This is a genomic window from Eubacterium sp. AF19-12LB (genome assembly GCF_003479125.1).
In the GTDB taxonomy this organism is placed as follows: Bacteria; Bacillota; Clostridia; order Lachnospirales; family Lachnospiraceae; genus Eubacterium_U; species Eubacterium_U album.
In genome coordinates, this window is sequence record NZ_QUGP01000005.1 from 1 (window position 1) to 230,686 (window position 230,686).

At 32.1% G+C, this 230,686-nt stretch carries 197 protein-coding genes, 4 tRNA genes, 1 other RNA gene, 1 pseudogene, 1 riboswitch and 3 other annotated features (1 of these 207 cut by a window edge); of the genes and pseudogenes, 28 read left to right on the plus strand and 175 right to left on the minus strand.

The annotated features are described in order from the left end of the window. Window positions 1–166: 166 nt before the first annotated feature. From ilvN to DWX29_RS06055, 3 genes are all read right to left on the minus strand, one after another. Window positions 167–649 (minus strand): acetolactate synthase small subunit, encoded by a 483-nt coding sequence (gene ilvN, locus DWX29_RS06045; RefSeq protein WP_022089853.1) that lies wholly within the window; start codon window positions 647–649, stop codon window positions 167–169. 180 nt (window positions 650–829) lie between these two features. Further along, complete coding sequence (locus tag DWX29_RS06050) at window positions 830–5,518, minus strand: leucine-rich repeat domain-containing protein (protein ID WP_118565413.1); 4,689 nt, start codon at window positions 5,516–5,518, stop codon at window positions 830–832. Window positions 5,519–5,694: 176 nt separating this feature from the next. Next, entirely contained in the window at window positions 5,695–7,656 is a 1,962-nt protein-coding gene (locus tag DWX29_RS06055) for a family 16 glycosylhydrolase (protein ID WP_118565414.1), read from the minus strand. A gap of 261 nt (window positions 7,657–7,917) precedes the next feature. Between DWX29_RS06055 and DWX29_RS06060 the strand changes: the two genes are divergently transcribed. After that, a tRNA-Thr gene (locus tag DWX29_RS06060) sits at window positions 7,918–7,990 on the plus strand. 171 nt (window positions 7,991–8,161) lie between these two features. On the opposite strand, the gene rlmB is transcribed toward DWX29_RS06060, so the two are convergent. From rlmB to DWX29_RS06175, 23 genes are all read right to left on the minus strand, one after another. Continuing rightward, on the minus strand, window positions 8,162–8,902 hold the full coding sequence (gene rlmB, locus DWX29_RS06065) for a 23S rRNA (guanosine(2251)-2'-O)-methyltransferase RlmB (RefSeq protein WP_022089850.1): 741 nt from the start codon (window positions 8,900–8,902) through the stop codon (window positions 8,162–8,164). A 24-nt stretch (window positions 8,903–8,926) separates the two neighbouring features. Then, window positions 8,927–9,379, minus strand: coding sequence for a ribonuclease III domain-containing protein (locus DWX29_RS06070; protein WP_022089849.1), 453 nt, complete (start codon window positions 9,377–9,379; stop codon window positions 8,927–8,929). Further along, a complete protein-coding gene (gene cysS, locus DWX29_RS06075; protein WP_118565415.1) occupies window positions 9,364–10,770 on the minus strand; it encodes a cysteine--tRNA ligase in 1,407 nt (468 codons plus the stop codon). The genes DWX29_RS06070 and cysS overlap by 16 nt, the downstream gene beginning before the upstream one ends. A 4-nt stretch (window positions 10,771–10,774) precedes the next feature. Then, complete coding sequence (cysE, locus tag DWX29_RS06080) at window positions 10,775–11,428, minus strand: serine O-acetyltransferase (RefSeq protein ID WP_022089847.1); 654 nt, start codon at window positions 11,426–11,428, stop codon at window positions 10,775–10,777. A gap of 92 nt (window positions 11,429–11,520) precedes the next feature. Then, on the minus strand, window positions 11,521–12,522 hold the full coding sequence (locus tag DWX29_RS06085) for a GNAT family N-acetyltransferase (protein ID WP_118565416.1): 1,002 nt from the start codon (window positions 12,520–12,522) through the stop codon (window positions 11,521–11,523). A 47-nt stretch (window positions 12,523–12,569) separates the two neighbouring features. Further along, window positions 12,570–13,481: a phosphatidylglycerol lysyltransferase domain-containing protein gene (locus tag DWX29_RS06090; RefSeq protein WP_022089845.1), complete on the minus strand. Its 912-nt coding sequence runs from the start codon at window positions 13,479–13,481 to the stop codon at window positions 12,570–12,572. Window positions 13,482–13,484: 3 nt separating this feature from the next. Next, complete coding sequence (gene ispF / locus DWX29_RS06095) at window positions 13,485–13,952, minus strand: 2-C-methyl-D-erythritol 2,4-cyclodiphosphate synthase (RefSeq protein ID WP_022089844.1); 468 nt, start codon at window positions 13,950–13,952, stop codon at window positions 13,485–13,487. A gap of 274 nt (window positions 13,953–14,226) precedes the next feature. Beyond that, window positions 14,227–14,300, minus strand: a tRNA-Met gene (locus tag DWX29_RS06100). Between the two features lie 7 nt (window positions 14,301–14,307). After that, window positions 14,308–14,380, minus strand: a tRNA-Val gene (locus DWX29_RS06105). A 336-nt stretch (window positions 14,381–14,716) separates the two neighbouring features. Next, a complete protein-coding gene (locus DWX29_RS06110; RefSeq protein ID WP_022089843.1) occupies window positions 14,717–15,373 on the minus strand; it encodes a DUF4340 domain-containing protein in 657 nt (218 codons plus the stop codon). Next, complete coding sequence (locus DWX29_RS06115; protein WP_022089842.1) at window positions 15,373–17,541, minus strand: Gldg family protein; 2,169 nt, start codon at window positions 17,539–17,541, stop codon at window positions 15,373–15,375. The genes DWX29_RS06110 and DWX29_RS06115 overlap by 1 nt, the downstream gene beginning before the upstream one ends. Beyond that, entirely contained in the window at window positions 17,541–18,593 is a 1,053-nt protein-coding gene (locus DWX29_RS06120; RefSeq protein ID WP_347497655.1) for an ABC transporter ATP-binding protein, read from the minus strand. Before DWX29_RS06120 ends, DWX29_RS06115 begins: the two co-directional genes overlap by 1 nt. Window positions 18,594–18,759: 166 nt before the next feature. After that, complete coding sequence (rplT, locus tag DWX29_RS06125; RefSeq protein ID WP_022089840.1) at window positions 18,760–19,116, minus strand: 50S ribosomal protein L20; 357 nt, start codon at window positions 19,114–19,116, stop codon at window positions 18,760–18,762. A gap of 22 nt (window positions 19,117–19,138) precedes the next feature. Then, window positions 19,139–19,336, minus strand: coding sequence for a 50S ribosomal protein L35 (gene rpmI, locus DWX29_RS06130; RefSeq protein WP_022089839.1), 198 nt, complete (start codon window positions 19,334–19,336; stop codon window positions 19,139–19,141). A 30-nt stretch (window positions 19,337–19,366) separates the two neighbouring features. After that, on the minus strand, window positions 19,367–19,861 hold the full coding sequence (gene infC / locus DWX29_RS06135) for a translation initiation factor IF-3 (RefSeq protein WP_022089838.1): 495 nt from the start codon (window positions 19,859–19,861) through the stop codon (window positions 19,367–19,369). Between the two features lie 302 nt (window positions 19,862–20,163). Beyond that, window positions 20,164–20,487 (minus strand): DUF1540 domain-containing protein, encoded by a 324-nt coding sequence (locus DWX29_RS06140; protein ID WP_117909529.1) that lies wholly within the window; start codon window positions 20,485–20,487, stop codon window positions 20,164–20,166. A 108-nt stretch (window positions 20,488–20,595) separates the two neighbouring features. Then, window positions 20,596–22,560, minus strand: a complete 1,965-nt coding sequence (thrS, locus tag DWX29_RS06145; protein ID WP_022089836.1) for a threonine--tRNA ligase — start codon at window positions 22,558–22,560, stop codon at window positions 20,596–20,598. Between the two features lie 391 nt (window positions 22,561–22,951). Beyond that, on the minus strand, window positions 22,952–23,248 hold the full coding sequence (locus DWX29_RS06150) for a CAP domain-containing protein (RefSeq protein WP_118565417.1): 297 nt from the start codon (window positions 23,246–23,248) through the stop codon (window positions 22,952–22,954). 153 nt (window positions 23,249–23,401) lie between these two features. Next, window positions 23,402–24,481, minus strand: coding sequence for an FKBP-type peptidyl-prolyl cis-trans isomerase (locus DWX29_RS06155; protein WP_117909533.1), 1,080 nt, complete (start codon window positions 24,479–24,481; stop codon window positions 23,402–23,404). A 264-nt stretch (window positions 24,482–24,745) separates the two neighbouring features. Continuing rightward, the gene (guaB, locus tag DWX29_RS06160; protein WP_118565418.1) at window positions 24,746–26,200 is read right to left on the minus strand and encodes an IMP dehydrogenase; all 1,455 of its coding nucleotides are present in this window, start codon (window positions 26,198–26,200) and stop codon (window positions 24,746–24,748) included. A 117-nt stretch (window positions 26,201–26,317) separates the two neighbouring features. Further along, the gene (locus DWX29_RS06165; RefSeq protein ID WP_022089832.1) at window positions 26,318–26,824 is read right to left on the minus strand and encodes a DUF6106 family protein; all 507 of its coding nucleotides are present in this window, start codon (window positions 26,822–26,824) and stop codon (window positions 26,318–26,320) included. Between the two features lie 16 nt (window positions 26,825–26,840). Next, window positions 26,841–28,502 carry a DAK2 domain-containing protein gene (locus DWX29_RS06170; RefSeq protein WP_336306544.1) on the minus strand — a complete coding sequence of 554 codons (1,662 nt, stop codon included), beginning with the start codon at window positions 28,500–28,502 and terminating at the stop codon, window positions 26,841–26,843. Between the two features lie 22 nt (window positions 28,503–28,524). Beyond that, window positions 28,525–28,884, minus strand: coding sequence for an Asp23/Gls24 family envelope stress response protein (locus DWX29_RS06175; RefSeq protein ID WP_118565419.1), 360 nt, complete (start codon window positions 28,882–28,884; stop codon window positions 28,525–28,527). Between the two features lie 383 nt (window positions 28,885–29,267). Between DWX29_RS06175 and rpmB the strand changes: the two genes are divergently transcribed. Beyond that, window positions 29,268–29,453, plus strand: coding sequence for a 50S ribosomal protein L28 (rpmB, locus tag DWX29_RS06180; RefSeq protein WP_022089829.1), 186 nt, complete (start codon window positions 29,268–29,270; stop codon window positions 29,451–29,453). Window positions 29,454–29,595: 142 nt separating this feature from the next. Here rpmB and DWX29_RS06185 read toward each other — a convergent pair whose 3' ends face one another. From DWX29_RS06185 to DWX29_RS06230, 10 genes are all read right to left on the minus strand, one after another. Continuing rightward, a complete protein-coding gene (locus tag DWX29_RS06185; RefSeq protein WP_118565420.1) occupies window positions 29,596–32,007 on the minus strand; it encodes a homocysteine S-methyltransferase family protein in 2,412 nt (803 codons plus the stop codon). Then, window positions 31,997–32,674: a vitamin B12 dependent-methionine synthase activation domain-containing protein gene (locus DWX29_RS06190; RefSeq protein ID WP_118565421.1), complete on the minus strand. Its 678-nt coding sequence runs from the start codon at window positions 32,672–32,674 to the stop codon at window positions 31,997–31,999. The genes DWX29_RS06185 and DWX29_RS06190 overlap by 11 nt, the downstream gene beginning before the upstream one ends. An 8-nt stretch (window positions 32,675–32,682) precedes the next feature. Next, window positions 32,683–33,558, minus strand: a complete 876-nt coding sequence (metF, locus tag DWX29_RS06195; RefSeq protein WP_117909540.1) for a methylenetetrahydrofolate reductase [NAD(P)H] — start codon at window positions 33,556–33,558, stop codon at window positions 32,683–32,685. 287 nt (window positions 33,559–33,845) lie between these two features. Continuing rightward, window positions 33,846–34,196 carry a GerW family sporulation protein gene (locus DWX29_RS06200; RefSeq protein ID WP_022089825.1) on the minus strand — a complete coding sequence of 117 codons (351 nt, stop codon included), beginning with the start codon at window positions 34,194–34,196 and terminating at the stop codon, window positions 33,846–33,848. 14 nt (window positions 34,197–34,210) lie between these two features. Beyond that, complete coding sequence (locus DWX29_RS06205) at window positions 34,211–35,206, minus strand: DUF2953 domain-containing protein (RefSeq protein ID WP_117909542.1); 996 nt, start codon at window positions 35,204–35,206, stop codon at window positions 34,211–34,213. A gap of 19 nt (window positions 35,207–35,225) precedes the next feature. Beyond that, a complete protein-coding gene (locus DWX29_RS06210; RefSeq protein ID WP_117909544.1) occupies window positions 35,226–35,549 on the minus strand; it encodes a hypothetical protein in 324 nt (107 codons plus the stop codon). A 13-nt stretch (window positions 35,550–35,562) separates the two neighbouring features. Next, window positions 35,563–36,927, minus strand: a complete 1,365-nt coding sequence (locus DWX29_RS06215) for a hypothetical protein (protein WP_118565422.1) — start codon at window positions 36,925–36,927, stop codon at window positions 35,563–35,565. Window positions 36,928–36,941: 14 nt separating this feature from the next. Further along, window positions 36,942–38,198: a diaminopimelate decarboxylase gene (locus DWX29_RS06220; RefSeq protein ID WP_117909548.1), complete on the minus strand. Its 1,257-nt coding sequence runs from the start codon at window positions 38,196–38,198 to the stop codon at window positions 36,942–36,944. 20 nt (window positions 38,199–38,218) lie between these two features. Continuing rightward, the gene (malQ, locus tag DWX29_RS06225; protein WP_117909549.1) at window positions 38,219–39,715 is read right to left on the minus strand and encodes a 4-alpha-glucanotransferase; all 1,497 of its coding nucleotides are present in this window, start codon (window positions 39,713–39,715) and stop codon (window positions 38,219–38,221) included. 25 nt (window positions 39,716–39,740) lie between these two features. Then, on the minus strand, window positions 39,741–40,664 hold the full coding sequence (locus DWX29_RS06230) for a hypothetical protein (RefSeq protein ID WP_117909551.1): 924 nt from the start codon (window positions 40,662–40,664) through the stop codon (window positions 39,741–39,743). A gap of 270 nt (window positions 40,665–40,934) precedes the next feature. On the opposite strand from DWX29_RS06230, the gene DWX29_RS06235 reads away from it, so the two are divergent. Beyond that, window positions 40,935–45,179: a 2-hydroxyacyl-CoA dehydratase gene (locus DWX29_RS06235; protein ID WP_118565423.1), complete on the plus strand. Its 4,245-nt coding sequence runs from the start codon at window positions 40,935–40,937 to the stop codon at window positions 45,177–45,179. Between the two features lie 103 nt (window positions 45,180–45,282). Here DWX29_RS06235 and DWX29_RS06240 read toward each other — a convergent pair whose 3' ends face one another. The 8 genes from DWX29_RS06240 to DWX29_RS06275 form a co-directional block, all read right to left on the minus strand. Next, complete coding sequence (locus DWX29_RS06240) at window positions 45,283–46,836, minus strand: ABC-F family ATP-binding cassette domain-containing protein (protein ID WP_118565424.1); 1,554 nt, start codon at window positions 46,834–46,836, stop codon at window positions 45,283–45,285. Between the two features lie 24 nt (window positions 46,837–46,860). Further along, window positions 46,861–47,535 (minus strand): uracil-DNA glycosylase, encoded by a 675-nt coding sequence (locus DWX29_RS06245; protein ID WP_022089816.1) that lies wholly within the window; start codon window positions 47,533–47,535, stop codon window positions 46,861–46,863. Window positions 47,536–47,549: 14 nt separating this feature from the next. Next, the gene (locus tag DWX29_RS06250; RefSeq protein ID WP_118565425.1) at window positions 47,550–48,437 is read right to left on the minus strand and encodes a YegS/Rv2252/BmrU family lipid kinase; all 888 of its coding nucleotides are present in this window, start codon (window positions 48,435–48,437) and stop codon (window positions 47,550–47,552) included. A gap of 101 nt (window positions 48,438–48,538) precedes the next feature. Further along, window positions 48,539–49,300 (minus strand): imidazole glycerol phosphate synthase subunit HisF, encoded by a 762-nt coding sequence (hisF, locus tag DWX29_RS06255; protein WP_118565426.1) that lies wholly within the window; start codon window positions 49,298–49,300, stop codon window positions 48,539–48,541. A 60-nt stretch (window positions 49,301–49,360) separates the two neighbouring features. Then, a complete protein-coding gene (gene hisH, locus DWX29_RS06260; protein WP_118565427.1) occupies window positions 49,361–49,969 on the minus strand; it encodes an imidazole glycerol phosphate synthase subunit HisH in 609 nt (202 codons plus the stop codon). Further along, complete coding sequence (locus DWX29_RS06265) at window positions 49,953–51,464, minus strand: HAMP domain-containing sensor histidine kinase (protein ID WP_022089812.1); 1,512 nt, start codon at window positions 51,462–51,464, stop codon at window positions 49,953–49,955. Before DWX29_RS06265 ends, hisH begins: the two co-directional genes overlap by 17 nt. Beyond that, complete coding sequence (locus DWX29_RS06270; protein ID WP_117909564.1) at window positions 51,464–52,141, minus strand: response regulator transcription factor; 678 nt, start codon at window positions 52,139–52,141, stop codon at window positions 51,464–51,466. Before DWX29_RS06270 ends, DWX29_RS06265 begins: the two co-directional genes overlap by 1 nt. A 103-nt stretch (window positions 52,142–52,244) precedes the next feature. Further along, window positions 52,245–53,372 (minus strand): hypothetical protein, encoded by a 1,128-nt coding sequence (locus tag DWX29_RS06275; protein WP_117909566.1) that lies wholly within the window; start codon window positions 53,370–53,372, stop codon window positions 52,245–52,247. Between the two features lie 294 nt (window positions 53,373–53,666). Here DWX29_RS06275 and DWX29_RS06280 point away from each other — a divergent pair, with 294 nt between their 5' ends. The 3 genes from DWX29_RS06280 to DWX29_RS06290 all read left to right on the plus strand — a co-directional run bounded on the left by DWX29_RS06280 (window position 53,667) and on the right by DWX29_RS06290 (window position 55,663). Next, a complete protein-coding gene (locus DWX29_RS06280) occupies window positions 53,667–54,467 on the plus strand; it encodes a formate/nitrite transporter family protein (RefSeq protein WP_022089809.1) in 801 nt (266 codons plus the stop codon). A gap of 78 nt (window positions 54,468–54,545) precedes the next feature. Next, window positions 54,546–54,889: a transfer-messenger RNA gene (ssrA, locus tag DWX29_RS06285) on the plus strand. A gap of 165 nt (window positions 54,890–55,054) precedes the next feature. After that, window positions 55,055–55,663, plus strand: a complete 609-nt coding sequence (locus tag DWX29_RS06290; protein WP_117909568.1) for a DUF1349 domain-containing protein — start codon at window positions 55,055–55,057, stop codon at window positions 55,661–55,663. A 225-nt stretch (window positions 55,664–55,888) separates the two neighbouring features. Here the strand turns inward: DWX29_RS06290 and DWX29_RS06295 are convergent, their stop codons facing one another. Next, complete coding sequence (locus DWX29_RS06295; protein ID WP_117909570.1) at window positions 55,889–56,863, minus strand: Gfo/Idh/MocA family oxidoreductase; 975 nt, start codon at window positions 56,861–56,863, stop codon at window positions 55,889–55,891. Window positions 56,864–57,209: 346 nt separating this feature from the next. Between DWX29_RS06295 and DWX29_RS06300 the strand changes: the two genes are divergently transcribed. Genes DWX29_RS06300 through DWX29_RS06310 form a run of 3 tightly spaced genes read left to right on the plus strand, consistent with a single transcriptional unit; the run spans window position 57,210 to window position 60,262 of the window. After that, complete coding sequence (locus DWX29_RS06300) at window positions 57,210–57,881, plus strand: hypothetical protein (protein ID WP_022089806.1); 672 nt, start codon at window positions 57,210–57,212, stop codon at window positions 57,879–57,881. Window position 57,882: 1 nt separating this feature from the next. Continuing rightward, window positions 57,883–58,836, plus strand: a complete 954-nt coding sequence (locus tag DWX29_RS06305; protein WP_117909571.1) for an ABC transporter ATP-binding protein — start codon at window positions 57,883–57,885, stop codon at window positions 58,834–58,836. Then, window positions 58,829–60,262: an ABC transporter permease gene (locus DWX29_RS06310; RefSeq protein ID WP_118565428.1), complete on the plus strand. Its 1,434-nt coding sequence runs from the start codon at window positions 58,829–58,831 to the stop codon at window positions 60,260–60,262. The genes DWX29_RS06305 and DWX29_RS06310 overlap by 8 nt, the downstream gene beginning before the upstream one ends. 128 nt (window positions 60,263–60,390) lie before the next feature. Here DWX29_RS06310 and DWX29_RS06315 read toward each other — a convergent pair whose 3' ends face one another. The 7 genes from DWX29_RS06315 to DWX29_RS06345 all read right to left on the minus strand — a co-directional run bounded on the left by DWX29_RS06315 (window position 60,391) and on the right by DWX29_RS06345 (window position 66,055). Next, entirely contained in the window at window positions 60,391–61,149 is a 759-nt protein-coding gene (locus tag DWX29_RS06315; protein ID WP_117909575.1) for an exodeoxyribonuclease III, read from the minus strand. Beyond that, window positions 61,146–61,844 carry a GTP pyrophosphokinase family protein gene (locus DWX29_RS06320; protein ID WP_022089802.1) on the minus strand — a complete coding sequence of 233 codons (699 nt, stop codon included), beginning with the start codon at window positions 61,842–61,844 and terminating at the stop codon, window positions 61,146–61,148. Before DWX29_RS06320 ends, DWX29_RS06315 begins: the two co-directional genes overlap by 4 nt. Before the next feature lie 45 nt (window positions 61,845–61,889). Further along, window positions 61,890–62,402 carry a flavin reductase gene (locus DWX29_RS06325; RefSeq protein ID WP_117909577.1) on the minus strand — a complete coding sequence of 171 codons (513 nt, stop codon included), beginning with the start codon at window positions 62,400–62,402 and terminating at the stop codon, window positions 61,890–61,892. Between the two features lie 138 nt (window positions 62,403–62,540). After that, a complete protein-coding gene (locus tag DWX29_RS06330; protein WP_117909579.1) occupies window positions 62,541–63,758 on the minus strand; it encodes an aminotransferase class I/II-fold pyridoxal phosphate-dependent enzyme in 1,218 nt (405 codons plus the stop codon). A gap of 101 nt (window positions 63,759–63,859) precedes the next feature. Further along, window positions 63,860–64,099, minus strand: a binding site (T-box leader). Between the two features lie 66 nt (window positions 64,100–64,165). Further along, window positions 64,166–64,819, minus strand: a complete 654-nt coding sequence (locus DWX29_RS06335; protein ID WP_117909581.1) for an ABC-2 transporter permease — start codon at window positions 64,817–64,819, stop codon at window positions 64,166–64,168. Then, window positions 64,816–65,679 (minus strand): ABC transporter ATP-binding protein, encoded by an 864-nt coding sequence (locus DWX29_RS06340; protein ID WP_022089798.1) that lies wholly within the window; start codon window positions 65,677–65,679, stop codon window positions 64,816–64,818. Before DWX29_RS06340 ends, DWX29_RS06335 begins: the two co-directional genes overlap by 4 nt. A gap of 1 nt (window position 65,680) precedes the next feature. Further along, window positions 65,681–66,055 carry a GntR family transcriptional regulator gene (locus tag DWX29_RS06345; protein ID WP_022089797.1) on the minus strand — a complete coding sequence of 125 codons (375 nt, stop codon included), beginning with the start codon at window positions 66,053–66,055 and terminating at the stop codon, window positions 65,681–65,683. Between the two features lie 555 nt (window positions 66,056–66,610). Here DWX29_RS06345 and DWX29_RS06350 point away from each other — a divergent pair. Further along, window positions 66,611–68,155, plus strand: a complete 1,545-nt coding sequence (locus DWX29_RS06350; RefSeq protein ID WP_117909585.1) for a M15 family metallopeptidase — start codon at window positions 66,611–66,613, stop codon at window positions 68,153–68,155. Window positions 68,156–68,339: 184 nt separating this feature from the next. On the opposite strand, the gene DWX29_RS06355 is transcribed toward DWX29_RS06350, so the two are convergent. Further along, complete coding sequence (locus tag DWX29_RS06355) at window positions 68,340–68,894, minus strand: phosphatase PAP2 family protein (protein ID WP_022089795.1); 555 nt, start codon at window positions 68,892–68,894, stop codon at window positions 68,340–68,342. A gap of 496 nt (window positions 68,895–69,390) precedes the next feature. On the opposite strand from DWX29_RS06355, the gene DWX29_RS06360 reads away from it, so the two are divergent. Both DWX29_RS06360 and DWX29_RS06365 read left to right on the plus strand, forming a co-directional pair. Further along, window positions 69,391–70,434: a YibE/F family protein gene (locus tag DWX29_RS06360; protein ID WP_158574511.1), complete on the plus strand. Its 1,044-nt coding sequence runs from the start codon at window positions 69,391–69,393 to the stop codon at window positions 70,432–70,434. Beyond that, window positions 70,425–71,216 (plus strand): YibE/F family protein, encoded by a 792-nt coding sequence (locus DWX29_RS06365; RefSeq protein WP_022089793.1) that lies wholly within the window; start codon window positions 70,425–70,427, stop codon window positions 71,214–71,216. The genes DWX29_RS06360 and DWX29_RS06365 overlap by 10 nt, the downstream gene beginning before the upstream one ends. Before the next feature lie 61 nt (window positions 71,217–71,277). Here DWX29_RS06365 and DWX29_RS06370 read toward each other — a convergent pair whose 3' ends face one another. The 10 genes from DWX29_RS06370 to DWX29_RS06415 all read right to left on the minus strand — a co-directional run bounded on the left by DWX29_RS06370 (window position 71,278) and on the right by DWX29_RS06415 (window position 86,423). Beyond that, window positions 71,278–72,630, minus strand: coding sequence for an MATE family efflux transporter (locus DWX29_RS06370; RefSeq protein ID WP_199522676.1), 1,353 nt, complete (start codon window positions 72,628–72,630; stop codon window positions 71,278–71,280). Window positions 72,631–72,736: 106 nt separating this feature from the next. Beyond that, a complete protein-coding gene (locus DWX29_RS06375; protein WP_118565429.1) occupies window positions 72,737–73,915 on the minus strand; it encodes an iron-containing alcohol dehydrogenase in 1,179 nt (392 codons plus the stop codon). 195 nt (window positions 73,916–74,110) lie between these two features. Beyond that, entirely contained in the window at window positions 74,111–74,695 is a 585-nt protein-coding gene (locus DWX29_RS06380) for a hypothetical protein (protein WP_022089790.1), read from the minus strand. A 95-nt stretch (window positions 74,696–74,790) separates the two neighbouring features. Beyond that, window positions 74,791–77,214, minus strand: a complete 2,424-nt coding sequence (locus DWX29_RS06385) for a glycoside hydrolase family 3 C-terminal domain-containing protein (protein WP_118565430.1) — start codon at window positions 77,212–77,214, stop codon at window positions 74,791–74,793. 499 nt (window positions 77,215–77,713) lie between these two features. Continuing rightward, window positions 77,714–80,641, minus strand: coding sequence for a glycoside hydrolase family 3 N-terminal domain-containing protein (locus tag DWX29_RS06390; protein WP_118565431.1), 2,928 nt, complete (start codon window positions 80,639–80,641; stop codon window positions 77,714–77,716). Between the two features lie 186 nt (window positions 80,642–80,827). Further along, the gene (locus DWX29_RS06395) at window positions 80,828–82,153 is read right to left on the minus strand and encodes a sensor histidine kinase (protein WP_118565432.1); all 1,326 of its coding nucleotides are present in this window, start codon (window positions 82,151–82,153) and stop codon (window positions 80,828–80,830) included. Next, window positions 82,153–82,863 (minus strand): LytTR family DNA-binding domain-containing protein, encoded by a 711-nt coding sequence (locus tag DWX29_RS06400; RefSeq protein WP_118565433.1) that lies wholly within the window; start codon window positions 82,861–82,863, stop codon window positions 82,153–82,155. The genes DWX29_RS06395 and DWX29_RS06400 overlap by 1 nt, the downstream gene beginning before the upstream one ends. 286 nt (window positions 82,864–83,149) lie before the next feature. Further along, entirely contained in the window at window positions 83,150–85,660 is a 2,511-nt protein-coding gene (gene feoB / locus DWX29_RS06405; RefSeq protein ID WP_118565434.1) for a ferrous iron transport protein B, read from the minus strand. A 200-nt stretch (window positions 85,661–85,860) separates the two neighbouring features. After that, a complete protein-coding gene (locus DWX29_RS06410; RefSeq protein WP_022089659.1) occupies window positions 85,861–86,082 on the minus strand; it encodes a ferrous iron transport protein A in 222 nt (73 codons plus the stop codon). A 128-nt stretch (window positions 86,083–86,210) separates the two neighbouring features. Continuing rightward, window positions 86,211–86,423: a FeoA family protein gene (locus DWX29_RS06415; RefSeq protein ID WP_117909598.1), complete on the minus strand. Its 213-nt coding sequence runs from the start codon at window positions 86,421–86,423 to the stop codon at window positions 86,211–86,213. Window positions 86,424–86,642: 219 nt separating this feature from the next. Between DWX29_RS06415 and DWX29_RS06420 the strand changes: the two genes are divergently transcribed. Then, on the plus strand, window positions 86,643–87,008 hold the full coding sequence (locus DWX29_RS06420) for a metal-dependent transcriptional regulator (RefSeq protein ID WP_022089657.1): 366 nt from the start codon (window positions 86,643–86,645) through the stop codon (window positions 87,006–87,008). A gap of 179 nt (window positions 87,009–87,187) precedes the next feature. On the opposite strand, the gene hydF is transcribed toward DWX29_RS06420, so the two are convergent. The 7 genes from hydF to DWX29_RS06455 all read right to left on the minus strand — a co-directional run bounded on the left by hydF (window position 87,188) and on the right by DWX29_RS06455 (window position 97,958). Next, window positions 87,188–88,444, minus strand: a complete 1,257-nt coding sequence (gene hydF, locus DWX29_RS06425; RefSeq protein WP_118565435.1) for a [FeFe] hydrogenase H-cluster maturation GTPase HydF — start codon at window positions 88,442–88,444, stop codon at window positions 87,188–87,190. 27 nt (window positions 88,445–88,471) lie between these two features. Beyond that, complete coding sequence (locus tag DWX29_RS06430) at window positions 88,472–89,323, minus strand: PHP domain-containing protein (RefSeq protein ID WP_022089655.1); 852 nt, start codon at window positions 89,321–89,323, stop codon at window positions 88,472–88,474. Between the two features lie 33 nt (window positions 89,324–89,356). After that, the gene (gene hydG, locus DWX29_RS06435; protein ID WP_118565436.1) at window positions 89,357–90,778 is read right to left on the minus strand and encodes a [FeFe] hydrogenase H-cluster radical SAM maturase HydG; all 1,422 of its coding nucleotides are present in this window, start codon (window positions 90,776–90,778) and stop codon (window positions 89,357–89,359) included. A gap of 105 nt (window positions 90,779–90,883) precedes the next feature. Continuing rightward, window positions 90,884–93,637 (minus strand): PAS domain-containing hybrid sensor histidine kinase/response regulator, encoded by a 2,754-nt coding sequence (locus tag DWX29_RS06440; RefSeq protein ID WP_118565437.1) that lies wholly within the window; start codon window positions 93,635–93,637, stop codon window positions 90,884–90,886. A 366-nt stretch (window positions 93,638–94,003) separates the two neighbouring features. Continuing rightward, window positions 94,004–96,277: an ABC transporter permease gene (locus DWX29_RS06445; RefSeq protein WP_347497656.1), complete on the minus strand. Its 2,274-nt coding sequence runs from the start codon at window positions 96,275–96,277 to the stop codon at window positions 94,004–94,006. Between the two features lie 8 nt (window positions 96,278–96,285). Further along, complete coding sequence (locus tag DWX29_RS06450) at window positions 96,286–96,984, minus strand: ABC transporter ATP-binding protein (RefSeq protein WP_118565439.1); 699 nt, start codon at window positions 96,982–96,984, stop codon at window positions 96,286–96,288. A 314-nt stretch (window positions 96,985–97,298) separates the two neighbouring features. Next, on the minus strand, window positions 97,299–97,958 hold the full coding sequence (locus tag DWX29_RS06455) for an HAD family phosphatase (RefSeq protein WP_118565440.1): 660 nt from the start codon (window positions 97,956–97,958) through the stop codon (window positions 97,299–97,301). Window positions 97,959–98,188: 230 nt separating this feature from the next. Between DWX29_RS06455 and DWX29_RS06460 the strand changes: the two genes are divergently transcribed. Continuing rightward, window positions 98,189–98,389 carry a hypothetical protein gene (locus DWX29_RS06460; RefSeq protein ID WP_118565441.1) on the plus strand — a complete coding sequence of 67 codons (201 nt, stop codon included), beginning with the start codon at window positions 98,189–98,191 and terminating at the stop codon, window positions 98,387–98,389. Window positions 98,390–98,594: 205 nt separating this feature from the next. On the opposite strand, the gene DWX29_RS13110 is transcribed toward DWX29_RS06460, so the two are convergent. The 3 genes from DWX29_RS13110 to DWX29_RS06475 form a co-directional block, all read right to left on the minus strand. Next, the gene (locus tag DWX29_RS13110; RefSeq protein ID WP_347497657.1) at window positions 98,595–98,786 is read right to left on the minus strand and encodes a YoaK family protein; all 192 of its coding nucleotides are present in this window, start codon (window positions 98,784–98,786) and stop codon (window positions 98,595–98,597) included. Between the two features lie 106 nt (window positions 98,787–98,892). Continuing rightward, entirely contained in the window at window positions 98,893–100,233 is a 1,341-nt protein-coding gene (locus DWX29_RS06470) for a threonine/serine exporter family protein (RefSeq protein ID WP_118565442.1), read from the minus strand. Further along, window positions 100,220–100,981 carry a DUF4866 domain-containing protein gene (locus DWX29_RS06475; protein ID WP_118565443.1) on the minus strand — a complete coding sequence of 254 codons (762 nt, stop codon included), beginning with the start codon at window positions 100,979–100,981 and terminating at the stop codon, window positions 100,220–100,222. Before DWX29_RS06475 ends, DWX29_RS06470 begins: the two co-directional genes overlap by 14 nt. A gap of 119 nt (window positions 100,982–101,100) precedes the next feature. On the opposite strand from DWX29_RS06475, the gene DWX29_RS06480 reads away from it, so the two are divergent. Continuing rightward, a complete protein-coding gene (locus tag DWX29_RS06480; RefSeq protein ID WP_118565444.1) occupies window positions 101,101–101,988 on the plus strand; it encodes a LysR family transcriptional regulator in 888 nt (295 codons plus the stop codon). 249 nt (window positions 101,989–102,237) lie between these two features. Further along, window positions 102,238–102,624, plus strand: a complete 387-nt coding sequence (locus tag DWX29_RS06485) for a hypothetical protein (RefSeq protein WP_347497658.1) — start codon at window positions 102,238–102,240, stop codon at window positions 102,622–102,624. Here DWX29_RS06485 and DWX29_RS06490 read toward each other — a convergent pair. From DWX29_RS06490 to DWX29_RS06665, 36 genes and pseudogenes are all read right to left on the minus strand, one after another. Further along, window positions 102,543–103,661: a glycosyltransferase gene (locus DWX29_RS06490; protein ID WP_118565445.1), complete on the minus strand. Its 1,119-nt coding sequence runs from the start codon at window positions 103,659–103,661 to the stop codon at window positions 102,543–102,545. The two genes, DWX29_RS06485 and DWX29_RS06490, sit on opposite strands and share 82 nt — an antisense overlap. After that, window positions 103,649–104,263 (minus strand): glycerol-3-phosphate acyltransferase, encoded by a 615-nt coding sequence (locus DWX29_RS06495; protein WP_118565446.1) that lies wholly within the window; start codon window positions 104,261–104,263, stop codon window positions 103,649–103,651. Before DWX29_RS06495 ends, DWX29_RS06490 begins: the two co-directional genes overlap by 13 nt. A gap of 70 nt (window positions 104,264–104,333) precedes the next feature. After that, complete coding sequence (locus DWX29_RS06500; RefSeq protein WP_117909615.1) at window positions 104,334–106,487, minus strand: PTS transporter subunit IIABC; 2,154 nt, start codon at window positions 106,485–106,487, stop codon at window positions 104,334–104,336. 290 nt (window positions 106,488–106,777) lie between these two features. Beyond that, window positions 106,778–107,095, minus strand: a complete 318-nt coding sequence (locus DWX29_RS06505; protein WP_022087890.1) for a type II toxin-antitoxin system RelE/ParE family toxin — start codon at window positions 107,093–107,095, stop codon at window positions 106,778–106,780. Window positions 107,096–107,098: 3 nt separating this feature from the next. Further along, complete coding sequence (locus tag DWX29_RS06510; protein ID WP_118565447.1) at window positions 107,099–107,377, minus strand: type II toxin-antitoxin system Phd/YefM family antitoxin; 279 nt, start codon at window positions 107,375–107,377, stop codon at window positions 107,099–107,101. Window positions 107,378–107,523: 146 nt separating this feature from the next. After that, window positions 107,524–108,396: a DegV family protein gene (locus DWX29_RS06515; RefSeq protein ID WP_336306287.1), complete on the minus strand. Its 873-nt coding sequence runs from the start codon at window positions 108,394–108,396 to the stop codon at window positions 107,524–107,526. A 199-nt stretch (window positions 108,397–108,595) separates the two neighbouring features. Then, window positions 108,596–110,335: a S8 family peptidase gene (locus DWX29_RS06520; RefSeq protein WP_118565449.1), complete on the minus strand. Its 1,740-nt coding sequence runs from the start codon at window positions 110,333–110,335 to the stop codon at window positions 108,596–108,598. A 108-nt stretch (window positions 110,336–110,443) separates the two neighbouring features. Further along, window positions 110,444–111,667: a tyrosine--tRNA ligase gene (tyrS, locus tag DWX29_RS06525; protein WP_022087886.1), complete on the minus strand. Its 1,224-nt coding sequence runs from the start codon at window positions 111,665–111,667 to the stop codon at window positions 110,444–110,446. Between the two features lie 192 nt (window positions 111,668–111,859). Further along, window positions 111,860–112,092: a binding site (T-box leader), on the minus strand. Between the two features lie 141 nt (window positions 112,093–112,233). Continuing rightward, a complete protein-coding gene (locus tag DWX29_RS06530) occupies window positions 112,234–112,992 on the minus strand; it encodes an NYN domain-containing protein (protein ID WP_118565450.1) in 759 nt (252 codons plus the stop codon). Between the two features lie 310 nt (window positions 112,993–113,302). After that, window positions 113,303–116,647: an EAL domain-containing protein gene (locus DWX29_RS06535; protein WP_158574512.1), complete on the minus strand. Its 3,345-nt coding sequence runs from the start codon at window positions 116,645–116,647 to the stop codon at window positions 113,303–113,305. 260 nt (window positions 116,648–116,907) lie between these two features. Further along, window positions 116,908–117,405, minus strand: coding sequence for a GNAT family N-acetyltransferase (locus tag DWX29_RS06540; RefSeq protein WP_117909624.1), 498 nt, complete (start codon window positions 117,403–117,405; stop codon window positions 116,908–116,910). A gap of 22 nt (window positions 117,406–117,427) precedes the next feature. Next, window positions 117,428–118,294 carry a C39 family peptidase gene (locus tag DWX29_RS06545; protein ID WP_117909625.1) on the minus strand — a complete coding sequence of 289 codons (867 nt, stop codon included), beginning with the start codon at window positions 118,292–118,294 and terminating at the stop codon, window positions 117,428–117,430. Between the two features lie 263 nt (window positions 118,295–118,557). After that, window positions 118,558–119,922, minus strand: a complete 1,365-nt coding sequence (locus DWX29_RS06550) for an NCS2 family permease (protein ID WP_022087881.1) — start codon at window positions 119,920–119,922, stop codon at window positions 118,558–118,560. A 229-nt stretch (window positions 119,923–120,151) separates the two neighbouring features. Then, window positions 120,152–121,204 (minus strand): electron transfer flavoprotein subunit alpha/FixB family protein, encoded by a 1,053-nt coding sequence (locus DWX29_RS06555; RefSeq protein WP_022087880.1) that lies wholly within the window; start codon window positions 121,202–121,204, stop codon window positions 120,152–120,154. 19 nt (window positions 121,205–121,223) lie between these two features. Then, window positions 121,224–122,009, minus strand: a complete 786-nt coding sequence (locus tag DWX29_RS06560) for an electron transfer flavoprotein subunit beta/FixA family protein (RefSeq protein ID WP_022087879.1) — start codon at window positions 122,007–122,009, stop codon at window positions 121,224–121,226. Between the two features lie 17 nt (window positions 122,010–122,026). Then, entirely contained in the window at window positions 122,027–123,184 is a 1,158-nt protein-coding gene (locus tag DWX29_RS06565; RefSeq protein ID WP_022087878.1) for an acyl-CoA dehydrogenase, read from the minus strand. Window positions 123,185–123,276: 92 nt separating this feature from the next. Continuing rightward, on the minus strand, window positions 123,277–124,116 hold the full coding sequence (locus DWX29_RS06570; RefSeq protein WP_022087877.1) for a 3-hydroxyacyl-CoA dehydrogenase NAD-binding domain-containing protein: 840 nt from the start codon (window positions 124,114–124,116) through the stop codon (window positions 123,277–123,279). Between the two features lie 58 nt (window positions 124,117–124,174). Continuing rightward, window positions 124,175–124,966 carry an enoyl-CoA hydratase-related protein gene (locus DWX29_RS06575; RefSeq protein ID WP_022087876.1) on the minus strand — a complete coding sequence of 264 codons (792 nt, stop codon included), beginning with the start codon at window positions 124,964–124,966 and terminating at the stop codon, window positions 124,175–124,177. Window positions 124,967–125,236: 270 nt separating this feature from the next. Beyond that, on the minus strand, window positions 125,237–126,421 hold the full coding sequence (locus DWX29_RS06580; protein ID WP_022087875.1) for an acetyl-CoA C-acetyltransferase: 1,185 nt from the start codon (window positions 126,419–126,421) through the stop codon (window positions 125,237–125,239). A gap of 309 nt (window positions 126,422–126,730) precedes the next feature. Then, complete coding sequence (locus tag DWX29_RS06585; RefSeq protein ID WP_243053241.1) at window positions 126,731–129,259, minus strand: transglutaminase-like domain-containing protein; 2,529 nt, start codon at window positions 129,257–129,259, stop codon at window positions 126,731–126,733. Window positions 129,260–129,388: 129 nt separating this feature from the next. After that, a complete protein-coding gene (locus tag DWX29_RS06590) occupies window positions 129,389–130,483 on the minus strand; it encodes a DUF58 domain-containing protein (protein WP_117909629.1) in 1,095 nt (364 codons plus the stop codon). 10 nt (window positions 130,484–130,493) lie between these two features. Beyond that, window positions 130,494–131,441, minus strand: a complete 948-nt coding sequence (locus DWX29_RS06595) for a MoxR family ATPase (protein WP_118565452.1) — start codon at window positions 131,439–131,441, stop codon at window positions 130,494–130,496. A gap of 50 nt (window positions 131,442–131,491) precedes the next feature. Further along, the gene (locus tag DWX29_RS06600; protein ID WP_118565453.1) at window positions 131,492–132,061 is read right to left on the minus strand and encodes a chromate transporter; all 570 of its coding nucleotides are present in this window, start codon (window positions 132,059–132,061) and stop codon (window positions 131,492–131,494) included. Then, complete coding sequence (locus DWX29_RS06605; protein ID WP_022087870.1) at window positions 132,058–132,612, minus strand: chromate transporter; 555 nt, start codon at window positions 132,610–132,612, stop codon at window positions 132,058–132,060. The genes DWX29_RS06600 and DWX29_RS06605 overlap by 4 nt, the downstream gene beginning before the upstream one ends. A gap of 237 nt (window positions 132,613–132,849) precedes the next feature. Then, window positions 132,850–133,884 (minus strand): annotated as a pseudogene (locus DWX29_RS06610) (branched-chain amino acid aminotransferase); the annotation flags it as partial. 447 nt (window positions 133,885–134,331) lie between these two features. Then, window positions 134,332–135,126 (minus strand): alpha/beta hydrolase-fold protein, encoded by a 795-nt coding sequence (locus DWX29_RS06615; protein WP_022087868.1) that lies wholly within the window; start codon window positions 135,124–135,126, stop codon window positions 134,332–134,334. A gap of 109 nt (window positions 135,127–135,235) precedes the next feature. Then, window positions 135,236–135,457 (minus strand): phosphopantetheine-binding protein, encoded by a 222-nt coding sequence (locus DWX29_RS06620; RefSeq protein ID WP_022087867.1) that lies wholly within the window; start codon window positions 135,455–135,457, stop codon window positions 135,236–135,238. 56 nt (window positions 135,458–135,513) lie between these two features. Next, window positions 135,514–137,001: a class I adenylate-forming enzyme family protein gene (locus tag DWX29_RS06625; RefSeq protein WP_118565454.1), complete on the minus strand. Its 1,488-nt coding sequence runs from the start codon at window positions 136,999–137,001 to the stop codon at window positions 135,514–135,516. 28 nt (window positions 137,002–137,029) lie between these two features. Beyond that, a complete protein-coding gene (locus DWX29_RS06630; protein ID WP_117909641.1) occupies window positions 137,030–137,788 on the minus strand; it encodes an ABC transporter ATP-binding protein in 759 nt (252 codons plus the stop codon). Continuing rightward, the gene (locus tag DWX29_RS06635) at window positions 137,788–138,573 is read right to left on the minus strand and encodes an ABC transporter permease (RefSeq protein ID WP_243053242.1); all 786 of its coding nucleotides are present in this window, start codon (window positions 138,571–138,573) and stop codon (window positions 137,788–137,790) included. Before DWX29_RS06635 ends, DWX29_RS06630 begins: the two co-directional genes overlap by 1 nt. Before the next feature lie 163 nt (window positions 138,574–138,736). Then, window positions 138,737–139,723, minus strand: coding sequence for an ABC transporter substrate-binding protein (locus DWX29_RS06640; RefSeq protein ID WP_022088350.1), 987 nt, complete (start codon window positions 139,721–139,723; stop codon window positions 138,737–138,739). 142 nt (window positions 139,724–139,865) lie between these two features. Beyond that, on the minus strand, window positions 139,866–140,846 hold the full coding sequence (locus DWX29_RS06645) for an ABC transporter substrate-binding protein (protein ID WP_117909645.1): 981 nt from the start codon (window positions 140,844–140,846) through the stop codon (window positions 139,866–139,868). Between the two features lie 250 nt (window positions 140,847–141,096). Then, window positions 141,097–143,049 carry an NAD-dependent DNA ligase LigA gene (gene ligA, locus DWX29_RS06650; protein ID WP_117909646.1) on the minus strand — a complete coding sequence of 651 codons (1,953 nt, stop codon included), beginning with the start codon at window positions 143,047–143,049 and terminating at the stop codon, window positions 141,097–141,099. Between the two features lie 31 nt (window positions 143,050–143,080). Then, window positions 143,081–143,815, minus strand: a complete 735-nt coding sequence (locus tag DWX29_RS06655; protein WP_022088347.1) for a pseudouridine synthase — start codon at window positions 143,813–143,815, stop codon at window positions 143,081–143,083. Between the two features lie 83 nt (window positions 143,816–143,898). Beyond that, a complete protein-coding gene (locus DWX29_RS06660) occupies window positions 143,899–144,513 on the minus strand; it encodes a thiamine diphosphokinase (RefSeq protein ID WP_022088346.1) in 615 nt (204 codons plus the stop codon). Between the two features lie 45 nt (window positions 144,514–144,558). After that, window positions 144,559–145,896 (minus strand): hypothetical protein, encoded by a 1,338-nt coding sequence (locus DWX29_RS06665; RefSeq protein ID WP_118565456.1) that lies wholly within the window; start codon window positions 145,894–145,896, stop codon window positions 144,559–144,561. Between the two features lie 223 nt (window positions 145,897–146,119). Here DWX29_RS06665 and DWX29_RS06670 point away from each other — a divergent pair. From DWX29_RS06670 to DWX29_RS06685, 4 genes are all read left to right on the plus strand, one after another. Beyond that, a tRNA-Arg gene (locus DWX29_RS06670) sits at window positions 146,120–146,191 on the plus strand. Window positions 146,192–146,415: 224 nt separating this feature from the next. Continuing rightward, a complete protein-coding gene (locus DWX29_RS13030; RefSeq protein ID WP_118565457.1) occupies window positions 146,416–147,231 on the plus strand; it encodes an ISL3 family transposase in 816 nt (271 codons plus the stop codon). A gap of 14 nt (window positions 147,232–147,245) precedes the next feature. Next, entirely contained in the window at window positions 147,246–147,581 is a 336-nt protein-coding gene (locus DWX29_RS13035; RefSeq protein ID WP_279218252.1) for a transposase, read from the plus strand. Between the two features lie 189 nt (window positions 147,582–147,770). After that, window positions 147,771–148,004, plus strand: a complete 234-nt coding sequence (locus DWX29_RS06685) for a hypothetical protein (protein WP_022088342.1) — start codon at window positions 147,771–147,773, stop codon at window positions 148,002–148,004. A gap of 64 nt (window positions 148,005–148,068) precedes the next feature. On the opposite strand, the gene DWX29_RS06690 is transcribed toward DWX29_RS06685, so the two are convergent. From DWX29_RS06690 to DWX29_RS06700, 3 genes are all read right to left on the minus strand, one after another. Then, entirely contained in the window at window positions 148,069–149,079 is a 1,011-nt protein-coding gene (locus tag DWX29_RS06690) for a DUF5688 family protein (RefSeq protein WP_022088341.1), read from the minus strand. A gap of 279 nt (window positions 149,080–149,358) precedes the next feature. Beyond that, the gene (gene typA / locus DWX29_RS06695) at window positions 149,359–151,182 is read right to left on the minus strand and encodes a translational GTPase TypA (RefSeq protein WP_022088340.1); all 1,824 of its coding nucleotides are present in this window, start codon (window positions 151,180–151,182) and stop codon (window positions 149,359–149,361) included. 118 nt (window positions 151,183–151,300) lie between these two features. Continuing rightward, entirely contained in the window at window positions 151,301–151,927 is a 627-nt protein-coding gene (locus tag DWX29_RS06700; RefSeq protein ID WP_199663678.1) for a YigZ family protein, read from the minus strand. 382 nt (window positions 151,928–152,309) lie between these two features. On the opposite strand from DWX29_RS06700, the gene DWX29_RS06705 reads away from it, so the two are divergent. Further along, window positions 152,310–154,880 (plus strand): transglycosylase domain-containing protein, encoded by a 2,571-nt coding sequence (locus DWX29_RS06705; protein ID WP_118565460.1) that lies wholly within the window; start codon window positions 152,310–152,312, stop codon window positions 154,878–154,880. Between the two features lie 164 nt (window positions 154,881–155,044). Here the strand turns inward: DWX29_RS06705 and DWX29_RS06710 are convergent, their stop codons facing one another. From DWX29_RS06710 to DWX29_RS06720, 3 genes are all read right to left on the minus strand, one after another. After that, on the minus strand, window positions 155,045–158,014 hold the full coding sequence (locus DWX29_RS06710; RefSeq protein WP_118565461.1) for a hybrid sensor histidine kinase/response regulator: 2,970 nt from the start codon (window positions 158,012–158,014) through the stop codon (window positions 155,045–155,047). Window positions 158,015–158,309: 295 nt separating this feature from the next. Then, entirely contained in the window at window positions 158,310–159,920 is a 1,611-nt protein-coding gene (locus DWX29_RS06715; RefSeq protein ID WP_118565462.1) for a DEAD/DEAH box helicase, read from the minus strand. A 298-nt stretch (window positions 159,921–160,218) separates the two neighbouring features. Next, complete coding sequence (locus DWX29_RS06720) at window positions 160,219–161,388, minus strand: cation diffusion facilitator family transporter (protein ID WP_118565463.1); 1,170 nt, start codon at window positions 161,386–161,388, stop codon at window positions 160,219–160,221. Window positions 161,389–161,867: 479 nt separating this feature from the next. On the opposite strand from DWX29_RS06720, the gene DWX29_RS06725 reads away from it, so the two are divergent. From DWX29_RS06725 to DWX29_RS06735, 3 genes are all read left to right on the plus strand, one after another. Next, window positions 161,868–162,824, plus strand: a complete 957-nt coding sequence (locus tag DWX29_RS06725; RefSeq protein ID WP_243053243.1) for a TAXI family TRAP transporter solute-binding subunit — start codon at window positions 161,868–161,870, stop codon at window positions 162,822–162,824. Window positions 162,825–162,847: 23 nt separating this feature from the next. Beyond that, window positions 162,848–164,035, plus strand: coding sequence for a sodium/glutamate symporter (gene gltS / locus DWX29_RS06730; RefSeq protein ID WP_117909669.1), 1,188 nt, complete (start codon window positions 162,848–162,850; stop codon window positions 164,033–164,035). 111 nt (window positions 164,036–164,146) lie between these two features. Next, a complete protein-coding gene (locus DWX29_RS06735; protein WP_118565464.1) occupies window positions 164,147–164,332 on the plus strand; it encodes a hypothetical protein in 186 nt (61 codons plus the stop codon). Between the two features lie 412 nt (window positions 164,333–164,744). On the opposite strand, the gene gdhA is transcribed toward DWX29_RS06735, so the two are convergent. From gdhA to spoVAD, 3 genes are all read right to left on the minus strand, one after another. Further along, window positions 164,745–166,079: an NADP-specific glutamate dehydrogenase gene (gene gdhA / locus DWX29_RS06740; RefSeq protein ID WP_022088331.1), complete on the minus strand. Its 1,335-nt coding sequence runs from the start codon at window positions 166,077–166,079 to the stop codon at window positions 164,745–164,747. 350 nt (window positions 166,080–166,429) lie between these two features. Then, window positions 166,430–166,783 (minus strand): SpoVA/SpoVAEb family sporulation membrane protein, encoded by a 354-nt coding sequence (locus DWX29_RS06745; RefSeq protein WP_022088330.1) that lies wholly within the window; start codon window positions 166,781–166,783, stop codon window positions 166,430–166,432. Window positions 166,784–166,836: 53 nt separating this feature from the next. Then, window positions 166,837–167,847, minus strand: coding sequence for a stage V sporulation protein AD (gene spoVAD, locus DWX29_RS06750; RefSeq protein WP_022088329.1), 1,011 nt, complete (start codon window positions 167,845–167,847; stop codon window positions 166,837–166,839). A 325-nt stretch (window positions 167,848–168,172) separates the two neighbouring features. Here spoVAD and putP point away from each other — a divergent pair, with 325 nt between their 5' ends. Next, on the plus strand, window positions 168,173–169,714 hold the full coding sequence (putP, locus tag DWX29_RS06755; protein ID WP_118565465.1) for a sodium/proline symporter PutP: 1,542 nt from the start codon (window positions 168,173–168,175) through the stop codon (window positions 169,712–169,714). Between the two features lie 117 nt (window positions 169,715–169,831). Here putP and DWX29_RS06760 read toward each other — a convergent pair whose 3' ends face one another. From DWX29_RS06760 to DWX29_RS06840, 18 genes are all read right to left on the minus strand, one after another. Next, entirely contained in the window at window positions 169,832–170,656 is an 825-nt protein-coding gene (locus DWX29_RS06760; protein ID WP_022088327.1) for a Cof-type HAD-IIB family hydrolase, read from the minus strand. Window positions 170,657–170,811: 155 nt separating this feature from the next. Continuing rightward, a complete protein-coding gene (locus tag DWX29_RS06765; protein ID WP_158574514.1) occupies window positions 170,812–171,780 on the minus strand; it encodes an FAD-dependent oxidoreductase in 969 nt (322 codons plus the stop codon). A gap of 155 nt (window positions 171,781–171,935) precedes the next feature. Then, window positions 171,936–173,954: an LTA synthase family protein gene (locus tag DWX29_RS06770; protein WP_118565467.1), complete on the minus strand. Its 2,019-nt coding sequence runs from the start codon at window positions 173,952–173,954 to the stop codon at window positions 171,936–171,938. A gap of 301 nt (window positions 173,955–174,255) precedes the next feature. Then, window positions 174,256–174,795 (minus strand): rubrerythrin, encoded by a 540-nt coding sequence (rbr, locus tag DWX29_RS06775; protein WP_118565468.1) that lies wholly within the window; start codon window positions 174,793–174,795, stop codon window positions 174,256–174,258. 23 nt (window positions 174,796–174,818) lie between these two features. Continuing rightward, window positions 174,819–175,214: a DUF2752 domain-containing protein gene (locus DWX29_RS06780; RefSeq protein WP_158574515.1), complete on the minus strand. Its 396-nt coding sequence runs from the start codon at window positions 175,212–175,214 to the stop codon at window positions 174,819–174,821. Between the two features lie 276 nt (window positions 175,215–175,490). Continuing rightward, window positions 175,491–176,015, minus strand: a complete 525-nt coding sequence (locus DWX29_RS06785) for a SpoVA/SpoVAEb family sporulation membrane protein (RefSeq protein WP_022088322.1) — start codon at window positions 176,013–176,015, stop codon at window positions 175,491–175,493. A gap of 81 nt (window positions 176,016–176,096) precedes the next feature. Next, on the minus strand, window positions 176,097–176,525 hold the full coding sequence (locus DWX29_RS06790; protein WP_158562653.1) for a stage V sporulation protein AB: 429 nt from the start codon (window positions 176,523–176,525) through the stop codon (window positions 176,097–176,099). 36 nt (window positions 176,526–176,561) lie between these two features. After that, a complete protein-coding gene (locus tag DWX29_RS06795) occupies window positions 176,562–177,188 on the minus strand; it encodes a stage V sporulation protein AA (RefSeq protein WP_118565469.1) in 627 nt (208 codons plus the stop codon). A 419-nt stretch (window positions 177,189–177,607) separates the two neighbouring features. Beyond that, window positions 177,608–178,324: a SigF/SigG family RNA polymerase sporulation sigma factor gene (locus tag DWX29_RS06800; protein ID WP_117909688.1), complete on the minus strand. Its 717-nt coding sequence runs from the start codon at window positions 178,322–178,324 to the stop codon at window positions 177,608–177,610. Then, complete coding sequence (spoIIAB, locus tag DWX29_RS06805; protein WP_199663679.1) at window positions 178,302–178,811, minus strand: anti-sigma F factor; 510 nt, start codon at window positions 178,809–178,811, stop codon at window positions 178,302–178,304. Before spoIIAB ends, DWX29_RS06800 begins: the two co-directional genes overlap by 23 nt. Before the next feature lie 10 nt (window positions 178,812–178,821). After that, window positions 178,822–179,154: an anti-sigma factor antagonist gene (locus DWX29_RS06810; RefSeq protein WP_022088317.1), complete on the minus strand. Its 333-nt coding sequence runs from the start codon at window positions 179,152–179,154 to the stop codon at window positions 178,822–178,824. Between the two features lie 107 nt (window positions 179,155–179,261). Continuing rightward, a complete protein-coding gene (locus DWX29_RS06815; protein WP_117909689.1) occupies window positions 179,262–180,713 on the minus strand; it encodes a tetratricopeptide repeat protein in 1,452 nt (483 codons plus the stop codon). Between the two features lie 65 nt (window positions 180,714–180,778). Next, entirely contained in the window at window positions 180,779–180,928 is a 150-nt protein-coding gene (locus DWX29_RS12785) for a hypothetical protein (RefSeq protein WP_022088315.1), read from the minus strand. Window positions 180,929–181,012: 84 nt separating this feature from the next. After that, entirely contained in the window at window positions 181,013–183,652 is a 2,640-nt protein-coding gene (locus DWX29_RS06820; RefSeq protein WP_118565470.1) for a valine--tRNA ligase, read from the minus strand. 117 nt (window positions 183,653–183,769) lie between these two features. Beyond that, window positions 183,770–183,977 (minus strand) — a binding site (T-box leader). 71 nt (window positions 183,978–184,048) lie between these two features. After that, window positions 184,049–184,828 carry a tetratricopeptide repeat protein gene (locus DWX29_RS06825; RefSeq protein ID WP_022088313.1) on the minus strand — a complete coding sequence of 260 codons (780 nt, stop codon included), beginning with the start codon at window positions 184,826–184,828 and terminating at the stop codon, window positions 184,049–184,051. Continuing rightward, complete coding sequence (locus DWX29_RS06830; RefSeq protein ID WP_118565471.1) at window positions 184,825–186,060, minus strand: DUF5716 family protein; 1,236 nt, start codon at window positions 186,058–186,060, stop codon at window positions 184,825–184,827. Before DWX29_RS06830 ends, DWX29_RS06825 begins: the two co-directional genes overlap by 4 nt. Before the next feature lie 15 nt (window positions 186,061–186,075). Continuing rightward, window positions 186,076–189,618, minus strand: a complete 3,543-nt coding sequence (locus DWX29_RS06835) for a DUF5717 family protein (protein WP_117910372.1) — start codon at window positions 189,616–189,618, stop codon at window positions 186,076–186,078. 27 nt (window positions 189,619–189,645) lie between these two features. Continuing rightward, entirely contained in the window at window positions 189,646–190,962 is a 1,317-nt protein-coding gene (locus DWX29_RS06840; RefSeq protein WP_118565472.1) for a replication-associated recombination protein A, read from the minus strand. Window positions 190,963–191,456: 494 nt separating this feature from the next. On the opposite strand from DWX29_RS06840, the gene DWX29_RS06845 reads away from it, so the two are divergent. Continuing rightward, the gene (locus DWX29_RS06845; protein WP_022088309.1) at window positions 191,457–192,845 is read left to right on the plus strand and encodes a citrate/2-methylcitrate synthase; all 1,389 of its coding nucleotides are present in this window, start codon (window positions 191,457–191,459) and stop codon (window positions 192,843–192,845) included. A gap of 55 nt (window positions 192,846–192,900) precedes the next feature. Here the strand turns inward: DWX29_RS06845 and DWX29_RS13040 are convergent, their stop codons facing one another. From DWX29_RS13040 to DWX29_RS06935, 19 genes are all read right to left on the minus strand, one after another. Beyond that, window positions 192,901–193,023, minus strand: a complete 123-nt coding sequence (locus tag DWX29_RS13040; protein WP_260978702.1) for a hypothetical protein — start codon at window positions 193,021–193,023, stop codon at window positions 192,901–192,903. A gap of 173 nt (window positions 193,024–193,196) precedes the next feature. After that, window positions 193,197–193,595, minus strand: coding sequence for an arsenate reductase ArsC (locus DWX29_RS06850; RefSeq protein WP_118565473.1), 399 nt, complete (start codon window positions 193,593–193,595; stop codon window positions 193,197–193,199). A 129-nt stretch (window positions 193,596–193,724) separates the two neighbouring features. Further along, entirely contained in the window at window positions 193,725–194,819 is a 1,095-nt protein-coding gene (locus DWX29_RS06855) for an endonuclease/exonuclease/phosphatase family protein (protein ID WP_118565474.1), read from the minus strand. A 363-nt stretch (window positions 194,820–195,182) separates the two neighbouring features. Next, window positions 195,183–195,362 carry a DUF4250 domain-containing protein gene (locus DWX29_RS06860; RefSeq protein WP_118565475.1) on the minus strand — a complete coding sequence of 60 codons (180 nt, stop codon included), beginning with the start codon at window positions 195,360–195,362 and terminating at the stop codon, window positions 195,183–195,185. Window positions 195,363–195,375: 13 nt separating this feature from the next. After that, window positions 195,376–195,735: a hypothetical protein gene (locus DWX29_RS06865; protein ID WP_118565476.1), complete on the minus strand. Its 360-nt coding sequence runs from the start codon at window positions 195,733–195,735 to the stop codon at window positions 195,376–195,378. A gap of 17 nt (window positions 195,736–195,752) precedes the next feature. Further along, window positions 195,753–196,226, minus strand: a complete 474-nt coding sequence (locus DWX29_RS06870; RefSeq protein ID WP_022088303.1) for a small multi-drug export protein — start codon at window positions 196,224–196,226, stop codon at window positions 195,753–195,755. A 151-nt stretch (window positions 196,227–196,377) separates the two neighbouring features. Further along, window positions 196,378–197,088 carry a polysaccharide deacetylase family protein gene (locus DWX29_RS06875; RefSeq protein WP_118565477.1) on the minus strand — a complete coding sequence of 237 codons (711 nt, stop codon included), beginning with the start codon at window positions 197,086–197,088 and terminating at the stop codon, window positions 196,378–196,380. 268 nt (window positions 197,089–197,356) lie between these two features. Beyond that, window positions 197,357–199,933: an ATP-dependent chaperone ClpB gene (gene clpB, locus DWX29_RS06880; protein WP_022088301.1), complete on the minus strand. Its 2,577-nt coding sequence runs from the start codon at window positions 199,931–199,933 to the stop codon at window positions 197,357–197,359. 306 nt (window positions 199,934–200,239) lie between these two features. Next, entirely contained in the window at window positions 200,240–201,550 is a 1,311-nt protein-coding gene (gene thiC / locus DWX29_RS06885) for a phosphomethylpyrimidine synthase ThiC (protein ID WP_117910366.1), read from the minus strand. 15 nt (window positions 201,551–201,565) lie between these two features. Further along, complete coding sequence (thiD, locus tag DWX29_RS06890) at window positions 201,566–202,369, minus strand: bifunctional hydroxymethylpyrimidine kinase/phosphomethylpyrimidine kinase (RefSeq protein ID WP_118565478.1); 804 nt, start codon at window positions 202,367–202,369, stop codon at window positions 201,566–201,568. Between the two features lie 93 nt (window positions 202,370–202,462). Continuing rightward, on the minus strand, window positions 202,463–203,101 hold the full coding sequence (gene thiE / locus DWX29_RS06895) for a thiamine phosphate synthase (RefSeq protein ID WP_118565479.1): 639 nt from the start codon (window positions 203,099–203,101) through the stop codon (window positions 202,463–202,465). Then, a complete protein-coding gene (gene thiM / locus DWX29_RS06900; protein WP_118565480.1) occupies window positions 203,088–203,909 on the minus strand; it encodes a hydroxyethylthiazole kinase in 822 nt (273 codons plus the stop codon). The genes thiE and thiM overlap by 14 nt, the downstream gene beginning before the upstream one ends. Before the next feature lie 76 nt (window positions 203,910–203,985). After that, a riboswitch (TPP riboswitch) is annotated at window positions 203,986–204,092 on the minus strand. A 187-nt stretch (window positions 204,093–204,279) separates the two neighbouring features. After that, window positions 204,280–204,855 (minus strand): cytidylate kinase-like family protein, encoded by a 576-nt coding sequence (locus DWX29_RS06905; protein WP_118565481.1) that lies wholly within the window; start codon window positions 204,853–204,855, stop codon window positions 204,280–204,282. Window positions 204,856–204,957: 102 nt separating this feature from the next. Further along, window positions 204,958–205,650 carry an LrgB family protein gene (locus DWX29_RS06910; protein ID WP_022088295.1) on the minus strand — a complete coding sequence of 231 codons (693 nt, stop codon included), beginning with the start codon at window positions 205,648–205,650 and terminating at the stop codon, window positions 204,958–204,960. Continuing rightward, window positions 205,643–206,020, minus strand: coding sequence for a CidA/LrgA family protein (locus tag DWX29_RS06915; RefSeq protein WP_117910362.1), 378 nt, complete (start codon window positions 206,018–206,020; stop codon window positions 205,643–205,645). Before DWX29_RS06915 ends, DWX29_RS06910 begins: the two co-directional genes overlap by 8 nt. An 83-nt stretch (window positions 206,021–206,103) precedes the next feature. Beyond that, window positions 206,104–206,526 (minus strand): hypothetical protein, encoded by a 423-nt coding sequence (locus tag DWX29_RS06920; RefSeq protein WP_117910377.1) that lies wholly within the window; start codon window positions 206,524–206,526, stop codon window positions 206,104–206,106. 110 nt (window positions 206,527–206,636) lie between these two features. Continuing rightward, on the minus strand, window positions 206,637–208,166 hold the full coding sequence (locus tag DWX29_RS06925) for a DNA methylase (RefSeq protein ID WP_117910361.1): 1,530 nt from the start codon (window positions 208,164–208,166) through the stop codon (window positions 206,637–206,639). 15 nt (window positions 208,167–208,181) lie between these two features. Further along, window positions 208,182–209,027 carry a formate/nitrite transporter family protein gene (locus DWX29_RS06930; RefSeq protein ID WP_117910360.1) on the minus strand — a complete coding sequence of 282 codons (846 nt, stop codon included), beginning with the start codon at window positions 209,025–209,027 and terminating at the stop codon, window positions 208,182–208,184. A gap of 162 nt (window positions 209,028–209,189) precedes the next feature. Beyond that, entirely contained in the window at window positions 209,190–209,858 is a 669-nt protein-coding gene (locus DWX29_RS06935; protein WP_118565482.1) for a Crp/Fnr family transcriptional regulator, read from the minus strand. Between the two features lie 153 nt (window positions 209,859–210,011). On the opposite strand from DWX29_RS06935, the gene DWX29_RS06940 reads away from it, so the two are divergent. Next, window positions 210,012–210,707 (plus strand): 4Fe-4S binding protein, encoded by a 696-nt coding sequence (locus tag DWX29_RS06940; RefSeq protein WP_118565483.1) that lies wholly within the window; start codon window positions 210,012–210,014, stop codon window positions 210,705–210,707. 210 nt (window positions 210,708–210,917) lie between these two features. Here the strand turns inward: DWX29_RS06940 and hisC are convergent, their stop codons facing one another. From hisC to glmM, 3 genes are all read right to left on the minus strand, one after another. After that, window positions 210,918–211,973: a histidinol-phosphate transaminase gene (gene hisC / locus DWX29_RS06945; protein WP_117910357.1), complete on the minus strand. Its 1,056-nt coding sequence runs from the start codon at window positions 211,971–211,973 to the stop codon at window positions 210,918–210,920. Then, entirely contained in the window at window positions 211,948–212,472 is a 525-nt protein-coding gene (locus tag DWX29_RS06950) for a VanZ family protein (protein ID WP_158562687.1), read from the minus strand. Before DWX29_RS06950 ends, hisC begins: the two co-directional genes overlap by 26 nt. Before the next feature lie 82 nt (window positions 212,473–212,554). Continuing rightward, complete coding sequence (glmM, locus tag DWX29_RS06955) at window positions 212,555–213,898, minus strand: phosphoglucosamine mutase (RefSeq protein ID WP_117910376.1); 1,344 nt, start codon at window positions 213,896–213,898, stop codon at window positions 212,555–212,557. A gap of 348 nt (window positions 213,899–214,246) precedes the next feature. Between glmM and DWX29_RS12670 the strand changes: the two genes are divergently transcribed. Continuing rightward, window positions 214,247–214,423 (plus strand): hypothetical protein, encoded by a 177-nt coding sequence (locus tag DWX29_RS12670; protein WP_022088285.1) that lies wholly within the window; start codon window positions 214,247–214,249, stop codon window positions 214,421–214,423. Between the two features lie 62 nt (window positions 214,424–214,485). Here DWX29_RS12670 and DWX29_RS06960 read toward each other — a convergent pair whose 3' ends face one another. From DWX29_RS06960 to DWX29_RS07040, 17 genes are all read right to left on the minus strand, one after another. Continuing rightward, a complete protein-coding gene (locus tag DWX29_RS06960) occupies window positions 214,486–216,177 on the minus strand; it encodes an ABC transporter ATP-binding protein (RefSeq protein WP_118565484.1) in 1,692 nt (563 codons plus the stop codon). A 76-nt stretch (window positions 216,178–216,253) separates the two neighbouring features. Further along, window positions 216,254–216,517, minus strand: coding sequence for a PqqD family protein (locus DWX29_RS06965; protein WP_022088283.1), 264 nt, complete (start codon window positions 216,515–216,517; stop codon window positions 216,254–216,256). A gap of 63 nt (window positions 216,518–216,580) precedes the next feature. Continuing rightward, a complete protein-coding gene (locus DWX29_RS06970; protein WP_118565485.1) occupies window positions 216,581–217,132 on the minus strand; it encodes a leucine-rich repeat protein in 552 nt (183 codons plus the stop codon). Window positions 217,133–217,381: 249 nt separating this feature from the next. Beyond that, on the minus strand, window positions 217,382–218,065 hold the full coding sequence (locus tag DWX29_RS06975) for a CpsD/CapB family tyrosine-protein kinase (protein ID WP_118565486.1): 684 nt from the start codon (window positions 218,063–218,065) through the stop codon (window positions 217,382–217,384). Between the two features lie 18 nt (window positions 218,066–218,083). Further along, complete coding sequence (locus DWX29_RS06980) at window positions 218,084–218,851, minus strand: Wzz/FepE/Etk N-terminal domain-containing protein (protein ID WP_118565487.1); 768 nt, start codon at window positions 218,849–218,851, stop codon at window positions 218,084–218,086. A 12-nt stretch (window positions 218,852–218,863) separates the two neighbouring features. Then, window positions 218,864–219,904 (minus strand): LCP family protein, encoded by a 1,041-nt coding sequence (locus tag DWX29_RS06985; RefSeq protein ID WP_118565488.1) that lies wholly within the window; start codon window positions 219,902–219,904, stop codon window positions 218,864–218,866. Between the two features lie 21 nt (window positions 219,905–219,925). Then, window positions 219,926–220,642: a CpsB/CapC family capsule biosynthesis tyrosine phosphatase gene (locus DWX29_RS06990; protein ID WP_117910350.1), complete on the minus strand. Its 717-nt coding sequence runs from the start codon at window positions 220,640–220,642 to the stop codon at window positions 219,926–219,928. Between the two features lie 325 nt (window positions 220,643–220,967). Continuing rightward, window positions 220,968–221,624, minus strand: a complete 657-nt coding sequence (locus tag DWX29_RS06995; RefSeq protein WP_117910349.1) for a V-type ATP synthase subunit D — start codon at window positions 221,622–221,624, stop codon at window positions 220,968–220,970. Between the two features lie 37 nt (window positions 221,625–221,661). Then, entirely contained in the window at window positions 221,662–223,035 is a 1,374-nt protein-coding gene (locus DWX29_RS07000) for a V-type ATP synthase subunit B (protein WP_117910348.1), read from the minus strand. Between the two features lies 1 nt (window position 223,036). Further along, window positions 223,037–224,803, minus strand: a complete 1,767-nt coding sequence (locus DWX29_RS07005; protein ID WP_118565489.1) for a V-type ATP synthase subunit A — start codon at window positions 224,801–224,803, stop codon at window positions 223,037–223,039. A gap of 41 nt (window positions 224,804–224,844) precedes the next feature. Next, window positions 224,845–225,159 (minus strand): V-type ATP synthase subunit F, encoded by a 315-nt coding sequence (locus DWX29_RS07010; RefSeq protein ID WP_118565490.1) that lies wholly within the window; start codon window positions 225,157–225,159, stop codon window positions 224,845–224,847. After that, window positions 225,152–226,123, minus strand: a complete 972-nt coding sequence (locus DWX29_RS07015) for a V-type ATPase subunit (protein WP_118565491.1) — start codon at window positions 226,121–226,123, stop codon at window positions 225,152–225,154. Before DWX29_RS07015 ends, DWX29_RS07010 begins: the two co-directional genes overlap by 8 nt. 16 nt (window positions 226,124–226,139) lie before the next feature. Then, window positions 226,140–226,733 (minus strand): V-type ATP synthase subunit E, encoded by a 594-nt coding sequence (locus tag DWX29_RS07020; RefSeq protein WP_118565492.1) that lies wholly within the window; start codon window positions 226,731–226,733, stop codon window positions 226,140–226,142. Between the two features lie 30 nt (window positions 226,734–226,763). Further along, the gene (locus DWX29_RS07025; RefSeq protein ID WP_336306542.1) at window positions 226,764–227,240 is read right to left on the minus strand and encodes a V-type ATP synthase subunit K; all 477 of its coding nucleotides are present in this window, start codon (window positions 227,238–227,240) and stop codon (window positions 226,764–226,766) included. Further along, window positions 227,240–229,258 carry a V-type ATP synthase subunit I gene (locus DWX29_RS07030; protein ID WP_118565493.1) on the minus strand — a complete coding sequence of 673 codons (2,019 nt, stop codon included), beginning with the start codon at window positions 229,256–229,258 and terminating at the stop codon, window positions 227,240–227,242. Before DWX29_RS07030 ends, DWX29_RS07025 begins: the two co-directional genes overlap by 1 nt. 133 nt (window positions 229,259–229,391) lie before the next feature. Beyond that, window positions 229,392–229,706 carry a hypothetical protein gene (locus DWX29_RS07035; protein ID WP_117910342.1) on the minus strand — a complete coding sequence of 105 codons (315 nt, stop codon included), beginning with the start codon at window positions 229,704–229,706 and terminating at the stop codon, window positions 229,392–229,394. 385 nt (window positions 229,707–230,091) lie between these two features. Then, window positions 230,092–230,686, minus strand: the 3' end of a protein-coding gene (locus tag DWX29_RS07040) for an FAD-dependent protein (protein ID WP_022088268.1). It continues 800 nt past the right edge of the window; only the last 595 of its 1,395 coding nucleotides appear in the window; its start codon lies off the right edge, out of view — the gene reads right to left on this strand; the stop codon is at window positions 230,092–230,094.

The following is a 230,686-nucleotide window of genomic DNA, read 5'->3' on the forward strand; positions in this document are numbered from 1 at the left end:
AACCGATGATTGCGATTGTCTTTCCATCTAATAATGAAAGGTTACAATCTTCCTGATAATAAATTTTTGCTTCTGACATTGTTACGCCTCCGTAAATATATGTATTATTTGTTGCATAAAGCAACTAAAAACCAATCTGCTTTATCACAGATATAATTTTTGTTTATTATTTTGTTCCTCTTGCAAGACCTGTAATTCCTGTTCTTACAAGTTCTAAAATTTCGTAATCAGCTAAAAGATTCAAGAATGCATCTAATTTATTCTGATTTCCTGTTAATTCAATAATAAGTGAATCTATACCAACGTCAACAATCTTAGCTCTGAAGATATCAGCTACTGCCATAACCTGCTGTCTCTGTTCAGGTGTTGTCTTAACTTTTGTTAAAATCAATTCTCTGCACACTGAATTATTATCTTCAAGTACCTCAACCTTATTTACGTCTACAAGCTTTTCAATCTGTTTAATAATCTGTTCGATTATATCATCATCGCCTGTTACAACAATTGTCATTCTTGAATATCTAGGATCCTGTGTTACTCCAACAGTTAAGCTATCAATATTATAACCTCTTCTGCTGAACAAACCAGCTACTCTATTAAGTACACCTGATGTATTATCTACCAAAACTGATAAAACTTTTTTATTCATATTTGAGTAACTCCTTCTTTTTATTTTACTCATTTTATATTATCACATATGCATTTTTTGTCAATAATTGCACATTTACCACATATATAAAACCAGCATTCTTTTTAGTTCAACATATCATTTTTATAAACATTCTATAACAAAGTATTTATCTTTCTCTATATAAACACTTTATAAATATTATTTGATTCTTACAGCTTTTACCTTACTCCATTTTCCATACTTTTTCTGTTTTCCTGACTGAATATAAGTTCTAATTTTAAAATACACTTTTTTCTTTGATTTCAATTTCTTTTTTATAAATTTAGAAGTCGACGATTTCTTAATAAATTTTATAGTCTTATATTTTTTGCCATTCTTTGACATTTGAATCTGATATCCAGTAATTCCACTGATTTTACTCCAAGTTAAAGTTGCCTTTTTCTTTCCTCGTTTTACTTTCAATTTTATAATCTTATTAAGATTTTTAGTGTCTGAAATATCAGAAATACTATTTTTAGTTGTATCTGTGATTTTATCAGAAACATTAAATTCAATTATTTTCTCAATATAAACATTATTTTCTAATTTTACTCTAACCTTTATCGCAGCTTTTCCAGCTTTTTTCCCTGTTACATAGATAGCTTTTTCTTTATCTTTATAATCATAAGATACAAAATTCTTTCCATCGTTAACATACGAAACTTCAACACCTTTATACATTGAGTTAACTGGTTCAAAACTCAAATCAATTTTTGTTTTTTCATTAACAGTTATATTTGTATTGCCACTATAAACAATATTGGAAACTTTTTTCTTTGTTGGAGTTACAGTGACTGTTCTTGTAGTGTTATTTACAATCTCGCCACCTCTCATAGCACAACATGAAATTGTCACTTTACTATTATCATCCGGCAAGCTTATAATGGTTACATTTCCCCAATTGTCCACAGTCGCAACATTTTCATTACTTGAAGTAAATTTTAATGTATTTGTAGTAATACTTGACATGTTAGACATAATATCATCCTTAATAGATTGATTGAAAACGTTTGTAACACTTGTCAATATACAGTATGTACTATCTAATTCTATCGACTTATTCTCTAATGTTATTTTAGAAATATCTCCGTCTACCACAACTTCATATGTTACACCACACTTTTCATTTCCTATTGCAGGATAAATTGTAACTTTTGTTTTACCTGTTTTTTTGCCAACTAAGGTAAATGTCATTCTATTTGTATCAATGTTTCTTACTTCAACTATACTGTCGTCCTCTACAACCGATGTAAGCATTTTATTTGCAATATTTTCGTTAAATTCGTATTTATACTTAATTCCATTAGTATTTAACAAATCAAGTCTATTACCGGATTCAACAATATTATCATTCTGATCCTTTACTACTAATTTTAAATTATCAGATGAAACAACTACATTAAACGTCCTTACAGCTTCTCCTGCTTTTGATTTGACAGCTATAACGGCTTTTCCCATACCTACAGCTTCAAGTTCACACTCAGTCACTCCATCTTTTTCTTCAACATTACAAACCTTTACAACTGACTCATCATCACTTGTGTATGATATTTTATCTTCATATCCACTTGGGACATCAAGCTGATATGACAATGTAGCTGTAATTTTTGTTTTGTCTAACAAAGTAATATCCACATTTCCTTTATTCGCAATTTCTTTGTTATTTTCATCTTTAACAGATGATATTGTTCCAGGGATTACATTATAAACATATATTGTCTTTATAATTGTTCCTGCCTTTACTACAATTTTACTTGTGCCACAGCCTGTGCCTGATGTTTTTACATCTATGTATTTTCCATCACCTGATACTGTATAACTTATAAATTCTTCTCCTGTTTCAACCTTCCATTCAATCTTATCTGTCATATCGCTATCATTTGATTCAGGTATAAAATTAGGTTTAATTCTATATGACTTTTTATTATTTGTACTATTTATATATAATGAATCATCTGCAATAATTTCCTTACACGGATTTGCCTGAACATCCACTAAATATAATCCTGAAACAGCACACGGATTAACATAATATCCACTATTCCCTTTACCAAGTATAAAAGAAATATCGCCTTCTACTGTAACTGGTACGTCATCTGCTTCATATTTTCCCTGAATTCTTGGAGCAATAATATTAACTTTTCCACTTCCCGTCCAATTTGTTGCCGAAATATTGTGAGAAAAATTCAAGTCTGCAGTTACACTCATAGGAAGTTCGTCCATTATTCCTGAGAACGAATCATTATCCTGATCATATTCCAATTTAGTATCGCCAATTTTTACTAATTTTATTTTATTCCATGTTTCCTTTTGTATAGTGTAAAACGGTAATACTACTTCCGAATTAACCCTTACAACCTGATCTTTATTAACTACTCTTACAGATAAAGAAAATTGCGGAACATATGAAATATTATCCTCTGTCATCTTTACAATACAACTATCTGATAATTCACTAAAACTGTCTCTGTATTTAACAGGTATAGTTAATACACCGTATGCAAAATTTTGATTAATTGTACAAATATCCGGTATATCAATATATTTTAAACTCACATCATTAGACATACTATTATTCTGTACATTCTCAACGGAATCACAAAATCTAACATCTTTCAAAAATTGACAGTTTGAAAATGTGCCAGACATTATGTTTTTAATTTTTCCTTCTTTATTCATAATAAAGTTTGTAAAAGGGCAATTTGCAAAAGCTCCTCCTCCAATATATTCAATTTTTGAAAGTGCGGATGCATCACACTCTGTTAATCCTCTCTTTTTTGAAACAACACCGTCAATGATTCTTGAGCAATTATTAAAAGCATTATTTCCTATTTTTACTAAATTATACGGAAGATTCAACTTACCAATATTTTCACATCCGCTGAAAGCATCTTTCTCAATTATTTCCAGACTTTCAGGTAATTTATTATTCAACTCTAAATTTTTACACTGATAAAATGCTTTAACGCCAATTTTTTTCAATGTGCTAGGAAATTCCACTTTATTTAAACCCACATACCATGTATCATTTTCACGCTTTAAGGAAGATACAGTTCTATCATCACTACCATATAAATTAGAAAAACAATTATCAAACATTCCTTCAGGAACCTCTGTCATTTCTGTAGGAAGTTTAACAGTTTTCAAATTTATGCATCCTTTAAATACATTTTTTCCAAATACAGTTCTATTATTATTCGACAAATCAATATCTTCTAATCCTGTATATGAATGTGTATATACCTTTTGCTTATTTGCTCCCGGTACACATAATACAACTTCTATATCAGAATCATATTTATTGTAACTATCTCTAAAATTTTCCTGATTAAAATATCCAATATTCAGTTCATAATACTCCTGCCCATTTCCATATGTATAATATCTATATTCAGTATCTCCCTCCTGGTAAGTTTTATGTATATCTTTCTTTGAAATATATACGCTTCTTCTTCCTTCACAAACTTCTTCTTTTTTTATTGCCCCGCAATTTTCAAATGCACTTTCACCAATCAATGTAATGCTTGATGTAAAATTAACATTATGCAAATTCGTAGCGTTTTTAAAAGCCTTACTTAATATTTCTATACCAAAATTAATATTATCCTGATTTTCTGAAGGGAAATGAACATCTGTTAAATTATAGCATTCTATAAATGCCTCACTTCCTATAGAAAGTATTGTATTTTCTTTTATTTCATGTGTATATTCCCCAAAATTAACTTTTTGTAACAAACTACATTTTTTAAAAGCTTCGAATCCTATAGTTTCAATATTATCCGGCATATTTATTTCAATAAATTTACAACCTAAAAATGCATAATCGCCAATATAAGTTAATTTATCTAATCCTTTAAATATATCAGAATCATATACACTTGTTCCCCAAAATGCTCTTTCTTCAATTCTCTCAATTGATTTAGGCAAAATAACTTTATATAATGATGAGCACCCATTAAATACATTTCCTGAAATAGTAGTCATTTTTGTATTTTTTGACAAATCAATTGAATATAATCCACTTTCACCAAACGCATTATTTCTTATATCTATAATTTGTTCCGGAATTGCTATTTTTCTTAGAGCTTTTGTTCCTCTAAAAAAGCCAGCCGGAATTGCTGTCATGGCTGCACCAAATGTAACATTTGATAATGCTGTACATCCGTCAAAAACTCCTGTTCCCAATCCATTAACAGAATCATCACTTGAGTTTTCCAAAGCTGCATTAATATAATCCGGTATCTTTATACTCTCCAATGATTCACAAACACTAAAAGCTCCATTACCAATTTTAATTAACGATTCAGGTAATGTTACATTATTTAACTTTGTACATCTGCTAAATGCATCATTATGAATTTTCTTTAAACCATCAGGTAATACAACCGTTTCAAGACTTTCGCACCTATAAAAAGCTGCTTCATCTATTTCTTCTAAATTTTCTGGTAATTTTATTGATGTAAGATTACACATCTGGAACTCATACTTATCAATCTTTTTAACTTTTGAAAGAGTGGACAAATCCATATTTTTTACAAGTCTCATATATCCTAAACCTGTAACTTCCTGAATTTGAGGATAATTGCTTAAATCCAAATCTCCCTCATATTCCTTTAATTCTTTAAAAGTCAAATCGTTTCCATTTGAAATTATGTCTTTTAAAGCATTTCTCAATTCAGTATCCGGTATAATTTCTTCATTAACCACCTTTGAATCTGAATACTTATTCTGGTCTGTTGATGCAGATACATTTTCTACTAACAAATGTATTCCCGAATAATCTGCCATCGTAAATACCATTGCTGTTGCTAAAATTGTAGCTAAAATTCTTTTTGAAATTCTCAACATAAAACTCCCCTTTTCAATATAAAATAAATATAAAACATAAGTATTTTAGCATATTCTTCGTATTCAAACAATATATGCATTGTTTTTTATTAAAATAACTTTTACTTTTTCGCTCTAAACACCTAAAAAAGGAATTGTCACGTTACCGTAACAATTCCCTTTTATAATATATTACTTTAATTAACCATTTCAAATTTCCACAACTGGTTAGCTTGAGCCTTATAATCCCACTGCTGAACATTTCCACCATTAGATGTAGACCATCCGCCAACTTCTAATGACTTATTGCTATGCTTGTTAATGAAGAATACATATCCTCCATCAACCTGGGTAATATACCATCTTTGATTAGCTGTTTTATTATTATCCCAAATTATGGCATTACCACCATTATCCTGTGACCATCCGCCCATATCAAGAGCTTTTCCTGTTAATGCACTTTTAATAATATATGTGTAGTCATCATTGTTATAATCTAACTCCCATTCCTGAGCTATATTTCCATTTGCCTCACACTGCTGTACATTTGTACCACTTGCCTTATTTGCTCCTGCAACATCAAGACAAAGTCCACTATGTTTATTAACAATCTTATATCTTGCTTTTTCAACTTTAATAGATGATACTCTATCATTAAATGCTGTGCCTATCCATTTAGTGTCTGATGTGACAACCATTGATTCGCCACCAAAATTATCATTATCATATAATGTAACTTTGTATCCAAAAGGTACTTTAATAGATGACAAATCATCATTTTTAAATCCTTTTGCCAAAAGACTGCTTAATGTATAATTTCCAACTCCTAAAGATGCTGTATTTCCACCATAATTAATATCCTGATAAATATATACATCTCCTGATGTTGAATTTACATTTCCTGATGAACTGCTTCCTGATGATGAACCACTTCCTGATGATGAGCCACTGCTGTTATGTGTATATGTGTATTTTGATGTATCTTTTACATATCCTGATGTATTACAATATGTAAACCAATAACTAACATTATCTCCTGATTTCAATCCATTAATAGTATATGTTGCCTTATTTCCTGATTGTGTCATTCTTACATTCTGCTGTGCACCATTATTTACTGAATAATGAATATCTGTCCATTTTGAATCATTTACATAAGCTGTAGCTGAATTGTTTCCTGACGAATTCATTCCCATTCCACTAGCTGGTGTATTTGATGTATCTGTATTTCCTGTATTTCCTGTATTTCCTGTACTTCCCGTATTACCACTATTTCCACCATTGTTTTTATCTACATTATTTGATGATGAACTATCAAATGAAGGATTGTCCTGATATACTCGAACATAATCAACTTTCATTTCCTGTGGGAATGCACTATCATCAATTGAAAATCCCGGCCAATTGCCACCTACAGCCACATTAAGCAATAAATAAAATGGCTTGTGGAATTCATCTGTATCTCCTGCATTATTTGCTATTGACATTTCATAGAATTTATTTCCATCTACAAAAAATCTAATATACTGATTATCCCACTGGAGACCGTATGTATGATACTGTGTTATATCAAAATTTCCAGTTGGTTTTCCATATTCTGCATGTCCATTTGCATTCCAATGACATGTACCATATGTTTTATTTTCTGCATTTATTGCTTCCATAATGTCTATTTCACCACACGATGGCCAACCTACACTTCCAATATTTGCTCCCAACATCCAAAATGCAGGCCAAATTCCCTGACTAGACGGAAGCGCAAGTCTTGCTTCTACATATCCATATGTAAATGTAAATTTTCCATTTGTATTAAGTCTTGCTGATGTATAATTTTTTCCACCATACGCTTCTTTTTTAGCTCTAATATGTAACGCTCCATCAGCAACATATGCATTATCTGTTCTATTGGTATAGTACTGTTGTTCATTATTTCCCCATCCATTTGAACCTGTTCCTATTTCAAATCCCCATTTTGAAGCGTCAATAGAATTCCCATTAAATTCATCACTCCATACTAACGTTGATGAAGTTGTCGCTCCCTTAACCGGTGACACATTTATTGTACTCAACGACATAGTCGCAACCATCGCAACTGATGCTAAGCCAATAATTGCTTTCTTTGCATACAAAGAAAGTATTTTCTTAGATAATTTTCTCATTAAAAAAGTCCTCCTTCAAACACATCATATAGCTCATTATAATCATTCCCCAATTTCCAATTGTATATAGTTTATCATTTTGCACAATCTTTTTCAATATTGCAATGTTTTTTTATGAATTTTGCACAATTATTTTATTTTTTTAATCGTTAACATTTCAATTAAGCAATACAATTTGAACAATCAAATAAATTACATTTACTTTTTTCTATTGTCTATTCACTATCTTTATGTTATTATCATTTAAGTTAAATTAATTAAGCCCCCGTAGCTCAGTCGGTAGAGCGCTACCTTGGTAAGGTAGAGGTCTCGGGTTCAAGTCCCGTCGGGAGCTTCTAAAAAAATAAGAATCAGCAAATCAGATGCTGATTCTTATTTTTTCTATTTAATACTTAATGCTAAATTTTAATTACACTTTAAAAAAATTAAAACTATATAATCATCTTTCTATCAGAATTTCATTCATTATAGTCTTCTCTGTCTATCAAACAAAGCATTTAATATATTATAGCATTCTCTGTCTTACAATTTCATATGCTAAAACACCTGTAGCAACGCTAGCATTAAGGGAATCTATATCTCCAAACATAGGCACTGAAGCAATAAAGTCGCATTTTTCTTTTACAAGTCTACTTACTCCTTCTCCCTCATTTCCTATAACAAGACCTATAGGTCCTTTCAAATCAAGGTCATACATTCTTGTTCCACCCATGTCAGCGCATACAAACCATAATCCTTGGTCTTTAAGTTTTTCAATTGTTTTTGCTATATTAGTAACCTTTGCTACAGGAGTATAGTTTATTGCACCTGCTGAAGCCTTTGCAACTGTTGCTGTTAACCCTGCTGCTCTGTGTTTTGATATAATAACTCCATGTGCACCTGCTAAATTAGCAGTTCTTATTATTGCCCCTAAATTATGTGGGTCTTCAATATTGTCTAAAACTATAATGAAAGGCTGTTCATCTTTTTCTCTTGCCCTTTCAAGAATATCATCAACTGTAGCATAATCATATGCAGCTACATACGCTATTACTCCCTGATGTTTTCCTGTTTCAGACATTTGATCCAGACGTTCTTTTTTAACATAATTTATAATTGTATCTTTTTTCTTAGCTTCTCTGATAATTGTGTTCATCGAGCCTTCCTGACAATGCTCTAATACAAACAATTTATCGATTGTTTTTCCCGCACGGAACGCCTCAATTACAGCATTACGTCCTTCTAAAGTCAACTCGCTATATCTCATTCTATTTCCTCTTAATCTTAAAGCTTATTCCTTATCCTCTTTAATATTGTTTAATCCTTTTTTTATAAGTTCCATCATTCTTTCAGACTGCTCAGTCAAATATAAATATCCCATTACAGCCTCAAAACCTGTTGCTCTTCTGTAATCACCCATTGATGCATTCTTTGCCCTTGTTATAGCTTTAGCATTTCTTCCACGCTTATAAACACGAGCCTCATCTTCAGTCAAATCTTCATAAAGACTAAGTATCATATCTGATTGGGTTTTAGCTTTTACTAAATCTGCAGCTGCTTTATGAATTTTGTTAACCTGCCTGTTTGCTTCATCAACTATCATTGTTCTGATTACAATTTCATAAATTCCATCCCCAATGTAAGCCAATGTCAAAGGTGAATAATCAACAATATTAATTTCTTTTAATCCCATGGATTCTTTTATACTTTTAAAAATGTCGTTATTATTTACGCTTTTGTCCATGTTGTTCCTTCTCTTGTATCTTTCAAAACAATTCCTTTAGCTGCAAGTTCTTCTCTTATAGCATCTGCTGTTGCAAAATCTTTTGCCTTCTTAGCTTCAGCTCGCTTTGAAATCATTTCATTAATATACTGTTCCATTTCAGAATCTACGTCTGAACTTTCCTGTGCATTTTCATTTTCCAATAAATCCAAAGATAATACTTTATCAAAATCTTCAATAATGTATCTCTTTGTTGCATCATTTACATCATCTTTTAATAAGTCATAAATTAAAGTAATACCTGATGCTGTATTTAAATCGTTTCCAACTATTTCTATAAATTTCTTTTTATATTCAGCTGCCTTTGCCTCATTAACAGTTCCTTCTTTGTCTAATTTAGCAATTCTATTCTTTAATTTCTTATATCCTGCAGCAACTGAATCTAATACTTCATACGAAAATTGCAATGGTTTTCTGTAATGAGACTGTAAACAAAACATTCTGTACACAAGTGGATTATATCCTTTTTCCTCTAAAAGAGATACTGTAAGAAAATCACCTTTTGATTTACTCATTTTACCTTGCTTATCATTTAAATGATGAACATGGAACCAGTAATTACACCATTTATGTCCAATATATGCTTCACTCTGTGCAATTTCGTTCGTATGATGAGGGAAAATGTTATCAATTCCTCCGCAATGCAAATCTAAATTTTCACCTAAATGCTTCATACTTATGCATGAGCATTCAATATGCCATCCCGGATATCCTACTCCCCATGGGCTATCCCATTTTAATTCCTGATCGTCAAACTTTGACTTGGTAAACCACAATACAAAATCAGTCTTGTTTCTTTTATTTTCATCAACATCAACATCATCTCTTACACCAACCATCAAGTCATCTTCATTATGGCTTGACAAAGTATAGTATTTGTCCAATTTTGATGTATCAAAGTATACATTTCCACCTGCGATATATGCATATCCTTTTTCTAACAATCCGGAAATCATTTTAATAAATTCATCTATACAATTTGTTGCCGGTTCAACTACATCAGGTCTTTTGATGTTTAATTTATTACAATCGCTAAAGAAAGCATCTGTATAAAACTTTGCAATTTCAAGAACTGTCTTATGTTCTCTTTTTGCTCCTTTAAGCATCTTATCCTCACCTGTGTCGGCATCACTTGACAAATGACCTACATCAGTAATGTTCATGACTCTTTTTACATTATATCCTTCGTATCTTAATTCTTTTTCAAGAACATCTTCCATTATGTAACTTCTTAAGTTTCCAATATGTGCATAATGATAAACTGTAGGCCCACATGTATACATTCCTACCTGTTTTTCGTCTATCGGTTTAAATATTTCTTTTTTCTTCGTCAGCGTATTGTATATTTGCATCTTATTACTCCTTAATATGATTTGCTAGTTTCATCATTATTTCTTTTAATTCGAGATTTTCTTTTTTAAGTTGTTTTATTTCCAACTGAACAGGATTTGGCATATTAACCTGATCCAAATCGAGCCTTGGCATTCTTACATTATCCTGTTTTACAATTTCACCCGGTACACCTACAACTACTGAATTCGGAGGCACTTCTTCTAAAACAACAGAACCTGCTCCAATTTTAGAATTTTCTCCAATTGTAAATGAGCCTAATACTTTAGCTCCCGCTCCAACCATTACATTATCCTGCAAAGTTGGATGTCTTTTACCTTTTTCCTTTCCTGAACCACCTAATGTAACACCCTGGTACAAAGTTACGTTATCTCCTATTATTGTTGTCTCACCAATAACAACTCCATGACCATGGTCAATAAATAATCCTTTACCAATCTGTGCTGCAGGATGAATTTCTATTCCAGTCTTTCTTGCAGCTCTTTGTGATATCATTCTTGCACGAAATACGTGTCCTTTTTCATATAACTTATGAGCTTTTCTATATTTATATATTGCCCAAAAACTTGGGTATAACAATGCTTCTAAATTTGTTTTAATTGCAGGGTCTCTATCCTTAATTACTTCCACCTGCTCTTTATAATATTGAATGAATCCCATTTTAAATCCCTCTTTTTACTTCCTTCTATAAATATCAATAACCTATATTCATAGATATCAACATAGATTATACACACTTGTAATGATAATTTCTATACATAATCATTAATAAAAAATCCGTGCTTCATACAGACTTCAGGCAATCCATCAATTAATTTATAACCAAATACATGTTGTGTCAACTGTCCAATTGTAACATGAAACTCTGCTTCTTCAGTTGTTGGCTCCATTTTTATATTTGTATGCTCATAGGAAATTTTAAATCTTCCATTATTTCCCGGAAGGACTGAATCCTCAATTTCTATCACAAACTGTCCTACTCCTCTCATTCCTATAAGTCTTAGTGTTTTTCTTAAATTTATAATTCTTGCCATGACATATGGCTTTTTTTCATTTAGCAACCATGTCATACTTTGTGTTTCATTGTCAAGAACTTCCTCAATTGCTTCATCATCTACAACTATTCGATATCCTACAACAACCTTATTCTCAACATAAATTTCGATTCTGCCATCCTCAACTTCTAATAAATCATTCATTTTTTTAAAATAATCTCTATTTTTAGTCAAAGACACATCATACCTTTCTTCCATTGCCGACTCAGCAAAAATTGCTAATCTTGGGAAATCAGAAGGCTCTGCCTTTCTAAGAATAAGTGAATGGCTAGGTTTTTTCCTTGCTTCTTCCTTTTTCTGTAGTTCTTTATCCATTACATACTCAAAGCCTAGTTTTCTATAAATCATGGCGTTTGTCTCATCTGATGGAATCAAATATGTGAATGCCTCCATATCTTCATACATATCACTAAGAATATACTTGAATATTGATTTCATTACACCTTTTCTTCTGTATTTTTCTAATGTTGATACACCGTATATATAAAATACATTAGTTTTAAGCTTACCTGTTGTTACAGTCTTTGGTATCAAATGTACTGCACCAATAATTTCTCCGTCCTCTTCATCAACTGCAACAAAATTATTCTTAAGACAATTATTCATATAGTAATCCGTATATTCCTTACTATCTTGAAAGCATTGTTCATAAATACTTCGGATATTCAGTTTTTCGTTTTTTTCTAAATATCTAATCATGTTCCATCTCCTGATATTCAAACAATTTCTAATCGAACAATTAGAAACTATTTTTGAATTATTGTATATTTTTCAACCATATATATTGGATTATATGACAATTTTGACTTTCTTAGTCCTTCTAATCCCATATCGTCTTCTCTGTTTTCTTTTGCTGCATTTGGAAATGCTACTTTTAAGAACTCGCTACATATAAAAGTATATAAACCACGAATGTTTGGATTAGCTTTTTCCACAGGAATATAAACCATATCTTCCTGTTTGTAGTAATTTCCAATAGTAAACGCTTCTAATTTATCATCTATATAAACTGAGCCGATTTTATAATCAAATACATTTTCATGTTCTAAAAGATATTTGATTCCAATTGCTTCAAAATCTATAAATTCTTTTTCTTCTGTATGCTCTTTATGCTGTTTCCAATTTTCCAAATAATCCATTATCTCATCATGATGCGTACTATCTAACAGTTTAAATTCATATCTTCCTTCATATTCCCTACAAAATGCATTGTAATGATTCTTTTTTTTATGATATTTTCTACCACTTAATGTCTGTAATTTTTGAGCATCATATACATAATCATAATAAGTTCTATCAGGAATTACAGTATACTTATCTTCCGGCAAATTAAGAATATCAACTGCTTCTTTATCAACTACATACATAACAAGCTTCTTATTTAAAACTTCATTAAAGTATTTTTGAGTATCATAAAAGCACTCTTTTAAATCTTCGTTCCTGCAACATGGAACTGAAGAATAATATTTATTATCTTCGCTTTTTGCTACCCACATCACACCTTTTTCATTACAAAAATATTGTGTTGGATAACAATCAGTCCACATATATAAATCCAACAAATTACTGTCTGCCGTCTCTGGCCTTCTCATTAAATAATATTTCTGTAACTTATTGTAATCTTCAATTCTAATATCTTTTAATTCTACATCCTTCATAACTTAATTAAGCAGTGCAATCGCCTGAGATGAAATTCCCAAGCCTTCTCCTGTAAATCCTAATCCTTCCTCTGTCGTTGCTTTAATACAAACCTGATTTTCGTTTATATTTAAAGCTTTCGCTACGTTTTTTACCATCTGTTCTCTATATGGAGCAAGTTTTGGTTTTTGTGCAATAATTGTTGCATCAATATTTCCAATTGTATAATTGTTATCTTTTAACAATTTTCCTACGTGTTCTAATAATATAATACTCGATATATCTTTATATTGTTCATCATTGTCAGGAAAATGTTTTCCGATATCTCCAAGTGCAGCTGCACCAAGAAGTGCGTCCATAATAGCATGAACAACAACATCAGCATCTGAGTGACCAATCAATCCATATTCATACGGAATTGTAACTCCACCCAAAATTAATTTTCTCTCTTTTCCTAATCTATGAACATCATATCCCATTCCAATTCTCATAATCTATTTCCTTTAATAAATACAACAAATTAATTCAAATATATATTATAGCATTTTTCTATATCTCAGTCGATATACGACTTGTTAATTAAAATACTATATTTATACACTCTCTGACACATATTTTTTAGTATAACACTATTCATGTATTTTTATCTACAAAGATTACAAGTTTTGTAACAAATAATCAATGCTCAATTTTTTCTTATAAATTTCATAAACCTTCTAAATAAACGAAAAAAAAGAAGGTTTCCTTAATCAGAACCTTCTTAAGTAGCGAAGGGGGGATTCGAACCCTCGACACCACGGGTATGAACCGTGTGCTCTAGCCAACTGAGCTACTTCGCCATATAAATGGGACCTACAGGGCTCGAACCTGTGACCCCCTGCTTGTAAGGCAGGTGCTCTCCCAGCTGAGCTAAGATCCCGTTGCAATCAAACTGCTTTATTAATATAACCATTTGTGCAACTTTTGTCAACAACTTTTTTCATTTTTTTTAATTTTTTTAACTAGTAGTTTAATTTGTAGTGTAATTCACTCTTACAAGATTGAATTTACCTTTTCTATTCATCATTTTTTATTAATTAACATCAATTAAATTTAACTATCTTTATAATTTCACCCTTGCTTTATCATTATAATACCCAAAAGTTGATTTATATTTAATTATTATAAATCAACTTTTGGGATAATCATAAAACCATTTATTTGTTCTGTCTTCACAGTTCTATGTTTACATTTTTCAATATTTTACTATTTCTTACTAATTTGTTCTCGCTTCAGCCTCATCAGTTATTTCTTCTGTCTGTGCTTCTGTGCTCTCTTGTGTCGCAGCTTCTGTTGTTGTCTCAGTTATATCTGATACATTCTTCGAAAATGCCGTTTGAATATCTGAGTCAACCAAATAAATATTATCATCACCTTCAACCATCATATAATATTTACTTGTATCATAAGGATTTTCTTTTCCAATATACAATGTATACGTTGTGTTATCCTCGTCTGTAAGCGCTATTGTATTTGTCTCTGCAATTACATTTCCATTATCATCTATGGTAAATCCATATTGAGATATGTCGTCCTTTTTAGCAATTTTTTCATCTGCAGTTACTGACACAAGTTTTGCAAGCATATCCGTTTCAACTGAATCTTTGCTTATATTTACTGATGCATCGCTTGAATCATGCCATTTTCCATCGCTATCTTTTGTTAATGTAATCGATGTGCCATTTGCTATATAGTTAAAAGCTGTTATTTTTTCATAATCTTTTAACTCAAATGCCGTTATTGCAGTTGCCTCTTTATTTTCAGATTCTTTTTCTTCCTGATTTTTATAAAATTTACCAACGCCAAAATAACCAATGATACATACTGCCATCAAAATAACTACTACAACAAATTGTTTTTTCTGTTTATTCATTATCTCTTTCTCCTTCTAGTCCAAATTACGATTCCCGCAACTAAAATAGCTATAGGAAGAACAACTGCAACAATTATTCCTACAAGTCTTGAAACTGATGCTGTAATTGTCAACTGAGAAGCCTGGAGGCTCTTTGAAGGAATTGACAAAGTCTCTACAGAATCATCTGTATTAATATACTCACTTAAAGCATTATTAAACATTTCAAGGTTTGCGTCTGCAACAAGTTCATTCATATTGTCATCTAACATATAAACTGAACTTAACGCCAAAATGTTGGTTTCTGTAGTTGTGCTTTCTCCATTTTCATTTTCGCTTGTTACACTCTTCTTTATTTGTGCTCCTAAATCAAATGTTCCTTCAACATCTCCATCTTCTTTAGTATATTTTTTTGCACTTTTCAAATGTGTTTTTGATACTGCTTTTGATGTTGTTGCTAAAGATGTATATGTTATTGAAGAGTCATCTTTATTTACCTGTTGTAATCCTTTTGCATATGGAGCAATTATATAGTTATCTATTCCTGACGCAAAACTTCCTGAGCCGTTTGCAAATGTAAAGAATGGTCCGTACTGATTTGAGTAGAAATCTGTATCATTTTCAGCTATAACACCTTCAACAACTTTCACTCCAAATGCTTCTAATATCGATTCAAAATTTGGTTTATCTGTCTGTGCGCTCTTGTAAGCCTCACATGCAATAATTGCTTTTCCTCCGGCATTTAAATAATCAATAACTTTCTGTGTCTCATCTTTAGAATAATCCTTTGTAGGTCCTAAAATCATTATCATTTCGCAATCATCAACTGATAAACTGTCCATACTTGCTAATTTTATTTCTTCAACATCACAATTCATTTTAGAAATTGCATCTGAAAACTTCGAGCCCATTCCAATTTCATCATGTCCTGTTATCTGATAAACAACCGGATTCTTATCTGATAACACATATGATATAGCACTGTCTAACTGACCTTCACAGTCATATCCTGTGTAAGATGTGGAGCCTGTAGTGTAATATGAACTTGTATCTGCTTCATAAATGTTATTGTAATCTACAACCTTTGACTTATTTGTCTTTTTATTTACAACAATTAAACTATTTGATGTAGGTGCTGAATCTGTATAATCTGCGTAAAAATAAGGATTTAATTTTGTATCTTTATATTCAACACTTATATGCTTTGAGCTATTTTCGTAATTTTTTAATGTTTTCTTTATTGTATCATCACTGCCATCTTTAGCTGCCATAACATAGATAACAACGTCATCATTTATTTTCTTCAACATTTTCTTTGTATCATCTGTTATTGAATACAACTTAGATGCTGTCATGTCTATGCTTGCCCATGAAGATTTATCTGTAACCTTACCTGCAACAAGATTTACAAATACTGCTACTACGATTGCTACAGCGATAAATCCCGTGCTAAATACACCTGTTGAAATAGTTGCCTTAGATACGTTCCATCTTCTTTTTTGTATTGATTGACAAGTGAGGAATAGGAACAAAACAATAATTGTCAGATAATAAACTACTCCAAAAAGAGAAATTACACCACTCATAAATTCATCTACAGGTGACAACAAATCAAATGCGCCAAGTATTTTTGTAAGTACATTTCCTGAAGATGAAATCATATTTTCTAAGGAGTTCATCATGTAACCCATAAATAAAATTACTATGCTTAAAATGGCCGATATAACCTGGCTTTCCGTTATGGATGAAATAAATACACCTATTGCAATAAATGCACAGCCATATAAAAATAATCCTAATATATTTGTGTATGCCAATCTAAATGACACTTCGCCAAATCTGGATAAAATAAGTGGATATACACACATTATTAAAACAGGTATCAAATATATTGTAACCAACGCCAAAAACTTACCTACAACTGTTTTTCCAACTGAAATAGGAGATGTCAAAATCAGCTGGTCCGTTTTAAGTCTTCGTTCATCTGCAACAATTTTCATTGTAAGAATTGGTATTGTAAATACTAAAATTAGTAATGCATTATATGCAGCATACATTTGTGTATAGCCATATGTAAGATTATAATAGATAAAGAATATACCTGCTATAAATGTTGTAACTGCTATAAACAGGCAGGCAATTACTGAAGTAAAATATGATTTAAGTTCCTTTTCATATATTGCTAGCATTATTTTTCTACCTCCTGCACTTCTTTTTCTTCATTTTTTAAATTATCTGCTAAGTTTTTATCATCCAATTTTTCTGAATTTTTCTTTTTAAACTTAAGACCTTTTTTCTTTGGCTGTGCCTTATATTCAGTCGTAAGTTCAATAAATAAATCTTCAAGAGATTTAGTCTTAAACTTAAGTTCTAATAACGGCATTTCCTTTTCTGCCAATGCGAAGAACAATCCTTCTCTTATATCAATATCACGTGATGTCACTATCTGTGCTTTACATTTTTCATCATCTAAAGTTTCAATTGAATGTTTGCATCCAAATTTATCAAGTATATTTTCTATTTCATTCGCATCACCTTTAATAATAGCCTCAATTCTGTTTTCTCCTGCAAGTTCTTCAATTAATTCTTCTTCCCTACCTGAAGCCACAAGTTTGCCCTGAGAAATAATAAATATATTCTCACATACTTCACTTATTTCAGTCAAAATATGCGAGCTCAAAATTACAGTATGCTCTTTTCCTAAATTTCTAATCAAATCTCTAATTTCTATTATCTGTTTTGGATCAAGACCTACTGTTGGCTCGTCTAAAATAATAAGGTCAGGCATTCCCATAATTGCCTGCGCAATTCCTACTCTTTGCTTATATCCTTTTGACAAATTCCTAATAAGTCGTTCTCTAACTTCTGTCGTTCTTGTCATTTCCAAAGACTGTTCTATGCAAGCCTTTCTTTCTTCCTTCTTTATTTTCTTTATCTTAGATACAAATTCCAAGTATTCATATACAGTCATATCCTGATAAAGGGGTGGAATCTCCGGCAAATAGCCAACATTCTTTTTTGCCTCCTCAGGCTCTTTAAAAATGTCATATCCATTAATTATAACAGTTCCTGATGTTGCACCTATATACCCTGTTAATACGTTCATTGTCGTAGATTTTCCTGCACCATTTGGTCCTAAAAATCCATAGACACCTTTTGAATCAATATTAAGACTCAAATCATTAACTGCAACGTTATCTCCATATTTTTTAACAAGATTGTTTATCTCTACAATACTCATGTCTTTCCTCCTACTATTTTATTGCATTGTATCGTTACAATAACTTTCTTGTATATTCTATGTTTCAATTGTGACGTTATTTCGTTCAAATTGTGATTCTTTTGTGAAAATAAAAAAGCAGTGAGAATAACTCACTGCTTTTTTATAAGTATTAAATATATTAAAATTATGCTAATTTTGCTTTAGCAACTTCTACTAATTTAGTAAATCCTTCAGCATCGTTAACTGCCATTTCAGCTAACATCTTTCTGTTCATTTCAACACCTGCTAATTTAAGACCATACATAAATTTGCTGTATGAAAGACCATTCATTCTAGCTGCAGCGTTAATTCTTGCAATCCATAACTGTCTGAACTGTCTCTTTTTCTGCTTTCTACCAGCATAAGCTGAAGTCAAAGCTCTCATTACTGACTGCTTTGCTACTCTATACTGTTTTGATCTTGCTCCTCTGTAACCCTTAGCGAGCTTTAATACTCTATTATGTTTTTTTCTAGCGTTCATTCCGCCTTTAATTCTTGCCATGATAATTTCCTCCTACTCAGAATTATAAATAAGGTAAAATCTTCTTCATATTTTTTACGTTTGTAGCATCAGTAACTGTTGCTTTTCTAAGATTTCTCTTTCTCTTAGTTGATTTCTTTGTTAAAATATGTGACTTATAAGCTTTGTTTCTTTTAAGTTTACCTGTTCCTGTAACTTTAAAACGTTTTGCAGCTGCTCTGCTTGTCTTGATTTTTGGCATTTTATATTCCTCCTTAATTTAAACTCTAGCCTATCGCTTTTGTTCGAGAAACATTGTCATGTTTCTACCTTCAAGTTTAGCTTTTTTGCTTATTACTGATATATCTTCTAATAACTTAGCAAAGTCATCTAAAACATGCGCACTACTACTAATATGAGCCATCTCACGTCCTCTGAATCTAAGAGTTACTTTAACTTTGTCACCCTTTTCTAAGAACTTTCTTGCATTATTAGCCTTTGTCTTCAAATCATTAATCTCAACGTTAGGAGATAATCTGATTTCCTTAATTTCTACTGACTTTTGTTTTTTCTTGGCTTCCTTTTCCTTCTTCTGCAATTCATATCTATACTTTCCGTAATCCATAATCTTGCAAACAGGTGGCTGAGCCTTTGGGGCAATCTTAATTAAATCTAATTCAGCTTCTTCAGCCTTCTTCAATGCTTCTCTTGAAGACATAATTCCAAGCTGTTCTCCATCTGAACCAATGAGCCTTATTTCTTTGTCCCTAATCTGTTCATTAATCATTAACTCGCTAATGGTATTGCACCTCCATAAAAAAAGTGGATAGTCAGACTATCCACTAAAAACTCAAATCAAATGAATTAAATGTTAACCTCGAATCACCTCTATGTGTCTGGGTGAGAGTGGATACTCTGCTTTGTTTTATACATCGACATATATATTACCATCTTGCAATACATATGTCAACACATTTTTTTGATTTATGTTTTTTTGTTTTCTTCAAGCTTTAATCAGGCAGATAAATTCACTTATCCGTCCTTAAATCACTATTTTGAAATACCTTTTTTAATTTATCATTTTACATTTTATTCAGGCTTAAATGTTCCACAGGCTGTTTCAGTATAATGCTTTGCACCATTACCTTCAATTCCTATACGATCTGCGCAACATTTTTTATCACCATTAAATGTACATTTAACTGCTTCGCACTGCACCTGTAATTTTGTTTCCGGTGACATTCCACAATGACAATCACTTGTATAGCTTCCTTCACCCTGTTCCTTAAAACTTCCACAGGCTGTTGAGTTAACAGTATCTGCTGTGCTTCCTTCCACTCTTATTCCATCAAGACAGCACTTCTTTTCTTTGTTATAATAGCAATTTTGAACTGAACAATTTAAAATAGGCATATCTTCGTCCTCCAATTATATATTTCGGAAATTTTCCGATATGCTTATTTTCTTCAATTGTTCTTTTTTTATGCATTTTATTTAATAAACAAAATTTTTAAATCAGTATTATTTTCTCTCTTCTAATGGAATTTCTTTTCTGATTTCTTTTGTTCTGATTTCTTTGCAAATTGCATCAATAAATTCATCTAATTTCTTAATTCCTTCATCACCTGCAAATCTGCTTCTTACAGATACTGTTCCATCAGCCTCTTCCTGTTGTCCTACAACAAGCATATAAGGAAGTTTGTCTAAACGTGCTTCTCTAATCTTATATCCAATCTTTTCTGATCTTCCATCAACAGTAACATCAATTCCGTTTTTCTTGAGTTCTGCAGCTACTTTTTCTGCATAGTCAACATATTTATCTGAAATTGGTAAAACTCTTACCTGTTCAGGACATAACCATGTTGGAAACTTGCCTGCATATTTTTCAATTAACCATGCAAGTGTTCTTTCATAGCATCCGATAGATGTTCTATGGATGATATATGGTCTTACCTTATCTCCATTTTCATCAATGTAATACATATCAAACTGTTCAGCTAATAAAGCATCCCACTGAATTGTAATCATTGTATCTTCTTTTCCATATACATTCTTTGCATTGATATCTACCTTTGGTCCGTAAAACGCTGCTTCACCAACATCTTCTACAAATGGGATATTTAATTCATTTAAAACATTTCTAATATCCTGTTCTGTTTCATTCCATACTTCAGGTTCTCCGATATATTTTTCTTTATTTTCAGGATCCCATTTTGAAAGATGATATGTTACATCTTCTTCTAATCCTAAAGTCTGTAAACAGTACTGAGCTAATGCTATACAATCCTTAAATTCTTTAACCATCTGGTCAGGTCTTACAATAAGATGACCTTCTGAAATTGTAAACTGACGAACTCTTGTAAGTCCATGCATTTCACCTGAATCTTCATTTCTAAAAAGTGTAGATGTTTCACCATATCTGCATGGCAAATCTCTATAACTCTTCTGGCTTGCTTTGTATACATAGTATTGGAATGGACATGTCATTGGGCGAAGTGCAAATACTTCTTTATCTTTTTCTTCATCGCCTAATACAAACATTCCTTCTTTGTAATGATCCCAGTGTCCTGAAATTTTATACAAATCACTCTTTGCCATTAATGGAGTCTTTGTACGTACATAACCCCATTCATTATCTTCAAGGTCCTCAATCCATCTTTGTAATTTCTGAACCATCTTCTGTCCCTTTGGCATAAGTAATGGAAGTCCCTGTCCGATTACATCTACAGTTGTAAAAAGTTCCATTTCCCTACCAAGTTTATTATGGTCTCTGTTCTTTGCTTCTTCAAGTTCATCTAAATAAGCTTTTAAATCATCTTTGCTGTCAAATGCTGTTCCGTAAATTCTCTGAAGTCTTGCTTTATTAGAATCACCTCTCCAGTATGCCATTGATGAAGATGTCAATTTAAATGCTTTAATTGACTTTGTTGACATCAAATGTGGTCCTGCACATAAATCAACAAATTCACCCTGACTATAGAAAGATATAATTGAATCTTCCGGCAAATCTTTAATAAGTTCTACCTTATATGGCTCATTTCTGTCTTCCATATACTTGATTGCATCTTCTCTTGGAAGTGTAAATCTTTCAAGTTTGGCACCTTTCTTAATGATTTTTTTCATCTCAGCTTCAATTTTATCTAAATCTTCCCTTGAAAATGGTTCGCTGTCAAAATCATAATAGAATCCATTATCAACAGAAGGTCCAATAGCCAATTTTACATCCGGATACAAATTCTTAATTGCTTCTGCAAGAACATGTGATGTAGTGTGTCTGTATGCAGCTTTTCCAGCTTCATCTTTAAATGTTAAAATATTTAAATTACAATCTTTGTCTACTGTTGTTCTTAAATCTACAACTTCGCCATCAATTTCTCCTGCACATGCTGCTCTTCCAAGCCCGCCTGAAATGTCAAATGCGATGTCGTTTACTGTCATTGGTTCTGAATACTCTCTTACTGAGCCATCTTTTAAAGTAATCTTCATTTTCACTTTCTCCTTTACACATCTGATAATTATTTCTTGTAAGCCAGACTCATTAATACAATAAAAAAGCCCTGCTTACAATTAGTAAGCAGGGACGAATATCTCGCGGTTCCACCCTGATTGTCTATTTTACATAGGCCTCTCATTGCGATTATAACGGAATCACCGGACCTGATTGGGGTCACTCAGAGGTAGTTTTCAATTAGCCATCCGCAAAGCACTTCCAGCCTTAGTGCTTCTCTCTGTAGCCCTCCTGCTAATCTACTCGTCTCGTCAACGTTTTCTTTATTCAAACACAATTATAGCATTTAAAGTTGCTTTGTCAACTTCAAATGCTATAATTTATTTTGTATTTATTTTTTATAAAACGCCGTATATTTTCTGTTCTTCATTATCTTGTTAAGAATTCCTGTGTCCAATATATATGTTCCCCAACTTTAACACATCCAATTCCTATATACTCAAATTCTCCATTCATAATATTTGCCTTATGCGTAGGAGATTTCATCCACGCATTCACTACTTCTGCAGGAGTATCATAATCCTCTGCCAAATTCTCTGCTCTTCTTGTCCAATCATCAATTCCTGCCTGTTTAAACGCTGTAAAGTAGGATGTTCCATCAGGTCTTGTGTAACTGAATAATTCATCGCATTCAGTTGTTCTTACTCTAGACAAAAAATAGAACAAATAACACTTGCAAAATTACATCGTTCATATTATCTGTTCTATCTATCTTTATTGTCTTATTTATTTTTTCATTACTGACTTATAAATCAATTTTATTTAACAACTTTCCTGTATTTCAATAATAAAACTTGTAAACTTATTACAGTTTTATTTTTATTTTGGCAAGCTATAAGATTTTGTTATATTTGCATTATCGTACACAACATCCATAGCTTTATCAAGTAACACTGCTTCTTCAATTTCTTTATCAGTATAATCTTTCTTCATCTCTTCAACATTATCATATCCGCAATCAGCATATAATTCTTCGTATTTATCTTCGATTTCAGATGATGAAGCTGTCAAATTTTCTTTTTCAACAATTTTCCACATTACAAGATTAGATTTTACTTCATTTAAATATTCTTCCTGTAAGCTTTCTTCTGTATATCCTGAGAAATCATACAAATATTCATCAACTGTAATTCCATAAGAGTCTGCATAATATGCTGCATCCGAATCAAATTCTTCTTTTACACTATCATACATTTCCTGAGGATATCCATTCATTGTCGCATTATCAACTGCACTCTGCCATAAATCACTCTTTTTGTTTTCAAGAACATAATCCTCATTCCATTTATAGAATTCTTTTACTGTTGAGATTCCATAATCTTCATTATAATTATCCTTTACCCATTTATCTGTTACATCTTCTGTTTCTTCTTCGCTTACAGATACAAGTTTAAGCGTAAACTTAACGTTTTTGCCCGTGTAATCAGAATCTTTTTCCGCAACATAATTTATGTCATCTGTATCTTTTGCCTGATATTCTACTTTATCTCCTGCCTTATGTCCAACAACTGCATTTGTAAATTCTGCATAAAGGCTTTCTTCCTGTCCAACATATAATTCACAATTACTCTGGCTGATATTCTTGTCCTTTTCTCCGTCTACATAACCTGTATATGTAATTTCAACGCAATCGCCTTCTTTTGCTTCTCTGTCAACTTCTGTATATGTCTGTGTTTCTTCTTTTATTGATTCATCGATATCATCTTGTGTAACTTCACATGATAAACCTTTATATTCTCCTAATGTAATATAATCATCTAATTTACCGGATGTAATTCCTGCTTTTTTATCAATTTCCTTTTTAGGAACTACTGCCTTTTGATAATATACTGCCCCACCAAATGCAATTAATATAATCGCAATTAAGACCGGAACCCAAATCTTCTTTAATACTTTCATTACTTTCTCCTCATATAATTCAAATTTTATACACGTGTCAATTTTATAAGCAATCACTAAACTGCTTCATTTAGTAACCGTTATTTTTCAACTCATTTACACCTTTATCATTTTCTAAACAAAAATTAAGTATAATGACACCTCTGCATAATATAAAAGGACTTCTACATTCCGCAAAAGTCCTTTTAATTTTAACATATTATTATGATTTTACATAGTAAAATTTTATAATTCACAATTATTTCAAACTATATTAAGTAAATATTAAACTTCTGTACTATAGTTTGGAGCTTCTTTTGTGATATGGATGTCATGTGGATGACTTTCCTTTAATGAAGCTGCTGAAATTTTAACAAACTGTCCTGTTTCTTTTAATGTTTCAATGTCCTTAGCTCCACAATATCCCATACCTGATCTAAGACCACCCATTAACTGGAATACTGTATCTTCCAATGTTCCTCTGTAAGCAACACGTCCTTCAACACCTTCTGGAACAAGTTTCTTAGCATCTGTCTGGAAGTATCTGTCTTTACTACCATTTTCCATAGCAGCAATTGAACCCATACCTCTGTATACTTTGTATTTTCTTCCCTGGAATAATTCAAATGTACCAGGTGCTTCATCACAACCTGCAAACATTGAACCCATCATACAAACATTTCCACCTGCAGCGATTGCTTTTACAATGTCACCTGAAAACTTGATTCCACCATCTGCAATAATAGGTACTCCATATTCTTTAGCTACTTCGTAACAATCCATAACAGCTGTAATCTGTGGTACACCAATACCTGCAACAACTCTTGTTGTACAAATTGATCCAGGTCCAATACCGACCTTTACTGCATCTGCTCCTGCTTCGATTAAATCCTTTGTAGCAGCTCCTGTTGCAACATTACCTGCTATTACCTGTAAATCAGGATATTTATCTTTAATTAATTTTAAAGTATTAAAAATGTTCTGTGAATGACCATGAGCTGAATCAATTACAATAACGTCAACTTTAGCCTTTACTAAAGCATCTACTCTTTCAAGTACATTTGTTGTAATACCAACTGCAGCACCACAAAGAAGTCTTCCCTGTTCATCCTTTGCTGATAATGGGTATTTAATCTGTTTTTCAATATCCTTTATTGTAATTAATCCCTTTAAATTGAAATCGTCATCTACGATTGGAAGTTTTTCTTTTCTTGCCTTAGCTAAAATTGCTTTAGCTTCTTCAAGTGTAATTCCCTCTTTAGCTGTAATCAATCCTTCAGATGTCATTGAATCTTTAATCAACTTAGAACCATCTGTTTCAAATTTCAAATCACGGTTAGTAATAATACCAACTAATTTCTTTCCTACAACAATAGGAACACCTGAAATTCTGAATTTTGCCATTAAATCGTTAGCATCTTTTAATGTATGTTCTGGAGTTAAATAGAAAGGATCTGTAATAACACCGTTTTCAGAACGTTTTACTTTGTCTACTTCGTCCGCCTGTTCCTGGATTGACATATTTTTGTGGATAATACCTATACCACCCTGTCTTGCCATGGCGATAGCCATTCTGTGTTCTGTTACTGTGTCCATTCCGGCACTCATCATTGGAATGTTTAACTTGATAGACTTTGTTAAGTGTGTTGTTAAGTCAACCATATTAGGTGTAACCTGTGAGTACTGTGGTACTAACAAAACGTCATCAAAAGTAATTCCTTCACCAATAATTTTTCCCATTGGAATATTCCTCTCTTTCTCTTTATCTTTTTTGTTTTTAGTTATTAGAACTAACACTAACAAAATTTCTTTTTATTGTCAATAAATTACTTTCCATAAAGGAATGTAAATATTTAACTATCTGTTTGCAATTCTAACTATGCTTGGTCTTATTTTGTGTAATGCTTCAACCATTTTTTCATTTGGTTCAAAAATCATTTCCGTAATCCCATTTGCTTCGTTGAAAATAACAGCATATTTTAATTTTCCGGCTTCTCTTGATGAATAATCAAGAACCTTCATTTCATTATTAACACGGCGAAGAATTTCTTCACTGTCTGCATCTGCCATTATTTCTGCATTTTTCATATCAAATTCAGCAACTTTTTTTCTTTTTCTCTGTCCCATTATTTTATCAACAGAAATTTCACTGTTAAGTATTGAATATTCATATTCTACACTTGTCATCTGAAAAGCCATATATGTGAGATAAATGGCCAGTACACCTAATGTTACACCTAAAATTCCAAGAACTGCTGTAAGTAAAAAGCAACATATAACAATAAATATGCATCCTATTCTAATTCCAATTGCTGAAAGTGATGTTTTTGTTTTAACAATATATTCTACAAATGTTTCTTCCATACATATTCCTCCAAGCCTATTCCACTGATGCTATATAATAGTAAATTGGCTGTCCACCCGGATAAACTTCTACTTCTACGTCCGGAAGTGCTTTTTCAACTTTTTTTGCTAATTCATTTGCATCGTCTTCTGTCACATCGCTACCATAGTAAAGGCTGACAATTTCTGATTCTTCATCAACCATTTCACGAATCATATCAACTGTTGTATCAGCAATATCTTCACCTACTGAAAGGATTCCGTCATCACCTATACCCATAATATTTCCTTCATGAATTTCCTTATCATCAATAACTGTGTCTCTTACTGCGTAAGTTGACTGTCCTGTCTTTATATATGACATGTTTTCAATCATTGATTCCTTGTTTTCTTCTACTGAAGATTCTTGTACAAATCCAATCATAGCTGCAATTCCCTGAGGAACTGTCTTTGATGGAATTACAACAAGCTTTTTATCTTCAACTAAACTTTCAGCCTGCTGTGCTGCAAGAATAATATTCTTGTTATTAGGAAGAACAAATATTGTATCGGCATTTATCTTATCAACTGCCTCTAAAATATCTTCTGTGCTTGGATTCATTGTCTGACCACCTGAAATAATATAGTCAACTCCTAATCCCTTAAATATTTCATCTAAGCCTTCACCTACAGAAATTGCTACAAATCCATAGTCTTTTCTAGGCTCATTCTTTTTTTCTTCTTCCTGTTGAGCTGCTACTTTCTCAGCATCTTTAATTAATCTTTCCTGATGCTCTTCTCTCATATTATCAATCTTCATCTTTGAAAGAGATCCAAATGTAAGAGCTTTCTGAATAGCAAGTCCCGGATCATTAGTATGAACATGAACCTTTACTACTTCATCATCAGCAACAACTACAATAGAATCACCTATAGATTCAAGATATGCTTTAAATTCTTTTTCTGTTTCAATAGGCATTTCTTTATCTAAATTAATAATAAATTCAGTGCAGTATCCATATTTAATATCAAAATTATCTGTAACTTCTAATTTAGACTTGTCAACCGGTTTAGCTGCATCTTCTATTGTAAGGTCTATTTCTTTTCCAAGGAATGCATCGTAAGCACCCTTTACAACCTGCATTAATCCCTGTCCACCTGAATCAACAACTCCGGCCTGTTTTAAAACAGGAAGCATTTCAGGTGTCTGATTAAGTACATCATCACCATGTTTAATGATTTCATCAATCATTACTGTTAAATCTTCTTCTGTTTCAGCTACTTGTGCTGCTTTATCTGCCATTCCTTTTGCAACTGTAAGGATTGTACCTTCTTTAGGTTTCATAACTGCTTTGTATGCTGTTTCAACCGCTCTATTGCAGGCTTTTGCTAAAACCATTGCATCAATTTCTTCACATGTCTTAATTTCCTTTGTGAATCCTCTGAATAACTGGGAAAGGATAACACCTGAATTACCTCTGGCTCCTCTTAAGGAACCTGATGATATTGCTTTAGCAATTACTTTCATATCAGGATTTTCAATTCCGCCTACTTCTTTAGCTGCTGACATAATTGTTAATGTCATATTTGTACCTGTATCTCCATCCGGTACAGGGAATACATTTAATTCATTAATCCATTCTTTCTTTGCTTCAAGATTTTTTGCTCCTGCTAAGAACATTTTTTGAAACATACTAGCATCAATCTTATTAACCAAAATAATTTCCTCCTTGAGTAATTAGTTAGTCTATTACTCTAACTCCTTCAACATATATATTAATTTTCTTAACTGTCATTCCTGTATAAGCTTCTACTTTATACTTAACACTAGAAATAATATTCTCAGCTATTGTAGAAATATTAACACCATAAGCGATAATAACATGGAATTCTATTAAAATCTCATTATTTTCATCAATTGTAACATTTATTCCTTTTGATAAGCTGTCTCTCTTTAATAATTTAACAAGACCGTCTTTTACACTTACCATTGCCATACCAACAATACCAAAACATTCACATGCTGTTGTTCCGGCATATTTAGCAATTACTTCCGGGCTAATTAAAACCTGACCTAAATCAGTATTCATCTTTCCTTTCATATATATACCTCCTGTATATCTCAAAATCATTTTTATACATAGCTTACTATATTATACATTCTTTTCTAAAAAAATAAAAGCAGATTTTATCAACAGTTCAGCCAAGCGCCACTATACCATTAGGTTCAAAGACTGCTCACAGGCTATTGGGCCTAATGGTATAGTGGCATTTGGTGAGCCAAATAAGCGAGAAGTAGCAGATTTATCTGCGGATTCGAGCTTTTGGCTGAACTGTTTCTTATATAAATAGGTAATTTGTTGGATTTATTTTTATATTTATACAAAAAACTGTTGCAAATTGCAATATTTTCTGTTAGAATGCTCTTTGTGTCAGGTCAATTACGTTAATTTGACCTAATTGTTTTGTGTAAGGAGGTGCTATTATGGCTAAATGTGAAATTTGCGATAAGGGTGCTCATTTTGGTAACGCTGTGAGCCATTCTCATAGACGTTCAAATAAAATGTGGAAATCAAATATCAAATCTGTTAAAGTTAAAGTTAACGGAGGCGCAAAGAAAATGTACGTTTGTACTTCTTGCTTAAGATCAGGTAAGGTTGAACGTGCTTAATAAAAAAGAACCAACGCTGTTGGTTCTTTTTTATTTTTATATTTAAAATATCCAAACTTAACTCTATGTCAAGAATTGGAGTAGCACAATAATAAAACGGTGGTCAGATTTCCATCTATTACCACCGCTATTTTTATATTCTCTAACCTAAAACTTCTTTAGCAATATCTGCACTTCGTTTTGCATCCTTTGCATAATAATCGGCACCGATTTTCATTGCATAATCTTCAGTAAGCACAGCTCCACCGACCATTATTTTACAGTCAAGATTATTTTCCTTTAAAAGATTAATTGTATCTTCCATTGAACCTAATGTTGTAGTCATAAGTGCTGACAGTCCTACGAGTTTTACATCATTTTTCTTTACAGCTTCTACTACTTTCATTGGGTCCACGTCTCTTCCAAGGTCAATTACATTATAACCATAGTTTTCAAGAATTACTTTCACAATATTTTTTCCGATATCATGAATATCACCTTTTACAGTAGCTATTACAATCTTACCTTTTTGTTCTGACTGACCACCTTTAGCTGACATATAATTCTTAACTTCATCAAAACATACTTTTGCAACATCAGCTGCCATAATTAGCTGTGGAAGGAATATTTTTCCTTTTTCAAATTTGTCACCCACAACATCTAATGCCGGAATAAGCATATCATTTATTATTTCCATGGCGTCTTTATTTTCAAGATAAGCTCTTGTCAATTCTGCACCTTCATTTTTAAGTCCCTGTTCCATTGCCTTTAGCAATTTACTGTTCTTACCGTCATTTGCATCACCATTATCAGCTGGAACTGCGCCTTCTTTTGTTTTACTGTTTCCAACTACCTCTGTATATTCATCCGCATGGGAAATAAATTCCATTGAATTTTTATCTATATCTGCAAGCACCTTATAAGTTCTTACAGCCCATACCATTGACGGAACATTCGGATTCATAATAGGCAAATCAAGTCCATTTGTAAGTGCCATTGTCAAAAATGTCTTATTTACTAATTCTCTGTTTGGTAAACCAAATGAAATGTTCGATACACCCAAAACAGTTCTTAATCCTAATTCATTTTTAACAATATTTAATGCCTTTAAAGTTTCTCCTGCAGCTTTCTGTTCTGCTGAAACAGTTAAAACCAAACAGTCTATAATAATGTCTTCTTTTGGTATTCCATAGCTTAACGCTTTATTTAAAATTTTCTTTGCTATCTCTACTCGTCCTTTATAATCAGCAGGAATACCATTTTCATCCAATGCAAGTCCGATAACTGCAGCACCGTACTTCTTAACTATAGGTAGAATCGTGTCTAACACCTTATCTTCGCCATTTACCGAGTTTACAATTGCCTTACCATTATAAACTCGCAAAGCCGCCTCAATAACTTCCGGTTTTGTTGAATCGATCTGAAGTGGAACTGAAACAATGCTTTGAAGTTCTTTTACAGTCTTAATCATCATTTCTTTTTCATCGATTTCAGGATGACCAACATTTACATCTAATATTTCAGCTCCGGCTTCTATCTGTTCAGTTGCCTGTCCTAAAATATAGTCCATATCTTTTTCAACTAACGCTTGTTTAAAACGCTTTTTACCTGTAGGATTGATTCTTTCACCGATAATTCTTGGCTGATTAACTACTACAGTATTAATTGGAGAACATATTGCAAGTTGTCTTTCCTGTCTGTTTGATTCAAATTCATTATTCTTCTGTGCTTCTACAAGCATTGCTTTAACGGCACGAATATACTCAGGATTTGTACCACAACATCCGCCAAATATTCTAGCACCAAATTTTAGCATCTGTTTATAATCTTCAACAAACTGCTCAGGTGTTACATCATATTCATTTGTAACAGGGTCAGGCAAACCTGCATTAGCCTTTACAATTACCGGAATATCTGACCATTTTCCTATTTCTTCTACTATTGGTGCTAACTGGTCAGGCCCAAGAGAACAGTTTACACCAATTGCATCAACCCCAAGTCCCACAATTGTAAGTACCATTGCTGAGACTGAACATCCTGTGAAAGTTCTTTTATTTTCTTCAAATGTCATTGTAACAAACACCGGTAAGTTTGAATTTTCTTTAGCTGCCAAGACTGCTGCTTTTGTTTCTAACAAATCAGTCATTGTTTCAATTACAATTACATCTGCATCTTTTCCGGCAAGAATTTCTTCTTTAAAAATATCATATGCTTCTTCAAAGCTTAAACTTCCTGTTGGTTCAAGAAGTTGTCCTATAGGTCCTATATCAAGTGCAACGAAGCTTTCGCTTCCTTCACATGCTTTTCTACCGTTTTCAATTGCCTTTTTTATTATTTCTTCTGTTGAATATCCTGTACCCTTTAACTTATATCTGTTTGCGCCAAATGTATTTGCATAAACAATATCCGAACCGGCTTCAATATATTGTTTATGAATATCAATAATCCATTCCGGCTTTGTAATTCCCAAAGTTTCAGGAACCACTCCCATCTTCATTCCTTTTTTCTGAAGCATTGTTCCCATAGCTCCGTCTAAAACAATATATCCTTTTTTCAATAATTCTTTAACGTCCACAGTTCTTTCCCGCCTTCCTATATTGGCATTTTTCTCTAAAGCTGCAATTATCGCAACTCTTCTTGCTTGATGTATTAAGATTATGTCCCATACCAATTATACATGTAACTGATTTTGTAGGTGTAAGCATAAAACTATCATTAACACATACGCCTATCTGTTTTGATGCATTTACAACATTTAAAAACTGTTGTTGCAATTCTAACGGAAAATCATCATATCCAACACCAAATCTCCATGTATATTCATAATGAGGAAATTCATTTTTTATAATTTCTTCAACCTTGTCACATACCTGTTCCACTGCAGCTGAAGCCATGCTATCTATTATAGCCGCCTGTGCCATATCTCCTATCTGCTTTCTTCTAATCAAAGAGTCTACTCCTGAAGATAAAGTAACACACATCATGGCAATTTTTTCACATCCTTTAAGATGATTTTTTATTGCCTCTCCTTTTAATTCAAAATCCACACCATCTATAGAATAATCTTCATTTAAATCAAATACTCTATAAACATATTTAGGCTGTATAACCTTTAGCAATTCTTCACTACATATATCCAATATTTTTTTTGTATTATTGTCAGGTTTATTATCCCCATATCCTAAATATCTTAAAGCTTCATTTACATTTACATAGTCAAGTATTATGTCTTTATCTCTCATTTTATTCCTTATCTGTTGTGCTTAACCACACTTTCAACTCCTTCTGTAATTTTTCTTGCTACATAAGGATTGTTCATTGTATAAATATGTACACCATCAACTCCATTAGCTGCCAAATCAATAATCTGATTAATCGCATATGCAATTCCTGCATCTCTTAAAGCTTCCGGATTTGATTCATATCTCTGCATTATTCTTGATAATGATGCAGGAATACTTGCTCCACACATTGTAACCATTCTTTCAATCTGGCTCTTACTTGTTACAGGCATAATTCCGGCTTCAATCGGTACATTAATATCTGCAATTCTAGCTCTTTCCAGAAAATCGTAGAATACTCTATTATCAAAAAACAACTGAGAAATCAAATGGTCTGCTCCTGCATCCACTTTTTTCTTTAAGTTCTTTATATCATCAACTGCATCTTTTGCTTCCATATGTACTTCAGGATAACATGCTCCTGAAACATGGAATCCACCCTTGTCCATAATATATTTTGTTAAATCTGATGCATATGTAAAATCTTTTTTAGGTTCTAAGCCTTCAACTCTGTCACCTCTTAAGGCTAAAATATTGTCTATTCCCTCTTTTTTTAATTCTTCAAGAATCTTATCTATTTCATCCTTTGTGTTATTAATACATGACAAATGAGCTATTGTTTCTAATTTATATTCATTCTTAATTTTTGAGCAAATATCCTTTGTTATAGGATTTGTCACTCCACTTCCACCTGCTCCATAAGTAACACTAATAAAATCAGGTTTCAAATCCGTAAGTTTTTCTATTGTGTCATATACCGTTTCTATTCCACTTTCTTTCTTTGGTGGAAATACCTCAAAAGAAAATATTGTTTTTCCTTCTTCAAATAAATCTGCTATGTTCATTGTTCATTTACCTTTCTGTATTTTATTTGCATGAGCAAAAAAGATTATACCCTAAAATCAGGCACATAATTATTAAGCAGACCACTAAAAAAGTGCTACTTATTATTAACGCTATAGTCATTCCAAGCGCGACCCAAAATAAAGCAAATCCACAAACTTTTCCCATTTTAATTCCTAGTGTTTTTATATAGATATTATATGAAAAAAATTAATAAAAATAACCTATAAACAAGCCATTTTTATTAATTTATTTCTAAAAATCAATTGTAATAATTCTTAATTTTCATTTACTCTTCATCAAATGTATCTGCATCATCATTTTTACTTGTAAATTTATTAACAATATCAGGAACCATATCAATGATTCTCGAGAACCCATCCTGGTCATTTATACTGATAAGTTTTGAAGAACCATCTTTTATAACCAATACGGCACTTGGTGTTATCTTTCCACCAACTCCTCCACCTGCACTTGTGTCTTTTGAAAAAGTACCAACACCCATTCCAAAAGAAACATCAGCCATAGGAAGAATAATTGTATCTCCAACAGTTATTGCTTCACCTACAACAGATTTTGTAGTAATAAATTTTTCCATTGCTCTTAGTAAATCATCTGTGGCTTTTCTATCTTCTGACATATAAATACCTCCTGTCAACTAAACTTATCAATAACGGCATGCACTTCATCTTTCATATAAATCTGTAAAATATAAACACCTACAACTCCTATAGAAAAATGTCCCCACGCTCTGATTATTCCGTTAAATTTCTTGTTTTCAAAATCAGGTTCTATTTGAAAATTATCCATATTAAGCTTTAACGCAGTACATACAACTGCAATAACTCCAAGCATCTTTCCCGTCTTGTCCGGGCTGTCAAATCCAAACTCAAGTTTTCCTCTTATTTTTTTAGGTTTAAGTAACTTTACAATCTGCTTTGTCTTACTTTTAATATAGTTATATGCAGTTTTTACTTCTTCACTCTTTAAATAATCTATTAAATATTTAAATTTTTTTTGATTATTTTTAAATTTGTGTTTTGTGCTTCGAACCTTATGTTTTATTTTACCAAATAGTTTTCTACATTTAAACCATATATTTTTAACAAAATCTATTAACTGCTTTACTTTATAGTCTAAATCACTATTTTCTTCATCGGTTGATGATTCTTCTTTGTTAATATAAGACTGACGTTCATCTACATTTTCTTTATCTAAATTTTTCTGACTGTTTGCCAAAGCTTTTCCCTCAATGTTATCACCCTTAAACTCTTGTCCGGCTTTTATGAAATCATCACTCTCCACAGAATTCATATTTTTATCATTATCTTCTGTTCTGCCACGTTTTTCATATTTTTCGTCATTTTCAAATGTTTCATAAGAATCATCTGCATTTTCATCATTATCATCACTATAAATTTTAAATCCCAAAATTCTCAATGAATACTTCAATTCTTCACTATATTCCATATTAAAATGGAGAAGATGAAAAAGCCATCCTCCATGAATTCTTAAATAACTTTGCTCTTTATTTTTTATTCCTTCAATCTTATATGATGCCGGTAAAATAAACAACAGCGCAACTAAAGCAAGACTCGCCAGCAGAATAATTCCTATTATTTTTAATAAAATTAATAAAATATGTAACATTTTGCTCCTTCTGCTGCAATCAAGTGAAACTATGATTATTTTTCATATATTCTTTCAGTTTAAATTGCCCTGTTGCGCGGAAACAATCCATAATAATCAACTGGGTCATATCATAAGCTTCTTCCTTGCCTTTAGCTATACCATAAATCATAAGTTCCGAATTAAGATATCTCTTTTGTAAGAGCACATATGACGGATAAATGTCAAGGACATCCGTATCATTGAAGGGTGCAGCCAATACATAAATATTAAACTGCATTTTTCCTTCTTTTATTTTAGAGACAATATTATCCTTATCGTCCATCGCTTCATGTCCTATATACAAATCATCGCACCATTTCATATGCACCTCCTATTTATACAATCATCGATGAAATGATTTCTAAGCATCCCTTTTTTTCTGCCATATCAGTACATCCATGTAAACAATTGTATACGAAATCCTGTAATTCACTTATATTGTTGAAAAATACAGGTAATTCACTCAATGTTGCAGACATTATTGACTTCTTTATCAGCCTCTGACTATTAGCGAATTTGTCGACAAATTCTTTGTACAGATTTTCCTTTACCTTTTCTAAATATTCTTCATTTACCTTATCCTTATCCTGTTTTTTGTCAAATTCCACAAATAAACTTTCTGAATTTAACAGAGGAAGTCTTGATACCTTTTCATATGTTTTTTCAAGATTATTTCTGATAATGTCATCTTTATTCTTATCTAATATCTGGTCAACAATATCGTAATTCATTATATTGTGATAAAGTTCTTCCTGTTTGCCTTCTAATTTAACAAACATCGCCTCTAATTCTTCATTTGTCTTATGAGCAAATTTTCCTGTAAACATCAAATTAGTTTCACTGACAACTTCGCTACATATTGCTGTAATGTCATCATTTTCCTGACTCTCTGATGTATATAGCACAAGCAAAACATCATTAATCAATTCCTGCATCATCATATTTGCAGACACATTATCATCAATATAAGCTGTTAACTCTGATAATTTTTCAGAAAATTCATTAACTTCATCTTCTGTTATATTCTTCAAATCATATTTATCTAATTCTTCAAATGTATCATGAATTTCCGGATATAAAAGTTTGTAATCTTCCTTTTCTTCTAAAATAGCACTTGTTCTTATTCTATAAACAAAATCATCTAAACTACTCTTTTCGCCCTGATTATATACATCTAATCCCGAATTTACATATTCAAAAAACTTTGATTTAGTCATTCTGATTGGAAGCTGACCTATAATTTCACATATTTTACTGTTAATTATTGTCGCGTCTTCATCATCGAATATATATTTCATTATTTTTCTTGTAAATTCTTCATCACTATAATTTGCCGGCATATCATAATCGTGATATTTATATTCAACTCTGTTGTACGCAAATTCGTATACATTATACTTATCTACATAATATGTTAAGGCCTGCATTTTTCTAATGATGTTATTACGCATATCCTCAACTACACTTATATCTTCTTCACTCATGTCTGCAATAACTTCATTCATCTTATTTAATTCTAAGACAATATCAGAACTTATTACATCATTTTCATCCTGCTGCATCTGCAAAAAAGTATAGTAGTTAAGCGCAAGTCTGATATATGCAAATTTATTATTTATTTCACTAAATCCATCTGCATATTTTTTTAGATTATCATCTATATTTTTACCCTTAGAAATCTCATTAATTATCTGTCTCATATTTTCCTCCATGACTATTTCATTATGTCACAGAAATCAAATGTAGCAAAATAATCTTTTGGAGTTTCTGCTCTACGAATTAATTTTACGCTTCCATCTTCCTGTAACAATAATTCTGCAGAACGAAGTCTTCCGTTATAATTATATCCCATTGAGAATCCATGAGCTCCTGAATCATGAATTACAAGGAAATCTCCCATATCAATCTTTGGCAATTTTCTGTCTACTGCAAATTTGTCATTATTTTCGCATAATGAACCAACAATATCATATGTATGGTCGCAAGGTTCATTTTCCTTACCCATAACAGTAATATGATGGTAAGCTCCATACATTGCAGGTCTCATCAAGTTAGCAGCACATGCATCTACGCCAATATATTCTTTGTAAATATGCTTTTCATGTACAGCCTTTGTTACAAGTGCACCGTATGGTCCCATCATGAATCTTCCCATTTCAGTATAAATAGCTACATCATCCATTCCTGCAGGTGTAAGCACCTCTTCATATACTTTTCTTACTCCCTCGCCAATAACCATAATATCATTTGGTTCCTGATCCGGTCTGTAAGGTATTCCAACACCACCTGATAAATTGATGAATTTAATGTGTGCTCCTGTCTTTTCTTTTAATTCAACTGCAAGCTCAAAGATTGTCTTGGCAAGTCTTGGATAATATTCATTTGTAACTGTATTACTAGCTAAAAATGCATGAATTCCAAAATTCTTTACGCCTTTTTCTTTTAAAATCTTGTAAGCTTCAATAATCTGTTCGTGAGTCATTCCATATTTAGCATCTCCCGGATTATCCATAATTCCGTTACATGCTTCAAAAACTCCACCCGGATTATATCTGCAACTTACAGTTTCAGGAATGCCTGCTTCTTTTTCCATGAAATCAATCATTGTAATATCATCAAGATTAATAATTCCACCAAGCTTTGCGCAGTATCCAAATTCACCTTCAGGTGTTTCATTTGAAGAGAACATAATCTCATCGTCTCTAAACCCTAATTTGTCAGCAATCATAAGTTCTGTATATGATGAACAGTCAACACCACATCCGACTTCTTTTAACTTCTTTATGATAAATGGATTTGGTTCAGCTTTAACAGCAAAATATTCTCTAAATCCCTTATTCCATGAAAATGCTTCATTAACTTTTCTTGCATTCTCCATAAAACCCTTTTCATCATAAATATGATATGGCGTAGGATAAGTCTTTTCAATTTCCTTAAGTTGTTCAAGTGTTACAAACGGTTTCTTTTCCATTTTTTCAGTCCTCCTAATAATTATCTGCCGTATATATCGGTTAAATATCTAAGTCTCTCAACTTCTTTATCACCAAACTGGTTTTTGGTCATTCTCCAACGCCAGTTAGTTCCCATTGATGATGGCAGATTCATTCTGCCAATATTGCCAACTTTTAAAACATCCTGCATTTGGAATATTACAACATTCGCCACGCTGGCATAGGCGCATGTAAATAATTTATCCACAATATCTTCAATCGAGCCATGTCTACATTCTAAAAATTCTCTTATGTAACCAAGCTCCCAATATTGCAGACCAGTAAAATATCCCATTAATGTATCATTATCATGAGTTCCACCATAAGCCACAGTATTTTTTGTCCAAAAATATGGTAAATGTTCATTCTTTCTGTCTCCATCAAATGCAAACTCCAAAACCTTCATTCCCGGGAATCCACTTTTTTCAAGTACTTCCACTACTTCAGGTATTTTTACGCCTAAATCTTCAGCAATAATTTTCTTGTCTCCTATTGCTTGCGATATAGCTTTTATAAGTTTCATTCCCGGACCTTTTTCCCATTTTCCATTTCTGGCATCCTCATCCTCTGCCGGAATCGTATAATATTTTGTCATTCCAATAAAATGATCAATTCTAACTATATCGTATAGTTTCGCAGAGTGTTCCATTCTTTTTCTCCACCATGAAAAATCATCTTTTTCTAACTTATTCCAATCATATAATGGATTTCCCCATCTCTGGCCCAAATCAGAAAAAGCATCAGGTGGAACTCCTGCAACCTTTTTTGCCTCCAGATTTTCATCCAGTTGAAAAATTTCAGGATGAGACCATACATCTGCTGAATCCATAGCGACATAAATTGGTATGTCTCCTATTATTTCAATTCCTTTTTCGTTGGCATACTCTTTTAGTTTAAACCATTGTTCGAAGAATTTAAACTGTAAAAACCTATAGAAATCCAGTTCATCTGAAAATTCTTCTATCTTTTTATCTAACGCTTCCTGCTTTCTGAATCTTATATCCTCTTCCCAATCCTGCCACGAAGTCGACTCAGCATCATTTTTGCATACACAATACAAGCAGTAATCATCAATCCAAAAATCATTTTCTTTAACAAATTCTTTATATTCTTTCAATGCCTTGTGATTACTATTCTTATAAGCTTCTTTTAAAACAATAAATCTGGAATTATATATCAAACCATAGTCAACATACTGTTCTTCAATGTTCCATCTAAAACTATCTACATATTCTTTTGTAATCAGGCCTTCTTCAATTAGAGTATCCAAATCAATAAAATAAGGATTACCTGCAAACGCAGAAAAAGAAGCGTATGGGCTATCTCCATAACTTGTTGTTCCAAGAGGCAAAACCTGCCAATATTTTTGTCTTGCACCAACTAGTCTGTCGACAAATTCATATGCATCCTTTCCAAAAGAACCTATTCCATAAGGTGACGGAAGGCTGCTAATATGCATCAATATTCCCGCTCCTCTTTCAAATTCTTTTTGAGCCATATATATTTTATTCCTCCATTTTCAATTAACAATGTGTATGTGTAAATAAATGGTCCTGACAGTACTCTTTATTTCCACTACATTTTGAGCAATATCTGAAAGTCAAATTAGGATCATCTAATTCTGTTCTTCCACAGATTGCACATTTATGCTTAGCACCATTTTCATATTTAGGCTGTGTAGCCTGACGTATATTCTTTCGATATTCTCTTTTTCGTTTTATCTGATATGGTGATAATTTATTTCTTGTTTGAAAGAAGAAAATCATAAAATTAAGTAACGATGTAATTACCATCATTCTTGTTACCCATGAGCCTTGAAGTATTTCTACAAAAATGAATGCTCCATATAATACTCCTAACCATTTTACCTTTATAGGAATTATGAAATAAAGCAATACCTCAGCATCAGGATAAGTAGCTGCAAATGCAAGGAAAATTGACATATTAATATAATAGGTACTTACAAAATTACCTATTCCCATACCAATGCCTCTGTATATTACTGCTAAATCCGTTACACTTGTGCCACTATAGCTCATGCCAACTGCATTTAACACTGTCTCATATTCACCTGTTGTGTTACACATTATTATTAAAATTGCATATAAAAGAAATGCACCTATAATCGTAAATAGCATTCCTGAAAAAATGTATACGTTATATCGATACTTTCCCCATGTATATTCAAGATTGTTTCCTACTGAATAATAAAAGAAAAGCATAATTATAGTAAACAGTCCTAATGTCTCAGGCATTGTAACTACCCATGTTACAATTCTCCAAATCTGTCCATGTAATATTAAATATGGATCAAATGTAATATATTCATATAAATCCGGGAACAAATAATAAATTGCATAACCTATGGCATATCCGATTACTAAATATAGGGATAAATTGCTAATTGCGTATCTGCTGAATTTTCTTTCAAAGTTTGATTGTTTCATAGAAATCTCCTATTCTAAAATCTTATACAAGTATAATTTTATTAGTATCTTTTGTCAAACATACAATACATTTTTTACATATCTTTTTTGGCACATTCAAATGTTACACCCTGATTGTTAAATTTTAATTAAAAAATCAGGACATTTTTAAAAACAATTCACAAATTTGTTACTCTTATGTACTTATTTATATGTTGTTATTTGTCGCAAATTATAATATAATGTATAACGTTTATGGATTTTTATAACTTAAGAGGAAGGTAAACAACAATGAATGATAAAGCATATTACAGCCTTGGTATTGACATTGGCTCAACAACTGTAAAAATTGCAATTTTAAATAATGATAATGAAATTATGTTTGCTGACTATGAGCGTCACTATGCAAATATTCAGGAAACTTTAGCCGGATTATTAAAAAAGGCTAAAGAAAAATTAGGTGACATTACCTTATCACCTATGATTACAGGTTCAGGCGGACTTACTTTGTCAAAGCACTTAGGAGTTCCATTTGTTCAGGAGGTTGTAGCTGTTTCTACAGCATTAAATGATTATGCACCTCAGACAGATGTTGCAATTGAACTTGGTGGCGAAGATGCAAAAATAATTTATTTTACAAATGGAATTGAACAGCGTATGAACGGTATCTGTGCTGGTGGTACAGGTTCTTTCATTGACCAGATGGCTTCTCTTCTTCAGACTGATGCCAGTGGTTTAAATGAATACGCTGCTAATTATCAGGCAATTTATCCAATTGCCGCACGTTGTGGTGTATTTGCCAAAACAGATATTCAGCCATTAATTAACGAAGGTGCTACAAAAGAGGATTTAGCTGCTTCTATTTTCCAAGCAGTTGTAAACCAGACCATTTCGGGTTTGGCATGCGGAAAACCTATTCGTGGTACAGTTGCATTTTTAGGAGGGCCTCTTCACTTCCTTCCTGAATTAAAAAATGCATTTATAAGAACTCTTAATCTCGATGATGAACATATTGTTGCACCTGAGCATTCACATTTATTTGCTGCTACAGGTTCTGCAATGAATCACGATTCAAAAGTTTTAGTTAATATAACAGATTTGTATAACCGTCTTTCTAAAGGAATTAAGATGGATATGGAAATCAAACGTATGGAACCTTTATTTAAAAATGAAGCTGAATATACTGAATTTACTGTAAGACACAACAAAGATACAGTAAAGAAAGGTGATTTAAGCACTTATTCAGGAAAATGTTTCTTAGGTATAGATTCAGGTTCTACTACTACTAAGGCAGCTGTTGTCGGAGAAGATGGAACTTTATTATATTCATTCTACAGCAGTAATAATGGAAATCCTTTGGCAACTATTATTGGTGCAATTAAAGATATTTACTCTAAATTGCCTAAAGATGCTGAAATTGTACGTTCTTGTTCTACAGGATACGGTGAGGCTTTAATTAAAGCGGCTTTAATGCTTGATGAAGGTGAAGTTGAAACTGTTGCACATTATTATGCAGCTGCATTCTTTGAACCTGACGTTGACTGTATTCTTGATATCGGCGGTCAGGACATGAAATGTATTAAGATAAAGAATCAGACTGTAGACAGCGTCCAGTTAAATGAAGCCTGCTCATCAGGTTGTGGTTCTTTCATTGAAACATTTGCTAAATCGCTTAATTACTCAGTTGTCGATTTTGCTAAAGAAGCTTTATTTGCAAAGAATCCTACAGACCTTGGTACACGTTGTACAGTATTTATGAATTCAAATGTAAAACAGGCACAAAAAGAAGGTGCAAGCGTTGCAGATATTTCTGCCGGACTTGCTTATTCTGTTATTAAGAATGCTTTATATAAAGTTATTAAAATCACAGACCCTAAAGACCTTGGGGAAAAAGTTGTTGTTCAGGGTGGAACATTTTACAATGATGCTGTTTTAAGAAGTTTTGAAAAAATATCAGGATGTGAAGCTATCCGTCCTGACATTGCAGGTATTATGGGTGCATTTGGTGCTGCCCTTATTGCAAGAGAACGTTATCACGGCGAAGCAACAACAATGCTTTCTATCGATGCAATTAACAAATTTGATTACACAACAACAATGACACGATGCAAAGGTTGTACAAACAACTGTATGCTTACTATAAATAAATTTATTGACGGACGACGTTTCATAAGCGGAAACCGTTGTGAAAAAGGTCTTGGAAAAGAGAAAAATAAAGATAACATTCCTAACTTATTTGAATATAAATTCCACAGAATGTTTGATTACGAACCATTGTCTGAGGAAAATGCTAAACGAGGAACTGTAGGAATTCCACGTGTACTTAATATGTATGAGAATTTTCCATTCTGGGCTACTTTCTTTAAAAGATTAGGATACAGAGTTGTTCTCTCACCTGAGTCTTCAAGAAAAATATATGAATTAGGTATTGAATCAATTCCTAGTGAATCAGAATGTTATCCTGCAAAGATTGCTCACGGTCATGTTACCTGGTTAATCAGAAACGGTATTGATTTTATTTTCTATCCGTGTATACCATACGAAAGAAATGAAACACCGGATGCTAATAACCACTACAACTGCCCTATTGTTACATCTTATGCAGAAAATATAAAAAATAACGTTGAAGAATTAAACGATAATTCTATCAAATTTATGAATCCGTTTATGGCTTTAACAAATGAGGGAACTATTACAAGCCGACTTGTTGAAGAATTTTCAAAAGAATTTGATATTCCTAAAGCCGAAATTACTCAGGCTGCACATGTTGCATGGGTAGAATTATTAGCTTCAAGAGATGACATTCGCAAAAAAGGCGAAGAGACATTAGCATATATAAAGGAACATAATCTTCACGGTATCGTACTTGCAGGTCGTCCATACCATGTTGACCCTGAAATCAACCACGGTATTCCTGAAATGATTAACAGTTATGGTCTTGCCGTTTTAACAGAAGATTCTATTTCACATTTAGCTCCTGTTGAAAGACCTTTGATTGTATCTGACCAGTGGATGTACCATTCAAGACTTTATGCAGCTGCTAACTATGTAAAAACAAGAGATGATCTTGATTTAGTTCAGCTCAATTCATTTGGATGTGGTCTTGATGCCGTTACGACTGACTGCGTAAATGATATTTTAACTAAATCAGGAAAGATTTACACTGTTCTTAAAATCGATGAAGTTAATAACTTAGGCGCTGCAAGAATCAGAATACGTTCTCTTCTTTCAGCCATTAGAATAAGAAAAGAAAGAAATTATCAAAGAGACATCAAGCCATCTTCAATCAAAAAAGTTGAATTTACAAAGCAGATGTTTGATGAAAAATATACAATACTTACACCTCAGATGAGTCCAATTCACTTTAAGATGCTTCAATCTGCAATGAATTCATGTGGATACAACTTTGAAGTTCTTCCAAGTGAACAATCATGCATTGATATGGGTCTTAAGTATGTTAACAATGATGCCTGCTACCCTTCACTTATTGTTGTAGGTCAGATTATGGAAGCATTATTATCTGGAAGATATGATTTACACAAAGTGGCTGTTGTTATTACTCAGACAGGCGGCGGATGTCGTGCTACTAACTATATCGGATTTATCAGACGTGCATTAGAGAAAGCCGGATTAGAATACATTCCTGTTCTTTCCCTTAGTTTATCCGGTATTGAAAAGAACAGTGGATTTAAGATTACTCCTAAATTTGCAGTTAAAGCAGTTCAGGCAGCAATGTACGGCGATTTATTTATGAGAGTTGTATACAGAACAAGACCTTATGAAGTAAATCACGGCGAAACAGATGCACTTCATAAAAAATGGGAAGATAAATTATGTGCTGAACTTGCAGATAATAAATTTGGAATGAAACGATATAAAAATAATCTTCGCAAGATTGTTGAAGAATTTGATGCTATTCCTGTAAAAGATATTAAAAAACCACGTGTTGGTATTGTTGGTGAGATTCTTGTTAAATTCTCTCCTACTGCTAACAATGACCTTGTAAACTTATTGGAATCTGAAGGTGCTGAAGCCGTTATGCCTGACCTTGTAGACTTCTTCTTATATGGATTTAGAAACTCTACATTTAAGGCCGAAAAATTAGGTTTTAAAAAATCATCAGTAATTCTAAGTACCATTGGAATAAAAGCTATAGAATACTTCAGAAAAACAGCTAAGGAGGCTTTAATAAAGAGCAAACACTTCACTCCTACAAGCGATATTTGGGAAATGGCTGAAATGGCTGAAGAAGTTGTATCAATCGGCAACCAAACCGGTGAGGGTTGGTTCCTTACAGGTGAAATGCTTCACTTAATAAAAGACGGAGTTCCAAACATCGTTTGTACACAGCCTTTTGCCTGTCTTCCAAATCATATTGTTGGAAAGGGTGTTATTAAAAAACTTCGTGCAATGCACCCTGAAGCAAATATTGTAGCTGTTGACTATGATCCCGGTGCAAGTGAAGTTAACCAGTTAAATAGAATTAAACTTATGCTTGCAACTGCAAATAAAAGATTAAAAGAAAAGCAAAATTAAAACATATACCATTTGGTACATTACACAAAACAAGGCATAGGTTCGAAATGAACCTATGCCTTGTTTTGTGATATTCTATCTAATTTATTATATGTCTTATATCTTAATCTAACAGACTCCACTGGCTTACATCCCACACATCTGTTACCCAATCCTCATAAAAATCAGGTTCATGACATACCATAAGTATGCTTCCCTTGTATTCTGTAAGCGCTCTTTTTAATTCTGCCTTAGCATCTACATCCAAATGATTTGTAGGTTCGTCAAGAACCAAAAGATTTGTTTCTCTGTTAATTAATTTGCAAAGACGGACTTTTGCCTGCTCTCCTCCGCTTAACACTCTTATCTGACTTTCAATATGATTTGTAGTAAGTCCACATTTAGCCAACGCGCTTCTTACTTCATATTGGTTAAATGAAGGGAATTCATCCCAGATTTCCTCAAGGCATGTAGAACGGTTTTCTTCCTTTATTTCCTGTTCAAAATAGCCTATTTGCAGATAATCTCCCAATTCAACTTTTCCATCTATAGGTTTAATTTCTCCTAAAATACTTCTTAAAAGAGTTGTTTTTCCAATACCATTTGTTCCTATTACTGCAATTTTCTTTCCTCTTTCCATAGACAAATTAAGTGGCACAGATAATGGCTTATCATATCCGATTACCAGATTCATTGTGTCTATTATAAATTTGCCGGACGTCCTTGCTTCCTTAAATCTAAATTCCGGTTTTGGTTTTTCTCCTGCAAGTTCAATTAAATCCATATTATCAAGTTTTTTCTGCCTTGACATTGCCATGTTTCTTGTTGAAACTCTAGCTTTATTTCTTGCCACAAAATCCTTTAAATCAGCAATTTCTTTTTGCTGTCTGTTATATGCAGCCTCAAGTTGTGCCTGTTTTACGGCGTGTACTTCTTTAAACTTATCGTAATCGCCTACATATCTGTCCAGTTTTTGATTTTCCATATTATAAATCAAATTAATAACACTATTTAAAAACGGTATATCATGTGATATTAAAATAAAAGCATTCTCATAATCCTGTAAATATCTCTTTAACCATTCAATATGTTCGGCATCCAAATAGTTTGTCGGTTCATCAAGCAATAAAATGTCAGGCTTTTCTAACAATAGTTTTGCAAGCAATACCTTTGTTCTCTGACCACCACTTAAATCATTTACATCTTTATCAAGTCCTAAATCTGTTAATCCAAATGCCCTTGCTATTTCTTCTACCTTTGAATCTATCAGATAAAAATCATGCATTGTAAGCATATCCTGAATAACGGCAAGTTCATCCATATATATTTCAAGTTGCTTCTCATCCGCATCACCCATTTTATTGCAAATGTCATTCATGTTTTCTTCCATTTCAAACAGGAAGTCAAATGCCGATTTTAAAACATCCTCTATTGTCATTCCTTTTTCTAAAACGATATGCTGGTCTAAATATCCTACTCTGACATTTTTAGCCCATTCAACTCTGCCTTCGTCAGGTTGCAATTTACCTGTTATTATATTCATAAACGTTGACTTACCTTCACCATTCGCTCCAACAAGTCCTATATGTTCACCTTTTAATAATCTAAATGATACATCATCAAAAATTGCTCTATCGCCAAAACCATGTGTTAAATGTTCTACATTTAATATGCTCATATTTTTCCTTTCATCTTAGGTAAATTAAATATTTTCTATTTGCCAGTCTATTGGTTCTATTCCATTTGCCTTTAAGAATTCATTTGCTTTGCTAAAATGCTTGCATCCGAAAAATCCTCTATATGCTGAAAGTGGACTTGGATGTGGACATTTTAATACAAGATGTTTTGGATTAGTTAACATCTTAGCTTTCTTTTGTGCAGGCGAACCCCACAAAAATATTACTATTGGCCTGTCCTGTGCATTTACGGCTTCTATAACCGCATCCGTAAATTGCTCCCAGCCATGTCCCTGATGTGAATTTGCCTGATGAGCTCTAACTGTTAATACTGTGTTAAGCAATAACACTCCCTGATCTGCCCATTTTTTCAAATATCCGTTATTTGGTATATAACATCCCAAATCATCATGCAATTCTTTATAAATATTTTGAAGCGATGGTGGTATGTCATTTCCCGGCAATACTGAAAAGCTTAATCCATGCGCCTGATTTACATTATGATATGGGTCCTGCCCAAGCAGCAATACTTTTACATCCTTAAGTGGTGTAAAATGAAATGCATTAAATATATCTTCTGCCGGAGGATATACTATTGTTTTACTGTATTCATCTTTAACAAAACTATATAATTCTTTGTAGTATGGTTTAGAAAATTCAGGCTGTATTGCTTCTAACCAATCATTTGTTATCATTCCCATTTATTTAACCTCTGTCAAATATTGTTACCAACTATTTCTTCTACGAACTGCGGATCATTATAAACTTTTATTGCACTTTTCTCGATTCTGATTTTAAATTCAGTATCTGTTAGCATTTCTCCGTCAACATTACATGTTACAGGAATATCTGACTGAATTTTTAATCCTTTGTCTGTGTATCTTACCACTCTCTTTGACTTTTCATGTCTTCCGTTTTTTAATTTTAATAAAAGTCCCGGTATTAATATTTTAGGCATTTTATCAACCATATATATTTCAAAATATCCGTCGTCTATTAACGCATGTGGAGCAATTCTATGTCCTCCACCATAATACTGTCCATTACATACAGTAACTATTGTATACTCACCTTTTTTTGACTGTTCGCCAAATATTGTAGTCAATTCTTTAAATTTATATTTAAAATACGAATAAATAATGCTGCATGTGTATCTTTGTCCAACAGGTATCCACTTCTTCTGTCTTATTACACTTATGTTATTTGCTATATCAGCATCTAAGCCTATGCATGCAATATTTATAAAATACTTGTCATTGATAATTCCTAAGTCACATCTGTGTTCGCCTTTTCCAAGTGCAGACAATGTTCTGTAAAAATCATTTCCGCTTCCTGCCGGTATAACACCTACCGTCATATGCTTCTTAACAACACCATTTATTATTTCATTTAAATTTCCATCTCCACCTACTGAAAACACAATGCTTTCTTCATCATTAGGAATGCTTTCTGCCACTTTTCTTGCTTTACCAAACCCATCAGTGTAATGAATTTCATATTTTATATCTCTAAGCCTGCATGCCTTATCTATTCTTTCAATAAATCCTTCTTTATCATTGGCAAATCTGCCACTTTCAGGATTGATTATAAAATAATATTTCATTTTAATCTCTCGCTCTATATAATAATCTATATTGCCTTAACTTTAAATTAAGGCTATTGTCTGGAAAATTCTATATACTGAATCTTAATTCGTTTTTCCAATTATATTCTAACCTGAACACCTTTTTCCTTAAGATAATGTTTCAGGTCATTTATTTCTAATTCTTTGTAGTGAAATAATGATGCTGCCAATGCTGCATCAGCTTTTCCTTCTGTCAATGCATCATAAAAATGTTCTTTTTTACCTGCTCCACCTGATGCAATTACAGGTATTGACACATTTTCAGATATGATTCTTGTAAGTTCTACATCATATCCCCTCTTAACTCCATCGCAGTCCATACTTGTAAGAAGTATTTCTCCTGCTCCTAATTTATCTACTTTACGCGCCCATTCCACAGCGTCTATTCCAACATCTACTCTTCCACCATTTTTGTAAATATTCCAGCCCGAGCCGTGTGCTCTTCTTTTTGCATCTATAGCAACAACTACACACTGGCTTCCAAATTTATCTGCGGCATCACTTATAAGTCTTGGATTCATAATAGCCGATGAGTTTATTGATATCTTATCGGCTCCCTCTCTAAGTAACGTTTTGAAATCATCTACTGTTCTGATTCCGCCTCCAACCGTAAATGGTATAAAAACCTGCTCAGCTACTCTTCTTACCATATCTACAACTGTATTTCTATTGTCAGATGATGCTGTAATATCAAGGAACACCAATTCATCTGCTCCCGCCTTATTGTATGCCTTTGCTACCTCTACAGGGTCGCCTGCATCACGCAAATTTACAAAATTTACTCCTTTTACAACTCGGTTATTATTAACATCCAAACAAGGTATAATTCTCTTTGTGTGCATATTTTCCTCCTAATATAAAATACGACAAAATCGAGTAGGAATTTTCCTACTCGAAAAAATTTAATTTATCTCTGCAAAATTTTTCAATATTTTCAGTCCTATATCTCCACTCTTTTCCGGATGGAACTGACATGCAAATACATTTTCTTTCTCAACGGACGCATGTATATGTACACCATACTCAGTAGTTGCTGTTACGATGTTTTCGTCATCTGCTTTCAAATAATAAGAGTGAACAAAATAAACATATGCTTTCTCATTTATTCCTTTAAATAATCTTCCATTATTATGAAAATCTAACGAATTCCATCCAATATGTGGAACTTTCAAACTTTCACCTTCAGGTATCTTTATAATCTTGCCCGGTAGAATTCCAAGTCCCTTTACTCCCGGTGTTTCATCACTTTCTTCAAATAATAACTGTAAGCCTAAACATATTCCAAGAAATGGTATGTTTCGTGACACAACTTCCTTCACAGTATCAACTAAATCATACTTATTAAGCTTTTCCATAGCGTCACCAAATGAGCCTACGCCCGGAAGTACAACTTTGTCTGCACCTAAGATTACATCCTTGTCTCGTGTTAGTATCGTTTCTTCTCCCAGAAATTGAAACGCCTTCTCAACACTTCTAATATTTCCTGCATCATAGTCAATTATTGCTATCATATTCCAGTCCTTCCTCTGAAGCTTTTCCATCTAATTCAAACCAGAATTCAACACCATCCTCATGATTAAATACTCCGCATTTTTTATTCATACTGTCAGCAATCGCCTTAACAATAGAAAGTCCAATGCCATTTCCACCATATTCTCTGGTTCTTGCCTTATCTACTTTATAGAATTTAATCCAAACATTTTCCAATTCATTTTCAGGAATCTGTTTACCGGTATTGAAGACTGACATTCTTACTATACCATCTTTTTCTACAATTTTCATCTCAATTATTCTTTTTCCGTCAATATGGTTAAATGCGTTACTTACATAGTTTGTAATTACTTCCTCAATTTGAAATTCATCTGCCCAAACATATACAGGTTCTTTATTTTCAAATATTATTTTAACATTCTCCTGCTCCGCTCTTAACTGAACGGATTTAATAATGCCTTCCATGACATCAACAAGATTAAATCTTTCGATATTTACCTGTTTATTTCCAAATTCAATCTGTGTAAGTGCCAGCAGTTTTTTAACCATTTTGTTCATTTTATCTGACTCATCAATAATTACATCACAATAAAATTCCATACTTTCAGGGTCGTCATTAATATTATCCTTTAAACCTTCTGCATATCCCTGAATAAGAGCAATCGGTGTTTTTAATTCATGAGATACATTTGAAATAAAATCTTTTCTCATCTCATCAATTTCAATCTTTTGCTCGATATCTTTTTGCAATTCTATATTTGCCTTTTTAAGTTCAAGGATTGTCCCTTCCAATTTAGCTGACAACTCATTCATACTATTTCCAAGAACGCCTATTTCATCTTTATGTTTTCCTGTATATTTAGCATCAAAATCCAAATTTGACATTCTTGTTGAAATTGTTGCAAGTTCAAGTATCGGGTCCGTATATCTTCTCGTTACTATAATCATCATAATAGTCATTACAACAGTCATAGATATAAGAAGAATCAAATAGAATTTATTTGTAATATTAAGAGTCTCCCTCATATTTTGGACTGATACCCTGATTACAAAATAATAGCCTGAATCTAATGTCCCAAACAATTCATAATATTCCTGATCAGACAATAAATCTCTGGCTCTTTGCATCGTATAATTGTCATTCTTTTCTATAATAGTTCTTTCTCTTTCGGCTCCAAATGCCGCACCATATATCATTTCCTGCCAACGTCTTTGTAATGTCTTTCCTGCACCATATTCATATATTGTGTTTCCGGAACTGTCTATCATAATTATTGTTACGCCGGCATTTTCACACTCATCATTTAGCGCCTGTACGTTGTCGCTTTCAGATAAATCCTTATCTTCTTTTACAACTTGAGCCATCTTATTATATACATCAACAATAACGTCTTTTTTATGTGAAATATAATATTTTTCAATAAAAGCTGTTCCAAATGTTGATGCAAGCGCAATAGCTACTGTCATAATTACAATGATTAATATTGGCAGTTTATACTTAATTGAATGTTTCATTAGTTTACCTCAAATTTATATCCCATACCCCAAACAGTCTTTATGTAATCACCACAGTCACCTAATTTACTTCTAAGTTTCTTGACATGTGTATCTATTGTTCTGGCATCTCCAAAGTAATCATAATTCCATACATTATTTAAAATATTTTCTCTTGAAAGAGCAATTCCTTTATTTTCAATAAAATATGTCAACAATTCAAATTCTTTAAAGCTTAGTTCAATTTCCTTATCTTTAACATTAACAATATGAGCAGCCTTATCTATCTTAATATCTCCTGCTTCTATTGTCATATCAGCGCCAATTTTATTAGCACGTCGTAAAATTGCATCAACTCTTGCAACTAATATTTTAGGACTGAAAGGTTTTGATATGTATTCATCAACTCCAAGTTCAAATCCTTTAAGTTCATCATTTTCCTCACTTTTTGCTGTAAGCATTATGATTGGGACTTTTGAAAATTTTCTTATTTCCTTACATACTTCCCAACCGTCCATTTTAGGCATCATAACGTCAAGAATTATCAATGAAATGTCTTTGTTTCCAAAGAATACCTCAATTGCTTCTTCGCCGTCTCCTGCTTCTAATACCTTATATTGTTTCTTTACAAGGAAATCCTTAACAAGTTTTCTCATTCTTGATTCATCATCTACAACTAAAATCTTTAATTCATCCATTTATGTGTACCTCCGCAGCACTAATATTTCATATAGAAATAACATTTCAACTTCTATAATGTAAAATATAACACAAAATATGTGATGATTTTATGAAATATAGTTATTTTTCTGCTTCTGCCTGCTCAATTTGCTGAATTTTTGTTTCTAATGCTGAAAGTGCATGCGAAACGTCTTCATATCCACTGTATTCAGCTCCATTATAAGAATATGTTCTATATCTGTCGTTATCTCTCTTATATGAGTTTACGACTTTATTATATTCTTTCTCTGTTACTTCATTATCGTTTATTAGATATTTTTTTGTATTTCCTGAGTTGTCAGTTACAAGTCTTGAAATAACTTTCAACTTTTCATCCTTGTATTGGCATACAACAATTTGTGTATTCCCAATTATATTATTAACAAGCGTAACTGTTCCATCCTGATTATATGTCATAGACTGAAATGCTTTAGTATGGGCAATTTTACCTTTTTTATTCAAATAATAAAGTTTCATTTCGCGGCTTTCCTTACTCCACACAAGCATACATGGATAATAATTATTTCCTATTTTTGCGAACTCAACATTTTGATTTGGGTCTTTGCTTTGCAATTTATACAAAGTTTTTTCGTATTTTTCATATAGTTCTTTCTGTTTATCCTGTACTACTTCATTTACTACTTCTTTATAATCTGTATATATTTCCATTTGTGTAATATCTTTGTCATCTGATGTAAATGAAACATAGAGTATTCTGTCATCTGCAACTTTAGTAAATACAACACTTCTTTTTTCATCAAGTCTTCCATCATAATTAACATCCCATCCCATTTTTTCAACTACAGGATCCATGTAATAATTAATCTCATCCCCTAAAGAGTATCCAAGCACTGAAATTTCATCATTATCAGTTACAATAATTTGAAAATCAGGATAGTTATAGTCATGAAGTTTCTGACTTGAACCTTTAATTACATTTATTTCGATGCCATTTCCTTTCCAATGTTGCTCTACATTTCCTTTTTCACTATCAGATTCTTTCATATTAAAATAATAAGCTACTCTTTTTAATTCATCTATGTATTCTAGCAAATCAACCTTGTCATCTTTTGTTTCCAATGGCTCTTCTGTTTCCTGAATTGTAGTTACTTCCTCTTTTGTACTCTTTTCTTCTCCTTCCGTTTTTCCACATCCAAAAGTCATAGTAGCTACAATGCTAAAAATCATTAATAATGCTAATCTTCTCATAATCCCTCCTGCTACAGCGTAACTATTATTTTTATTTCTTACCTATTAAATAGGCATACTTATTTACGATACGCCTATAATACAATAATTTGTTTAAAAAGAAAATATTATTTTTGTCGTAAATTTTATTAATTTTTAATAACAATTTTGTTGCTTTATATAATTTGTTGTCATTTATTGTGTTTCTTCTATGTTTACAACCTTTACATTCACGTTAATATATGGTAAAAATATCTTTGGTTTTTTATATATTTGAGGGGACAAAAAAGAAAAATAAAAATAGAGGTAACAAAAATGATTAGTACAAGAGAAGCAACTGAACGTTATTCAAAAGTAGGTGTTGTCAAAGGTAATTTACCTACATTAAAAATGTTGGTATTAGGAATTATAGCCGGATTCTTTATTTCCATAGCCGGAACCGGTGCTGCCACTGCATCATGTTCTTTAGAAAATACAGCTATAGCAAGATTGATAAATGCATGTATCTTCCCTGCCGGTTTAGCAATGGTAGTTTTAAACGGAAGTGAGTTATTTACAGGTAACAACCTTATGATTATTTCTGTTCTTGAGAAAAAACTTTCTGTAGCGAAAATGCTTAAGAACTGGGTTGTTGTTTATATCGGAAGTTTTATAGGAAGTGTTGTATTTACATTTTTATGCACATACGGTCATGTTTATACTTTATTTAATGGACAATTAGCAACAAATCTTTTAAGTACTGCTGTATCTAAATGCAATATTTCATTTACTGATGCCATTATTAAAGGTATTTTTTGTAATATTTTAGTATGTGTTGCAGTATTTATGACATTTATGGCCGAATCTGCTGCAAGCAAAATTATATGTTTATTCTTCCCTATTATCGTTTTCGTTATTTGTGCTTTTGAACATAGCGTTGCAAATATGAGTTATATAAGTGGTGGTTTATTCATTAATCAGATGTATGGAAATTACGGATTAGATGTAACAGGTCTTAGTTGGTGGAACTTCATCGTTAAAAATTTATTGCCTGTAACTATCGGTAATATCATTGGTGGTGTTGGAATTGGTGTTTTATATTGGTATTCTAACTTATATACACCAAAGCAAAAATAGCCAATATTTCCAATTGACTATATTTAAAATATGATTTAAAATATAAGACCAAGGTAGACTTTTACCTACCCCCAGTAAGGGCTAGTACTGGTTTCGACAGGGGTTTTGAAGTTGGAGAAGCTATCCGTAGATGATGCGTTAAATCATACAATTAAAATTAAACGCTGAAGATAATTTAGCTTACGCTGCCTAATTAATGGCAGCTGTCAATACAAGGTTGCCTGCGGCCCTGATATTGGCATCGACTTTAGCAGGAAACTCTGATTGCTAAGCTTTGCGCTTTCAGTGATTTTATGAAGCTACCAAGAGCAAAACGGTGTTAGTTCCGGTTTGTTTAAGGGAATGTTAAATAACTGACTATGATAGAAGAAGTACAATGGAGAGGCTTTTGGACACGGGTTCAACTCCCGTCTAGTCCACTAGTTTTCATAAGGAGAGGCTAAACGAAGACGGAATGACTCCTTATGTAAATAATAAAAATAACGGCACTGTATGTTACAATATTAATATACAGTGCTGTTATTTTTATGGTATAATGTGGATATGAATTTAACAAATCGGATTTTATCCACGAAAGGAAGATTAAAATGAAAATAGATAATAACCAATGGAAATGGACAAGAAAACCTAAAGATTTTACTATCTCTGAAGATAAAATTGAAGTAATAACAAATCCACATACAGATTTATGGCAGCGTACTTACTACCATTTTAGAAATGATAATGCTCCCGTTCTTCAGATTAAGACTTCCAAAAAGATGTTTTCTTTTATTGTAAAGACAGAATTTGAAACTAAGGTACGCTTTGACCAGTGTGGTGTTGTTATGTATCTCGATAGTGAAAACTGGTTGAAAGGTTCTATTGAATATGAAAATGAAAAGTTTCAGCATCTTGGAAGCGTTGTAACGAATAAAGGATATTCAGATTGGGCTACAACTGAAATTGATGCTGGAATTAAATCTATGTGGTATAGATTCAGTAGACGTGAAGACGATTACTGCATTGAATGCTCAGAAGATGGCATTAATTATAAGCAGATGCGAATCTGTCATATGTATAAAGCAACTGATGAAATCCAGTTTGGAATTTATGCATGTAGTCCTGAAGATTCTTCATTTAAAGCAACATTTACAAATATGGAAATAACAGAATGTAAGTGGATAGCACACGATGGTCAGGCACCTGATGCTGAGTAAAACTTTCAATTTGTAGAAAAGAGATAGATAATTTTGCACAATTATTCTTTTGTATATATAATTAGCAAGTTAAACAATCAGAACCACGCCTAAAAGACGTGGTTCTGATTTAAAATTTAAATATAACTATTTCATTCTAATTACAACAAATTCCTGTGGTGTATCATTTGAATTTGAACTCGCCATACTATCAACAAGTTCTTTTTTGCATACTTCTCCTCTTCCCTAATCTGCTGGAAATACAACCCCCTGTTGCCTTCTTGCTTCATCCATAACTTTAACACACATATGTGAATATTTAATATGTTCGTCTGTAAATTTTCCAATTTCAATAAGTCGTGCCCACTCTTTTGCTTCAAATACAAGATTATTTTCACATTCAGGCACTTTAATTATCTTTTCCGTATTATCATTAAAAATAACTTTTACTTTTCTCGGGTTAGGTATGTCCTCAATAATAATTGCTCCTTTTTCTCCCTGAATCTGACTAGGTATCTTTGAATTTGTTATCTTTGAATACAATACTTCTGCCAACATTTCAGGATATTTTGCAATTATTGTTCCCTGTCCATCAATACTATCAGGTAATATTTGTGCCATTGCCATTATTTCCTGTGGCATACCAAATAATTTTACAAGCGGATGCACACAATATACACCTATATCCGTTAATGCTCCATTTGAAAATTCCTTACGAAATGCATTTTCAAATATTCCCTGCTTATATTTATCGTATCTTGATGAATATTGACAATATTGAAAGCTTACTCTTCTAACAGGCTTAACAAGTTCTATTGCTTCTTTTATAGCAAAAAATCCCGGGTCAATTACATTTCTCATTGCTTCCATTATTACTACATTATGCTTTATTGCCAAATTTATTAATTCTTCTAATTCTTTTTGATTGCTTGTAATTGTCTTTTCAATCATTACATGTTTTCCATTTTCAATCAAAAGTTTAGCCTGTTCATAATGTAAGCTATTAGGGCTTGCAATATATACTGCATGAATTTCATCACATTTAGCAAGCTTATTCAAATCCGTAAACACCATTTTCCCATTATGCTTTTTGCTAAATGCTTCTCCTTTTTCCTTATCTCTTGAATATGTTGCCACATAGCATAAGTTATCACATTGTTCTACCGCCTCTAAAAACCAATCAACTACAAAATTTGTTCCTATCGTTGCAAAATTTATCATTCACTTTCCTCCTTTTAATATGTATTGTTTCCTACCTTTGATTAACTGATATTGGTTGGAATAGTATATATAAAACAATTTCTTTTTCCAACTATATTTTTAATCTTTCCTATCATTCATATAGTTAATTTTACATTACTTTTATGTTTTTTCAAACACATTTTATTATTCGCTATCATTTTTTATTATTTTTTATTATTTGTTATTATATGTTACTTATAAATGACGAAGTCATATTCCCTGACTTTGATGCTCATATCTTAAGACAATTTTAATTTTTTATAAATGAAAAACATTTTTTAGTTTGATATAATAAATTCACAAAACAAATTGGAGGTTATTTTTTATGAAGAAATTTTTAAAGAAGACAAATCGTGGAATTATATTGTCTGCTATTTGTCTTGTTATTCTTGTAATCTATGTTTCTGTCGATTACATAACATTCTCAACTCAAAAAGATACTATTAGACAAACAACTGAAAATTATATAAACGATGTTTTAAAAACAAACTCTGAATCAGTTGATTTAAATAAACATCGCGAACTTATTACAGACATATTAAATAATTATTGGACAGATAAACATTATTCATCAAGTGGTTCTACTATCTCAGGCATGAAAGCAACTTTAGATTCCACTCTTGACGCTGACAATTCTTTATTTGATATAAAAGATGCATCAGGTTCAGTTCAGTCAGTTAAGATTTCAAAAGCCGGTCCTAAAATTGCCAGTGCAAATATAAAATACACAGTAGATATCGTTGGAAAAGAAACATCTACAGTATTTACACCGGGTACTATTTGTACACTTAGCGATTACAATAATGATTATTACGATGATGGTTCTGAAGATTCACAAGATTCCAACAACGCCTCAACTAATGATTATTATAAAGTAAACTGCACTTGCGAAGGTACTATTTACTACACTTATGAATCAGGCAAATGGAAAATAAGTACCTGGGACAGTTATGTTACAGACTCAAACTGCACAAAACTTGACGATAAGGAGGATTAACATGAGTACAGCATTGGAAATTAAGAATATAGAAAAAAAATTTGGTTCCAGAACTGTTTTAAACAAAGTATCATTTGAAACAAAAACAGGTGAAGTATTCGGTCTTCTTGGTCCAAACGGAGCCGGTAAAACAACTTTAATTAAAATGATTACAGGTTTACTCAATATAGATGATGGTGAAATTTTAATCAACGGAAAAAGTCTTGAGCATGACTTTGAAGCTGCCATGGAAAATATCGGAGCTATCGTTGAAAATCCTGAATTTTATAAATATATGACCGGTAAGCAAAATATTTTACAATATGCACGTTTACACAAGTCAGTGACTATGGAAAGAGTTAACGAAGTAATAGAGCTTGTCGGTTTATCAAATCGTATAAACGAAAAAGTAGGCAAATATTCTCTAGGTATGAGACAGCGTTTAGGACTTGCTATTACATTATTGCATAATCCTAAAGTGTTAATTTTAGATGAGCCTACCAATGGTCTTGACCCCGCAGGAATTAAACAGTTACGTGATATTTTAACAAATATGGCTCACAAAGAAGATGTTTGCGTTTTAGTATCAAGTCATCTTATGAGCGAAATGGAATTAATGTGCGACAGAGTAGCTATTTTGTCAAATGGAAATATTTTAAGTGTTGATACGATGGAAAATATGCTTCACGATGTATCTGGTAAGGATGTAACTTACAATTTTGAAGTATCAGACAGTAATTCTGCTATTACCGCCATTACAGAATATAACCCTGATATTATAAATTCAATAACAAGCGATACTACATTTGAATTAAAGATTAACAGGAATTCAGCTAAAGACATTGTTTCTACAATTACAGATTTACTTGTTGAAAACAAAATCAGCATATACGCTATTATTCCTATTGAAAACCAGAAACTTGAAGATGCATTTATGGAAATAACTAACGTAAAAGGAGGTAACCAAATTGCTTAATTTAATCAAAAACGAATATTCAAAATTATTTCATAAAAAAAGCACTTATTTCTTTCTTGCAGCCATTGTATTATTTATAATTGGCATTTCAGTTTTTACAAAATTTTCCTGTGATAATAACGATGATATTTATTACTCTTCTATTGAGCAGGAATTACAATATGCAACTACTGAAACTGATGAATATAGAGACGATGCGTATATAGAAGAATTAAAGCTTGCTAAATCTCTTGATTATACAATGCATGATATATATGACAATTCACGTTGGGAATCAAATGCTTTAAGCGATTACTATTCATATTTAAGTTCAATTAATTCATTTGATAAAGAGGGTTCATCTGATTTAGTCAACTCAAAAGAAGACCGTGAACATTATCAAAATTTATGTGATACAATTGTTTCTTCACTTAAAGATAAAGATTGGAAAAGTTATATCCAGTTAACTGTCGATTCAATAAATACTGATGGTCATACAAAAGACGGTGCTAAATTGTTAAAGGATACTTATGAAAACTATTTAAAAAATGATATTGACCCTGATTCAAACACTCAGAAATACAGTCTTATATCTAATTTTTCACAATATGATATAAGCTATTCTGATTTACTTTCGACAAAAAAAAGTGGAGCTTCATATGATGAAACAGAATTTAATACTACTGAATCAAATTATCTGATAGCAAAATATCAGTTAGAAAATGATATTGACTCAGTTATTTATAAAAACCCTGATCCTCAGATGTCATCATATGAACCATATATATACACAGGCAATGCATTTTTATCTCTAAAAAGATGTATTAATGCTACAATTATTATTGCTCTTATTTTGATTATTTTAGCCGGAACCACTGTTTCATCTGAATTTTCTAATGGAACAATTAAATTTTTACTTATAACACCTGTGAAAAGATATAAAATCTTTTGGAGCAAATTTATTACATTTTTAACATATGGATTTGTTTTAACATTATTGTCATATATATTGTCTTTTCTACTTACTATTATTGTATTTGGTACAGGAGAATTATCAACTCCTCTATTACTATTAAAAGACGGAAGCCTTGTTGTACATTCAGGATTATTATTTATCCTTTTCAATTTCTTTATGTCATTTGGAACAATAATGATTACTGCCATCATAGCATTTATGTTATCAGCTTTATTTAGAAATTCAGCTATAGCAATTGCAATTCCAATCATGATTTACTTAGGTTCAGATATGGCTGTTTCAATTGCACAAATGTTATCATTAGACTTTGTACGTTACACGATATTTGCAAATATGTCATTCTCAAACATTGTTGAAAATTCATTTACATTCTTTGGTATGACGCCTATTTTTTCAGTTAGCGTTATTGCAATACACATTTTCTTATTCCTGTTTATTGCACATGATGCATTTACAAGAAGAAATGTTTAATTAAACTTATTATAAAAAGGTTACAGACTAATCACTATATATGATAATCTGTAACCTTTATTTTATTACTCTACTGTTAACTCAACCTCAATCACCAATTGTATTAACTGAATCACAACCTATTTCTTTTATAATTCTACTGTCAACTCAACAGGGCAATGATCTGAGCCCATTATTTCAGTATGAATATGTGCATCAATTAATTTATCTTTTAAATCATCAGATACAAGGAAATAATCTATACGCCATCCTGCATTCTTTTCTCTTGCCTTAAACCTATATGACCACCATGAATATATTCCTTCTGTATCAGGATAAAAATATCTGAATGTATCTATAAATCCTACCTCTAAAAGTTCCGTCATTTTCTGTCTTTCTTCATCAGTAAATCCTGCATTCTTTCTGTTTGTTTTAGGATTTTTAAGGTCTATCTCTTTATGTGCAACATTCATATCTCCTGTTACTATAACAGGCTTATTTTTCTTTAAATTTAATAGATAATTTCTAAAATCATCTTCCCATTTCATACGATATTCAAGTCGTGCAAGACCATTTTGAGAATTTGGAGTATACACTGTAACCATATAGTAATTATCAAATTCTAATGTAATTACTCTTCCTTCTTTATCATGTTCTTCAATGCCTATGCCATAAGTAACGTTTAAAGGCTTTTCTTTTGAAAAGATTGCTGTTCCTGAATATCCTTTCTTTTCTGCATAATTCCAATATGCATAATATCCTTCTTTATTCCAGTCTACCTGTCCTTCCTGAATCTTTGTTTCCTGTAAACAAAATATATCTGCATCTACATAATCAAAAAATTCCATAAAATTCTTTCCAAGACAGGCTCTTAATCCGTTTACATTCCATGATATTAGTTTTTTCATCTGATTTCTTCTCCGTTTTCCTGTGAAAGTCTGTTCTTAATCAATGACATCTTAGCATCCAGCTTTGCTGTCATTTCTGCACAGTCATATAATTCCTGTGATAATTCTTCTAGTATTTCCGGTTTTATGTTCTTTTTATATCTTAGTTTGTGTTCAAGCGTAGCCCAAAAATCCATTGCGATAGTTCTAAGCTGAACTTCGACCTTCATATACTTCTTTCCCTCTTTTAGGAAAATCGGTACTTCTACAATTAAATGTAAACTTCTATATCCATTTTCCTTAGGATTTTTGAAATAATCTTTCATCTCTAATAAAACTATATCATCCTGCTTTAATAAACAGTCTGCTAAAAGATATATATCTTCTTCAAATGAACAGATAACTCTTACACCTGCTACATCTTTAATATATTCTTCTATTGCCTCAACAGTAAATGGTAAATTCTTTTTGTTCAATTTTTCAACAATACCATCTGCTGATTTTAATCTTGATTTAATAGTTTCAATTGGATTTCTGTCATACTGAAGTGAAAATTCTTCATTCAGTACTTTAAACTTAGTTTCTACCTCCATAATAGCACATCTATAATATGCCATTAATTCATTCATTGGCATTATATTTTCATGCACTTTCTGAAATGTGTCAGTTTTTAGTATTCCACGGATGAAATAATCTCTAATATGCCCTACTTTCAATACTTATCCTTTCTTTTGCATGTGGTACAAAATACCCTGCATTTATTATTTTTTTTCTAATATATGTTCTATTGATGCCATATACATGTCATGATAATTCTTATCGCTATACCATTTTTCTAATGCTTCTTTATCAATAAAAGCGTCCGGTTCCATAGTCTGTCTAAACATCTTTTTACAAATCATAACATCATCTGCTTCTTCTATATAAGGAACATCTCCGCTAAATTCTACATGAAGATTTGCTTTATTTATTTTATCTTCATCTCTTCCTGATACTGTTCCTAAATAACCAAGTTCCTTTGCATACTTTTCATGGTCAAGGAATGAAATTGAAAAGCAGTCTGCATTATCAACAAACTCTTTTGTAAATCTTGTCTGTCTTATAAACACTGATACAATATCTTTTCCCCACATAACTCCCATATTGCCCCATGAAGCAGTCATTGTATTAACTTTTCCATCCTTAGCAGCTGTTATAAGCATCCATTTTTTTCCTATATCATTAAATACGTTTCCTTTATATTCTTCCGGTGTAATCTCTTTAAAATTACTCATTTTAGCAACCTCCGTTATATATTTCTTTTTATGCAGACTTTTTTACTGCATATTTAAGACTAGGAAAGTTTCTTTCAAGTCAAAGAACATTCCTAGTCTCATTTTACCACGATATTCAAATTAATTCATTATAATACTTTAATTCTGATGATATGTGCTTAAGAAGTCATTGAGTCTGTCTGCTGCTGTCGATAAAACAGACACTTCAGGTAAAAATACAACTCTAAAATGATCCGGTTGATCCCAATGGAATCCTCCACCATGAGTAAATAAAATATGTTTTTCCTTGAGGAAATCAAGAACAAATTTTTCATCATCTATAATACCAAATTTCTTAATATCAAGCTTAGGGAACATATAAAATGCTGCTGTAGGTTTTACTACTGAAAGCCCATCTATTTCATTTAAAGCATTATAAATCACTTCTCTCTGTTCATAAATTCTTCCACCCGGAACAAGTAATTCTTTTGTGCTTTCCAAATTATCAAGTGCTACCGGAATTAATGACTGTGCAGGAACATTTGAACATAAACGCATAGCTGAAAGTAATTTAATTCCTTCTATGTAGCCTTTTGCATGTTTCTTTTCTCCACAAAGGACCATCCATCCACATCTGTAACCTGCTATTAAATGTGATTTGGATAATCCGTTAAAACTTACAGTTAATAAATCAGGTGCCAATGACGAAAGAGCTATATGCTCTTTTCCATCCATAACAAGTCTATCATATATTTCATCAGCAAATAATATTAATTCATGTTTTCTTGCCAAATCAACTATCTGCTCTAATATTTCTGTCGGATATAATGCACCTGTTGGATTATTTGGATTTATAACAACAATTGCCTTTGTCTTCGGAGTGATTTTACTTTCCATGTCTTTAATGTCAGGATACCAGTTTTGCTTGTCATCACATCTGTAATGAACTGCTTTACCACCTGCTAAAGTAACTGATGCAGTCCACAATGGATAATCAGGCATTGGCACTAAAACTTCATCTCCATAATTTAATAATCCATTCATTGACATTGTAATCAATTCGCTTACACCATTTCCCGTATAAATATCATCAATTGTTACATTAGGCATATTCTTACTTTGACAATATTTAAGGATTGCTTCCCTTGCTGATACAAGTCCCTTTGAATCTGAATATCCCTCTGTAATTGCAGCATTATTTCCAATTGCTTCTTCTATTTCTTTTGGTGCCTTAAATCCAAATGGTGCAGGATTTCCAATATTTAATTTTAAAATATCAATTCCCTGTTCACTCATTCTCTGGGCTTCGTCCATAATTGGTCCTCTAATATCATAACATACACAATCTAATTTTGATGATTTCTCAAATGTTCTCATTTCATTTACCTCCTGATAATCAAAATTTCGTTTTCTTTTAAAACGGACTTTCATAAATATGAATTTGTCATGCATAAAAAAAGCCCTAAACGTTGTTAAACGTTTAGGGCGAATTACTCCGTGTTACCACCTAATATTCAGAACTTATTATTCTGCACTCTGCTGATGCACATCCACATCATCTCTCTGTAACGGGAGAACCCGTTGAAGCCTACTAAGCAATAATGCCGTTGGGTTCAAAGCTCCGGAACTGCTTCACTAACGGTTCATTGAAGATTTCCAGCTACCATCTTCTCTCTATAAACTCTCCGAAAGTTACTCCTCTCCTTCACAGCCTTTATTAATCTAATCTTTTAGTATAGTATCACTTAATAAAATAAATTTCAACCGTTTGATTTTATATTTTTTTAAAATTCTTTCTTATTAATGATTTTTATACTAATTGGAATCGTTATTGTTAATGCAATCACAAATGCTGCAATCGCAATCATTAAAGCTGTTATATCACTTATATTTTCTAATTTATTTAACCAATTCATAATTGAATCAAATAAACTATCATTAACCTGTATTAAAATCTGTGCAATTAAAAATATTACCGCTCCTATAATAAATGGTATTGTCCTTCCTACTTCATTTCCAAACTTTAATTCCAGAGGAATTGCTATAAACGAATAAATTAAAAATACTAATGCAATAACTATTCCGACAGCTATTTCTATTTTCATATTATTTGTTCTCATCTTAACTAATAAACCCAGGATTAAAGAAAAAATTATTCCAACAAATGCAATAATGCTGCAAAAAATATATTTTTCTATCACATAATCTTTTCTTCTTAACGGTAATGTCATTAAAAAAGTGTTTCCATGCTGATAATTATCATATGAAATCGTAGCCAATGCACTAACCTGTAACATTACTGCAACAAAAGATGAAATATATGTAAGTGTTATTCCATCTCCCATCATCGCACTGAATAGTGCTATAGCAAATACTATATACAAAATCCTTTTATTACTAAAAAGTAATTGAAAATCTTTTATTATTAAACCTTTCATATCTTCTCACCTTTCACTAAAACCATAATTAATTCATCTATATTGCCTTTTTCTATAACTATTTCCGGATAATTATCAACTATATATTTTCTGTCGTTAGTTATACATTTATATCCATATTTTTCCTTTTCGCAGCAAAGAATTATATTTTTATAATTTGTATCTGATTTTAAATTTTCATACTGTTCTTCATTTGCCTTTATAACTCCATACAAATCTAAAAGTTTATACATATCTTCGTGCAAAATTATTTTACCATCATTAATCATGTAAATATCATCACATAAATTTTCTAAATCACTTGATATATGAGAACTTATGATTACAGTTCGCATTTCCTCTTCCATATATGTTCTAATAATATCTAAAACTTCATTTCTTGTTATAACATCTAATCCTGCTGTTGGCTCATCAAGAATCAATATTTCAGCATTGTGACTTATAGCTACTATTACTTTTAATTTCGCCTTTGTTCCCGTAGATAAATCTTTAATCATCTTATTAAGTGGAATGTTAAAATTGTTACATTTATTCAAAAACATATCTTTATCAAAATCCGGATACATATTTTTTAATATGGGAACCAGTGCCTTAACTTTTAAATATTCACTAAATCCACTCTCTGCAAGCACAACTCCTAATTTTTCTTTGTCGTGTACATCTAACTTTCTGCTGTCTTTTCCAAAAATCTTTATTTGTCCTTCATCCAGATTAATTAAACCAAGAATCGCCTTAAACAAAGTACTCTTTCCCGCTCCATTAGCTCCAATGATTCCTGTTATTCTACCCGGCGCAATATTTAACGAACATTCAAGCCTAAAGTTCTGATAGTTTTTCTTTATATTACTAATCTCAATCATATTACATATCCTCCAAAATAAGTTCTAACAATTCTTTTATCTCATCATCAGTCATTCCACTTCTCTTTCCCTTTCTAATGGCAGTTTCAAAATCTTTTTCCACTTCTCTTCTAAGTTCCTCTAACTTAATATTGCTACCAATATTAGAAATATAGCTGCCTTTTCCATGAACTGTTACAACATAACCTTCCTGCTCTAATGCATCATATGCCTTCTTTACTGTTAAAGCACTAATTCTAAGTTCTTTCGCCATTGCCCTTACCGAAGGCAGTGCATTACCTTCCTTAAGATTTCCTCTTATTATCTGTTCCTTAACCTGATCAACAATTTGTTCATAGATAGGTGTCTGCGAGGAATTATTAATTATAAGATTCATATAACTCCCTCCTTATATAAACAGTATATAACAGCACAAACTGTTCTGTCAACTGTTATATACTGTTTATTTTTTTATCTTTACTAGAGTGGATTTAATTATATATATTGGGGGAATCAAAATTTTTAGTTCAAAATTTTTTGCTGAATATTCTAATTAATAAAAGTAGATTTTTATAGAAACATGTCATATTATATATATGTTACTATTTTGTCTGGAAACAACATTTATTTTTGTCAGTTCAAAACAAAAGCAATTTTTGTTTAATACCACAGATATTTGTTTGTATCTCAGATTAGACATAATTATATGTATCAAACGATAGGAAATTTTTTCTATTTTTGCGAGCATAGTGTACCTGAAAAAGTAATGTTTGAGCCTTTAGGCGAGTTTTACTTTTTTAGGTACCATAAACGGCGCAGAAAAAAAGAAAAAATGACGTGTTTGATATATATAATTATGTCTAATCCGGAAAGTAACAAATAGCGCAGGTATTCTTTCAAGAATATGTTTATTAGCACACTATGAATTTGTAAATAAAGGAGGATTTTTATTATGAAAAAGTTTAGTCTTGTTATGACTATTATATTTGCTCTTTCACTAGGAGCATTTTTTCATGTAGATGCATTTGCATTTGACGAGAAAGAGACAGAAACAACTGTTACAAAACCTAATGCCCCTACAGATTTTACCGCAACTGTTTCATCTGATTCTTACTCTTCATCTGTTACACTTACGTGGAACTATGACAACTATTATGTTAATGGATTTTATATTTACAGAGCCACTTCAGAAAATGGGGCTTATGAATTATTAACTACATTGTCACGATACAGCACATCATACACTGATTACAATATTTCAAAATGTGTTCCTTATTATTATAAAATCGTAGCTTATACTTACGACTATTATTTTGGCGAAATATGTAGTGATGAAGTTGTTTCTAATCAGATACTCATACCTCTTAATCAGGTCGCACTTCAATCTGTTACAGCTTCAAGTGGAAAATCAATGACAGTAAACTGGTATCCTGTATCAGATGCTTCAGGTTATTATATCTATAGAAGCACTAATCCGGATTCTGATTTTACTTTAATTTGTGATTATATAAATTCTTCAGCCACAAATAATAATTTGTCATATTATGATTCTTTCTATGAAAATTCAGCATTATCATATACGGACTGTAATCTGACTGTAGGACAAACTTATTATTATAAAGTATGCCCTTATGTGTTATTTAATGGCCAAAAATATTCAGGTACAATTTCTTCTGCTTTATCAGATATCGTAAGAATCGATGCAACTAAAATTAAAAAATCTGCATCTAATAAACCTGGTACAAATACAATTACCTGGAAAAATTTAAATAATGCTGACGGATATATTATTTATTACTCAACATCCTATGACTCAGGTTACAAAAAATTAAAAACAATAAAAAGTAACTCAACCACTTCTTATACACAGAAAAAACTTACAAATGGAGTTGCTTATTATTACAAAGTATTTGGATATGTAAATGTAAAAGGTAAAAAATTAGAAAGTATTGAACCTGAGACATATACAAAATACTGTGATTACTACACATACAAAGATGAAGATTACACAAGCAGACATAAACGTATATTTGGTAATAAAAATATTTATAAATACAAAAACAGCAAACAAGCTTGGAAAAATATGAAATTAGTAAAAGCTAAAGTTTGGGATATAAACAGGCATGGTAAAAAATATACGAGAACTTTTTATCTCTATGTTCATAAAGGTGTTGCTCCTTCTGTAGATAAAATGTTTAAAGAAATTTATAAAAGCAAGGAAAGATTCCCAATACATGATATCGGTTGTTATAATTGGCGCGGAAATTCATCAACTTCTGAGCATTGCTTAGGCCTTGCCTTTGACATCAATTCAAACGAAAACTATATGGTCCAGGGGAAACAAATTCTTGCCGGTTCTTTCTGGAAGCCAAAGAAAAATAAATACTCAATACCTTTGAAATGTAATTTGGTAAAAATTCTTGAAAAATATGGATTTAGCCGAGGATTCTGGGGCGAGCGTAAAGATTATATGCACTTCTCTTATTTTGGAGGTTAAATAGCAAATAAAAGGTGTATTAGCCATTAAAATAATCAGTAACAGATTACTATTACATAAATGGCAAATACACCTTTTATTATGTTCTTTGTATGCATAATTTTTTATATTGCTTTTTACTTATATTTTTTCTTATATATACTTTTTAAAGTCTTTCTTTTTAATTTAAAAGCATATAGATTACCTACTGTTTATCAGTTTTAATTTTTTCGCTTATTTTTTCAAATACAAACTGACCTACATAACTTGACAATATTCCTGTGACAACTCCTGCTAAAACATCACTCGGAAAATGAACTCCGACATATAATCGTGAAAGTGCAATTAATATTGCAAGGATTAATGTCGGTACCCCAAATTTCTTTGGAGCATTTCTAAATATTGCCCATGCACATGCAAATGAACTTCCAGTATGACCTGATGGAAATGACCAATCTTTTTGCTTTTCAATTATCAAATTTAATGCAGAAATCTGATCATAAGGTCTTACTCTTGCCACAAGATTTTTCAAAATAAAGTTATTAATTACAAGTGATGATATAAGAGATAATGCACATATTCCACCTAATTTTCTTGTTTTTTTAAAAATTAGCAAAATTAATGTTATTGCAATCCAAATCATTCCTGCATTTCCAAGTGAAGTTATAAATTTAACAATTGGAGTCAAAATATCATTTCTTATATTATCCTGAATCCAAAGAAGAATATTACCATCTATATCTAACAATTTATCTATCATACATTACCTCACGTATATTTATCTTTCTTAATTTAAGCAATAATATACTATCACATATCTAAAATATTATAAACGAATAAAATTTTTGTCACCAAAATTTACATTAACAACAAAAAATTTTTGCCACCAAATTTTCACACTAATAATACAAATAAAATTTATACTAATAAAAAATTTATACTAATAAAAAATTTATGCTAACAATTTAGATAACAATTTCATAATGCTAACAATTTAGATAACAATTTAGATAACAATTTCATTTGACAAATTACTTTTAAAAATCTATATTATTTTGTTAGAATAGATTAAATAAAATATAATAATTATTCAGAATATGTGCTAAAAAATTTTCATATATCAACAATGATTTATTCTTATCTTCATGGCTGAATAATTACAAAAAACAGGAGTTATTATGAACTTTAAAGCACTTTTAAAAAGCAATAAAAAACTTATATTTAAATTCTGTCTTTTAATCGGTTGCTTTCTTATAATGACATTATTTATTTTTAATAATGAATCTTTTTACAAAAGGACAATAATAAATATTACTGATATTTCCACATCAAATGCAGGTGTTAATACAAGTCCGACCGATAAAACAGAAAATACATTTGTGCAAAACATTAAGGCAAAAATTTTAAATGGTAAATACAAAGGTCATACTGTCTCATTTGATAATTCATACTCTGAATCAGAAATTACCTCTGTAAAATATAATAAGGGTGATAAATTATTTGCTTCCATAAAAAAAAGTAACGATAATTTAACTGCAACAAATATTTCTCCAAAACGTGATTCATTTCTATTTTTACTTATTGGAATGGTTATGCTTTTACTTATCTTTACCTCAGGACGTTTAGGATTTTTAACTATAATTTCAGTTATTATTAATATCTGCTCTTTTATATATTGTATGAATTTTATTACAGAAGACTCAGTCAATTTTCCCGTGTGGATATGTGAAATAATTCTTTTCACAGTTGTTACTCTTATTCTGGTAAGCGGTTTTCATCTAAAGACTTTAGGAGCAATTATTTCAACTTTAGTCTCTGTATTAATCATTGCCGCTTTATACTATGTAACAATTTATGCAAATGGCGATTTGCCTTACGACATGCAACAATACGAAGTTGCATCACTGCCTCTAAAAGATATATTCTTTTTAAGTTCATTGCTTGGTCTTTTAGGTGCGGTTATGGACAATGCAATTACCATTAATACTGCTGTAAGTGAAATTGTTGCCACAAGTCCATCTGTTTCCTACAGTAAACTTGTAAATTCAATATATGAAATTATTTATGATGTAATGGGAACAATGATTAATGTATTATTTTTTGCTTACTTAAGCAGTTCTTTACCTATTATTATTTTAAAATTGAGTAATGGATACAATCTGATATCCGTTTTTACTATTGATTATATTTTTGATATTGTAAGATTTTTAATTGGTTCTATAGGGATTGTTATTTCTCTTCCAATTTCAGGAATTATTGCTGTTTTACTATTTAAGAAAGGATTTAGAAAATGCGAATAGTTTATATATTATTTTTCATTTTGTTTGTTCTAATGCTTGTATTAGGTGGCGAAAGAGGTGCAAAATCATTTATAACTTTAGTTTGCAATGTTTTTATTGGAGCAATTAGTATTTTTCTCCTCTTAATTGGAGTTTCACCTTATTTGATTATAATTGTAAGTTCTTTGGTATTTTGCCTTGTTACAATAAAATTTCAGAATGGATTGAACATTAAAACTGTTAGCAGCCTGATTTCTGTTTTAATGGTCTGCATTTTTTCATGCGTGATTATTTATATTTTCAGTATTAAAGGACATATTGGTGGATTTAATGAGATTGAAATGCAGGAAGAAGAGGTTTTCTTTTTAGGAAGCGCAGTTGAATTTAAAATGGTAAATATTTTAATGGTTGCTTTTGTGTGGGGCCAATTAGGTGCAGTTATTGACACAAGTATGGCTATATCCTCATCTTTACACGAAATATTTATTCATAATCCAGACTATTCTAAAAGAAAGCTCATTTATGAAGGAGCTGTTATTGGGAAAGATATATTAGGAACAACAGTAAACACTTTATCATTTGTTTTCCTTGGTGAATCTCTTATGTTGTTTATTTATTACCGTACTTATGTATATTCAACTAATACCATTATTAATTCTTCTTCATTTTTTCAGGAAATCTTTTCTTTATTATTATCATGTATTGGTTGCTTAATAATAATACCTCTTACTTCTTTTATTTATGCAATCATATGCAGAAATAAAAAAATTCATAATTTCATTGCAAAATTTTCGGAGGACTAAACTAATCCCTCCGAAATTTTTTGTCTTAATTTATTTTATATAGTCTTTTACTAATCTTTACCTATTGTCCTGCTTCTTTTCTTTTTCTTATAATCAAATATGAGGTCATTACCATTGTCCCGGTTATTACCCATGTTACAGGATATACATTCATAAGCATTGTAAATGTCGGAACAACCTTAAATACTGTATATAACCATACTACTCTAAATCCGCAGGAACCTATTACAGTAAGTAGTGCCGGAAGAAGTGAATGTCCCATTCCTCTGAGCGCTCCTCCTGATATTTCATATACGCCTGTAAGGCATTCTAGTAAAGTTACATGTTTCATTCTTATTATCGCATATTTTATTGCTACAGGATCATTTGTATAGATACCTGCGAAAAAGTCCGTTGCGCCCACAAAAATAAAACTCATGACAAGTGTTAATGCCATACCTGTAACAAGACTTATTCTAAATGCCCGCTTACATCTTTCAAGATCCTTTGCTCCATAATTCTGGCTTGTAAATGTAACCGCTGTCTGATTAAAAGCATTTATCATGTAATATGTAAAATATTCGTAATTTAATCCCGCAGAAGAACCTGCCATCGCATGTGTTCCAAATCCATTAATAGCTGACTGAATAAATACATTTGACAAAGAGAATACAACTCCCTGTAATCCTGCCGGTGCTCCTATTTTGATTACCTTAACAACTATTTCTTTATTTAACGATAATTCTCTAATATTTAATCTTATTGCATCATCACTATGCGATAGAAAATATACTACTAAAAAAGCACTAACTCCATCTGCTATAACTGTTGCTATGGCAACACCTGCAACGCTTAAATGAAATACTATTACAAGTAATAAATTTAGTAATATATTTATAATTCCTGAAATAATAAGGCAATATAAAGGCTTTCTGGTTTCACCTGTACTTCTTAGTATCGCTGCTCCAAAGTTATAAACCATGACAAATGGCATTCCTAAAAAATAAATTCTTAAATATAGTACTGCAAGATTTATAACTTCTGATGGTGTATTTATCATTAAGAGAATTGGTTTTGCTATGATTATACCTATCAAAAGCAATGATACTCCGCTTATAAGTGCTACTGACATAACAGTGTGTACTGCTTCTTTAACCTTGTCTTCTCTTCCCTGTCCTATAAAATTTGCAATTATTACATTTGCACCTATTGATAATCCAACAAACATATTTATAAGCAAATTAATTACGGGACTGTTTCCTCCTACAGCTGCTAAAGCTGCACTTCCTGCAAATCTTCCAACTACAGCCACATCTGCCGAATTAAATAACTGCTGCAGAATGCTGCTTGCGGCTAATGGAAGTGCAAAGAACAATATCTTATAAAACATTGGTCCATGTATCATGTCCATTTGCTTTTTCTTTATTTTACTCATTTTTTCTCCATATTTCACTTAATCTAACATTATGATGTTAAGGGTAAAAGTTACCAACTTATGCGTAAACTCATGTGGGCTTAGGACTTTTGGCCCCGGCATCGAATTATCTTGCCATTTTATATATTTTTACAATGTCTTCCCTATATAAAACTTTTGCTGAACCTTTATGTCCACCACACGCATCACAACACTGGTCTGCAAGTTTCTTTATATCTGCATCTGACAATTCTAATCCCAGTTCTTTTATCGATGTTGGCATTCCTATACTATGATAAAATTTTTCCATTGCTTCTATTCCCTTTAAAGCAATCTCTTCATCACTTCCTACCTCTTCAACATTCATTACATTTATTGCAAATTTCTTAAATCTTCCAAGGCATTCTTTATATACATATCTTGCCCAGCTTCCCCATACAGCAGCTAATCCTGCTCCATGTGCCACATCATATACTCCGCCTAATTCATGCTCTAACATGTGCGTTGCAAAATCTTTGCTTTTAATACCGCATCCTGTAAGTCCGTTATGTGACAAACTTCCTGCCCACATTACTTCTGCTCTTGATTCATAATTATCCGGTTGTTCTAAAAGAATTGGGGCATTTTTAAGAACTATCTGCATTACAGATTCTGCTATTTTATCTGTAAGTTCCATCGTTTCTCCTGCTGTAAAATAACGCTCCATTGTATGCATCATTATATCTGTGCATCCACATGCCGTCTGATATTCCGGTAATGTCATTGTAAATTCAGGGTTCATTATTGCAAATCTTGGTCTTGAAATTTCAGTATGATATGAACGCTTTAGCCCTGTTTCATCATTTGTAATAACTGAGCTGTTGCTCATTTCACTTCCTGCTGCTGCAATTGTAAGAACAACACCTATAGGAGCACATTTATCCGTAACACGTTTCTGTGCATAGAAATCCCATACATCTCCTTCATTTGCAATTCCATATCCGATTGCCTTTGCAGAATCAATAACACTTCCTCCACCTACTGCAAGAATAAAATCAACATTCTCTTTTTTTGCTAACTCAATTCCTTTATATACTAATGAAAGTCTTGGATTAGGAACCACTCCTCCTAATTCTACATATGGTATATTTTCTTCTGTTAATAATTTTTCAATTTTATCAATTAATCCTGATTTTTTTGCACTATGTCCACCGTAATGAATCAATACTTTTTTGCCATTCTGTGCCTTTATAAGCTGTGCCACTTTTTCTTCTGATTTTTTTCCAAATTCTATAAATGTCGGTGTGTAATATTCAAAATTGTACATATTTCATTACCTCTTTTCTGTTTGTTGACTGTTAAATTCTCTACCTTATTTTATTCTTCATTTATTGTTTTTTCAATTTATTTTTTAAGATATTATTTTTTCAAGCAAAAGAGGACACTTCTATTTTCTGAAAGCATCCTCTTTATTATTTATGGCTTTTTAAATTTTATATAATTTTATTTACTATAAAGTAATCTATTTATCCTTTTCTCCTTCAGGGAAAATAATTTTAAATACGAAGAAGAATATTACCATTGATACACCGCCTGTAATAAATGTTACAAGTATGTTATAAATTGCAGGTGATACATATGCTGATGCTATAGGCATCCATAAATTATTAAATCCGTTACAGATAAGTGAAATTACAACCCATGCTATGAAATACCACATTGCCTGATACCATGGATTTCCTTTACTTTTAAAAGTAATGTTTCTCTGTAATGGGAAGTTAATACACTGTGCTAAAAATGAGCCTACCTCATAACTAATAAAGTATCCTAATCCACCACCGATTACTACTGCACCTGCTGCATTTTTTACAACATTGTATCCTAGTAAACTCCAAGTGAAATCCACACCGAATATATGCATGTCAATCTGTGGCCACATAAATTCTGTTCCTGCAAGTCCAACTCCTAACATCTTTGGCATAAATGTAAATATTAAATACTGAAATATTGTTACACCTTCGCTGAATACTATAAAGTAAAAAATCTGGTATAACCACTTTGCTAATTCAGGATGTTTTTCTTTAAAATTGCTCCAAATCTGTTTCATTTTATCTCTCCTTGTACTTCTTATATCTTTTTAAGTTTTCACATTAATCAATAATTTTAATTTTGTTCCTAACAATTTCTATCTTTGCTTAATATTTATTTCTCTTCTAAAAGTCTTTTCTCGTATTCTTTATTTGCTTTATTATTTGCAAAGAATCCTTTAATAACCCTTCCGACACCTTTAAAGAAATGTCCATTCCAAATGCTTACAATTCCCTGTGCCATTTCTGTACTAACCATTCCACCTGTCATTTTTGCTAATGCATAAAAAGGCATGTTGTAAATGAACAATATGTTCAAATCCGGTTTTCCTTTTGCTTCACTCTTCTTCTTTATGCTTGTTAAAATTTTGTAAACTAATCTTCCAACCCATCTTTTAGCATAATATAACTGGCAAAATGCATCATACATTGATAGTTCACCTGACCAGCTTCCATCAGGGATTTTTCTTCCAAGCAAAGTTTCAAACTGCTTATCATCTACATTTTTGATATCTGCATTGTAATATGATGGCATTTTTTCTTTGTCATATGGATTTTCTGCCTCTGTTCCTTTTATAGAAATTTCTGCTGAAATTCTTACGTCTTCTACATTTGAAGCTATGTTAATAACATATTCTGCTGTTTCAATTTCAAACTTATTTGTTTTTACATTGAAATATCTAAATGTCTTATCATCAAATGGTATTTCAACCTGTTTGCATTCGCCTGCCTTCAAAAATACTTTTTTGAATCCTTTTAATTCTTTTTTAGGTCTGTATATTTTATCTGACTTACAGCTTACATACATCTGGGCAATTTCTTCGCCATCCATTTTTCCTGTATTTGTGATTGTAAATGTAACCTTGTCCTCTGCAACATTTATATCTGAATATTCAAATGTTGTATATGAAAGTCCATATCCAAATGGATATTTTACAGGAACTTTAGCTGTGTCATAGTAACGATATCCTACAAATATTCCTTCTCTGTATTCTGATGTTCGTTCCTTTGATGGGAAATAATTGTATGATGGTACATCTTCATATTTTACAGGTAATGTTTCGTTTAATTTTCCTGATGGATTTATCTTTCCTGTAATAATATCAAGTAATGCGCCTGCTCCTGCCTGTCCTGACAAATATCCATGCAAAAGTCCTTTGCAATTAACATCCCAAGGTGTTTCAATTGCTGAACCTGCACTTAATACTCCTACAATGTTTTTATTTACCTTGCTTAATTCTTCAAGTAATTTAATCTGGTTTGCAGGAATCTTCATATGTTGTCTGTCTAATCCTTCTGACTCGCTTAATTCATCTAATCCAAAGAAATAGAGAACTACATCTGCTTTTGAAGCTATTTCTTTCGCTTCTTCAAGCAATTGATTATTTTCCTTACCTATTCTGTCATAACCTTTTGCTATTCCTATATTTTCAAGTTTATATTGTGCTATTGTATTTGCTATTGTTTCTATTTTTGTAGCATTTACAACCGATGAACCTGCTCCCTGAAATCTTGGTTCAATTGCAAAATCTCCTATAACTGCTACCTTTGTTCCTTCTTTTAATGGAAGAATATTTTCTTCGTTCTTGAGTAATACAGCACTCTTTCCTGCTGCTTTTTTTGCTATCTCATGATGCAATTCTTTATCATACTTACTATTGCTTTTTTCTTTTTTTGCAAATGTTAAAATTGCATCTAATAATGTATCTACGCACTCATCTAATTCTTTTTCAGTAAGTCTTCCTTCTTCAATTGATTTTAAAAGTTCTCTTGCTGAACCTAGTCCCGGTGCCGGCATCTCTAAATTAGATCCTGCTGCAACGCCTGCTGTATGGTCATTTGATGCTCCCCAGTCTGTAATAACTATTCCATCAAATCCCCATTCATCTCTTAAAATATCCTGTAATAAATGCTTATTCTCATTTGCATATACTTCATTTACCTGATTATATGCACTCATAATAGCTTTCGCATTTCCTTCTTTTACGGCAATTTCAAAATTTGTTAAATATATTTCTCTTAATGTTCTTTCATCTAATACAGAATCAGAAGCCATTCTTCTTAATTCCTGACTATTTACTGCATAATGTTTTGGGCATGCTACAACACCTTTACTTTGAATTCCCTTAATATATGAAGCAGCCATTTTTCCTGCTAAATATGGGTCTTCTGAAAAATATTCAAAATTTCTTCCACATAAAGGATTTCTTTTTACATTTAATCCCGGACCAAGTATTACATTTACATTTAAAGCTACTGCTTCCTCGCCTAAAGCTTTTCCTATTTCTTCGCCTAATTCCGGATCCCAGCTGTTTGCAACTGTTGCTGCTGTTGGGAAACATGTTGCTGGAACTGATGCATTTAATCCTAAATGATCGCCATCACCTTCCTGCTTACGAATCCCATGAGGTCCGTCAGAGCAAAACATTGACGGTATATTTAATCTGTCAATATTTCTTGTTTCCCACTCTGTCATTCCGCTTAATATTGCTGCTTTTTCGTCCAAAGTCATTTTATTAAGTAAGTCCTGATGTTTCATTTTACTCTCCTTTTCTAATCGCAATATTTATGTACTAACTTTCTTTTTTGTTGCTAAATTCTTCTTTCATTTTGTTAATCTTAATATATCATCTAAAATATCAAATATATTCTTTTGTCATAAACTGCCGTTTTAGAGACATAAACGGTGCTTTTATACGGGTATCTTTAAGGAATGCTTTTACTGATTGTAATCACAGTTGTAGATATATTAGTAGAATACTTTCACTACTTATAAGCATAATTGTCAGCCGGACTAGCAGAGCACTTTCACTACTTGTAAGCATAAATACTATCTTAAACCCAGGACATTATATCTTTAAATCAGTTTGACATTAATCAGGCTGAAACTCTTTCATTGTGCATAAAAAAGATGCATCCTTACTTAAGTTTTAATCACTTAAGTAAGGATGCATTTGAGGGAGTTTTCCGGTCGTCATGCCCTACAAATAGCATGATTACCTTTAGTTATAATCTATAATTATTCTTAAACAACTATATTATTCTGCCTGTTCTACAACAACTTCTTTTCTTCTCTTGTTGAAGTTTACTATTAATAAGATTTCCCAGGCAATTAAGATAATTGCTGCGCAAACATCTACAACTTTAAGAATTGTTTCCCAACGGTTTGGCTGCTGTGACTGTTCAATTCCAAGTTCACTGTACTGACGGCTATTTGCTACAACATAGAGAATACGTTTTGCTGACTGACGTAATTTCTGCTGTGCTCCTGCTGTTTCAGTATATTTCATATCATTTGCTTCTGTTGCATAGTTTACTAACATAAGGTCTGTACCGTTACGAATTGCCTGGTCAGCGTTCATGTAACCATATACACCAAAGTAGTCAGTTTCAACAAATCCCTTGAATCCCCATTCACCACGGAGAACATCTTCTAATAATTCTGAGCATCCACCAGCCCAGCAGTTTCCAATGTAGTTGAATGATGACATAACTGCTAATGAGCCACCGTCTTTAACTGATTTTTCAAATGGCTTTAAGTAAACTTCACGGATTGCCTGTTCATTTGCCCATGTGCAAAGCATACTTGTTCTATTTGTTTCCTGATCATTTAATGCAAAGTGTTTCATATATGCATATACTCCGTGAGCCTGTGCACCCTGAATTGCGCTTGTAGCGATATCTCCTGACAATACACCATCTTCTGAATAGTATTCAAAGTTACGTCCTGCAAATGCTGTACGATGAATGTTCATAGCCGGGCCATACCAACCTGCTGTATCCATCTGATCTGCCATTGTTCCGATTGAATCACCAAATTTATTTGCTAATTCATTATTCCATGTAGCTGCAATTACTACTGCTGCAGGGAATCCTACAGAACCCTGTCCTGTAAAGTTGTTATTAATAGAAGCCGGACCATCACAGTCATTTGTTCTATATTTTCCTACTGATTTAATTGCTGCAGTCTGATATCCACCAAGAGATGTCATACTGTTCATTTCCTTAATTGTTAACTGATCCATAAATGTATCCCATTTTTCATCATCATAGTCTACACCACGCATGTCAACTAAATTAATTCCTGCATTCTTTCCTGTTGTTGGATATTCTGCATCAGGATCTTCATCTTTTTCACCTGCTTTTGCATCATAATTTGATACATTATAAAATCCTGCTTTAGCTTCATCTGACATCTCTGTACTTGTTGGAGCCTTTGTTGCTTCTTCATAGTTTGCAAATTTATCTGCTCTTGAAAGGTATGTTACATCACCTTCTGCGAAATCAAATTCGTTTGTTGCAACTGATACATCACTTTCACGTTTGTTATCTTCGCCATATGTAATTGTTTCAGGAACATTTACATTAACGCTGTCTAATACTGTATGTGAATCTGAATTTATAGATACCACATAGTCACCTTGTTCTAAAACATATGCTTTAGCTGTCTTTGAATCATAAGATGCCATATCTTCTTTATCAAATGAAACCTCAACTGTTTGAGTTGCACCCGGTTCAATTGAACCTGTCTTAGTATATGTAACTAAGTTTGCACTTGATTTTTCAATACCACCATTTGTATATGGAGGATTATAATATACTTCTACAACATCCTTACCAGCAACTGATCCTGTGTTCTTAACTTCAACTGTCAATGTTACAGTATCACCTTCTGTGCTTGAATTTACAATTTTTTGTTCAAATGTGCTGTAGCTAAGTCCGTATCCAAATGGGTACTGAACTGTCTTATCATAATCAATAAGACCTTCTGTAGCTGCTGTTTCATAGAACTTATATCCTACATAAATTCCTTCTACATAATTTACAAAAGTTGGCTGTGTTTCAGGACTGAAAGCTGTTGCATCAACCTTGAAATCACTCATATTTGTATATTCAAATTCTCCCATGTTATTCCATGTTGGAGTTTTTGTCAAATCATATACAAATGTATCAACTAATCTACCTGATGGGTTAACTTCACCTGATACGATACGTCCAAATCCGTCAAATCCTGACTGACCTGCACCTGCACACCAGTATGCACCCTTAATCTGTTTGTAATCATTAATAAATCCTAATTCAAATGGGTTTGCACCATTGTATACAACAATTACGTTGTCAAAGTTTTTACATACAAGATCAAGCATTTCTTCTTCTCTGTTTGATAACTGTAAGAAATGATCTCCTTTGTCCCAGTCTTTTCCTTCATTTACTGAATCGTCATATGTCATCGGAATATCTGCTTTGTATGTTCCGTCAGCAACTGCTGCCATATCTGTTGGAAGGTCAGCACCTTCACCACCTACACGTGAAATAACTACCATTGCTGTGTTTGAAAATTCTTTTGCATTGTTCATCATTTCATCTGTGTAAAGACTTACATTTGGCTCAGGTAATGTCCAATCACAACTCATCATTCCTACTTCAGGATGTTTATCTTCATAATCTGTGTAAAATTTTGTTAATTCCTTGTTTGTTTCGATTCCTGCGTCATTTAAACCTTTGATTAAATTAACTGTAGGATATGCATCATTTAATGCACCTGAACCTGTACCACCATAGCAAGGATTTGTTGAACCCCAGCCAAATACGTTTAACTTACCACTTGTTACAGGAAGAACGTTACCATCATTCTTTAAAAGAACTGCTCCTTCTTCCACAATTTCTGAAACTAAATCAGTAGCTTCTTCAGTTGTCTTTGCGTCGATTTTGCTAACCGGCTTTCCTGCTACTGATGTTAACAATGTGTTCATTGGTCCTGTACAAATTAAATTTGCTAACACAACAATTACCAATACCATTGCTACCAAAACCTCTCCACGAACCAAACGCTTTAAAGGTTTCTTTAATCCTTTTACTGCTACGATAGCAATTATACCGACAATAATTGCTATTACACCTACTATTAAATGTGTTGAAATACTCTGAATAACTCCTATAACGTCATCCCAGTTAATAGCTAACATCTCATTTCCTCCTTTTTCATCTGAGCGATATCCGCTGTTTCCTTGTAACTATAATTTACCACATCCTAATTTAATTTGAGTTTTCTGTCATAAACTGTCGAAAATCACTCATCAACTGCATTTTACATATACTTTTTGCACAAAAAAAGTGCACTTATATGTGCACTTTTCACATTTATTTAACAATTATTTGTTACTACAAGGAATTAATATTGTGAGTTCAAACCAATCTTTATTCATTCCTGCTTTCATGGTTCCGTCATATTTGTCAACTGTATATTGAATACTCTTAAGTCCGAATCCATGATTTCTTTTGTCAGCCTTTGAACTCTCAAATAATCTAATTCCTCTTTTATCCTCATTTGGTTTAACTTCGCAATAATTCTGAAATTGAATAAGTACAAATTTATTCTTTGCAGAAACAGTCACGTGTATAATTCTTTTTTCAATATCCTTAATCATTACTACATTTTCAATTGCATTATCAATTGCATTTCCAAATATAGTACAAATATCAGTAACATGCATAAACTCAAGTAATTTTCCATCAATAACACAGGTAAACTTAATATCATATTTCTGTCCATGCATTATCTTTCCCGCTATAATAGTATCTAATACCTTATTTCCTGTATTAGTAACACTCTCAAATCCTCTAATATCATCTTCCATTGCATCAAGCCACTCTGTTCTTTTATCGATATCCGTTTCTGCCCTAAGACCTGCAATCTGATGCTTTAAATCATGATATTTCATATTAATTAAATCTATGCTTTCCTGATAATTTCTATATTGATTGTACTGGCTCTTTAACATTGAATCCATTGTTACAATTTCTGACTCAGCCATAAGTTCACAAACTCTACTTTGATAAGCATAAAGAATTGTCATTCCTGCTAAATCAAATAATGTTCTAATGTTAAATATGTCACTTCTAAATCCACTTGAAAATGGAGTATTTTTCCAAATAAAACTTAAATTACTAAATGTAAATGCTACTGCCACTATAGCTATAACTGCAATAAATTCTTTATATGTAATTTTATTTAAATATTCAGGATTCATTAACGGCTTTTCCATAAATGCAACTAATACAAAAATTGCTGTATATATAACAACCAGCATTACTATCTTTGCAAATACAAAATGCTCAACATCAACTCTTGCATTCAGATAACAATCCAACTGCCACTGAAATGATGCTGTAAACTCAGCAATAAGAAATGCTCTCGCACATAAATATGCCGCCGTAATTGAATGCACATTTCCTACCGTATATATGAATAAATACATTAAAAATGCCGCAGACACCATACATGGAATCCACCATACTGTTGGCAAATCTCCCGTTGGAACTAACAACGCAATCTGTGCAACTAAAAATAACGTTGATAATGCAACTGTTATTTTATTATTGAACCTCTTCTTAATAAGGCAAATATAAATTACACACGCTCCCCATTCTGCTAATGCCGTATAAAATCTTGGAATATCCTGATAAATTGTTTCCATTATTCAGTCACCCCACTCATGTAATTAACTAAAGCCTCCATAAACGGCTTTTTCTTTGCTCTACTTATTAATAACTCCTCGTCATTAATAAGGCACACTCCCTCTTTTACACCATCGACGTATTTGAGATTAACAATATATCCTTTATTGCATCTGAAAAATCCATATGGCGATAATATTTCCTCCATATCTTTCATTGTACCTCTTGCAGTAAATTCGCCTTTTTTAGTTCTATATATAAGAGAATGTCCCATACTTTCAACATAATATATATCATCAATTTCCATTTTTAATACACCATCTTCTACAGGAATGGATACAAACACTTTCTTTTTATTTTGCAATCTTCCTATTGCCCTATCAAGTTTCTGTGAAAATGAAAAATATTCAACCGGTTTTACAACATAATCTAATGCATCAACTTCATATCCTCTGATTGCATATTGAGTCATATTTGTTATAAACATTATAATTACTTCGCTGTCTAATTTTCTAATCTGTTCAGCAGCTGTCATTCCGTCCATATATTTCATCTGAATGTCCATAAGAATTATATCAAAATCTCCTGAATAATTTTCCACTATCTCTGCTCCATCTGGAAATACACTTACATTAATTCTGTTTCCACTTTCCTTCTCATATCGTGATATATATTCCTTAAATTGAGATACGTATAATTTTTCATCCTCAACTATTGCAATATTAATCATTGTATCCTCCTACTCTTCGTAATTTTAAAATTAACCACTACACCCTCATAACTTTATTTTCAAATATTAAAATTCGTTATTTATAACTGTGCAACTATTGTAAAACTCCTTATAAATTATATCTTAACATACAAAAAAATTAGTGTAAACAAAACCTTAATGTCTTGTTTACACCATATATTGGAAGATAGTACGCTAAAAACAAAAAAGGACTTTACAGAATACGATTGGCATTAACCTACATATCCTGTAAAGTCCTCTGTATAAATATTTTATTATGTTTAAATTAGTTTTTTGCTAATTTTTTAGAGTCAATTTTTAAAGATGTACTTTCCTTGTATGGTCTGAATAATAAGTATCCAAATCCGATTACAAGTAAGATTGCCACTACTGTTCCAACTCCAAATGTTCCTGCTGTAAATAATGTACCTAACTGGTAAATACATAATGCAACTACATATCCAAGAATTGTCTGGTATCCAATTGCAAAGAAGAACCATTTTTTGTTGTTCATCTCTCTCTTAATAGCACCCATAGCTGCGAAACATGGTGCGCAAAGAAGGTTAAATACTAAGAAACCATAAGCAGCGATTGGTGTCATAATCTGTGCAAGATTTCCCCAGATTTCTGTACCATCTTCTGCAACTTCTGCAAAACCGAATAACATACCAAATGTTGCTACTACATTTTCTTTTGCAATTAAACCTGAAATAGCTGCTACAGCCATCTTCCATCCTTCACCTGCTTTTGTCCATCCAAGTGGTGTGAAGATAGGGGCGATTACACTACCAATTGAAGCAAGAATACTGTCGTTTAACTGTTCTGCTTCTAACATTCCAAATTTTCCATCTACCCAACCAAAGCTCATTAAGAACCAAAGTACGATTGTTGAAAGAAGAATAATTGTTCCTGCCTTCTTAATGAATGACCATCCTCTTTCCCACATACTTCTAAGTACGTTGCTAACTGTTGGCCAGTGATATGCAGGAAGTTCCATTACGAATGGAGCAGGATCTCCTGCAAACATTTTTGTTTTCTTTAAAATAATACCTGAGCAGATAATTGCTGCAATACCAACAAAGTATGCACTTGTTGCTACCCAGCCTGCATTACCAAAGAATGCACCTGCGATTAAAGCTATAATAGGAAGTTTTGCTCCACAAGGAACAAATGTTGTTGTCATAATTGTCATCTTACGGTCACGGTCATTTTCAATTGTTCTTGATGCCATAATACCCGGAACACCACATCCACTACCAATTAACATTGGAATGAATGATTTTCCTGAAAGACCGAATTTTCTAAAGATTCTGTCCATGATAAACGCAACTCTTGCCATATATCCACAGCTTTCAAGGAAAGCTAAGAAAATAAATAATACAAGCATCTGTGGTACGAAACCAAGTACAGCACCAACACCGGCTACAATACCATCAAGGATTAATCCCTGCAACCAGCCTGCACAGTTAATAGCTTCAAGTGCATTTCCAATAATCACAGGAACACCTGGTACCCAAACTCCATAATCTGCAGGATCAGGTTCTTCAGCTTCTGTTGCTGTCTTAAATTCATTAACTGTTACGTCAAACTTGTCTGTTACTTTTCCATCTTCATCTTCAAGTTCTGCTTTTGCAGTAATGTCTGATACTCCGGCTTCAGCAACAAATGCGTCAACTGCTGCTGTCTTATCAGCTTCACTTGCTTCTTCGTTCCCAAGAACTTCTTCGATATTATCTGTGCTGATTCCTTTGTCCTTAGCTGCTTCAATAAAAGCATCAACTGCTGCTGTCTGCTTTTCATAATCGCCTGATGCATCTTCATAAGAACTTGTTCCTATGCCAAACAAATGCCATCCGTCACCAAATACACCATCGTTAGCCCAATCAGTAGCCCATGTACCAACTGTTGTTACTGATACAAAGTAAACAACAAACATTACTACTGCAAAAATTGGAAGTGCAGCCCATCTGTTAGTTACCACTTTATCAATTTTATCTGATACTGATAATTCTTTCTTTGAAGACTTCTTAATACATTCTCCGATAATAGAAGAAATATATGTATATCTTTCATTTGTAATAATACTTTCTGTATCATCATCAAATTCTTTTTCAAGCTTTGCTATTTCATTTGATACATCAGGAATTTCTGTCATCATTTCACTAATCTTATCATCTTTTTCAAGAAGCTTTATTGCAAAGAATCTCTTCTGTTCAGGAGCAACACCACTTCCAAGAAGGTTTTCTACATCTTTAATTACATTTTCAACATCTAATGTAAACTCATGAACTGCTATTGAAGCCTGTTTTTTGTTAGCTAAAGCAACTGCTTTTTTTACAAGTGTATCAATTCCTTTTCCTTTAAGAGCTGAAATTTCCACTACTTCGCATCCAAGTTTCTGGCTTAATTTTTCGATGTTAACTTTGTCACCGTTTTTCTCTAATACGTCAACCATGTTAACAGCCATGATTACAGGAATACCAAGTTCCATAATCTGAGTTGAAAGATATAAGTTTCTTTCAATGTTTGTACCATCAACAATATTAATTATTGCATCCGGCTTTTCTGTTATAAGATAATTTCTTGCAACCACTTCTTCTAGCGTATATGGAGATAAAGAGTAAATACCTGGTAAATCGACCAATGTAGCTTCCTTATTTCCCTTGATTTTACCCTCTTTCTTTTCAACTGTAACGCCTGGCCAGTTTCCAACAAACTGATTAGAACCTGTCAAAGCATTAAACAAAGTTGTTTTTCCGCAGTTAGGGTTACCTGCTAAAGCAATTTTAATTGACATTTTTTTCTCCTTTTTTTACTATCTTTTTCAAATGTGTAATAATATGCTATTTTGTCATTAGTAAGTTAACTCAAAATTTCAAACGCAAGTTTTATCATTCTGACCGCAATTCTTCATTGCTTACCTTTATTGCATATCGCTCACTTTCATTATGTTGTACTTACTTTTATTAGTCATTTCTAACTTGTAGGTAAAAAAAATTATTCTACCTCAATCATTTCTGCATCTGCTTTTCTAAGAGATAATTCATATCCTCTTACAGTTACTTCAATCGGGTCTCCTAAAGGTGCTACTTTTCTTACATATACTTCAACACCTTTTGTTATGCCCATATCCATAATTCTTCTTTTAACCGGGCCATCTCCAGTAAGTTTCTTAACTTTCACAGTCTTTCCAACTGCAACTTCCTTTAATGTACTCATTGCTATCCTTCTTTCATATTTCTTTTTATATGTAAAATTATGATTGTGCACTCTTAAATACCTGCACAACAAAAAAGATTTAATAATATTTAATCAAATAAATAAAACTTTAATTTTCTTTATTAAATCTAAACCATAATTTTATTAGCCATATCTTTTCCTATTGCAACACGTGAATCTTTTACGTTAACAATCATGTTTCCACCCATCTGTGAAACAACTGTAACAGTTCCACCTACTACAAATCCTAAGTTTTCCAAAAACCTTCTTGTTTCTTCCTTACCGCCAACTTTTTTGATAACCGTTGGTTCTCCTTCATTTATCATAGTTAATGGCATCATGTTTCCTTCTTTCTTCTTAAGTAAAGATAAACCTTATTTTTCAACAGTTAGTATATGCTAACGCAAATTAGATGTCAATAATTATTTTACTAAAATTTCAATTTTTTTCTATTTTTTATAAAAATACCTTCGTATTTTTATTCAATATAATTTGAGTAATATTCCACTTTGTGATACAATAACAAAAGACAATACGAGAAATACAAGGAGGTTTTCAACATGATTATTAATGAATCGGCAGAAAATTATTTAGAGACTATTCTTGTTCTTAGCAAAAAACTTCCCGTTGTTCGTTCCGTAGATATTTCCAACGAATTAGGTTTTAAGAAATCAAGCGTCAGCATTGCTATGAAAAACCTTAGAGAGAAAGGTCATATCACTGTTACTGACGCCGGATACATTTATCTTACAGAATCTGGAAAACAGATTGCAGACATGATATATGAAAGACATGAACTCTTATCATCATGGTTAGTACGTTTAGGAGTTCCTGAAGAAATTGCTACAGAAGATGCATGTAGAATTGAGCATGTGATTAGCAAGGAAAGCTTTGCGGCTATAAAGAATCATGTAAAATCACACTAATTATTTTAAACATTTATTATAGTCTTTAATGAGTAAAACCCACATCATTTTCCATTGATGTGGGTTTTACTCATTTATCATATGTGTAGTAAATAACCTAAAACACTACATATAATATTATTTTGGTTATTTGCAGCCTGGTTATAAACTTGTTTTACCCCATTTCTGACAACGAGCCATTATTTTCGTTTATTAGTATTAAATACTTCTATACTTCTTTCAAGAATTCCATTCATATACGCTATCAATGTACCATAATTTGTCATTGGAATTTTATTATCGTTTGCACACTTTAATCTATATTTCATTTCCTTTTCATTTAATGTGCATCCGCCACAATGAATAATTAATTTGTACTCTGACAAATCTGTCGGAAATTCTGTTCCACTTGTAAAATGCAGTTTTAAATCTTTTCCTGTGTATTTTTTTATCCAATTAGGTAGCTTAACCGTTCCTATATCATCACATTGTCTATGATGAGTGCAACCTTCTGAAATCAAAATTCTGTCTCCATCATTTAAATTTTCGATAGTAGCTGCACCTTCTACCTGTGTCTTAAGATTTCCTTTATGCCTTGCCATTAATATTGAAAAAGAAGTTAAAAGCATATCATTAGGTGTATCTTTTGCTACCTGTTTGAATACCTGACTGTCTGTAATAATTAATTTCGGTTTTTGTACTAATTTATCTAAAGTAGCAACAAGTTTATCCGGCTGAATCACAATCGTAATTGTCCCAACTTCTAATAATTCTCTTATAGTCTGCTGCTGCGGTAATATAAGTCTGCTCTTAGGTGCTGCTGAATCTATTGGTGTCACTAAAATAACAATATCTCCTTCATCAACTAAATCTCTGACTATCGGATATTCAAATTCTTTTTCCGGCTTTAACGTAGCTATCTTTTCTTTTAATTCATATATATTCTTATTTGCTTTAGCACTTATTCCAATTATTTTATTTTCAGGCACTATTTCTAATAAATTTTTATAAACTTGATTTTCTTTTAAATCTGTTATAATTAAATCTATTTTATTTAAAACAACAATATAAGAAATTTTTCGTTTTTTTATTTCATTTATAAGAGAAATGTCATCGTCTAAAATTTTATGAGACATATCATTATTATTCTTTTCATTTAAATCAATAACTATAACAGCTATATCCGTCTTATTTAACATCTGATAAGTTTTCTGAACTCTTAATTTGCCAAGTTCTCCTTCATCATCAATTCCCGGAGTATCTATTACTACAACAGGCCCTAGAGGTAAAAGTTCCATTGCTTTTAATACCGGGTCAGTTGTTGTACCACAAACATCTGATACAATCGATAATTTCTGACCTGTAATTGCATTAATTACACTGGATTTACCTGCATTTCGCTTTCCAAATATTCCTATATGAATTCGTTCACCTCTAGTTGTTTCGTTCAAGCCCATTATTTTCTCCATTATTTCTTTTAACTGTTAATTATTGTTATCTTTTCCTTTATATTCTGTTTTATCTTTATTTCCTTTTTTATCATTATCAATTATATCTATTCTTTCAATATAACCTTTTTTAAGTTTTCCATTACGCTGGATTCCACGACTCCAACCTCCAAATTTATTATAAATCCAAAATAAATATGTTGTTATTATCTTGGCTTTTCCTAATTTACCTCTTGAAGTATTTTCATATATTTTTCCACCACATTCAGTCTTATTTCTGTGTTTTATATACTCAATCAACTGACTTTCTTTTCTTATTTCATCAGGAATTACTGTGTATGCATATCCTATGCTCTCCGTCTTATGTGAATCACTTCCTGCTGTTCCTGTCAAATTATATTTTTCAGCCATTTCTAACGCTTTATCATTTGCCATTTTAGATTCGCAGGCATTAAACACTTCAATAAAATCAAATTCAGATAAAATGTCCGGATTTCTTTTATAAGCTTTTGAATTCATAAAGCTCATAAACTTTTCACCAAATGGATGCGCAGGTCCTAATATTCCTCCATAATTATGAACTATTGGAATAAGCAACTGTACCGGCATTCCTCTAAGTTCCATAAGCCTTAATTTAAGATTCTCCGGCATAATTACAATGATATGTCCTGCATCTAATGTATCATACTCTATTCCCTTAAATACTACAAAGTCCTTGTCAACATTTTTTATATTATGTTTCCAATATCTATACCCATCATAAGAATCATGATCTGTTACTAACATTCCCCCATAACCCTGAGATTTTAATATATTTATATACTCACTAATTGGGACTTTTCCATCTAGTGATCCCTCTTTTGTATGACAATGCATATCTATTTTCATATAAACCTCCTAGAGAGGATTTTAACGTTTGTTTTAAAATCTAAAGTCTCTTTTGTTATTATCTTTTATTAATTTTAAATTTTTTATTACAATATTCTTTACTTTTTCATTAGGAATATTTTCAATTTCTTTATGAATTAAATTTTCGCCTATTTCTTTTGTTTCAGATGAAGCATAATCCATTAAATACTCCTGTAAAGTCATTAATGCATTTGGTAGACAACAGTTCTGTATTTGACCACTTTTACATAAAGACATAAATCTGTCACCTGTTCTGCCTTCTCTATAACAGGCTGTACAAAAACTTGGTATATAATCCATTTTCATAAGCCAGTTAACCACTTCATCAAGACTTCTTGTATCAGTTACATCGAACTGCCTTGAATTTTCTTCTTCAGATTCTGCTTCAAAATATCCGCCCACACTTGTTCTTGAGCCACCACTAATCTGAGAAATTCCAAGATGTAATACTCTTTCTCTTGTCTTCTGACTTTCCCTTGTAGATACAATCATTCCTGTATATGGAACTGCAATTCTTATACATGCAACAATCTTTGCAAAAATATCGTCACTTATTCCATTTGAAAATGATGACTTATCTATATCATCTGCATCGCAAATTCTAGGTACACTTATAGTATGTGGTCCAACTCCAAAGACAGCTTCTAAATGTTCAGCATGCATTAATAATCCTGCAAATTCATATCTGTACTTATCAAGTCCAAATAATACACCAAGACCTACATCATCAATTCCACCTTCCATTGCTCTGTCCATTGCTTCTGTATGATAATTATAATCACTCTTTGGTCCTGTCGGATGTAATTTCTTATAGCTTTCCTTATGATAAGTCTCCTGAAAAAGTATATAAGTTCCAATTCCTGCTTCCTTTAATAATCTGTAATTTTCAACAGTCGTCGCAGCAATATTAATGTTTACACGTCTGATAGCTCCATTTTTGTGTTTTATACTGTATATTGTTTTAATGCACTCAAGATAATAGTCCATTGTATTATTAACAGGATCTTCTCCTGCCTCTAGTGCTAATCTTTTATGTCCCATATCCTGAAGAGCTATTACTTCTTTTTTAATCTCTTCCTGTGTAAGTTTTTTTCTGGCAATATGCTTATTCTTAGCATGATAAGGACAGTATACACATCCGTTAACACAATAATTCGACAGATAAAGTGGAGCAAACATTACGATTCGATTTCCATAAAAGTCTTTTTTTATCTGTTCAGCAAGTTTAAACATTTCATTGTTTTTATTTTCATCTTTACATGCTAATAATACGGACGCTTCCCTGTGGGATAGTCCTTTTCTTAATTTGGCTTTTTCAAGAATCGAATCAATAAGTTTTATATTATTTTTATTTTCATCTGCATATTTAATTGTATCTAGAATTTCTTCATGATTAATAAAATCATCTGCCGATTTTGATGTTATATCATACACTTTTATGTCCTTCTTTCCTGTAATTATACATCTTTCTTTTGTTTATTCATCATTTTGACGATTAAATTTATAAAATATTAATAATTTACATTACATATTCTATATCTATTTTTTTAATTTACTTTTAGCAATTTCTTCTAAAACCTTTTCCATTTCTATTGGTTTTGTTAAATGAGCATTCATTCCTGCATCAATACTCGCCTTTATATCACTTTCAAACGCATTTGCCGACATTGCAATTATTCGTATTGTTTTTGCATCGGCTTTATTCAATTTTCTAATTGTTCTTGTAGCCTCAAGACCGTCCATTACAGGCATTTGAATATCCATTAAAATTGCATCATAATATCCCAAATCAGATTTTTCAAATGCCTCAACTGCTTCTTTTCCCTCAACTGCAGTTTCCACAATTATTTTCTCTCTTTCTAAAAGAGTCTGTGCAATTTCTCTGTTAATTTCATTATCTTCTACAAGTAACACTCTCATTCCCGAAACATTACTATTTTCCAACTGATTTTCATCATCTTCATTATATTTGTAACTATATTCTGTCTCAATTATAAATGTTGTTCCCTTACCAAGTTCACTTTCTATTTTCATGGTAAATCCCATCGCATCTACAATTTTTTTAACAATATATAGTCCTAGTCCCGTGCCTATAAGTTCTGATGAAAATTCATTTCTCTCCTGCATAAAAGGCTCGCCTATTTTCTGTACAAATTCTTTGCTCATACCACAGCCTGTATCACTGATTACTATTCTTTCCTTTGCAGTCTTATCATCTACATTAATGTTTTCTATTTTCCAGGTTATCTTTCCACCCGGTTTAGTAAATTTATAAGCATTGTTTAAAAGATTAATAATCATCTGCTGTACACGCATTTTATCAATGTAACATAAAACTTCTTTATCTTTTTCTTTTTTGATAAAATTAGGATAAATAAATTCTATATTTTTTTCTTTCATTAATGGACTCATCATTGAAACAATAGGTTTAACAACGTTATACATACTGCACCATTCCGTATAAAGTTCAAATTTGTCATTTTCAATACGGCTTACATCTAATATATCGTTAATAAGTCCTAACAGATATTTACCTGACTCATTAATCTGGTCTATTTCTTTTGCTATAACTTCTCTTTTATCAACATCATCTTTAGCAATTTCGCACATTCCAATAATAGCATTCATAGGTGTTCTTATTTCATGACTCATTCGTGCCAAAAACTCGCTTTTAGCTTTAGCTGCCTGTTTTGCCTCTTCTAGCGCTTTTGCTAATCTCTCGCTATTTTTTCTTTCTTTTTCATAAATATCCGTAACATCTGTTACCATGAATAAAATTTCATTTTTATTTACGGCAGAATCTAAATATTGAAAATGAATTTTCTTTCTTCGTACTCCTTTTTCAATGTTAGATGTTATATTATGATAAAAATAATAATTGTCATTTTTTTTCAATTGCTTTTTAATATTATCTAACGCATATTCTTTTCTTGCCGTTTCGCGTTCTTCTTCTCCAATATTATTATTTATAAATGTATCTATTTCATCTGCAAAAAGATTCTTCTTGCGTATTTTCATTTCGTCATATGTGTTTCTATAATTAAAAATCATACTTTGGCCATTGATTGTATTTATCAAACCTATACAATCATATTCCGTATGTATACACTTATCCATTATTGATTTTATAGTATGCTTTTCAGTCACATCCTGTATATACACAAATTCCATAATTTCAGAAGTAATGGGATTGCTTAAAATTTTAGCAACAATCTTAACCCATTTAATCTCTCCATCTTTCATTACAATCTGAACTTCAGAGTCAATATTTTCTTTTCCATTATGGTATTGCATTATAATGCTTCCGGCTGAAAATTTATTTCTTATTTCTTTTTTTACTTCATCAGATAAAATTAATCCGATAAAATATTCAACAGCAGCTTCACATGATGTGTTTTCATTTACAACATCATCTGTCGAATTAGCATAATTGTTTTTAAAGTTACTTCTTTCAATTCTGTTTTTAGTAAGATTTATCTGATATGAAGCAATTATATCCTGTGACATTTCCTCTCTTGTTTTAAGTTCTGCCTGATATATTTCTAATTTTTTTTGTTGCTTTAATATGCTTTCAGTTTCATCAACAAAATATACCATGTATGCATCAATATCATTCCATAAATAGCTTTTTGTACCCAGACTATAATATCTGTTATTTCTTTTAATATGTATCTGTCTGTAAGCCTGAGAAGTTAATTCATTTATTTCTTTCTCGCTAAATATTATTCTCTCAGCCGGTATTAATTCATACACACTCTTTCCAATTACATTTATATCCTGAGGGATATTTTCTATTTTCTTCCACTCAGCATTTGCATATAATATTCGTCTTTCCTTTTTCTCTGCTACATATGTTGCAACCGGAGATTCATCTGATAATTTTATATACAAATCTAATTCATCTGACAACTTTGTACATGCACAATAAAAAACAGGACATCCATCCTCTTCTCTAATCTTTGAAGCGACCAAATTAATCCACTGAACATTTCCCGTGGCTGTATAATATCTATATCTTTCATCTACTTCATTATCACTTTGTATTTTGCATAAAATACTCGTCAAAAACTTTTTTCTATCTGCCTCATATATAATATCTATAACATTTACCCCACCATCAAGATAACGTTGTAATTCATCATGCGTTCTTCCTGATAATTTTGCAAATGCCTCATTAAAATAGAGACATTCTATATTGTTTTCAACTACTTTTACAATTATTATTCCACCTGGAATTGAATTTAACAGTGTTTCATTAATAATTGATTTTTCCTGTTCAATATTTTGTTTCATATAATTTCCTCGTTATATAACTCTTTCCGAACTGTGCCTTTTTATTATTATACGACTGATTCTTTTTTCTTTCAATGACAGGTGATATTTTGCGATATGATTTTTAAATACAAAAACTTATACTTTCATAATTTTATAAATAAAAATACCCACAGATTAATTCTTAATTGTGAGGGTTTGTGATATTAACTAAAGGCATTTGTCACCGCTGGTTCAAATTGACAGCGGATTTTGCCTAGAACCAAAGGTTCTAACAACAAAATATAGCTGGAGATTTAGAACTGCTGCGAGTGACAAGCAGCGCAAGCGTTATTTAGTTAATATCACAAACCCTCACAAAACCGGAATACATCTGTGGGTATCTTGTTATTCTACATTTTTCAATGCATCTGTCATAGGTATTTTCTTAATTTTTCTAAATTCGAGGAACGAAACTAATATATATGCCATCATGCCAAGAATAAACATTTCGACATATACAACAGGATCCATTTTCAGTATAATCCATCCTTTCATATCCATCATCATTGGTCTGTAAATCAAATCTTTTATAATCCATACTACAACCGGAATGCTTAATGCTACGCATGCGATTACAACCCATGTCGTTGCAGTCAGATAAAGTTTTCTTATTTCATTATTATCATATCCTAAAATTTTTACCATAGAAATCGATAAACTATTCTTTTCTATAACAAGCTTAATTAAAAGATACATTACAAGCATTGATAAAATAACTGATACAATGTTTACCATATTCATCATGCTACCCATAGATACATCCATCTGTCTTGCCATTTTAGTTAAATCATCCTGAGTAATAACAGAATAAATGTACTCCTGGTCAATATCTTTTATTTTTACATTTGAAAAATATCCTGTAAATTCATTGTCTTTTACATTGAACTCTTTGCAAAAATCCTTTTCATTCATAAATATCGTAAGTCCAATAGGATATTCATAAACTCCACCAATTTCAAAAGTATGTTTTTTAGTTCCATAGCTTTCTTTTAAAGTAAATTTATCACCTTTTTTCAATCTGTACTTATCTGCAAATACATCTGAAACATAAACCTTTCCACTCTCAAAATCCATTGATAAATATTTACTGTCATCTGATATTCCATATACTGATATATCGTCTTTTTCCCCATTATCACCTGTTTTTTCAACTGTGCTCATAAAATATTTTTCTACATCTTTTGTTTCTGTTTCAAGAGGTGCTTTCAATACATACTGATACTTTGCAGCCATATGTTCAATTATGCTGTCATTGTACGAATCAAGCAAAGCCGGAAGCATTAATCCAAATAAAAGCAATAAATTTGCAAATACGATTCCAACAAATAAAGTCAGATAATTATATCTGTTCTGAATAATAACCCTAATTCTGAAACGGTTAAAGAACTTAAAATGTGGTAATCTTATGGCTTTCTTTTTCTTTGAAGTTGATAAATCATTTCTTATGAACTTCATTGGTGAAAGTCTGAGTTTCTTTCTTATAAACACATAGTTTACAACAAGCATTATTATAAACGGAACAAGTGTTGTAAGCACAAATGCTTCTGCACTCCATACCGTTGTATATGTTGGAAGACTATAACTTCCATAATACATTCCGACACATACATATTTAAATACCGTATATCCAAGTATATTTCCTATTATAGCTGAAATAATCGTAACTATTAATGGAATTTCCATATAATGAGCTGTTATTTCTCTTTTTGAATATCCTGACGCTCTAAGAGTTCCTATTATCGTTGCTTCTTTATTAATTGTATTTGTTATTGTTACTGCAAATATAAATGCAATTATTACAATTAGAATGTATAGTAAAGCAATCATCATTCCTCTGTCACTTCCTACATCATCACCTGTAAAATTAATTGCATTGTTTGTATATCTTGGAATGAAATTTTTCACAATTCCTTTAGAAGCTATAACTTCTAATAACTTATCTGATACCTTCTTTTCTTTTTTCTCTGTGGAAGGCTCTTTATCATATTTCCATGAATAACTGTAAAATTTGTGTTCATCTCCGAACTGATTGTATCCATCATCTGTCATTATTGCGACACCAAATTTTACTGCATCAAACATTAAGTCTCCATTATTTGAGAATAATGCACTATAATCTGATAAAGCTACAAAACCTGTGACTTTTAATTTCTTATCCGAAACTTTAATGTAATCACCAACTTCAACATCGTTATTATTTGCATACATTCTGTCTATGGCAATTTCATCTTTATTATCCGGCTTTTTACCTTCCATAAGGCATACTTTATTAACTTTCTTTCTGTCTTTAAATATTCTAAGTGTACTGTCATATTTATCATTTAAATTTGTATCAGTATCTTCTTCTATGTAATAATTATTATATATGGAAATTTTTTCTTGATTTTCTATTTCATTTATCGCCTCATCACTTAATGGAGACAACATTTCAAAATTACCATTTTCAATGTTGTATACTTTAAAGCTTTCATCATATGTTTTGCTGATGCTCTTTGCCGCAACAAGGAATCCTGAAATGAACCCAATTGAGCCTATAAGAAGTAGAAAAATAACCACATATTTTCCAAATTCGCTTTTTAACTGTCTTGGAAGTCTTTTATGTAACGGATTTTTCATCATACAACCTCCTACCACTCTAATTCCATAGCAGGAATTTTTTCTTCATTAACGTAATCTTTTCTGATTTGTCCGTCTCTCAATTTTATAACCCTGTCTGCCATATTTTTTATTGCGTCGTTATGTGTAACCATAATTACCGTATTACCATATTTATGATTAACATCCTCAATCAGCTTTAGTATTTCTTTAGAAGTATTATAATCAAGCGCTCCTGTAGGTTCATCGCAAAGTAAAATACTTGGATTTTTTACAATTGCTCTTCCAATTGATGTTCTCTGCTGCTGACCTCCTGACAACTGATTTGGCAATTTATGTCTATGTTCATAAAGGCCTAACGTTTTCAGCAAATCATCTATGTCTAATGGATTATCACTCAAATATGCTCCTACTTCTATGTTCTCTTTTACATTCAAATTCGGTATAAGATTATACATTTGAAATACATATCCTAAGTGCTTTCTTCTGTATTGTGTAAGAGATTTTTCATTCATGTCCTGAATAACCTCTCCATTAACTGTTATAGTTCCACTATCTGCCTCATCTATTCCGCCAATAATATTTAGAAGCGTAGATTTTCCTGAACCTGAAGGTCCTAACAGTACACAAATATCACCTTTTTGTGCTGAAAAATCGATTCCTTTTAACACTTCTGTCTTATTTTTATCATCCCCAAAACTCTTCTTTATGTCCTTGATTTCTAAAAACATATTTACTCCTCTCTGCTTTTTATTACTCTTTTGTATTGCTCTTCTCTAACTTTAGTTAGTTGCTTCTATCTTATATTAATGATTATACATTCTTTTTTATAGAAATCAAGAAAAACTCCCACATATAGGTTTTAAATTGTGCAGATTTGAGGTATTAACTTAATAACGCACGAAGTTGCAAATGCACTTAAGTTAATATCTCTAGCACACAAAAAATCCATATGTGGGAGTTGTATTTTATTATTATCGTAAATAATTATACATCATCTATATATATTATTGTTATTTAGCTTATAAGTTTATGTTCATATGCTTTACAAATTCATATCAGCAATTAACTGTTTTACCTGTGTCCAATCTTTAATATAGATTGTAGATACAGATTTAACCTTTTCCTGTTGTGATTTGCTAGAATCATCATATATTCCAACTGTATTAATTCCATTGTTATAAGCTGTATTCAATGAATAAAATGCATCATCTATAAGCCATGTCCCTTCTTTGTTACTATTCATTTCCTCTATTGCTTTTTCAAATATAAGTGGGTTGTCCTTTCCTTTTCCAACCTCTGATGTTGTAAATATCTTTTTAAAATATTTTTCCAAGCCTAATCTCTTAAATGCTGCTTCAATCATTGGCCTGTCTGTGGATGTTGCAACTGTCATTGGAATTTTATTTTCATACAAATACTCTATAAATTCCAAGACTCCATCCTTTGGCATTGCTTCTTTTTCATAAAATTCATATACAACACTATTTATTCCATCAATAATTTCCTGTATAGTTTTATCTAATTTATATGTTTCTTTTATATATTTTGCACCTTCAGTCATCGTTAAATCAAATAAAACCTCTGCAATATTTTCTTTTTCCTCAATTCCAAACTGATCCAAATATATTTTTCCTGCATCCATCCAGATTTTCATTGAATCTAAAATTGTTCCGTCTACATCAAATATTATTCCCTTATTCATAATTTTCTACTCCTCTTCTAATATGTATTTTCTTTTTCAATCGGATTAACCACCTAAAATATTTATTATAAAAAATTAACCTTACTCATTTTATTTTTATCTGTTATTACACAATAAATTTTAATTAAATTTAGATTATTTTTCAACACCGACTGCCATTTAAAGTTCATTTTAGTTTTGCATTCTATTATATGTACAACAATTAAAATATTAAAAGGAGGATTTGTTATATGAAACAATCAGACAAATTAATTTTATCAACAATATTATCATTAAATATAGTTTCTTTGGGAATTGGATGTATTAATCTAAAATCAGTTTATGCTGATACTACTGGGACTGAAACTTCTATTGTTTTATCAGATGACGGAACTACTGTAAATGGTAAAAAGATTTATGGCAAATGGTCTAAAATCAAGAAAGTTGCTTAATCAAATAAAAACGGAGTTGGATTTTTCCAATTCCGTTTTTTATTTGAAGTAAATTTTTATAATATAATTCGCTATACATTTAAGGTTCCAAGCTTTCTATTATAAGAACTAATTGGCGCCAATGTATTTGCTGAACTCGTTGGAACTTGGTTCTAATAATTTCTGCTGCAACAATCCCAATTGCAAAAAAAACAAGTGGAATCATTTAATGAATTACCAGGTGCCAATTCCTTTCCATAATATTTTGACTTAAAAGAACAATGTTACCTGTTTGGGCATTTGCAAAAACTTTGCCTCTAAATAAATATGTGTAGGCATCCTGTAAACCGCCTGATATTGAAAGGAACGCGGCAGTTAGGATAGATTCAGACATTTGCCCATGTGTTTTGTAATTCATTTATATTTCCTCCACAAGTTTTATAGAATATAGTAAAGCACATCGCTTTGTGAATAAAACATTGACTGAAAAAGGGGAAAAGCCAATCTATGTTTTAAACATACCGTTACGTGCAGTAACGGAAAGTTTTATCAGTTAATATTCTGGCAAAAATTAATCCTAATGGAAGAGCCATAATAATCATAATGGCTAATGAGAACCATGAAACAGCTTCTGTAAGTGACATAATGCCAAAATTGTAAATTGCTCTGTATAAATAAAGTCCCGGAACCATAATTACAATGGAAGGAACAGTAAGGGATATTCGTGGATATCCATTATTGCTTTTTATGAAAGAAGCAAGAAGCCCGGCTGTTAGGGCACCAATAAAAGCTGCCACAGAGTAAGGCATGTGTGTAAAATCTATAAGTTCTAAACGGAGTGTGTTTGCAACTGCACCAATACAGGCGGCTGTTGTAGCCATTGGTATAGAACTGTTAAACATAATTGAGAAACCAAATACACCACAAAAACTTGTTATTATTCTTAATACTAATAGTAAAATTTTACTCATGTGTATTGTTGTGAAATCCTGTGGCTGTAGCTTTAACAGAAGTGCCATAATCCAGGCAAACATTGTTGCTACTAATATAATTATTATTGAGTATGTTAATCGTTCAAGACCTGAACGTAAATCTAGCTTAGCAAGGTCAATACCGCTTGTTATAAATGGAAAGCCGGGAATTATAAATAACATGGAGCATATATATCCGGCTTCATGTACATGGGCAATACCAAGCACAGACTCAGCAACATTAAAACAAATGGCATAAACCAAACATGCGATTGAAATCGATGCTGCTATATTAAAAAATAATGTAAAATGATGTTTTATAAGCTTTGTACGGACAATATTTCCAACACCAGCTGCAATAAACGCAAAAAGCATTTCAATTGGCCCGCCTCCAAGAAGAAATGTAAAACCACAACAGGCAAAAGCTGCAGCAAGACCTAATTTAACAGGAGAATACAATGTATGAATTTTCTCTATTTCATCAAGTCGTTTGTGAATTTCTTCACCGGTCAAATGGGCGTCTTCCTTTGGAAAGTTGTCAACAAATTGTTCCATTCTGTAAAGCTTTGAAGTATTAACCCCTGTGTTAGATATACTAAGAGACTGTGAAACACAGTCTTTTCCATCAAAACAGTTAAATTCAATGGACATAAGTCCAACATCAACTGTACATGTAACATGAAGTTCCTTTGAAAGTCTGTTCATTGAAGTTCTTACACGCCATGCACCTGTGCCACAGGAAAGCATAATTAAACCAACTCTGCCAATAACAGATGCTTTTTCAATCAAACCTGACTCTTTAATTAATGTATTACTGTCATTACCGGTATAATCATGCCATGGAATTTCCATATGGTTTTTTTCCATAATATCAATGTAATTATTTGTTGGCATATATAATCGCCTCTGCTTTCGCTACATGTTTTTCTAAATGTTTTAAAAAGATGGAATTTGGAAGAAATATTCCAATTTCATCATATCTTTTATTATTTTCTACAAGTGAGTCCTGACCATAAAAAACAAATGCCATAGGGAGATTCTTTTCAAGTTCAATCATTAAGTCCCAAACTGCTGAATAGGCTTCGGCTTCAGTTTTGTTAGCTGTTACAGTGTCAGGCAATTCTCTAATAATTAATATACCTGTATTTTTTTCAAGAATCTGCTGCTTCATTTCCATATTGTCTGAAGTGTATTTATGATTATATCTATATGCTTTTGCAAGATATATTTTTTTATTGTTATTTAATTTTTTATATATTTCATGAAAATGATTGTAGTCTTTTTCGTGAACTTTTGATTTATACTTTGGAAGTAATAATCCATTATCGTCGGTCATAATTACAGGATTTTCTATTCCGTCAGCATTAAATCTATATGGAATCAGATATGAATTTCTAAGTAAATCAAATATAGTATTTTCACAAATAGCCATCAAAAAGGCTGATAAATCTCTATTGTGATATGCATTGAATAATGCCTGTGAGAATTCTAATGGAGATAAATAGCTATCGATTTCATCATCGCAAAAAAGATAATTGCAAAATGTTTCCTGAAGTTTTTCGCATGCCCAGGGATCATCAAGAATTTTCTGAAATAACACTTCTGTTTTTTCTTCTCTTGGAAAAATTGTTCCTTCTCTCATACAACTCACACCCTTTCTTGAAAATTTCATTCGGCTAAATTATACTATGATTATAGAAATAAGTAAAAATCAAAATTGATATGATAGCAATAAGTAATTAATATGCCAAGGAGAATGCCATGAATGTAAATTTAGATTATTATAAAATTTTTTATTATGTTGCTAAATATGAGAATTTTACAAGAGCAGCTCAGGCATTAGGTAACAGTCAGCCTAATGTTACAAGAGCAATGAATTGTTTGGAACAACAGATTAACAGCACTTTATTTATTAGAACGAACAGAGGTGTGCAGCTTACACAGGAAGGAAAGCGTTTATATGAACATGTGTCAATTGCTATGGCACAACTTTTAGAGGCAGAGGAAGAACTGGCTGACGATGAAGGAATTTTTCAGGGAAGTATTTCTATTGGAGCAAGCGAAACTGCCTTAAATATATTTTTATTAGATATTCTAAAATCCTTTCACAAAATGTATCCAAAAGTAAGACTAAAAATATATAACCATTCAACGCCACAGGCAATTGAGGCTGTGAAAAGTGGCAAGATAGATTTTGCAGTTGTATCAACACCTGTAAAGGTTAAGTCGCCTTTAGAAAAAACAATCTTATGTTCATTTAAGGAAATATTAATAGGTGGAACTGATTTTGAGCATATAAAAGATGACAATATTTCTTTAAAAAATCTTAAAGACTATCCATTAATTAGTTTGGGGCAGGAAACTACTACATACGATTTTTATAATAAGATATTTTTAAAACATGGTATTGAACTTAATCCTGACACGGAGGTGGCAACTACAGACCAGATTATTCCTTTGGTAAAGTCAGATTTAGGAATTGCATTTGTTCCTGAACCTATGGCAAGAGAAAGTATTGAGAAAAACGAAATTGTTGAGATTTCTTTAAAAGAAAAAATTCCTAATAGAGAAATATGTATTGTGCATGATTGCCAGCATCCACTTAATTCTGCAGCACGAAAATTAAAAAATGAAATATGTTCCTGTTAGAGTTTCTCTTCTATTGAAAAGATATACTCTAATAGTTGCATTTAATTAAGAAGATATGCCTATTATTAAATAGATATATCCACATTTTATTATTCCTGATTAAATATATATATATTCTATAATATGGTATGATAGACCTTACAGTGCGAAAAGCACAAAAAGGAAGGATATATTAATTATGGAAAAAAGAGGGATGCTTTTAAAAGCAGAACCGGCTTTGTCATTGCTTGCATAGGCTCAGCCGTAGGTATGGGAAATATTTGGAGTTTCCCATACATGGTATCAGACTGGGGAGGCATGACATTTTTGCTACCTTATGTTTTGTTTGTTATTCTAATTGCTTCAACAGGACTTATTGAAGAAATGGAGTTAGGTAGAACCGCAAAGGGTGGTCCGATTAAAGCATTTGGAAAATGTACGGAAGTTAGAACCGGTAATAAGAAAACAGGTGAGGCCATTGGTGTGCTTTCTGTACTTGGTTCACTGGCTTTAGCCATTGGGTACACAGTTGTTGTTGGGTGGATTTTTAAATACGCCTTTTTAGCACTTTCAGGTCAGTTGTCAGTTTTACACAATTCATCAGCCATATCACCAATAAGAATTCTTGCATTAGCTGAAATATTATTTTTCTGCTGACAAATCATTTTCTTTTTATTGTCTTCTTCCATTGTTTTATCACATATCTTTCCAAATTTTTCTGTAATTCTTTTAACCGGAATACTCATTCCTTTGCTGTAAAAATATCTCATGTTGTAAGTTTCGCACCCCGGAATAGGTGTAATATGGATAAAAGGCTTTCCTACAACTGCTGCCTCGGTAGAAGACAACCCACCGGGTTTTCCGATAATTAAATTACTTGCCATCATGTATTTTGCAATATCGTTCGTATGACCTATTAAAATACATTTCTCACTATATTTGTCCTTAAGTTTATTCAAAAGTTTTTTGTTATTTCCACAAATTATTATTAGTTTTACATTTGTTCCATCATAATAATCGGATAAATTCTTTACAACTTTTTCAACATTTCCCGCACCAATGCTTCCGCCTGATACCAAAATATATCTGTTACTAACACTAAGTCCAAGTTCTAGTTTAGCCTCATCCATATTAATGCTATGATCAAATACCTCTCTAACCGGAATTCCAAAAGTTCTTAATTTTTCTTTTTTTATCCCACGCTTAATATATTCTTTTTCCAAATCCTTGGCAGGAATAACATAATAATCACATTCTGTTTCCTCTGTAAACGGAATACATGTATAATCAGTTCCAACAAAAACTGTAGGTGGAAGTTCATATCCTTTTCTTTTCATTTGAGTTATGATTTCTGCCGGGAACAAATGTGGCATAATTATTATGTCGCATTTGTTTTTTTGAATATAATCTTCTATTATTGCTGCAATTCTTCCATTTGCATAATAGACCGGAGAATGAAAAGGAAGTTTTCTGTAAGCATTTCCAATTTTATACACAACTCCAAATACATTTGGAGCTTTCTGTACAAGTCCGACATATGCCCTGTCTATAACTCTTGCAAGCCTGTTACTTTTTAAAGCATATGGATTGAAAAATTTAACATTATATCCTCTTTTAATTAGTTCTTCTTTTATAGCTGCACCTGCTGCATTATGTCCACCGCCTGTGCCACATGATAATATTAACGCATCCATAATAATTTAATCCTTAACTTTTCTCTAACTTCTGTACTTTGATGTAGTCTTACTAACACAACTAATGTAATAAATAAAAATCCAATATTCACTGCCTGATTTTCATTTAATATGAATAGTCCCGCCAATGTACTCACATAAGTAACTATTGTTCTGTAAAAATGTGGAATTACTCTAAATATTAGTGAGTAAAATATAAAAAATAATGCCAAAATAATTACAGCCTTTATATCAGGTGCTAGCCCTAACAGGCATCCAAATGTTACGGCAATTCCTTTTCCTCCATGGAAATTGTCAAACATAGAACACACATGGCCAACAACAGGCATAGTTAAAACAATTGCTAGCGGAATTATTCCCATTTCCTGTGGTGTTGCTCCATTTATATACATGTGTACCGGTACAATTCCCTTTAAAAGTTCACATATAAGTGTCATGATTCCACAAGTCATTCCTCCGTACATAAATGCATTTGCTGTTCCCGGATTCTTATCTTTACTTTCTTCAATTAATTCTTCTTTATTAAATAATTTCATAAAATTTTTAGCATATAAAACACTACCTGAAATATATCCAAATAAAGCATAAAGTATTGTTCTCATAATTTATATAATTCTCCAATTGTATTTTTGTAAATATGCATATCTATACATATCTTAATACATTCGTATTTTACTCATAAAAATCAATTGCAAATAACTCTTCGCCTGCATTTATTTTTCCTTCTGCAACTAATCTGATTTTCTGATTGTCAGCTAATTCAGTACATATAACAGGTGAAGCAACTGATGGTGCATTTTGTTTTAAATATTCTAAATCAAGTTTCATTATTGTATCACCTTTTTTCATTTTGTCACCTGCTTTTACTAATACGCTAAATCCCTGTCCGCCTAATTTTACAGTATCAATTCCAATGTGAATAATCATACTTATTCCATCTTTAGTTGTAAACCCTACTGCATGTTTAGTATCAAATACAAATATAATTTCTCCATCATCAGGTGCCACAACAATTTCATCTGTCGGAGTGACTATCGCGCCATCTCCCATCATTCTACTTGCAAATGCTTCATCTGCTGCTGTATCCAAATTTGCAGATATTCCTGTAATAGGACTTGAAATTACAATTGATTTAACTATTTTCTTTTTGTCTTTATCTTCATTAAAAATATCATCTTCTTTGTCTTCATTTTTAACGGCATTATCTTTTTTATTATACTCTATATTTGGAGCTGTTTCCAGATAATCCTCAAAATTAGATTTAATAACTGTTACTCTTGGTCCATAAATAATCTGCACACCATTTCCTTTATGGACAACCCCTGACGCTCCTGTATTTTTTAGTAATGAATCATTTACTAATTCTGCTTTATAAACCGTACATCTAAGTCTTGTGGCACAACAATCTACATCTGATATATTTTTCTTTCCACCTAGTCCTTTGCAAATCATTTCTGATAATTCATCTGACGAATTTACATTATCTGCTTTTGCTTCACCTTTTTTCTTTGCTTCGACATCACTTCTTCTATATAATTTAACTTCATCACTATCATCTCTTCCCGGTGTTTTTAAATCAAGTTTATTTATTAAAAAACTAAACAACAGATAATAGACAATAAAATATACCACACCTACTATAACAATCCATATCCAGTTTGTCTTTGCATTTCCCTGCATTATACCAAAAAGAAACATATCAATAAGACCGCCTGAAAAAGTCATCCCTACACCAACTTTAAATACATGCATAAGCATATATGCAAGTCCCGCAAATACACAATGTATGCCATAAAGTAAAGGTGCAACAAAAAGGAATGTGAATTCTAACGGCTCTGTAATTCCGGTAATCATGGATGTAAGCGCAGCTGATAATAAAAGTCCTTCAACTTCTTTCTTTTTCTCTGGTTTTGCCGTTTTATACATTGCAAGTGCAGCACCCGGAAGCCCAAAAATCATAAGAGGAAATTTTCCTGACATAAATCTTGTCGCTGAAACTGAAAATTCAGTAACTGTAGGATCAGCAAGCTGTGCAAAAAATATATTTTGAGCACCTTCTATTAGCTGTCCTCCAACTTCCATCGTTCCACCAACACCTGTCTGCCAGAACGGAAGATAAAATACATGATGAAGACCAAATGGAATCAATAATCTTTCCATAAATCCATACACCCAGGTTCCTGCATATCCTGAATTAAGTACTAAATCACCAACGGAATATATACCACTTTGAATTACAGGCCATATAAAGAACATTAAAATACCTACTAACGTATATACCAAAGAACATATAATAGGGACAAATCTTGTTCCTCCAAAAAACGATAGCACCTGTGGCAACTGTATTTTGTAAAATTTATTATGCAATGCTGCAACTCCTAATCCTACAATAATACCGCCAAAAACTCCCATCTGAAGAGAAGTTATGCCCACAACATCAGCTGTAGCACCTTCTAACATTTTTTCTGCTCCGCCGTTAATTGTTATCATTGCGCCAATTGATGCATGCATTATAAAAAATGCTATTGCTGCCGACAGTGCTGCAACTTCTTTTTCTTTCTTAGCCATACCAATGGCAACGCCCATTGCAAATATAATAGGTAGATTAGCAAATACTATATTCCCTGCATCACTCATAACCTGAAATATAGCATTAAATAATGTTCCCGGTCCCATTACATTCCAAAGTCCGTATGTCTTTAACATTGTTTCATTCGTAAATGAACTACCAAGTCCAAGCAATAAACCTGCAACCGGTAGAATTGCTATTGGAAGCATAAATGATCTTCCTACTCGCTGTAATACGCCAAAAATTTTATCTTTCATTTTATATCTCCTTTTTACTTATTTTTGACTATATTTTTTATATCATTCATGCTTTTTACACATTCACATATGTAACACGGAATGTGATTAGTAAATTAACTCTTACAATCATCCCGTCACACCTGAAACTATTTTAAATTTTCTACAATATAAACCTGACCTATAAACAATTTTTCTTTACTATAAATCTGACATAAAAACATTCTCTAAATACAGGAAATCCTCCTTAACATACTCGTTAAGAAGGATTCCCTTTAACATTTTTATTCAATTTAAAACTTTTTATTAATTTATAAACCTTGTATAATATTCAAATAATCCTGTCGTTGATCTATAACTGCATATACAACTACCTGCTTGTTTACTTCATCAATTTTATAAAAAACTAAATTTTTTTCTAAAATAAGTACTTTATAGCCCTGTCGCCTAAGTATAGAATATCTTGGATTTGTTCCAATATATGGATCTTCACCTAACTGAAGAATTCTCTTTTCAATATCATCTAGTTTTTCAAGTGCAACCGTATTTCCAAAATTCTGAGCAATATATAGTATTATTTTTCTAATTCCTGCATCAGCTGTATCAGTTCTTATCACCTCATATTTCATCACTTACCCCTCCTGAAACATTTTATGTAAATCATCAAATGTATCACTTATCGGGGCAACCCTACCATTTTTTACATCATCCTCTGCTTCAGCTAGCACTTCTAACAACTCTATTCGTGCTTTCATATTTTTATATTCTTCATATGATAGAGAAACTGTATCTCCTCTACCATTTACTGTAATAATTACTGCTTCTTTATTTTCCTTACACTGCTTAGATATTTCATTATAATGATTTCTTAAATCAGCAGATGGTCTTATTGATTCCTGTATAGATAACATTATAATCACCTCCACATATATTATATGCAAATTATATCATAATTTTGCTATCTCTTTCAACTATCTATGTATAAAATTGTACTAAAACGTGTTAAGAAAATTTTACTTTTAATACAATATCTTCATAATAATAAATATTTACATCTTTATGGTCTTACAGAATATCCTATTCCAAGTCCTCCCGGTCCAATATGACATGTTATTCCCATTGGTAAATAATCCCATAACACTTTTATTCCAGGGAAAGCTTCCTGTATTTCATTAACCCACTTCTTTGTTTCTTCTTCATCAGCACTTGATGCTGCTAAAATATGTACATTTCCTTTTTCAAAGTCTTCTGCATAGTCTGTTGTAACTATTCTTTTCACTTCCTCTATCATTACTGTTTTTGCCTTTATCAATCCTCTACAATTTTTAAAAGAATCAAGTGTACCAATATCAAATTTTAAAATTGGCTTAACTTTAAGCATTCCACCTACAAGTGCTACACTAGATGAAATTCTTCCACCTTTCTTTAAATATTTCAAATCATCTACAGCAACAAAAATTCCCATTTTTCCTTTTGCATCTTCAAGTCTGTTCTTTATTTCCTTCGCACTACAACCTTCATTTAACAACTCGATTGCATCTAAAACAGACTGTTTCATAGGCGTTGAAACTCTTCCGTTATCAACTACAAAAACTTTACCATCATAATCATCATTCTGTGCCATAGCCATTGCTGTTGAACATGAGCCACTAAGTCCACTGCTTATTGGTATATAAACTAATTCTTCGTATTCTTTTAAAATTTCATCCCATAAGTTCATAACTGCCTCAGGTGATGGCTGTGATGTACTTACATTCTCATCGTTTTTAAGCAATTCTATAAATTCTTCTCTACTTATATCTTTACCTTCGTAATGACATTGATCATTAATGTAAAATGGCATTGGCAACACATATATCCCAAGTTTTTTAGCTTCTTCCTGTGTTATTCCGCTATGACTATCAGTTAAAATTCCTGTCTTCTTCATCATTATTCCTCCAAATGTATATATAACTACAAACTAACGTATTATCAAATTCAAATATCAAAATATATCCCACTAATTAATTGGCATATGTTGTATGCCACGCAATTTACTTTATAAAATAAACAACTTTAAACGGTTAACTAGACAACTATACCATTATCTGTCCATAAAGTCTATAGTCCTATAGTACAAATTTCAAACATCATCTCGGTATACTACTTCTAATACATAATGCTCCCCATCCCATCATAGGATTAGGCCATTTTTCAAATCCATCTATTTTCCTTGCTCCTCTTATCAGATAAGCCTTAAGTTTTTCTCCATATAAATACTTGTCATTTCCATTAACTATGCCCCATTCCATAAGCAATGCTGCTGCCCCTGAAACAAATGGGGTTGCCATTGAAGTCCCACTTTTTACTGAAAGTCCTCCGCCAACTGCTGCAGATATTATATCTACTCCCGGTGCTACAATATCCGGTTTAATTTGATTTGTTTCTCTTGTAAATCCTCTTCCTGAAAAGTCTGCATATGTCTGCCTGTTACTATCATACGCTCCTACAGTAATTGCTTTAGAAGCAGTTGATGGAATTGTCAACGTAGTGTAAGGTATAGGATTTAAAAACCTTGTATTTGTCCCTAATGAAGCCTCAACAGGCAACCACATATTATACGCTCCTAACACTGATTTAACCGATGTTATCCTCACAGTCCAAATACCTGACTGAATATACATATCTTCAGGCACGAATTGAACATATACCTCCTGATATATGCTATAAGGTTTAGGTGTTCCATAATATACCATCAACCTTGTTCTATCTGAAGAGATATTATATTTCATAACTTCATTTGCATCAGTAAAAATTCCGGTACTTTCGCCTGTTGGTGAAATTAATTCTATTTCAAATATATCTGCATAAGACTTCCATATTTGCAAATTAAGGGAATTTTGATAATTTGATACTGCAAATTCTATATTTTCTGTTTCACCTGTATCTATTTTTCCACTTGTATGTCCTCCCGCATTTCCTTCGTTTCCTGAACCTATTACAACGGATATTCTTTCCTTTGCAGATATCTCGTTAATATATGTTTCAAGCAATGATGTGCCATCATGAGAACCATAATTATTTCCAAAACTCAAATTTATTACAAGTGGCATTTTTAATTCTTCTGCCTTTTTTGTCACATAATCAATTGCCTCCATAAGTTCTATTGTTGTCGGGAACGAATTTTCTCTCGGTGTCGCCAATTTAACAATTAACAATTTGCTTTTAGTTGCTATTCCGATATTATTTCTTTTATCGTTTGCAAAATTTCCTGCAGCAATACCTGCTACATGAGTTCCATGTCCTGAATAATCTCTTGATGGTACAATTTCATATCTTTCTCTAAAATCCGGTGCATTTATTGCTGCATTTATCTGACTATCCGTATAAAATGTTCCTCTGTTAAAACCGTATGTATTTTCGCCATTCCCTATTGTCTGATCCCAAATCTCAATAATTCTAGTTTTCCCAAATTCATCTATAAATGCTGAATTTGCATAATCTATTCCACTGTCTATTACCGCAATAATTACCCCTTCTCCATATATACCAAACTGATTCTGTGCATTTGTAACACATGCTTCACTTCTGTTATTTATAACTGCAAAATATAACGGTTTTGCTTTTTCAATATAAATAACACTGTCATCCTCAGCAAGTTTATCAATAGTTTCTTTTGGCACAGATAATATTGCAAAATTATTTGACAATATTTCATATTGTATTCCATTATATTTTTCTAAAAAATCCGGAGTTCCCGTGAACCTTATAATCAAATCCCAGGAGTTATCTATTGGATTAAAACCTGCTGATAGTTCCCGGCATTTATCTAATTCCTGAATATTAGCTTCCAAGGCAACATTCAATAAATTTTCTATTTTTCCGTTCATAAACATACCTAAAAAAACACTTATTACATTCTATGAAAATTTCTTACCATAATTACTTAGAATGTAATAAGTGTTCTACTTTTTGTATTATCGATTCTGAATTAAATCTTAGTCCATAATTGCCTTATGGAATTTCTTTTTACCTTTTTTAATCTTTGCTCCTTCTTTTAACATTGATTCCGTAACAACAAAGCCTATGTCAGAAACTTTTTCATCATTAACAGATACGCCACCCTGCTGTACAAGTCTTCTTGCTTCACTCTTTGTTCCTGCTAATCCACAAGTTACCATTAAATCCATGATTCCAATTCCACCATCTGTTAACTGATCCGGTGTAATTGTAGATGTTGGCATATTTGAATCATCTCCACCACCTGCAAATAATGCCTTTGATGCTTCTTCAGCTTTCTTTGCTTCTTCTTCACCATGAACCATCTTTGTAAGTTCGAATGCAAGAATTTCTTTTGCTTTATTTAACTGGCTTCCTTCCCATTCATCCATCTTATCAATTTCTTCAAGTGGAAGGAATGTTAACATACGGATACATTTTAATACGTCTTTATCTCCTACATTTCTCCAATACTGGTAAAATTCAAATGGAGATGTTTTATTAGCGTCAAGCCATACTGCTCCGTTAGCTGTCTTACCCATTTTCTTTCCTTCTGAATTCATAAGAAGTGTAATTGTCATGGCATAAGCATCTTTTCCAAGTTTACGACGGATTAATTCTGTACCACCCAACATATTTGACCACTGATCATCTCCACCAAACTGCATGTTACATCCATATTCTTTAAATAAATGATAAAAGTCATATGACTGCATAATCATATAGTTAAATTCAAGGAATGTTAAACCTTTTTCCATTCTCTGCTTGTAGCATTCTGCACGAAGCATATTGTTAACTGAGAAACATGGTCCTACTTCACGTAATACATCAATGTAGTTAAGTTTTAATAACCAATCAGCATTGTTTACTGCAATAGCTCCACCTTCTCCAAAATCAATAAATCTTTCCATCTGCTTCTTAAAACATTCGCAGTTATGTTCAATTGTTTCAGGTGTAAGCATCTGACGTAAATCGTTACGTCCTGAAGGATCACCTATGTATCCTGTTCCACCACCAAGCAATACAACAGGTCTGTTGCCTGCCATCTGTAATCTCTTCATAAGACATAAAGCCATAAAATGACCTACATGAAGTGAATCTGCTGTAGGATCAAATCCAATATAAAATGTTGCTTTTCCTGTGTTAATTAATTCTTTAATTTCTTCTTCATCTGTAACCTGGGCTATAAGACCACGTGCTACTAATTCATCATAAATTGTCATCTTTTTTTCCTTTCTTAAATTAAAATTCATTAAATTTCTTTATAAGTGTTTCAAGTTATTAGGATACTTATTAAATTTTTGATACCGATATGCAATTTTCTATTATCTGCGAAAATTAAAATTGCATTTTTTAAGCTTAGATTCATAAATATGACCTTGCCATACATAAAAAAAACCTCTGCATCTTACGATACAGAGGGCATTAACTGCGGTACCACCTCTAAATAAAAATTTCTCACGAAATCTTCCTCTACGAGTGCAAACACACTCTTGCGCTATAACGGGCGCTCCCGACATTCCCTACTCATTTCTTTTCAGGTTGTAACTCCAGGATGTATTTCACAAAATCTACTTCATAATCTCACACCAACCGATTACTCTCTTGCAAGTACAATTAAGTTACTTCTTCCTCTCAACGTCTTATAAATAATTAATCTTTTTCTATACTAACTTTTTGTAGCAAAAAAATCAACTGTTTTTTAATATTTTTATTCCTTCCAAAATTAAAATTTTAAATTTCACTCTTCCATCGTGCTGTGGAATTTGCTTTTAGATAAACGGAATTTTTATTCCTTCTCCCAAATACCATCATTTGAAATCTTATTCCAATCTGCTTTCAATACAGAAACAACTTTTCCCCTCTTAAATTTCTTCTCTTCCTGATATAAATACTTCTGTTTTATTAATCCGTCAACAGCAACCTTTACTTTATCTTTCGGAACTTTATTATAATCCGCTACACACTGAATGGTCTTCCAATATGTAACAACTGAACGATTTTTCTGTTTCTGTTTATATAAACTATTTAGAATAAGTTCATTATAATGATGTTTTTCCTGTGACTGTCTTGGCATCTCGACATAACTTGTTGCGACTGATTTAAGTTTATTGCTAAATGAATATTTAACCCCATAAATAATAACTTTTTTGCCTATTTCCTTTAAGTATTCTGCAACTTTAGTAAAATGTGCGTCACCTGTAAACAAAACATATACTTTTGTTTTATCTTTTTTTGCAGCGCTTCTATAAATTGCATCTAAAATAATTACATCTGTAAAATCTTTATCTACGCCTTCTTTATCGCTGGCTGTATGTATAATATTCTTAGTAATTCCTTTTAATCTTTCTAAATCATTTCCTATATTATATTTTGAAAAATCCCCAAAAACATACAATCTTGTAATATTATATTCCTGTTTTAGTTCTTCAATCCACTCTTCAATATTAGGCTTCATCTGAAACTTATTTCTGTATGCATAATACCAATGTTCATAGTCAACAAACACTTGTGCTTCCGGTTTTTTATCTTTTTTTAATCCGAACATTTATTTCCTCCTTTTTATATTTGGGTTAATTAAGGATACCCATAATCCTTTGTTCATTGAAATTCTCTTATATAAAAGTGATACCTCTTTGACTTATATAAACTATAGAAGCCTTTGTATGCACCAACTACATACTCACATATAGTCTTTATATATCATTTTCTCTTCCCCGATATATAACATAAGGAGCCTTACGGCTCCTTATAGCTGCAAACACACACATTATACAATATATAAATGTAGGTGTCAAAAATGCATATTCTCTTTTTAGCAGTATAAAATATCTCTAACGAAAGTAATTAATCATGGTTTAATCAACATAATTTAACAATCCGATTATTCCATTATACTGCTCATTTGGTGTTTCTAAAACTATATGACTTAATAGAGTTTTTCTTAATGTACCATCTTTGTCAAAACAATTTAATTGTATTTTTTTATTTGATTTATCTGACTTTGTTTCTTCATAGAATTTAATAAATTTATCAATCTCTTCATCTGAAACAACTTTTTCTTTCATAAATTCTACATAATCTACTTTATCAGTATCTAAATCAAAAATTTCTTTAGCTTTTGTTCCGACATCACATACATCTGTATCCATTGCCACATGCCAATAAGTATATTTTTCTCCTTCAAGTCCAAACCTGATATTATCAAGCATTCCGTTAATAATATTATCATCCTGTATTTTCTTTGTAATATCTTCTGCAAAATGTATAAGCGCATACCCTGAATTCCAAGGTACTTTTCTTATTCTAATATTATATGTCTTACCTGTATCCTCATTCTTAACGTCAACTTCTTTAATAAGTTCATTACAGAATTTATCACAATGTTCACATGGTGCATTCGAATCCCATATTGTCTCATGACATTTTAATCCAATAAGTTCTTTTGTTTTATCAGAAGTTAATTCTTCCTTTGCTGCACGATTCATATACAATAATTCTTTTGTTTTTTCATTGCATATAAATATAATTTCATGTGATTCTTCAATAAGCCATCCCATGTTTCTAACATCTATAGGCATTGACATTTCTTCATTACCTGTATATATCTGGAACTGATTCTTTCCTAATTTCTTAGCCTGAATAAGTGCCATGTCAGCACATCTGTAAAGTTCTTTATATTCTGTCGCATGAGCCGGAAACATTGCAACACCTATTGAACATGAAATCTTCATTTCTCCCACATTAATACGTAGTTTATTTCTCAATATTTCCATTTCGTTATTAAGTTCATCTATTGTCATTCCACGCTTTATAAATACAGCAAATTCGTCTCCACCAAATCTACACGATAAATTTTCTTCTGAAAAAGCACTGTCAAGAATATTGGCCACATTAATTATTGCCTGATCACCCATAATGTGTCCAAGACTATCATTTACTCCCTTAAAATTATCAATATCAATCATAAGGAATATAGCTTCTTTTCCTGAACTGCTCAAGAACAATCTTACCTGTCTTTCAAACTCTTTTCTGTTAAGAAGTCCTGTCATTGTATCAAGTTTAACCTGACCTTCAACAACTCGTAATTTCTGAATTACCTTTTTACGATGCTCTTCAAATAATCTTTCAACCGTATTGTTTAATTCATATTTGTCATATGGTTTAAACAGCATACCATCTGCACCGTTTTTAAATGCAATATCTTTATATACATTTTCATTGTCACCTGTTGTATATAATACCGGAATCTCATCTAATTTATCATTCTTTTTCATTTCATGAAGCAAATGGAACTTATCTTCTTCATTTATATTAGTATCTACAACTGTTAAAATAATGTTATAATAATTCTTCTTTATAAATTGATAAGCTTCTTCTTCATTGTCAAGCTCTACAAATCTATATTCCGTATCCAGATAGTTTCTAAACATTTCACGGTTTCTTTGTAATTCATCCACAAGGACTATCACTTCTGCCTCGCCGTTCTGGTCATCTATTGATAATTTCTTGTACTCTTTATAACTCTTTAAATTAAAAATTGGAATTATATCTTCACTTAATAATTTATTTTTAAATTCCTGTTCAGATATCGGTCTTGAGAAATAATATCCCTGTACAAAATTACATTTTAATCTTCTCAAATACTGAATATGTTCTTCTGTCTCTGCACCTTCGACTACAATTATAAGATTCATCCATTTTGCCAGATTTATTATTGAACTTATAATATTATGGCTATTCTTATTTTTCTGTTCATTCTGAATGAATTTCATATCAAGTTTAATTATATCTATTGGAAGTTCAGCTAAAATATTCAATGATGAATATCCACTTCCAAAGTCATCCATCTCTATAATAAATCCATATTCTTTTAATCTTCTGACTACTTCTAAAATATTTTCAGTATTTTCCATATATGCTGATTCTGTAATTTCTAAGTGTAAGTATGTAGGTGATAGGTTATGTCTTTCAACCATACTTTTAAGAATCTCCGGAAGTCCTTCTTTGTAAATATCTTTTCTTGATACATTGACAGATACCGGAAGAATCTTATTGTGTTCATTCTTCATTTTCTCAATGAATCCACATACATGCTCCCATATATATATATCGAGTTCAGTAATAAATCCATTTTCTTCAAATATCGGAATAAATTCACCCGGCGAAATAAATCCTAATTCCGGATGTTGCCATCTTATAAGTGCCTCTGCTCCAATCATCTTATTAGTCTGAATATCATATTTAGGCTGATAATACACCTTGAAATCCTCATTCATAAGAGATTGTTTCATAGTTTTTGTAATCTGAATATTCTGCTGATTTTTACTCATTAATGCATCGTCATATATGTACACATCATGATCATATGTGAGTTTAGCCTGATTACATGCTGCAATAGCATTATCGCACATAGAATTTATAATGATGCTCTTATCTTCAATATTGTATACACCAAATTTAAAACTTATTTTTGCTTCATAAAATCTCTGATATACCATCTTCGTAGCATATATTAAAGTATTAATTATATTATCGGATTCCTTAGATAAAAAGTAAAAAATATCTGAATGGGCACGGGCAAACAACACATCCTTATTTTCAAATATTCCATTTAGCATCTCAGTATAAAATTTTAAAAGGCTGTCTCCCTCTTTCCATCCAAATGCATCATTAAAATATTTAAATTTTTCTATATCTGACGCAATAATTTGATATTTTTCTTCCGGATTACTTTTTATTATTTCTTTTGCCTTTCTATAAAAAGCCTTTCTGTTATAAGCTCCTGTCAAAGAATCTCTTTCAGCATCTCTAAGTCTGTAAATAGATTCTTTCATATCGATAAGATTATCGATTCTTCTAAGCAATACTTTGATATTATATGGCTTATTTACAAAATCATTAGCGCCTAAAGCCAAGGCCTTCTCTTCCGTTTCATCCGCATCTTTATCTGTTGTTACAATTACAGGTATTTTATTATATTCCGGTTCTTTCTTAAATTCTTCAAGAAATCCATATCCGTCCATAACCGGCATTACAATGTCTAATAAAATTGCAGAAATACGTTCACTGTCTGTTTTTAAAATTTCTAATGCCTCAAGACCATTCTCAGCCCCAATAACAGTATATCTGTCTTCTAATAAGGCTTTAAGAATTTCTCTGTTCATTTCCTGGTCTTCAACAACTAAAACCGTTTTCTTCATATGTCCTCCAGTCATTATTATCTCGCATTTATAATCAATCTATAGTCATTATTATAATTTTTCTAAATTGAATATTAATTTTCCGTTATTCCATATGAATATTATACTACATATACAGTTTTATTCAACAAAACTCAATTACTAATCTGGCAACTTTTTTATTATGCTTTTTATACTTTTTTATTGTTTTTTGAATCATTTTTTAATGTTATTCTTTTTTATTGCACCTTTTCTACACTTTTTATTATATTTATACCTTTTTATATTCCCCTTTCATAGCATATCCATTCATGGTCATACAAAAATATTCTTCCACAATCATTAAATTCCATTTTTTTATATGCTCTCAGTGCGTTAGCGTTATTTGGGCTTACCAGATAATGTACTCCCTTATATTTTCTTTTTTGTAAGTTTTCCATGGCTCCTTGTATCAAATTTCCTGCAAGTCCATTACCTCTATATTCTTCAGCTATTACCAGTCTTGCCAGTTCCCCTGCCGGTTTTAGTTCTTTTGACCAGCATTTCTGTTCTTCTACTAACTTATCATCATCTATTGAAATTGCTGCTATTATCTCATTGTTTTTTTTATTAACTATAACAAAACTATCCCCTCTTAAAATATCATTTTTTATTATTTCTTTTGTTGGATATTCTTCTGTCCATGTACATCCTTTAGTCTTTCTTGCATCAACATACAATTTAAAAACATCCTCTAATCTATTTATATCTCCTGCTTTAAAAATCAAATTTTCTTTCATTTTTTATTTTTAATCCTTTAATTTATCTTAAAACCCATAGATTTTTTATCTGGTCTTTTATATCTTCAAACACCCATTGCTTATTTGAATTTGCTTTACTGTTAGGATCATTAACACTTACTTTTCCATCTTTATATTTAGTTAATACTATAAAATGTCCCTGTGTCGTAAAATCTCCTGGCCCTACTACACATATAATTGGATTACCTACTTCCAAATTATCTTTTACTCTTTGTTCATCTAACGGTATTTCTATAACTTGCATGCCAAGCTGCCTGCCACCTTCTGAAATAAGCGACCATGATGAACCATTTTCTTCATCTGCATATCCATTTTTCATTGCAAAATCTGCAATCATTTTCGGAGTATATTTTATGTTTCCTGTCACATAAACAGCCACCATCGAAAGGCATGTCGGTCCACAGCCTGTAATTCCCATACAATCACCTGCGTATGTATAATAACCCCATCTCTGATCCCATTGCATAAATAGTGGAACCTCTGTAGTTTTCTTATATTTTGAAAAATCAATATCGTATGCTTTTCCCTTTTTTTCAGGATATTTCAAGACAAAATCTTTTGTTTCTTTATTTCTTTCAAATAATTTTTTTATATTTTCCGGATAATCCTCTAAAGTGTAACCATGTTTTTCTGCATAGTTTTTTATTACATCTTTTGCTGATTCCTCTTTTGATTCTTTTATTTTTTTTACATTATTTCCGCCACTATTTCCACCTTCAGATATGTTATTCATATTTTTCTTTAGATAATTAATTGCAAATGCCAAAACTACTATAAGTACACAGCAAAATGTAAATCTTATATATTTTCTAATTAACATTATTTTTCTTTGTCTTTTTCTTCTTAAGTTCTCTGCTCTTCTTGACATATCGTACCTTCTTTCTGCTTATCTAAATAGTATAATAACAATTTTCGACATTAAAAACATAAATATTTCTTTAAGATTTTTTGAATTTTATAAATATCTTATACATTATTTTAATTCAACTATCCCAAAATTTATTTTTCATCAAAAAGACCTCTGCCACAATGACTATCAATAATTAGTTTTTTTCTAACATATTGATGACATCTAATAATGACAAAGGCCTTTTGTTTTTCTGTTTTTTTCTTAAATTCTATTTTTTCTTCTTATAAGAATATATATTTTAATACGAATAATACTGCAAGAATGTACATCAATGGTTTTACTTCTTTTGCTTTACCGCAAATAGCATTTAATAATACATATGAAATAATTCCGATTGAGATACCTTCTGAGATACTATAGAACAATGGCATTGCAATAATGCAAAGATATGCAGGGATTGCATCTGTCAAATTATCATCTGTAAATTTAATATCTGTTACTGCTCCAAACATAAGGAATCCTACCATAATTAATGCCGGTGCTGTAGCAAATGATGGAATAGTAATAAATAATGGTGAAAGAACAACTGAAACAAGGAATAATAAACCTGTTACTGCTGCTGTCAAACCTGTACGACCACCTTCTGCAACACCTGCTGAAGATTCTACGAATGTTGTTGTTGTTGATGTACCTAAAATAGCACCTGCTGATGTAGCAATAGCGTCTGACATAAGAGCTGGTTTAATGTTAGGAAGCTTTCCATTTTCATCAAGCATTCCAGCCTTTGTACTAACACCAATAATTGTTCCTAATGTATCAAATAAATCAACAAAGAGGAATGCAAATACTACAATAATAAAGTTAACAATTCCTACTGCTTTAAAATCAAGTTTAAAGCACTGTCCAAAAGTTTCTCCTAAAGCTGAAAAATCAAAGCTTACAAAATGTGTTGGAATTACTGAGAAAAAGCTTTCGTTATCAGGAACATAAATCTTTGTAAGTTCACAAATAATTCCTAAAACCCATGTTGAAACGATACCTATTAAGATTGAACCTTTTACTCTCTTAATGTAAAGAATAGCTGTAATAAATACACCGATTACTGCTAATAATGCACAAATTCCTGCTGTATGGAAGTTACTTGTAAAATCTGTAATTGTAACAAGTGTAGATTCTGAATCATTTACTAATCCTGCATTCTGTAATCCGATAAATGCAATAAATAAACCAATACCTACTGATACTGCCTTTTTAAGATTAAGAGGAATAGCATCAAAAATTGCTTCACGTACATTTGTTAATGAAAGAATTATAAATATAATACCTTCTACAAATACCGCAAATAAAGCAATCTGCCATGAATATCCCATTTCTCCACATACTGTGTAAGCAAAGTATGCATTTAATCCAAGACCTGCTGATAAGGCAAATGGAAGATTTGCCATAAATGCCATACACATTGTTCCAACAAATGATGCTATACATGTAGCAATCAAAATAGCCTCTTTGTCCATTCCTGAGGCACTTAAGATGTTAGGGTTTACAGCAAGAATATATGCCATTGTCATAAATGTTGTAATACCCGCAATAACTTCAGTTTTTACAGAAGTATTGTTTTTTTTAAGTTTGAATATTTTTTCTAACATTTTCTCCTTTGTATAGATAACTTGTTTGTCATCTTATACTTCCTTTCTTTATTTTTATTACTATTGTAACCACAAAATTATAACAAAGTTTCACTCTTTTTTCTATATTAATTTTATATGAATAATTGAGGATTTATTATACATGATGTCGAGAAGTCAAAAATCCCCGCATCCAAAGATGCGGAGATTCCTAAATATGTTAATATAACTTAACGTATATTATATTTAATTATGCATTAGCCTTTGCAGCCTTAATAGCTTCTGTAAGCTGTGGTACGATTTTGTTTAAATCACCAACGATACCATAATCAGCTACATCAAAGATAGGAGCATCTTCATCTTTATTGATAGCAATAATAAGATCTGATTCTTCCATACCTGCAACGTGCTGGATTGCTCCAGAAATACCAATTGCGAAGTAAACCTGTGGACGAACTGTCTTACCTGTCTGTCCAACCTGTCTGTCAACTGGTAACCAACCGTTATCTGTAACTGCTCTAGAACATGCAACTGTTCCGTCAAGAGCTTCTGCTAAATCTTCAAGAATCTTGAAGTTTTCTTTGCTTCCAACTCCACGTCCACCAGATACTAAAATCTTAGCGTCCATGATGTTAACTGTTTCAGCAACTTCTTTAACTACATCCATGATTTCAACATATTTGTTGTTAGGTGTAAATCCTGGATTGAATTCAATAACTTCTGCCTTAGCACCTGGCTTTGGTTCAGCCTTCTGCATAACACCTGCACGTACTGTAGCCATCTGAGGACGGTTATCAGGACAAGCGATTGTAGCAATTGTGTTTCCACCAAATGCCGGACGAGTCATTAATAACTGATTGTGTTTCTGTTCCTTACCTGGAATAGCAACTAATGGGAAGTCACCAATTTCAAGTAATGTACAGTCAGCTGTTAAACCTGTTGCAACTCTAGCTGAAACTGTAGGACCTAAATCTCTACCAATTGCTGTTGCACCAACTAACATAATTTCAGGTTTATATTTGTTGATAACTTCTGCTAAAGCATGTGCATATGGTTCTGTTCTATATGTTTCAAGTTCAGGATCATCTACTACGATAACCTTGTCAGCGCCATATTCAGCTAACTGATCTACAAGATTTCCAACGTTTGATCCAAGAAGTACTGCTGTAACTTCTGTATTTAATGGTTTTGCGAGTCTTCCTGCTTCTCCGAGGAGTTCGAACGCGATTGAGCTTAATTCGTTATCTACCTGCTGAGCGAAGACATATACGCCTTTATAATCTTCTAAATTTATATTCTGCATGATTAAATCTCCTCTCTAATTAAATAACGTGCTTTGTTAAAAGCTTATCCATGATGTAATCAACTGCTTCAGCCGGGCTATCTGGAGTAACTTTTTCTCCAGCGCCTTTACGAACTTTATCAGATGCTTTAGCAATCTTTGTAGGTGAACCCTTTAATCCAAGGTCTCCATCTTCTACATCAACAAGATTTGCTCTTCCCCATGTTGTAATTTCTGCATCATAAGCATCAAAAATTCCACCTGGAGTCATATAACGAGGATCATTTAATTCTGAAAGTGCTGTAATTAATACAGGCATCTGAGCTTTAATTACGTGATGTCTGTCTTCATACTGACGTTCTACAATTACGCTATCTCCATCAACCTTAATATCCTGTGCATATGAGATAACAGGAATGTTAAGATGTTCAGCAATCTGTGGTCCAACCTGAGCTGTATCACCATCGATAGCCTGACGTCCTGTAATAATAATATCATAATCAAGGTTTCTGATAGCACCTGCGATTGTTGTTGATGTAGCCCATGTGTCAGCTCCACCTAAAACTCTATCAGTTACTAAGATTCCCTTATCAGCTCCCATAGCCATAGCTTCACGAAGAACTTCTTCAGCCTTTGGAAGACCCATAGTAACTACTGTTACTTCTGCGCCATACTGATCTTTTAATCTAAGTGCTGCTTCAAGACCTGCTTTATCATCAGGGTTCATAATTGTAAGCATTGCACCTCTATCTAATGTACCATCTGGATTGAATTTAACTCCACCCTTTGTATCAGGTACCTGTTTTACACAAACGACAATTTTCACGATAAGTACCTCCTAAATTATTTTAATAAGTTTGCAGAAATTACCATACGCTGAACTTCTGAAGTTCCTTCGTAGATTTCTGTGATCTTAGCATCACGCATCATACGCTCAACGTCATATTCTCTGATATAACCATAACCACCGTGTAACTGAACAGCCTTTGTTGTAACTTCCATTGCAACTTCTGCTGCGTATAATTTAGCCTGAGCTGCTTCTACAGAATATGTCTTCTGTGTTTCTTTAGCCTTAGCTGCCTTGTATACAAGCATCTTAGCAGCTTCTACCTTAGTAGCCATGTCTGCTAACTGGAACTGTGTATTCTGGAACTGTCCGATTGTTCTACCGAACTGTTTTCTTTCTTTTACGTATGCAATAGTTGTTTCTAAAGCACCTTCTGCAAGACCAAGAGCCTGAGCTGCGATACCAATACGTCCACCATCAAGTGTATGCATAGCGATACCGAAACCTTTACCCTGCTTACCAAGTAAGTTTTCTGCTGGAATACGGCAATCTTCAAAGATTAATTCGTATGTTGCTGAACCACGGATACCCATCTTCTTTTCTTTTGTACCAAATGAAAATCCAGGTGTTCCTTTTTCAACGATGAATGCTGAAATTTCTTTCATCATTCTACCACGTTTTTCAACTTTACCTGTAACTGCAATGATGATATAAATATCTGCATATTTACCATTTGTAATAAAACATTTTGAACCATTTAATACCCATTCATTTGTTTCTTTATCGAAAACAGCCTTTGTCTGCTGTCCCTGTGCGTCTGTACCAGCACCTGGTTCTGTTAAACCGAAAGCACCTAATTTTTCACCTTTTGCAAGTGGAACTACGTATTTCTGCTTCTGTTCTTCAGTACCAAATGTCATAATAGGATCGATACAAAGTGATGTATGTGCTGAAACGATAACACCTGTTGTACCACAAACCTTTGATAATTCTTCAACGCACATAGCGTATGTTAAAGGATCACATCCCTGTCCACCATATTCCTTAGGAACTGGGATACCAAGGAAACCATTTTTTGCCATTTTTTCAACTGTCTCTACAGGGAACTGTTCATTTTCATCTGTTTCCTGTGCAAGAGGTTTTACTTCATTTTCGGCAAATTCTTTGAAAAGGCTCTGAGCCATTTCATGTTTCTTACTTAATGTAAAATCCATTATTAAATTCCTCCATGTAAATTAAATAAATATATAAGGGGATACCACTAATCATCGACTAGTGGCACTCCCTAACTCTCATGTATATTGTATTATTTGCTGTAATCGTAGAAACCAACGCCAGTCTTTCTTCCAAGCTTTCCTGCACGTACCATCTTTCTAAGAAGTGTATGTGGACGATACTTTGGATCACCTGTTTCAGCCTGAAGTACTTCCATAATAGCAAGTACAATATCAAGACCTACTAAATCACCTAATGCTAAAGGTCCCATTGGATGAGAAGCACCAAGCTTCATGGCTGTATCGATATCTTCTACTGAAGCGATTCCGTCAGCATAGATTCCGATTGCTTCGTTAATCATTGGGATTAAGATTCTGTTAACAACAAATCCTGGAGCTTCAGCAACTTCTACTGGAGTCTTTCCGATTTCTGTAGCGATTGTCTTAATCTGTTCAACTAATTCCTTAGGTGTGTTTCCACCAGCAATAACTTCAACTAACTTCATTCTGTCAGCTGGGTTGAAGAAATGCATACCAATCATAGGTCTGTCAAGTCCAGCACCGATTTCTGTGATTGATAATGATGATGTATTTGTAGCAAAAATACATTCAGGTTTTACGATGCTCTGTAATTCCTTAAATGTTTCTTTCTTAATTGACATTACTTCTGGAGCAACTTCGATTACTAAATCGCAGTCTGTACAGATGTCTTTTAATCCTGTCTGGATTTTTCCTAAAATTTCAGCACCTTTTTCTGCTGTGATTTTTTCTTTACCAACAAGGAAGTTGATGTTCTTTTCAATTCTTGCCTTTCCTCCATCAGCAAATTCCTGCTTGATGTCACAAAGACGTACTTCATATCCGTCTGTCATTGCAAATGCCTGTGCAATTCCTGCACCCATTGTTCCTGCACCAATAACTCCTACTATCATTGTTTTTCCTCCTAAATGAAAATATAAATATTATCTGAATATAAATTCAGCATTCCGCTTATTTATTTGCAAATGGTACTACCTTTAATTTCTTTTCTTTATCTTTTTCAAGGAAGTTACCCATTCCTGCCTTCTGGTCTTCTGTTTCGAAGCAGCTACCGAATAATTTTTCTTCGATTACGATTGCATCGTCCATACCTACTTCAAGTCCTTCGTTAATTGCCTTCTTGCAAGCTCTGACAGCAATTGGAGCGTTCATAGCGATTCCATTAGCCATCTTCTTAGCTGCATCCATTAATTCTTCTACAGGATATACTGCATTAACAAGACCAATTCTTAAAGCTTCAGCAGCCTTAATGTTTCTTGCTGTATAAATCATCTGTTTAGCCATTCCCGGTCCAACAATTCTTGCAAGTCTCTGTGTTCCACCAAATCCAGGTGTAATTCCAAGACCTACTTCAGGCTGTCCAAAAATTGCATTTTCAGAACAGATTCTAATATCACAGCTCATAGAAATTTCGCATCCACCACCTAATGCAAATCCATTAACAGCAGCGATTACAGGGATTTCTAATGTTTCAATCTTTCTAAATACATCATTTCCCTTTTTACCAAAAGCTTCACCTTCTGCTTTTGTAAGTGTTGACATTTCTCCTATATCTGCACCTGCAACGAATGATTTTTCGCCTGCACCTGTGATAATTAATGCTCTTGTTGTATTAATATCAATTGCATCAATTGTTTCTTCTAATTCAGTAAGTACCTGGCTATTTAAAGCATTAAGTGCCTTTGGACGGTTGATTGTAAGAACACCTACAAATCCTTCCTGTTCATATGTGATAAATTCCATATTTATTCTCCTTAATATAAAAGTCAAAGCAAATAGCATTCTACGCTTTGGGCTATAAAAGTAAAATATTTGTTATATTGAGCCATCTCAAAAAAACAATTTACACTTCAAACAGGTAAGCCCCATCACCGTTATTTCAATATGTGAAAGAGCTCACCTGATTGCTTAAGACGAAATGCATATGTAAAAATTATTAACTTATTCTCTAACAGATTAAAAAGTTATTAACTTCAATTAACAATCCATCATCTGCATTTCATTTATTTTTTATTAGTCACGTTCAACGATTGTAGTACATCCCATACCACCACCGATACATAATGTAGCAAGACCCTTCTTAGCGTCTCTCTTCTGCATCTCGTGAAGTAATGTAACAAGGATACGGCAACCTGAAGCTCCAACAGGATGTCCAAGTGCGATTGCACCACCGTTTACGTTTACTTTGCTCATGTCGAATTTTAAGTCTCTTGCAACTGCTACAGACTGTGCTGCGAAAGCTTCGTTAGCTTCGATTAAGTCCATATCATCGATTGTCATATTAACTTTTGCTAATGCTTTCTTTGTAGAAGCAACAGGTCCAACACCCATGATTGATGGATCAACACCACCAAGTGCTCCTGTTACGAATGTAGCCATTGGTGTAACACCTAATTCTTTAGCTTTTTCTTCGCTCATAACTACAACTGCTGCTGCACCATCATTAATTCCTGATGCATTACCTGCTGTAACTACTCCATCAGGCTTACCTGAGCAGCATCTTAACTTGCTAAGAGTTTCAACTGTTGTTCCAGCTCTTGGTCCTTCATCTGTATCAACGATGATTGTCTGTTTTCTTGTTTTAACTTCAACAGGAACGATTTCATCTTTGAATTTTCCTTCAGCCATAGCCTTTTCACATTTCTGCTGTGAGTTAGCTGAGAATTCATCTAATTCTTCTCTTGTAAGTCCCCACTGATCAGCTACGTTTTCAGCTGTAATCATCATATGGTAATTGTTAAATGCATCTGTTAAAGCATCATTAACCATTGTATCAACAACTGTTCCGTTGTTCATTCTGTAACCAAATCTAGCCTGTGGTAAAGCATATGGTGCCATTGACATGTTTTCCATACCACCTGCAACTACGATATCAGCATCTCCTGCCTGAATCATCTGTGCTGCCATATTTACACAGTTAAGACCTGAACCACAAACAACGTTAACTGTTACAGCTGGTGTTTCAATTGGAAGTCCTGCCTTAAGTGCTGCCTGACGTGCAACGTTCTGTCCAAGACCTGCCTGGATAACACATCCCATATATACGTGATCAACCTGATCAGCTGGAACGCCTGCTCTGTTAAGAGCTTCCTTAATAACGATAGAACCTAAAACAGGTGCTGGAGTTGTGCTTAAAGCTCCACCCATTTTACCAATAGCTGTACGGCATGCGCCTGCAATAACTACTTTCTTTGACATGATAAATATCCTCCATATAAAATAATTTAATTACGCGTCGCTTTTGTAATATATATTCTAAGTAATCCCTTACGACACACTCTTGTTCAATGATAACATAGGCCAATATATCTTGCAATAAACCGCATTTAAAATATATGTAAAATTTGTGTGAATACCATTAATTCACGCAGTTATCCCTATGTCCACTGAGATTGTTATAATTTTAACAAATTATATTTTCTTTGTCTAGTGAAATATAAAAAATTAGGTGAAAAATATCGAATTTTTAAATAATTAAAGGAAAAACATTTCTATAGTTTATAAAATTTACATTCCTTTAATTCTAAGCCAAATTAGTTTACCATATCTATTATCTTTTTTCATTTTCTTAATTAATTTATTTCTAAAATTAATATAAATAAAATATACTTTTTTCTCATCTTCACTTTCTATCTTTTTATCAGAAAATTTTTCTTCCAAAGCCTTTTTGTATAACCAGTTCCACTCTTCTTTATTCACAATATCCAACTCATTCATTATATATTCAAATTCATCATATTCAATTGTCTGTTTATTCAAATTATTCTTCTTGTTTATATTTGATTCTTCTCTGTTTCCTTTATTTAAACTTCTAGCCTTCACATTTATTGGATTTGCACCACTTAATGTTTTTCTTTTTAAATTATTTTTGCCTGCGCACATTCTTCTTCCAACGCAATAAAGATAAGTATACGCTTCAACAGCAGACATATTTCTGCATTTTCGTAATTTTTTCTTCTTTAATGCATTAAATTCGACAAATAAAATCACGACTGCAATTATAACTAGCAACATAATGCCAACCATCACTTTTCTATTTTCGTTTATGTTTGTATTATCACTATTTTTAGTGTCACTCTCATTTGAATTTTCTAAATCAGTATTTTTATTTTCATTGCTTTGTGTCTCATTAGCCTGTGTCTGTGAAGTTGTTGCTTCTACAATTTTATTAGTTAAATTTTCAGTCTCTTTTTCTTCCGGGCTATTAACAGATTCAGCTTCAGTTAAGGATGTGTCAGCTATTGTATGATCTTTAACAACCCACCCGATATATGAATTCAACACTTCTGTCCATGCATGCGCCATCTTATCTGTCACAACTGCCGTATAATGTCCATTTTTATCTCTTTCAAATGCACTCGATGGGATTGCGAATCCTTCCACATATCTTGCTGGAATTCCACACATTCTATACATTAATGTTGCAGTTGTAGCAAAATGAACACAAAATCCTTTTCTGCTCTCTGTCAAAAAATACTCTGATACATCCTGCCCTGACGGAGTCTTTCCCGGCATTAAAGTATATTTAAATCCATTTGAAAATAATTTATCAATATTACTTGATACATCATCTATATTGTCAGAATATATCTTACTTTTATATTCTCTTATTTTACTCAATTTGTCCGGAATCTGCTCATCTACAATTTTCGCCACTTTGTTTTCATAAATTTTCCAGTCTTCAAAATCACTACCATAATCCATCTCATCTAATGCCATAGCATCTTCCATTGGAAAATAATTATATTTCTGATATGTTTTTGAATTCTCTCCACTTATAAAATTTAGATTTCCATGTCCATTCACCGTATCATCATCTGTGACTTTTGCATAATATGGCACAAATGCAATATTCTTACATTCTGTAAAAACATCTAATGTTGCAATTTGTAATGCTGCCGGCACTCTTGAATGATTTATTCTATTGTAGGTTTCACCATATATTCTTTTTCGGTTGTCAGCTTCTTTCATCAATCTATAGCCACTAGAATCTTTTTCTAAATCAGATAAACTAAACTCACTCCATTTATTGTTTTTATAAGTTTCACCCACAAAATTTTTAATATAAAACGTTCCCTCTGGCATTTGAGTTAATGTTACTTTAAGCATTTTTGTTCCCGTAATTGTACGTTCACTACTATTATTCAAATTACCATTCAAAACTATTTTATCATTTCTAAACGGTCCTCCAAAAAACGATAATATCTGTGTAGGTAATTCTTTAAGTTGAAAATTTTGAATACTGGATTTTACCTCAATATATTTAAGTTCATTTATTTTTTTATTTTCCTTAATATATGGTCTCATTCCAAAAGCCAAACACATAAGAACAGTTAAAACTATCCCTCCGGCAACTATGCTCCCAATTGCATTTCCATGTTTTTTCAAAACAAAATATAATCTATATACCATTACTCCGCCAATTATAAATAAGCAGTTTTCAGTTGATGGGAATGCTCCAACAGTACATGTTAATGCAATAGGAATTACCATAAATAAAGTAACCACGAAAAATCCTTTTTCCTTTTTTGTAATTAAGACAAATGTAATCGAAATCACAAAAATCACTAATGTTACAATAACCCAAAATTCCCAGTTATCATTTACATTAGTTATTTCTTTTAATGACAAATATTTATTAATTCCTATTTTATTTAAATTTGAATACTCAAGGATATAATTTGAATTTAAAATATTATTATATTTTTTATAAATAGAATAATAGGCTTCAGAAATAGGCGAAATACCTCTTATAAGATGAGCACATGCAACTTCAGGATTTTCGAAAGTCCATGTAACTAAAGTTACACAACTCATTCCCCCAATTATAAGTATCCATTTGTAAATATATTTAAAACAATATACAAATATATACGCAATAATTAATGTTATTGATACAGTTAATATCAATCTTTTTATATTTGCATTTATTTTAAATTCGTAAAAAATTGTATTAAATAAAGTCACAATTAAAAAAGCTAAAATACAGATTTTAACACCAACATCTAGTATGCTTTTATTATTCCAACCCTTCAATGCATTTTTCTCCATAATTTTATATAAGCCTTTCAACGAAATTTGCTAATTTTAAAATTAGTAATAAACTATTTTACTATTTTATTTTAAAACATAATTCAGACAATTTTATTAATATAAATTTGTTTTTTATACTTCAAAATATAATTTTTTCCATTGTATTTTATTTTTGTTTTTCGTTATTCTAAGTTCACTATCATTAATTTTTATAATTCCATTAGATTTCATTTCTATGACAGTGCTATAGTTTTCTTTTTCTAATTTATCATTTAATGCATAACTATTTTCTTCCTGCAGTTTGTGTACATCTGTAATCAATATTTCGTTTAGCATTTGGTATAAATTTTCCAATGATGTTATCTTAAAATTAACTGTTTTCAATCTTTGTCCGTCATACCATGAAACCACATTGTTGCATTTTTCCTGAAGCAGTGAAAATGAAATATCGGTTGCAATTTCTATTGATTCAATTATGCTTTTTTTATCTTTGCTATTGCCACAGAAATCAACCCATATCAACACTGCACACCCTTCAGGTTTTCCCCTTTCTTTAACAAGAAGCTTGTCATTTTTTGCTGATAGTTTCCAATGTATATCATGTATTGAGTCCTGTTCTCTATATTCTCTTATCTGATAAGTTTCTAACGGGTCATCTCCTGATTCATATGTAGAATAATAGTCCGCCTCAGTTATAAATTTTCTTGTACTTTGTTTTACCTCTACATTTACAAGTTTTAATTCCGGATATATTAATATATTTTCTTTCTCTTCGACTTTTTTCTTTAAAGAAAAAATGCCAAACCAATCTAGTACTTCATAACTGTCAAATGAGATAATTACGCTTCCGAACTGGTTAAACTCAACGTCATAATATATTTCATTCTTATTTTTTCCATTTGTTTTCCCACGTAATTTTATCTTTTTACTTTTTCCCGTAAATCTGTTTTTGACAGCTATATTTAGCACAATATTTACCGAAGGAATAAATGCTTTACTGCTTGTTTCAAATAATATTGAACATTTTTCATTTTTTTCTACAACAGGCTGCAAATTTTTCATTTGTACATTTACAAATAATTTGCACAAATTTATATAAATAACAGAAACCGGTAAATACACTATCTCCATAACAAGCATCATTCCTACTATCTCATCATCGTATAAGAAAAATAATATTATCGTAAGTAGAATCAAAATAATATACTCTATTAATCTTTTTATCATAGCGTCCTCTCTACTTATTTCTAACAATTGGTGCTTTAACCTGTGCCACTATTTTCTTTGTAATGCTTTCTTTTTTTACATTTCCTACTTTTGCTTTTGTGCTTAATGTAATTCGATGTAATGCAACCGGCTCAAATGCATTGCTTACATCCTGAGGAATAACATAATTTCTTTTGTCCATCCATGCTAATGCCCTGCTCATACCTGCAAGTGCAACTGTTCCTCTTGGACTTAAGCCTGCTTTAAGTAATTCATCTTCTCTCGTTGCTTTTGCAATCCTTGCAATATAATCAAATACTAAATCATGTATATAAATATCATTTATTTCATTTTGCATTGCAATAATATCTTCTGCAGTACAAACCTGTCTTACATTTTCTATTGGATTTCCTTTTTGTCTTCTTTTTAAAATTTCTACTTCCTCATCAACTGACGGATACCCCATGTGAATGCAAATCATAAATCTGTCTAATTGAGAATCCGGCAACGGTTGTGTACCCGCTGAGCCTTCCGGATTTTCTGTTGCAATTACAACAAATGGTTTCCCCGGACTTCTTGTAACACCATCTACTGTTATCTGTTTTTCTTCCATTACCTCTAATAACGCTGCCTGTGTTTTCGGTGATGTTCTATTTATTTCATCCGCCAAAAATAAATTACACATCAAAGCTCCTGACTGATATTTAAATAATTTTGTTTCGTTATCATAAATTGAAAAACCTACCAAATCTGACGGCATAATATCCGTAGTAAACTGTATTCTTTTCTTTGATATTCCCATTGCTTTTGCAAATGATAAAGCCATTGTTGTTTTTCCTACTCCAGGCATATCTTCTATCAAAATATGTCCACCGGCTAAAATTGCCGCAAATATATTATCTATTGCATCATCTTTGCCAACAACCGCCTGTTTTACCTGATTTAAAATTTCGCTTGCTTTGTCGTATAAATTTTCCATAAAACCCTCCTAATTTTTTATTTTAAGATTTAAACAATTAATTTGCAGTTCTACATTATTATGCTTTCTGCAAATTTTAATATAATGCCCAACAAGGCTCCAATACATATAATGATTACCGGATTTTTCTTTTTTATCGCCATAACTGCTGACGTAATAACTATTATTAATGATATAAGATTATCCGATGTTAATATTTTTGAAACTGAGTTTCCAACGGTAAATACATTTCCTGCAACAGATAAAACCGCTGCTCCGACAAGTCCTACGACTGCCGGTTTTATTCCGTTCATCACTGCAACAACGACTTTATTATCTTTAAATTTTTTATAAGCTCTTGCGACAAGAATAATAACTATGAATGATGGTAATGCTACTGCAAATGTACTGCAGATTGCTCCTGGTATTCCTGCGACCTCATATCCAACATAAGTTGACATATTAATTGCAAGCGGTCCTGGTGTAGTTTCGCTGATTGCAATAAAATCTACCATTTGCTTTGTGTCCATCCATTTGTTGCTAAGTACAAGTTCCTGTATCATGGGAATCATTGCATATCCGCCACCAAAGGTAAAAAGACCAATTTTGAAAAAGTTAATAAATAAATTTAAATATATCATTTATCTTCCCCTTTCCATGGTTTTGAATACACTATTCCTAATATTGCTGCTATTATAAGTACCATTATTGCATTAGCATTAAAAAATGCAACCAACAACAATGCCAGTCCCATTATTATATAAGCAAATACACTTTTATTGCATCCACGATAAACAACTCCTATCGCTTTTACAACTAATACTAAAACCGCAGCTCTTATTCCAACAAAAGCGTATTTTACAAGCATCATATCACTTATTTGTCTCATACACATAGCTATAATTGTTATTGCACAAAATGATGGAACAATCACTCCTAATGTAGCCATTATTGCTCCCGGCACTCCTGCGATTTTACTTCCTACAAATGTAGCAAGATTCACCATTATCGGTCCCGGAGTTGCTTCTGAAATTGCAACCATATCTGTCATTTCTTCTTCTGTAATCCACTTTTTCTGTTGAACCATGGAACGTTCAATCATAGGTAACATCGCATATCCACCACCAAAAGTAAACGCTCCAATTTTCATAAATGTTTTAAATATAGCAATACATTTGTCTTTATTTTGCATAATTTTCTATCTTCTCAGGTTACAACCTGTCACTCCTATTCTTTCGTAATTTAATTTTTATCAAAACTTCAAATTCTTACTATTGTATTCATACTTTGCTGTTGCAACTTAAGTATATAATTAATCAAATTAATTATCAAGAAATAAAGTGGTCATTTAAAATCAAAAATGCAGCTGCAAACACTCGTCCACAACTGCATCTTTTAACTTGTATATTATTTTTTAGATTATATACTTTTATTTAATTTCGTATAACCATCCTTCAGGAGCTTCAATTCTTCCCATCTGAATTCCTGTTAATGTATCGTATAATTTCTTAGTAATAGGTCCCATTTCTTCCATTCCACTTGGGAAACAGATTTCCTTACCATGGTCATTAATCTTTCCTACAGGTGAGATTACTGCTGCTGTACCACAAAGACCACATTCTGCAAAATCTTTTACTTCATCAAAATATACTTCTCTTTCTTCAACTTTAAGCCCTAAATAATGTTCTGCAACATACATTAATGAACGTCTTGTGATTGAAGGAAGAATACTGTTTGACTTAGGAGTAACTACTGTGTTGTCTTTTGTAACAAATATAAAGTTAGCTCCACCTGTTTCTTCAACCTTTGTTCTTGTTGCTGCATCTAAGTACATATTTTCGTCAAATCCTTCTGCATGGGCTGTAACGATTGCATGTAAACTCATAGCATAGTTAAGTCCGGCTTTGATATGACCTGTACCATGAGGTGCTGCTCTGTCAAAATCACTTACTTTGATTGTGATAGGCTTTGCGCCACCTTTGAAGTATGGTCCAACAGGTGTTGTAAATACTCTGAACTGATATTCTTCAGCCGGTTTTACACCAATAACTGATGAGCTTCCAAACATATAAGGTCTGATATACAATGTAGCACCTGAACCATATGGTGGTACATAATCTAAATTAGCCTTTACTGTTTCTTCAATTGCTTTTACAAATCTATCCTGAGGGAAGACCGGCATTTCAAGTCTCTTTGCTGAGTCTTCCATTCTCTTTGCATTTAAATCAGGTCTGAATATTACTACACGACCATCTTCTGTTGTGTAAGCTTTCATTCCTTCAAAACATGTCTGTGCATACTGTAATACACCAGCACATTCACTGATAACAACTGTTGCATCATCAGTTAACTGACCATCATCCCATTTACCATCTTTAAAATTTGAGACAAATCTCTTTTCTGTCTGAACATAACCAAAACCTAAATTTGACCAATCAATATTCTTCTTGTCCATATTTTTTTCCTCCGATTTATCTGTGTAATACTATCAGTAAGGATTGGTGCCCTGCAAAAGGCAAGTTATCTCTGATTGCTATTGCACTTTATTTAGTCTCGTATATACTTTACTCGACCCATAAGATAAATTTTACTCACAAATTATTTCAATGTCAACATTTGAATACTCATAAGACTAAATTTATTTTTATAATTTTGTCAAAAGCCCTTTAACTCTATGTTTGTTCTAAAACATCCTTGATTTTATTTAATATTTTATTTTGATTTTTCTGTATAGATATATTGATTATATTTAATATTACTGCATGACTAATTTCTGCAATACAATTATACAAATTATAATTCCTTTACGAGACACAAATTTAATTCATCGTCATTACAGCAATTTTCATTTAGTCCCAATACCTTTTTTCTGTATATGTCATTTTCCTAATTTCAATTTTTTTCATTATTTTTATACACCTTTACCCACAAAACTATTTTCACCTTCACCACCGGTAACATACATAAGAGCCTTATCTATTTCCCTAGACCACAATTGCCAATTATGTTCGCCGTGAGATAAATTGTAATAACATTTTACATGTAATTCTTTTAAATAATTAACAAATTCAGTGTTAATCTGTCTAAGTTCTTCTTCCCTGCCACATGAAATGTAAAAGAAAGGTAATTTTTTGCCTTTCTTTAATTTCTCTTCAATTACATATTTGTAATTTTCACTAAAATTACCCGGAACTGATTTTTCCTTAAAGACCTTATCAAACATTTGTAATTTGTAATAACCAAATTTTCCTTTATTAAGTTCATTGACTGATTTTTCATATAGGCATGCCGAAGATAAACCTATTACGGTGCCAAATGTATCACAATATTTTGCACCGTTTCTTATTGCACCATATCCTCCCATTGAGAATCCTGCAATAATGGTGTGTTCCCTGTCCATTGGAAGACTGAATTGCTTTCTCATTCTCTCAAGAAGTTCTGTGCCTACAAATTTTCCATAATTTCCAAATGCTACTCCATGATCTATGTAAAAACTGTTTCCGCAGCTTGGAATTATAAATGCTACTTTATATCTATCAGCCATTCCCTGCACATCCATATTACTAACACAATTATTAGCATCACTTAACACTCCATGCAAAAAAATCATTACATATTCAGGCTTATTATTACAAGGCATAACTAGTTTGACTGTTGTGGGATGCATTAGTGATTGAGACATAAAATTATAATCAATAATTGCCATCTTTTTTCCTCTTTATATTAAACAAGCCAAGTTCAATTATTTTTATTTTTCATAAAAATAATTCGCTTGGCTCTTTTTGTTTTCCTTTTTCCTATTTTGTTATTTTAAATTACTGTAAACGCTTAATCATTTCAACTAAAGTATCTACATTCTGGAAGTTTTCTTCTGTCTTTTCTTCCATTGTGATTTCGATATCAAACTTATCTTCAAGTTCAGCAATTAATGCGATGATATCCATAGAGTCAAGATCTTCTGCAATATTTAGGTCTTCATCTTCAGCGTCAATTGCTGGATTAATCATTGCTAAAATTTCAATAACTTCATCTCTCATTTCATCTTCCTCCTCATGGCAATTTTTTATATACATATATATCTATCACATATTTGTTACTTATTCAATTCTTTTAATTTTTTTCTTATAATTTTTCCATTAAAAGTTCTTGGAATTTCATCTATAACTTCAAAAACTTTTGGAACTTTAAACGCTTCAAGCTTATTTAGCATAAATTTTGCAATTTCTTTCTGATCAAATTCGCATCCTTCATTCATTACGACAAAAAGTTTTGGTGCTTCACCTGTAATTTCATCTTTAATAGGAATACATGCGCAATCTTTGATTTTTTCATGCGTTACAACAACTTCTTCTATTTCCGTAGGAGCAATCTTTAGTCCACCCATGTTAATAACATCTCCTTTTCTGCCAAGAAGATATACGAGTCCATCATCTCCAACATATCCTAAATCATTTGTATAAATATTTCCATTCTCCAATGCCTCTTTTGTAATTTCAGGTTCTTTGTAATATCCACGCATATTCATGTCACCTTTAAATGCCATGTATCCCGGATTTTTAAATGATGCTTCAATCTCGTTTCTATTTTCATCCACAAAGAAAATTGTAGTATTAACTGTAGTTCTTCCGATACAGTTTTTCTTATCAGCATATTTATTAAATTCAAGGATTACTGTACACCCTGATTCTGTAGCACCATATGTGTTGTAAAGTCTTACAGTAGGAAACATCTTAGTTAATAATTCCTTATCTGCTTCTGACAATGGTGCTGAACCCATTTGAATATAATTAAACTGACTGTCATATGTTGCAAATCTATCTTTTGCAAATTTTAAAACCATATCTAATATTGCAGGAACAAATGTAATAGCTGTAATTTTATAATTATCAAGCAGCTTAAAGAAATCTTCCACAAATACAAAACCATCTGTCAAAATGGCTGTACTTCCATTGTACATTGCTCCATAAAATCTTCTAATTGCTAAAGAATGATTAATCGGAGTTGAAAGCAATTCCACCTCATCTTTGCCCATTTCAACGCTGTCTATAACATTTTGTGCAATAGCAATATCTGTCTTAAATGTAACTTCTATTCCTTTTGATTTTCCTGTTGTACCTGTTGTAAATAAAATCTCGGCCAACTGATTCGACTTAGGCATTTCAAATGTTTCTATTGGGCTTGTCTTATCCGTCACAATTTTAAGCAATTCTTTTAAGCTTATATTTTTCACATTTTCATTATTCACAGGTTTTTCTGCCACATAAACATCTGCCTCAACAAACTTCATAATTTCAAGAATTCTATCATCTTTTACTGCTTTTTCAAGAGGAAGATATGCAGCTCCTGCTAACTGTATTCCAAGTGCTGCCACAAGATATTCCACCTTCTGAACTCCTCTTATTACGACGATGGAATCCTTTCTTACTCCACTATTTTTCAAATATGTCGCTGCCCTTTGAATCATATCCCAAAATTCGCTGTAGGTTGCTGATTTTTTCTTATCCCCGGCACATAATTTATCAGGAGTTTCTTTCGCATGTATCTTTATTGCTTCTAAAATTGATGCTACTTCATTATTCATTATTGCTTTCTCCTCATATTGATTCTGATCATTTTTCTTTATTTTCCTCTGTTAATGCATTATTCAAATGCTCCCACAATTCTCCGTATCCTTCGCTTGCAGGTGTTACAGGTTTAGAAATCGGATTATCCATTTTTTCCTTAATTGTTCCATTTTTAGACATAACCATAATTTTGTTTCCAAGAGAAATTGCCTCCTGAATATTATGTGTGATAAAAATTACAGTCATTTTTTCCTTTTCTTTAATATGAAGTAATTCCGACTGCATTTTATTTCTTGTCATGGCATCTAAGCTTGCAAATGGTTCATCCATTAATATAATCTTAGAACCTAACGCAAGTCCTTTTGCAATTGCTACACGCTGTTTCATACCACCACTTAACTGGTGTGGATAATAGTCTTTATACTGTAACAAATTAACTTTATCTAAATACTTTTCAGCTCTCTTTTTTCTTTCTTCCTTATCCTTCATTCCACCTACTTTAAGTGGGTATGTTATATTTCCTAAAACTGTTTTCCACGGAAATAACTGATTAAAATCCTGAAAAACCATAATTCTGTCAGGTCCCGGTTTTGTAACTTTTTCTCCGCTAACTTCAATCGTTCCTTCGTATCCTTCAAATCCCGCTATGCATCTAATCATTGTTGATTTTCCGCATCCTGACGGTCCTAATATACATAAGAAATCCTCTTCATTTAAATCTAAATCAATTCCTTTTAAAATTACATTTTGTGAATTATCGTACTGTTTTACCAAATTTCTGATTTTTAAAATATTCTTATCCATTATCTTGACATCCCCCATTTCTTAAATGTGTGATTCTCAATAGTTCTAAATACTCCGTATTCAACAACTAAACCAATTAAAATGATAACTAAAATTGTTGCAAATACTCCGGCAATATCCATATTTGTTCTTCTATCTGTAATGTAGTAACCAATTCCTTTTGAACCGCCACTTCCAAAAAGCATTTCTGCACTTATTAAACCTCTCCATGCTCTTGCCCATCCCATTTTTATACCCGAGAAAATCCTCGAAAGAGCTGCCGGCAAAAATACACCAAATACTAATCTTACAGGACTAAGTCCAATGTTTTCTCCTACTTCCAAATATAATTTTGGAACTGCATTAAAGCCATCTATAATACTTCTTGACATCGGCCATACAACTGAATGAATTACGATAAATATAATTGATGCATCTCCAATTCCTAACCAAAGAATTGCAATTGGTGTCAACGCAATACCCGGAATCAGGTCAAACATTGATACAATCATATTGTAAATAGCATAAAATGTATCACTTACAACTGCTAAACTTGAAAAAATAAGTGCCAATATTACACCTATTAAAAGACCTTTTAACATAAGCTGCATTGAATGTGCAACCATGGCTCCAAACCCATTTACCGTAAACGCATTCATAAATGCTTTACCCACACTTCTAAGTTCAGGGAATAAAAGTGTCTTACCACTTGGTTCAATCACGTTATAGTAATACAATTCCCACACTGTAAAAACTGCAACTATAAATACTAACTGTGCAATTAATCTCTTTGTATTTTTCTTCACTGTTTTTCCTGTTCCTTTCTACTTTCTTATGCTTTTATCCATATACGGTTTTCCCATTTATTCACACAAAAATACTACTAAGTCGTATTCACACCACTTAGCAGTATTTTTATTTATATGGTTACTAAATTTTTCTACTCATTATTAGTTTCTTTTATTAATATTAATTTCCTTTTACATTGTCAAATGCAATTTCACTTATATCTTTTGGACCATTTTCAAGAAATCCTGCTTCTACCATAAAGTCTGCTAAATCCATAATTCCCTGAAGTTGTGTTGTATAACTTGAAGCCGGATCATTCATCCATGAAAGAATTTCATCTGCTGTTGCATCATATCCATCTGACAATATTTCAGCTGTTTCCTGTGGATTTTCCTTAATGTATTCCATTGCTTCTTCCATTGCATCACAAACTGCCTGATATAATTCAGGTTTATTTTCTTTTAACTTATTTGAAGCAACACCTACAATAAATGTATTTCCATTAGGCCATACATCTTCACCTATTTCAATTTTATGAACATTATCCGCTGCTTCTTCCATAAAATTATATGGAGAAATTACCATGTGACATTGGACTGCACCACTTAATAATGATGTATATCCATCTGCATTTGATAAAACCGTAAGTTTTCCGTCTAGTGCATGTGCATCTCCAAGATATGCCTTAGCCGCCATTGCTAACAAAATATGTGGATGACTGTTCAATCCTGTAATTGCTATCTGATCCTGAGCTGTAATATCTTTTAATGAATTTATATCATCCTGATTTGTTAAAATACCATATGGCTGTGATGAAATTCCCGCAAAAATCTTTCCCGGAATTCCTGCTTTAATACCTGTAATCGCAGGAGCTGCTCCCATACAACCAATATCAACTGAGCCTGATGTTAAACCTTCATTAATAGCTGCACCATTTGCAAGCATCTGCCAGTCAATATTCACTTCTCCGTCATAATGTTTCTCAATAAGTTTTTGATTCATCATTACCAGTATCGGTGCGTATGCAATACTTGACTGATATGCTATTGTGATTTTTTCTTTACCGTTATCTTTCTTACTTTCTGTATTGTCTGAACTGCTTCCACACGCTGTAAATGTTACTGCCAATATCATTGACATAATCAATGTCACAATTTTTTTCTTCATTTCCATGCTCCTTTATGTTTCATTTTGTAAAATGTTTAATTTTCTCTTTTTTGTTACTTATTTTTTATTTTTCAACTATTATTAATAACAAGCTAAAATATTTAAACAGGCTAGTCTTATTCAACTTTGTTATTTAAACAATTTAATTTCCTTCCACATTATCAAATGCTATTTCACTTATGCTTTCAGGTCCTTTATCGAGGAAATCTTCTTCTACCATAAAGTCAGATAACTTCATAACGCCCTGAAGCTTTGTTGAAAATACTGACGCATCATCAGTTAACCAAGATACAATTTCTTCCTGCGATGCATCGTAATAATCTTTTAAAATATCTGCTGTTTTTTCAGGATTATCATTTATAAATTCAATTGCTTCATCCATTGCCTTACAAACTGCTTCATATAACTTTGGTCTTTCTTCTTTTAATTTTTCTGTTGCAACACCTACAATAGTTGTATCTCCTACAGGCCATACACTTTCATCAACCTCAATCTGATGAATTCCCTCTTTGTTTTGTTCCATAAAGCAATACGGTGACATTATCATGTGACACTGAACTGCACCACTTACTAATGATGTATATCCGTCTGCATTTGGCTGTGCTACAAGGTTAGCATCCAATGCATGAGCATCCCCAAGATAAGCCTTAGCTGCCATTGCCAAAACTATATGTGGCTGGCTGTTAATTCCTGTAATAGCTATCTGGTCTTCCTTTGTTATATCCTTTAAAGTCTTAATTTCTTCTTTATTTGTTGATATTCTATAAGGCTGTGATGACATTCCTGCAAAAATCTTATATGGTGCACCTGCTTTAGCCCCTGTAATTGCAACTCCTGTTCCTATTGCTCCTACATCAACTGTATTAGAAGTTAATCCTTCGCTGATTGCTGCTCCACCCGAAAGCAACTGCCAATCAATATCAACATTTCCATCATAATTCTTTTCAATAAGTTTCTGATCCTTCATTACTAAAATTGGTGCATAAGCAATTCCTGACTGATATGCAACTTTTAAAGATTCAGTACTATCCTTTCCCTGCTTATCGTTGTTCTTTCCTCCACAAGCTGTTAATGATACTACCATTGCAGCTATCATAGCTAATGCTATAACCTTTTTTCTCATTTTCTTCTCCTTCTCGAGTCGAGTTATTACTTTTTAGTTATATGTATTATAACTTTATTTTTAAATTACCAAATCATTATAACACTTATAATCAAAAAAGCAACAGGAAATTAAAAAAGTTTTTTGTTTAACTTTTCCAATTTTCTGTTGCTTTATATTTTTATAAAATGATATTGAGGTCAAAAGCCTCAACTTTGATGCCTACGGATTGTTCCCCACAATCCTACCCAATCATAAAATCCCTTTAGAATTAATTCTGTGCCACTAATTTCATAAATCCCTGTTCATCTATTATTTCAACACCAAGTTCCTTTGCCTTTTTATTTTTTGATGAATTTGAATTTATATCATTATTAATCAAATAATTTGTCTTTCCTGTAACACTACCTGTTACTTTTCCACCTCTGTCTTCAATAAACTTTTTAAGCTCATTTCTATTTGCAAATTCATTTACAGTTCCTGTTATAACAAACGTTTTTCCTTCAAGTACCTGTTCATCATTGCTTTGCTCAATATAAAGTTCAACCTCTAATAATAAATTATTAAGCTTTCTATTGTTTTCTTCATCTGCAAAATATTCAACAAACTTCTTTGCCATAATCTCTCCAACTCTATCAATAGCCACAAGTTCTTCAACTGTTGCATTTCTGATTTTGTCGATAGAATCTAACTGCTTACAAATCATCTTTGCATTTGAAATTCCTATATTAGCAATTCCAAGACTATAGATAAACGAAGGAAGAGTTACTCTTCTGGATTTTTCAACTGCTGCTGTTATATTATTATATGATTTTTCACCAAATCCTTTTTTATTTACTATTTCCTCTTTAAATCTGTCTAAGTGGAAAATGTCAGCAAATTCTTTAATATAACCTTCATCTATAAATTTTTCCAAAGTTTCTTCTGATAGTCCTTCTATATTCATTGCATCTCTTGATACAAAATGAGAAAATGCCTTAACATGTTTTGCAGGGCATTTAGGATTGTCACAATACAAAGTCTTAATTCCGTTTTCATTCTTTATTATTGTATTGCCCATACATACAGGACATTTGTCAGGAATTTCTACATTTCCACTTTTTGTAAGATTTTCTGCAATCTGCGGGATAATCATATTTGCTTTATAAACTAAAATACTATCACCCACACCAAGTTCAAGTTCTTCCATAATACTTACATTATGAACACTTGCCCTGCTAACAGTTGTCCCTTCAAGTTCAACAGGTTCAAACACAGCCACAGGATTTATAAGACCTGTTCTGCTTGCACTCCATTCAATGTATTTTAATTTTGTTTCTGCCTGCTCATCTGCCCATTTGAATGCTATTCCATTTCTAGGAAATTTTGCTGTCGAGCCAAGAGATGCTCCATAAGCTAAATCATCATACATTAATACAAGTCCATCTGATGGAACATCAAATGTCTTTATTTTTTCTGCAAAATATTCTACAGCCTGCTGCATATTTGCTTCAGTTACCTCTTTATGTTCTACAACCTGAAATCCCTGTTCTTCAAGCCATTTCATCTGGTTTGCCATAGAATTTCCAAAATCTACTCCCGGAGCACTAATCAGGGCAAATGCAAAAAAGTTTACATTTCTTTTTGCAGTTATCTCATTGTTAAGCTGACGTACTGAGCCCGAGCATAAATTTCTGGGATTTTTATATTTTGCATCCGCATCCTCTATTGTGGCATTTATTTTTTTAAAATCCGAATACTTAATTACCGCTTCTCCTCTTAGCACAAGCTGTCCCTTATATGAAATATTAATTGGAATATTTTTAAATGTTTTAGCATTATTTGTAATTACTTCTCCTACAATACCATTTCCTCTTGTAACTGCCTTTTCAAGAGTTCCGTTATTGTATGTTAAAACTACAGTAAGTCCGTCTAGTTTCCATGACAAAAGTGCTTTTCTTTCTCCTGCAAATGAAGCAAGTGTTGCTACATCCTTTGTCTTATCAAGAGATAACATAGGACTTTCATGTGTTTCTTTTTGTAATTCACTAATAACCTCGTAACCTACATTTACAGTAGGGCTATTTGCCAATACAATGCCTGTTTCCTTTTCAAGTTCTACTAATTCATCGTATAACCTGTCATATTCAATATTAGGCATAATTTCTCTGCTCTCCTGATAATATGCCTTTGAAGCTTCGTTTAAAAGCTCAACTAACTCCTTTATTCTATCTAACTGCGCCATTTTATTTACCTTTCAAAATTATTTATAATTTTTATTTTCTAAAACTTTCTGCCATTGTTTCAAATTCTTCTTTTGTCACATCTCTATAACTTCCAATTGGAAGATTTCCTAACTCGATGTTCATTATACGGATGCGCTTTAATTTTACAACCCTATAACCTAATGCCTCACACATTCTTCTAATCTGTCTGTTAAGCCCTTGTGTAAGAACTATTGAAAACATATTTTTCTTTAATCTGACTACTTTACAAGGTCTTGTAACCGTATCTAATATTTCAACTCCACTACTCATCTTTTCAACGAATTCATCTGTTATCTGCTTATCTGTCCACACGTGATATTCTTTTTCATGTCCATTAGACGCTTTTAAAATGCTATTAACTAACGAGCCATCATTTGTCATTAATATTAATCCCTGTGAATTTTTATCCAAACGTCCCACCGGATAAATTCGCTTTGGATAATTTACAAAATCAACAATATTATCTTTATTATTCAAATCTGTTGTACATTCTATTCCAACAGGCTTATTAAGTGCTATAAGTATTCTTTCGTCTTCTCTTGAAACCCTTTGTCCATTTACAACAATATCGTCATTTATAGTCACTTTTTGTCCCATTAATGCGACTTTACCATTAACAACTACTTTACCTGCTTCAATAAGTCTGTCCCCTTCTCTTCTTGAACATACTCCTGCATCACTTAAAAATTTATTTAACCTTATTAATTCGTGTTCGTCTTTTACTTCTTTCTTTTTATTATCCATATCATGTTCCTTTAGAATAAAAAACGCCGGGATTATTCCCAACGCTATTTACATTTTTCTACATCTATCTTATCACCAATATTTTAACGGTCATAAATAATTAAAAGTGCACCTTTTTTCACTTCAACACTTACATCATTTCCCACAAATGTATTGCTTACTGCAAGTGGATAATCATTTGTCAAAGTTCCATCTTTAAGTTCATACTTTGCTCCTAAAATAGAAACTCCTTCCGCTTTATCACCTAAAGCAAAAATGGACAGATTTACGCAAATTCTATTTTTTAATATGATTTTAGAATCATTTATTACGTTGTAAACTCTATCGCTATCTACCATACGCATATCTGCACCTTTTTTTGCACCATAAAGCAAAGTCTGTATATTTGCAAATGTATGGTCAGCTCTTCCACCTGTACCACCGTAAATTCTAATATCTGTATATCCTAGCTTAATAGCTTCCATAACGGCAATCATTGTATCTGTATAATCTTTTTCTACTTGAAAAGTCTTTATATTTAATTCATCAGGAACATAACCTAATGAATCAAAATCTCCTAATGTCAAATCAGGACTAATTCCTAATTTTTTAACAATCTTATATCCGCCATCCACTGCTATTACATAATCATTTTCTTTTTTTGTAAAATTGGTGCCGGTATTATCTCCGGCACCAACTATATAGCATATATTATTCATTTTGTTCTCTCTTTATATATCTCTAAAGTTTCTAATTTTCAAATGCTACTGAGCTGCTCCATCATTTGTACTCTGATTTGCATTGTTCTGAGTTGCAAGTGCATCGTAGAAATTCTTTAAATCTCCATCTGCATTCAATGCATCATTTAATGAATTATTAACTTCCGTATACAATGCTACAACATCATCATCCTGAGAAATCATACTAATATAATCAAGAACTTCTTTATCTGTAACTCCATTATGAATATAAATATTTCCCGTTTCATCATCTCTGATTACATATAGTATAGAGATTCCAGGTGCTGGAGTTGCAATATTCTTAATCTGTAATGAATATCTTACAAATACTACATATGTGTTAGCATATAATCCATTCTTTGTATAGCATGTTATATCTGAATATCCTGTTATATAAGATGATTCTTCTGCTAAGCTATCCTCAGTAATACCATCCATATTGTCTACATATTGTGCTAATGCATTAACATCACCTGCTGCCTTTGCCTGATAGTAAAGTTTTACAACATCAGAGATATCTTCATATGAATCTTCCTGTAATGGATTGCTTGCCTGATCATATGATGTTGTTTCAGGTTCGTCATTTTTCTTATAATTTGTTGCGTTAATTCCAACTGCTATAAGTGCAATTACCGCTATAACTACCACAACAATTCCTATTACAGGAATAAATCTGCTAATACCTTTATCGTCATCATCGTAGTCATCATCATCATTTTCTCCATATATTGAATGACTATATCCGGCTTTTTGTTTATTATTCTTAGCACTTTTCTTCTTTTTCTTTTTTCCTTTTTGTTTCTTTTCTTTTTCTTCTTTTTCCTCTTTGGCTTTCTTTGCCTTTTTGGCAGCTTCTTCATCAGCATAAATCTGCTTTAACAATCTACTTACTTCATCCTGAGGTTCTTCTTCCTCCGGCTGCTGTTTCATCACTTCATCTAAATATGCATTATCTAAGGTTTCAAGCGTAGCCTCTTCCGACTTAATTTCATCTTCGCTTTCTGTATCATTTATAACTGTATCTGATGTCTGTGATTCAGATACTGTATCTTCTGTTATATCTGTTGATACATCTACCGGATTACCATTCTGTTCTTTATCTATTGAAATTTCATTGCCATCTTCACCCATCATTGTTAATCCGTCAGGTGTATCCTGAAGTTCAACAACTTCTGTGTCATTAGAAATTGCCTGCTCTTCCTGCTTCTGTAATTCCTGCTGTTTTAAAGCTTCTTCTTCAAGTCTTTTCTTCTCAGCTGCTGCTCTTTCTTCTTCAAGCTTAGCTAATCTCTTCTTTTCTTCCTGTTCTCTTTTTAATGCTTCTATATCAAAATCATTTATTCCATTACTTTTAAAGCCCATTATTAAATGCTCCTTGTATTATCTTTGTATTTCTATCGACTTCCTGTTGTCGTTTTCCAATACTCATTGTCCAATACATAATTTTATTTAAATATTTCTATATTATTTTAAACAAAACCTCCTTAAACTATATCAAATTATTTCTCCAAATTCAATACGACACTATTTATTATACAACAAAAATATTTGATATTTTCTTAAGATTCCTGTATTATATTTTTATGCGCCTATAGCTTAGTGGATAGAGCGCCGCCCTCCGGAGGCGGTAACGCAGGTTCGACTCCTGTTAGGCGCGTTTTTTACAAATTCACATTTAACTCAATTATTATTATCCATAATTCGATAATTTCCCATTGTTTTTCACTATTTTCAGTTATAAAAAGCAAAATAAAGGCTCTAAACTTTACTTGGGGTGGGTAAGGTTTAGAGCCTTTTTAATTTTTAAGTAAAAAAAGTAGGCACAGGAACCTATAACCTTTATAATTAAATCACCACAAAATAACCGAAAGGAGATTGCCTATGCCTAACAATGATTTTATATCAAATATCCTAGAAATAAAAGACTTAATTATAACAAATGTTGAATCATATCCAGAAGAAATGCATATTTACTTTAAAATTGAACGTCGTGATCACGTTTGTCCATGTTGTGGTGCAGTGACAAATAAAGTTCATGACTATCGTCCTTCAATTATAAAAGATGCACCAATAATGGGTAAAAACATGTATCTTCATTACTCAAAAAGAAGATATCACTGTGATTGTTGTGGCAAACATTTCAACGAGAACTTTACTTTACTTCCTAAGCATTGCAGAATTACAAACAGACTAAATTTTCTTGCTATAAATATGCTTAAAGAGGCTCAAAATGTTTCTGCAGTAGCCCGGCAGGTTGGAATATCACCTTCTACTATTTTTAGAAGAATGGAAGATATTAAATACCCTAAGCCTTCTGTTCTTCCACAAGTTTTATCCATTGATGAATTCAAAGGAAACGCCGGTGGCGAGAAGTTTCAGGCAATACTAACGGATCCGAAAAATCATAAAATATTTGATATTCTTCCTTCAAGAACTCAATATAAACTGAAGGATTATCTATTAGAATTTCAAAACAGAAAAGATGTACGATATTTTATTATAGATATGAACTATGTTTATCGAGACATTGCAGAAACTTATTTTCCTAATGCAAACATAGTCATTGACAGGTTTCATGTGGTCAGATATATTACCTGGGCTTTAGAAAATGTAAGAAAACGTATTCAAAAGGATATGCATCCTTCAAAGCGTAAGTATTTTAAGAGAAGCCGGCGAATATTGTTATCTCATTATTGAAAAGTAAGCAGGCATTGGAAGTCATGCTTATGCAGTCAAATGACTTAGCTGTAGCTTATTATTTAAAAGAACAGTTCTATGACTTTATGGAATCTAAAAACAGGGATGAAGCTTATAGGAAACTTAGAAAATTTATACTATCAGTGCAGGCAAGCGAACTGGAAGAATTCAACGCTACATTAACAATGTTATCAAACTGGGCCAAATACATACTGAATGCTTTTGACTGTCCTTATTCCAACGGATTTACAGAAGGAACCAACAACAAGATTAAAGTAATTAAGCGAAATGCTTACGGATATAGAAATTTTGAGAACTTTAGGAATAGAATCCTTATGACTTCTGCTTAAAAGAGAAAACACAGTTGTGAACAATGGTTCACAACTGTGTCAAAAATCTTTTTACCCCCACTCTTGACAAAGAGCCATATATTTATTGCATTATGCCTTTTAATTTGATACAATTTAAAAAGAGGTTTTGCTAGGATTTAATTAATATTTTAGTTTACAATGTAAACTATTTATAAAGGAGAATGGACTATGTTTAAGAAATCAAAATTACGTAAAGGTATTAAAAAATGTAAAGATGAAATCACTCTACTTGAATCTAAACGTTCACGTTCACAGTCTGCGATAGTACAGGCTATTCTCGAGCAGCGCGATCCAGATGAAGAAGAGGTTGAATTTTTCAATCAATATACAGCTAAAATTGACGAAGTAAGAAATAATATGTATGCACTTCAGCGTGAATTAGATAATTTAGAATATAGATAGTTTATTTATTTTATACCATAAAAAAGGACAACCGTTGTCAAATTAACTGTTGTCCTTTTTTATTTTACATGTATATTCTGTCGTCTCTTCTGCAGTATAAATACATATGATTTGATAAAATTTCAACTGTTTCTAATTCATTTTCATTAACTTCACCAATCATCTCATTTATTTCTTCATCTGAAATTTCATTATCTTTTGGTATCAATATTACTTCATGAACAGAACTTGGAATTATTATTAAATCTTTTTCTATTTTATCCGCAAACTTCTTAAGTAATCCATCATAAAACATCGTTCCTGCACCATTAATTCTTTTTTCATTTGTCAGAACATACATATCAATCTTATCATCATATTTCATTTTTTCAATTTCTTCACGTACATATTCTGACACTTTTTCTTTCGGATGTCCACCATAAGCACAATCTTCTTTAACAAAATCCCATTGTTCCTGTTCATCCTCATCATCCCATTGCATCGAAATATCATTAATAATCATCTCAGCAAGTAAATCTTCCATTCTCATTATAACCGGAGGCATTAATTCAGGTGTATTAGTTAACGCTACTTCTTCAATTTCTTTTTTGCTGACTTGCCACATATCTAAATGTTCTTTCTTAATCATCGCAGTAACTGAATTATACGCATCTTCTTCTATCACAATATTAAACACAATTGCCAAATCTAAAATATGTAAATGTGGAACAGTCTTAAGCATCTCCCTGTTCATATCGTAATTAATTACTTTATATGCTATTTTATTCTTTATATAGGAATAGTTCATAAAATCTTCCATACTAAAATTTAGTCCACAGGAATTCATAATATACATTTCAAATATCTCATTTGCTATATCTGAAATATCCTTTCCCTGACAAAATTCTTCATAGTAAGATTCCAAATAGATTGTTGGCGTTGCCCGATTTTCATCATTAACAACACTTATAGATTTTAGATGTACATTGTTATTCTTTACTACATCCCTAATAACAACTCTTCCTGAAAGACCTTTTCTTTCAGCAAGCATTTCAAATTCCCCGTGAATTTCCTTAACAAAATTCTCATAATTCATTGGTTTGTACCCCTTTACACTTAATATCGTGTAATGTTACAAATCATTTATAGCCAAATTGATTTTATTATATTTCCAAATAAAAATCAACTACTTTTTTTAATTTTATTTCTGTTTCTACTTTTTTAATTTTATTTCTGTTTCATAGCGTGATTTCTTCAAAATTAATAAACTGAAGCCAAACTATGCCTTTCACTTTATTTTCACAAAAATAATAAAACGATTACTCATGACATAAATCATAGGTAATCGTTTCTTATTGATTTGCAAATTATAATTTTATTTATTTCTTTGCGCTCTCTTTCTCATTGTTGGGTCAAGAATTTTCTTTCTAATTCTAAGACTTTCAGGTGTAATCTCTAAAAGTTCATCAGTATCAATATATTCAAGTGACTGCTCTAAGCTTAATACTTTCTTTGGTACAAGTCTTAAAGCTTCATCTGAACTTGATGTTCTTGTATTTGACAAATGTTTTGTCTTACATACGTTAACTTCGATATCTTCTGCTTTTCCTGTCTGACCAACTATCATACCTGCATAAACTTTTTCACCAGGTCCGATAAATAATGTTCCTCTTTCCTGAGCGTTGAATAATCCATAAGTAATAGCTTCACCTGCTTCAAATGCAATTAATGAGCCTTGTTTTCTATACTGAACATCTCCCTTGTATGGACCATATCCGTCAAATACTGTATTCATAATTCCGTTACCTTTTGTATCAGTCATAAACTGACCTCTGTAACCAATTAATCCTCTTGAAGGAATTGAAAATTCCAATCTTGTATAGCCACCATTTGTTGGAGCCATCCCCTGAAGTTCGCCTTTACGGTCACTTAATCTCTGAATGATTGTTCCTGCAAATTCTTCAGGCACATCAATATAGCAGATTTCCATAGGCTCTAATTTCTTACCTCTTTCATCTTCTTTATAAATAACTTCAGCTTTACTTACTGCAAATTCATATCCTTCTCTTCTCATATTTTCGATTAATACTGAAAGATGAAGTTCTCCTCTTCCTGATACTTTGAAAGAGTCTGTTGATTCTGTTTCTTCCACTCTTAAACTTACGTCTGTATTCAATTCTCTAAACAATCTGTCTCTTAAATGTCTTGAAGTAATAAATTTACCTTCCTGACCTGCAAGCGGACTATCATTTACCATAAAATGCATAGAAATTGTAGGTTCTGAAATCTTCTGGAATGGAATTGCTACAGGATTATCTAATGAACAAAGTGTATCTCCAATATGAAGATCTGTAATTCCTGCAATAGCAACAATTGAACCTACTGTTGCTTCCTTAACTTCTATTTTATTTAATCCGTCAAATTCATATAACTTTGTAATTTTAACCTTCTCCATTTTATCTGGTTCATGATGGTTAACTAAAGCTACGTCCTGATTAATCTTTAAAGTACCGTTATCAATCTTACCAACACCGATTCTACCAACATATTCATTGTAATCAATTGTACTGATTAATACCTGTGTATCTGCATCAGGATCGCCCTGTGGTGCAGGGATATAATCAACGATAGTATCAAATAAGTCTTTCATGTCTGTTGTCTGCTTATCTAAATCTAATGTTGCAAATCCCTGTTTTGCTGAAGCAAATACAAATGGGCAGTCTAACTGTTCTTCATTTGCATCTAATTCTATAAATAATTCTAATACTTCATCTATTACTTCTAAAGGTCTTGCTTCCGGTCTGTCAATCTTATTTATACATACAATAACAGGAAGCTGAAGTTCTAATGCTTTCTGAAGAACGAATCTTGTCTGTGGCATTGCACCTTCAAATGCATCTACAACAAGAACAACACCGTTTACCATCTTAAGTACACGTTCTACTTCTCCACCAAAGTCAGCATGTCCCGGTGTATCAATAATATTAATTTTTGTATCCTTATATGTTACGGCAGTATTTTTTGAAAGAATTGTAATACCTCTTTCTCTTTCAATATCATTTGAGTCCATTACTCTTTCTGCTACTTCCTGATTTTCTCTAAAAACACCACTCTGCTTTAACAATTCATCTACTAAAGTTGTTTTACCGTGGTCAACGTGAGCTATAATAGCTATGTTTCTTACATCTTCTCTAATCATTTTTTCTCTTTCCTACTTAAATAAATCTTTGTTTATTGTATCACAAATGTTCATTTTACCACATAGAAACATCGTTTTCAATAATTTTTACATCTGCCTATTATTATTCTGCCTACAATTATTCCACAACAAATTCTGCTTCTTCTCTTTCTCCAAATACTGCTTTTCCATTTGTCGCTTCTACAACTTTCTTTTCAAATCCGTCATAATCTTCCTTCTTAACCGTGATATCAATTATGACTTTTTCAGTATAAATTGTATCTATGTTTTTTATTCCCATGCTTGCAGCAATATATTGAATCTTTCCAATGCCATTGTAATCAGTTTCTATTTTTGTTCTTATTCCCTGAATTTTGCATACAATAGAAGCATTTTCAATTCCATCCTGAGAAGATTTTGTATAAGCTCTTATTAAACCACCCGTTCCAAGCAAAGTTCCTCCAAAATATCTTGTCACAACAATTAAAATATTATGGATATCATTTCCTTTTATAACTTCTAATATTGGTTTTCCTGCCGTTCCACTTGGTTCTCCATCATCTGAGAATCTCTGCGTTTCATTATTTTTACCTAGTACGTATCCATAGCAGTTATGTCTTGCGTCCCAATATTTTTTCTTTAATTCTTCTATATATCCTTGAGCCTGCTCTTCCGAATCTATTGCATATACATGCGCAATAAACCTGGATTTTTTATCCACGAACTCACCAACTCCCGGTTTTGCAACTATTTTATATTCACTCATTAAAATGCTCCCATAAACTTTTTAGAAATACACTAAATCTAAGTTGAGACGGATGGCATATTTAATTAAAATGCATTTGACGCCGTCGGTTCAAAGCGACAGCTATATTTTTCTTAGGAACATAAGTCCTAAGGAAAATATGAGATGGAAGTTTAGAACCGCTACGAGCGTCAAGCAGCGCGAGCGTTTTTTTAGTTAAATATGCCATCCGTCTCAAAAAGGATTTGGTGTTTTTCTAAATTATTTAGGTATATTTTAATAGGTAATATTTTATATTTCAACATTGTTCTCGATAAATTTATGAATTTTGTCTTATATTTTTCTTTTTTACTTTATAAAAATATATACTTTTGCTATAATGTAGCGGATAGGAGGATTATTTATGAACTATGGTTATAGAGAAACAATATCTAAACAAAAGAATCTTGTTTCAACCGGTCAACGTCTTTCAAAAAAGAGTTTAGTGGTATTTTTCAAGATTTTATTATACATTTTGCTTTTAATATGTATAACGGGATGTGCCCTTGTTTTTGGTATTGTTCGTGGAATTATTGATGCTGCACCTGATATTCAAGATGTATCAATTGTACCTTCTTCTTATTCAACAACTGTTTATAATAATAAAGAAAAGGAAATTGCAAAACTTGTCACTTCCGGTTCTAACAGAATAAAGGTTTCAATTGATCAGGTACCTGATAATTTAAAATGGGCTTTTATCGATACTGAGGATGCCCGTTTTTATGAACATAACGGTATTGATATTCAGGGTATCGGACGAGCTGTTGTTGTAGCAATTACAACTTTAAACCCTTCCGAAGGTGCAAGCACTATTACACAACAGGTTTTAAAGAATAATGTTTTTACTGATTGGACTTCAGAGGAAACTTTAGGTGATCAGGTCAAACGTAAACTTCAGGAACAGTATCTTGCAATTCAACTTGAAAAAGTTACTAAAAAAGAAACTATCCTTGAAACATATTTGAATACAATCAATCTTGGTTCTAATACATTAGGAGTTCAGGCTGCTTCCCATAGATATTTTGATAAAGATGTCAGTGATTTAACTTTATCAGAATGTGCCGTAATTGCCGGAATCACACAGAATCCGGCTGCTTACAACCCTATATATCACCCGAAGGCTAACGCTAAACGTAGGAAGAAAATTCTAAAAAATATGCTAGATGCCAGTCATATAACTAAAGATGAATATAATGAGGCTATGAAAGATGATGTATACAGTCGTATTCAGTCTGTAGATAATCAGATTACTCAGAGCAACAATGTTTACTCTTACTTTGTTGATGAAGTTGTTTCTCAGGTTATGAGCGATTTACAGGAACAAAAAGGTTATACTTATACTCAGGCTTATAACGCCGTATATAGTGGTGGTTTAAAAATTTACACTACTCAGGATTCAAAAATCCAAAAAATTTGCAATAAAGAATTATCAAACGCTGAAAACTATCCCAATACAGTTTCTTATTCCATTAACTGGGCATGGACAATTCAGCACGCTGATGGAACAACTGAAAACTATTCAGAAAGTTACATCAATTATTATCACAAAGTTCTTTTGAACGAATCTTCTTTTAAATTAATTTTTTCAACAAAAGAAGCTGCAAAAGAATGTGTAAAACAATATAAAAAATATTTATATCCTGATGGATTAGCTGATGATGATGTTGAATATGAAACTTTATATTACACTCCTCAACCTCAGGCTTCATTCACAGTTATGGACCAATATACAGGATACGTTAAAGCTATTGTTGGTGGAAGAGGTTCTAAGAAGGTTAGTTTAGGTCTTGACCGTGCTACTCAATCAACAAGACAGCCGGGTTCAACATTTAAAGTTTTATCAACCTATGCACCGGCAATTGATACAATGGGATATACTTTAACTACTAAAATAAAGGATGAACCTTTTAATTATTCTAATGGACGTCCTGTTAAAAACTGGTATAGCGGTTACCGTGGTACTGTTACAGTCAGAAAGGCTATAGCTGATTCCATGAATGTATGTGCCGTAAAAACACTTACAGAAATTACACCGCAACTTGGCTTTGATTATTTATTAAATTTTGGTTTTACAACATTAGTTCAAAACAGAACTGAAAAAGACGGTTCAGTTGTTTCTGATATTCAACAGCCTTTAGCACTTGGTGGTATTACTGATGGTATTACTAATTTGGAAATAACTGCTGCATATGCAACAATCGCAAATCAGGGAACTTATACAAGACCTGTATTTTATTCAAAAGTAGTTGATAGTAACGGAAGAATATTATTAGACAATACTACTCCTACTACACATACAGTTCTTAAGTCATCTACTGCTTCACTTTTAACTCAGGGAATGACAAGTGTTATTACTGAAGGTACAGGTAAAGCATGTGCGCTTACAGACGGAATGCCTGTTTCAGGTAAAACAGGTACAACTTCAAGTGCTTACGACTTATGGTTCTGCGGATATACACCATATCTTACTGCATCAATTTGGACAGGATATGATGAAAACAAGGAGCTTGGTTCCGATCAAGCATATCATGAAAGATTATGGTCAAAAATTATGAGCCAAATTGATCAGGTTAAGGGCTATAAAATTAAGGATTTTGAAATGAGTGATGATGTTGAAGAAGTTACTCTTTGTTCATCATCAGGTGCATTAGCAATCGAAGGCGTATGTCCTCATACTTATACAGAGTATTTTTCAAAAGATACTGCACCAACAAATAAATGTAGTTATCATTATGGTACTCCTAAAAAGACTACTAACGAATCATCTACAGAAGCAACAACCTCAGGGACTGTAACAGTTGGCTCGGCAAATGCTGCTGACAGAAAGACTTCAGTTTCAAGTGGTTCTTCTGATTCGTCAGGTTCTGATGATGCTAAAGACGGTTCAGGTAGCTCAAATGATGGCTCTTCCGGTTCTAATGGTACTAAAGAATAATAAACAAAGAACCACAAATAAAACAATGTTTTATTTGAAAATTAAGTTTATAAACTTTGTCTTACAATATACAAATAAAAATGCGTAGTGTTTCAATTTACACTACGCATTTTTATGTATTAAATGATACTATAAACCGTATTTAATTTTTCTTATAAGCTAATCTACAGCCATTTTTGTAGTATCTCATCTAATTCTTTTATATCTACAGGTTTAGCTATATGTTCATTCATTCCTGCTGCTTTTGCTGTAAGAATATCTTCCACAAACGCATTCGCTGTTACTGCTATAATTGGAATTGTATGAACATCTTTTCTCTGATCCATTTGTCGAATTGCTTCTGCAGCCTGATATCCATTCATAATCGGCATCTGTATATCCATGAACACAATATCGTAATAATTCTCAGGTTCGCTTTCCAATTTTTCAACTGCAACTTTACCATTTTCTGCACGGTCTACTTTGATTCCAGTCATATTAAGCATTTCTCTCATAATCTCTGCATTAAGTTCATTGTCTTCAACTACAAGTGCTCTACGATTACTATAGTCTTCATTCTTAAGTACAGATAGCGGATTCTCTTCTTCCTGATTATTATTAAGCAATTGCTTAAATGTCGTCGTAAGCCTTGACTTAAACAACGGTTTAGAAATGAATGCATTAACACCGGCTGCTTTTGCTTCTTCTTCTATATCGCTCCAGTCATATGCCGACATAATTATTATCGGAACATCTTTTCCAACAGCTCTTCTTATTTCTTTTGTTGTTTCTATTCCGTTCATTTCCGGCATGTTCCAATCAATTATAGCTGCATAAAAATCATCATTTTTATCATGCTCTTCTACCACTCTTGCAACAGCTTCTTTGCCGGTCGTAACACCTTCGCTATTCATTCCAATAGAATTTAAAACTTTGCACGTTGAATCGCATACAACTTTCTCATCGTCAACAACTAAAACTTTTAAGTTTATTAATTCATTATCTGTTTCCTCTTTATCATCCTGTAACTTTAGAACCATTGTAACGGTAAACCTGGAACCTTTGTTTATTTCACTTTCAACCTGAATTTCTCCACCCATCATGTGAATTATGTTATTAACAATAGCCATTCCTAAACCGGTACCCTGAATCTTATCAATTCGGCTGTCTTCTGCCCTCTCAAATGGAACAAATATTTTCTTGACAAATTCTTTAGACATACCAATTCCTGTGTCTTCAAATATAAATTCAAAACAGGACGTTGACTTGCTATGTGTAGGCTTTTCATTTACCGTAATACTAATTTTTCCTCCATTTGGAGTATACTTAATTGAATTGCTTATAATATTGGTAAATATCTTCTGTATTCGAATACTGTCGCCTATAACCTTTTCATGCTTCATATTTTCTATCGACACATTCAAATCAAGATTCTTATTTTTCACATCGCCTTTTACCAATTCAAGGACGTCTTCAAGCAATACTGATAACTCAATATCTTCATCCACAAGTTTAATATTACCTGATTCAATTCTGGACATATCCAAAACTTCATTGATTAATCCAAGCAAAAGTTTGCTTGAAGAAGTAATCTTCTTTAAGCATTCTAACATTCTGTCTTTATCATCTATATAACTTCCTGCAAGAGCCGTCATTCCAATAATGGCGTTCATAGGAGTTCTTATATCATGAGACATTTTTGATAAGAAATCACTTTTTGCATTACTTGCATTTTCTGCTGCCTGATACGCTTCTCTAAGTGCTTCCTGATCACGGACTTCTTTTTTCTTTAGTTCCGTTTCGTCCTGAGATGCCATTAATACCTTTGTAGGTACACCTCTTCTTCTTTCTACACAAAGAACAGCCAGATTTGTCCATCTAAATTCATTATCTGTATCAAATTCTTCTGAATATTCAAGGCTAAAACTATCTTTTCCAAAATCTAATTGTTCTATAAGTTTTTCTCTTTGCAACATCGTATCTACTGATGTATGCTTTTCATCATTTTTAAAACATTTGCTAAATATATTCTGAAGGATATCGCCATAACTACCTTCAAATCCGATTCCGGGTAGCTTTTTATTTTCATCTTCTATTATATATTCGTATTTATCTTCATCTAAATCTACTAAAATAAATCTATCAAACATCTGCGTTATTGCAGTTACAATATTCTCAACAGATTCTTTTTCATTCATTATATTACGTTGTTTTTTTACATTAAACACAACCGTTCCTATTAAATATATAATGAAAAATACCGCTAAAATAGTTACAAGTCTCCAACTATCCTTATTGGCAGTTGCATTCAGTTTATTCGTAGCCTCAACAGGGAATGCCTGAACTAAAATAAGACCACTGTTTTCAAGCCTCATCATATATGCACTTGATTCATAATTTTTACCATGTATTTCAAATGCATATTGATTTTTGTTCTTTAAGCTGTTTCTTAATTCCGCTATACCATTATCATCCATCAGATTGTGTTCTTTAAGGTAACTTGTTAATGTTGTTCTTTGTAAAATACCTACTGAATTTGCAACTATTTCTCCTGATTCACTACAAATAAACGCTGTTGAAGTATAACCAAACAGTTTTGTATTCATAAATTTCTTTAATGTTGCATCATCAAAATTTCCTACTAATACTCCCGCTATCTCTCCGTCCTTCTCTACCGGGGCAAAGAAGCATATTCTGTTTTGCATATCAGAATTACCTAATGGATTTAATGCTATAACCGTATCACCTTTTAACGCATCATAATACGCTATTACATTTGCAAATGTGTATTCTTTATTATCCTGATCAATTCCAATTCCATACTTATTTACATAAATTAAACTTTCAAAGCTCACATTCTGATTAAGTGATTCTATATCATGTGCTGTTACATTTCCGTTCTCATCAATAATTTGTCCAAATAATTTACCTATTGATTTAATACTTTCCTTTGCATCAACTAACAGACGGTCTATTATCTGTTCATTCTGCATGGTACTTATCTTTATATACTGTGCAGTTTGTTCCGAAACTCTCTTTCTCGTCGTCTGTATATTCATCAATACTGCTAGAGCAACAGCAAATATCATCACCCCTAATGATAAACTCCCCATCATTCGTCCTAAATGACTATTTTTACTATTCTCTAATTTCAATTTTTCTCCTTTAATTACATTCCGGATTGTTTAGCTTGCAAATTTACCTCCTTACAAATTATTTTTACGTTGCAATTTATATCTAATCAAATCTGAAATTTTCGTATTAATTCATAATTTTTATAAAATAAAATGCTATCAGTGCGAAACATAAATTTCTCATTCTAACAGCATTTTTACTTCGGTCATTTATTCTATTATCACTTATTAATGTTACTCCTTTTAGGTTGTTATGTCAACATTTGCAGCCTTTATGTTTTAGATTTTCCATAAATTATTTTACAAAATTTTTACGTTATTTTTGTTTATTTTTTCTTTTGTTTGTTTCAGATTTTTTATTCTTTTTTTCTGTAAATTTTCTGCTACTATTTTCGGATTCTACAAATCCCTTTTTTCTTCTTTTTTTATCTGATTCATTATTTTTACCATTACATTTCTTCTTTTCTGCTTCACTATTTTTTCCATTATATATGTTCTTTCTTCCTTTCTCTGTTTGTTTCCCATTTTCTGTACGTCTGTTCTTTACTGCTTTATTTTTTCTACCTATACCATTATTTTTTCTTTCTTTTCGTACAATTACAAGTGGTTTAACATCTGATAAGCCGCTATAATCATTATTTTTTCTATTCATCATATCCATTAATGCTAAAGTAATTTTTTCCAAAGAATATCCTTCTTCAATTAACATTTCAACAATTTCTTTTTGATTTGAACTATTGTGCTTATCCATAAATTTCTTTAATCTGTTAATGTTTCGCTGATAATCCTGAGTTTTTATTTCATCAACTGTCGGAAGTTTACTTTCAATAATTTCACATTTAGCATATCTTTCAATGTATCGTAAATCTTCTAGTTGTTTTCTTCCATCTATTAATGTAAATGATTTTCCTTCATTTCCTGCTCTTCCGGTTCTTCCGATTCTATGAACATAATATTCATTATCTTCAGGTAAATCATAATTAATTACAATATCAAGATTGTTAACATCAATTCCTCTTGCTGCCACATCTGTTGCAACAAGAATATTAAATGTACCTTTCTTAAACTGGTTCATTACATTTGTTCGCTGTTGCTGTTTTACATCACCATGTAACCCCTGTGCTAAAAATTTATTTTTTCCAAGGAAATCTACCAACTCATCAACCATTCTCTTCGTATTACAAAAAATAATTGCAAGTTTTGGTCTGTAATATCTAAGCAACAATGCTGTAGCACTTTTCTTTTTATTTTTATCTACAAGATAAAATCTTTGTTCGATACTGTCTACAGTCATTTGCTTATTTTTTATTTTAATTAATTCAGGATTTTTCTGATAATTATTTGTAATATCCAATATTTCCTTTGGCATTGTAGCTGAAAACAGAATTGTCTGTCTGTCATCAGGTGTAGCCTTTAATATAGTTTCAATATCTTCTCTAAATCCCATATTAAGCATTTCATCCGCTTCATCTAACACGACCATCTTTAACTGTTCTAATTTAAGGCTTTTTCTGCGGATATGGTCCATAACTCTTCCCGGTGTTCCAACTACAATATGACTTCCTTCACGCAAATGTTTAAACTGTCTTTCTATGTTCTGCCCTCCGAATATAGATACTACATTTAATCCTTTTATGTATTTTGCAAATTTTCTTAATTCTTCTGCTGCCTGCAATGCTAATTCTCTTGTTGGGCATAGTATAAGAACCTGATTTAATTTTTTGTTCATTGTCATATCTACAAGTTCTATCGCCGGTATTCCAAATGAAGCAGTCTTTCCACTTCCCGTCTGGCTAAATCCTATTACATCTTTTCCTTCCATAATTGCCGGAATGCTTTTTTCCTGTATTGGAGTTGCTTCTTCATATCCTAAATCTTTTACTGCTTTCTTTATTTCATCTGATATATTTAATTCCTGAAACTTCATCCTTACTTTTCCTTTCTCAATATTAATTTTATAAAAAATAAACTTTTATAAATATAAATTTTCTCTGTTATAAAAAGCAAAAAACGTCAAAAAATAAAAACATCACAAAGACACTTTTACTTTTTGACGTCGACTTTAAATGGTAACACATTTAATTCTGTTTTGCAAATATGTTTCTAATATTTTAATATATATTATTACATATTCTCTTATTTTTTATATTAATACACATTTTCTATACAGAATATCTTCCCATTTTTATTTCAAACTATTTTACTTTACTTTTGATGCAGATTTGTTAATTTCCAATATAATCTTCTTCTATTTTCATCACAACTCTATATTTATCATCAAGTTCACTTATCTTCTCTTCAATATTATTTTTTATTTCATCATGTTTCTTTTCTACACAAAATGGAACAACAACATCAAATATAAGATTTGTATGTGTATCTCCTGTTATCATTCTAAAATCATGTATGGACATATGTTCATCTATACTTTTAACTATGTTTTCAACTTTACTTCTTGTATCTGTAACCACCTGATTATCAACTTCAATCGGATCCATGTGAATTACTGCCTCACATCCTATTTTTTCCTGTAGTTCAGATTCAATATTGTCTATCATGTCATGTAATTTATATACATTTTCATTTCCGGGAACTTCTGTGTGCAGTGAAATCATCATTCTACCCGGGCCATAATCATGAACAACCAAATCATGAATTCCGTATACTAATTCATGTTTCATTACAATATCACGAATTTTGTCCACAAGTTCAGGCTCTGGTATTTTACCTAAAAGCGGAGATATCGTATCCTTAAACGCACCAATTCCTGCATATATAATCAAAATTGCTACTAAAAGTCCGCATATACCATCTATATTTATTCCAAACTTCATATTAACAAGTACACATATTAATACTACTGTTGTAGCCACGGAATCACTTAAGCTGTCTATTGCTGTTGCTTTCATTGTTACTGAATCTATTTTCTTTCCTATACCCGTATTGTAAAATGCCATATACAATTTTACACAAATAGATATAAGTAATATTGTTATAGCCAAAATACTAGATTCTAATTCCTGTGGATGAATAATTTTATCAACAGAACTCTTTGCCAGTTCAAGTCCCATTAATATTATCAGGCAGGAAACTGCCATTCCTGATACATATTCAAATCTTCCATGTCCAAACGGATGCTCTGTATCAGGTTTCTTTCCTGCAAACCAAAAGCCTACTAATGTTATTATTGATGAACCTGCATCTGACAAATTGTTAAATGCATCTGCTGTAATTGAGATTGCACCGGTTAACACTCCTGCAAAATATTTTCCAACAAATAAACATATGTTAAAAAATATTCCAACTACACTACACAATGTGCCATATGCTTTTCTTCCTTGAGAATCATTCATCTTTACGTCTTTCAAAAAAATTCTAGCCAATGCTGTAACCATTTTCTATTCCCTCTAAAAAAATTTTTTCATCTAATATTATGATATTGCTTTTATAAAATGATATGCTTTTTACCAACAACTAATATTTATTTCTTAAGCATCTATATCTGCAATCTTTTAATATTATTTAACACTTATCAAAATTAGACTCATATTATATTTGTTTTCAACAACTAACTTTTCCTAAACGTAGAACAACAGGTACATATAATGTACCTGTTGTTCTACGTTAAAGTTTTATATATAAAGCAATCAAAAATTATTCTTTTCACCGGCATATTTTGCGGATTTATATAGTATATTTCATTTTACTACTTTGGTCAAGATATTTGATTAAAATAGCGCATATGTGTACTTTTCTTTTTATCCTGTTTTTTATTTTTTCTTCCTATTTCTTATTTTTTCATTCCATTTAACTTTATTTTATTGTAAAATATTAGTTAGGTGTGTCCTAAATTTACGTAAAGGAGAATTTTAATTTGAAAAAATTTTTATGTATTTTACTTAGCCTCACAACACTTATGTTATCAGGCTGTGGCATTAAAAATGAAAAAATTCGATTTGGCTCTGCCGGTATTGGTGGAATGTATTATACTTTTGGAAATGCATTCACGGAACTTGCTACTAAAGAAAACGATAAGTTTAACTTTGAAGTAAAATCTACTGCCGGTTCAGCTGCAAACATACGATTATTATCTAAAAATTATATTGAAATGGGAATTGCTCAGGCTGATTTAATTAATGATGCCTATAACGGAACCGGAATATTTGTCAGTACCCAGTGTTCTGGTTACAAGGCAATAGCGGCATTATACCCTGAAGCCTGCCAGATTGTTGTTCACAATGATTCAGGCATAAATTCAATCGATGATTTACTAGGTAAAAAAGTCAGCATCGGTGAAAGTAATTCAGGTACTGAACAGACTGCTAATTTAATTTTACAACTTAACGGCTTATCAGACAAACTAGTAGACACTTTAAATTATGACTATACTACTGCCGCCGGCAAATTACAATCCGGTGAAATTGATGCATTTTTCTGTACTGCAGGATTGCGCACAACAATAATAGAAGAATTAGCACAACAATGTCCTATTAAATTTTTAAGCATTAGCGATTCATGTTCTAAAAAACTTGAATCTGCTTACGATACTTATGTTGACTATACAATTCCGGCGAATACTTATACCGGACAAACTGAAGAAATAAAAACAGTAGCTGTTCAAGCTGTTTTACTTGCTAGTAACGAATTGTCTGACATCGTTGTAGAATCTTTAACAGAATTTTTATTTGAACATTCAGCGGATCTTCAATATTCCGTTCCTGTGAATTTACAGCTCGATGAAACTTCTGCCGTTAAAGGTATTTCCATTCCGTTTCATCCAGGTGCAGTAAAATATTATAAAAAGCACAACATAAAAGTAAAATCTGAATAAATTTGTCTAAGGAAAGGAGTTTTATGGATATACAATTAGATATGTATCAGACACTTGCCATCGCAGTAGTCGTTTTAATACTCGGGCAGTTTTTGAAGCATAAAATTTATTTTTTGGAAAAGTTTTGCATTCCTGCCCCTGTTATTGGTGGTTTGCTATTTGCCATATTTACATGCATATGTCATTCAACGGGATTAATCGAATTTTCGTTTGATGATACCCTTCGTGAAGTGTGTATGGTATTTTTCTTTACATCAGTTGGTTTTCAAGCCAATTTAAAGGTTTTAAAAAGTGGTGGTAAATCTCTTTTTATTTTCCTATTACTAGTTATAACGCTTATTGTTTCTCAGAATTTTCTTGCTGTTGGGATGTCACATTTTCTTGACTTAGACCCACTTATAGGAATGTGTACCGGTTCAATTCCAATGGTAGGAGGTCACGGAACTGCCGGAGCATTTGGTCCTGTACTTGAAGATTTTAACATTAGCGGAGCTACAACCATTTGTACTGCTGCTGCAACATTTGGTTTAATTGCAGGAAGTTTAATCGGTGGTCCTATTGGTCGTCGTCTTATTGAGAAGAAAAATCTTTTGAACACAGTTGTTGCAGAAGATGACAGTCTTTTAATCGAAGACGAAAAAAGGCATGAAAGACATGCAAATATGTATGCAATGGCAGTATATCAGTTGATTCTTGCTATTGGTATAGGAACTATTTTTTCATGGATGTTAACTAAAACAGGCTTAACATTTCCTATTTATATTGGAGCAATGATTGCAGCTGCTTTAATAAGAAATATTGGAGAATATTCAGGCCAATTTGATATATGTATGGGTGAAATAAATGACCTTGGTGGTATTTGTCTTTCATTATTCTTAGGTATAGCCATGATTACACTTAAATTGTGGCAATTAGCATCTTTGGCATTACCACTTGTTATGCTTTTAGGTGCACAGGTTATTTTAATTTTTCTTTTCACATATTTTGTTATATTCAATATTATGGGGAAGGATTACGATGCTGCTGTTCTTGCAGCGGGAACATGTGGATTCGGTATGGGCGCTACACCAAATGCAATGGCAAACATGCAGGCTCTATGCGACAGATATGCACCTTCAATAAAAGCCTATTTGTTAATTCCGCTTGTTGGTAGTTTATTTGCAGACTTTATTAACAGTCTTGTTATTACATTTTTCATCAACCTGTTGTAGATTACAAAGCATTAAAATTTAACTATAAAATTTTAAATATCAATGAATTAAGATACGTTTCACTCTCATAACAAAATTGTAAATTTATTTATAAAGTATTTGGAGGTAATTATGGAGTTTAAGAAATTAAAAAAAATTAAGAGAAAACACGACTTTAATCTTTCTATTGATAATTTAGCTATCCCTGAGATTCATACACACAAGCAGGATGATACTTTAAAAGCCACTAAGGATCAGCCTTCTGTAAACTATGATACAGCTATACCGGAGATTCATATTAAGAAGAAAAAACAGTAAAATCTATTAAATTAAAAACACTACATTTTTTCTATGAACAGATATTATTAAAATATATTAAAAGACTGCATTTTTGCTATCACTTAATATTGTTACGATACCGTAAATAAAGATGTCGATTATATTATCGTATCTATTCCACAATATTAAATTTATCAAAAATACAGTCTTTGTATTTTTATTTTTTTAATATTTCTTTTCTAAACTTTTTCCATATTTTATCATCCATTATCGGTGCCGGGCAATGTTTTCCGTTAACATCAAAATGTCTTATTATCTTATTCGCATTAGGACAATATCTTTGTATATATTTTATTAATTTTCTTACTGATTTTAATAAGGGCTATCGCATACACGATAGCCCTGTAAAGACGTTATAACGTCAATTATTGCATTATAATGTGTTTTCTAATTAGCAAACACCCTGTGCTTCCATAGCTTCTGCAACCTTTTCAAATCCGGCAATGTTAGCACCTACTACGTAGTTACCTTCAAATCCGTATCTCTTAGCTGCATTACTGATGTTATGGTAAATGTTAACCATGATTGTCTGTAATTTAGCGTCAACTTCTTCAAATGTCCATGAAAGTCTTTCGCTGTTCTGTGACATTTCAAGAGCTGATGTAGCAACACCACCTGCATTAGCAGCCTTACCACCAACGAACCAAACTCCGTTTTCCTGTAAGTATTCTGTTGCATCAATTGTTGTAGGCATGTTAGCGCCTTCACAAACTGCCTTACATCCATTAGCTACTAACTGTTTAGCATCATCGATAAGTAATTCGTTCTGTGTAGCGCATGGAAGAGCGATATCACATTTAATCTGCCATACTCCACGTCCTTCATGATATTCAGCTGAAGGTCTTGCAGCAGCATATTCTGTAAGTCTTGCTCTCTTAACTTCTTTAACTTCTTTAAGAAGGTCTACATCGATTCCTTCAGGATCATAAATCCAACCTGTTGAATCTGAACATGTAACAACCTTAGCACCCATCTGATGAGCTTTCTGAATAGCATAGATAGCAACGTTACCAGCACCTGAAACAACTACTGTCTTGCCTTCCATACTTTCGCCATGGTCTTTCATTAATTCCTGTGTTAAGTAAAGTAATCCGTATCCTGTAGCTTCTGTTCTTGCTAAAGAACCACCGTATGTAAGTCCCTTACCTGTAAGAACACCTTCGTATAATCCACGGATTCTCTTATACTGACCGAACATGTATCCGATTTCTCTTGCACCTGTTCCGATATCACCTGCTGGTACGTCAGTGTCAGCACCGATATACTTGCAAAGTTCTGTCATAAAGCTCTGGCAGAATGCCATAACTTCTCTATCTGATTTTCCCTTAGGATCGAAATCAGAACCACCTTTACCACCACCGATTGGAAGGCCTGTAAGTGAATTCTTGAAAATCTGTTCGAAACCTAAGAATTTAATAATACCAATATTTACTGATGGGTGAAGTCTTAAACCACCCTTGTATGGTCCAATAGCTGAGTTAAACTGTACTCTGTAACCTGTGTTAACCTGTACCTGTCCCTTATCATCAACCCAAGGAACTCTGAACTTAAACTGTCTTTCCGGTTCACAAATTCTTTCAAGTAAAGCTTCTCTTCTATACTTTTCCTCGTTTGCATCAATTACAGGTCTAAGTGAATTTAATACTTCTTCAACTGCCTGTAAAAATTCTGGTTCACTAGCATTCTTTTCTTTAACCTTTGCTAATACCTCGTCTACATATGACATTTTGTAGTCCTCCTTAATATATTTTTACTTAATCCTTGTAAATGCGTCAAAATTTATCTTCCGATGCCATTCACATGACTACAATTATATTATATAGACTTTATTTTTTCAACTATTCTTCTGTTCTTTATTTAATAAATTAAGTAATGATTGATAATTTTAAACACAAATTAAGTTCTATCCTTTATTTTCAACGTTTAGACTTAATAATCAAAAGTATTGACTTTTTTTAATGTAGTCAGCACCTCATTTTATCAGTCTGTTTGTTAATTTATTAACATTTTTCTTTATAAAATAAACATTTATTTTATGTTTTTTATACATTAAATAAATCATAAATATATTTATTTCTATTGCATTTTTGATTTAAAGAACCATGAACCAACATAGCTCAATATTAATGCTGCCGATATACCAATGGCACTTGCGGTAAATCCTCCTTCAAATATTCCAATTAGTCCATCCTTGTCTATATGTTCTGCCATTCCCTTCCATAAGTTATTTCCAAATCCAATAAGAGGTACACTTGCCCCTGCTCCTGCCCAATCAATTAAAGGCTGATATAAACCAAAGAAACCAAGTATAGTACCTAAAACTACTAATAAAACCATAACCCTTCCCGGTAACAATTTTGTTTTATCCAGTAAAATCTGAACTAATGCACAAATTATTCCGCCTATTAAAAAACTTTTTAAAAATATCATTTTTTCTCACTTTCTAACCTAATTTTCGTTTTACAATTTCATTTTCTAAATCATTACACACTTTCAATCACTACAAGATGAGCAATTCCCGGAACAGACTTTCCCTGATTAAAGCTTATAGGTGACATCAAAGCACCCGTTGGGATAAATAAAATTTTCTTCCACGCTTTTTTCTTCAGTTGTTTAAATACATAACTTGTAAGTACTGTCGCAGAACATCCGCATCCACTTCCTCCTGAATGAGTATCCTGATTTTCTTTATCAAACATTTCAATTCCACAATCCATATGCACTTTCGAAATATCTATTCCCTTTCGTTTCAGCAAATCAATTAGTATCGCCTGCCCTACATATCCTAAATCACCTGTTATTATTTTGTCATAATCATCAGGAGCGGTTCCAAAATCATTTAAATGATTATAAATAACATCTGCTGCTGCCGGAGCCATACATGCCCCCATATTCTGGGCATCCTTCACTCCATAGTCAATTATCTTTCCCGTTGTTACTCCTGTAATTCTTGCAAATCCTTTTCTTTTTGTAACTATTGCCGCTCCACACCCTGTAACAGTCCATGTTGCCGAAAATGGTCTTTGATTTCCATATTCTAATGGAAATCTAAATTGTCTCTCTGCGCTTCCAAAATGACTTGACGCCATGGCTATTACATTTTCTCCATAACCTGCTGCAACCATCATTGCTGCCAGACTTAATCCTTCGCCCATAGTTGAACATGCACCATATAGTCCCATAAATGGGATTTCATAATCCATTATTCCAAATGTGGTTGCTATTAACTGTCCTAACAAATCACCTGCAAAAATATATCTTATATCCTCTTTTTTTAATCCTGATTTTAACAACAGTTTTTGCACGGTTTCTTTTTGCAGTAAACTTTCTGCTTCTTCCCAGCTTTTACTTCCAAGCATTGGATCCTGCTCAATCACATCAAATAATTTTCCAAGTGGGCCTTCTCCTTCTTTAGGTCCAACTACAGATGCTCCCTCAAAAATATATGGGGCTTCCGCAAATTTAACACTTTGCTTTCCTATCATTTCTCCCATAATATTGATTTCCTCCCGATTTCATTAATTTTTCTATAATTAGTATTTGCATTGTAATATTTTATTATTCACTTTATTTTGTTTATAAAATTGCTTATTTGTAGATTTTTGTTGATAATTTCTTATTTTTTTCATAAAATAGTAGAATATATGCGTTTATTTACGGCATTTTTATTGCTTATGAAAATTTACGATTATACTTTACTTAAGATTTCTGATTTTCTAGCGAATAACAAATGAAATAAACCAAATTATAGTAAATTTATTTTTGCACGAATATTAGTCTAATTCGTGTGGTTCTAATTTTGAACAGTAAGGAGGAAAAATGACTACATCTGAAATTGGCATTCTTATTGCCATTATTGGCTATATGATAGGAATGATTTGTATAGGTTTTTACTATACAAAAAAGAGCCGAACAACACATGACTTTTATCTTGGGGGTAGAAAGCTTGGTCCTTTTGTTACAGCAATGAGTGCCGAAGCTTCTGACATGAGCAGCTGGTTACTTATGGGATTGCCCGGAGTTGCTTACTTTACAGGCGTAGCTGATGCTTTTTGGACAGCTGCCGGACTTGCAATAGGTACATATGTTAACTGGTTAATTGTTGCCAAAAGAATCAGACATTACTCATATGTTTCAAGGAATTCTATTACTTTACCTGACTTCTTTGCAAACAGATACAGAGATAATTCAAATATTTTAAAATTTATTTCCGCAACTATTATAATTATTTTCTTTGTTCCATATACAGCTTCAGGTTTTGCTGCCTGTGGAAAATTATTTAACCGTTTATTCGGAATTGATTATATGACAGCCATGATTTTTAGTGCTATCGTTATTGTAGCTTACACTTCACTTGGTGGTTTCTTAGCTGCAAGTACAACTGACTTAATCCAGAGTATTATTATGTCCATAGCACTTGCAATCGTCCTTTTCTATGGAGTTAATTCTGTAGGTGGAATGGATGTTGTATATTCAAATGTAAAAGATTTATCAGGATATTTAAGTTTAACTCATTTATATGATGCAACAACAAATTCAGCAACAAATTATGGATTCTTGTCAATTGCATCTACTCTTGCCTGGGGATTAGGATATTTTGGTATGCCTCATATCTTATTGAGATTTATGGCTATTGAAGATTCAAGAAAACTTACTTTATCAAGAAGAATTGCAACAATCTGGGTTGTTATTTCAATGGCTATTGCAGTATCAATTGGTATAATAGGATACAGCATGTCTATAAATGGAATTGTTCCAAGTTTTGGTTCTTCCTCAGAAGCTGAAACAATTATCGTACAGATTGCTCACCATTTAAGCAATAACGGACTTTTATTTGCAATAGTTGCAGGATTGATTCTTGCCGGAATACTTGCATCAACAATGTCAACATCTGATTCACAGTTACTTGCTGCTTCATCAAGTGTTACTGAAAATCTTATTGGTGGTGTATTTAATATTAAATTATCTGCAAAAGCAAACATTATTGTTGCCCGTATTTCAGTTATTGCAATCTCAATAATTGCAGTTTTCCTTGCAAGTAATCCTAACAGTTCTGTATTTCAGATTGTTTCATTTGCATGGGCGGGATTTGGTGCAACATTTGGTCCTGTTGTTTTATTCTCATTATTCTGGAAGCGTTCAAATAAATATGGTGCTATTGCCGGAATGATTTCAGGTGGAATTATGGTATTTGTATGGAAATTTCTTGTTAGACCTATCGGTGGTTCATGGAATATTTACGAATTATTACCTGCATTTATTATCGCCTCACTATTCATTGTTGTTGTAAGTTTACTTACTCCTGAACCTGAGCAGGAAATTTACGATGAATTTGACAAAGTAAAGAGAATGACAAATTAATATCGACTAATTTTAATTAAATGCGATTTACTATTTATAAAAAAAACGACTTTATTTGTAAGCTTTAAAAACTTCAATATAAAGTCGTTTTTTCTGTTTATAAACTAAATTTAATAATTATACTGCCTTCTTTTCATTGAAAATAAACTTTTCAATTACATGTACAATTCCATCATCGTCATTTGATTTGGTAACGTAATCTGCACTTTCTTTTACAATTTCCTGTGCATTTTCCATTGCAACACCAATTCCCGCATACTTAATCATTGATAAATCATTGAATCCATCACCACAGCATATTGTATTCTCTTTATTAAGTCCTAACATATTTACAAGAACATCTAAAGTTGCTGCTTTATCTACATTCTGTGGCATTATCTCAACGAAAAACGGTTCTGAACGATATATACTCAATTCATTTCCATACATTTCATTAAGCTTATTTTCTACTTCCAATGCTTTTTCAGGTTCTGCTGTCATAAGGCATTTATTTACATTAAAGTTTACATAGTCAGGGAATGGAGCTACGTCTTTAATTCTTATACCATTAATCTTAGCTTCATGCTCCATATATTTATCATGACGTGTTCCTGTAACTACACATTCATCTTCATAAGTAACTAATCCAACATTATTTTCTTTTGCAAAGTCATATAATATTCTAATATATTTTGCCGGCAATACCTGCTGGTATACAACTTCATTTGTTCTCCAGCTTGTTATCTTAGCTCCATTGTAAGATAATACAAATCCACCATAAACATCAAGTTCTAATTCGTCTGCTATATCTATTATTCCTGCTGTTGGTCTTCCCGATGCTATAACAACTATGTGTCCATTTTTCTGCAACTTAATTATTGCTTCCTTTGTCTTAGATGTAATTTCCTTCTTACTGTTTGTAAGTGTTCCATCAATATCTAACACTAACATTTTTCTTTCCATTAAGTTTTCTCTCCTAATACATCAATTTCTGCTAAGCAGTTGATTTTTCTTATATCTTGTATTCTATTAGTTTTAGCCTTTGTACTTTTGCATTCTATGTATTCTAGTACATAAAATTCATTTTGTAAACTTATTTTACTAAATTTTTCATTATTTTAATAAAATTTCAATAAAATGGTTTCAATTATTTTTGCTGCTACTACTCCATCACTTGCAGATGTAATGATCTGCCGTATTTTTTTATGTGTAACATCACCTACTGCGTATATACCATTAACTGACGTTTTTTTATCATCATCGACATAAATATAGTTATTTTCATCACGCTTAACACTTTTAGGAGCAATTTTACTTTCAGGTTCATAACCCACAAAAACAAATACACCATAACCTTCGTTATCTTCAAATTCCTTTGTATTTTTATTATTGTTTTCGTATTCTATATCTCCTATAGTTTCTTCATTGTATTCCGCTTCACTTTTAATTATTCCAACTCTCTGTACAAAATCATTTCCTGATACTTTTTCTATTTTAGAATTATAGAATACCTGTATTTTAGAATTGTCATTCAATTCTTTAACAATTGCTCCACTACAGGAAAGTTCATTTTTTCTTACTATCAAATTAACTTTTGATGCAAATTGTGCTAAAAATATACTTTCCTGACATGCAGAATATCCTGCTCCTACAACAAATACTTCTTTTTTCTCAAAAAATCTTCCATCGCATGTTGCACAATAAGATACTCCTTTTCCTATAAACTCTTCTTCGCCCTCAAAACCTGCCTTTTTGGGTGCTGCGCCTGTAGCTATAATTATTGCCCTACATTCTATTTTTCTCTTATCAGTAATAACAATTTTCTTATCATTTTCATCAATTATTTCTTTGGCAACTTCAAAAGAAAATTCTCCTCCATATCTTTCTCCCTGTTCATGAATACTGTCTGCCAAATCTTTTCCTGATATTTCATAAATTCCGGGATAATTCTTTACTTTTTGCGTAAGGGCAATTTGTCCTCCATAGCCTGATTTTTCCAATAATACCGCCTTAACCTTAGCTCTTGCCAAGTAAAGAGCTGCCGAAAGTCCTGCCGGTCCTCCACCAATAATTACTACATCATACATAAAAAACACCTCCATGTTTATTTTTTACCTGAAAGTAAAATAATATACATGAAGGTATCTTTCATATTACAATCCACTTTATAAAAATTCTATATTTGATTTCAAAGTATTAACATAAATAATATTCAATATACTTTTATATTTTTCGATGCATTTTATTTATTATCATTTATTTTGAAAAACTCATCTACCAAATGTTTCTTATCAAATACATTATTGTATTCAGAATAACAATAGTCCATTATTTTATCATAATATGGCGAAGATTTATCAAATGTGTGATAATATTTTCCGTCAGCTCCTATATATCCTCCGGCAGTAATTATTGGAATATCTTTTCTGATTTCGTTTACCATCTGTTGATATCCGCTCATAGAATTTCCTGCAATCTCATCTATCATTGTTCCCATATAATTTGCACTTATCTTTACATCCGTTTGTTCCTCTATATCGTAATTTGCCCATATTACAAATGGAGTATTATACTTTTCAAACATTTTATATTCATCACCTAATGAAAATCCTTTTTCAACATTTTCATAAAAATGATTATTTAGCTTTGGCTGATGGTCACCAAACATTATAATCATTGTAGGTTCATCTACATTTGAAAAATATTCAACTAATTTTTTAAAAGCGTCATCTGATGCTTTCACCAGATTAAGATAAATATTTACATCATCACCATAATCTTTAATAGTTGATATGTCATCGGATAAATTGTCCCATTTTCTATCATAACTACTGTGATTTTGCATTGTCACATCAAATAAGAAAAATGGTTTTTTATCCTTTTTTCTATTTTGCTCGTATACTTTAATTATTTTATCAAAATTTCCTTCATCAGAAACATGATTTCTTATAACTTTAGCGTTATTAAATTCCGGTAAATCATAAAATTTATCAAATCCCAAAAGAGGATATACTTTGTTTCGCTTATATCCACTTCCCTTATACGGATGCATGGCCACCATTCCACCATAGCCTTGTGCTCTTAAATTTGTAGCTAAAGAGGATGTTTTTCTGTTTATATAAGTCACATATGGAGTTGAACCTTTTGGCATAAATGCCATACTATTTGAAGTAAGCGCTTCATACTCTGTTTTTGATGTTCCACCTCCAAATATAGAAACAAACAAATCACCTTTTACTGTATTTTCAGTTAATCCATGTATAAATGGCATATAATCTTCATTTGTTTCGATATCTGATATTGATGAAAAATCTGCAAGTGCTTCATTCATAATCATTATAATATTAGGCTTTTTACCATTGCCTTTTATTCCGGGATATTGTGCTGAAATCTGTTCAACCTTATCTTCAGAATATCCTTCCGGTTTATGCCCCTTTATGTATCTGATACTATGTGTAAAGGTCAGATAATCCCCATATTTTCTGTAACTTTCCTGTGGTTTAAACATTTTAATTTTTAATGAATTATCAAATCTGCTACTCTGTATAAATAAAGAGAAACCACAAACAACTGCTAAGATTGCTATTCCTACTGAAATAAGTCTTTTCTTTCCGTTAAATAAATTATGCCTGTCTAATTTTAAAACATAAATGCTTAATACATATGTTAATATCACAAACAAATAACATCTGTAACTCATTCTGTAATTATAATTTCCAGCCACATTTGCTGCTGTTGTTGCTGAAAAAATATCAACTGCCAAAACCGCTGTACCTCTGAATTTTATTACATAATAGTAAACCAGACCAAATACAACTGATATTATGTTTATTCCAATTATTGTCCCCTTAAAGCTATTTGTAATAGCAAATATTATTAATACTATTATTGATATAATTATCAGATTAGCCATTATCTTATTTATCGAGAAATCCAATATTCTATGATGTGATGTATATTCTAACATAACAAAATTATAAGGAACCGATAAAATTACAAATAGAAATGAGACTATTGTATTATATTTTTGTGGGATTTTGTCTTTGATTAATATTCCTATACTTCCTACAATAAAAAGAAATGTAATAATAACAATCCTTGATGGAATAAATCTATGTCTAAGATACATTAAATTCTGCTTCCAAAAGGCAATATAAATTATGCACATTATAATCCATAATATTACATCTGCTATTAACTGTTTTTTATCTCTTTGAAATTTATTTTTGATATTTAAGTTTCCGTTACTCATTTTATACATTGTTGTCGCTCCTAATTATTACAATTTATTTATAACTCTAATATCTGATGTCGGTGTTCCGAGTTTTTTCACCCACTTATAATCAAACTCATGTTGGATTATACCTTTTGATTTTGCTATCATATTATATCAATATAAGATTAAGTAAAATTTATGTAAATTCTTAAGATTTACTTTCTTTTTTATTACAGAAAAATATTCCGGAGCGAAAATAAAACTCTCCTAAATAAAAATTCCAAAATGCTTTTCTTATGTTCACTTTAAAATTTTTGTTTTCGGAGAGTCTTTTAATTATTTTTATTTAATAATTTTCAGCTTTTACCTGGAAATATGACTGTGGGTGTGCACATACAGGACAAACTTCAGGAGCCTGTTTTCCAATACATATATGTCCACAATTGCTACACTGCCAGATTGTATCACCATCTTTTGAAAATACTAAACCTTTTTCAACATTTTCCAACAATTTCTTGTATCTTTCTTCATGTTCTTTTTCAATTGCTGCAACGCCTTCAAATAAAGTTGCTATTTCGTCAAATCCTTCTTCTCTGGCTTCTTTTGCAAATGTTGCATACATATCGGTCCATTCGTAGTTTTCACCTGCTGCTGCATCTGCTAAATTTTCTGCAGTAGTTCCAATTCCACCTTTTAATAATTTAAACCATATTTTTGCATGCTCTTTTTCATTTGCTGCAGTTTCTTCAAAAATATTGGCAATCTGAACATATCCTTCTTTTCTTGCTTTTGAAGCATAATAAGTATACTTATTTCTTGCCTCTGATTCTCCTGCAAATGCTGCTAATAAATTTTCTTCTGTCTTTGATCCTTTTAATTCCATTATGTAACCTCCTGTAAATTTAAATATTAAATCGGAAAACCTGCAGGTGTATAGTAAATCATTCTAATGATGTAATACACTATGGTTAGTCCGCAACATACAATCCAATAATAATCCATATATTTATATTTCTTTTCAAGTATATATCTTTGCACAAACATCATTGCAATTCCAATATCCCAAATGACAGCTGCTGCATTATAATGCATTGCAGCTTTAAAATGCCCTGTAAGAAGTGAAATACTGCCTCTGGTAAGTCCACATCCCGGACATGATATTTTAAATAATATCTTACTTGGACATATATCATTAAATATCAAAGATGTGATAAAAATGTAAATTATCACGCAACTTATAAGCGGATAATACTTTTTTATATCCTTAAAAATATTGTTAATTATTTTTTTTATTTCATTAATCACATTTATCGTCATTACTTTGTATTTTTCAAGTTAATTTCTTATTCTGTTTATACTATTAAAATAAGAAATTAACTCTCAACTCATTCTATATTTTCTATCTTTATTTTTCTTCTGATTACTAGTTTTATTGTAACACAATTTACCTAAAAAATGTCTTGTAAAATGTCTTTTTATTCTATAATATATCATTTTTATTTTATTATCAGTTAAAATCTAAACGCTTATTTTCTTTATTTCAACTGTTCTCTATTTTTGACTCAATTACTTTTATTATTATCACCATACTAAATTAATAATCCAATATATGATTCCTAATACCCAGCTGCTAAAAATTCCGTATAGAATAACCGGTCCTGCTATAGTAAATATTTTACATCCAATACCAAAGACCTGACCCTCTGCACCGAATTCTGTTGCCGATGATGCCACACCATTTGCAAATCCAGTAATCGGCACTAACGCACCTGCTCCACCAAATTTTCCAATCTTAGGATAAATATTGAGACCTGTTAATATTACACTTTCCGCTATCAATACAACCGTTGTCCAATTGACTGCCTGTTCTTTGTCCATTCCAAAGTATTTAAATAATTCAATCCAAACCTGCCCCATAAGACAAATTAATCCACCTGTAATAAACGCTTTTAGCATATTTTTCCATAATGGAAATGAAGGTGTTATATTTTCAACATATTGATTATACTCTTCTTTTGTTATATTTTCATTCCCAACACATTTGTCACTGCTATTATTTTTAAACTCTTTCTCATCATTTACATTTACTGTTTTGTCTCCACTCATTTTTCTTCTCCATCTACAATTTATTTTAATTACGTCGTTCTACTACTGTAATATATCAGACTAATTTACGTTCCATCAGCTTTAATTCATACTAAAAAAATAAATTAAAGCTCCAACTCCTTTTCCTAGAGCCACACTTAACACAATAAAGCTCAATCCTACTGCTAACTTCATTCTTCTTGCAAATATAGCTGTCGCATTTAACGCCTCGGCCAGAGAAATTGCCAAACATCCTACGAATATCCCATGACACAAACCTATTAATGCTAATAATTGATTTCCTAGTTTCATTCCCTCATAATTTAGTTCAAACACCCAGAATATATTAAATAGAATTGCACCAAAAGCAACTGCATTTTCATATTGTCTTACATATTTTGCAGTATGTGTCTTTTCAGCAAATCTTGTCATTACGCCTGTAGTCGTTATAAGTGCAAAAACTCCCGCTGCTATTATTCCACCACCTGCAAGTCCTATTATTGATAAAATTATTATTTGTACAATACTCATGAATTTCTCCATATTCTACATTTTATTTTCAGGACTTTATTTTAAATCCAGTTTTCCATCTTCTCTGTTATGCCCATCAACTAGTGCATCATTTATTTCATTTTCATATTTTCTCATTTCTGTTTCTATTGGAGTTGGATCTTTAGTAATTTTCTTTGGTCCAAAATGATTGTAAAATACTGTTATTCCCACTGCCAAACCTATGGCATAAGTAAGTTCTAAAATTTTTGCTCCACCAACTGTATCTTCGCTAATCTGTCCACTTATCTGCAAAAACATTTGGTCTATAGACACGTCATTATTGAATGACATAATAGAAAATCCTGCTCCGAAAAATAATAAAATACATATAATACCTGTCTTTAATATTTCTAATGATTTACATGAAGTATTTGATTTTTTAAATTCTACAATACAATCTGTTTCTCCTATATTTGATATATCAACATTCTGAAATTTTTCATCTATTATTTCTATTATTTTCATAATCGAAATAACATATCTGTTACCTAATTCAGGCTTATCTGCTAATATTTTTATTGGTTTTATATTATTAACTATATTCTTATTTTTAGATTCTATTTTTGCTATATCCCCTATTGTCACCTTCTCATGAGTTACTTCCACACTTCTGTCCATTTTTATATAAACTGTATCACTCATTACATTTTCTGCCTTTCACTTGATTAACACTTATTATGTACATTTTTTGTAATTTTATTATTTTTTAATAATTAATACTAAAAAATTATGGTTTAAAAATAAGGATAATCGAATTTTTTTTAGTACACTCCTAACTTAACCTCAACTAGATTAGTTTCTCAAAAGCTTCGATTATCCAATTTCTTTCCAGCCTATGGCTTCATTAGTAAAAAAAGCAGATGGATTCTTATTCCTTTTTATTCTTAAGGAATATCATTCATCTGCCTTTCATCATTTTACAACATTATACTTTTTTCATTAATCTGTAATATTATAATCTTTCATTAATTTCTTCTGATATTCAATATCTTTAGTAGCCCTATCTAAATCTTCATACCTTTTACTATCTAATAAAATTTTAGTTAGCTTGGTAAATGCTTCTAGCTTTGCCTCTCCAGCCTTGCTTTCGTTAAAATTCTTTTCTCCAGCCTCGATACCTGAACTTGTGATATTCCCAGTTGCTCTCCTACATCTTTTTGTGACATATTTGAAAAATATCGCATTTTTATTAATCGGCGCTCGTTGTCTGTCATTTCATTTAATATTTGTGAAATCATTACTTTATTTATTGCTTCCTCTTCGCAGCCTTCCTCATTTTTTAATTTATCCATTAAATATATTTCATTTCCATCATTTTGGTATATTGTCTGATGCAGTGATTCAACTTCCATTGACGAATCTATTGCCATCGATATTTCTTCCTCACTCACTTCCAACTTACTAGCAAGTTCACTTATAGTTGCATCCCTTCCAAGCTCATTTTTAATTCTTTCATTTTCCTGATATGCTTTATACGCCAGTTCTTTTAACGCCCTGCTTACTTTTATAAGTCCGTCATCTCTTAAGAACCTTTTTATTTCACCGGCTATCATAGGTACTGCATATGTAGAAAACTTAACATCGTATTGCATATCAAAGTTATCTACTGATTTAATTAACCCGATGCATCCTATCTGAAATAAATCCTCTGCCTCATATCCTCTATTTGTAAATCTTTTTACAATGCTCCATATAAGTCCTGTATTTTCAAGAATTAATTTATCCCTAGCCATCTTATCACCTGCATGAGCCTGTTTAATCAGCGTTATTGCATCCATTATTTCCCTTCTTTTCAATTCTTTTTAGTTCTTTTGTCATTGTCACGCTTGTTCCTATGTACGGCTTAGACCACACGTCTACCGTATCCATAAATAATTGCATAAATGCAAATCCCATTCCGGCACGGTCATTCTCCGGTTTAGATGTATACATAGGCTCCATTGCTTTTTCTATATCATCTATTCCTGTTCCATCATCTCTTACAATGATTGTTATTAACGATATATGTAAAATTTCATCTTCTTTTTCAATTATTATTTCCCTTAAATGGCATTTAATTTCTACGATTCCTTTTTTATCTCTATATCCATGTATTATTGAATTCGTAACTGCCTCAGAAACAGCTGTTTTTATATCATTTATCTCCTCTAAAGTAGGGTCAATTTTTGTTAAAAAGGAGGCTACACCCATTCTTGCTAAAGACTCATTCTCAGACACGCTATCCATTTCTAACTTCATATTATTTTCAAATATTTTCTTTACCATTTGTCTCCTCCTAAATATTTACAGTCAGACTTGAAGCTTCTGATTTTTTGCAAATTTTATATAGTCCTGAAATAGAAAAAATTCTATCTATTGTATCATTTATATTTAACACGGTAATTTCCCCACATGCCTTCTTTACAAGTTTGTATCTGCCTAAAATGACCCCTATTCCTGAACTATCCATAAACGTGGTTCTTTTAAAATTAAATATTACATTTTTTAACTGATTAGCTAATATATACCAATCGCACTGTTCCATTATCATTCTTGAATTGTGATGGTCTAATTCCTCCGGCAAAAATACAATTAAATTTTCACCTCTTATTTCATATAAAACTTCCATAAAACCTCCATTTGAAAATTATTTTTATACAACAAAAGAAAAAGCCATTGCATTTATCGCAATAGCTTTTTCTTTTGTATCTTATATTCTTATATTTAATTGTACTCTTATTCTTCAGAAGTTGTAGTTTCATCACTTGATGTTGTAGTATCATCAACTCCTGCCTGAGTCTTTGCTGTTGTGTAATTCTTAGAGTTAGGGAATTTGTCCACTATCTCCTTGAAATATTTTTTAGCATTCTTTTCATCACCGTTATTTTTATATGACCATGCTAAATAGTAATAAGCATCATCATTATTAGAATCTGCTTCTATTGCCTTAAGGAAATTAGTAATGGCGGCAGAATAATCTTTTTTATTTAATGCTTCCATTCCGGCATCATAACTTGTTTCTGCTACTCTTGATGCAATCTTACTGTTCAAAGTATTATATACTTCAGTAAATGCTGATGAGTTCATTTCCAAAGATGTATCAACCTTTAAAATACTTTTAGCACTGGCATCATAATCGCTCTTTAAGTAACTTGCAACCGCTGATAATAACTGAGTATAATTCTTACTTAAAGTATTGTCTGTATCTGTATATTCACCAAGCCTTGCTGCCAAATCTTCCTTTTCAGCTGTTAAAGTATCTACACTCTTTTGTAACTCTGAAATAGAAGAATCCTTAATTGCAATTTTTTGATTGTAATCAACTTTTACCTGTGATATCTGATCACTAACAGTTGATACTCTTGCCGGTGTTACAATGAAAAATACCAAAGCTGCACCTAACAAAACACCCATAACTATATGAATTATACTCTGAGCACTTGAAGTTGCTTCTTTAAAATTATTCTTTGGAATTATAACATCATCACCACTTAAATATGGTCTGTCTATCATAGTTCCACGAAGATCCATTCTACGTTTTCTTCTACGTTCAGGATTATTTTTCTTTTCATCTTCTAAATAATTTGTAATTTCCCTTAAGTATCTTACACAAAGTGGATTACACTTATCAATCTTTAAAGCTTTCTTTGTTGCTTTTCTGGCTCTTTCGTACTCACCATGTTTCATGTAAAGTACGGCTAACAACTGATATCCTTTTATAAGGTTTGGATTCTGATTCAAAACCTTCTTCAGCTGAATAATAGCCATATCATCTGTTCCATCTTTTGCATATTCTAATGCAATATTAAATTTCTTAATTGTATGGTTTAATTCATCAATTTTGCCCTTATCGGCCTGAATTGCCGCCATATATTTATCTGCTGCATTGTTGTCCGGCTGAAGGTTCATGCTCATTACCCATTCCGAAAAAGCCTGAACTGTTTCACCCATTTCAAAATAAACAAGGCCTAAAAGGTTTCTTGCATCAGTATTTCTTTTGTTTAATTTTACACTTCTTCTTAAGGCATCTGCTGCACCTGACAAATCTCTGTTAAGTGCCTTTGTAAGCCCCATGTTGTAATAAGTGTTTGACAACTTCACAATCTTTTTATATATGCTGACATCCATACCACAATGACTGCAATAATCACTATTTGTAAGGACATTACCACAGTTAAAGCATATCATATTATTTCTCCATCTATGTTGCCCTCAGTCTAAGCCATACACATATGTTATATGGCTAAAACGACTTACTGGTTATTAGTTCCTTTTAATCCATTTACCATTTCAATCATAATATCAGTTATATCTGACACATCGTTATTGTATATGGCATCTTCAGCTTCTTCAATTTCAAGACTTGGATGAAATTTCTTAATTTCTTCATCAAAATTAATCATTCTGATTCCTCCTTTTTAACCTGATACAGTTTATTGGTGAATATAAATTTATACCACCATAAACTGTAATCAAACCTGCCACAATTATTTCTTTAAGTTTTCTAACTGTGACTGAACCTGCTTCATCATTTCCTGATATTTAGCCTGTTTTTCTTTTTCTTCATTAATCTTCTTTTCAGGTGCCTTACTTACGAAGTTAGGATTTGCAAGCATTCCATTAACTCTTGCTAATTCCTTATTTAATCTTTTTACTTCTTTTTCAAGACGTTCTATTTCTTTTGCAATATCAACTAATTCTGCAAATGGCATATATACAATTGCTTTGTGAAGAACTACTGATACGGCATCATCATCAATGCCTGTCTTATCAGCCTGAATAATTACTTCACTTGCATGACCAAGTGTTGCAAAGAATACTTTACCATTTTCAAATATATTTCTTGTAACTTCATCATCTGATACAACAAATACTTTTGCTTTCTTGCTTGGTTTAACATTCATTTCAGCTCTTGTATTTCTAATACCACGAACTGCTTCTTTAATTAATTCTACTGCATTTTCTTCATTAGCGAAAGCATATTCTTCTGTGTATACAGGCCATGATGAAATCATAATTGATTCTTCTTCATCTTGAATTGTACAGAATATTTCTTCTGTTACAAATGGCATATATGGATGAAGCATCTTTAATGCATCAATTAACACTTTCTTTAATGTCCAAAGTGCTGCATATCTTGTGTCATCTGTTTCACTGTATAGTCTAGGTTTAACCATTTCAATATACCAGTCACAGAATTCTTCCCAGATAAATTCGTAAATCTTATCTGCAGCAATACCAAGTTCGTATTTTTCCATGTTATCTGTTACGTCTTTTACTAATGTATTTAACTTAGATAAAATCCACTTATCAGCATCTGTAAGCTGTTCAGGTTTATTATTTAAATCAATACCTTCTTCAGGCATGTTCATCATAATAAATCTTGAAGCATTCCATACTTTGTTAGCAAAGTTTCTGCTTGCCTCTACTCTTTCCCAATAGAAACGCATATCATTTCCGGGAGCATTACCTGTAATTAATGTAAATCTAAGAGCATCTGCACCATATTTATCAATTACTTCAAGCGGGTCAATTCCGTTTCCAAGAGACTTACTCATCTTACGTCCCTGTGAATCTCTTACAAGGCCGTGAATAAGTACTGTATCAAATGGAACTTTTCCTGTATGTTCAAGCCCTGAGAACATCATTCTGATTACCCAGAAGAAAATAATATCATATCCTGTTACAAGAACATTTGTAGGATAGAAATAATCCATCTCTTCTGTATTATCAGGCCATCCGAGTGTTGAAAAAGGCCATAATGCTGATGAGAACCATGTATCAAGTGTATCAGGGTCCTGCCTCATTTCTTTACCACACTTAGGACATACTGCATGGTTATCCTTTGTTACAACCATTTCTCCACAGTCATCGCAATAAAATGCAGGAATTCTATGACCCCACCATAACTGACGTGAAATACACCAGTCACGAATATTTTCTAACCAATGGTAATAAGTTTTGTCAAAATGAGGTGGTACAAACTTTGTATCTCCATTCTTAACTGCTTCAATTGCAGGTTTTGCAATTTCTTCCATCTTAACAAACCACTGTTTTGATACTCTTGGTTCAATTGTAGTATGGCATCTGTAACATGTACCTACATTATGTTCATGATCTTCAATCTTAACAAGATATCCTTCTTTATCCAAATCTTCAACAATTGCTTTTCTTGCTTCATATCTGTCCATACCTGCGTATTTTGGATAATCATCAACAATCTTAGCATCATCTGTTAAGACATTAATTACAGGAAGATTGTGTCTAAGGCCTACTTCAAAGTCATTAGGATCATGTGCCGGTGTAATCTTAACAACACCTGTACCAAAGTCAATACCTACATAATCATCTGCTACAATAGGAATCTCTCTTCCAACTAAAGGAAGTGTAAGAGTCTTTCCTACTAAATGCTTATATCTGTCATCATTTGGATTAACTGCTACTGCTGTATCACCAAGTAATGTTTCAGGTCTTGTTGTAGCAAGCTGAATATATCCTGAACCATCTGTTAAAGGATATCTTAAATGCCAGAATTTTCCTGCCTGATCTTCATATTCTACTTCTGCATCTGAAATAGAAGTAAGACAATGTGGACACCAGTTAATGATTCTTTCACCACGGTAAATCTGTCCCTTATTATATAAATTTACAAATACTTCTTTTACAGCCTTTGAACAGCCTTCATCCATTGTAAATCTTTCTCTGTCCCAGTCACATGATGAACCAATTTTCTTAAGCTGTGAAACAATACGTCCACCATACTGTGCTTTCCACTGCCATGCTCTGTCTAAGAATTTTTCTCTTCCTAAATCTTCCTTTGTAATTCCTTCTTCGCGCATCTTTTCAACAATCTTAGCTTCTGTTGCAATTGATGCATGGTCAGTTCCAGGAAGCCATAATGCTTCATATCCCTGCATTCTCTTAAAACGTGTAAGTATATCCTGCATTGTGTTATCAAGGGCATGTCCCATATGAAGCTGCCCTGTAATATTTGGTGGTGGCATAACGATTGTAAATGGTTTCTTACTTCTGTCTACTTCTGCATGAAAGTATTTCTTTTCCTGCCATTTTTCATATAATCTGTCTTCAATATCGGCAGGATTATAGTTCTTTTCTAATTCCTTCATTGTGTACTCCTTTAAAATAATTTGTAATCCAGTCTGCAAATTATCATCCTTATGAACGGAAAAAGACAGATTTAAAATGCTGTCTCTTTTGTATGTTTAAATCCACAGACATTTTCCTAAAAGGGCGAATATCCGCGGTACCACCTTTTGTTTTACTTATCATATCCTTAACGGGGACGAATCGTCATCAGCTACTGATAGTTTTTAACTGTTCACTGATGCTGCTCCAAAGCTACCTTCCCTCGCACTTACTTATAGGTCTTCCACCAACAACCTACTCTCTGTTAAGCAGTTACAAGATACTCCTCTTCATCATAGCATTTATTTTTTTCTGTTTTTTATCATAATAATTAAAAAGTTATTTGTCAACTGCCTAAGCTAAACCTTCACAATTTCTTAACTATTTATTTCTACAATATATTCTCTCTTACGTCGGCTAATATAATCTTTCTCAATTGTGTCGTTCCAATTTACATGAATATGAGCCTTAAGCTGTATGATTTCTGTTCTAAGTCTGTTAACTACCTGATCACTTACTTTGTATTTTTCAACATCGTTTTTCAAATTAGTAGCATTACCTGACATAAGGTCACACAATATTATTGACTCTAATGATTCTGCAGCACTATTTAATCTATATGCATTTCTAAATGCCACTAAAGCCTCATCGTACTCAAACAGTCTTGTATAGGCAACTCCTAAATTATTATAAACACTTCCATAAAAAGTTTCTGATAATTCACTATTTGTTCCCTTATTTATAATGCTCTGATAAAAAGAAATTGCCATATTATATTTATGATTATCAAGTAATATGTCTGCCTTAGCCTTTATTCTTTCGGCAGATGTTTTTGAATTAAGCATTACTAAATGTCTTTCTAAATCATCTGCTTCCTTTTGTGTGTAATATCCTGAATTTTTTATTACAAATGCAATCATTTCGCCTAGATTACCATTTTTATTTAATGCCTGTCTTAGCCCTGTTGCTATTGTTGTCTGCTTTAATTCATTTTCAATATAATCAATCAGACTTTCACTAAAAAATTCTTCATCCACTAAATAAAGATAATTATAAAGATAATAATTTAATTCTTCTATCGAATATATATTTTTATTAATTTCAGTTATATAATAAGGTTTTTCTGAGTGCAATGTGCACATTGTGATGTCACTCATACTGTCACTTCCTCTCTAACTACTTTTCCTGAGCTTTCATAGAATTCTCCAAACCCGATATCTTTTATCTCTATTGCAAACTTATTTTCATTTACATATGCAAATTTTATCCGGATTCTTACTGTCTTATTTTTTCTTGCCGGGAAATCCTGTAAATCAATGTAAAAGTTTTCTGATTCTTTTGTAATAGGTGACTGTATTGTGAATTTTGCTATTGTCGGTTTATCCAAAATACATTCTGCAACAGCACCTGCTTCGTACCAGTTAGTTCCTATTTTTGAAAGCACAAGCTGTTTCTCGCTTCCCTGATGGTTTACTTCCATAGAAACATTTACCTTAGTTCTTCCCTTACAGGATATGATATAATCACTAAAATTTGAAATATAAAACAATTCTTTTGCACCATAAACTGCACCTTTTACTATCAGGTTATTTCCTTTAAATACACGTCGGTTGTTACATGTTTTTTTAAGTGTATTTTTCCAGTCTCCACTATAAAAACCTTCACCTGAAAAATATACTGCTGAAATAACGTGTTCATTCAATTCTTCGTCCATAAAATCTTCAAGAATTTTGTCAGCCTCATCAATATCTGTTTTAATATTATCAAATGTTAAAACATCATCTAATTTTTTCGTTTCTACATCTGCTATATGTGCTTCTCTTGTATGTCTTATGCTAAGTCTTCTATAAACAAGCCCCTGCTGTGAAAAATCCAACATTAAAACATTATTTACCCACACATCTTTATGCTGGTTTAACACATAGTAGATAAAACTTTCTGAATGGCTTAATATTTTTGTATTTTCTTTCTTATATCCTAAAGCTTCTATAGTTTCATAAAAGCATTCCATTATTTCCACTGTCAAATTATCTACTGTCATTACAATGCTTTTAATTATCTTCCCGTTTGTGTAATTTGCCGCTAATTTTACAAAATAAGCTATATATGCTTTCATCATTGCTCTATTCTGGTCTTTTAACTCATCATAAAACAATGCTTCCGGTAGGTTTGTAACAACTTTTCCACTTTCTCTCTGGCTTCTGTTAATTGCCTCTTCGCCTACTGACCATTCTTTTAATTCATCATTAAAAAACATAACTGTAGGTACAAGAAAATGCTTATCCTGTCCAACGCTAATTGATTCAGGCTCCCCTGCATCATTCAAAAATGCCAACTGAGAAAAATCACTTGAAAAATCTATTCCAAGAATAAGTGCTTTATTATTCATTGTTATTCCTCCTGCCTATAGTAACTTAAATAACTGTTCTGATGCATCCGTATGAAGTTCATATGTTTCCATAAGTTCTCTTGCATCCTTGTCTCTGTGAAGTTCTTTGCAAATCATCATGCCGTTAAGCATTCCAAATCTTCCTTCATCATTAAAAATATCTTTCTGATTTATTTTCATTGTATATTTCTTTGTCTCAATACTGTCAGTTTCAGATATTTCTTCAAAATAATATTCTATTTCTTCTCCAAAGAACATAATTACATCTTTTGTAAATATTCCTGAATAAACACTACGCATTTCTTCAGTTTTTTCCTTTGTTTCGCCTGTTATGGATTTTATCTTATAAGTAATGTATACTTTATTCTTTGGATTTGTACGATAGTCAATTATGGTTTTATCCACTATATTGTATGGAACTGCAAACCATTTATTAAACTTCTTATAAAATTCAAATACAATATTCTTTTTAGCTAACTGACTCATCAGTTTCTTTGATGTTTCAATCTGTTCCTGTGTTACATGCTCACTTTCAATCACATGTGACAAATATCCGATTTTTGAAATAACTGTCACTTCCGTTCCATCCTTAATATCCTGCTGCATTATATCCCATGTTGAATCCGGACAAGGAATATTTTTAACAAAATAATTATATGAAACATATGTGTAAAACGCTTTTCTAATTGTTGCATATGAAGGATTCTGTACATATTTATTAAATATTCCATGAATTCTTTCACTTACATCCCCTTCAAAAATGCACTGAACAAGTAGTCTTTCCGTCAATGTGTTTTCAATTATGTTCTTTTTATTAATTTCCTCATATAACATAAACATTTCTTCGTTTGTTCCAAGGAAAAATCTTCCAAGATAAGCAAGAATTACTCTTGTAACCTTATTCATCCTAAATAATTTCACACACATTTCAAGTATAAAAGCATCTTCTTCAAACTCTGTTTCTTTAATTATTCCTGTACAAAATTCTTCAACACTTTCATCGCTTAATCTTTCCGGACCATATTCTAATATATACGGATATACACTCTTATATTTCTTATTTGCAATAAGTATTGACATTATTTTATTTCTGGAGTCTTTATCTAACTCGTTCATATTCATTTCCATTACATAATCATCATACTCATCTAAATAAGAATTCTTATAATAGTAAGAAACAATTTCATTTAAAAGATATTTTCTATATGTTCCTCTTATATTTTCAACATTAAGCATATCCTTTAACATCTGTAAAATATCAACATTTGCTGATTTTTTTATGTTTTTTTCTATCTTTGCTAACTTTAAGTAGATGCTTCCATTATCTACCTCAGAAATCTTAACATTTCTTAAAATTTTCCTGCATGTATATTCTATATTTACGTATTTGTTTCTATCTTTGTCCACAAATATTATTACAGGGTTGTCTGTATATATTTCAACAAAAGCCTCTCCTCCATTAAGGTGAACCTGCTGAGGTTCGTCTAATTCTTTATGGTATATTATAACTTCTGTAATATTGGGATTATCAACAGTTATTCTCCATGCATTTAATATACTAGGTAATGATTTTGTCATTCTGTTGTTAACAAAATGTGGTGTGAGCATTTTTTTGTACAATTCAATAAGATTATTATCAATATGCTTATTAATAATCTCTTCTTCTACATATTTTTCTAATCCGGCTTTGTATTTTTTATACATCTCACTTGCCTGGTCAAAATATTTAATTATATTCTGATATAAATATGCTTTATTATAGGCTAACGTTTCCGTTGTAAACGCAAAGTATTTGTATATCTGTGGATATAATTTAAACATTTTTGTTGTATCAATTGTGTACATATAATACTCGTAAAGTTTTGTTACTTTGACATCATGTTTAACTCCGGCATCATACCATTTAAAATAGAACTGTTTCTTTTTGTCTCCGCTTACAAGCATCTGGCAAATTCCTTCCAGTACTTTCACATCTTCTGTCTTTTCATATAAATCAGCCAATATTTCAAATTTTATTTTGTCAAATTGTTTTTCTTTTTCAAACAAAGTAACTATCTGCTTATTTAAATTGTCATTGTACATATCATATTTATTTATGAATCTCAAAAGTAATAATTCAAATTTATTTATAACCCTTAATAGTTCCGGTTGCTTTGAAATTATTTTTGCCGCTTCATACAACATCACAGGACTTGTACATCCTTTATTAAACTGATCTTTTACTAAAGTATATTTAAGACTTGGATTTTGGTCATATCTGTCATCCATGTACATTAACATCCACAATAACTTCCATGAATCATAACCATTTTCATAATAGTTCTTTATTTCTTTTCGAACTTCTTCTGTGTAAGTAGCATTTTGCTTATATATCGTTTTCAAATATAAATAATAGCAATATGCTTCAACACTCTTAAGTTTGTTATTTGTCTTACTTACTGATACTAATTTTGACAATTGCATAAGATATGAAGTAATCTGTTCTTCTTCACCATCTAATATTGTAAGTTGAGTTTTTATCAACAATGCCATTATATCTTCATTGTTATAATGTAATCTTTTCTCTGCAATGTCCTCTGTTGACTTTTTCCAATCTAATGAGTTTATCTTTCCGGTACGGAAATTCATATATAATCTCATCACATCAATAATATCCTTTTTATTTTCGATATATTTAGATATATCTTCTGTAGGATTGTTAACATGAATTTTATATGTTAAGGTCTGATTAACTGTCTTTAACACAATTTCTGCATAATTACTGCCCCTGTGTAATTTGAATGGATTTATCAAATATTCATATTCGCAGGTGTTTCCAATAAAATTGTCCAGATTTATTTCATTTTTGCAGTTATGAAGTATTTCACCATTAATTTCAACTTTTATGTCTACATATCCCCAACCACTCTTTGTAATTTTAAGAGAGTCTGCATAAGATTCCTTTATATCTTCGTATGTCTTTTCATTATCTACAATACTGATTGTAACAGGTTCTTTAAGGCCTTTTTTAACAAGGAATTCTTCCATTGCTATCTCTTTGTTATAATTTTTCATCAATTCATTGTACAAGGCTCTTGTATAAACATCCTGTCCGATAATGTTGTGTTTAAATTCTCTTGACATAAACAATTTAATAGCTTCCTCATGAGAATACTGAACTAATTTTGTAAAATCCTCAAGATTATTTATTGGGCCCATTGAAGATTCTATATTTTCTTCCTTCACATGAATATTAAAATTAACAGAAAACTCTCCGGCATTTGATACTATGTCTATTTTACCTGACACATCGTCTCCCGGATAAAGATGTTCAGTATTCGCCTCAAATCTGATTGTATTGTCTTTTCCTAAAAACTGATCATTTTTTAGTTTCAAATGATAATCTGAAGAATATACCACTCCTTTTATATTCATATTTGATTCAGAGCGGATGTTAAATGAGCCGTAGGCTATCTCCCCTTTTGCTAACACCATATCAAAGCTATTATGGGAAATCTGTGCCTTAGGCACTTCATAATCTACATTTCCAATTGCTAATTTTTCTATTAATGCTTTCAATTTATCACCTTTCTAATCACTCTAGTGCTATCCCTTTATCTTTTTAAAATGTTCTTTTACTTTAACTTCGTATCCTAAATCTCCCGGATTGTAAAATACTTCATTTACAAGCTCATCCGGCAAATATTGCTGATTAACATAATGATTTTCATAATCGTGTGCATATTTGTAGCCATCACCATGTCCAAGCTTTGCTGCGCCTTTATAATGTGCATCCATTAAGTGAACCGGTATTCCTGATATCTTTGTATTCTGTACTGCACTCATCGCCTTCTCTAATCCCATATAAGAAGCGTTGCTTTTCGGTGCAGTAGCCATATATACCACTGCCTCTGCCAATATTATCTTTGCTTCAGGCATTCCAATCTGGTGGACGGCATTTGCAGCAGACACGGCAACTGTTAATGCATTAGGATCTGCCATTCCCACATCTTCCGCCGCTGATATCATAATTCGTCTTGCTATAAATTCAACACTTTCACCTGCATAAAGCATTTTTGCCAAATAGTAAAGTGCCGCATCAGGATCTGAGCCTCTCATACTTTTTATAAATGCAGATACTGTATCATAATGGTTGTCTCCTGATTTATCATATCGGATGGCTCTTTTCTGAATACATTGTTCTGCAACTTCCATTGTTATGTGGATTGTTCCATCTTCACTTTTATCAGTAGTTAAAATTCCTAATTCAATAGCATTTAATGCTGTTCTTGCATCACCATTTGAAATTTCGGCTAAAAAGTCAGCCGCATCATCATCTATTCTCGCATTAAACGCTCCCATTCCTTTTTCTTTATCATTAACTGCTCTTAAAATTAGCTGTTTTATATTCTCTGTCGAAAGCGGCTTTAATTCAAACACAATAGAACGTGAAATTAAAGCCCCATTAACTTCAAAGTATGGATTTTCAGTGGTTGCCCCTATAAGAATTAACGTTCCATCTTCTACAAATGGTAAAAGGTAATCCTGCTGTCCCTTATTAAAGCGATGAATTTCATCTACAAACAATATAGTCTTTCTTCCATACATTCCCATTGTCTGTTTAGCCTTTTCCACTACTTCTTCCATATCTTTCTTGCCTGCAACAGTAGCATTTATCTGAGTAAATTCTGCACTTGTTGTATTCGCAATTACTTTTGCCAATGTTGTTTTCCCAGTCCCAGGCGGTCCATAAAAAATAATTGAACTTAACTTATCTGCTTTAATTGCTCTATATAAAAGTTTATCTTTACCTATAATATGCTCCTGTCCAACTACTTCGTCTAATGTTGTTGGTCTTAGCCTGCTTGCTAATGGAGAATCCTTCTCCATATTTTCATTTCTCATAAAATCAAATAAATCCATTGATTTCACTTCCTTATTTTACTTTTAATTACTCACTTGTGAATTATCTGACCCAATAATCAAAATTATTTTAACACAATATACCTTTAGAATAGTACTTTAAGGCATATCCGTTTTTTATTTTATCACATTTTACCTTCTTTTTGTACATTATCTATGAATTAGAACAGTATTACCAATTACTGCTTAAATATGGCATCAAAGTTGGGGCGTTTGCCCTAACATCATAATAAATGTTTATTCACATTCCACAATTTTACTTTAAGGCTTAGATTATTATGCCCTGATAGTAAGCTTATCAAGTATATTTGTGCTTTTTTCGCGCATTTCGCTTAATTTAATTAAGTTTTTACTTTTCTTTTTTTGTTTTTCTTAAGTTTTATTGTTGTCTTTTCTTAATTATGTTAAAGTTCTACTTAATGGCGTCTATGCTAATGTAGCTATAGACTCTAATTACTAAACATAGATTTTTCTATGTACAATAGGAGGTCACTATGAACAACATAAATGAAAACATACCTGATCAGATTACACCACAGATATTAAAATATGCAGACAGATGCATTAATAATTCATGTATTGATGAATCTCTCTATAATTTATACGATGTTAAGAGAGGTCTTCGTGATAAAAACGGTAAAGGTGTTCTTACAGGCCTTACCGAAATCGGTGATGTTCATTCCTACGATATGATTGACGGAAAAGCTGTTCCTTGTGAAGGAAAACTTTTTTACCGTGGAATAGATATTGAAGATATTGTTAAAGGTTTTTTAGATGAAAACCGCTTTGGTTTTGAAGAAGTTACATATCTTTTATTATTTGGTGAACTTCCAACAGCAAAAAGATTAGAAAATTTCACAAATTTATTATCTGAATACAGAACTCTTCCACCTAGCTTTGTAAGAGATATTATTATGAAAGCACCAAGTAGAGATATGATGAACATGCTTGCACGTAGTGTACTTACACTTTACTCTTATGACGATAATCCTGATGATACATCAATTCCAAATGTTTTACGTCAAAGTTTAAGTCTTATTGCAAGAGTTCCACTTATCAGTGTTTATGGATACCATGCCCATAACCACTATCATCATGGACAAAGCCTTCATATAAACACACCGGACCCTAACATGTCCACGGCTGAGAATATATTAAGATTACTTAGACCTGATGGAAGTTTTACTCCGCTTGAAGCAAAAATCCTTGACTTAGCTCTTGTTCTTCATGCTGAACATGGTGGTGGTAATAACTCTACATTTACAACTCATGTTGTTTCTTCTTCAGGAACGGACACTTATTCTGCAATCGCAGCTTCTCTTGGTTCACTTAAAGGTCCAAGACATGGTGGCGCTAACATTAAAGTTAAACAGATGTTTGACCATATGAAAGAAACAGTTTCTAATTGGAACGACGATGAAGAAATTTCAAATTATTTGCATGCAATACTTGATAAGAGAATCTTTGATAAATCAGGTTTGATTTATGGAATCGGTCATGCTGTTTACTCTATTTCTGACCCTAGAGCAAAAATTCTTGAAGGCTTTGCTAAAAAGCTTGCACAGGAAAAAGGTCTTATGGATGAGTATCAGCTTTACAATAATGTTGCCCGACTTGCTCCTGAGGTTATTGCAAGTTGCAAGCCAATGCAGAAAAATGTAAGTGCAAATGTTGATTTCTACAGTGGATTTATATATTCTTCACTTGGACTTCCTGATGGATTGTTTACTCCTATGTTTGCATCTGCCAGAATTTCAGGCTGGTGTGCACATCGTATTGAAGAAATCATTAATGCCGGAAAGATTATCAGACCTGCATATATGAATGTTGCGAAAAAGACAAAGTACGTTGCACTTAATGACAGACATACAACTATTGTATAATATATATTTGATTTAGATATTAGTTTAAAATTAGATATTAATGCATAAAAAGATACTACGGATTTTCTAATATATCCGCAGTATCTTTTTTATATTTTACAGAAGCCTTATTCCCTACAATTTTAACTTTAACATTTTTAACCATTGCAGGTTTGTCTGCTTTAGCCTCTACTTGCATTGATGGTTCCACTTGAACAGTTTTATTTAGTGCTAAAATTGTACCGTGAATTTAGGAATATAATTTTCTCCCTCTCAATCAATTAGTTTAATTATATAAAAATGTAGCTTGTAATTCAACGTAAAAAATATTTCATTATCAAATATCTCTCAAATCTAAAATATTAATTATCTTTATTTGCTCATCTTTTCTTTTAAATTTAAAATATTTTTTTCAATCTCAGACATTACCTCCATAAACGCATCGTCACTACCGCCGGTTGGATCCTGCAATCCCCAATTATAATCGAAGTTCCTGCCAATATATGGGCAGCCAACATCACACCCCATGGAAATGGCTATGTCCGGTGTTGGAACTTTATCATAGGTCTTACTATACTGATTTTTTTCCATATCTATATTATATAACTTCTTCATAATTCTTACTGCATCCTGATTAATCTGCGGCTTTGTCTCTGTTCCTGCTGAATAACACTCTAACACATCTCCTGCAAGATGATTTCCCAATGCTTCCGCAATCTGGCTTCTACACGAATTATGTACGCATACAAATACGACTTTTTTCTTATTCATGAAATCCTCCTCTCATATGGTTAGCTATTTTTACAAGTGTAAGCAACAATATGTTTATACATATATATATCAAATCTTTTCAAATTTTCTTGTTTTCTGCTTACGAATTTTACTGTAAAAAATTTGCAATTACTTAAGCATAAATTTCATTATAACCGGCTGATGATCAGAATATGCAAATCCTGTGTCAGCCACCTCATATGATGTCATTTCTACATTATCAGATATTATAAACCCATCTAATGTAACTACATATGTTTTTCCCGGAATGTATTCCATATCTGCATTTCTTGCCGATTCAGGCATTTGTTCTAACTCATCCTGTGACAGTTTATCCATTGCAAACGTCACCCCTTGTGGCATTTCGCTTCTTGGGAACGGATATGCCCAACTTTCAGTTTCGTCACTTTTTGCTTCATCTGCTTTCAAATCATGATTAAAATCTCCGCCGCAAATAACATAATTTCCGTCTTCTACTTCCTTTTCCATATCTTTAAAAAGCATATTTAATTGAGCTTCTCTTATTTCATCGCTATTTCCATATGCTGATAAATGAACCGTAAATAAAACTAATTCTTTCCCATTTTCAACATTTATTCTGCTTATTGAATAGCATCTGTCTAAATCAAGGAATTTAGAAAATCCTGTTGAAATTGGAAGACTTCTTCGCAATGAATCTGTTATTTTGAATTTAGAATATAAGACAATTCCCGAATATGATTTTCCTATAGGTTTATAAAATGGATAAAATAAATATGCTGAATTATAATTTACCGCAAAACTACTATAATAATCATCAAAAATGTCAGTTATAATATTTTCCTGATTTACTCCATAACTCCTTGTTGATTTTCTATCCACTTCCTCAAACATCATAAAATCAGGATTATAACCACTGCTTAATGTAGCTGCACCTCTTATTGCTTTGGCACTGCTTTCCTTACTATAACATCTGGAATATTTTCCTCCGTCCATAAAAAAACTGTAATCAGGAAGATATGCTCCAAATCCAACATTATAAGTTCCTATTGTATATTCTACACCTGTATTAACTTCATCACTGACATTTTCATTTTTAACCTTAGGTTCATTTACTTTTAGTTTCTGCTTGTCATCTATTCTGTCATATGAAATAAAGACATATGCTACATACACTAAAGCTACAACTATTATAATTATAAGTATTGCAAAAATTGCTTTAACTATATTTTTTAATCTTTTCATTCTTAATCCTTTGTTGATATTTTTATAAATTTTTACTTTATGTATTCGCAGTTAACTCATATAAAATACATACTATTTGATTATACTACATTTTTTTATATTCTTATAGTTTTATTCAGTATTGCAGTTTGTATTTTTCGTTATTTTTTTTGTATATTTTCAATCGCATAGGCTGACTCATCGATTATATCAGGCTATCATAATGGTGCATAGCTTTTCGAAGTTCTTACATCCGACAAATGATATTCTATGCAAATGCAATTAGTTTGCCGGGCTTTTGTTATAAAAAAAGAACCGGACACATCCGATTCTCCTATGCAAGTTCCGTATATGCTACTGAAATTCACACTGTTATTATACATATTATACAAATTTATTTAATTCTACATTGTACTCATAATTAATTGTTTTTAATTTGCTTATTATCTCGTCTTTCTCAACATCCCTTGTTCTGCAAAATCCATCCAAGTCCTGATGAGTGTCTCTAAGTGCTGTGTTAACTACGCTAAGTAACATAACCGGATCATTTGGTAAACCTGTCATAATAATTCTCCTTTTATCTTACACCCCATATCAAATATCCTATAATGATTCCTGCAATTATTCCTATAATCATATGCACAATTCTCATTATATCCATTTCTTTTGGTGTATTTTCTTTATTCTTTGACTTACTTTGTATCTTGTCCTGTTTTTTCTTTTGTGAAATATTAAATCTTACAATGTCTATTGTAAGAACAATTCCACCTATAACAGCTATCGCTTCTGCTATCAAAGTTATAATAAACGCCTCCGGAAATTTAAAAGCAAAAAATACTGCAATAATTCCAATAATGGCTGATGGTGTTGCAATACCTATAGCAATTTTTCCCGGCAATGTTGGTGTATATTTTAAATAATCATATTTTTTATCCATTTAGTGCCTCTATTCTCTTAAAATAATGCAGTTAACGCTCCAAATACGCCTGCACTTCCAAGTCCCATTATAATTCCTGCCAAAAGAACTCCACCCATTACAGCAATTACACTTGATTTAAAATCCATATCAAGAAAACTTGCTGCTAAAGTTCCTGTCCATGCACCTGTTCCCGGAAGTGGAATTCCCACAAATAAAAACAATGCTACAAATAGTCCTTTCCCTGCTGTTTCCTGTAGTTTCTTTCCGCCTTTTTCGCCCTTTTCTATACAAAAAGTAAAGAATTTTCCAATATGTTTTTTATCTTTTCCCCAAATCAATACTTTTCTCGCAAAAAGATAAATGATTGGAACCGGAAGCATATTTCCTATAACACAGATAATATAAGAAGCTAATAAAGGCATTCCAATTGCCTGTGAATAAATTAACGCTCCTCTAAGTTCAACAAGAGGAACCATTGAAATCAAAAATATTATGATGTAATTTAACATAAAACTCTCCTTAAATAATTTTTCTAATACTATACCAGCATTTTGAAGTATAACATTACCTATTGTTTTTCACAAGTCCTTTTGTGGATTGCTTTGTTGCTTCTCTACGTTAATAATGACCCCAAATTAAGCAATCTTATTTTTTTATTTACTATTTATCTCTTCTTATAATTTGCTTATTTGAATTCATTTTATCAACTGTAACAAATACATAATCCTGTTTCTTTAATTCTTTTATAACCGTTTGTGCTGCATCAACAGAGCTTTCAAATATGTCATGCATTAAAATAATATCTCCATTTTTTACGTTTTTTAAAATTTTATCAGTTACAATGTCCTTATTTTTATATTTCCAATCTAACGGGTCAACATTCCACATAACTACAGACATTGATGTTTCGCTTAAAAGTTCATCAGTAAAACTGCCAAACGGTGGACGTATGTATTCCGGGGTATATCCTGAAATATTTGTAATCCATGCATTTGTAGTATTAATCTCCTCTACCGCCTCATCAAATCCTAATTTCGTTAACTGACTATGATTAAATGTATGATTTCCAATCAGATGTCCTTCATTTTTCATTCTTATAACAATATCTTCGTTTTCTTTTATATTTTTCCCAACTAAAAAAAACGTCGCCTTTACATTTTCTTTTTTCATAATATCTAACAGTCTTGGGGTACATTCACTGCTTGGTCCGTCATCAAAAGTTAACGCAACCCTCTTTATGTTTTTATATTTATTTATTGTTTTCAAATTATTTTCTGCTGTTTCTATAGTTTTTTTCTTCAAATTTCCCATTATAAATAAAAGCGGCAATATCATAATTAATGCAATAACCCACCATTTTTTTAACTTCATTTAAATCCTCTAAATCTTATTTTTATGTTTTTTTATCTTCTTTAAATTATATATATTTGTAAAGTGGAATATGTTTAATAGGACGTTTTAAACAAAATAAAAAGCTGAATTACCAACATGTTAATACGATTCCTGTTATTACACACGCTCATATTTTATGCTAATAATTCAGCTTTTATATAATACCAGAGTCAAAAAGACCTAAGCCCACATAAGTTTGCTTATAAGTGGTCGAAAGACCTTTGTCTGATATCTTTGTCTGATATCTTTATCTTATAATCAGTTTTCCATCTTTTGCATCAACCGTAATAGTATCTCCCATATTTACATCTCCTTGTAAAATAATCTTTGCTACTAAGGTTTCTACATTCTTCTGTAAATATCTCTTAAGCGGTCTTGCACCATAAACCGGATCATATCCATTATCTGCGACAAATTTCTTTGCCTCGTCTGTAAGCACTAAATGTAAATCTTTGTCTGCAAGTCTTTCATTCAAATTTGCAACTATTAAATCTACAATTCCGCCAATATTATCACGGGTAAGTGGTTTAAACATAATAATTTCGTCTAATCTGTTTAAGAATTCAGGTCTGAAATGATTTCTCAAATCATTCATAACCATCTCTTCTGCCTCAGGCTTTATATCACCATTGTCATTGATTCCTTCAAGCAAATATGAAGAACCAATATTTGACGTCATAATTAATATTGTGTTTTTAAAGTCCACTGTTCTGCCCTGAGAATCTGTAATTCTACCATCGTCTAATACCTGTAATAATACATTAAATACATCCGGATGAGCCTTTTCAATTTCATCAAAAAGTACTACCGAATATGGTTTTCTACGAACTGCTTCAGTAAGCTGACCGCCTTCATCATATCCAACATATCCCGGAGGCGCTCCGATTAATCTTGACACTGAATATTTTTCCATATATTCACTCATATCAATACGAACCATATTTGTCTCATCGTCAAATAAATTCTGTGCAAGTGCTTTAGCAAGTTCTGTTTTACCTACACCTGTAGGTCCTAAAAACAGGAACGAACCTATTGGTTTACCAGGATCTTTTATTCCCGCCTTTGATCTGATTATTGATTCAGTAATCTTTGTAACTGCTTCATCCTGTCCAATTACACGTTTGTGTAACTGTTCATCCAAATGAAGAGTTTTATTTCTTTCTGTTTCTGTCAGTTTAGCAACAGGTATTCCTGTCCAACGTGAAATGATTTTTGCAATTTCTTCATCTGTAACACTTTCACGTACCAAAGACAAATCTTTATTTTTTACATTTGCCTCTTCACTTTCTAACTGTTTCTGTAACTGAGGTAATCTACCATATTGTAACTCAGCCATCTTTTCAAGATCATACTTGCTCTGGGCAATCTGTATTTCTTTCTTGACCTGTTCAACCTGTTCACGAAGTTCCTGTAATTTGTTTACAGAATTCTTTTCGTTTTCCCACTGAGCTTTCTTATTGTTAAATGCATCTCTAAGTTCAGCTAATTCTTTTTGAAGTTCCTCTAATCTTTCTTTGCTCAAATTATCGGTTTCCTTCTTTAAGGCTGCCTCTTCAATTTCCATCTGCATAACTTTTCTTCTAAGTTCATCAAGTTCTGTAGGCATTGAATCAAGTTCTGTTTTTATCATCGCGCAAGCTTCATCAACAAGGTCAATTGCCTTATCAGGCAAAAATCTGTCAGTTATATAACGGTCAGATAATGTTGCTGCTGAAACTAATGCACTATCTGTAATTTTAACTCCGTGGAAGACTTCATATCTTTCTTTCAATCCTCTTAAAATTGAAATTGTATCCTCCACTGTTGGTTCATTGACCATAACAGGTTGGAAACGTCTTTCTAAAGCCTTATCCTTTTCAATATATTGTCTATATTCATCAAGTGTTGTTGCACCGATACAATGAAGTTCACCTCTTGCAAGCATAGGTTTTAACATATTACCTGCATCCATTGCACCATCTGTTTTTCCTGCGCCGACAATTGTGTGTAACTCATCAATAAATAAAATTATCTCTCCGTTACTGTTCTTTACATCTTCAAGTACAGCTTTTAAACGCTCTTCAAATTCACCTCTGTATTTAGCACCTGCTACCAATGCTCCTAAATCAAGTGAAAATATCTTTTTATCCTTCAATCCATCCGGAACATCTCCACTTACAATTCTTTGAGCCAAACCTTCTACTGCTGCTGTTTTACCTACACCGGGTTCACCGATTAAAACAGGGTTATTTTTTGTCTTTCTTGACAATATACGAATTACATTTCTAATTTCACTGTCTCTTCCAATAACAGGGTCTAACTTTTGATTTCTTGCTCTCTCAACCAAATCCTGTCCATATTTTCCAAGTGCATCATAAGTAGCCTCAGGATTATCATTTGTTACTCTCTGATTTCCTCTTATCTCAGCTAATACCTTTAAGAATCTTTCCCTTGTAATACCATATTCTTTGAAAAATTCTTTAACTTCTTTATTTGGCTTAGCAATCATAGCAAGGAATAAATGTTCAACTGAAACATATTCATCTCCCATTCTCTTTGCTTCATCTTCTGCTGCTAGCAATGCTGAATTAAGACTCTGACTAATATACCTCTGTCCACCTTGTACTTTAGGTTTCTTACTAACATAATCTTCAATTCTGTTTTTAAAATGTGTTGTCTGGATTTCCATCTTTTCAACTAATTTTAAAATCAGACTGTCTTCTAAATTAACAAGGCTGTATATTAAATGTTCCTGATCAATTTCCTGATTACCAAATTCCTCAGCAACCTTTTCACAGTTCTGAACTGCTTCAATTGACTTCTGTGTAAATTTACTAATGTTCATCTTCTATACCTCCTTAACTTCTGTTTTAAATATTAGTTCTTCACTCTCTTTCTTAGGATTTTCCTTTCCTACAAATACGTTATAGCACTTTTGTTAGCACTCGTCAAGAGTGAGTGCTAATTATTTTTTTAATTTTTTTAGTTTTTCTTTTGTTTTCATAAAAAGAACTGTTACATATCAATAACGCAACAGTTCCTTTTATGTAGCACAGAGCAAGCCGTAGTCATTAAATCATAGGTTTGCTTACCCTGACATCTTATATACTATGTATTTACGTATTATTATCCGCCTTAATTTCATTAAAGTTTAGAGTATATCTATATGTTCTCCATTTAAAGCTTTGTTCATACTACGGACTGCACAGAATTTGCCGCACATTGAACATGTATCTTCATGTTCAGGTGCTCTGTCTGCTCTAATTGCTTTTGCAGTTTCAGGATCAAGTGCGCATTCCCACTGAGCATCCCAATCTAAAACTCGTCTTGCATCTCCCATTTTATCATCTATATCTCTTGCGCCTCTTACGCCTTTTGCGATATCAGCTGCATGAGCTGCGATTTTACTTGCAATTATTCCCTGCTTTACATCATCTAAATTTGGAAGTGCCAAATGTTCTGCAGGTGTAACATAGCAAAGGAAAGCTGCTCCACTCATTGCTGCAATTGCACCACCAATAGCTGCTGTTATATGATCATATCCGGGTGCTATATCTGTAACTAAAGGTCCTAAAACATAAAATGGTGCTCCCATACAAATTGTCTGCTGAACTTTCATGTTAGCTGCTATCTGATCCATTGGTACATGTCCCGGTCCTTCAACCATAACCTGAACATCTTTTTCCCATGCTCTCTTAGTTAATTCTCCAAGACGAACAAGTTCTTCAATCTGACATACATCTGTTGCATCTGCAAGACAACCCGGTCTGCAGGCATCTCCTAATGAAACAGTAACATCATATTCTCTACATATATCAAGAATTTCATCATAGTATTCGTAGAACGGATTTTCTTCTCCTGTCATGCACATCCATGCAAAAACAAGTGAACCTCCTCTTGATACAATATTCATTTTTCTTTTATGTTTGCGAATCTGCTCTATTGTTTTTCTTGTAATTCCACAATGAAGTGTAACAAAATCAACACCATCCTGTGCATGTAAACGTACTACATCTATAAAATCTTTTGCTGTTAAAGTATCCAAGTCTCTCTGATAATGAATTACACTATCATATACAGGTACTGTTCCTATCATTGCAGGACATTCACTTGTAAGTTTTTTACGAAATGGCTGTGTGTTTCCATGACTTGATAAATCCATGATTGCTTCGCCACCCATCTTTACGGCTGACATAACTTTTTCCATTTCAACATCATAATCTTTGCAATCCTTAGAAATTCCAAGATTTACGTTAATCTTTGTTTTTAACATAGAACCTATTCCTTCAGGATCGAGACACTTATGATTCTTATTAGCAGGAATTACAACTTTACCACTTGCTACAAGAGGTAAAAGCTCCTTTACTTCCATTTTTTCTTTTTTTGCTACAATTTCTAATTCCTTTGTTACAATTCCTTTTCTTGCAGCTTCCATCTGTGTTGCATATAATCTTTCTTCCATCGTAATTCTCCTTTATTATTTTACTTTAGTATATTCATTTGTAATAGCAAATCCATGATTCATAGGTCCACTTTCCTTTCCTAAATCAAGCATAGCTGCTAATGCTCCTGAAATATACTCTTTGGCTCTAAAAACTGATTCTTCCAAATCATATCCTTTTGCCAGATTTGATGCTATTGCCGATGATAATGTACACCCTGTTCCATGGGTATTTGGATTATCTATTCTTTTCCCATGAAACCATTTGAATTCATTATCTTTATATAATAAATCGCTGGCATCATTTTGGTTATGTCCTCCTTTGCAAAGGACTGCACAGTTATATGTTTTTGCAATTTTTTCTGCTGCCTTTATCATATCTTTTGAGTTGTTTATTTTTATTTGGGCCAGTTCTTCTGCCTCCGGAATATTTGGAGTAAGAATCGTTGCCAAATGAAACAATTCTTTTTTTAATGTGTCTACAGCATCTTCATTAATAAGCCTTGCGCCACTTGTTGCCACCATTACCGGATCAATAACAATATTTTTCGCTTTATATTGTTTTAATTTATCAGAAATAACTTTTATAAGTTCTTTCTCTGAAACCATTCCTACTTTAACTGCATCCGGTTCAATATCCGTAAATATGCAGTCAATTTCCTGTGCCAGAAATTCAGGTGTTGCATTCTGTATTGCCGCCACACCTGTAGTATTTTGAGCAGTTAAGGCTGTAATGGCACTCATAGCATACACTCCATTTGCCATCATCGTCTTTATATCTGCCTGAATACCTGCTCCACCACTTGAATCACTTCCTGCAATTGTAAGGGCTGTCTTCATATAATTCTCCTACTATTTATTATTTAATTTTCTTTTTTGTCACATATATAGTAATTCTATATATGTTCTCTAGTCTTACTTTACCTGATAATATTATTCTACAATTTTGCTTATTTCTTCTTTTAAGCCACTAGCTGCATTTTTTATATTATTTGCTCCATAAATTGCACTAATTACTGCAATTCCGTCTATTTTACTTCCTGTTAATTCTTTAATGTTATCATGAGTTATTCCACCTATTGCTACAACAGGAATTGACACTGCTTCACATATTTCTTTCAAAGTTTCATACGTTACTTCTTTTGCATCATCTTTTGAATTTGTCGGAAATACTGCTCCTACTCCAAGATAATCTGCACCTCTTTTTTCTGCCAAAAGTGCCTGTTCTACTGTCTGTGCGGATACACCTATGATTTTATCAGGTCCTAATTTTTCTCTTACCATACCTGCTTCCATATCACTTTGTCCTACATGGACTCCGTCTGCTCCTATTTCTACAGCAATATCCACATTATCATTTATAATGAAAGGTACTTTATATTCTTTGCATAACTTCTGTAATTCTTTTGCCTCTTCAAGGAAATGCTCCTCATCTAATTTTTTCTCTCTTAACTGAAGAAAAGTAACTCCTCCGTCAAGACTTTCTTTTACTACTTCGTATAAAGTTCTTCCGTTTAACCAATATCTGTCTGTTACTGCATACAATAACAAATCTTTTTTATCTAATTTCATATTTTGCTCCTTTATCGAGAGTTTCCTTATCCATATTATAGATTGCATCAATAATTCTATTTCTATATGTAGAATTACCGTCTCCCTCTTTCATATAACTCCATCCGATTTCACCTGCAAGACCCATTGTACAAACTGCTGCTGCAGCTGCCTCTAACTGTTCGTTAGGATTTGCTACTAAAAATGCTGTCATCATTCCTGAAAGCTGACATCCTGTTCCTGTTATTTTTCCCATTTCAGGACGACCATTTCTTATAACAAAACATCTTTTTCCATCGCTTACTAAATCAATTGCTCCTGTAATTGCTATTATTGTTTCACTCTTTTTTGCAAATTCTTTTATAAATTTAATTGAATTTTCCAAATTTTCTTCGGTCACTGCATCTGCTACATCAGCATCTACACCTTTTGTTGTTCCGCTACCATAAGCTAAGGTCTTAATCTCTGATATATTTCCACGAATTGCATTAAATTTAATTTTTTTCATTAACTCCACTGCAGTATTTGTTCTAAGTGTTGAAGCTCCTGCTCCAACAGGGTCAAGTAATACCATATGCCCTAATTTATTTGCTCTCTTTCCTGCAATAAACATACTTTCTATAGTTCTCTTATTCAATGTACCAATATTAATATTTAAGCCCTGGCAAATACTTGTAATATCCTCAACATCTTCCGGTTCATCAGACATAATCGGGCTTCCTCCACATGCCAATAAAACATTTGCCACATCATTAACTGTTACATAATTTGTAATATTATGAACCAAAGGTGTATTATTTCTGACCTCTTCTATGTATTTTCCTAACATGCACAATTCCCTCCTTTTACAAAAATAATGCGGATATGCCTATAAACACATCCGCACAAATATTGTTGTCTCACAAAATCTGCTATAATTATGTTCCTACGTTGGCATTATCCAAATCAGGTTATGGGTCAAGGTATACAACCTACTCTCAGCAAGCTTATGCAAGCTCCCCTTTTATTTTCACAAATAACAATCTTTTTAATTGTTATTACTTTAATCAGTAACTAAACTAATTATCAATTTCATTCTTTTCTTCAACTATAGACGGCTTTCGTTTCTGTGTCAATACTAGTTTTTTAGCTATATCACTATAATCTTTTTAAACTGGCGTCGTTATATTTCTTTATTTTTCATAAACCACTTATATTATTTATTTTTCACCTATGGTTCTATTAATATAACTATCTATGACTTCAACTAATTCATTTACTTCTAAATTATCAACATTTATGCACAAATCATAATTTCCGGCCATTCCCCATTCTTCACCGGTATAATATCCATGATATTTGCTTCTTCTTTCATCTGTCTGCAGCACGGTATTATGAGCTTTTCTTACTGAAATGTTATGTTTCTTAGCAATGTTTTCTTCTCTTACTTTTTTGCTACCTGACAGGAAAATTGAAATACATTTAACATCATCTCTATATACATAATTGCCACATCTTCCAATTATAATAAAATTGTCTTCATCAATTACATTTTTCAACGCTTTACCTGCTGTACTGTATAACAGCGAATCTTCTTCAGAAACCGTAATCGAATGCATAAGCATATCCATAGGTGTTTCTCCGTAAAAGTCAGGGTATCTTTCAAAATACCCTTTTTCCTTTGCCATTTTAGAAATTGCTTTTTTGTCAAATAATTTTAAATTATATTTTTGTGCCAATGCTTTTCCTATTTCATCTCCATTACATCCGCACTGTCTGGCTATTGTAATAATCATAGTTGTACTCCTTCTTTAAGTAATCTGTAAAATTTATAGTTATCCACTTATGAGCAAGTTTACGATGGCTTAAACGTTTTGACCCTGCATCCTAATATATTTCTATAAAAAATTTGCAAATACAGATGCTAAAACTACCGTCAAAATGCCTGTAACAGCTATTGCAAGACTGCTCATTGCACCTTCGATTTCTCCCATTTCAATTGCCTTTGCAGTTCCAATTGCATGAGAAGATGCTCCTAATGCCAATCCCTTTGAAATAGGTTCCGTAATCTTAAATATCTTGCAAATAAGTTCTCCAAATATATTTCCTAAAACGCCTGTAACTACAATTACTGCTACCGTAATTGTAACATATCCGCCTAATTCCTCTGAAACGCCCATACCGATTGCTGTAGTTATTGACTTTGGAAGTAAAGTAACATACTCCCTGTGTGTCATTTTCATTAATTTTGCCAAAATCAACACTGTACACAAACTGGTAAGCACTCCGGCTGATATTCCTAAAATTACTGCTTTAAAATTTCTTTTTAACAATTGCCACTGTTCATATAATGGAATTGCAAGGCACACTGTTGCCGGAGTTAAAAACCAGCTTAAATAAACTGCACCCTTGTTATATGTTTCATAATCTACATTTGCGCAAACCAAAATAACAATTGTAAATATAATTGAAATCAATAACGGATTAAATATCCCTAGTTTAAATTTTTTCTTTAATGCAAGACCAATCATATATGATACAAGACTTATGCTTACGCCCGCAAATAAAGATGTTTCAAGCAAATTATTCATCTTTTTCATTCTCCTCTTTATCAGATTTTCCTTTTCGTATAACCCATTGTGAAACCTTTCCTGTTGCAGCCATAACTGTAACTATTGTTACTACTGTTATTATACTAACAGGCAATATCAATGGTTTTAGTATTCCCCATGACGACATAAGTCCTACTCCTGCCGGTATAAACATAACAGGCATTATTTCTATCAAAAATTTGCCAACGTCTTTAACTGCATCAAGTGCAATCCATCCTGTAAGCAATCCTACAAGTAAAATAACCATTCCGTATATACTAGCCGGAATCGGTAAAGGTAACACGTATTTCAACAACTCTCCTGCATATGAAATTACAAGTATTATTAAAAATTGTTTTAAATATTTCATCTTAAAGCTCCTTTAAAACTATGTACTGCCCCGTACTTTTGTCGGCGGCTAATCGTAGAAAACATTCTAAAAACAAACTTATTTCATTTTGTTTCTTCCTCTATAGATATAATATCATCTATAAAAATTTCTTTTCCATCGGTAAATTCAACTGTTTTTTTATACTCATCTATCTTTTTTATTTTGGAGCATATATTTAAATATGCCCCGCCCTCTTTATTTTCATCTTTTTTAAAATAAGTAATCTGCACATTTTGAATAGAGTCATTTTTATTTAATATCTGTTGTAATTTATAATCAAGTTCTCTTTTAACATTTTCATCTAATTCAATTTTATTATCAGTAATTCTTGCAGTTTCTTTCAACGCCTCCTCATGACCTGTCAGTGCAGCAAATGGTGAAAATTGTGCAGCTCTGTTATAAACCGTCATCCTTGGATGCCTTTTTGATGTTGGATGCTCCATATTTATAATATCTTCATAAGTATTCTTTGCCTCTTTACTCATTTTGCCATCTGCCTTTCCATACCTTATTAACATCTCTAACTTTTACATAATGTTAAATTAATAAAATTTCATTTATAATTTATATAAATATCTTTTTAACAAACTTAATTTTATGCTTTATGCCCACCAATCATTTCATTCCTCTCTATTGCTGTAGCACCTTCTGTCAAATTAGTTCCCTTTAAAATTGCGTTTTTCCCATATTTCTTTTTTATCTCTAACATAGCCTTTTGCATTTGTTTTTCTCTTTGTAACTGCTTTTCTTCTGTTTCTTTTTTCTTAGCCTGTTCTTCATAATCAGTAAATAGATCTAACTGTTCATAATCATCTTTTTTCACAACATCTTTTTCATTTATAACATGATTTGCTGCTATATTTATTCTTCGTATTAACAAATTCTTATTTACAATTTCATCATATAATTTTAAAACTGCCTCAGTTATAAGCTTTGTAGATGAACAATGTTCTTTTAAATTTGTTGTCCCATGAGCGTGTTTTGGTATCTTTCTTCCATAATAATCCGTTGTTACACTTCCATCGTACTTTTTTCTTATTTCAGGATTTTTAATACACTCTATGTCATATCCTACTGTAAGCACAATTTGATTAGTAACCAGTTCTTTTTCAACTAAATCAAGAACAAGAAGTTCAATCATTTCTCCAACAACAACTCTTGCCTTTTCCCACGTGTATGGGCATTGCAATACCTGCCCTGAACCTAAGCTGTTAGTTTCAGGTTTATAGGATTTAACATCTTCAATTGTACATGGCTCCCATCCCCACGCATGGTCTATCAGTAATTCTGCATTTACACCAAATAACTTGTACAAAAGTTCTTCATTATGGAATTCATTTTCCTTTCCAACTGAACATCTGGCAATATCTCCCATCGTATACAAACCATATTTCTCAAGTTGCTTTGCATATCCTCTTCCGACTCTCCAAAAATCTGTAATTGGTCTATGATTCCATAATTGTTTTCTGTAAAGCATTTCATCCAAATAAGCAATTCTTACGCCATCTTCATCTGCCTGAATGTGCTTTGCCATAATATCCATTGCAATCTTACACAAATATAAATTTGTACCAATACCTGCCGTTGCTGTAATTCCCGTTGTCTGTTGAATATCTTTTATTATTTTCTTTGCCAACTGCTTAGGAGTTAATTCATATGTTTTTAAATAATGCGTCACATCCATAAATACTTCATCAATAGAATAAACATGTATATCCTCAGATGCAATGTATTTAAGATATATTTCATAAATTCTGGCACTGTATTGCATATACAGTGCCATTCTTGGTTTCGCTACAATATAATCAACCCCTACGTATGGAGATTTTTTTATAACATTATCATTATACGATAATTCATGGAAAACTCCTTCCGGCAATTTTGCCTTTCTTTCCTCATTAACTTCTTTTATTTTTTGAATCACTTCAAATAATCTGGCTCTGCCCGGAATCCCATAAGCTTTAAGTGACGGCGAAACAGCCAGACATATTGTTTTTTCAGTTCGGCTTTTGTCAGCCACCACCAAATTTGTAGTCATACAATCTAACTTTCTTTCCCTGCATTCAACTGATGCATAAAAAGACTTTAAATCTATGGCTATATATGTTTTTTCATTTTCTGCCACTTTGCTCCTCCACTATTAATATTCTTCCGCAATGTCTATATCTTTTGCCTCTTTTTCTGCTGTTTCTCCTGAAAGTGGAGACTTATGAAGAAATGCCATATAATATCCACATCCTACAATTCCTGCTCCTCCGACAATATTGCCAAGTGTTACAGGTATCAAATTATTTACAAGAAAATTAAACCATGTAAGTCCATCTGCTGTTATACCATACTCTGATGCTGTTAACAATCCTGCAACTCCAAAATACATATCTGCTATGCAATGCTCAAATCCGCATAATACAAATATCATTACCGGCCAGAAACTTGTCATTAATTTTCCTGACACTCTTTTTGCTGCAAATGACATCCAAATTGCAATACATACCAATATATTGCATAATATTCCTCTCACAAAACTATCTGAAACCGCTAAATCTGTTCTCGCTTTTGCGGCATTTACTATTGCACCTGCCAAATCTCCCTGAAATAAATTAGGAGTATGTCCATACACAACTAAAACTGCAACAAAAGTTGTTCCAATGAAGTTTCCTATATATACAAATAACCAGTTTTTTAACATCTTCCATACGCTGTTTTTCCCTGCCAAAACAGATAAAATTATCAGATTATTCCCTGTAAACAATTCACTTCCTGCAACAAGAACCATTGCCATTCCTGCCGGAAATACCATTGCCCCTACAAGCTTAGCTACTGAAGCGACTGATATACTGCTTGCTGCTACTGTTGAACCTATACCTGCAAATCCTATAAACATTCCTGCGAAAAATCCAAGTAATATCATCTTGAAAATTGGCAGATTGCTTTTGTGTATTCCTATTTCTATGTAACTTTTTGCTATCTCTAATGGTGAATGCATTTTACCACTCCTTTTTCTGTGTATTTTTGCTTATTTGCATTTTATTTTTATTGTTGTTTTATATTTATAATTGTTCTTTTAACGTAAATGTATTTTTTCTACTTGATATTTTATACTTACGATTGTTCTTTTAACGTAAATGTATTTTTTCTATTTGCTATTTTATACTTGCAACTGTTCTTTTAACGTAAATGTATTTTTATCTATTTCTATTATTCCGTCATTTTTCATTTTAGACAACTCATTACTCATTGCACTTCTGTCTACATTTAAATAATCAGCGAGCTGTTGTCTATTAAATGGGATTGTAAACTTATAACTTCCACTTAATTTCGCCTGATCTGAAAAATATGCTAACAGTCTTCCTCGAATGGATTTAGATGATGTGTGTAATATTCTTCTTGAAAGCATTAAATTTTTCTGTGCTGATATCCGTAGCAAATTTTTTATCAGTTTTTCATGATGACCACATGTATTTGGGCATGTTTCAAGAACTCTGTAAGCATTTAAAAACAAAATTTCTGTATTTTCCGTTGCTACTGCATTTACAAGAAGTGCCTCTCCCGGTATACTTGCATATGTTTCTCCAAATATAAATCCCGGCTCTATATGACTTAATATGCTTTTATTTCCCCACAAATCATCGCTTTCAATATTTACTCCGCCTTCAACAACCATTCCAAACAATTGTATTGATTCCCCTACTCTATAAATATCTTCACCTTTTTTATATTTTTTTGTAACTGCCCCAAGGCAACTTAACATTGTCTTTATTTCTTCTTCACTCATCCCTTTAAATAATTTTGAATTGGACAAGAGTTGATAATTCATCGTTGCACCTCATAAAATAATTTTACATATAACATATAATTAACTATCTTTATTGTTGTTTTAACAACAGATTTGTCATACTGATTGTACTATACTAGCATTATCAAATCAATATACAAATAATTGTAATAAATTTCAAATTGGAGGTCTAATATGATTCGTCGTATTATAGAAATTAATGAAGAAAAATGTAATGGATGTGGTATTTGTGCAAATGCCTGCCATGAAGGTGCAATTGAGATTGTTAATGGTAAAGCTAAGCTTCTTCGTGAAGATTATTGTGATGGTTTAGGAGACTGCCTTCCTACATGTCCTATGAATGCAATTTCTTTTGTTGAACGTGAAGCTCCTGAATATAATGAAGCTGCTGTAAAGGCTGCTCAGGCAAAAAAATCTGCTGCTCCCACTCCTTTTGTATGTCCGGGTATGAGAGCTAAAGCATTAAAGCCTGCAAATACTGAAAATGTGCAGACTTCTGTACCTTCAAGTCAATTAATGCAGTGGCCTGTTCAGATTAAATTAGTTTCACCTAATGCTTCATTTTTTGATGGTGCTAAATTACTCATTGCCGCTGACTGTACTGCTTATGCATATGCTAACTTCCATCAGGATTTTATTAAAAATCATGTAACTATTGTAGGTTGTCCAAAATTAGATGATACTGACTATTCAATCAAATTAACTGAAATAATTAAAAATAACGACATTAAAGAAGTAACTATTGTAAGAATGGAAGTTCCATGTTGTGGCGGTTTGGAAAATGCAGCCAAAACAGCAATTAAAAACAGTACAAAGTTTATTCCTTGGAACGTAGTTACAATTTCTACAGATGGAAGAATCTTAGATTAACTTAATCTATAAATTGCTATTTTAGCTCTTATTATTTGTTAAAATAATTATTTTAAAGTCGGGGATTTTTTTGACTCCGACTTTTTATTATCTTTACAATGTACGCTGCCAGATGCACTTAAATTCAAAAATTCCCGGAATTTTTTCTTCCGGGAATTTTATTAACACTTTTCCTGTCTCGATATATATTTATTAATATGTCAGACAATATTATTTTAAATATTCTTCTAATGCCAAATATAATTTTTCCATTTCATCATCCGTGCCAATTGTAATTCTTAAATAATTATCTATTCTTGGCTTCTTAAAATATCTTACATAAATATTTTTTGTCTTTAGATAATTAAATATATCCTCAGCTTTCGCGCTTTTATGAGTTGCAAATAAAAAATTAGTCTTTGAATCAGTGCATGTAAATCCTAATTCTTTAAGTTTTGTTTTTGCATTCTCTCTTGTAGTAATTATTTTTTCCACAAGATTTTTGAAATAAGCATCGTCTTTTATAGCTTCTACACCTGCATAGATTGTTGGAAAATTCATTGTATATGAATTATACGAAAACTTAACAGCAAGCATTGCACTGATTAACTTTTCATTTCCCATTGCATAACCGATTCTAAGACCTGCTGCTGAACGGGATTTTGAAAATGTTCTTACAACTAGCACATTATCATATTTTTCAATGAATTTTAATGCTGAAGTTGCTCCAAAATCTACATATGCTTCATCAACAATTACTACCGAATCCTGATTATTTTTTATAATTTCCTCAACCTTGTCTATTGACATCTCTACTGCTGTTGGAGCATTTGGATTAGGAAATACGATTCCACCATTTTTTCTAAAATAATCCTCAGGTATTATTTCAAAATTATCGTCTAATTTTATTGTTTCATAAGGAATATCAAATAAATCTGCCCATACATCGTAAAAAGAATATGTAATATCAGGGAATAGTATTGGTTTATCTGAATTAAAGAATGTTAAAAATGCCATTCCTAAAACGTCATCTGAACCTACTCCTACAAATACCTGGTTTGATTTAACTCCATAATATTTAGCAATTGCATCAACTAATTCTGTTGCATCCGGGTCCGGATATTTTCGAAGAATTGCCGAATCCATATCACAAAGTGCTTTGCTCACTCCCGGTGCCGGTGGGTAAGGATTTTCATTAGTATTTAATTTTACTACATTCGCTGTCTTTGGCTGTTCGCCGGGTGTGTATGGAGTTACTTTTCTAATATACTGTTCCCAAGTCTTCATTTCTATCCCTTTCTGTCATTATCTTCTTTATCAATATATTAATTCCAATCATTATGACTATTGCCGTAAATGCTCCGCACGTATCTATGCATACATCAAAAAATTTAGGACTTCTTCCATCTACAAATCCCTGATGGAATTCATCTGTGCACGCATAAATAAACGGAACGACAATTGTCATTAACCGGTATCTTATCTTTTTACTTCTGTATGCTCTAAATGTCATTGCAAACATAGTTATCAATATCCCCAATATTGCATATTCTCCAAAATGTCCTGTCTTTCTTACAAAAAAACTAGTTTTATTAAATATGTCCTGTTGCTTTAATAAATCCTTGCTGTCATATTCAGGCTCTATATATTTAACTACTTTAACAGTAATCTTATCACTAAGAGACTGAGATGATTCACCATTCTCAGCCGAAAATCCAAATATGGTTCCCATCCAGAATCCTATCAAAACAATTAAGACTATTCTAACTATGTATATTTTTTTCATTTTAAAAGTTTTTCCTTTATTAACTATTAAACAGTTATTGTACATTATAAATTACTTTAATGTGTCAATGATCAAATATCTTTTATAATGCATGACCTTTTTTGTTAATTACATCTACTACATAGTCAACACATTTTTCTGCTTCTTCATCAGTTCTTGCTTCAACCATTACTCGAATTACAGGCTCTGTTCCACTTTCTCTTACAAGAATTCTTCCGTCTTCTCCAAGCTTATCTGCAACTTCTTTTACTGCTGCCTGAACATCTGCATCCTGCTGTGCTTCCGGTTTACTCTTAACCTTTACATTTTTAAGGCACTGTGGATAGATTGTAACAGGTGATGTAAGTTCTGACATTTTTTTCTTGCTTGCAAGCATTACTTCCATTAATTTGATTGATGTTAAAATACCATCTCCTGTTGTTGCATACTTACCAAAAATAATATGACCTGATTCTTCTCCACCAAGTTTATATTCATTTTCTCTCATGCATTCATAAACATATTTGTCACCTACTGCTGTCTTTTCATAATCAATGCCTACTGCATCAAATGCTTTATAAAGACCGATATTTGACATAATTGTTGTTACAACTGTATTGTTTACAAGAGTTCCTTTCTGTTTCATATAAACTCCGGCAACATATAAAATTAAATCACCATTAACAACATTTCCTTTTTCATCTACACATAAACATCTGTCAGCATCTCCGTCATATGCAAATCCGATATCTAACTTATTTCCAATAACATATTTCTGTAATTCTTCAATATGTGTTGAACCACATTCTTTATTAATGTTAGTTCCATCCGGTGCATCATTAATTACATGTGTTTCTGCACCAAGTGCATCAAATACTCCTTTTGCAATTGAAGATGCACTACCATTAGAACAGTCAAGACCAACTTTGATATTTCTATATGAATGTGTTGCAAGTGACATCAAATAACCCATATATCTGTTTCTTCCTGCAAAATAGTCAACTGTTCTTCCGATTTTTTCCATTCTTGCATATGGAATACTTTCTAAATCACTGTCTAAGTATTTTTCTACTTCATCAATGACCTCCTGTTCCATCTTTTCACCATTGCCATTAATTAACTTAATTCCGTTATCATAGAATGGATTATGACTTGCTGATACCATAATTCCGCAATCAAAATCTCCTGTTCTTACAACATATGAAACACTTGGTGTTGTAGTAACGTGTAATAAGTATACATCTGCACCTGTAGATGTAAGCCCTGCTGACAAAGCGTCTTCGAACATGTAACTGCTTCTTCTTGTATCTTTTCCAATAACAACTGAGCATTTATGATATCTTCCATAATACCATCCTATGAATCGTCCTATCTTAAATGCATGCATTGCTGTTAAATTAACATTTGCTTCTCCTCTAAAACCATCTGTTCCAAAATATTTTCCCATTTCCACTAATTCATTGTCTACTATATATTTGAATATAAGCACCGACAATTTCCTTTCATCATTTTTATGACCTTACGTCATATATCCAAATTCATTTCATTTGGCACTTTTTTTATTATATAATATTCCATCTTCATTTACAACCTGAACCCTATATTCCGACCCTTTAGTATGACAAATTGCATAATCCGACATTTATCTACAGGATATATATTTAATTCCGACTTCTTTCCCTTTATTACTGTCATAATTGACTATTTTGTGTCGATATATTCTTTCCATATTTCTTCATATTTCTGATATAATTTAATAGGCTTTACAGCAATAATTTAGAAGAGGACATTTAAAATGATTAATGAAAATGAACTTCTACTAAAGGAAACGGAAGATTTACTTCTTGAAATACAGCAGCTGAAAAAGCAGTTAGAATACGAATCACAAAAGCATAAACAATGGAAAGCACTTGCAATGGTATTTCATGACTCATTGTGGGATATGGTGAATAAATATGTACTTATAAAATGATGCCGGATTTCACAAAAGGCACAAAAATAAAGTGACATCAGGAAATAATCCCTGATGCCACTTTATTTTTGGTATAAGCACCTATCTTTAATTATAAATTCCTTATCGCATACATCTAACGCAGCCTGTTTATGAGTAATTATGATACATGTTCTTTCTTTTAATTTCTTTATATTTTCCAACACTCTCTTTTCTGTCATTTCATCAAGCGCCGATGTTGCTTCATCTAACAATAAGATTGGTGCCCCACTTATAACTGCTCTCGCAATTGCAATTCTTTGTGCCTGACCTTCTGATAATCCCATGGCATTTTCACCAATCTTAGTATCCATTCCATTTGGTAATTTGCTTACGAAATCATATATATCACTTGCTATTAATGCCTGCTTTATTGTTTCATCATCTGCATCTTTGATTAAAGTTAGGTTCTCTCTTATTGTACCGCTAAACAAAAAATTTCCCTGAGGTACATACGCAAACATTCTTCTTGTATCAGGTGAAACAGTAACTTCTTCTCCATCTTTAAAGCATAACTTTATCTCACCTTCATCTGGTCTGAAAACTCCTAGCAAAAGTTTAAACAAAGTACTTTTTCCAATTCCGGAAATTCCCCTTATCGCCACAAATTCACCTTTACTAAAATCTGCATTTCCTTCTTTAAGTACAATATCTCTTCCATAGCTAAATCTTATATTTTTAAATATACCTTTATCGAATTTATCATAGAGTTCTTTTACCGTTTCCTCTGGTTCGTTTCTTTGTTCATCCTGTATATTCTCAATCTCGATTATTCTTTCTGCCGAAGCCAAAATACTGTAATATTGCGGAATAACCTTAGTTATATTGAAAAATGGAGTTTGTATCTGGGATATTAACTGAAGCATTGCAGTCAAAGTACCAAAACTCATTGTCTTTGCGCATACTTTTAATGCACACCAGATTAATGCAAACAAATACCCTGCATTAAAAATGAAACTAAATCCTGTGTTTGCACATATACTTATGACCCTTCGTTTCATTTTCATATCATAATTTTTCTTTTGAAGTATGTCGCCTTTTTCAGCAAACTTATCCTCTACGCCAAATGTTTTTACAGCTAGAATGCTTTCTATTGATTCCTGATAAAATGATCTTACTTTTCCATCTGTCTCCTGAACAGCCTTATGTAGACTTTTTAATTTTTTTCTAAAAAATAATGTTGTTACTGACAATACAATTCCTGCTGCTAAAAATAAAATAGTAAATCTCCAGTCAAATGAAACAAGCACTATAAAAGCACCTAAGAATTGGAAAACGCAAAACAAAATAGTTGGAATAATTGATGTAACTCCTTCTGTAACTATTTTCATATCGCTTGTCAGACGGTTAATTAACTCTCCACTATGATATTTCATTATATCACTATAATTTTTTCTTATAATGCTCTGATACAATTGCGATCTCATGCTCATTTCAAGACCTGCCTGTGCCTTAACAGTCATGCTCTGCGTTGCAATTCTAAGAATCATTCTAAACAAAATTGTGCATAAAATAATAATGCCCACAACTATAATCTGGTTTCTAAATTTAATAAATTCATCGTGTCCCTGCGCATCTGCTGCATTTGCTGCCGCATCTATTGCAAACTTACTTAAAACCGATAAGCCTGTTCCAATTAGTGCAAGAATTATATTTGCTATACTTAAAATAATTATTCTAAAGCTTTGCTTCTTAGCTTTAGCTTTTATCCATACAAGACTTTCTCTATCTTTCATTATCTAAATCAAATTCTTTCTCTATTATTATAAATAATATATTTGTAATCAGTTATCCCTTTTTTTGCCAGAATAACTATTCAAATATATTTGCGTCTTTCATTTTCTCAATGAATTTTTCTACGTCCTTCGTTGCAGTTTCACTGTCTATTTCAAACTCTTCAGTTATCGTTTTGACTATTTCATCACTATTCATTCCACTTTGTAATTTCTCAAATATAAATGCACCTGTATCATTTGTTGTTATCATTCCATTAAATTCGTTTGTCTCATTTCCTGTAGGAACAATTACGTTACTTCCTCCTACTTTTCTTAAAATAAACCCTTCTTTTATCTTCATTTCATTCTCCTTCTATAAAAAGAAAAGGAGCTTTCAAAGCTCCTTTTCTTTATGTAATTATTATTATTTTGTAACTTTTCCCTTGAATCCGGCTTTCTTTAAATTCTTCTTTAATTTCTTGAATTCTTTAGCTTTCATCTTCTTATTAACTTTAACTGTAATCTTAGCTGAATTTAATCCCTTGAAAGCACCTTTCTTTACTGTGAAGCTCTTTGTTCCTTTAACAATAATCTTCTTTACTTTCTTAGCTCCTGTGAATCCCATCTTGTTAACTCTCTTAACTGTAGCTGGAATTACAATCTGTTTAGCTTTCTTTGCTGTCTTAGCAAATGCTTTAGCCTTAATTACTGTTACTGTGTAAGTTACCCCATCAACTGTTACTGTAGCAGGTACTGTAGCTATATTCTTACTAACTGTAACATCGTTAACCTCAGCTGTTCCATCAGCCTTTGTATCTACATTGTTACCATCTGTAGCTGCAACGTTCTTCTTATCAACCGGTACAACACTTACTGTTGGACTAGCAACTGCTGCCTGTACTCCTGAAACTGAACTAACTGCTACTACTGCTGCCATTGCTAATACAGCAACTTCTTTCAATAACTTCTTCATCATTATTAAGTTCCTCCTGTCCTCTATTGAGCTTTATTTATTAATTCGCAACATCGACCAAAGCCAAGTCGATTGCCCTATAGCAAACTTTTTACAATCATAAAAGCTCACCATAGGCACATTATACTACTAAAGAGTGTCTTTTTAAATACCTTTTTATATAAAACTATATATTTTTGACATTTTCGGTAAAATTTATACATAAATATTGTGTATTATTAATAGATTTTTCCTTAGTATTATAAATCATTACTATTTACCACTATAATATTTCTGTTTACTGTATTTATTTTTCAAATCTGTTGCACGGTTTAAAACCACTCCTAATATTTTACATCCTGATCTTTCAAGCTGTTTTATTGAATTCTTAACTTCTGCTCTTGTGATTTCTCCACTTCTTATAACAAGAATCGCTCCATCACACATGCTTCCAATTTTTTCAGCATCTGAAACAAGTCCTAGTGGTGGTGCATCTACAAATACATATCTGTAATCTTTTGAAAGTTCATTTAACATATTTCCAAATTTGTCACTTTCAAGTAACATTGATGGATTAATTATATTTTCTACATTTGGAATAATGTATCCATTTTCAAAAGGACTTTCATATATAACTTCATCTAGAGAAAAATCTTCTGCAAGATAATTTACAAGACCTTTCATTTCTTTCCCATCCTGACGCTCCATATCATTTTTCTTCACTAATACTGAATTTCTCATATCAGCATCAACTAACACTGACTTAATTCCGGCATTAGCCATCTGTTTCCACATCTGCATTGTAACAAAACTTTTACCTTCATTTGGCAATGTACTTACAACCATAATTTTCTTTATTTCATTTCCTAAAAAGCTGACATTTATACGAAGACGGTTTATTGATTCTTCTACAGCATAAGGAAGTTCCTGTATTGAATCCATTTTAATTTTATTCATTTTACTTTCTCCTCAAGCTTATTTTTTCGGTGTATAATCTTTTTTTCCTTTTGCATAATTGCTATATGAACCATATTTCACATTTCCATCAGGAATAACAGTTAATGGAATAATTCCCAAATATTTTTCAATATCTTCTTCTGTCTTAATTGTATCATCAGTAATAAATAAGAATGTCAATACTGCTAATACTAAAACCATCCCTCCAAGTGCTCCCAGCATTGTATTCTTCTTAAGACTTGGTGAACTTTTAAATTTAGGTGTAATTGCTCTTTCTGCAATATTTGGTGCTGTAGTTCCCATTAATTTAGGAATTTCAGTAACTGCCTTTTCAGCCAATGCATTCGCTATAATCTTAGCTTCCTTTGGTTTAGTGCTAACAGCTGCTATTTTCAAAATACGTGTATCTTCTACTGTAGAAATACTAATCATTCCGTTAAGTTGCTCATATGTATACCCTAAATCATTTTCTTTGCTTACTGCCTCTACTATAGGACGTACATGCAATAATTCCGCATAATCTTCCGACAATGAAGTACCAATACTTAAGTCTGCCAAATTAACTACTGAATTATTTGATGCAGATACCATGTATACTTTAGCTGTAGCAGTGTACTTTGGTGTTATTAAAAATTTTGTTACAAGACCTGCAATTATAGCTCCAACTACAAAACCAATTATGATAAAAATAATCTTTTTGCGATAATAGTTGAATAAGTCTAAAAGATTAATTTCTACTTCATCTTCTTTTTCATTCATATTAATATTATCTACCTGTTGTTTCATTTTTTCTTTCCTTTACTCCTTGTTGTTATGTTCCTTTATTCCAAATAAATCCTCCATAGTTGTAACCATAGAATCTTTATCTACATAAAATTCAATATGATCAAGATTATCTCCCAGTGCCTGGCCAACCTTTGATTCTCCCTGTAATTCATATATCCCCTTATTTGTTCCACTTGCAAATATATTGCTTATATTAGATATTGTTCCAATTGTTATATCTGTTGTTGCCTTATCCTGCAACTGATTAAATATATCTGTTGTATAATTACTGTCTGACTTAATTTTATCCTGTAATTTTTTGAAGAAACCTGTCATATACTGTTGTTGTCGCTTCATTCTTGATGCATTTTCTTCATCACCAACACCATATCTGTCATGTACATAAGCGTATGCTTCATCATCAGTAAGTTGTAATGTTGCTCCTTTTTTCATTTCAGGATATTTGTCTGTAAAATCTTCTTCTAATGTTACTGTAACTCCACCGACAATTTGATTAAGTGTAGGAATTTCACTCATGTTAAGTTCATAATAGCCATTAATTTCCATACCACCTAATAATTTCTTTACGGCTTTTACTGTATTCTTACAGCCTTGTTCTTTATTTCCACCATACCAATGTGCCGTACATAACTGAAGAGTTGCCGTTGCTGCACCTTTTCCTTCATGATTAATTAATGATATCTCTGTCATGGTATCTCTGTTAAATTGCAGAAAACTATAAGTTCCATCTGTTTTATCAACAATAACAAGCATTAAAAAATCTGCCATACTGCCCTGATATTCATCGCCTTCTCCATCATTTCCTGAAGCATCTGTTCCAATAAGAAGGTAATTTTCAAAATCATGATAATAATCATATTTTTTCTTATTAAGCTTTATTTTTCCTCTTGCGACCTGAACATTCCAGTCATTAATAGAATCCTCATCCGAAACATTCGTCTTTTCCGTCTTATTATCAATATACTGGAGTCCATATCCAAAAGCTATAATAAATAATATGAATATCAATATACCTGCAGCAATTTTTATGTATTTTTTTCTTTTCATTTTCATTTGATTAACACCCTATTACTCTTATTTCGTATCAAATCCAAGCACTTTTTTTCCAAAATTATCTATTTGTTCAACCATCTTTTGACCATATTTATCTGATATATAATCATATCCGCTTATCAGATTTGGTTTTCGGTTATCAACATTATGACAATCACTTCCTAAAATAAGAGGTTTATCATTTTCTATTAACTTTTTTACCACTTTTCTTTTCTTTCTATTGTCACAAAAATCTGCGTTTACCTGAAAAACAACAGGTAATTCAAGTATTTCCTTCCAAATTTTTTTCCTTGTCTGAAAAGCATAAAATCTTTCTATATGTGCCAAAATAACCGTTAGATGCCTCTCTTCCATCAGCATTATTACATCCTGTAAAACAGATTTATTCCATTGTGTAAAAGGAAGCTCGAGTAGAATCGCATCTGTATCTTCTATACATAGTTTTTCCAATTCTCTTGCCTGTCCTATTCCATTAAAATAACACACCTCAGCTCCAAGCTTTATAGCAGGATACGCATCATCTTTCATGTATTCGGTACATGCTTTTAATTTATTAAATGACTTTTCTCTGTCTTTTAGGAAATGTCCAACTGAATTATTTTGAGCATAAAAATGAGGAGTTGCTAACATTGTAATAACTCCTTGACTCTTTGCTATACGAAGCATGTCAAGTGATTCCTCCTCGCAACTGCTTCCATCATCTATACCAGGCAATACATGAGAATGAAAATCAATCATTTCTGCCTCCTTTTGTCTCAAAAATCAAGTAATTCATACACTATTGTCAGGCTTAATATCCCCAATAATCTTTTACTTTATATATGATATTTTAAAAAATCATAACTGTCAAGTAAAAGCCTTACTCTCTCTACTATTGCTTTTCGTTTTAATAGTTTGTTAAAACTATGATCAGCACACGCATAGTATCTGTTTTATAGTCCATAAATAAAAAAGTAGCGAACAAATTTATCTTACATCACTAAAAATAACCTTACATAATTTTAGTATTTATTTTTTGATGTAAAACAAAATTCCATTTGTCCGCTACATAAAATAACTATATTTATTTTTCTTTATAATGATGTGCTTCCTCTAACATCATATCTTTTACTTTCATTAATCGAATCTGTGTGCTTCGTTCATTTTCATCTAATTTCATAGTAATATACTTTATATTTTTCTGTGCCTCAGGAATTATAACATGTTCTAAGGCATTAACTCTTCTTCTTGTTTTCTCGATTTCACTTGAAAGCAACTGACATGATTTTTCAATCTGTGCTAATCGTACCATATCTTCTCTGATATCTGCGAGAGATGTGACTGCATCATCTAAGTCTCCTGTTGTAAATGCAAATCCATAAGAATATATGTCATTTGGATTAGCTGTCTTAGATTTAACGGAATATACCGGAATATCTACACTCATTATATTTTTCTTATCTACATTTAGTTCAAGTTTTTGCTTTGTTGCCATTAAAGCCGTTGTTAATGTTTCAGTATTCATTCCCGCCTTAGCAACAACAAAAATTGTATTTGCCTTTTTTATGGATTCCTCAACCTTTAGTCTAAGTTCCATATTTTCCCTTGCCAAATCCAAAAACTGTCTCATAAGCTCATCTCTTTTATCTTTTAACAGTTTATGTCCCTTTACTGCAGATACAAGTTTCTTCTTCTGTTTCGTCAATTCCATTCTTGTAGGATTAACCTGAGTGTTTGCCATTCTCTCACCTCGCTTTCTAAACGCTTTTTTGTATCACTTATTTTTCTTTGTAATACATATCAAGATATTTATCATCAATACGTTTAAGTTCTGCACGAGGCAAAATATTAAGCAATTCCCATCCTATATCCATTGTTTCCTCAATGCTTCTGTCTGACTGGTATCCCTGTGATACATACTTCTTTTCAAATTCATCAGCAAATTTTGCATAAATTCTGTCTGTTTCTGAAAGTGCTGCCTCACCTAAAATAACCATCAGTTCTTTAGCATCCTTACCTCTTGCATATGCTGAGAACAACTGGTTCATTACATTTGAATGATCTGCTCTTGTTTTTCCTTCCCCAATACCTTTATCTTTAAGTCTTGAAAGCGATGGAAGAACATCTATTGGTGGCTGAATGCCTTTTCTGTAAAGCTCACGGCTTAAAATAATCTGTCCTTCAGTTATATATCCTGTAAGGTCAGGAATTGGATGTGTCTTATCATCTTCAGGCATTGTAAGAATAGGAATCATTGTTACGCTACCGTCTTTACCTCTCTGACGTCCTGCTCTTTCATACATCGTTGCCAAATCAGTATACATATATCCCGGATATCCTCTACGTCCCGGAACTTCTTTTCTTGCTGCAGAAATTTCTCTTAAAGCATCTGCATAGTTAGTAATATCCGTAAGAATTACAAGAACATGCATTCCTTTTTCAAATGCAAGATATTCTGCTGCAGTCAATGCCATTTTCGGTGTGGCAATACGTTCAACAGCCGGGTCATTTGCTAAATTGATAAACAATACTGTTCTATCAATCGCTCCTGTTTCTTTGAAACTATCTATAAAATAATTTGCCTCTTCAAATGTTATACCCATAGCTGCAAATACTACGGCGAACTGTTCATCTTTTCCTTTTACCTTTGCCTGTCTTGCAATCTGCGCTGCTAACTGTGCATGTGGAAGACCTGAAGCTGAGAAAATTGGCAATTTCTGTCCTCTTACTAATGTGTTTAATCCATCAATTGCTGAAATTCCTGTTTCAATAAATTCTGAAGGGTAATTTCTTGCTGCCGGATTCATAGGTACACCATTAATATCTCTTCTCTCTTCCGGAAGAATTGCGGGTCCGTCATCTATTGGGTTACCTAATCCGTCAAATACTCTTCCAAGCATATCTTCCGAAACGCCAAGTTCCATGCTTCGACCTAAAAATCTTACTTTACTGTTTGAAAGGTTAATTCCAGTAGAACTTTCAAATAACTGTACCAGTGCATTTTTGCCATCTATTTCAAGCACTTTACAACGTCTTGTTTCACCATTTGCAAGTTCTATTTCTCCAAGTTCATCGTAAGTAACATTTTCTACGTCCCTAACAAGCATCAAAGGACCTGCTACTTCCTGAATTGTTCTATATTCCTTTGCCATATTAGAAGTCCTCCTTATCAAATGCTCCTGCAACCTGAATTTCAAGTTCCTTTAAGATTTCATCATATCTACTCTGAATATCTTCTTCCTTAGTATACTTAAATCTTCCGATTTGTTCTCTTATTGGAAGTGCTATTAATTTTTCAATTGAAGCACCGTTTGAAAGAGCTTCATTTGCCTCATAGTAATATCCAAGTACTAATTTCATCATTAAATATTGTTTATTAAGAGAAGTGTATGTGTCAATCTCATGGAATGAGTTCTGATGCAGGAAGTCTTCTCTTATTGATCTTGTTGCTTCCATTTTTAATCTGTCAGGTGCTGAAAGTGCATCCATACCTACCATTTTTACAATTTCTTCTAACTGTGCTTCATCTTGTAGAAGACTCATCAGCTCCTGTCTTAATTTAAGCCATTCTTCTGATACATTTTCTTCGAACCATTTTCCTATATTATCTACATATAAGGAATAACTTGTTAACCAATTAATTGCCGGGAAATGTCTCTTATAAGCTAATGCTGAATCAAGTCCCCAGAATACCTTTACGATACGAAGTGTAGCCTGAGACACAGGTTCTGAAATATCACCACCCGGAGGAGATACAGCTCCAATTACCGAAAGTGCTCCTTCTCTTCCTTCTTTTCCAAGTGAAATAACCTCACCTGCTCTTTCATAAAACTGAGCAAGTCTTGAACCTAAATATGCCGGATAACCTTCTTCACCAGGCATTTCTTCAAGTCGTCCTGACATTTCACGAAGTGCTTCTGCCCATCTTGAAGTTGAATCTGCCATAAGTGCTACTGAATATCCCATATCTCTAAAATACTCAGCAATTGTAATTCCTGTATAAATAGAAGCTTCTCTGGCTGCAACAGGCATATCTGATGTATTTGCTATTAATACTGTTCTCTCCATCAAAGAACGTCCTGTCTTTGGGTCCTTTAATTCCGGGAATTCATTAAGTACATCTGTCATCTCATTTCCACGTTCTCCACAACCAATGTATACAACAATATCTGCCTCTGCCCATTTTGCCAACTGATGCTGAATTACTGTTTTTCCTGAACCGAATGGTCCGGGAACCGCTGCTACACCACCTCTTGCAATTGGGAATAATGTATCTACTACTCTCTGACCTGTTACCAACGGTTTTGTTGGTGGAAGTTTCTTTGCATAAGGTCTTCCTTTTCTAACCGGCCATTTCTGCATTAATGTAATTTCTTTATCGCCGTCTTTTGTTTCTACAACTGCAACTGTCTCTGTTACTGTATAATTTCCGGCTGTTATTGATTTTATTTTTCCTTTAATTCCATATGGAATCATTATCTTCTGAGTTACAACTTCTGTTTCTTTTACAGTACCAATAACATCTCCTGTTTCAACTTCATCTCCAACATTCATGCAAGGTACAAAATCCCATTTCAAATCTCGCTTTAAAGATGGTACTTCAACGCCTCTTTTCAAGTTGTTTCCTGCCACTTTCATAATATCATCAAGTGGTCTTTGAATTCCATCATATATACTTGCTATAAGTCCCGGGCCTAATTCTACAGATAATGGTGCCTCTGTTGACTCAACTTCTTCTCCCGGTCCTAATCCTGCTGTTTCTTCATATACCTGAATCGAAGCCTGGTCACCATGCATTTCAATGATTTCGCCAATAAGACGTTCTTTACTTACTCTTACAACGTCAAACATATTGGCATCTCTCATCCCTTCTGCTATAACTAAAGGTCCCGCAACCTTCTTAATTACTCCTTTGCTCATACTAGTCTCCTTACTGTGAAATAAAATCACTTCACTTTAATTTATGAAAACAAAATATCGCTGCCTACAGCCTGTTCTACACTTGCCTTAACTCCTGCAACTCCTTTCCCGGTATTTCCAAATACGCCGGGAATTAATATTATTGCCGGTGACAGCATTTCTTTATATTTATTTATCTCATGATCAATCTGTACTGCCAGACCTTCCGTCACATAAATAATTTCGTATTCACTTTTAGCCAACACTCTAAGAGTTTTAATTCCCTCTTCAGGGTCGGTTACCGGAAATGTATCCATTCCGATTGCACCAAACCCATATATACTGTCATAATCACCTAACACCGCAATCTTATACATACATTTTCCTTAACCTTTCCCGAATAAAATCATCACTTAAGTTATTTAACTTTCCAGTCAATATAATTCTAACTGTTTTTATTTCATTTTCTCTCGCAAGAAAATATGCAAGTATTGGGCCTGCCGAAAAAGAATTATATTTTTCCTCTTTGATTTTATCGATTATTCTATTATCACACCATCTTTCAAAAGCTGACGGTGATTCTTTTATATGTTCAGCTGCCTCGCTGTATCCTGCCGATTGTAAATAACTGCATATTCCATCAATTCCTGATTCCGCGCCTTTAATTAAAGAAGCTTTGCTTAAAGAATCACAGGCAACAATTGCTCTTTCCATGAAATCTTTTGATTTCTTTGTTTTAGCACATCTTACTGCAACTCTTATATTTGCAACTGCAACCATTTCTTCAGCATATTGTTTTATTAATTTTGAATCTGATTTTGCTCCTTCTTCTTTAACAGCTTCTAATGTTGCTGTATCAATTATTATGTCGCATAACTGACCATCCTGAGTTTGTAGTAACGCCTCTGTCGCTTCATTCGCTACATAAGCCATTCTTTCAGGCAAACTGTCAAAATCTTTTCTTTCAACCATATCCTTCAACTGCTCAGGTGACCATCTGCAATTATCATAATATGCATGCTCTGCTTTATCTCCACTACATACCTGTTTAATTGCTGCTTTTAAATTATGATACTCTCTTGGTACTGTAATTACAGCAAATGCATCTTTCTCATTTACTAACTCATGTATGTCATCCCAGGTTTTCTTTCTCTCAAATGCAAGCATTTCATCTTCTGTTTCCGCCGGTTCTCCATTTCCCCAACCATGGTCATGAAGAAATACCATACAGCTTTTATAATCTTTACAAGCCATCAACTGTTCAATCACTGAATCAGAAAATAGTGAGACCTCTTTTGCACGAACACGGGCAACCGCATAAGTATAATTGGTTTCTGACATATATTTTCCTCCTCAACTATTTAAACAGGAATCTGTTAATTTCATCCTGCAAATCATCTTTTTTATTGTGAAATACAGCATCAAAAGTACAATTTTCCACTATATCTCCGTAATCAAGAATCATTCCATTTTCAATATTTATAGGTTCATTGCTTACTGATAATTTTCCATTATTTTTGTTTGCTGCTTCACTTATCTTTTCCTGAAAATCCTTAGGAAGTCTCTCTAAATCTTTTTTATTAAGGCACATTTTTCCTTCTGCCGGCTGAGCATATTCCTCTGTCATTTTTATTAAATAACCAAAATATTCCTCATCCGAAGCATTTACCATTTTGTTATATGCCTTATTCACTATATCTGAAATAATTTTTTGTTTTGCTTCAAGATATTTCTGCTTTGCTTCCATTCCGGCTGCTGACTTAATTTTACTAAATAGTAATTTTTCTTCACTCTCAGCCTTTTTTGTCCCTGCAGTCTCTATTTTATCAATTTCAATTTGAGCGTTTTCTTTTATAGAGTCGCAGGTGTCTTGTGCCTTTGCCAAAATATCTGCCGCTTCTTCATTTGCGTCAGCTTTAATTTGGTTTAATATTTCTTCTAATCCACCCATGGGCAACTCCTTTCTGCTTATATACTTCTATTAAACCGGAATATTACTTACAGAAAGAATTGATATAAGAAGTGCTAAAATAGCATATGTTTCAACCATTGCAGGGAATAACATTGACTTACCAAACTGTTCAGGTTTCTTAGCTACGATTCCAATACTTGCAACTGCTGTTTTTCCCTGGTGTAATCCTGAGATTAAACCAACAACACCAATTGGAAGACATGCGGCTAAAATCATAAGTCCTGTTCCTGTTGATATTGATGCAAGATTTCCGTTTAATAAACCGATTTTACTTAATGTGATAAATGCAACTAATAAACCGTAAATACCCTGTGTACCAGGAAGAAGCTGTAAAATTAAAACCTTTGAAAATTTACCCGGATCTTCTGTTACTACACCTGCTGCTGCCTGACCTGCAATACCTACACCCATTGCTGATCCTGCTCCTGCCAATAAAGTTGCTAACGCTGCGCCAAGAATGGCATAAAAAATTCCTAATTCCATTATTATTTCTCTCCTTTATCTAACTCAACATATTTTGTTTTTAATGTGAATGGATTGAAGGCTCTGCCTCCTCCTTCATAGAATTTTCCGAAAAATTCTACATACTGTAATCTGTTTGTATGAACATAAGCTCCTAACAGATTGATTGCAAGGTTTAGTGTATGACCTACAATAAATACTATTATGAAAACTATTATTCCTACCGGGCCATCGCCTATCATGCTGCCCATAGAATTTACAACTGATGCAATAACTCCTGTTGCCAGACCTAATGCTAAAAGTCTTGAATATGACAGCAAATCGCTTAGCCAGCCTGTTACGTTATAAATATCATAAGCTCCAAGAGCAATTCTGATAGCCCACTTGTTACCTTTTCTTCTGCCGGACATAAGAAGCAATCCTACAAGTCCTATTATTGTTAAAACTTTTGACAGGATTGTCAGCCATACCGGAAATACAAATGTCATCTGTGAAATAGATGCAAATAAATCAGTTGGCAATAATAACAATATTAATCCGATTAACAGTGAATACCACAATAATACATCACATATAAAATCCACTATTTTATTGTCTTTCAAAAGCATATACCCTTTTATTCCAAGTCCTAAGAACATATGAATAATTCCTATTACCATTGAATACATTAACAGTCTCATCGGATCGTTAAGCGGAACAAACCACAACGCTTTAAGTTCTATATTTTTATGGAAAAATACATTCGATACAACTGTAATTGCATCACCAAAAAATCCTCCAAATAGCAATCCCCATATTGTCGTTGATATTCCGCAATACATAAACATATGCAATGATTTATTTAACGAATCGCCCATTCTAGGGAATTTTTTTATCGCTATAAAGCATGCTAAAAATATTATCAATCCATAAGCTGCATCGCTTAGCATCATTCCAAATAAAATGTAATAAAATACTGCCATTATTGCACTTGGGTCAAACTCGCCTTTCTTTGGTAATCCAAATGATTCAACAACACCCTCTACAGGTCTTGCAAAAGCGTTGTTTTCAAGTAAAACCGGAGGTTGTTCTTTTGCCGATATCTCTTCTGCCTCAATCATAACCGTGAATTTATCAGTAAGTGTTTCTTTAAGCTTCTCAAATTCTTTTTTTGGAATATAACCTGTAATTATAAATACATGTTTTGTTTGAAGAATCCTTCCAAGTACATCGTATTTTTCTGCTCTGCTGTTAAAATAATCTGCCGCTAACTGAATGTCCTCTCTATCCTCTGCTAATTGCCTGAGTTCCTCAATGCGATTATCTATGCTGTTTTCAAACTCAGCAATCCTCTTTGTCCATTTTTCCTTAGATACCTCAGGAATACTTCTCATTATCAGCGAAGGTCTTGAAAAATCCATCTGCCTCAATGCTTCCTCAAACTGTTCTGCATCTTTTTTCATACAAAATCCTGCAACACAGGTCTGATTTTTGTCTGAATAAAATATTCTTACATCGCTCGCTTTAGGGAACTTTTCATTTGACTGGATTTGCTGATACAGTTGTTCCTGAGTAATATTTCCGGGAAATGAGCCATAAATAAACGCTGTCTTTTCAGTTCCCGTTGTCGCACCCGGAACATCCATATTTAACCATGGTTTTACAGCTTCTATATTTGCTTTTAATTTCAAAATATCATTTTGTTTTGCTGATATTTCTTTTTGCAAATTAAGAATAGCTGATATTTTATCCATTATTTCATCTCTATTATCTGAAATTCTTTTAAATTCATTTGAAGCAACCTGCCTCTTTCCTTCTAGAGACGAAAACATTGATTTCTTTTCCGGTTCATATTGCTCTAATACTTCCAAAGCATTTTCTGCTAAAGCTGCATTTCTTTCAAAACTTGATTTAGCAACACTTGTATCCATCTTGGAAAAGCCTTTTTTTACTTTTCTTTCCTTGATTTCAACAACACCACTTCTTTGAATATATTCTATGATAGGCTTTCGTTCTTTTTTCAGGGCACAAATGCATATTTTTTGCATTTCTAATACTGCCATTTTATCATGCCTCCCTTCTTTATTTCTAAAGAAATAACAATTTATAGTTATATGATAATTTAATTATATCGATTAAGCATCAATTCCTTCATTATATGCAATCTAATAATCTTAAATTTCAAATCACAAACAATTAAAATTTCATTACTTCTTCTACTGCCTTATTTACAGCCTCATTTTCGAGAGTTAAAGCCTTGTCATACAGTTCTTTAACATTCTTTTCATTATCACTTCTAATTGTTTTTGCTTCTTTCTCTCCTCTTTCTCTGGCTTTTTGACAATATTCTTCTATCTTGTCTTTCTGCCTTTTTACTGCATCATCAATGCTCTTTTCAGCATCTTCATTTGCCTTTTTTATATTTTTTTCAGCATCTTCATTTGCTTTATTAACAATTTCTTCCCCTTGTTTTTCAGCTTTTTTAATGGAAGCCATTGTTTCTTTAATCATTAAGACACCACCTTTCTTAAAATCTCATAAGCTATAACATTTTCATAAACATCTAAAGCTTATATTCTCTGTAGATTTCTACATCTTAAATTGAATTATACTATACATATTTTTTCTAAAAAATATACAAATTTCGCCAAATGTATAACAATTAAATGCAATTTTCTTTTACTGTAATGTATTACTTTCTTCACTAAAACTGTAAATTCATACTATTGATACAGGCACTTAATCCTATTTAATAAAAAATATATTGTGTATTTTATCTTTTCTCTAATATATTCTTTTCATTTATTTTGTGTTTATTCTATTTTTAATAAATCCGGCTGATTCTCATGGCAAAAGAAGCAACAACCCATCTATCCAGACAGATTGTTGCTTCCGTTTATTTATCTAATAATTTTCTTCCCATAAGAACACCCATAACTGATGCCATCATAAGACCTCTTGTCCATCCTGAAGAATCTCCAAGACAATGTAAACCTTTAATGTTTGTATTAAGGTTTTCGTCCATTTTTACTTTATTTGAATAGAATTTTAACTCAGGGCTGTACAACAATGTTTCTGTTGAAGCGAATCCCGGAACAACTTTATCAAGCATTTTTATAAATTCAATGATATTTGTCATTGCTCTGTATGGCATTGCCGCTGTTATATCACCTGCTACTGCATCTTTAAGTGTAGGTTTAACATTACTCTGTGCTAATTCTTTAGGCCATGTTCTCTTTCCATCGAGAATATCTCCGTATCTTTGTACCATAATATGACCTGCGCCTAACATATTTGTCAACTCACCAACCTTTTGTGCATATTCAATCGGCTTGTTGAATGGCTCAGTAAAGTTATGGCTTACAAGTATTGCAAGGTTTGTATTATTACTCTTCTTTTCCTTGAAGCTATGACCATTTACTACAGCCAAATCATTGTCATAATTTTCCTGCGCAACAAATCCTCCCGGATTTTGGCAGAATGTACGTACC

Excerpts from the sequence above, each read along its gene's own strand:
- DWX29_RS06870 (WP_022088303.1), bottom strand. The coding sequence starts at position 196,226 with ATGTTAAATTACATCATAATATTTTTGATTTCAATGGTTCCTCTTGTT.
- DWX29_RS06245 (WP_022089816.1), bottom strand. The coding sequence starts at position 47,535 with ATGGGAATGATAACAAATGATTGGTTAGAAGCAATACAGCCTGAATTT.
- DWX29_RS06950 (WP_158562687.1), bottom strand. The coding sequence starts at position 212,472 with ATGAAAAAAATATACATAGTTAGAATAGTCTTAATTGTTTTGATAGGA.
- DWX29_RS06770 (WP_118565467.1), bottom strand. The coding sequence starts at position 173,954 with ATGTATAAAATGAGTAACGGAAACTTAAATATCAAAAATAAATTTCAA.
- DWX29_RS06590 (WP_117909629.1), bottom strand. The coding sequence starts at position 130,483 with ATGATAAAAAGATTAATAGAGTATATTATTTTGATTCTACTTACGATA.
- DWX29_RS07020 (WP_118565492.1), bottom strand. The coding sequence starts at position 226,733 with ATGGGTGGATTAGAAGAAATATTAAACCAAATTAAAGCTGACGCAAAT.
- DWX29_RS06745 (WP_022088330.1), bottom strand. The coding sequence starts at position 166,783 with ATGATATTTTTAAAAAGTTTTTTAATAGGCGGAATAATTTGTGCATTA.
- DWX29_RS06365 (WP_022089793.1), top strand. The coding sequence starts at position 70,425 with ATGCGAATAGTTTATATATTATTTTTCATTTTGTTTGTTCTAATGCTT.
- DWX29_RS07035 (WP_117910342.1), bottom strand. The coding sequence starts at position 229,706 with ATGATTAAAGAAACAATGGCTTCCATTAAAAAAGCTGAAAAACAAGGG.
- DWX29_RS06050 (WP_118565413.1), bottom strand. The coding sequence starts at position 5,518 with ATGTTGAGAATTTCAAAAAGAATTTTAGCTACAATTTTAGCAACAGCA.
- DWX29_RS06290 (WP_117909568.1), top strand. The coding sequence starts at position 55,055 with ATGAAAATAGATAATAACCAATGGAAATGGACAAGAAAACCTAAAGAT.
- DWX29_RS06480 (WP_118565444.1), top strand. The coding sequence starts at position 101,101 with ATGAATGTAAATTTAGATTATTATAAAATTTTTTATTATGTTGCTAAA.
- DWX29_RS06340 (WP_022089798.1), bottom strand. The coding sequence starts at position 65,679 with ATGATTGAGATTAGTAATATAAAGAAAAACTATCAGAACTTTAGGCTT.
- DWX29_RS06455 (WP_118565440.1), bottom strand. The coding sequence starts at position 97,958 with ATGAATAAGGGAATAATATTTGATGTAGACGGAACAATTTTAGATTCA.
- DWX29_RS06350 (WP_117909585.1), top strand. The coding sequence starts at position 66,611 with ATGAAAAAGTTTAGTCTTGTTATGACTATTATATTTGCTCTTTCACTA.
- DWX29_RS06655 (WP_022088347.1), bottom strand. The coding sequence starts at position 143,815 with ATGGATAATAAAAAGAAAGAAGTAAAAGACGAACACGAATTAATAAGG.
- malQ (WP_117909549.1), bottom strand. The coding sequence starts at position 39,715 with ATGGCTCAAAAAGAATTTGAAAGAGGAGCGGGAATATTGATGCATATT.
- rlmB (WP_022089850.1), bottom strand. The coding sequence starts at position 8,902 with ATGAGATATAGCGAGTTGACTTTAGAAGGACGTAATGCTGTAATTGAG.
- spoVAD (WP_022088329.1), bottom strand. The coding sequence starts at position 167,847 with ATGGGAGAAATGATAGGAAAGCAAAGTGTTAAATTTGCGGAAGCCCCA.
- DWX29_RS06795 (WP_118565469.1), bottom strand. The coding sequence starts at position 177,188 with ATGAGTGATACAGTTTATATAAAAATGGACAGAAGTGTGGAAGTAACT.
- DWX29_RS06420 (WP_022089657.1), top strand. The coding sequence starts at position 86,643 with ATGATTATTAATGAATCGGCAGAAAATTATTTAGAGACTATTCTTGTT.
- gdhA (WP_022088331.1), bottom strand. The coding sequence starts at position 166,079 with ATGTCATATGTAGACGAGGTATTAGCAAAGGTTAAAGAAAAGAATGCT.
- DWX29_RS13030 (WP_118565457.1), top strand. The coding sequence starts at position 146,416 with ATGCCTAACAATGATTTTATATCAAATATCCTAGAAATAAAAGACTTA.
- DWX29_RS06140 (WP_117909529.1), bottom strand. The coding sequence starts at position 20,487 with ATGCCTATTTTAAATTGTTCAGTTCAAAATTGCTATTATAACAAAGAA.
- DWX29_RS06535 (WP_158574512.1), bottom strand. The coding sequence starts at position 116,647 with ATGAAGAAAACGGTTTTAGTTGTTGAAGACCAGGAAATGAACAGAGAA.
- DWX29_RS06550 (WP_022087881.1), bottom strand. The coding sequence starts at position 119,922 with ATGTTAGAAAAAATATTCAAACTTAAAAAAAACAATACTTCTGTAAAA.
- glmM (WP_117910376.1), bottom strand. The coding sequence starts at position 213,898 with ATGGGAAAATATTTTGGAACAGATGGTTTTAGAGGAGAAGCAAATGTT.
- DWX29_RS06165 (WP_022089832.1), bottom strand. The coding sequence starts at position 26,824 with ATGGAAGAAACATTTGTAGAATATATTGTTAAAACAAAAACATCACTT.
- DWX29_RS06315 (WP_117909575.1), bottom strand. The coding sequence starts at position 61,149 with ATGAAAAAACTAATATCATGGAATGTAAACGGATTAAGAGCCTGTCTT.
- guaB (WP_118565418.1), bottom strand. The coding sequence starts at position 26,200 with ATGGGAAAAATTATTGGTGAAGGAATTACTTTTGATGACGTTTTGTTA.
- DWX29_RS06155 (WP_117909533.1), bottom strand. The coding sequence starts at position 24,481 with ATGAAAGTATTAAAGAAGATTTGGGTTCCGGTCTTAATTGCGATTATA.
- DWX29_RS06640 (WP_022088350.1), bottom strand. The coding sequence starts at position 139,723 with ATGAAGAAAAAAATTGTGACATTGATTATGTCAATGATATTGGCAGTA.
- DWX29_RS06940 (WP_118565483.1), top strand. The coding sequence starts at position 210,012 with ATGATTCGTCGTATTATAGAAATTAATGAAGAAAAATGTAATGGATGT.
- DWX29_RS06240 (WP_118565424.1), bottom strand. The coding sequence starts at position 46,836 with ATGAGCATATTAAATGTAGAACATTTAACACATGGTTTTGGCGATAGA.
- clpB (WP_022088301.1), bottom strand. The coding sequence starts at position 199,933 with ATGAACATTAGTAAATTTACACAGAAGTCAATTGAAGCAGTTCAGAAC.
- DWX29_RS06685 (WP_022088342.1), top strand. The coding sequence starts at position 147,771 with ATGTTTAAGAAATCAAAATTACGTAAAGGTATTAAAAAATGTAAAGAT.
- DWX29_RS06190 (WP_118565421.1), bottom strand. The coding sequence starts at position 32,674 with ATGAGAGATAAAGACATAATACTTGACTATGTAAATGTAAATGAAGCT.
- feoB (WP_118565434.1), bottom strand. The coding sequence starts at position 85,660 with ATGTCAATTAAAATTGCTTTAGCAGGTAACCCTAACTGCGGAAAAACA.
- DWX29_RS06595 (WP_118565452.1), bottom strand. The coding sequence starts at position 131,441 with ATGGAAAATTTATACGACAAAGCAAGCGAAATTTTAAATCAGGTAAAA.
- DWX29_RS07010 (WP_118565490.1), bottom strand. The coding sequence starts at position 225,159 with ATGTATAAGATTGCGGTGTTAGGTGATTATGACAGTATATATGGGTTT.
- DWX29_RS06605 (WP_022087870.1), bottom strand. The coding sequence starts at position 132,612 with ATGCAAAATAAAGACAAATGTATTGCTATATTTAAAACATTTATGAAA.
- DWX29_RS06970 (WP_118565485.1), bottom strand. The coding sequence starts at position 217,132 with ATGATGAAGAAGTTATTGAAAGAAGTTGCTGTATTAGCAATGGCAGCA.
- DWX29_RS06450 (WP_118565439.1), bottom strand. The coding sequence starts at position 96,984 with ATGTTTTTAGAAATCAAGGACATAAAGAAGAGTTTTGGGGATGATAAA.
- DWX29_RS06520 (WP_118565449.1), bottom strand. The coding sequence starts at position 110,335 with ATGAACGGAAAAATAGAAAATTTATTGAATGTTGCCTTGGAAGCTAAT.
- DWX29_RS06445 (WP_347497656.1), bottom strand. The coding sequence starts at position 96,277 with ATGATGAAAAATCCGTTACATAAAAGACTTCCAAGACAGTTAAAAAGC.
- DWX29_RS06720 (WP_118565463.1), bottom strand. The coding sequence starts at position 161,388 with ATGGTTACAGCATTGGCTAGAATTTTTTTGAAAGACGTAAAGATGAAT.
- DWX29_RS06960 (WP_118565484.1), bottom strand. The coding sequence starts at position 216,177 with ATGAAAGATAGAGAAAGTCTTGTATGGATAAAAGCTAAAGCTAAGAAG.
- DWX29_RS06990 (WP_117910350.1), bottom strand. The coding sequence starts at position 220,642 with ATGATTGATTTTCATTCTCATGTATTGCCTGGTATAGATGATGGAAGC.
- DWX29_RS06085 (WP_118565416.1), bottom strand. The coding sequence starts at position 12,522 with ATGATTAGATATTTAGAAAAAAACGAAAAACTGAATATCCGAAGTATT.
- DWX29_RS07005 (WP_118565489.1), bottom strand. The coding sequence starts at position 224,803 with ATGAGCAAAGGAGTAATTAAGAAGGTTGCGGGACCTTTAGTTATAGCA.
- DWX29_RS06665 (WP_118565456.1), bottom strand. The coding sequence starts at position 145,896 with ATGGGCTTTAAAAGTAATGGAATAAATGATTTTGATATAGAAGCATTA.
- DWX29_RS06460 (WP_118565441.1), top strand. The coding sequence starts at position 98,189 with ATGAAACAATCAGACAAATTAATTTTATCAACAATATTATCATTAAAT.
- DWX29_RS06575 (WP_022087876.1), bottom strand. The coding sequence starts at position 124,966 with ATGGAATTTATCACATATGAACAGGAAGGATTTGTAGGTGTTCTTACA.
- gltS (WP_117909669.1), top strand. The coding sequence starts at position 162,848 with ATGGATATACAATTAGATATGTATCAGACACTTGCCATCGCAGTAGTC.
- DWX29_RS06300 (WP_022089806.1), top strand. The coding sequence starts at position 57,210 with ATGAAGAAATTTTTAAAGAAGACAAATCGTGGAATTATATTGTCTGCT.
- DWX29_RS06415 (WP_117909598.1), bottom strand. The coding sequence starts at position 86,423 with ATGATGCCATTAACTATGATAAATGAAGGAGAACCAACGGTTATCAAA.
- DWX29_RS06875 (WP_118565477.1), bottom strand. The coding sequence starts at position 197,088 with ATGAAGTTAAAAAAATGGTGGGTTATTGCATTAATTATGATATTGCCG.
- thiC (WP_117910366.1), bottom strand. The coding sequence starts at position 201,550 with ATGGAAGAAAGATTATATGCAACACAGATGGAAGCTGCAAGAAAAGGA.
- putP (WP_118565465.1), top strand. The coding sequence starts at position 168,173 with ATGACTACATCTGAAATTGGCATTCTTATTGCCATTATTGGCTATATG.
- DWX29_RS06830 (WP_118565471.1), bottom strand. The coding sequence starts at position 186,060 with ATGAATAATAAAGCACTTATTCTTGGAATAGATTTTTCAAGTGATTTT.
- hisH (WP_118565427.1), bottom strand. The coding sequence starts at position 49,969 with ATGATAGCAATAATTGACTATGATGCAGGAAATATTAGAAGTGTTGAG.
- DWX29_RS06625 (WP_118565454.1), bottom strand. The coding sequence starts at position 137,001 with ATGAATAATGAAGTAGCATCAATTTTAGAAGCAATAAAGATACATGCG.
- DWX29_RS07030 (WP_118565493.1), bottom strand. The coding sequence starts at position 229,258 with ATGGCAGTATTAGAAATGCAAAAAATATGCATTTGTGCCCTGAAAAAA.
- DWX29_RS06860 (WP_118565475.1), bottom strand. The coding sequence starts at position 195,362 with ATGACAGGTTTACCAAATGATCCGGTTATGTTACTTAGCGTAGTTAAC.
- DWX29_RS06920 (WP_117910377.1), bottom strand. The coding sequence starts at position 206,526 with ATGAGTAAAGAGGCAAAGAATACTTATGAAGATATTATAAATATGGAG.
- thrS (WP_022089836.1), bottom strand. The coding sequence starts at position 22,560 with ATGAAGATTACTTTAAAAGATGGCTCAGTAAGAGAGTATTCAGAACCA.
- DWX29_RS06305 (WP_117909571.1), top strand. The coding sequence starts at position 57,883 with ATGAGTACAGCATTGGAAATTAAGAATATAGAAAAAAAATTTGGTTCC.
- DWX29_RS06430 (WP_022089655.1), bottom strand. The coding sequence starts at position 89,323 with ATGAAAATAGATATGCATTGTCATACAAAAGAGGGATCACTAGATGGA.
- tyrS (WP_022087886.1), bottom strand. The coding sequence starts at position 111,667 with ATGACAATTTATGATGAATTAGTAGCACGTGGTCTTATAGCCCAGGTT.
- hydF (WP_118565435.1), bottom strand. The coding sequence starts at position 88,444 with ATGGGCTTGAACGAAACAACTAGAGGTGAACGAATTCATATAGGAATA.
- DWX29_RS06620 (WP_022087867.1), bottom strand. The coding sequence starts at position 135,457 with ATGAGAGATGAAGTTATTGAAATTTTAGCAATGATTAATCCAGCAATT.
- DWX29_RS06470 (WP_118565442.1), bottom strand. The coding sequence starts at position 100,233 with ATGCCAACAAATAATTACATTGATATTATGGAAAAAAACCATATGGAA.
- DWX29_RS06820 (WP_118565470.1), bottom strand. The coding sequence starts at position 183,652 with ATGAAGGAATTAGAAAAGAACTATAATCCTGCCGATATTGAAGACAGA.
- DWX29_RS13040 (WP_260978702.1), bottom strand. The coding sequence starts at position 193,023 with ATGCAAGTAGAGGCTAAAGCAGACAAACCTGCAATGGTTAAAAATGTT.
- DWX29_RS06800 (WP_117909688.1), bottom strand. The coding sequence starts at position 178,324 with ATGGATGCAATAACGCTGATTAAACAGGCTCATGCAGGTGATAAGATG.
- DWX29_RS06930 (WP_117910360.1), bottom strand. The coding sequence starts at position 209,027 with ATGCATTCACCATTAGAGATAGCAAAAAGTTACATAGAAATAGGAATA.
- DWX29_RS06975 (WP_118565486.1), bottom strand. The coding sequence starts at position 218,065 with ATGAATAAAATTAAAATGGATTCAATACAGGAACTTCCTTATGCTGTA.
- DWX29_RS06530 (WP_118565450.1), bottom strand. The coding sequence starts at position 112,992 with ATGTTCGGATTAAAAAAAGATAAAAAACCGGAAGCACAAGTGTTTGTT.
- DWX29_RS06485 (WP_347497658.1), top strand. The coding sequence starts at position 102,238 with ATGGGAAATATTTGGAGTTTCCCATACATGGTATCAGACTGGGGAGGC.
- DWX29_RS06580 (WP_022087875.1), bottom strand. The coding sequence starts at position 126,421 with ATGTCAAAGAAAGTAGTTATTGCAGGCGCATGCCGTACAGCTATTGGT.
- DWX29_RS06295 (WP_117909570.1), bottom strand. The coding sequence starts at position 56,863 with ATGATAAATTTTGCAACGATAGGAACAAATTTTGTAGTTGATTGGTTT.
- DWX29_RS06385 (WP_118565430.1), bottom strand. The coding sequence starts at position 77,214 with ATGAAACATCAGGACTTACTTAATAAAATGACTTTGGACGAAAAAGCA.
- DWX29_RS06335 (WP_117909581.1), bottom strand. The coding sequence starts at position 64,819 with ATGAAAGGTTTAATAATAAAAGATTTTCAATTACTTTTTAGTAATAAA.
- DWX29_RS13110 (WP_347497657.1), bottom strand. The coding sequence starts at position 98,786 with ATGAATTACAAAACACATGGGCAAATGTCTGAATCTATCCTAACTGCC.
- spoIIAB (WP_199663679.1), bottom strand. The coding sequence starts at position 178,811 with ATGGTAAAGAAAATATTTGAAAATAATATGAAGTTAGAAATGGATAGC.
- DWX29_RS06235 (WP_118565423.1), top strand. The coding sequence starts at position 40,935 with ATGAATGATAAAGCATATTACAGCCTTGGTATTGACATTGGCTCAACA.
- DWX29_RS06200 (WP_022089825.1), bottom strand. The coding sequence starts at position 34,196 with ATGTCAGAAGATAGAAAAGCCACAGATGATTTACTAAGAGCAATGGAA.
- DWX29_RS06375 (WP_118565429.1), bottom strand. The coding sequence starts at position 73,915 with ATGTACAATTTTGAATATTACACACCGACATTTATAGAATTTGGAAAA.
- DWX29_RS06850 (WP_118565473.1), bottom strand. The coding sequence starts at position 193,595 with ATGAATAAGAAAAAAGTCGTATTTGTATGCGTACATAATTCGTGTAGA.
- DWX29_RS06490 (WP_118565445.1), bottom strand. The coding sequence starts at position 103,661 with ATGGATGCGTTAATATTATCATGTGGCACAGGCGGTGGACATAATGCA.
- rpmB (WP_022089829.1), top strand. The coding sequence starts at position 29,268 with ATGGCTAAATGTGAAATTTGCGATAAGGGTGCTCATTTTGGTAACGCT.
- DWX29_RS06090 (WP_022089845.1), bottom strand. The coding sequence starts at position 13,481 with ATGAAGGATGTAGAATTAAAAGATATTAGAATTGAAGATTACAATAAG.
- DWX29_RS07015 (WP_118565491.1), bottom strand. The coding sequence starts at position 226,123 with ATGTCAGAAACCAATTATACTTATGCGGTTGCCCGTGTTCGTGCAAAA.
- thiD (WP_118565478.1), bottom strand. The coding sequence starts at position 202,369 with ATGAAGACAGCCCTTACAATTGCAGGAAGTGATTCAAGTGGTGGAGCA.
- DWX29_RS06790 (WP_158562653.1), bottom strand. The coding sequence starts at position 176,525 with ATGAGTATTGTACAAATAATAATTTTATCAATAATAGGACTTGCAGGT.
- DWX29_RS06915 (WP_117910362.1), bottom strand. The coding sequence starts at position 206,020 with ATGAAATATTTAAAACAATTTTTAATAATACTTGTAATTTCATATGCA.
- cysS (WP_118565415.1), bottom strand. The coding sequence starts at position 10,770 with ATGCAAATATACAATACGCTGACGAAGAAAAAAGAAATATTTAAACCG.
- DWX29_RS06995 (WP_117910349.1), bottom strand. The coding sequence starts at position 221,624 with ATGGCAAACACTCAGGTTAATCCTACAAGAATGGAATTGACGAAACAG.
- DWX29_RS06055 (WP_118565414.1), bottom strand. The coding sequence starts at position 7,656 with ATGAGAAAATTATCTAAGAAAATACTTTCTTTGTATGCAAAGAAAGCA.
- DWX29_RS06110 (WP_022089843.1), bottom strand. The coding sequence starts at position 15,373 with ATGAATAAACAGAAAAAACAATTTGTTGTAGTAGTTATTTTGATGGCA.
- thiE (WP_118565479.1), bottom strand. The coding sequence starts at position 203,101 with ATGAAATTAGATAAAAAAGATTTGTTATTGTATGCAGTAACAGACAGA.
- DWX29_RS06965 (WP_022088283.1), bottom strand. The coding sequence starts at position 216,517 with ATGAAGATAAAAGAAGGGTTTATTTTAAGAAAAGTAGGAGGAAGTAAC.
- DWX29_RS06390 (WP_118565431.1), bottom strand. The coding sequence starts at position 80,641 with ATGTTAGCTATTAACTGGGATGACGTTATAGGAGTTATTCAGAGTATT.
- DWX29_RS06785 (WP_022088322.1), bottom strand. The coding sequence starts at position 176,015 with ATGAGTGGAGACAAAACAGTAAATGTAAATGATGAGAAAGAGTTTAAA.
- DWX29_RS07000 (WP_117910348.1), bottom strand. The coding sequence starts at position 223,035 with ATGGCAAAGGAATATAGAACAATTCAGGAAGTAGCAGGTCCTTTGATG.
- DWX29_RS06760 (WP_022088327.1), bottom strand. The coding sequence starts at position 170,656 with ATGGAAAGAAAAATGTTAGTGTTAGATATTGATGGAACACTTACAAAC.
- DWX29_RS06495 (WP_118565446.1), bottom strand. The coding sequence starts at position 104,263 with ATGAGAACAATACTTTATGCTTTATTTGGATATATTTCAGGTAGTGTT.
- DWX29_RS06265 (WP_022089812.1), bottom strand. The coding sequence starts at position 51,464 with ATGAAACATTCAATTAAGTATAAACTGCCAATATTAATCATTGTAATT.
- DWX29_RS06280 (WP_022089809.1), top strand. The coding sequence starts at position 53,667 with ATGATTAGTACAAGAGAAGCAACTGAACGTTATTCAAAAGTAGGTGTT.
- DWX29_RS06330 (WP_117909579.1), bottom strand. The coding sequence starts at position 63,758 with ATGAGAACATTTGAGAAATCATCAAAATTAGATTGTGTATGTTATGAT.
- DWX29_RS06230 (WP_117909551.1), bottom strand. The coding sequence starts at position 40,664 with ATGAAACAATCAAACTTTGAAAGAAAATTCAGCAGATACGCAATTAGC.
- DWX29_RS06275 (WP_117909566.1), bottom strand. The coding sequence starts at position 53,372 with ATGAGAAGATTAGCATTATTAATGATTTTTAGCATTGTAGCTACTATG.
- ligA (WP_117909646.1), bottom strand. The coding sequence starts at position 143,049 with ATGGCGCAGTTAGATAGAATAAAGGAGTTAGTTGAGCTTTTAAACGAA.
- ispF (WP_022089844.1), bottom strand. The coding sequence starts at position 13,952 with ATGAGAATTGGAATGGGATATGATGTTCATAGATTAGGAAAAGAGAGA.
- DWX29_RS06825 (WP_022088313.1), bottom strand. The coding sequence starts at position 184,828 with ATGAGTGACATCACAATGTGCACATTGCACTCAGAAAAACCTTATTAT.
- DWX29_RS06175 (WP_118565419.1), bottom strand. The coding sequence starts at position 28,884 with ATGAAAGGAAAGATGAATACTGATTTAGGTCAGGTTTTAATTAGCCCG.
- DWX29_RS06700 (WP_199663678.1), bottom strand. The coding sequence starts at position 151,927 with ATGAGTGAATATAAAATAGTTGCAAAACCGGGAGTTGGTGAGTTCGTG.
- DWX29_RS06505 (WP_022087890.1), bottom strand. The coding sequence starts at position 107,095 with ATGAAATATGAGGTGATAAGAACTGATACAGCTGATGCAGGAATTAGA.
- thiM (WP_118565480.1), bottom strand. The coding sequence starts at position 203,909 with ATGTTAGGAAAATACATAGAAGAGGTCAGAAATAATACACCTTTGGTT.
- DWX29_RS06440 (WP_118565437.1), bottom strand. The coding sequence starts at position 93,637 with ATGAAACAAAATATTGAACAGGAAAAATCAATTATTAATGAAACACTG.
- DWX29_RS06765 (WP_158574514.1), bottom strand. The coding sequence starts at position 171,780 with ATGTATGATGTAGTAATTATTGGTGGAGGACCGGCAGGACTTTCGGCA.
- DWX29_RS06325 (WP_117909577.1), bottom strand. The coding sequence starts at position 62,402 with ATGAGTAATTTTAAAGAGATTACACCGGAAGAATATAAAGGAAACGTA.
- DWX29_RS06500 (WP_117909615.1), bottom strand. The coding sequence starts at position 106,487 with ATGAAAGATAAAATTTTTGGCGTATTACAGCGAGTAGGAAGATCATTT.
- typA (WP_022088340.1), bottom strand. The coding sequence starts at position 151,182 with ATGATTAGAGAAGATGTAAGAAACATAGCTATTATAGCTCACGTTGAC.
- ilvN (WP_022089853.1), bottom strand. The coding sequence starts at position 649 with ATGAATAAAAAAGTTTTATCAGTTTTGGTAGATAATACATCAGGTGTA.
- DWX29_RS06250 (WP_118565425.1), bottom strand. The coding sequence starts at position 48,437 with ATGAAATATTATTTTATAATCAATCCTGAAAGTGGCAGATTTGCCAAT.
- DWX29_RS06845 (WP_022088309.1), top strand. The coding sequence starts at position 191,457 with ATGAACAACATAAATGAAAACATACCTGATCAGATTACACCACAGATA.
- DWX29_RS06735 (WP_118565464.1), top strand. The coding sequence starts at position 164,147 with ATGGAGTTTAAGAAATTAAAAAAAATTAAGAGAAAACACGACTTTAAT.
- DWX29_RS12785 (WP_022088315.1), bottom strand. The coding sequence starts at position 180,928 with ATGATTAATTTTGATGAAGAAATTAAGAAATTTCATCCAAGTCTTGAA.
- DWX29_RS06905 (WP_118565481.1), bottom strand. The coding sequence starts at position 204,855 with ATGATTATTACAATAGCCAGACAGTGCGGATGTAATGGAGATGAAATA.
- DWX29_RS06555 (WP_022087880.1), bottom strand. The coding sequence starts at position 121,204 with ATGCAGAATATAAATTTAGAAGATTATAAAGGCGTATATGTCTTCGCT.
- rpmI (WP_022089839.1), bottom strand. The coding sequence starts at position 19,336 with ATGCCAAAAATCAAGACAAGCAGAGCAGCTGCAAAACGTTTTAAAGTT.
- DWX29_RS06515 (WP_336306287.1), bottom strand. The coding sequence starts at position 108,396 with ATGATGAAGAAGACAGGAATTTTAACTGATAGTCATAGCGGAATAACA.
- DWX29_RS06410 (WP_022089659.1), bottom strand. The coding sequence starts at position 86,082 with ATGAGTACATTAAAGGAAGTTGCAGTTGGAAAGACTGTGAAAGTTAAG.
- DWX29_RS06645 (WP_117909645.1), bottom strand. The coding sequence starts at position 140,846 with ATGAGAAAAAAGGTTATAGCATTAGCTATGATAGCTGCAATGGTAGTA.
- DWX29_RS06215 (WP_118565422.1), bottom strand. The coding sequence starts at position 36,927 with ATGAGACAGATAATTAATGAGATTTCTAAGGGTAAAAATATAGATGAT.
- DWX29_RS06210 (WP_117909544.1), bottom strand. The coding sequence starts at position 35,549 with ATGAAATGGTGCGATGATTTGTATATAGGACATGAAGCGATGGACGAT.
- DWX29_RS06840 (WP_118565472.1), bottom strand. The coding sequence starts at position 190,962 with ATGGATTTATTTGATTTTATGAGAAATGAAAATATGGAGAAGGATTCT.
- DWX29_RS06545 (WP_117909625.1), bottom strand. The coding sequence starts at position 118,294 with ATGTCAAGAAGAGCAGAGAACTTAAGAAGAAAAAGACAAAGAAAAATA.
- cysE (WP_022089847.1), bottom strand. The coding sequence starts at position 11,428 with ATGGGATTCATTCAATATTATAAAGAGCAGGTGGAAGTAATTAAGGAT.
- infC (WP_022089838.1), bottom strand. The coding sequence starts at position 19,861 with ATGATTAATGAACAGATTAGGGACAAAGAAATAAGGCTCATTGGTTCA.
- DWX29_RS06715 (WP_118565462.1), bottom strand. The coding sequence starts at position 159,920 with ATGAAGTTTCAGGAATTAAATATATCAGATGAAATAAAGAAAGCAGTA.
- DWX29_RS06935 (WP_118565482.1), bottom strand. The coding sequence starts at position 209,858 with ATGAATTATCAACTCTTGTCCAATTCAAAATTATTTAAAGGGATGAGT.
- DWX29_RS06865 (WP_118565476.1), bottom strand. The coding sequence starts at position 195,735 with ATGGATAAAAAATATGATTATTTAAAATATACACCAACATTGCCGGGA.
- DWX29_RS06540 (WP_117909624.1), bottom strand. The coding sequence starts at position 117,405 with ATGAAAGAAAATTTGATTTTTAAAGCAGGAGATATAAATAGATTAGAG.
- hisF (WP_118565426.1), bottom strand. The coding sequence starts at position 49,300 with ATGCACACAAAGAGAATTATACCTTGTTTGGATGTTAATAATAACCGA.
- DWX29_RS06980 (WP_118565487.1), bottom strand. The coding sequence starts at position 218,851 with ATGAAACAACAGGTAGATAATATTAATATGAATGAAAAAGAAGATGAA.
- DWX29_RS06400 (WP_118565433.1), bottom strand. The coding sequence starts at position 82,863 with ATGATTAATATTGCAATAGTTGAGGATGAAAAATTATACGTATCTCAA.
- DWX29_RS06360 (WP_158574511.1), top strand. The coding sequence starts at position 69,391 with ATGACATTATTTATTTTTAATAATGAATCTTTTTACAAAAGGACAATA.
- DWX29_RS06220 (WP_117909548.1), bottom strand. The coding sequence starts at position 38,198 with ATGGAAAAGAAACCGTTTGTAACACTTGAACAACTTAAGGAAATTGAA.
- DWX29_RS06810 (WP_022088317.1), bottom strand. The coding sequence starts at position 179,154 with ATGGAAGTTTTATATGAAATAAGAGGTGAAAATTTAATTGTATTTTTG.
- DWX29_RS06690 (WP_022088341.1), bottom strand. The coding sequence starts at position 149,079 with ATGAATTATGAGAATTTTGTTAAGGAAATTCACGGGGAATTTGAAATG.
- DWX29_RS06395 (WP_118565432.1), bottom strand. The coding sequence starts at position 82,153 with ATGGAAACAATTTATCAGGATATTCCAAGATTTTATACGGCATTAGCA.
- DWX29_RS06910 (WP_022088295.1), bottom strand. The coding sequence starts at position 205,650 with ATGAATAATTTGCTTGAAACATCTTTATTTGCGGGCGTAAGCATAAGT.
- DWX29_RS06600 (WP_118565453.1), bottom strand. The coding sequence starts at position 132,061 with ATGATATATTTAAATTTATTTATTAACTTTTTCAAAATTGGTCTTTTT.
- metF (WP_117909540.1), bottom strand. The coding sequence starts at position 33,558 with ATGAACATAGCAGATTTATTTGAAGAAGGAAAAACAATATTTTCTTTT.
- DWX29_RS06355 (WP_022089795.1), bottom strand. The coding sequence starts at position 68,894 with ATGATAGATAAATTGTTAGATATAGATGGTAATATTCTTCTTTGGATT.
- DWX29_RS06510 (WP_118565447.1), bottom strand. The coding sequence starts at position 107,377 with ATGTTATCTATACAGGAATCAATAAGACCATCTGCTGATTTAAGAAAT.
- DWX29_RS06705 (WP_118565460.1), top strand. The coding sequence starts at position 152,310 with ATGAACTATGGTTATAGAGAAACAATATCTAAACAAAAGAATCTTGTT.
- DWX29_RS06570 (WP_022087877.1), bottom strand. The coding sequence starts at position 124,116 with ATGATAGTAGGAGTTATTGGTGCAGGAACAATGGGTGCAGGAATTGCA.
- DWX29_RS06475 (WP_118565443.1), bottom strand. The coding sequence starts at position 100,981 with ATGAGAGAAGGAACAATTTTTCCAAGAGAAGAAAAAACAGAAGTGTTA.
- DWX29_RS06345 (WP_022089797.1), bottom strand. The coding sequence starts at position 66,055 with ATGAATCTTATAATTAATAATTCCTCGCAGACACCTATCTATGAACAA.
- DWX29_RS06660 (WP_022088346.1), bottom strand. The coding sequence starts at position 144,513 with ATGAATAATATATGCTATATAGTTGGTGCCGGAGATAATACCGGCACC.
- DWX29_RS06205 (WP_117909542.1), bottom strand. The coding sequence starts at position 35,206 with ATGTTACATATTTTATTAATTTTATTAAAAATAATAGGAATTATTCTG.
- DWX29_RS06115 (WP_022089842.1), bottom strand. The coding sequence starts at position 17,541 with ATGCTAGCAATATATGAAAAGGAACTTAAATCATATTTTACTTCAGTA.
- hisC (WP_117910357.1), bottom strand. The coding sequence starts at position 211,973 with ATGAAGACTTGGGAACAGTATATTAGAAAAGTAACTCCATACACACCC.
- DWX29_RS06270 (WP_117909564.1), bottom strand. The coding sequence starts at position 52,141 with ATGGATGAATTAAAGATTTTAGTTGTAGATGATGAATCAAGAATGAGA.
- rplT (WP_022089840.1), bottom strand. The coding sequence starts at position 19,116 with ATGGCAAGAATTAAAGGCGGAATGAACGCTAGAAAAAAACATAATAGA.
- DWX29_RS06855 (WP_118565474.1), bottom strand. The coding sequence starts at position 194,819 with ATGAAAAGATTAAAAAATATAGTTAAAGCAATTTTTGCAATACTTATA.
- DWX29_RS06380 (WP_022089790.1), bottom strand. The coding sequence starts at position 74,695 with ATGAAACAGATTTGGAGCAATTTTAAAGAAAAACATCCTGAATTAGCA.
- DWX29_RS06985 (WP_118565488.1), bottom strand. The coding sequence starts at position 219,904 with ATGAAAATGAAAAGAAAAAAATACATAAAAATTGCTGCAGGTATATTG.
- DWX29_RS12670 (WP_022088285.1), top strand. The coding sequence starts at position 214,247 with ATGATTAATGAAAATGAACTTCTACTAAAGGAAACGGAAGATTTACTT.
- DWX29_RS06815 (WP_117909689.1), bottom strand. The coding sequence starts at position 180,713 with ATGATATGCTTTAACTGTGGTAATGTCCTTACAAATAGTGATTATTGC.
- DWX29_RS06070 (WP_022089849.1), bottom strand. The coding sequence starts at position 9,379 with ATGGACAAAAGCGTAAATAATAACGACATTTTTAAAAGTATAAAAGAA.
- DWX29_RS06370 (WP_199522676.1), bottom strand. The coding sequence starts at position 72,630 with ATGAGTAAAATAAAGAAAAAGCAAATGGACATGATACATGGACCAATG.
- DWX29_RS06120 (WP_347497655.1), bottom strand. The coding sequence starts at position 18,593 with ATGAGTATTGTAGAGATAAACAATCTTGTTAAAAAATATGGAGATAAC.
- DWX29_RS06615 (WP_022087868.1), bottom strand. The coding sequence starts at position 135,126 with ATGGCAATTATTGATTATAATTTTATGTCTCAATCACTAATGCATCCC.
- DWX29_RS06565 (WP_022087878.1), bottom strand. The coding sequence starts at position 123,184 with ATGGATTTTACATTAAGTAAGAAACATGAAATGGCTCAGAGCCTTTTC.
- DWX29_RS06630 (WP_117909641.1), bottom strand. The coding sequence starts at position 137,788 with ATGGATAAGAATATTTTAAAAATCAGAAATTTGGTAAAACAGTACGAT.